The 230,686-nt window shown below is 59.0% G+C and carries 213 protein-coding genes, 2 tRNA genes and 5 pseudogenes (1 of these 220 cut by a window edge); 109 read left to right on the plus strand and 111 right to left on the minus strand.

Going from position 1 to position 230,686, the window contains the following annotated elements:
* Window positions 1–82: 82 nt before the first annotated feature.
* Window positions 83–568 (minus strand): hypothetical protein, encoded by a 486-nt coding sequence (locus tag J2X66_RS08225; protein ID WP_310263080.1) that lies wholly within the window; start codon window positions 566–568, stop codon window positions 83–85.
* 643 nt (window positions 569–1,211) lie between these two features.
* On the opposite strand from J2X66_RS08225, the gene J2X66_RS08230 reads away from it, so the two are divergent.
* The 3 genes from J2X66_RS08230 to J2X66_RS08240 all read left to right on the plus strand — a co-directional run bounded on the left by J2X66_RS08230 (window position 1,212) and on the right by J2X66_RS08240 (window position 3,733).
* Window positions 1,212–1,547, plus strand: a complete 336-nt coding sequence (locus J2X66_RS08230; RefSeq protein ID WP_310263082.1) for a PAAR domain-containing protein — start codon at window positions 1,212–1,214, stop codon at window positions 1,545–1,547.
* A 108-nt stretch (window positions 1,548–1,655) separates the two neighbouring features.
* Entirely contained in the window at window positions 1,656–3,065 is a 1,410-nt protein-coding gene (locus J2X66_RS08235; RefSeq protein ID WP_310263084.1) for a phospholipase effector Tle1 domain-containing protein, read from the plus strand.
* Between the two features lie 11 nt (window positions 3,066–3,076).
* Window positions 3,077–3,733: a DUF2931 family protein gene (locus J2X66_RS08240; RefSeq protein WP_310263086.1), complete on the plus strand. Its 657-nt coding sequence runs from the start codon at window positions 3,077–3,079 to the stop codon at window positions 3,731–3,733.
* A gap of 150 nt (window positions 3,734–3,883) precedes the next feature.
* On the opposite strand, the gene J2X66_RS08245 is transcribed toward J2X66_RS08240, so the two are convergent.
* On the minus strand, window positions 3,884–5,269 hold the full coding sequence (locus J2X66_RS08245; protein WP_310263088.1) for a hypothetical protein: 1,386 nt from the start codon (window positions 5,267–5,269) through the stop codon (window positions 3,884–3,886).
* A gap of 1 nt (window position 5,270) precedes the next feature.
* Window positions 5,271–5,927: pseudogene (locus tag J2X66_RS08250) on the minus strand (hypothetical protein); the annotation flags it as partial.
* Between the two features lie 167 nt (window positions 5,928–6,094).
* Here J2X66_RS08250 and J2X66_RS08255 point away from each other — a divergent pair.
* From J2X66_RS08255 to J2X66_RS08265, 3 genes and pseudogenes are all read left to right on the plus strand, one after another.
* Window positions 6,095–6,299, plus strand: a pseudogene (locus J2X66_RS08255) (PAAR domain-containing protein); the annotation flags it as partial.
* 112 nt (window positions 6,300–6,411) lie between these two features.
* A complete protein-coding gene (locus J2X66_RS08260) occupies window positions 6,412–6,777 on the plus strand; it encodes a hypothetical protein (RefSeq protein WP_310263090.1) in 366 nt (121 codons plus the stop codon).
* Window positions 6,778–7,469: 692 nt separating this feature from the next.
* Window positions 7,470–7,739 (plus strand): short-chain dehydrogenase, encoded by a 270-nt coding sequence (locus J2X66_RS08265; protein WP_310263092.1) that lies wholly within the window; start codon window positions 7,470–7,472, stop codon window positions 7,737–7,739.
* 296 nt (window positions 7,740–8,035) lie between these two features.
* On the opposite strand, the gene J2X66_RS08270 is transcribed toward J2X66_RS08265, so the two are convergent.
* The gene (locus J2X66_RS08270; protein ID WP_140666063.1) at window positions 8,036–8,221 is read right to left on the minus strand and encodes a hypothetical protein; all 186 of its coding nucleotides are present in this window, start codon (window positions 8,219–8,221) and stop codon (window positions 8,036–8,038) included.
* Window positions 8,222–8,348: 127 nt separating this feature from the next.
* On the minus strand, window positions 8,349–8,537 hold the full coding sequence (locus J2X66_RS08275) for a hypothetical protein (RefSeq protein WP_310263095.1): 189 nt from the start codon (window positions 8,535–8,537) through the stop codon (window positions 8,349–8,351).
* A gap of 456 nt (window positions 8,538–8,993) precedes the next feature.
* On the opposite strand from J2X66_RS08275, the gene J2X66_RS08280 reads away from it, so the two are divergent.
* A complete protein-coding gene (locus J2X66_RS08280) occupies window positions 8,994–9,722 on the plus strand; it encodes a class I SAM-dependent methyltransferase (protein WP_310263097.1) in 729 nt (242 codons plus the stop codon).
* A gap of 261 nt (window positions 9,723–9,983) precedes the next feature.
* On the opposite strand, the gene tam is transcribed toward J2X66_RS08280, so the two are convergent.
* The gene (tam, locus tag J2X66_RS08285) at window positions 9,984–10,754 is read right to left on the minus strand and encodes a trans-aconitate 2-methyltransferase (protein ID WP_310263099.1); all 771 of its coding nucleotides are present in this window, start codon (window positions 10,752–10,754) and stop codon (window positions 9,984–9,986) included.
* A 205-nt stretch (window positions 10,755–10,959) separates the two neighbouring features.
* Here tam and J2X66_RS08290 point away from each other — a divergent pair, with 205 nt between their 5' ends.
* Window positions 10,960–11,370: a low affinity iron permease family protein gene (locus tag J2X66_RS08290; protein ID WP_310263101.1), complete on the plus strand. Its 411-nt coding sequence runs from the start codon at window positions 10,960–10,962 to the stop codon at window positions 11,368–11,370.
* 67 nt (window positions 11,371–11,437) lie between these two features.
* On the opposite strand, the gene J2X66_RS08295 is transcribed toward J2X66_RS08290, so the two are convergent.
* The 5 genes and pseudogenes from J2X66_RS08295 to J2X66_RS08315 all read right to left on the minus strand — a co-directional run.
* Window positions 11,438–11,941 carry a DUF4142 domain-containing protein gene (locus J2X66_RS08295; protein WP_310263103.1) on the minus strand — a complete coding sequence of 168 codons (504 nt, stop codon included), beginning with the start codon at window positions 11,939–11,941 and terminating at the stop codon, window positions 11,438–11,440.
* A gap of 75 nt (window positions 11,942–12,016) precedes the next feature.
* Complete coding sequence (locus J2X66_RS08300) at window positions 12,017–12,175, minus strand: KGG domain-containing protein (RefSeq protein WP_310263104.1); 159 nt, start codon at window positions 12,173–12,175, stop codon at window positions 12,017–12,019.
* Window positions 12,176–12,292: 117 nt separating this feature from the next.
* Entirely contained in the window at window positions 12,293–13,642 is a 1,350-nt protein-coding gene (locus tag J2X66_RS08305; protein WP_310263106.1) for a diguanylate cyclase domain-containing protein, read from the minus strand.
* A gap of 18 nt (window positions 13,643–13,660) precedes the next feature.
* Complete coding sequence (locus tag J2X66_RS08310; protein WP_310263108.1) at window positions 13,661–14,299, minus strand: LysE family translocator; 639 nt, start codon at window positions 14,297–14,299, stop codon at window positions 13,661–13,663.
* Between the two features lie 85 nt (window positions 14,300–14,384).
* Window positions 14,385–14,501, minus strand: a pseudogene (locus J2X66_RS08315) (LysR family transcriptional regulator); the annotation flags it as partial.
* A gap of 263 nt (window positions 14,502–14,764) precedes the next feature.
* Between J2X66_RS08315 and J2X66_RS08320 the strand changes: the two are divergent.
* Both J2X66_RS08320 and J2X66_RS08325 read left to right on the plus strand, forming a co-directional pair.
* A complete protein-coding gene (locus tag J2X66_RS08320) occupies window positions 14,765–15,997 on the plus strand; it encodes an aminotransferase class I/II-fold pyridoxal phosphate-dependent enzyme (RefSeq protein WP_310263110.1) in 1,233 nt (410 codons plus the stop codon).
* Window positions 15,998–16,015: 18 nt separating this feature from the next.
* A complete protein-coding gene (locus tag J2X66_RS08325; protein ID WP_310263112.1) occupies window positions 16,016–17,182 on the plus strand; it encodes an MFS transporter in 1,167 nt (388 codons plus the stop codon).
* On the opposite strand, the gene yiaY is transcribed toward J2X66_RS08325, so the two are convergent.
* Window positions 17,179–18,327 carry an L-threonine dehydrogenase gene (gene yiaY / locus J2X66_RS08330; protein WP_310263113.1) on the minus strand — a complete coding sequence of 383 codons (1,149 nt, stop codon included), beginning with the start codon at window positions 18,325–18,327 and terminating at the stop codon, window positions 17,179–17,181. The genes J2X66_RS08325 and yiaY overlap by 4 nt on opposite strands.
* A gap of 156 nt (window positions 18,328–18,483) precedes the next feature.
* Here yiaY and J2X66_RS08335 point away from each other — a divergent pair, with 156 nt between their 5' ends.
* Window positions 18,484–19,503: a DUF4917 family protein gene (locus J2X66_RS08335; protein ID WP_310263115.1), complete on the plus strand. Its 1,020-nt coding sequence runs from the start codon at window positions 18,484–18,486 to the stop codon at window positions 19,501–19,503.
* A 59-nt stretch (window positions 19,504–19,562) separates the two neighbouring features.
* Here the strand turns inward: J2X66_RS08335 and J2X66_RS08340 are convergent, their stop codons facing one another.
* Window positions 19,563–20,105: an XRE family transcriptional regulator gene (locus tag J2X66_RS08340; RefSeq protein ID WP_310263117.1), complete on the minus strand. Its 543-nt coding sequence runs from the start codon at window positions 20,103–20,105 to the stop codon at window positions 19,563–19,565.
* Window positions 20,106–20,214: 109 nt separating this feature from the next.
* Between J2X66_RS08340 and J2X66_RS08345 the strand changes: the two genes are divergently transcribed.
* On the plus strand, window positions 20,215–20,997 hold the full coding sequence (locus J2X66_RS08345; RefSeq protein WP_310263119.1) for an aldolase: 783 nt from the start codon (window positions 20,215–20,217) through the stop codon (window positions 20,995–20,997).
* 29 nt (window positions 20,998–21,026) lie between these two features.
* The gene (locus tag J2X66_RS08350; protein WP_310263121.1) at window positions 21,027–21,914 is read left to right on the plus strand and encodes a dihydrodipicolinate synthase family protein; all 888 of its coding nucleotides are present in this window, start codon (window positions 21,027–21,029) and stop codon (window positions 21,912–21,914) included.
* A 55-nt stretch (window positions 21,915–21,969) separates the two neighbouring features.
* Here the strand turns inward: J2X66_RS08350 and J2X66_RS08355 are convergent, their stop codons facing one another.
* The 3 genes from J2X66_RS08355 to J2X66_RS08365 form a co-directional block, all read right to left on the minus strand.
* Window positions 21,970–22,314 carry a YegP family protein gene (locus tag J2X66_RS08355; protein WP_310263123.1) on the minus strand — a complete coding sequence of 115 codons (345 nt, stop codon included), beginning with the start codon at window positions 22,312–22,314 and terminating at the stop codon, window positions 21,970–21,972.
* Between the two features lie 94 nt (window positions 22,315–22,408).
* On the minus strand, window positions 22,409–22,714 hold the full coding sequence (locus tag J2X66_RS08360) for a ribbon-helix-helix domain-containing protein (protein ID WP_310263125.1): 306 nt from the start codon (window positions 22,712–22,714) through the stop codon (window positions 22,409–22,411).
* A 14-nt stretch (window positions 22,715–22,728) separates the two neighbouring features.
* Window positions 22,729–23,310, minus strand: coding sequence for a DJ-1/PfpI family protein (locus tag J2X66_RS08365; protein WP_310263127.1), 582 nt, complete (start codon window positions 23,308–23,310; stop codon window positions 22,729–22,731).
* Between the two features lie 339 nt (window positions 23,311–23,649).
* Here J2X66_RS08365 and J2X66_RS08370 point away from each other — a divergent pair, with 339 nt between their 5' ends.
* Complete coding sequence (locus J2X66_RS08370) at window positions 23,650–24,555, plus strand: DMT family transporter (RefSeq protein ID WP_310263128.1); 906 nt, start codon at window positions 23,650–23,652, stop codon at window positions 24,553–24,555.
* A 69-nt stretch (window positions 24,556–24,624) separates the two neighbouring features.
* Here J2X66_RS08370 and J2X66_RS08375 read toward each other — a convergent pair whose 3' ends face one another.
* From J2X66_RS08375 to J2X66_RS08390, 4 genes are all read right to left on the minus strand, one after another.
* Window positions 24,625–25,839: an SAM-dependent methyltransferase gene (locus tag J2X66_RS08375; protein WP_310263130.1), complete on the minus strand. Its 1,215-nt coding sequence runs from the start codon at window positions 25,837–25,839 to the stop codon at window positions 24,625–24,627.
* 123 nt (window positions 25,840–25,962) lie between these two features.
* Window positions 25,963–26,580, minus strand: a complete 618-nt coding sequence (locus J2X66_RS08380) for a TPM domain-containing protein (protein WP_027925585.1) — start codon at window positions 26,578–26,580, stop codon at window positions 25,963–25,965.
* Between the two features lie 28 nt (window positions 26,581–26,608).
* A complete protein-coding gene (locus J2X66_RS08385; protein WP_310263132.1) occupies window positions 26,609–27,364 on the minus strand; it encodes a TPM domain-containing protein in 756 nt (251 codons plus the stop codon).
* A 34-nt stretch (window positions 27,365–27,398) separates the two neighbouring features.
* Window positions 27,399–28,007 carry a LemA family protein gene (locus J2X66_RS08390; protein WP_310263135.1) on the minus strand — a complete coding sequence of 203 codons (609 nt, stop codon included), beginning with the start codon at window positions 28,005–28,007 and terminating at the stop codon, window positions 27,399–27,401.
* 235 nt (window positions 28,008–28,242) lie between these two features.
* Here J2X66_RS08390 and bglX point away from each other — a divergent pair, with 235 nt between their 5' ends.
* Window positions 28,243–30,534, plus strand: a complete 2,292-nt coding sequence (gene bglX / locus J2X66_RS08395) for a beta-glucosidase BglX (RefSeq protein WP_310263137.1) — start codon at window positions 28,243–28,245, stop codon at window positions 30,532–30,534.
* A 149-nt stretch (window positions 30,535–30,683) separates the two neighbouring features.
* Here bglX and J2X66_RS08400 read toward each other — a convergent pair whose 3' ends face one another.
* The 5 genes from J2X66_RS08400 to J2X66_RS08420 form a co-directional block, all read right to left on the minus strand.
* The gene (locus J2X66_RS08400) at window positions 30,684–31,841 is read right to left on the minus strand and encodes a phosphatidylserine/phosphatidylglycerophosphate/cardiolipin synthase family protein (protein WP_027925589.1); all 1,158 of its coding nucleotides are present in this window, start codon (window positions 31,839–31,841) and stop codon (window positions 30,684–30,686) included.
* A 1-nt stretch (window position 31,842) separates the two neighbouring features.
* A complete protein-coding gene (locus tag J2X66_RS08405) occupies window positions 31,843–32,433 on the minus strand; it encodes a YceI family protein (RefSeq protein ID WP_310263139.1) in 591 nt (196 codons plus the stop codon).
* A 209-nt stretch (window positions 32,434–32,642) separates the two neighbouring features.
* Window positions 32,643–32,963: an amidase gene (locus J2X66_RS08410; protein ID WP_310263141.1), complete on the minus strand. Its 321-nt coding sequence runs from the start codon at window positions 32,961–32,963 to the stop codon at window positions 32,643–32,645.
* Window positions 32,960–34,054, minus strand: a complete 1,095-nt coding sequence (locus J2X66_RS08415) for a serine hydrolase (protein WP_310263143.1) — start codon at window positions 34,052–34,054, stop codon at window positions 32,960–32,962. The genes J2X66_RS08410 and J2X66_RS08415 overlap by 4 nt, the downstream gene beginning before the upstream one ends.
* A gap of 99 nt (window positions 34,055–34,153) precedes the next feature.
* The gene (locus tag J2X66_RS08420; RefSeq protein ID WP_310263145.1) at window positions 34,154–35,032 is read right to left on the minus strand and encodes an acyl-CoA dehydrogenase; all 879 of its coding nucleotides are present in this window, start codon (window positions 35,030–35,032) and stop codon (window positions 34,154–34,156) included.
* A 154-nt stretch (window positions 35,033–35,186) separates the two neighbouring features.
* Here J2X66_RS08420 and olsB point away from each other — a divergent pair, with 154 nt between their 5' ends.
* A complete protein-coding gene (gene olsB / locus J2X66_RS08425) occupies window positions 35,187–35,942 on the plus strand; it encodes an L-ornithine N(alpha)-acyltransferase (protein WP_046029403.1) in 756 nt (251 codons plus the stop codon).
* Window positions 35,942–36,733: a lysophospholipid acyltransferase family protein gene (locus J2X66_RS08430; RefSeq protein ID WP_310263148.1), complete on the plus strand. Its 792-nt coding sequence runs from the start codon at window positions 35,942–35,944 to the stop codon at window positions 36,731–36,733. The genes olsB and J2X66_RS08430 overlap by 1 nt, the downstream gene beginning before the upstream one ends.
* Window positions 36,734–36,802: 69 nt before the next feature.
* On the opposite strand, the gene J2X66_RS08435 is transcribed toward J2X66_RS08430, so the two are convergent.
* Window positions 36,803–37,381 carry an ACP phosphodiesterase gene (locus J2X66_RS08435; protein WP_310263150.1) on the minus strand — a complete coding sequence of 193 codons (579 nt, stop codon included), beginning with the start codon at window positions 37,379–37,381 and terminating at the stop codon, window positions 36,803–36,805.
* 171 nt (window positions 37,382–37,552) lie between these two features.
* Here J2X66_RS08435 and J2X66_RS08440 point away from each other — a divergent pair, with 171 nt between their 5' ends.
* Genes J2X66_RS08440 through J2X66_RS08450 form a run of 3 tightly spaced genes read left to right on the plus strand, consistent with a single transcriptional unit; the run spans window position 37,553 to window position 40,134 of the window.
* Entirely contained in the window at window positions 37,553–37,855 is a 303-nt protein-coding gene (locus tag J2X66_RS08440) for a metalloregulator ArsR/SmtB family transcription factor (RefSeq protein ID WP_310263152.1), read from the plus strand.
* Between the two features lie 34 nt (window positions 37,856–37,889).
* Complete coding sequence (locus tag J2X66_RS08445) at window positions 37,890–39,056, plus strand: MFS transporter (RefSeq protein WP_310263154.1); 1,167 nt, start codon at window positions 37,890–37,892, stop codon at window positions 39,054–39,056.
* A gap of 28 nt (window positions 39,057–39,084) precedes the next feature.
* Window positions 39,085–40,134, plus strand: coding sequence for an alkene reductase (locus tag J2X66_RS08450; RefSeq protein WP_310263156.1), 1,050 nt, complete (start codon window positions 39,085–39,087; stop codon window positions 40,132–40,134).
* 223 nt (window positions 40,135–40,357) lie between these two features.
* Here J2X66_RS08450 and emhR read toward each other — a convergent pair whose 3' ends face one another.
* Window positions 40,358–40,990, minus strand: coding sequence for an efflux system transcriptional repressor EmhR (emhR, locus tag J2X66_RS08455; RefSeq protein ID WP_310263158.1), 633 nt, complete (start codon window positions 40,988–40,990; stop codon window positions 40,358–40,360).
* A gap of 265 nt (window positions 40,991–41,255) precedes the next feature.
* On the opposite strand from emhR, the gene emhA reads away from it, so the two are divergent.
* The 7 genes from emhA to J2X66_RS08490 all read left to right on the plus strand — a co-directional run bounded on the left by emhA (window position 41,256) and on the right by J2X66_RS08490 (window position 51,226).
* Entirely contained in the window at window positions 41,256–42,413 is a 1,158-nt protein-coding gene (emhA, locus tag J2X66_RS08460) for an efflux RND transporter periplasmic adaptor subunit EmhA (RefSeq protein ID WP_027925600.1), read from the plus strand.
* A 3-nt stretch (window positions 42,414–42,416) separates the two neighbouring features.
* Window positions 42,417–45,581: an efflux RND transporter permease subunit EmhB gene (gene emhB / locus J2X66_RS08465; RefSeq protein WP_310263161.1), complete on the plus strand. Its 3,165-nt coding sequence runs from the start codon at window positions 42,417–42,419 to the stop codon at window positions 45,579–45,581.
* Window positions 45,578–47,038 carry an efflux RND transporter outer membrane subunit EmhC gene (emhC, locus tag J2X66_RS08470; protein ID WP_310263162.1) on the plus strand — a complete coding sequence of 487 codons (1,461 nt, stop codon included), beginning with the start codon at window positions 45,578–45,580 and terminating at the stop codon, window positions 47,036–47,038. Before emhB ends, emhC begins: the two co-directional genes overlap by 4 nt.
* A 311-nt stretch (window positions 47,039–47,349) precedes the next feature.
* A complete protein-coding gene (locus tag J2X66_RS08475) occupies window positions 47,350–48,609 on the plus strand; it encodes an OprD family porin (protein ID WP_310263163.1) in 1,260 nt (419 codons plus the stop codon).
* Window positions 48,610–48,801: 192 nt separating this feature from the next.
* Window positions 48,802–49,992 (plus strand): FAD/NAD(P)-binding oxidoreductase, encoded by a 1,191-nt coding sequence (locus J2X66_RS08480; RefSeq protein ID WP_310263165.1) that lies wholly within the window; start codon window positions 48,802–48,804, stop codon window positions 49,990–49,992.
* Window positions 49,993–50,018: 26 nt separating this feature from the next.
* Window positions 50,019–50,411 (plus strand): DUF1641 domain-containing protein, encoded by a 393-nt coding sequence (locus J2X66_RS08485; RefSeq protein ID WP_027925605.1) that lies wholly within the window; start codon window positions 50,019–50,021, stop codon window positions 50,409–50,411.
* The gene (locus tag J2X66_RS08490; protein WP_310263167.1) at window positions 50,408–51,226 is read left to right on the plus strand and encodes a methyltransferase domain-containing protein; all 819 of its coding nucleotides are present in this window, start codon (window positions 50,408–50,410) and stop codon (window positions 51,224–51,226) included. The genes J2X66_RS08485 and J2X66_RS08490 overlap by 4 nt, the downstream gene beginning before the upstream one ends.
* Window positions 51,227–51,355: 129 nt before the next feature.
* Here J2X66_RS08490 and pcaC read toward each other — a convergent pair whose 3' ends face one another.
* From pcaC to pcaR, 11 genes are all read right to left on the minus strand, one after another.
* A complete protein-coding gene (pcaC, locus tag J2X66_RS08495; RefSeq protein WP_140666156.1) occupies window positions 51,356–51,748 on the minus strand; it encodes a 4-carboxymuconolactone decarboxylase in 393 nt (130 codons plus the stop codon).
* Window positions 51,749–51,758: 10 nt separating this feature from the next.
* Complete coding sequence (gene pcaD, locus J2X66_RS08500) at window positions 51,759–52,550, minus strand: 3-oxoadipate enol-lactonase (RefSeq protein WP_310263170.1); 792 nt, start codon at window positions 52,548–52,550, stop codon at window positions 51,759–51,761.
* 11 nt (window positions 52,551–52,561) lie between these two features.
* Window positions 52,562–53,926, minus strand: a complete 1,365-nt coding sequence (locus J2X66_RS08505) for a 3-carboxy-cis,cis-muconate cycloisomerase (RefSeq protein ID WP_310263172.1) — start codon at window positions 53,924–53,926, stop codon at window positions 52,562–52,564.
* 45 nt (window positions 53,927–53,971) lie between these two features.
* The gene (locus J2X66_RS08510; RefSeq protein ID WP_310263174.1) at window positions 53,972–55,276 is read right to left on the minus strand and encodes an MFS family transporter; all 1,305 of its coding nucleotides are present in this window, start codon (window positions 55,274–55,276) and stop codon (window positions 53,972–53,974) included.
* Between the two features lie 184 nt (window positions 55,277–55,460).
* The gene (pcaG, locus tag J2X66_RS08515; protein WP_310263176.1) at window positions 55,461–56,027 is read right to left on the minus strand and encodes a protocatechuate 3,4-dioxygenase subunit alpha; all 567 of its coding nucleotides are present in this window, start codon (window positions 56,025–56,027) and stop codon (window positions 55,461–55,463) included.
* A 1-nt stretch (window position 56,028) separates the two neighbouring features.
* On the minus strand, window positions 56,029–56,733 hold the full coding sequence (gene pcaH, locus J2X66_RS08520) for a protocatechuate 3,4-dioxygenase subunit beta (RefSeq protein WP_027925612.1): 705 nt from the start codon (window positions 56,731–56,733) through the stop codon (window positions 56,029–56,031).
* Window positions 56,734–56,770: 37 nt separating this feature from the next.
* Window positions 56,771–57,976, minus strand: coding sequence for a 3-oxoadipyl-CoA thiolase (gene pcaF / locus J2X66_RS08525; RefSeq protein WP_310264156.1), 1,206 nt, complete (start codon window positions 57,974–57,976; stop codon window positions 56,771–56,773).
* Entirely contained in the window at window positions 57,973–58,752 is a 780-nt protein-coding gene (locus tag J2X66_RS08530) for a CoA-transferase subunit beta (protein WP_027925614.1), read from the minus strand. Before J2X66_RS08530 ends, pcaF begins: the two co-directional genes overlap by 4 nt.
* A complete protein-coding gene (locus J2X66_RS08535) occupies window positions 58,752–59,609 on the minus strand; it encodes a CoA transferase subunit A (RefSeq protein ID WP_059181506.1) in 858 nt (285 codons plus the stop codon). Before J2X66_RS08535 ends, J2X66_RS08530 begins: the two co-directional genes overlap by 1 nt.
* Window positions 59,610–59,879: 270 nt before the next feature.
* Window positions 59,880–61,226 carry an MFS transporter gene (locus J2X66_RS08540; protein ID WP_310263180.1) on the minus strand — a complete coding sequence of 449 codons (1,347 nt, stop codon included), beginning with the start codon at window positions 61,224–61,226 and terminating at the stop codon, window positions 59,880–59,882.
* A gap of 142 nt (window positions 61,227–61,368) precedes the next feature.
* On the minus strand, window positions 61,369–62,211 hold the full coding sequence (pcaR, locus tag J2X66_RS08545) for a pca regulon transcriptional regulator PcaR (protein WP_027925617.1): 843 nt from the start codon (window positions 62,209–62,211) through the stop codon (window positions 61,369–61,371).
* Window positions 62,212–62,885: 674 nt separating this feature from the next.
* On the opposite strand from pcaR, the gene J2X66_RS08550 reads away from it, so the two are divergent.
* Together J2X66_RS08550 and J2X66_RS08555 are read left to right on the plus strand one after the other, a co-directional pair.
* Window positions 62,886–63,086 (plus strand): hypothetical protein, encoded by a 201-nt coding sequence (locus tag J2X66_RS08550; RefSeq protein WP_007935837.1) that lies wholly within the window; start codon window positions 62,886–62,888, stop codon window positions 63,084–63,086.
* Between the two features lie 377 nt (window positions 63,087–63,463).
* Window positions 63,464–64,939: an inorganic phosphate transporter gene (locus J2X66_RS08555; protein ID WP_310263183.1), complete on the plus strand. Its 1,476-nt coding sequence runs from the start codon at window positions 63,464–63,466 to the stop codon at window positions 64,937–64,939.
* 203 nt (window positions 64,940–65,142) lie between these two features.
* Here J2X66_RS08555 and ccoM read toward each other — a convergent pair whose 3' ends face one another.
* From ccoM to J2X66_RS08570, 3 genes are all read right to left on the minus strand, one after another.
* Window positions 65,143–65,256, minus strand: a complete 114-nt coding sequence (gene ccoM / locus J2X66_RS08560) for a cytochrome c oxidase subunit CcoM (protein ID WP_027925619.1) — start codon at window positions 65,254–65,256, stop codon at window positions 65,143–65,145.
* 144 nt (window positions 65,257–65,400) lie between these two features.
* The gene (locus tag J2X66_RS08565) at window positions 65,401–65,562 is read right to left on the minus strand and encodes a hypothetical protein (RefSeq protein ID WP_191624241.1); all 162 of its coding nucleotides are present in this window, start codon (window positions 65,560–65,562) and stop codon (window positions 65,401–65,403) included.
* A 59-nt stretch (window positions 65,563–65,621) separates the two neighbouring features.
* Window positions 65,622–65,963, minus strand: coding sequence for an aspartate-semialdehyde dehydrogenase (locus J2X66_RS08570; protein ID WP_310263188.1), 342 nt, complete (start codon window positions 65,961–65,963; stop codon window positions 65,622–65,624).
* Window positions 65,964–66,181: 218 nt separating this feature from the next.
* On the opposite strand from J2X66_RS08570, the gene rapA reads away from it, so the two are divergent.
* Entirely contained in the window at window positions 66,182–69,028 is a 2,847-nt protein-coding gene (gene rapA / locus J2X66_RS08575; RefSeq protein WP_310263190.1) for an RNA polymerase-associated protein RapA, read from the plus strand.
* 90 nt (window positions 69,029–69,118) lie between these two features.
* Here rapA and J2X66_RS08580 read toward each other — a convergent pair whose 3' ends face one another.
* A complete protein-coding gene (locus J2X66_RS08580) occupies window positions 69,119–70,468 on the minus strand; it encodes an MFS transporter (RefSeq protein WP_310263192.1) in 1,350 nt (449 codons plus the stop codon).
* 290 nt (window positions 70,469–70,758) lie between these two features.
* Here J2X66_RS08580 and J2X66_RS08585 point away from each other — a divergent pair, with 290 nt between their 5' ends.
* Both J2X66_RS08585 and J2X66_RS08590 read left to right on the plus strand, forming a co-directional pair.
* Complete coding sequence (locus J2X66_RS08585) at window positions 70,759–71,124, plus strand: YkgJ family cysteine cluster protein (RefSeq protein ID WP_027925623.1); 366 nt, start codon at window positions 70,759–70,761, stop codon at window positions 71,122–71,124.
* A gap of 148 nt (window positions 71,125–71,272) precedes the next feature.
* Window positions 71,273–73,555: a bifunctional diguanylate cyclase/phosphodiesterase gene (locus tag J2X66_RS08590; protein ID WP_310263195.1), complete on the plus strand. Its 2,283-nt coding sequence runs from the start codon at window positions 71,273–71,275 to the stop codon at window positions 73,553–73,555.
* Here J2X66_RS08590 and J2X66_RS08595 read toward each other — a convergent pair.
* Window positions 73,446–74,342, minus strand: a complete 897-nt coding sequence (locus tag J2X66_RS08595; RefSeq protein WP_310263197.1) for an NAD(P)-dependent oxidoreductase — start codon at window positions 74,340–74,342, stop codon at window positions 73,446–73,448. The two genes, J2X66_RS08590 and J2X66_RS08595, sit on opposite strands and share 110 nt — an antisense overlap.
* Window positions 74,343–74,538: 196 nt before the next feature.
* Here J2X66_RS08595 and J2X66_RS08600 point away from each other — a divergent pair, with 196 nt between their 5' ends.
* Window positions 74,539–76,740, plus strand: a complete 2,202-nt coding sequence (locus J2X66_RS08600) for a hypothetical protein (RefSeq protein ID WP_310263199.1) — start codon at window positions 74,539–74,541, stop codon at window positions 76,738–76,740.
* A 295-nt stretch (window positions 76,741–77,035) separates the two neighbouring features.
* Here J2X66_RS08600 and J2X66_RS08605 read toward each other — a convergent pair whose 3' ends face one another.
* Window positions 77,036–77,341, minus strand: a complete 306-nt coding sequence (locus J2X66_RS08605; protein ID WP_310263201.1) for a DUF2288 domain-containing protein — start codon at window positions 77,339–77,341, stop codon at window positions 77,036–77,038.
* 350 nt (window positions 77,342–77,691) lie between these two features.
* On the opposite strand from J2X66_RS08605, the gene J2X66_RS08610 reads away from it, so the two are divergent.
* The 9 genes from J2X66_RS08610 to J2X66_RS08650 all read left to right on the plus strand — a co-directional run bounded on the left by J2X66_RS08610 (window position 77,692) and on the right by J2X66_RS08650 (window position 85,326).
* The gene (locus tag J2X66_RS08610; protein ID WP_027925627.1) at window positions 77,692–78,819 is read left to right on the plus strand and encodes a branched-chain amino acid ABC transporter substrate-binding protein; all 1,128 of its coding nucleotides are present in this window, start codon (window positions 77,692–77,694) and stop codon (window positions 78,817–78,819) included.
* Window positions 78,820–79,051: 232 nt separating this feature from the next.
* Window positions 79,052–79,975: a high-affinity branched-chain amino acid ABC transporter permease LivH gene (gene livH / locus J2X66_RS08615; protein WP_027925628.1), complete on the plus strand. Its 924-nt coding sequence runs from the start codon at window positions 79,052–79,054 to the stop codon at window positions 79,973–79,975.
* Window positions 79,972–81,228 carry a high-affinity branched-chain amino acid ABC transporter permease LivM gene (locus J2X66_RS08620; protein ID WP_027925629.1) on the plus strand — a complete coding sequence of 419 codons (1,257 nt, stop codon included), beginning with the start codon at window positions 79,972–79,974 and terminating at the stop codon, window positions 81,226–81,228. Before livH ends, J2X66_RS08620 begins: the two co-directional genes overlap by 4 nt.
* Entirely contained in the window at window positions 81,225–81,992 is a 768-nt protein-coding gene (gene livG, locus J2X66_RS08625) for a high-affinity branched-chain amino acid ABC transporter ATP-binding protein LivG (RefSeq protein WP_027925630.1), read from the plus strand. The genes J2X66_RS08620 and livG overlap by 4 nt, the downstream gene beginning before the upstream one ends.
* Complete coding sequence (locus tag J2X66_RS08630; RefSeq protein WP_027925631.1) at window positions 81,993–82,694, plus strand: ABC transporter ATP-binding protein; 702 nt, start codon at window positions 81,993–81,995, stop codon at window positions 82,692–82,694. It begins immediately after the preceding gene.
* A gap of 215 nt (window positions 82,695–82,909) precedes the next feature.
* Window positions 82,910–83,212, plus strand: a complete 303-nt coding sequence (locus tag J2X66_RS08635; protein ID WP_310263205.1) for a DUF2282 domain-containing protein — start codon at window positions 82,910–82,912, stop codon at window positions 83,210–83,212.
* 25 nt (window positions 83,213–83,237) lie between these two features.
* On the plus strand, window positions 83,238–84,092 hold the full coding sequence (locus tag J2X66_RS08640; protein WP_310263207.1) for a DUF692 domain-containing protein: 855 nt from the start codon (window positions 83,238–83,240) through the stop codon (window positions 84,090–84,092).
* Window positions 84,089–84,847, plus strand: coding sequence for a DNA-binding domain-containing protein (locus J2X66_RS08645; RefSeq protein WP_310263210.1), 759 nt, complete (start codon window positions 84,089–84,091; stop codon window positions 84,845–84,847). The genes J2X66_RS08640 and J2X66_RS08645 overlap by 4 nt, the downstream gene beginning before the upstream one ends.
* Window positions 84,844–85,326, plus strand: a complete 483-nt coding sequence (locus J2X66_RS08650) for a DoxX family protein (RefSeq protein ID WP_310263211.1) — start codon at window positions 84,844–84,846, stop codon at window positions 85,324–85,326. Before J2X66_RS08645 ends, J2X66_RS08650 begins: the two co-directional genes overlap by 4 nt.
* A gap of 22 nt (window positions 85,327–85,348) precedes the next feature.
* Here J2X66_RS08650 and J2X66_RS08655 read toward each other — a convergent pair whose 3' ends face one another.
* On the minus strand, window positions 85,349–86,263 hold the full coding sequence (locus tag J2X66_RS08655) for a LysR family transcriptional regulator (RefSeq protein WP_310263213.1): 915 nt from the start codon (window positions 86,261–86,263) through the stop codon (window positions 85,349–85,351).
* Between the two features lie 104 nt (window positions 86,264–86,367).
* On the opposite strand from J2X66_RS08655, the gene J2X66_RS08660 reads away from it, so the two are divergent.
* Window positions 86,368–86,967: a short chain dehydrogenase gene (locus tag J2X66_RS08660; protein ID WP_310263215.1), complete on the plus strand. Its 600-nt coding sequence runs from the start codon at window positions 86,368–86,370 to the stop codon at window positions 86,965–86,967.
* A gap of 19 nt (window positions 86,968–86,986) precedes the next feature.
* Here J2X66_RS08660 and J2X66_RS08665 read toward each other — a convergent pair whose 3' ends face one another.
* Window positions 86,987–88,087 (minus strand): acyltransferase, encoded by a 1,101-nt coding sequence (locus tag J2X66_RS08665; RefSeq protein WP_310263217.1) that lies wholly within the window; start codon window positions 88,085–88,087, stop codon window positions 86,987–86,989.
* 134 nt (window positions 88,088–88,221) lie between these two features.
* Between J2X66_RS08665 and J2X66_RS08670 the strand changes: the two genes are divergently transcribed.
* Window positions 88,222–88,875: a hypothetical protein gene (locus J2X66_RS08670; RefSeq protein ID WP_310263218.1), complete on the plus strand. Its 654-nt coding sequence runs from the start codon at window positions 88,222–88,224 to the stop codon at window positions 88,873–88,875.
* A gap of 94 nt (window positions 88,876–88,969) precedes the next feature.
* A complete protein-coding gene (locus J2X66_RS08675) occupies window positions 88,970–90,583 on the plus strand; it encodes an NAD(P)/FAD-dependent oxidoreductase (RefSeq protein ID WP_310263220.1) in 1,614 nt (537 codons plus the stop codon).
* Window positions 90,584–90,700: 117 nt separating this feature from the next.
* Here J2X66_RS08675 and J2X66_RS08680 read toward each other — a convergent pair whose 3' ends face one another.
* On the minus strand, window positions 90,701–91,798 hold the full coding sequence (locus J2X66_RS08680) for a PLP-dependent cysteine synthase family protein (protein WP_310264159.1): 1,098 nt from the start codon (window positions 91,796–91,798) through the stop codon (window positions 90,701–90,703).
* Window positions 91,799–92,034: 236 nt separating this feature from the next.
* On the opposite strand from J2X66_RS08680, the gene nhaA reads away from it, so the two are divergent.
* Together nhaA and J2X66_RS08690 are read left to right on the plus strand one after the other, a co-directional pair.
* The gene (gene nhaA, locus J2X66_RS08685) at window positions 92,035–93,222 is read left to right on the plus strand and encodes a Na+/H+ antiporter NhaA (protein WP_310263222.1); all 1,188 of its coding nucleotides are present in this window, start codon (window positions 92,035–92,037) and stop codon (window positions 93,220–93,222) included.
* A 121-nt stretch (window positions 93,223–93,343) separates the two neighbouring features.
* Window positions 93,344–94,267: pseudogene (locus J2X66_RS08690) on the plus strand (S-type pyocin domain-containing protein); the annotation flags it as partial.
* A gap of 252 nt (window positions 94,268–94,519) precedes the next feature.
* On the opposite strand, the gene J2X66_RS08695 reads toward J2X66_RS08690, so the two are convergent.
* Complete coding sequence (locus tag J2X66_RS08695) at window positions 94,520–94,984, minus strand: glycine zipper 2TM domain-containing protein (RefSeq protein ID WP_310263224.1); 465 nt, start codon at window positions 94,982–94,984, stop codon at window positions 94,520–94,522.
* A gap of 132 nt (window positions 94,985–95,116) precedes the next feature.
* Between J2X66_RS08695 and J2X66_RS08700 the strand changes: the two genes are divergently transcribed.
* On the plus strand, window positions 95,117–95,353 hold the full coding sequence (locus J2X66_RS08700; RefSeq protein WP_027925643.1) for a hypothetical protein: 237 nt from the start codon (window positions 95,117–95,119) through the stop codon (window positions 95,351–95,353).
* 5 nt (window positions 95,354–95,358) lie between these two features.
* Here the strand turns inward: J2X66_RS08700 and pdxH are convergent, their stop codons facing one another.
* The 5 genes from pdxH to dinG all read right to left on the minus strand — a co-directional run bounded on the left by pdxH (window position 95,359) and on the right by dinG (window position 103,265).
* Window positions 95,359–96,006, minus strand: coding sequence for a pyridoxamine 5'-phosphate oxidase (gene pdxH, locus J2X66_RS08705; protein WP_310263226.1), 648 nt, complete (start codon window positions 96,004–96,006; stop codon window positions 95,359–95,361).
* Window positions 96,007–96,030: 24 nt separating this feature from the next.
* Window positions 96,031–97,122, minus strand: a complete 1,092-nt coding sequence (locus J2X66_RS08710) for an OmpA family protein (protein WP_310263228.1) — start codon at window positions 97,120–97,122, stop codon at window positions 96,031–96,033.
* A 115-nt stretch (window positions 97,123–97,237) separates the two neighbouring features.
* On the minus strand, window positions 97,238–98,383 hold the full coding sequence (locus J2X66_RS08715; RefSeq protein ID WP_310264161.1) for a serine hydrolase domain-containing protein: 1,146 nt from the start codon (window positions 98,381–98,383) through the stop codon (window positions 97,238–97,240).
* 140 nt (window positions 98,384–98,523) lie between these two features.
* Complete coding sequence (locus J2X66_RS08720; protein WP_310263229.1) at window positions 98,524–101,025, minus strand: beta-galactosidase; 2,502 nt, start codon at window positions 101,023–101,025, stop codon at window positions 98,524–98,526.
* 95 nt (window positions 101,026–101,120) lie between these two features.
* Entirely contained in the window at window positions 101,121–103,265 is a 2,145-nt protein-coding gene (gene dinG / locus J2X66_RS08725) for an ATP-dependent DNA helicase DinG (protein ID WP_310263231.1), read from the minus strand.
* 99 nt (window positions 103,266–103,364) lie between these two features.
* Between dinG and J2X66_RS08730 the strand changes: the two genes are divergently transcribed.
* Complete coding sequence (locus tag J2X66_RS08730; RefSeq protein ID WP_310263233.1) at window positions 103,365–103,829, plus strand: CopD family protein; 465 nt, start codon at window positions 103,365–103,367, stop codon at window positions 103,827–103,829.
* 41 nt (window positions 103,830–103,870) lie between these two features.
* Here J2X66_RS08730 and J2X66_RS08735 read toward each other — a convergent pair whose 3' ends face one another.
* From J2X66_RS08735 to J2X66_RS08750, 4 genes are all read right to left on the minus strand, one after another.
* Complete coding sequence (locus J2X66_RS08735) at window positions 103,871–104,629, minus strand: hypothetical protein (protein ID WP_059181517.1); 759 nt, start codon at window positions 104,627–104,629, stop codon at window positions 103,871–103,873.
* Window positions 104,622–104,900, minus strand: coding sequence for a DUF1145 domain-containing protein (locus J2X66_RS08740; RefSeq protein WP_310263236.1), 279 nt, complete (start codon window positions 104,898–104,900; stop codon window positions 104,622–104,624). The genes J2X66_RS08735 and J2X66_RS08740 overlap by 8 nt, the downstream gene beginning before the upstream one ends.
* A gap of 148 nt (window positions 104,901–105,048) precedes the next feature.
* Window positions 105,049–105,768 (minus strand): OmpA family protein, encoded by a 720-nt coding sequence (locus J2X66_RS08745; protein ID WP_310263238.1) that lies wholly within the window; start codon window positions 105,766–105,768, stop codon window positions 105,049–105,051.
* 91 nt (window positions 105,769–105,859) lie between these two features.
* Window positions 105,860–106,549, minus strand: a complete 690-nt coding sequence (locus J2X66_RS08750; protein ID WP_310263240.1) for an OmpA family protein — start codon at window positions 106,547–106,549, stop codon at window positions 105,860–105,862.
* Between the two features lie 167 nt (window positions 106,550–106,716).
* Between J2X66_RS08750 and J2X66_RS08755 the strand changes: the two genes are divergently transcribed.
* Genes J2X66_RS08755 through J2X66_RS08770 form a run of 4 tightly spaced genes read left to right on the plus strand, consistent with a single transcriptional unit; the run spans window position 106,717 to window position 108,429 of the window.
* Complete coding sequence (locus J2X66_RS08755; RefSeq protein ID WP_310263242.1) at window positions 106,717–107,214, plus strand: DUF6231 family protein; 498 nt, start codon at window positions 106,717–106,719, stop codon at window positions 107,212–107,214.
* Between the two features lie 4 nt (window positions 107,215–107,218).
* On the plus strand, window positions 107,219–107,695 hold the full coding sequence (locus J2X66_RS08760) for a YchJ family protein (protein ID WP_027925655.1): 477 nt from the start codon (window positions 107,219–107,221) through the stop codon (window positions 107,693–107,695).
* A 33-nt stretch (window positions 107,696–107,728) separates the two neighbouring features.
* On the plus strand, window positions 107,729–108,223 hold the full coding sequence (locus J2X66_RS08765) for an LEA type 2 family protein (protein WP_310263244.1): 495 nt from the start codon (window positions 107,729–107,731) through the stop codon (window positions 108,221–108,223).
* Complete coding sequence (locus tag J2X66_RS08770; RefSeq protein WP_007906737.1) at window positions 108,220–108,429, plus strand: SEC-C metal-binding domain-containing protein; 210 nt, start codon at window positions 108,220–108,222, stop codon at window positions 108,427–108,429. Before J2X66_RS08765 ends, J2X66_RS08770 begins: the two co-directional genes overlap by 4 nt.
* A gap of 140 nt (window positions 108,430–108,569) precedes the next feature.
* Here the strand turns inward: J2X66_RS08770 and J2X66_RS08775 are convergent, their stop codons facing one another.
* Window positions 108,570–109,121 (minus strand): cysteine hydrolase family protein, encoded by a 552-nt coding sequence (locus tag J2X66_RS08775; protein WP_310264163.1) that lies wholly within the window; start codon window positions 109,119–109,121, stop codon window positions 108,570–108,572.
* Window positions 109,122–109,267: 146 nt separating this feature from the next.
* Here J2X66_RS08775 and J2X66_RS08780 point away from each other — a divergent pair, with 146 nt between their 5' ends.
* The 11 genes from J2X66_RS08780 (at window position 109,268) to pdeM (ending at window position 123,196) form a co-directional block, all read left to right on the plus strand.
* Complete coding sequence (locus J2X66_RS08780; RefSeq protein ID WP_310263247.1) at window positions 109,268–109,912, plus strand: glutathione binding-like protein; 645 nt, start codon at window positions 109,268–109,270, stop codon at window positions 109,910–109,912.
* Window positions 109,913–110,140: 228 nt separating this feature from the next.
* A complete protein-coding gene (locus J2X66_RS08785; RefSeq protein WP_310263249.1) occupies window positions 110,141–112,591 on the plus strand; it encodes a penicillin acylase family protein in 2,451 nt (816 codons plus the stop codon).
* Between the two features lie 190 nt (window positions 112,592–112,781).
* Complete coding sequence (locus J2X66_RS08790) at window positions 112,782–113,816, plus strand: ligase-associated DNA damage response exonuclease (protein ID WP_310263250.1); 1,035 nt, start codon at window positions 112,782–112,784, stop codon at window positions 113,814–113,816.
* On the plus strand, window positions 113,813–115,501 hold the full coding sequence (locus J2X66_RS08795) for an ATP-dependent DNA ligase (protein ID WP_310263252.1): 1,689 nt from the start codon (window positions 113,813–113,815) through the stop codon (window positions 115,499–115,501). The genes J2X66_RS08790 and J2X66_RS08795 overlap by 4 nt, the downstream gene beginning before the upstream one ends.
* A 203-nt stretch (window positions 115,502–115,704) precedes the next feature.
* Window positions 115,705–116,487 carry a transporter substrate-binding domain-containing protein gene (locus tag J2X66_RS08800; RefSeq protein WP_310263253.1) on the plus strand — a complete coding sequence of 261 codons (783 nt, stop codon included), beginning with the start codon at window positions 115,705–115,707 and terminating at the stop codon, window positions 116,485–116,487.
* Window positions 116,488–116,544: 57 nt separating this feature from the next.
* The gene (locus tag J2X66_RS08805) at window positions 116,545–117,273 is read left to right on the plus strand and encodes an ABC transporter permease (protein ID WP_310263254.1); all 729 of its coding nucleotides are present in this window, start codon (window positions 116,545–116,547) and stop codon (window positions 117,271–117,273) included.
* Window positions 117,270–117,980, plus strand: coding sequence for an ABC transporter permease (locus J2X66_RS08810; RefSeq protein ID WP_027925663.1), 711 nt, complete (start codon window positions 117,270–117,272; stop codon window positions 117,978–117,980). The genes J2X66_RS08805 and J2X66_RS08810 overlap by 4 nt, the downstream gene beginning before the upstream one ends.
* Window positions 117,981–118,004: 24 nt before the next feature.
* Window positions 118,005–119,123, plus strand: a complete 1,119-nt coding sequence (locus tag J2X66_RS08815) for a M14 family metallopeptidase (RefSeq protein WP_310263257.1) — start codon at window positions 118,005–118,007, stop codon at window positions 119,121–119,123.
* 13 nt (window positions 119,124–119,136) lie between these two features.
* A complete protein-coding gene (locus J2X66_RS08820; protein ID WP_027925665.1) occupies window positions 119,137–119,901 on the plus strand; it encodes an ABC transporter ATP-binding protein in 765 nt (254 codons plus the stop codon).
* A gap of 155 nt (window positions 119,902–120,056) precedes the next feature.
* A complete protein-coding gene (locus J2X66_RS08825; RefSeq protein ID WP_310263259.1) occupies window positions 120,057–122,540 on the plus strand; it encodes a ligase-associated DNA damage response DEXH box helicase in 2,484 nt (827 codons plus the stop codon).
* Window positions 122,540–123,196 (plus strand): ligase-associated DNA damage response endonuclease PdeM, encoded by a 657-nt coding sequence (pdeM, locus tag J2X66_RS08830; RefSeq protein WP_310263262.1) that lies wholly within the window; start codon window positions 122,540–122,542, stop codon window positions 123,194–123,196. Before J2X66_RS08825 ends, pdeM begins: the two co-directional genes overlap by 1 nt.
* A 47-nt stretch (window positions 123,197–123,243) precedes the next feature.
* Here pdeM and J2X66_RS08835 read toward each other — a convergent pair whose 3' ends face one another.
* Window positions 123,244–123,453, minus strand: coding sequence for a hypothetical protein (locus J2X66_RS08835; protein ID WP_007947208.1), 210 nt, complete (start codon window positions 123,451–123,453; stop codon window positions 123,244–123,246).
* Between the two features lie 107 nt (window positions 123,454–123,560).
* The gene (gene dcd, locus J2X66_RS08840) at window positions 123,561–124,127 is read right to left on the minus strand and encodes a dCTP deaminase (protein ID WP_007904652.1); all 567 of its coding nucleotides are present in this window, start codon (window positions 124,125–124,127) and stop codon (window positions 123,561–123,563) included.
* A gap of 354 nt (window positions 124,128–124,481) precedes the next feature.
* Between dcd and J2X66_RS08845 the strand changes: the two genes are divergently transcribed.
* Entirely contained in the window at window positions 124,482–124,691 is a 210-nt protein-coding gene (locus tag J2X66_RS08845) for a cold-shock protein (protein ID WP_002554837.1), read from the plus strand.
* Window positions 124,692–124,805: 114 nt separating this feature from the next.
* Here the strand turns inward: J2X66_RS08845 and J2X66_RS08850 are convergent, their stop codons facing one another.
* Window positions 124,806–125,813, minus strand: coding sequence for a DUF481 domain-containing protein (locus tag J2X66_RS08850; RefSeq protein ID WP_310263266.1), 1,008 nt, complete (start codon window positions 125,811–125,813; stop codon window positions 124,806–124,808).
* A 164-nt stretch (window positions 125,814–125,977) separates the two neighbouring features.
* Between J2X66_RS08850 and J2X66_RS08855 the strand changes: the two genes are divergently transcribed.
* The 4 genes from J2X66_RS08855 (at window position 125,978) to J2X66_RS08870 (ending at window position 130,752) form a co-directional block, all read left to right on the plus strand.
* Window positions 125,978–126,331: an MGMT family protein gene (locus J2X66_RS08855; protein ID WP_027925669.1), complete on the plus strand. Its 354-nt coding sequence runs from the start codon at window positions 125,978–125,980 to the stop codon at window positions 126,329–126,331.
* Between the two features lie 44 nt (window positions 126,332–126,375).
* Complete coding sequence (locus tag J2X66_RS08860; protein WP_310263269.1) at window positions 126,376–127,935, plus strand: AmpG family muropeptide MFS transporter; 1,560 nt, start codon at window positions 126,376–126,378, stop codon at window positions 127,933–127,935.
* 130 nt (window positions 127,936–128,065) lie between these two features.
* Window positions 128,066–129,781: a proline--tRNA ligase gene (locus tag J2X66_RS08865; RefSeq protein WP_310263271.1), complete on the plus strand. Its 1,716-nt coding sequence runs from the start codon at window positions 128,066–128,068 to the stop codon at window positions 129,779–129,781.
* Between the two features lie 17 nt (window positions 129,782–129,798).
* The gene (locus tag J2X66_RS08870; protein WP_310263273.1) at window positions 129,799–130,752 is read left to right on the plus strand and encodes a hypothetical protein; all 954 of its coding nucleotides are present in this window, start codon (window positions 129,799–129,801) and stop codon (window positions 130,750–130,752) included.
* Between the two features lie 88 nt (window positions 130,753–130,840).
* On the opposite strand, the gene dinB is transcribed toward J2X66_RS08870, so the two are convergent.
* Window positions 130,841–131,902: a DNA polymerase IV gene (gene dinB, locus J2X66_RS08875; RefSeq protein WP_310263275.1), complete on the minus strand. Its 1,062-nt coding sequence runs from the start codon at window positions 131,900–131,902 to the stop codon at window positions 130,841–130,843.
* A 300-nt stretch (window positions 131,903–132,202) separates the two neighbouring features.
* On the opposite strand from dinB, the gene J2X66_RS08880 reads away from it, so the two are divergent.
* The 12 genes from J2X66_RS08880 to J2X66_RS08935 all read left to right on the plus strand — a co-directional run bounded on the left by J2X66_RS08880 (window position 132,203) and on the right by J2X66_RS08935 (window position 147,629).
* A tRNA-Met gene (locus J2X66_RS08880) sits at window positions 132,203–132,279 on the plus strand.
* A gap of 232 nt (window positions 132,280–132,511) precedes the next feature.
* Window positions 132,512–132,588, plus strand: a tRNA-Met gene (locus J2X66_RS08885).
* A gap of 278 nt (window positions 132,589–132,866) precedes the next feature.
* Window positions 132,867–135,509, plus strand: coding sequence for a bifunctional lysylphosphatidylglycerol flippase/synthetase MprF (mprF, locus tag J2X66_RS08890; protein ID WP_310263277.1), 2,643 nt, complete (start codon window positions 132,867–132,869; stop codon window positions 135,507–135,509).
* On the plus strand, window positions 135,509–136,807 hold the full coding sequence (locus J2X66_RS08895; RefSeq protein WP_310263280.1) for an AcvB/VirJ family lysyl-phosphatidylglycerol hydrolase: 1,299 nt from the start codon (window positions 135,509–135,511) through the stop codon (window positions 136,805–136,807). The genes mprF and J2X66_RS08895 overlap by 1 nt, the downstream gene beginning before the upstream one ends.
* 643 nt (window positions 136,808–137,450) lie before the next feature.
* Window positions 137,451–140,927 carry a type I restriction-modification system endonuclease gene (gene hsdR / locus J2X66_RS08900; RefSeq protein ID WP_310263281.1) on the plus strand — a complete coding sequence of 1,159 codons (3,477 nt, stop codon included), beginning with the start codon at window positions 137,451–137,453 and terminating at the stop codon, window positions 140,925–140,927.
* Window positions 140,928–141,006: 79 nt separating this feature from the next.
* On the plus strand, window positions 141,007–141,651 hold the full coding sequence (locus tag J2X66_RS08905) for a hypothetical protein (RefSeq protein WP_310263283.1): 645 nt from the start codon (window positions 141,007–141,009) through the stop codon (window positions 141,649–141,651).
* Window positions 141,648–142,352: a hypothetical protein gene (locus tag J2X66_RS08910; RefSeq protein WP_310263286.1), complete on the plus strand. Its 705-nt coding sequence runs from the start codon at window positions 141,648–141,650 to the stop codon at window positions 142,350–142,352. The genes J2X66_RS08905 and J2X66_RS08910 overlap by 4 nt, the downstream gene beginning before the upstream one ends.
* On the plus strand, window positions 142,353–143,036 hold the full coding sequence (locus tag J2X66_RS08915; RefSeq protein ID WP_310263288.1) for a protein phosphatase 2C domain-containing protein: 684 nt from the start codon (window positions 142,353–142,355) through the stop codon (window positions 143,034–143,036).
* A gap of 58 nt (window positions 143,037–143,094) precedes the next feature.
* A complete protein-coding gene (locus J2X66_RS08920; RefSeq protein WP_310263290.1) occupies window positions 143,095–144,642 on the plus strand; it encodes a class I SAM-dependent DNA methyltransferase in 1,548 nt (515 codons plus the stop codon).
* Complete coding sequence (locus J2X66_RS08925) at window positions 144,635–145,984, plus strand: restriction endonuclease subunit S (protein ID WP_310263291.1); 1,350 nt, start codon at window positions 144,635–144,637, stop codon at window positions 145,982–145,984. The genes J2X66_RS08920 and J2X66_RS08925 overlap by 8 nt, the downstream gene beginning before the upstream one ends.
* A gap of 20 nt (window positions 145,985–146,004) precedes the next feature.
* Window positions 146,005–146,913: a restriction endonuclease gene (locus J2X66_RS08930; RefSeq protein ID WP_310263293.1), complete on the plus strand. Its 909-nt coding sequence runs from the start codon at window positions 146,005–146,007 to the stop codon at window positions 146,911–146,913.
* A 389-nt stretch (window positions 146,914–147,302) separates the two neighbouring features.
* On the plus strand, window positions 147,303–147,629 hold the full coding sequence (locus J2X66_RS08935) for a DUF3077 domain-containing protein (RefSeq protein ID WP_310263296.1): 327 nt from the start codon (window positions 147,303–147,305) through the stop codon (window positions 147,627–147,629).
* Window positions 147,630–147,836: 207 nt separating this feature from the next.
* Here J2X66_RS08935 and J2X66_RS08940 read toward each other — a convergent pair whose 3' ends face one another.
* Window positions 147,837–149,738, minus strand: a complete 1,902-nt coding sequence (locus J2X66_RS08940; RefSeq protein WP_310263297.1) for a potassium transporter Kup — start codon at window positions 149,736–149,738, stop codon at window positions 147,837–147,839.
* 290 nt (window positions 149,739–150,028) lie between these two features.
* On the opposite strand from J2X66_RS08940, the gene rimO reads away from it, so the two are divergent.
* From rimO to tsaA, 6 genes are all read left to right on the plus strand, one after another.
* Window positions 150,029–151,366, plus strand: a complete 1,338-nt coding sequence (gene rimO, locus J2X66_RS08945; protein ID WP_059181533.1) for a 30S ribosomal protein S12 methylthiotransferase RimO — start codon at window positions 150,029–150,031, stop codon at window positions 151,364–151,366.
* 113 nt (window positions 151,367–151,479) lie between these two features.
* Window positions 151,480–151,953 (plus strand): GNAT family N-acetyltransferase, encoded by a 474-nt coding sequence (locus tag J2X66_RS08950; RefSeq protein WP_310263299.1) that lies wholly within the window; start codon window positions 151,480–151,482, stop codon window positions 151,951–151,953.
* Window positions 151,954–152,035: 82 nt separating this feature from the next.
* Window positions 152,036–152,746 (plus strand): rRNA pseudouridine synthase, encoded by a 711-nt coding sequence (locus J2X66_RS08955; RefSeq protein WP_310263300.1) that lies wholly within the window; start codon window positions 152,036–152,038, stop codon window positions 152,744–152,746.
* Between the two features lie 76 nt (window positions 152,747–152,822).
* Window positions 152,823–153,293 (plus strand): DUF1456 family protein, encoded by a 471-nt coding sequence (locus J2X66_RS08960; protein ID WP_008010137.1) that lies wholly within the window; start codon window positions 152,823–152,825, stop codon window positions 153,291–153,293.
* A 193-nt stretch (window positions 153,294–153,486) separates the two neighbouring features.
* Window positions 153,487–154,257, plus strand: a complete 771-nt coding sequence (locus J2X66_RS08965) for an SDR family oxidoreductase (protein ID WP_310263303.1) — start codon at window positions 153,487–153,489, stop codon at window positions 154,255–154,257.
* 161 nt (window positions 154,258–154,418) lie between these two features.
* Complete coding sequence (tsaA, locus tag J2X66_RS08970; RefSeq protein WP_310263305.1) at window positions 154,419–155,120, plus strand: tRNA (N6-threonylcarbamoyladenosine(37)-N6)-methyltransferase TrmO; 702 nt, start codon at window positions 154,419–154,421, stop codon at window positions 155,118–155,120.
* A 123-nt stretch (window positions 155,121–155,243) separates the two neighbouring features.
* On the opposite strand, the gene fpr is transcribed toward tsaA, so the two are convergent.
* On the minus strand, window positions 155,244–156,023 hold the full coding sequence (gene fpr / locus J2X66_RS08975) for a ferredoxin-NADP reductase (RefSeq protein WP_008054100.1): 780 nt from the start codon (window positions 156,021–156,023) through the stop codon (window positions 155,244–155,246).
* A gap of 122 nt (window positions 156,024–156,145) precedes the next feature.
* Between fpr and J2X66_RS08980 the strand changes: the two genes are divergently transcribed.
* Window positions 156,146–157,072 carry a LysR family transcriptional regulator gene (locus J2X66_RS08980; protein WP_140666297.1) on the plus strand — a complete coding sequence of 309 codons (927 nt, stop codon included), beginning with the start codon at window positions 156,146–156,148 and terminating at the stop codon, window positions 157,070–157,072.
* Here the strand turns inward: J2X66_RS08980 and J2X66_RS08985 are convergent.
* The 3 genes from J2X66_RS08985 to J2X66_RS08995 form a co-directional block, all read right to left on the minus strand.
* On the minus strand, window positions 157,069–157,431 hold the full coding sequence (locus J2X66_RS08985) for a diacylglycerol kinase (protein WP_008010143.1): 363 nt from the start codon (window positions 157,429–157,431) through the stop codon (window positions 157,069–157,071). The two genes, J2X66_RS08980 and J2X66_RS08985, sit on opposite strands and share 4 nt — an antisense overlap.
* A 75-nt stretch (window positions 157,432–157,506) precedes the next feature.
* Window positions 157,507–158,157 (minus strand): response regulator transcription factor ErdR, encoded by a 651-nt coding sequence (gene erdR / locus J2X66_RS08990; protein WP_027925010.1) that lies wholly within the window; start codon window positions 158,155–158,157, stop codon window positions 157,507–157,509.
* 196 nt (window positions 158,158–158,353) lie between these two features.
* Window positions 158,354–159,112, minus strand: a complete 759-nt coding sequence (locus J2X66_RS08995; protein ID WP_310263310.1) for a tRNA-uridine aminocarboxypropyltransferase — start codon at window positions 159,110–159,112, stop codon at window positions 158,354–158,356.
* A 189-nt stretch (window positions 159,113–159,301) separates the two neighbouring features.
* On the opposite strand from J2X66_RS08995, the gene J2X66_RS09000 reads away from it, so the two are divergent.
* On the plus strand, window positions 159,302–159,727 hold the full coding sequence (locus J2X66_RS09000) for a PA3611 family quorum-sensing-regulated virulence factor (protein WP_027925008.1): 426 nt from the start codon (window positions 159,302–159,304) through the stop codon (window positions 159,725–159,727).
* Here the strand turns inward: J2X66_RS09000 and J2X66_RS09005 are convergent, their stop codons facing one another.
* A complete protein-coding gene (locus J2X66_RS09005; RefSeq protein WP_310263313.1) occupies window positions 159,728–159,922 on the minus strand; it encodes a hypothetical protein in 195 nt (64 codons plus the stop codon). It abuts the gene before it with no gap.
* Window positions 159,923–160,290: 368 nt separating this feature from the next.
* Between J2X66_RS09005 and J2X66_RS09010 the strand changes: the two genes are divergently transcribed.
* Window positions 160,291–161,409, plus strand: a complete 1,119-nt coding sequence (locus J2X66_RS09010) for a TIGR00730 family Rossman fold protein (protein ID WP_310263315.1) — start codon at window positions 160,291–160,293, stop codon at window positions 161,407–161,409.
* Between the two features lie 43 nt (window positions 161,410–161,452).
* On the opposite strand, the gene recX is transcribed toward J2X66_RS09010, so the two are convergent.
* The 7 genes and pseudogenes from recX to J2X66_RS09045 form a co-directional block, all read right to left on the minus strand.
* A complete protein-coding gene (recX, locus tag J2X66_RS09015; RefSeq protein ID WP_310263317.1) occupies window positions 161,453–161,920 on the minus strand; it encodes a recombination regulator RecX in 468 nt (155 codons plus the stop codon).
* Between the two features lie 8 nt (window positions 161,921–161,928).
* Entirely contained in the window at window positions 161,929–162,981 is a 1,053-nt protein-coding gene (gene recA, locus J2X66_RS09020; RefSeq protein WP_007907270.1) for a recombinase RecA, read from the minus strand.
* An 83-nt stretch (window positions 162,982–163,064) separates the two neighbouring features.
* Window positions 163,065–163,565: a CinA family protein gene (locus J2X66_RS09025; RefSeq protein ID WP_310263319.1), complete on the minus strand. Its 501-nt coding sequence runs from the start codon at window positions 163,563–163,565 to the stop codon at window positions 163,065–163,067.
* 74 nt (window positions 163,566–163,639) lie between these two features.
* A pseudogene (locus tag J2X66_RS09030) lies at window positions 163,640–163,765 on the minus strand (lysis protein); the annotation flags it as partial.
* Between the two features lie 17 nt (window positions 163,766–163,782).
* The gene (locus J2X66_RS09035) at window positions 163,783–164,346 is read right to left on the minus strand and encodes a glycoside hydrolase family 19 protein (protein WP_310263321.1); all 564 of its coding nucleotides are present in this window, start codon (window positions 164,344–164,346) and stop codon (window positions 163,783–163,785) included.
* A gap of 128 nt (window positions 164,347–164,474) precedes the next feature.
* A complete protein-coding gene (locus J2X66_RS09040) occupies window positions 164,475–164,822 on the minus strand; it encodes a phage holin family protein (RefSeq protein WP_310263323.1) in 348 nt (115 codons plus the stop codon).
* A gap of 497 nt (window positions 164,823–165,319) precedes the next feature.
* Window positions 165,320–166,054, minus strand: a complete 735-nt coding sequence (locus tag J2X66_RS09045) for a S24 family peptidase (RefSeq protein WP_310264164.1) — start codon at window positions 166,052–166,054, stop codon at window positions 165,320–165,322.
* 213 nt (window positions 166,055–166,267) lie between these two features.
* On the opposite strand from J2X66_RS09045, the gene mutS reads away from it, so the two are divergent.
* Together mutS and fdxA are read left to right on the plus strand one after the other, a co-directional pair.
* Complete coding sequence (mutS, locus tag J2X66_RS09050) at window positions 166,268–168,835, plus strand: DNA mismatch repair protein MutS (protein ID WP_310264167.1); 2,568 nt, start codon at window positions 166,268–166,270, stop codon at window positions 168,833–168,835.
* A 142-nt stretch (window positions 168,836–168,977) separates the two neighbouring features.
* Window positions 168,978–169,316, plus strand: a complete 339-nt coding sequence (gene fdxA / locus J2X66_RS09055; protein ID WP_310263325.1) for a ferredoxin FdxA — start codon at window positions 168,978–168,980, stop codon at window positions 169,314–169,316.
* A 471-nt stretch (window positions 169,317–169,787) separates the two neighbouring features.
* Here the strand turns inward: fdxA and rpoS are convergent, their stop codons facing one another.
* The 8 genes from rpoS to J2X66_RS09095 form a co-directional block, all read right to left on the minus strand.
* Entirely contained in the window at window positions 169,788–170,795 is a 1,008-nt protein-coding gene (gene rpoS / locus J2X66_RS09060; protein WP_310263327.1) for an RNA polymerase sigma factor RpoS, read from the minus strand.
* A 106-nt stretch (window positions 170,796–170,901) separates the two neighbouring features.
* Window positions 170,902–171,759, minus strand: coding sequence for a peptidoglycan DD-metalloendopeptidase family protein (locus J2X66_RS09065; protein ID WP_310263329.1), 858 nt, complete (start codon window positions 171,757–171,759; stop codon window positions 170,902–170,904).
* Window positions 171,760–171,970: 211 nt separating this feature from the next.
* Window positions 171,971–172,606, minus strand: coding sequence for a protein-L-isoaspartate(D-aspartate) O-methyltransferase (locus J2X66_RS09070; RefSeq protein WP_172825954.1), 636 nt, complete (start codon window positions 172,604–172,606; stop codon window positions 171,971–171,973).
* 41 nt (window positions 172,607–172,647) lie between these two features.
* Window positions 172,648–173,397, minus strand: coding sequence for a 5'/3'-nucleotidase SurE (gene surE, locus J2X66_RS09075; protein ID WP_310263330.1), 750 nt, complete (start codon window positions 173,395–173,397; stop codon window positions 172,648–172,650).
* A complete protein-coding gene (gene truD / locus J2X66_RS09080; protein WP_310263332.1) occupies window positions 173,385–174,443 on the minus strand; it encodes a tRNA pseudouridine(13) synthase TruD in 1,059 nt (352 codons plus the stop codon). The genes surE and truD overlap by 13 nt, the downstream gene beginning before the upstream one ends.
* Complete coding sequence (ispF, locus tag J2X66_RS09085) at window positions 174,440–174,913, minus strand: 2-C-methyl-D-erythritol 2,4-cyclodiphosphate synthase (protein WP_310263334.1); 474 nt, start codon at window positions 174,911–174,913, stop codon at window positions 174,440–174,442. The genes truD and ispF overlap by 4 nt, the downstream gene beginning before the upstream one ends.
* Window positions 174,914–174,966: 53 nt before the next feature.
* Window positions 174,967–175,812, minus strand: coding sequence for an S-formylglutathione hydrolase (gene fghA, locus J2X66_RS09090; protein ID WP_310263336.1), 846 nt, complete (start codon window positions 175,810–175,812; stop codon window positions 174,967–174,969).
* A gap of 8 nt (window positions 175,813–175,820) precedes the next feature.
* On the minus strand, window positions 175,821–176,933 hold the full coding sequence (locus J2X66_RS09095; protein WP_310263338.1) for an S-(hydroxymethyl)glutathione dehydrogenase/class III alcohol dehydrogenase: 1,113 nt from the start codon (window positions 176,931–176,933) through the stop codon (window positions 175,821–175,823).
* A 107-nt stretch (window positions 176,934–177,040) separates the two neighbouring features.
* Between J2X66_RS09095 and J2X66_RS09100 the strand changes: the two genes are divergently transcribed.
* Window positions 177,041–177,937: a LysR substrate-binding domain-containing protein gene (locus tag J2X66_RS09100; protein ID WP_027924990.1), complete on the plus strand. Its 897-nt coding sequence runs from the start codon at window positions 177,041–177,043 to the stop codon at window positions 177,935–177,937.
* Between the two features lie 50 nt (window positions 177,938–177,987).
* On the opposite strand, the gene ispD is transcribed toward J2X66_RS09100, so the two are convergent.
* From ispD to rpsB, 23 genes are all read right to left on the minus strand, one after another.
* A complete protein-coding gene (ispD, locus tag J2X66_RS09105) occupies window positions 177,988–178,695 on the minus strand; it encodes a 2-C-methyl-D-erythritol 4-phosphate cytidylyltransferase (protein ID WP_310263341.1) in 708 nt (235 codons plus the stop codon).
* Window positions 178,692–178,970 carry a cell division protein FtsB gene (gene ftsB, locus J2X66_RS09110; RefSeq protein ID WP_027924988.1) on the minus strand — a complete coding sequence of 93 codons (279 nt, stop codon included), beginning with the start codon at window positions 178,968–178,970 and terminating at the stop codon, window positions 178,692–178,694. The genes ispD and ftsB overlap by 4 nt, the downstream gene beginning before the upstream one ends.
* A gap of 171 nt (window positions 178,971–179,141) precedes the next feature.
* Window positions 179,142–180,431 (minus strand): phosphopyruvate hydratase, encoded by a 1,290-nt coding sequence (eno, locus tag J2X66_RS09115; RefSeq protein ID WP_310263344.1) that lies wholly within the window; start codon window positions 180,429–180,431, stop codon window positions 179,142–179,144.
* Between the two features lie 156 nt (window positions 180,432–180,587).
* Window positions 180,588–181,433 (minus strand): 3-deoxy-8-phosphooctulonate synthase, encoded by an 846-nt coding sequence (gene kdsA, locus J2X66_RS09120; RefSeq protein ID WP_046029210.1) that lies wholly within the window; start codon window positions 181,431–181,433, stop codon window positions 180,588–180,590.
* A gap of 5 nt (window positions 181,434–181,438) precedes the next feature.
* A complete protein-coding gene (locus tag J2X66_RS09125) occupies window positions 181,439–183,070 on the minus strand; it encodes a CTP synthase (protein WP_027924986.1) in 1,632 nt (543 codons plus the stop codon).
* A gap of 274 nt (window positions 183,071–183,344) precedes the next feature.
* Complete coding sequence (gene tilS / locus J2X66_RS09130; protein WP_310263347.1) at window positions 183,345–184,673, minus strand: tRNA lysidine(34) synthetase TilS; 1,329 nt, start codon at window positions 184,671–184,673, stop codon at window positions 183,345–183,347.
* 132 nt (window positions 184,674–184,805) lie between these two features.
* Entirely contained in the window at window positions 184,806–185,753 is a 948-nt protein-coding gene (locus tag J2X66_RS09135; RefSeq protein ID WP_027924984.1) for an acetyl-CoA carboxylase carboxyltransferase subunit alpha, read from the minus strand.
* A 151-nt stretch (window positions 185,754–185,904) separates the two neighbouring features.
* Complete coding sequence (gene dnaE, locus J2X66_RS09140; protein WP_310263351.1) at window positions 185,905–189,426, minus strand: DNA polymerase III subunit alpha; 3,522 nt, start codon at window positions 189,424–189,426, stop codon at window positions 185,905–185,907.
* A 76-nt stretch (window positions 189,427–189,502) separates the two neighbouring features.
* Complete coding sequence (gene rnhB / locus J2X66_RS09145; RefSeq protein ID WP_310264170.1) at window positions 189,503–190,129, minus strand: ribonuclease HII; 627 nt, start codon at window positions 190,127–190,129, stop codon at window positions 189,503–189,505.
* Window positions 190,130–190,140: 11 nt separating this feature from the next.
* A complete protein-coding gene (gene lpxB, locus J2X66_RS09150; RefSeq protein ID WP_310263353.1) occupies window positions 190,141–191,271 on the minus strand; it encodes a lipid-A-disaccharide synthase in 1,131 nt (376 codons plus the stop codon).
* A 2-nt stretch (window positions 191,272–191,273) separates the two neighbouring features.
* On the minus strand, window positions 191,274–192,050 hold the full coding sequence (gene lpxA / locus J2X66_RS09155; RefSeq protein ID WP_027924980.1) for an acyl-ACP--UDP-N-acetylglucosamine O-acyltransferase: 777 nt from the start codon (window positions 192,048–192,050) through the stop codon (window positions 191,274–191,276).
* Window positions 192,047–192,487 carry a 3-hydroxyacyl-ACP dehydratase FabZ gene (gene fabZ, locus J2X66_RS09160; protein ID WP_008154051.1) on the minus strand — a complete coding sequence of 147 codons (441 nt, stop codon included), beginning with the start codon at window positions 192,485–192,487 and terminating at the stop codon, window positions 192,047–192,049. Before fabZ ends, lpxA begins: the two co-directional genes overlap by 4 nt.
* A gap of 108 nt (window positions 192,488–192,595) precedes the next feature.
* Complete coding sequence (gene lpxD, locus J2X66_RS09165) at window positions 192,596–193,651, minus strand: UDP-3-O-(3-hydroxymyristoyl)glucosamine N-acyltransferase (protein ID WP_310263355.1); 1,056 nt, start codon at window positions 193,649–193,651, stop codon at window positions 192,596–192,598.
* Between the two features lie 2 nt (window positions 193,652–193,653).
* On the minus strand, window positions 193,654–194,157 hold the full coding sequence (locus J2X66_RS09170; protein WP_010462812.1) for an OmpH family outer membrane protein: 504 nt from the start codon (window positions 194,155–194,157) through the stop codon (window positions 193,654–193,656).
* Between the two features lie 45 nt (window positions 194,158–194,202).
* Window positions 194,203–196,593, minus strand: coding sequence for an outer membrane protein assembly factor BamA (gene bamA / locus J2X66_RS09175; RefSeq protein WP_310263357.1), 2,391 nt, complete (start codon window positions 196,591–196,593; stop codon window positions 194,203–194,205).
* Between the two features lie 74 nt (window positions 196,594–196,667).
* Window positions 196,668–198,020: a sigma E protease regulator RseP gene (rseP, locus tag J2X66_RS09180; protein ID WP_059181545.1), complete on the minus strand. Its 1,353-nt coding sequence runs from the start codon at window positions 198,018–198,020 to the stop codon at window positions 196,668–196,670.
* Between the two features lie 53 nt (window positions 198,021–198,073).
* Window positions 198,074–199,264, minus strand: coding sequence for a 1-deoxy-D-xylulose-5-phosphate reductoisomerase (ispC, locus tag J2X66_RS09185; RefSeq protein ID WP_310263360.1), 1,191 nt, complete (start codon window positions 199,262–199,264; stop codon window positions 198,074–198,076).
* Window positions 199,261–200,067 carry a phosphatidate cytidylyltransferase gene (locus J2X66_RS09190; protein ID WP_310263362.1) on the minus strand — a complete coding sequence of 269 codons (807 nt, stop codon included), beginning with the start codon at window positions 200,065–200,067 and terminating at the stop codon, window positions 199,261–199,263. Before J2X66_RS09190 ends, ispC begins: the two co-directional genes overlap by 4 nt.
* Window positions 200,067–200,822: a polyprenyl diphosphate synthase gene (uppS, locus tag J2X66_RS09195; protein WP_008015050.1), complete on the minus strand. Its 756-nt coding sequence runs from the start codon at window positions 200,820–200,822 to the stop codon at window positions 200,067–200,069. The genes J2X66_RS09190 and uppS overlap by 1 nt, the downstream gene beginning before the upstream one ends.
* Before the next feature lie 13 nt (window positions 200,823–200,835).
* Complete coding sequence (gene frr / locus J2X66_RS09200) at window positions 200,836–201,393, minus strand: ribosome recycling factor (protein ID WP_131059158.1); 558 nt, start codon at window positions 201,391–201,393, stop codon at window positions 200,836–200,838.
* The gene (pyrH, locus tag J2X66_RS09205; protein WP_003172271.1) at window positions 201,390–202,133 is read right to left on the minus strand and encodes a UMP kinase; all 744 of its coding nucleotides are present in this window, start codon (window positions 202,131–202,133) and stop codon (window positions 201,390–201,392) included. Before pyrH ends, frr begins: the two co-directional genes overlap by 4 nt.
* Window positions 202,134–202,344: 211 nt before the next feature.
* Entirely contained in the window at window positions 202,345–203,208 is an 864-nt protein-coding gene (gene tsf, locus J2X66_RS09210) for a translation elongation factor Ts (RefSeq protein ID WP_007949329.1), read from the minus strand.
* A gap of 191 nt (window positions 203,209–203,399) precedes the next feature.
* Window positions 203,400–204,137, minus strand: a complete 738-nt coding sequence (rpsB, locus tag J2X66_RS09215; protein ID WP_003219330.1) for a 30S ribosomal protein S2 — start codon at window positions 204,135–204,137, stop codon at window positions 203,400–203,402.
* A gap of 371 nt (window positions 204,138–204,508) precedes the next feature.
* Here rpsB and map point away from each other — a divergent pair, with 371 nt between their 5' ends.
* From map to J2X66_RS09235, 4 genes are all read left to right on the plus strand, one after another.
* Entirely contained in the window at window positions 204,509–205,291 is a 783-nt protein-coding gene (gene map / locus J2X66_RS09220) for a type I methionyl aminopeptidase (RefSeq protein WP_027924973.1), read from the plus strand.
* A 48-nt stretch (window positions 205,292–205,339) separates the two neighbouring features.
* Window positions 205,340–208,042, plus strand: coding sequence for a [protein-PII] uridylyltransferase (locus tag J2X66_RS09225; RefSeq protein WP_027924972.1), 2,703 nt, complete (start codon window positions 205,340–205,342; stop codon window positions 208,040–208,042).
* 43 nt (window positions 208,043–208,085) lie between these two features.
* Window positions 208,086–209,285, plus strand: a complete 1,200-nt coding sequence (gene dapC, locus J2X66_RS09230; protein ID WP_310263366.1) for a succinyldiaminopimelate transaminase — start codon at window positions 208,086–208,088, stop codon at window positions 209,283–209,285.
* A gap of 167 nt (window positions 209,286–209,452) precedes the next feature.
* Window positions 209,453–210,184 carry a M12 family metallopeptidase gene (locus J2X66_RS09235; RefSeq protein ID WP_310263368.1) on the plus strand — a complete coding sequence of 244 codons (732 nt, stop codon included), beginning with the start codon at window positions 209,453–209,455 and terminating at the stop codon, window positions 210,182–210,184.
* Between the two features lie 39 nt (window positions 210,185–210,223).
* Here the strand turns inward: J2X66_RS09235 and J2X66_RS09240 are convergent, their stop codons facing one another.
* Entirely contained in the window at window positions 210,224–211,855 is a 1,632-nt protein-coding gene (locus J2X66_RS09240) for a Na+/H+ antiporter (protein ID WP_059181547.1), read from the minus strand.
* Window positions 211,856–212,089: 234 nt separating this feature from the next.
* Here J2X66_RS09240 and J2X66_RS09245 point away from each other — a divergent pair, with 234 nt between their 5' ends.
* From J2X66_RS09245 to J2X66_RS09260, 4 genes are all read left to right on the plus strand, one after another.
* The gene (locus tag J2X66_RS09245) at window positions 212,090–212,398 is read left to right on the plus strand and encodes an arsenate reductase (protein WP_231986532.1); all 309 of its coding nucleotides are present in this window, start codon (window positions 212,090–212,092) and stop codon (window positions 212,396–212,398) included.
* Window positions 212,399–212,430: 32 nt separating this feature from the next.
* Window positions 212,431–213,465: a 2,3,4,5-tetrahydropyridine-2,6-dicarboxylate N-succinyltransferase gene (dapD, locus tag J2X66_RS09250; RefSeq protein ID WP_310263371.1), complete on the plus strand. Its 1,035-nt coding sequence runs from the start codon at window positions 212,431–212,433 to the stop codon at window positions 213,463–213,465.
* A gap of 134 nt (window positions 213,466–213,599) precedes the next feature.
* Window positions 213,600–214,805: a cysteine desulfurase gene (locus tag J2X66_RS09255; RefSeq protein WP_310263373.1), complete on the plus strand. Its 1,206-nt coding sequence runs from the start codon at window positions 213,600–213,602 to the stop codon at window positions 214,803–214,805.
* Entirely contained in the window at window positions 214,802–215,206 is a 405-nt protein-coding gene (locus tag J2X66_RS09260; protein ID WP_310263375.1) for a SufE family protein, read from the plus strand. Before J2X66_RS09255 ends, J2X66_RS09260 begins: the two co-directional genes overlap by 4 nt.
* A gap of 37 nt (window positions 215,207–215,243) precedes the next feature.
* On the opposite strand, the gene tcdA is transcribed toward J2X66_RS09260, so the two are convergent.
* Window positions 215,244–216,053, minus strand: a complete 810-nt coding sequence (gene tcdA / locus J2X66_RS09265; RefSeq protein ID WP_310263377.1) for a tRNA cyclic N6-threonylcarbamoyladenosine(37) synthase TcdA — start codon at window positions 216,051–216,053, stop codon at window positions 215,244–215,246.
* Window positions 216,054–216,271: 218 nt separating this feature from the next.
* On the opposite strand from tcdA, the gene J2X66_RS09270 reads away from it, so the two are divergent.
* From J2X66_RS09270 to J2X66_RS09285, 4 genes are all read left to right on the plus strand, one after another.
* Entirely contained in the window at window positions 216,272–218,863 is a 2,592-nt protein-coding gene (locus tag J2X66_RS09270; RefSeq protein WP_310263379.1) for a glycosyltransferase, read from the plus strand.
* 197 nt (window positions 218,864–219,060) lie between these two features.
* Window positions 219,061–220,212, plus strand: a complete 1,152-nt coding sequence (gene dapE, locus J2X66_RS09275) for a succinyl-diaminopimelate desuccinylase (RefSeq protein WP_310263381.1) — start codon at window positions 219,061–219,063, stop codon at window positions 220,210–220,212.
* On the plus strand, window positions 220,212–221,021 hold the full coding sequence (locus tag J2X66_RS09280) for a putative RNA methyltransferase (protein WP_310263383.1): 810 nt from the start codon (window positions 220,212–220,214) through the stop codon (window positions 221,019–221,021). Before dapE ends, J2X66_RS09280 begins: the two co-directional genes overlap by 1 nt.
* Before the next feature lie 84 nt (window positions 221,022–221,105).
* Window positions 221,106–221,483 carry a hypothetical protein gene (locus J2X66_RS09285; RefSeq protein ID WP_310263385.1) on the plus strand — a complete coding sequence of 126 codons (378 nt, stop codon included), beginning with the start codon at window positions 221,106–221,108 and terminating at the stop codon, window positions 221,481–221,483.
* A gap of 135 nt (window positions 221,484–221,618) precedes the next feature.
* Here the strand turns inward: J2X66_RS09285 and J2X66_RS09290 are convergent, their stop codons facing one another.
* Window positions 221,619–221,828, minus strand: coding sequence for a cold-shock protein (locus J2X66_RS09290; protein ID WP_010462862.1), 210 nt, complete (start codon window positions 221,826–221,828; stop codon window positions 221,619–221,621).
* Between the two features lie 165 nt (window positions 221,829–221,993).
* Here J2X66_RS09290 and plsB point away from each other — a divergent pair, with 165 nt between their 5' ends.
* The 3 genes from plsB (at window position 221,994) to J2X66_RS09305 (ending at window position 225,961) form a co-directional block, all read left to right on the plus strand.
* Window positions 221,994–224,477, plus strand: coding sequence for a glycerol-3-phosphate 1-O-acyltransferase PlsB (gene plsB, locus J2X66_RS09295; RefSeq protein WP_310263389.1), 2,484 nt, complete (start codon window positions 221,994–221,996; stop codon window positions 224,475–224,477).
* Between the two features lie 114 nt (window positions 224,478–224,591).
* The gene (locus J2X66_RS09300) at window positions 224,592–225,194 is read left to right on the plus strand and encodes a hypothetical protein (protein WP_310263392.1); all 603 of its coding nucleotides are present in this window, start codon (window positions 224,592–224,594) and stop codon (window positions 225,192–225,194) included.
* Window positions 225,195–225,271: 77 nt separating this feature from the next.
* Entirely contained in the window at window positions 225,272–225,961 is a 690-nt protein-coding gene (locus J2X66_RS09305; RefSeq protein ID WP_310263395.1) for a DUF4197 domain-containing protein, read from the plus strand.
* A gap of 216 nt (window positions 225,962–226,177) precedes the next feature.
* Here J2X66_RS09305 and J2X66_RS09310 read toward each other — a convergent pair whose 3' ends face one another.
* Entirely contained in the window at window positions 226,178–229,243 is a 3,066-nt protein-coding gene (locus J2X66_RS09310) for an efflux RND transporter permease subunit (protein WP_310263397.1), read from the minus strand.
* A 6-nt stretch (window positions 229,244–229,249) separates the two neighbouring features.
* Window positions 229,250–230,350, minus strand: a complete 1,101-nt coding sequence (locus tag J2X66_RS09315; RefSeq protein ID WP_310263399.1) for an efflux RND transporter periplasmic adaptor subunit — start codon at window positions 230,348–230,350, stop codon at window positions 229,250–229,252.
* A gap of 93 nt (window positions 230,351–230,443) precedes the next feature.
* On the opposite strand from J2X66_RS09315, the gene J2X66_RS09320 reads away from it, so the two are divergent.
* Window positions 230,444–230,686, plus strand: the beginning of a protein-coding gene (locus tag J2X66_RS09320; protein WP_027924957.1) for a TetR/AcrR family transcriptional regulator. 402 nt of this gene lie beyond the right edge of the window; 243 of the gene's 645 nt are visible here — the first part of the coding sequence; it begins with the start codon at window positions 230,444–230,446; its stop codon lies beyond the right edge, outside the window.

Raw genomic sequence — 230,686 nt, forward strand, 5'->3', positions numbered from 1 at the left:
CAGCAGAAAAGGAACGGCGTTGTTTGGTCATCTGACACCTCGATCGGGCGAGCATTCTCGCCTAAATGGGTGTCCGGTTTCATTAGACCACTACACTAGCCTCGAGCTTAAGGCGGATATCTTCTTTAAGCTGTGAAAGATGCTGTCGGAAGCTTTTTTCTGTTAGTCGGTCAAACATCTGATAAAACGCCACCGCGTGTGCCCAGCTTTCACCTGGTTTCAGAGTAAATGGTACGAGCAAAACGGTGGAGGTTGACGATGGTGTTTCGAAGTACGCCTCAGCTGGGAGAGTCGTCAGGTGTTGACCATCTCGCCTCATTTCAACTTGCATCGACCGAATTCGCAGAACTCGTCCGCCTGAGTTGTTGATGCCAACCACCAAACCTATATTTGGGTTGCCTGCTCGATGCATCAACTGAATACGGCTATGAACCTCGACGTCGAGTCGACGTGGCCGGATCAGCAAATGGACAGGTGGCAGCTGCGATAGAACCATCGCCAATAGAGAAATAAACATCGACCAAAATTTCCAATCCAAATAAAACGGGTCTGCAATTTCCGGTGTCAAGAGAGGCTCCTAATGCGCTTTCAGGCGCAATCTGAGATACAGCGGGAGGTCACGGGCATCAATCACGCTCTGCGTATTTGCAGCGCCGTACTAATGATTCTAGAAGTAACTCTGTGAAATGGCCTGATTTGTCGCAAAGCCCCGCAGCATCAAGCTTGAAGAGGCGCGGGGAGACTTCCTCGATGAGGCTCAAACTCGAGACATCGCAATCCAGTCGAAAATGAAAAACATGGGGGGTAGGTGATTTCTGGAAGCAGAACCCCGCGTAAATTGGACTTTTCGAGTCTTAATACGCGTATGGCAAGGCTCTATTGAATCACCGTTGTTTTCTTTTCTTTGCAAAACCTTGCATTCAGTGAAGTCATCACTCCAACCGAGAAGACCGTGTCGGGCTTGGATGAACGGGCTGTTTACACCGACCTAATCATTTGCACAAAAAAGGCACGTAAGGCCCGTCGGCGGGAGGGGGATAAGTGCTTTTTTCCGATGATTTTTTTTGAATCGGGGAATTTTTCAGGCTTTGGTGTTCCAACAGCTGGACACGAGCTATTTACGTAGTCGAGTTTGGGAAACGTCTGATTGTTTTCTACTTATGAGTGTGGGCAAGGTACTGCCTCTATGAAATCTGATATGGAAGTCAAAAATGTCTGGCAAGCCTGCTGCACGCAAGACCGATACCGTGAGCTGTCCTCGCTGTGGTGGAACAGCCATCGAATCCGGATCACCCAATGTATTTTTTGATGGTCTACCCGCTGCCCGGGTAACTGACTGCACCACCTGCGGCAGTATTTTGACCATGGCCGCCATGTCCTCGGTACAGATCAATGGCCAGGCAGCACTGGTCACCGGCTCACAAGGAACCCATGGCGACACCATTACGGGTGGGTCATCGAGCATCATCATCGGCAACAACTTCACACCTGCACCTGTTTCGCCGGTTGGTCCGATGCTCGCGCATCTGGTTGAGCCTTCCAGCTAACAACCCCCGGTCACTGTACCTGCGCCTACCCTATCGCCGGCCGTAACTGCTGATGACTCGGTTTTAGAGGAGGAAGAAGAGGAAGAAGAGCTGGATGATGAGAAACCGGTGGGCATTACTTTACGCATTGGCGTGTTCTTCGATGGCACATTAAACAATGCGAATAACAGCATGATGGGGCAGCTGTGTGGCGCAACCCACGCCATCAAGTCTGAGGATCTGGACGCCAGTTGCAGACCGTATATGGCTGATCCGGAAAGCAGCTATGCAAATGATGAATCGAACATCAAAAAACTAAGCGATTTGTATTTTTCCTCCCGCGACGTTTTGGATGAGGGGAAATTACATCTGAAATTTGAAACGGTGTATGTGGATGGGATAGGCACATCGTCCGGTCAACCCGATAGTATGCTTGGAGCCTCGATGGGGCGCGGCGAAATGGGCGTCACTGGGAAAGTAGATGAGGCATTTAAAAAAATCGGGCGAGCTATCTATGACTTTTCTCAAACCTACCCCGACTCAAAGATCATTCATTTAACGTTCGATACATTTGGCTTCAGCCGAGGTGCAGCGGCTGCGCGACATTTCTCCAATGAAGTCGCGCTGGGGCAGAGTGGTCCGCTGGGCAACATCTCCAAAATATTTCGCGGGGCTTTCCACCAAGCCTATAGCGTCGAATATCAGCACGATGTCCAAATGGGTTTTATCGGCTTGTTTGATACCGTGCCATCAGTAGGCGGCTTGGCCAACCTCGGCTATATACGCAGCCAAACACAACCAGGCCTCAAGCTGTACCTACCTCGCCGCTTGTTTCCGAATGTCGTCCAATTGGCTGCCCGTGATGAAATCCGCGCTAACTTCGCCTTGAACCGAGTAAAACCCGATCACTTGGAAATCACATTGCCTGGTGTGCACTCGGACCTTGGCGGCGGCTACTTTCCTGAATCCGAAGAGAACCTGCTGATCAGTCCCATGCAGGTGCTGGTTGTCCCCGGTACGACGGACGTGAAGTACACCTCGATCTACCGCGACGCGCAACGAGTGAAGGCCCAGTGGGAAGCTAAAGGTTGGCCGTCGGAAATGCTGGAGATCGTGACACCATACGTTCGGGGTTTACCTCCGTCTCAGCAAAATAGCTTTAACCCTGACAAGCTGGTCTATGCGGCATTACAGCTCAAACGACCTGTACGAGGTGAGTTGTCGCGGGTTTACCTACGGGTCATGTACGCGCTAGCCAAAGAACGGGGTGTGAGGTTTAAGCAGCTAGATGAACAGTACCCGTCCTACACCATCCCGGCGGAGCTACAGGCTCTAAGTGAGCGATTTGTCGCGGGCGATTACAGTACAACGCCCGCCGAAGAGCAACTGCTCAGGTTGAAGTACATTCACACTTCGGCCAGTTGGAACCCACCGACAATCCTGCAAGGTTCGACACCTCGAACCAGCGCAGCGTTACTCTACTTTAATGCCCCCACAGCAGATGGGATCCGCGTACAACATCCCCACGTACCTGACTAGGAGTCACGAAAATGCGAACACTATGGATCTTGGTGGGGGTTCTACTGGTGAGCGGCTGCCAAGCCTCAGGCCAGTCCTGGGGACGCTCAGACCCCGATGCCGGGCCGTGGGCGCTGGGTTTTGTCACGCCTTATGCCATGGACGCCTGGGTTGAGGAGGCAGCCACAATTGACACCCTTGGGACTCTTTACCGCCAAATCGGCAGTGGCGTGGCATCTGGCGGGCGGAAAAACGGCCTGCCAGGAGCCAACGGTTGGCTGGTAACCGGTGGCGGAACCGAAAGGGATGTAAGGGACGCCAAGCTTCCGGTTCGCATCTATGTTCGCTGGCAGTCACTGGCCGAGCCGCAAACGTATCAGGGTTGGTTTGAAATTCCGGAAGATGCGAGGCAGGTCATGCGTAATGCGTTGACCAAGGAGTGCAAAAGCGTTCCTGAAGCGGCTTTCTTAGACCCGCTCGCGTCTGTACAGATAGGAATTGCCCCAGGCGGCGTGGTGCAAGTGTGGGCATTGGATGAGTGCCGACGAGCAATCAAGGTTGCACACTACCAAGCCGAGATTGAACCCAAGGGGCCTGGTTTAGGACTCTCCCATGGAAGCTATTTCCCTTTGGAAGAGAACTCTAAACGCTATATCGAAAAGTACGGCATCCCTTACGGAAGCTGGTAAATGACCGGATGTTCAGCCCGCCCCTTGGCGGGCTTTTTTCTGTCCGATGTTTTTACATCAGACCATAGGCTCGATGCAGCTCGACTGAAGCGGCTTCAACATCGGAGTTGTTCAGCGCTCGGTCGTACGCCCGGAGAAAGGCGTAGCCACCTACCAACCCTGCTGTGGCGAGTGCCGATCCTTGCCCGCCCAGAATGTTTCGTCCGCTGAGAGACACCCCGGTCGCGCCGTCAACGATAGGGCTGGTCCCGACTTTGATTTTTGAGGTTGCCCCATCGAACACAGCGAGGATGAGTTCGTGCCATCGCCCAGGAACAGCAGCTTCGCCAGTGTCGCGGCGGTCTTGATATCTGCGGTGTCGACGGCGGTGATGCACACGTAATCACCCACCGTCCCCGCCTTGATCGTCCTGTTATCGGGACTGGCCGCACCCAACGGCGACAGCGTCCAGCTACCGCCAAAATAGGAAAGGCTGCCGTTGCTGTACAAAAAGTTCTTCGCCCCCAGGGACGAGCCGTGGTTGAAGCCGATGTAACCCGACCCGCCAAAGCCAAAGTCTTTGGCTAAAAACCGGGTGAGGTCGTTCATGTAGAAGTTGTGAGCGGCGGAATAGGAGTCGCCGATGATTTTCAGGTACAGCTTTACCCCAGGTACACCCGCGCGAATCTGGCCTTGTTTCATTCGCATTTTGGGCACGTTGGAGATGTTGTTGTAGGCCGTCTTCGGATGGCTGTCGTCACTGCCGATCAGCGGTTTCAACCGCTTGGCCCACCGAAAGATCACCCAGTCCGGCACCTGACCGTCGGTGTCGCGGATCGACAAATCAGTCAGGCGCCCCAGGGCATCAGGAAACGCATACAGCAGGCCCGGGACATACGCCGGTTTGACGCCCAGGTACTTGTACAACATTTTCAGCGCCCAATTGCTCGGCCCGCCATCTCGGTTGTTGATGCCCATCCACGTTTCATGTCCAGCAGAGTCACGTACAGCCACCAACGTGTCATTGACGCTCTGAACTTTGAATTTGCTTTTAACGAAGCTATTGATCGTTTCGACGGCGGTCGAGCTCGGGTAGCGCGTTTGCTCAACCGCCACCCCCGCTTCATTTTTAAGCAGAATCAGCGACTGGGCGTTCTCCGGTGAAACCACGGTGAAGAACATGCCATCGGTTGTCGTGCGCAACCCTTCTGCCGTGCTGGCTTTCACGCCGGCGGCCAACTGGGCAGCGTCTCGTGCCGATTCTGCACGTAACGCCGCGCCGTTGGCCTCGGCCAGGGATTCGCTGACGTCCAGGAACTGGACAGGCAAACGGTAATCCCGTTTCCCTTTGGTGATGCGCAGGTCATACAGCCCGTTGGGCGCGGCAAACTGCGCCAGTCCGTTTGCGTCGGCCAGGAACGGGTTGAGCAACCCTAATCCGTTGCTTTTACGTAAACCGAAGACGATGTTTTCGGTGCCGCGCTCGTACAGGTAGCAGGTCGCAGCGGGCAAGGCACTGCCTAGGTCATCCTGTGCAAAGAAACTCTTGAGCTCCAAATTAGGCTCCGGTGATGGGCTTGAGCTGCCCAGTAAGCTGTAGGCCGGTACCGGCGTTGGTAGTGAAGTTAGCAGCGTTGGCGGGAACAGGGCTCGGCCCGTGGACGTGGGCCGCCAGTTCGGTGTTCGTCTGCGTGACCAGGTCAATCAGATCGCACAACACCTGCAGCACGTTCACCGACTCCGAGCCCAGCCAGATCGTGCGGGCGATGCTGCGACGGGCGCCTTCGATGCGCTCGAGCAGCTCGCCTCCCACCGTCAGATTGAGTTTCTGGCCCACCACCTGGTTGAGGTCGCGCCCGCTGGCCAGGTGCAGGTCATCCAGTGCGGCCAAGCTGGCGGATCCGCCCGACAGCAGCTTGAGCGCGCCGATCGCTTCGATCGTCTTGATGCCCCCGACCGACTCAGTCGAACGGTCGTCCACCGCCACCGTGCTGCTTTGGTGGCGCTCGACGTTGGTCAGGCTCTCAACTTCGCGCTCGATCGACTTGTCTCGAATCCGGCCATCGGTCTGGCGCAGCCAGTTGCCGTCCGCATCGACGCGCTGCTGGGCGGCCTCGCTGTGCTGCCACACCTGGTCACCTTTCGGCACCTTCGGCAGGCTCAGGCCGTGCGGCAGAATCGCCTGGATAAATGGCTTGCTCGGCAGGCCATAGGCGCTATTTGCAAGCCACCACCTGCAGCTGATCAAGCTTAGTCGTTCAACTCTGCTCATCATCTCCCGCCGCATCCCCAGGGATGATCTTGCTGACATCTTCTCGAGCCATATCTCAGAGCAAGTCTGATACAGTCGTCCCCGTTAAATTCGTTGACAGGGAGTCAAGCATGGCAAAGCCAGTCGCACGTATCACCGACCCAACCAGCTGCCATCCCTGGGCACGGCCCCAAAGCTATCGCCTCCGGTTCTCCTGATGTGTTCTTCGACGGACTTGCAGCCGCTCGCAAAGGTGACACGTGCACCTGTGGTAGTGCGCTAGCCTCGGAAGTGTCCGGCACAGTGTTTATCAACGGCAAAAATGCCGCACTGGTCCTAGAGCTCCGGCCTGCGCCATCGCCGTCGTTCTCATCGGTAGCGTTGTCGGCGGCATTGCCGGCGGGGTCGCAGCTGATACGTTCGACGCAGAGCTAGAGGAGCTGGCCCATTGGGACATATTCTGACTCCTGCGGAACGAGCGAGCATCCAGATCGCGCTGGCAGAGGCCTTTGTAGACAGCACTGTCGACTACGCTTCTATCGCAGAACGAATTCGAGGCTATGACCCAAAGGTTGTTGAAGAAATCTTGTACTCAGAGGTCGCACCTGTGTGCTTCAGCAACCTTGAAACGCCCGTCCCTCCTGTGTGGACTGGTTTTAAGGATGAATGGTTACTCGATGAAATAGCCAAAGAGCTCAAAGCGCGAGAACACAGTTGGTTTCGTCGTCGCTTCGACCTGTTCAAAGTGGCATGGCTACGCTACAGCTACGGTTACATCTGGAAGGAACTTATGAAATTTGATCTTTTCCAGTAATTGCAAACCGCGCCCAAACCGGACTTGATGTCTGGTTTTTTGGGGGCTGGTGTTTGACTGAATTGGCCGAGTGGGGAAATTAACGATTTCGCGTAAAGTCGATGCTTTGTAAGTATTTTTCTTGCGCTCATAAAGGTTTCCTCGGCACTCACGCTCACTATGATCAGATCAACGCGGAGACCGTGTCTCGCGATCTAGAGCCTTTCATCGGTACAAGCACTGGTCCTGCCTGACGGACGGCCAAGACAAAAAACCGGTCCTTAGTAACCGGTTTTTTTGTGAGCAGAATTTGTGTGAACTGCCAGTCAACACCTGCCAATTCAGATGTAGATCAACCATTCACTGATGGCACGAAAGTGGCCAATCTTCGAAAAGGCAACGTCCTACACGACACTGGGAATTGTCCGTACACTTGCGCATTGCTGTGCTTTTACCATGAAGCCTATAGTCGACCCACGCCAATAATGGCGTATCGGGTTTGGCGACTCGATTCCATGGTACAGAAGCCTTCGAGTATTTCTCGGAGCGTTTTTGAACGCACTTGGCTACCTCTTTTTTGGTGGCTGTGCGTGGGAGACCCTAGGGTCTGCCGGTTTTTACCATGGCCCGGTTCGCCAACCCGCGTACAGCTACCACCCTATTGTTTGGCGACGATTGAGTGGCAGGTCCTCCTCCTATCATGGTAATCACGCATGAAAGAATATATGGCTTTAACCAGCAACGCCGACGATCTCCCTTCCCTGTTCGTCAACACGACCCAACCGCTGCACTCACTGCTCAGCACGGCCAGTTACAGAATACGAGCCGTGACGCAGATGCTCGAAAACCTCGCAATGCGAGGTGACCTCACCACCGACTCGGTCATCCTCAGCGATTTTGCATTGCTCTGCTGCGTGCCTTTGCGCGACGGTTGCGATGTGCTGGACGTGATCGCTCGACGCATGGATGCAGAGCCGTCCTGATGTGATACAGGGCGCCTTTCGGGGCGCCCTCGATTTGTTGCAGCTGGCGAAGCCTGCGTCCGGCTGCGCAGCAGTCGTGGATCAGGTGACGCGGTGTTTCAGGAAGACCTCGCGGCTACGCAAATGATGGATGCCAAGATATGGCAGGCACACCCTACTTAGCGTAGCGACTTCACCTTCTGCGGCATTCCAAAAGTAACGGTTGCAGGGAGAACAGGGTGGTGACTTCTGCGGTACACAACCTAGGCGACTCGGTTAATAACGGTGTTTGGTCAGATTGGCGAGCCGACAGAGAATTAAAGATGCTTTGCGACAAAAGCGACGGCGACAAACAGGGTCAGCGCGAATGCAGCACCGATGCTGAACGGCAATAACGTAGTGCGGATTTTGGTCGGGGCCGGGCGTCTCATCTCTTCAGCTAAAGCCTCCATTTCACGATGCAATTGCTCGATGCTTGCTCGATTACTACGATGAGTGGACATCTTTCTTTCTCCTCTCGCAGACCGTGTTGAGTCCGTGAACCGTTCCTGACAATGTGAGCAGTGTGATTGCAAAGCTCAAGTACCAGCGATGTATGTTGAGTATCGGCATGTTGTGGCGCACCAGTGCTCAGATTTTAATCCAGAAGCCCACAATGGCGACAATCGCGGTCACTACCCCTACTGCGTATGGGTACCAGAGGGCTTCGTGTTTCAGCTTCGTTTCTTCAGCTACGAGCTTGCGAGTCTCAGCCAACAATTTTCGGGTTTCGACCAATAGCTTATCGAGTTCTAAATTTTCGCGGTCGCTCTGGAACATTGATCATCCTTCTCGGCTTTTAGCCGCCAACCTAAGCGTCGTTGTCTGCGAAGCCGGAGAAATCTGTCGGACGTCAATCACTCATCACCTATCGTGCAGTCCGTTCTGCGGAGCACTATTTCCTATCTACCCACCAGTGGATAGCGGGTGATTCCCGCTTAGGTTGTAGGCAACATCCGAGAGCTGCGCATGAAAGAGCGTTAACTGTTTTTCGGTCGGTTGATCGTCTTGCAGTTCGGCCTTAACCGAATCGCCGATTTTTTACGTGGGCCTTGCTTACAAATCCGCAACGCTCAACCCGTTTCCCCTCCCCGCCCGACCCGCTAGCATTTCCACCATCTCCAACGCCCCTCCCCACCGCGCGGCCATCAACGAACACGCGCACAACGCTTCGAGGGAAACCAATCAACGCGGCTCAAGTGCCGCCCGTGAACGATCTCAACAGAGCAACCCGACATGACTCAAAACATCTACGACGATCCGGAATTTTTCCACGGCTACAGCCAGATGGGTCGCTCCCTTGGAGGCCTCGACGCAGCACCGGAATGGCCAGCACTCAAATCAATGCTGCCGCCGATGAAAGGCTTAAAGGTAGTGGACCTCGGCTGCGGTTACGGCTGGTTCAGCCGCTGGGCCAGTGAACAAGGCGCCGATAGCGTGCGTGGTCTGGACGTCTCGGAAAAGATGCTGGAGCAGGCTCGCAAGACCACATCGGCGGAAAATATCCACTATTCACGGGCAGATCTGGAACAGCTTGATTTACCCAAAGGCGGTTTTGACCTGGCGTACAGCTCACTGGCGCTGCACTACATCAAGGATTTGCCGGGTTTGTTCGCCACGATCCACGCGGCGCTTAAACCAGGTTCGCGCTTTGTGTTTTCCATCGAACACCCGATCTTCATGGCCCCGCACAATCCGGGTTGGCTGATCGACGGCGAGGGCCGCAAGCGTTGGCCGCTAGACAGCTATCAACGGGAAGGTGAGCGGGTGACGAATTGGCTGTCGGAAGGCGTGATCAAGCAGCACCGAACCCTTGGCACGCTGTTCAATACGCTGATTGGCGCGGGTTTCAGTATTCAGCATGTCAACGAATGGGGGCCGAGCGATGCCGAGGTGGCGGCGCAACCGACGCTGGCCGAAGAGCTGGAACGGCCGATGATGTTGCTGGTTAGCGTTCATCGCTAAGAGCCACGCCGGGTTCTTGTATATTTTGCGTATAGGTCTTTGAAATCCGGTAAAGAAGCAGTAGTGCGGCGTTGGACCTGACTACAGGTGCTTTACTCTGTCAGCTCAACATTCACCTAGAGATCGACATGGACAATTCAGAGTTGGGGATCATGATCATTTCGATGATCGGGTTGTTCGGCTTTGCTTCGTTTATTTTTGAATACTTGAGTGCCAAACACAGGGACAGATAACGCTCAGCGAAATCCGTCCCTTTTTGCACTATCGGGTTGCGACAATAAACAACCGCGGAAACGGCAACAGCACCGAGCCATCGCTCAACGCCGGATAGGCCTGCTCGATTGCCGCGTGGTATTGCTTGAGGTATTGCGCCTTTTCCGTGTCATCCAGCGGTTCGAGAAACGGCCGCAGACCGCTGCCCTTGAACCACTCGACCACACCCGATGCGCCACCCGCCAGCGGATGATGGTAAGTAGTGCGCCACACATCGACGCGCGCACAGTGTGGCCGCAGCATCGAGTAGTAATCGCTGGCACTGGCCATCTCGGTGCGTTGCCCGGCGGCGTCCGCCAGTTTGCTGGCCCACGGGCCTTCGGCGGCTACTTCGCGCATCAGGCGATGGGACGGCTCGTTGAGGTTGTCGGGCATCTGGATGGCCAGGCTGCCGCCCTCGGTCAGTCGGGAGGCCAGCGACGGCAATAACGTCGCGTGATCGGGCAGCCATTGCAACACGGCATTGGCGAAGATCACGTCGAACGGGCCGTTATCGTCCCAGGTTCCGATATCAACAGTGTCGAACTGTACGTTTGGCAAGCGCTTGCGAGCGGCCTCGATCATGTCGCTCGAACTGTCGACCCCACGCACCGTGGCGCCGCTGAAGCGCTCGACCAGCAACTCGGTCGAATTGCCGGGACCGCACCCGATGTCTATGGCCAAGCGCGCCTCCACCGGCGGGATGGCGGCGAGCAGGTCTCGCGCCGGGCGGGTGCGTTCATCTTCAAAAGCGACGTATTGTTTGGCGGACCAACTCATTGCGTTCTCCTGTCGGTGCGTTGTGGGCCAGAGGCAGACAACCGGTCCGATACGATACCTCGGCTGGCCCCGTCTGCCCTATCCCACCTTTGGCCAGCGCAATCGTTGTTCGGTTGCGTCGCCGCTGAATCCGCAAATGTAAGTAGAATTTTCAACACGCCGTCGCTGTCTGACATTCAGGCGCATCCCAATAAGGAACACGGCAATGAAATTCGCAAAAATCTCGCAGAAACTCGCCCTGTGGGCCGGCAGTCCCAAGACATTCATGGGGGCGCTTATTCTTATTATTCTGTGGGCCGCGAGCGGTCCGATCTTTGGTTTCAATGACACCTGGCAACTGGTCATCAACACCTCAACCACGATCATCACGTTCCTGATGGTGTTCTTGATCCAGAACACGCAGAACCGCGACACCGACATCCTGCATCTGAAAATCGATGAGTTGCTGCGGGTGAACAAGGAGGCACAAAACGCGATGCTGGGGCTGGAGTTGCTGGACCTCAAGCAACTGGAGGCGCTGCGCAGGCACTATCGGGCCATGGGCGAAAAAGATGTACATGACCTGGCGGGGCTGGCGACGACGAGCCAGCGCACACAGGGTTTGAACAAGTGCTGAGCACAAACAAAAACGGCGCGTGATGTGAATCACGCGCCGTTTGCATTAAACGTCGTAAAAAACCGGGTTATAGACCGGCCTGCAACGCCCTGGCCATTTGCAGATGGTTTTGCAGTTTGGGCAGGGTTTCTTCAGCAAACGCTTTGATTTGCGGAATGTCCGTGGTTTGCGCTGTCTGCTGAAGTTGCTCGATGGCTTGCTGCGTGGTTTTCACCTGACTGGCGGCGTAGGCCTGGTCAAAGGTTGCGCCGTCCATCGCTTGCGGCATCAAGGCTTTGGCCTTATCGACCACTTCTTCGCGGGGGGCCACTGGCAGATCCAGTTGCTTGGCGATTTTCGCCAGGTGCTGGTTGGCGGTGGTGCGGTCGTTGATGACGACGATGGTGTAGTCCTTGACCTCTTTGGATTCGGTTTTCTGGTGCGCCAGGCGACTGGCTTCAATGTCGGCCATGCCTTGGGCCGAGGCATCGTTGATGAATTCGGCGGGGGACTGGGCAAAGGCACTGCTGGCGAACAATCCCAGGAACGTGGCAAAACCTGCGTGACGTATTCGGGTGGCCATCCGGCTCATGGTCGCGCCCTCCTTCTGAAAAAATTCAAGCGGGAGCTTGCGCCCCCGCCTCTCGATCAAAACCACCTTCAATCACTACTTGGACTTCTGAGGAGCTTTGCGGCCCATTTCGGGTTTCGTAGAGTCTTTATCGACCGTCGTTGTGGTGGTTTTCCCACCTTTGCGACCGGCTTCTGACGCCTTCGTTCGATCGTTGGCGAAGTTTCCCGAGTTCGAGTTTCTTGAGTTAGGCATGATTCTCTACCTCTTGGTAAATGACCCAGGCGAGCAACAGCCCGCATAAATTCAGAATGAACGAGCCCCAAAAGGTTTAGAAAACCTGAAAACGCCGCGACGAACGGCGGCGAAATTTCAGACTTCGAGTCGCAGATGATGCTGGCGTTTGGCGGCGTACATGGCCTCGTCGGCATGCCTGAACAGCTGCTTTTCCTCAGTGCCGTGCTCGGGGTAATGAGCGACACCGATACTGGTGTGGATGTTCAGGTTGTGCCCGTCCAGACGCAGCGGTTGAGCCAGGACCTGAAGAATTTTTTCCGAGACGCTGTCGGCGTCTTCCAGGGCGTGGATGCTGTGCAACAACACCACAAACTCGTCCCCGCCGATACGCGCCACGGTGTCGGTTTCGCGCACGCACCCCTTGATCCGATTGGCCACCGCTTGCAACAGCATGTCGCCCACCGCATGGCCATGGGTGTCGTTGACGTCCTTGAAACGGTCGAGGTCGACGTACAGCAACGCCATGCGCCCGCCATCGGCCCGAGCCAGTGCCAGTGAAGCCTTGAGACGATCACGCAGCAGTTCACGATTGGGCAATTGAGTCAGCTGGTCGTATTGCGCCATTCGCTGCAATCGAGCATGCAATTGCTTGCGCTCGATGGCGGTCGCGACCTGGGCGCAGACGTATTGCAGCAGCTCCTTGTCCCGTTCGGTGTAGCGCTCGCCACCCGCAACGCTTTTGAAGATGAGCGCGCCGATGGTGCCGTTTTGCGAGTTCAGCGGCACGCCCAGCCAGCACGGTGAATTCGGGCCCTCGACCAACATCTCAAAACCTGCGGGCGAATGGCCCTGGTCCGGGGTCAGCAAAATGGGCAAGCCGCTGCGGATCACTTCCGCACACAGGCGCCCGGTGATGGTGCCGGGCTGCTCGGGTTGCAGTTCGTGGTCGTTGACGTGATAGGGAAAATTCAGCTGCGCGCAGTGTTCGTCATACAGCGCCACGGAGAAATTCAGCGCGGGCAGCCATTCGCCGATGATCATGTGAATGCGCTTGAACAGCGCCAGCAAGTCTTCCGCCGCGTGAGCCGCTTCGGAAATCGCATACAACGCCGCTTGCCGGGACTCGGCCTGCTTGCGTTCGGTGATGTCCCGGGCCACGGCGATGCGCAACTGATCGACTTCCGACCAGCGCGCGGACCAAAGGATGTGCACCACCTGGCCATCCTTGCGCAGATAGCGGTTTTCGAAATTGAGTTTGGGCTCGCCCCCCATGATTTCCCGCGCCGCGTCGAGGGTGCGCTGGCGGTCGCCGGGATGGACCATGTCGATCATCGGCTGGCCGATCAGTTCATCGGGGGTGTAGCCGAATATGCGCTCGCACGCCGCACTGACAAAAACGAAGCGACCTTGCTTGTCTACCGCACAAACGGCGTCCAGCAACAAATCAATGTAGCTCGCCAACGGCGCGGAATTTCTGGATGCCATGGTCTCTTGCATATGGCCTCAAGTCTTGTTCGTGACCAGCCCCGGCAACGCGTGCGCCAGGGCATTAATGGCAAAACCGATAAACATGACCCCGCACAACCGGGTGATCGCCAGTTCGTGCCGTTGATACAGGGTCCGGACCTGCCGCGCACCGACGATGCCGATGAGAATAGCGTAGGCGATCAAGCCACCAACGAAGCTCAGCACAATCAACCACGGCAGCATCGACCAGTGCAGCAACTCCGCGCGGCTCGACAGCAGCGCCGTGAACGTCGCCACCGCCACCGGGTAAGCCTTGGGATTGGTCAGACCGAACAGAATGCCGTGCCAGAACGGTTGGCGAGCCGGGCCTTGAGGCGCTTCGGCACTGCTGTGTTTCGCCCGCACGGCGCGCAAACCAAGCCAGAATAAGTACAACCCGCTAAACACGCCCAACACATCGAATGCCGTGCTACCGATTTCCCGCGCGCCGACAATCGCAATCAATGCGGTACTGCACCAGACCACATCGCCCAGCAAATGCCCACACAAGAACCCCGCCCCCGCCCGCCGACCACGCGCCGCACCAATGCCGAACACCGCCAACACACCCGGCCCCGGCGTAATGCCGTAGATAAAGCCCGAGGCGAGAACAGCCATTAGCAGCGATGGGGTCATCGGGAAATCCTTTTGAACTGTCTGGTGAATGGGCGCCAGTCTATCTCAGGTCCTTACGCGCGAACCTACTGATCGTCGAAGAACTTCATTCCGACGTTGGGTCGTCGTTAATAAGCTCCTCTTCAATCCGCCCATTCAGCCAATTCAACGCCTGATCCCCACCCCGCCACTTGTGCCACGCCAACACAAACGTAAACGACGCGCCGCCAAATCGATATCACGAGGGTGATCAGGTCGAAACGGCGGATCAGGCTTTTTGGCAGCATGGAGGGCTCGATGACTTCAGTTCGGCTGAGTCGGCAGGAAAGCCCGGTTTTGGCCCACAACCTCACACGCCATCGCCCTACACCTAAATCTCTTGTAACACTCAACCGAACAGGAAACGGCCGATTCAGCGCCCACACCCCACGCTGTAAAGTCTGGAAACACACGGACGGTTTCATCACTCAAGGACAGACACGTCACATGGACCAGACAACGCACGCGGCAAACACTTTCACCAACTATCGAAAACTGATCTCGCTGGCCGATCACGACTGGGAAACCGCAGAAGCGGGAAAAGTCGCGGGGCTGAACGTCGACATCAGAAGCAGCAACCGCATGCTTGACCAGCACGGACGCGCTTTTCATCACTTCTGCACCACCTCCTACCTGGGCCTGGATCACCATCCCGACTTGCTCGATGGCGCCATGACCACCTTGTGGGAAACCGGCACCTTGCGCATCGCCAACTCGAAAAATCGCTGCAAACTGGCGATCCTCGATCAGTACGAAACCGAGCTGTCGGCGTTGTTCGGCGCCACGTGCCTGAGCACCTTGTCGTGCAGCGCAGCGAGTGCCGGCGTCCTGCCGCTGCTGGCCAGCGGCGTGTTCACCGAGAACCGGCCGCCGGTGATGGTGTTTGACCGCTTGGCACACTATTCGATGAGTCACCTCAAAGCCGCCTGCGCCGACGAAACCAGGGTCGTGACCAGCCCGCACAACGACATGGATTTTCTGGAAACGCAGTGCCAGCAACATCCCAGGGTCGCGTATGTGGCCGACGGCGCGTACAGCATGGGCGGGGTCGCCGACCTGGACAGCCTGTTGTACCTGAAGGACCGTTACGGCCTGTTTCTTTACCTCGACGACTCCCACGCGTTGTCCGCTGTCGGCACGTTCGGTGCGGGCCTCGTGCGCCCCAGGTTGCAGGCCCTGGAAGATGACGCCTTGATTGTCGCCTCATTGGCCAAGTCATTTGGTGCCAGCGGCGGACTGGTGATGCTGGGCAACGAACGGCAGAAAAAACTGATTCAACGCTACGGCGGCCCCAGCAACTGGTCGCAAAGCCTGAACAGCGCGTCCATCGGTGCGGGCAGAGCGTCGATCCAGTTGCATCACACGCCGGCATTGACTGCGTTACAGGAAAAGCTTCAGGTTAATATCCGCCTCTTTGACAGCCTGATTCGAACCGTACAACACGGCAGCAACCTGCCGATTCGCTTGATCCACTGCGGTGAAGCGAGGCTGGCCAACCGTATTGCCATCGAGTTATCCAATCTGGGTTTCTTTACCTCGGCCGTGTTTTTCCCCGTGGTTGCACACGGCAAGGCCGCCATCAGAATCACGCTACGCGCCGACATGGAGCCGACGCTGATTCGACATTTTTGTGAACTCGTCACCGAGCTTTTGCGCACCTGCGCCGGGGACGTCTGCTAGACATCCAGGGATGATTCCATGAAGAGCAGCACCACCCTCCTCGTCACCTGCAGCACGGTTTTCCTCGCGCAACTGGGCATGAGCATTTACCTGCCGGCGCTGCCGGAGATGGCTCGGCACCTGTCCGCCGACGCTTCGCAGGTCTCCTGGGGACTGGCGGTGTATCTGATCGGCATGGCGCTGCCAATGTTGTTCTGGGGCAGCCTCGGCCAGCGCATCGGCCGCAAACCGGTGCTGCTCGCGGCACTTGGCATTTATGGCTTGGCCAACCTTGCGCTGCCGCTGGGCCAGACGCTTGAAGCGTTTCTGTTTTTTCGGCTGCTACAAGGCATTGGTGCCAGCGGGATTTCAGTCATGGCACGGGTGTTGATCCGCGACAGTTTCCGCGGTGAGCTGTTGGCCAAGGCGTTGTCGTGGATTTCGATTTCGTTCGTGATAGCGCTGGGCATCGGCCAGTACCTGGGGTCGGTCATTCAGGTCGCACTGGGCTGGTCGGCGATTTTCTATCTGCTGGGTGGCACGAGCCTGTTGATGGCGATCGTCGTGGCGCGGGTTTCTTTTGCCGTGCTGGTCGAGGACAACATTCAGACGTCTGCGTGGCCAGGTTACGGGCGCATTCTGCGTGATCGGGCCTTCTTGCTGCCGGCGCTTACCGGTGGCCTGGGCTACGGGGTGATCATTGCCTTCAACACAGCCGCGCCGCTGATTCTGCAAGGGCCGTTCAACTGGTCGGCCGTGGAATATGGCCTGCTGGGCTGGCCGATCAGCGCAGCGTATTTTCTGGGGGCGCTGGGGGTCAATGCCTTGGTACTGCGCACCGGTCAGCGTCGGTTGATGACGGTGGGCGTCGCTCTGGTGCTGACCGGGAGCGCGGTGATGTTGCTGGGCAGCCTCGTCTGCACCTCCATTGCGCTGCTGTTCTGGTTGCCCTATTGCGTGGCGGTGTTCGGACAGTCGTTGACGTACCCGATCAGCCTGTCGCTGGCGAACGACGGTTCACCGGTCGGGGGGGCCTATGCGATGGCATTGAGCGGCTTTATTCATCAACTGATGGCGGCGATCATTGGCGGTGTTGCCAGCCTGATCGCCAGTCAGCAGGCATGGCCGTTGTCGTTGCTCTGCACCTTGCTGGCGGGGGGCGCGATGCTGTGCGTCATGCTCGCGCCCGGTCGCAAAACGGCCTAAAAGGCGTTGCGGAAAATCTCCTCGATCTGGCGCTGATCCGCCGCCCGTGGATTGGTAAAACCGCAGGCGTCTTTCAGCGCATTGGTGGCGAGCATGGGGACGTCATTGAGTCTGGCGCCGAGCTCACGCAATCCGGCCGGGATGTCCACATCACTGGACAGGCGACGGATCGCGGCAATAGCCGCTTGAGCCCCCTCTTCAGGGCTGAAACCACGGATGTCGGCGCCCATCGCATGAGCCACGTCGGTCAAGCGCGGGGCGCACACCTGAGCGTTGAAGCTTTGAACGTGGGGCAGTAGCACTGCGTTGCAGACGCCATGAGGCAAGTCGTAGAACCCACCCAATTGGTGAGCCATGGCGTGGACATAACCCAGGGACGCGTTATTGAACGCCATGCCCGCCAGGAATTGCGCGTAGGCCATGTTTTCCCGCGCTGCCATGTCATCGCCGTTGCGTACCGCCAGCCGTAGGTTGTTGCTGATCAATGTGATCGCCTTCAGTGCACAGGCATCGGTGATCGGGTTGGCGGCGGTGGAGACGTACGCTTCGATGGCGTGGGTCAGTGCGTCCATGCCGGTGGCTGCCGTCAGCCCCTGTGGCATGGCGACCATCAGCGCCGGGTCGTTGACCGACAGCAGCGGCGTGACGTTGCGGTCGACAATGGCCATTTTCACGTGGCGCGATTCATCGGTGATGATGCAAAAACGCGTCATCTCGCTGGCGGTGCCGGCGGTGGTGTTGATCGCGATCAGCGGCAGCTGCGGTTTGCTTGATTGATCGACACCTTCATAGTCACGGATTTGCCCGCCGTTGGTCGCACATAAAGCGATGCCCTTGGCGCAGTCGTGGGGCGAACCACCCCCGAGAGACACTACAAAATCGCAGCAACTTTCCTTTAACAAACCCAGGCCGAGCTCAACGTTGGCCATGTTCGGGTTGGGTTTGGCGCCGTCGAAGATCACCGAGTCGATGTCCTGCATCGCCAGTTTTTGCGCAATCATTTTCGCAACGCCGGCCTTGGCCAGCCCGACGTCGGTGACAATCAGCGCTTTGCGAAAGCCGTACTTGCCAATGGTGTCCATGGCTTCGTCGAGGCAACCCGTGCCCATGATGTTCACGGCGGGAATGAAAAACGTGCTGCTCATGAGCGATTCTCCTGGCTGAGCCGAATCGGCGACGCCGATCCAGCGGGACGCCCACAGCTTCGACCCTTCGCTCACGCAGTAACTTGATCTGGCTCAAGTCATGGTCGTGATAAAGTCGCCGCCCATCAGACCTTTTGCTTTGAGACTTTGACCGCAATGACCGATTTCCAGGATGTTGATGCCCAACTTGAAGACTGGAACGCCTTGCGCGCCACCGCCTCGTTCAGCGGCCTGCTGGTGGGCAACGGCGCCAGCCGTGCGGTGTGGGACGATTTTGGCTACGACTCGCTGTTCGAAAATGCGCGCACCGTCGAAGAAAAACCGCTGAGCCAGTCCGAGCTGAGCGTGTTCGAGGCGATGCAGACACGCAGTTTCGAACAAGTGCTGAGTGCGCTGAAAACCACCAGCCGCGTGAACAAGGCGCTGGCCGTCAGCTCCGCCGCACCGCGCAATCGTTATTACGCGATCAAGGAAGCGCTGATCAACACCGTGCATGCAGTACATATTCCATGGCGACTGGTGGTGCCTTCGACGCTGGCGACGATCCGTGCGGAACTGGGCAACTATCGGACGGTGTTTACCACCAACTATGACTTGCTCAATTACTGGTCGATCCAGCAGCAGCCGGACGCGATCACCGACCTGTTCCTGGGCGCCGAGCCGGGCTTTGACCTGAGTGCCACGGCGACCGATAAAACCCGTTTGCTGTACCTGCACGGTGGTTTGCACCTGGTGCGCAATCAGGACGGCACGGCGCGCAAGCTGATGTCGACCGAGGGCACGTTGCTCGGCAGTTTCGCGATCAACAATACGATCAAGACCCTGGATGACGTGCCGCTGTTCGTGAACGAAGGGCCGGCGCAGGACAAGCTCAAGACCATTCGCAGCTCGGATTATCTGTCGTTCTGTTATGACCAGTTACTGGGGCATGGCGACGGGTTGTGTGTCTTTGGGCATGCGCTGGGTGAGCAGGACAGCCATATCGTTCATGCGTTGCGTCAGGCGAAACCGTCGGTGGTGGCAATCTCGATTTATCCGCGCAGCAAGGCGTTTATCCAGCATCAGAAGCGGCATTACGCGAAGGTGTTTGAGGGGACGGGATCAGCGTTGCGGTTTTTTGATTCGAAGACGCATGCGTTGGGGAATCCGAAGCTTACGGTTCCGGTTGAGGTTTGAAGCGAACATAAACGCGTGGCGAGGGGGCTTGCCCCCCTCGCCACAAAGGTCCAGTCAACTCATTCCTCGCTGCTATGCACCACCACTAACAACTGCGCCTGAACCTCCCCCACTGACCGAATCCTGTGCGGTTTCTGCGCATTGAAATGCAGCGCATCTCCACGATCGAGCAGCACCCGCTCGCTCATGAAGTCCACTTCCACCTGCCCTTCGTGGACGAACAAGAACTCTTCCCCAGTGTGTTCCTTGAAGGTTTTGTCGGCGAATTCGAACGGTGGATAAATGATGAACGGCAGCAGGCTGCGCTCACTGACCTGATGGGCCAGCACCGCGTAGCCGGGGCTCTGATCGTTGGCCGCCAGTGACTGCCGCTCGTAGCTGCGCACCAGACTGTAGCTGTCGAGGCTGACGTTGTCTTCGGAGAACAATTCCTCGACCTTCACGTTCAGCGCCTTGGCCAGTTTCAGCGCCGCAGCAATCGACGGCGTGTTCAATCCGCGCTCGACTTTCGACAGATAGCTCTTGGTCATGCCGGATTTTTCGGCAAGGGCCTCCAGCGTCACGCCAAGTTTTTTTCTTAGTAATTTCAAACGGATAGACATGAAAAACGATTAACCCATCAAGGAGGCGACGGTTTGTGCTTGCCAATGACACTTTGTGTCATATAGCCTCTTTAGTGTCATTTGCATGAACTCACCAAAGGACACTGATATGGCCAAGACATTAGCACTGCCCAAAGACCAACTGGTCAAGCAAGCGCTGACACAGATGCAAAATACCCTGGCGGATAATACGTGGACTGACCGGCAAAAGCTGGCCCTGACCTGCCGGATTCTGTTCAAGAACGGACACGACTCGGGGCTGGCCGGGCAAATCACCGCTCGCGGCCCGGCGCCGGGCACTTACTACACTCAGCAACTGGGCCTGGGTTTTGATGAGATCACCGCGAGCAATCTGCTGCTGGTCAACGAAGACCTGGAAGTGCTCGAAGGCCACGGCATGCCCAACCCGGCCAACCGCTTTCACAGCTGGGTCTACCGCGCCCGACCAGACGTGAACTGCATCATTCACACGCATCCGACACACGTCGCGGCGTTGTCGATGCTCGAAGTGCCGTTGCAAATTTCCCACATGGACCTTTGCCCGCTCTATGACGACTGCGCCTTCCTTGAAGGCTGGCCCGGCGTTCCGGTCGGGAATGAAGAAGGTGAATTGATCGCCGGCGCATTGGGCGAAAAACGGGCGATCCTGCTTTCGCACCACGGCCAGTTGTCCACCGGCACGAGCATTGAAGAAGCCTGCGTCATCGCGCAATTGATCGAGCGCGCCGCCAAGCTGCAACTGCTGGCGATGAGCGCCGGGGCCATCAAGCCGATCCTCCCGGAACTGGGTCGCGAAGCCCACGACTGGATTGCCCGGCCGAAACGTCACGCCGCTGCTTTCAACTACTACGCCCGGCAGAACCTGCGCCAACACGCCGATTGCCTGAACTAAACCCAGCCAATTTCATAAGGAGCATCGCCATGTCGACCCCAAACATTCACGGCATCATCGGCTACACCATCACCCCGTTCACCGCCGACGGCGAAAGCGTTGACCTGGACGCGCTCGGGCGTTCCATTGACCGCTTGATCGAGGGCGGTGTCCACGCTATCGCGCCACTGGGCAGCACCGGCGAAGGCGCTTACCTGAGCGATGCGGAGTGGGATCAGGTAAGCGAATTCAGTCTCCAGCACGTGGCCAAACGCGTACCGACGATTGTCAGCGTGTCCGACCTGACCACCGCCAAAGCGGTGCGCCGCGCACGCTTCGCCGAAGCTCACGGGGCTGACGTGGTGATGGTGCTGCCGGCGTCCTACTGGAAACTCAGCGAAGCGGAAATCCTCGCCCACTACCGCGTCATCGGCGACAGCATCGGCGTGCCGATCATGCTCTACAACAACCCGGCCACCAGCGGCACCGACATGTCGGTGGACCTGATCCTGCGCATTTTCAACGCCGTTGAAAACGTCACCATGGTCAAAGAAAGCACCGGCGACATTCAGCGCATGCACAAACTGCAACTGCTTGGCGAAGGCCAGGTGCCGTTTTACAACGGCTGCAATCCACTGGCGCTGGAAGCGTTTGCGGCGGGCGCGAAAGGCTGGTGCACGGCAGCGCCGAACCTGATCCCGCAGCTCAATCTGGATTTGTATGAAGCGGTGTTGGCCAATGATCTGGGCAAGGCACGGGCGTTGTTCTATCGCCAGCTGCCGCTGCTGGACTTCATTCTCAAAGGAGGGTTGCCGGCGACGATCAAGGCAGGGCTGGGCATGACGGGGCTGGAAGCAGGTGATCCGCGACTGCCAGTGTTTCCACTCGCTGACGCCGGTCGCAGCCAACTGCAAACCTTGCTGACTGCCCTCCGCTGATCCACACACACTCCTACAGGAGGAAGTGTGTGTGTGTTTGAGTTTGGAAGTGTGGTTAGAGCACCGGCAAGGTCTTGTCCTTGATCACCGTGGTCGGCCCGTTGGCTTTCACACTGGCAATGCCCTTATCCATCGCGGCAGTGGAGGCGTACGACTCGCTGCTGCCGATGATCTCGTGGTTGCCGGCCTTGAGGTTGAAATAAGGATGGCCATCCTTGGTGGTCTTTTTTTCGTAGCGCTCATCCAGCGGGCTGTTGGACTGAACCGATGCAATGCCTTTGTCGGCAGCGGCGCGGGTGGTGTACAGCTCGCTGGTCAGAATGGTTTCGGCATTGGCGGCCTTGAGGACAAACCTGAACTGACCACTGCTGCTTTTGCTCACTTCGTACCATCCGGACATGCTCTTTCTCCTTGGCGATTGAGAGGTTTCGCGCTTCAGAGTAAAGACCACACCACGGTTTCTGTCGCCTGCACAGGCGCCATCGCGGTATTCGCTACTTCACCACCGCCCGAACCAACGACAACTCCGGTACAGCGACCCGCCGCTGACTCAAATACCGCATACAACTCACCCGCAAAAACGAGGCAAAATTCACCACTTCCCCCCGGTAATCCATCACCTCTTCATACAGCTTGGCGATCAACTGGTTGGTGGTCATGCCGTCGACTTCGGCGATTTCGCTGAGGATGTCCCAGAACTGATTCTCCAGCCGCAGGGTGGTGACCACCCCGCAGATGCGCAGCGAGCGGGAGCGCGATTCGTAGAGGATCGGATCGGCTTTGACGTAGAGCTCGCACATGGACAGGTCCCTCGTTACAGCGTGATTTTGGTGCCCAGCAATCCGAGGAAACCGGCAAGCCAGCTCGGGTGCGCCGGCCACGCAGGGGCAGTGGCCAGATTGCCTTGAACATGACCCTCCATCACCGGGATGTCGATGAACGTGCCGCCGGCCAGGCGGACTTCCGGGGCGCAGGCCGGGTAAGCACTGCACTCGCGGCCTTCGAGAATTCCGGCCGCTGCCAGCAATTGCGCGCCATGACACACGGCAGCAATCGGCTTGCCGGCCTTGTCGAAGGCGCGCACCAGGTCCAGGACGTTGTCGTTCAGGCGCAGGTATTCCGGCGCACGGCCGCCGGGGATCAGCAGGGCGTCATAGTCGGACTCAGCGACTTTGGCGAAATCGAAGTTCAGGGCGAACAGGTGGCCGGGTTTTTCGCTGTAGGTCTGGTCGCCTTCGAAGTCGTGGATCGCCGTGCGTACGGTCTGGCCGGCGGTTTTGTCCGGGCACACGGCGTGGACGGTATGACCGACCATCAGCAGCGCCTGGAACGGCACCATCACTTCGTAGTCTTCGACGTAATCGCCGACCAGCATCAGGATTTTCTTGGCAGCCATGGGGAGGACTCCTCTGGGGGAACGGTGGCAGGAGTATTCAAGGTAGTCCTTATCCTGGAGGTCGGGTAATAACCAGCTACTACCGACAATGTGAATTGGATTTGGCTTTTGTGGCGAGGGAGCTTGCTCCCGCTGGGCTGCGAAGCGGCCCCTGCCTTCTTACAGTTACCCGGTGTTAACAGGTTTTGCGACTGCTGCGCAGCCGGACGGGAGCAAGCTCCCTCGCCACAGGGTCCTCAAACTGTACGGATAACTCTGCGCCTAGCTGTAACAGCGCAGCCAACGCGGTTTGTGGCTAGATGAAGACACTTCCTGCCACCCTGAATTCTGGTCCCCATCATGTCCTCGCGCGAAAACACCGGCATGGCCCTCGGCCTGCTCGGCGTTGTGATCTTCAGCCTCACCCTGCCCTTCACACGAATCGTCGTGCAGGAACTGCATCCCCTTCTAAACGGCCTCGGCCGGGCGCTGTTCGCGGCGGTGCCGGCGGCGGCGTTGTTGCTGTGGCGACGGGAGAAATGGCCAACCTGGAAACAAGTCAAAGGCCTGACGCTGGTAATCGCCGGGGTCATTCTCGGTTTTCCGGTGTTGTCGGCGTGGGCCATGCAAACCTTGCCGGCGTCGCACGGGGCCTTGGTCAACGGCCTGCAACCGCTATGCGTGGCGTTGTACGCCGCCTGGTTGTCCCACGAACGGCCATCAAAAGCCTTCTGGGCCTGCGCCGCGTTGGGCAGTGCTTTGGTGCTGGGTTATGCGCTGATCAGCGGTGCCGGCAGCATTCAGGCCGGTGACTTGCTGATGCTCGGGGCGATTGCGGTGGGTGGGCTGGGCTACGCCGAGGGCGGCCGATTAGCCAAGGAAATGGGCGGCTGGCAGGTGATCTGCTGGGCGCTGGTGCTGTCGACGCCGCTGTTGATCGGACCGGTGGTGTATCTGGCACTGCAACATCAAGGCGAGATTTCAGCGAAGACCTGGTGGGCGTTTGGTTATGTCTCGCTGTTTTCGCAGTTCATCGGCTTCTTTGCCTGGTACGCGGGGTTGGCGATGGGCGGGATTGCCCGGGTCAGTCAGATTCAGTTGTTGCAGATCTTCTTCACGATTGCGTTTTCGGCGTTGTTCTTTGGTGAACACATCGAGCCGATCACCTGGCTGTTTGCTGCCGGGGTGATCGTGACGGTGATGCTGGGCCGCAAGACCGCCATCAAACCCCATGTGGGAGCGAGCCTGCTCGCGAAGGGGCCATAACATTCAATATTTATGCTGAATGTAAAGCCGCCTTCGCGAGCAGGCTCGCTCCCACAGGATTACAGGGGATCAGAGGTAGCCGTCAGCCCGCAGCAGGGTTTCGAGACAGTGTTCGCTGATGTGGTAGAAATCCTTCAGCTCCTGAATCTTCACCAGCAGCTGGGCCGGGTCCACCGGTTCGGCGCGTTTGACCGCCAGGATCATCTTGTTCTTGTTGGTGTGGTCCAGCGAGATGAACTCGAACACCTTGGTTTCATAACCGCAGGCTTCAAGGAACAACGCGCGCAAGCTGTCGGTGACCATTTCAGCTTGCTGGCCCAAATGCAGACCGTATTGCAGCATCGGCTTGAGCAACGCCGGGCTCTGGATTTGCAGGCGGATCTGTTTGTGGCAGCACGGCGAACACATGATGATCGAGGCGCCGGAGCGGATGCCGGTGTGTATCGCGTAGTCGGTAGCGATATCGCAGGCATGCAGGGCGATCATCACGTCCAGCTCGCTCGGTGCCACGCTGCGCACGTCACCGCACTTGAACACCAGCCCCGGGTGCTCGAGTTTCGCCGCAGCGGCGTTGCACAGGTTGACCATTTCTTCGCGCAATTCGACACCCGTCACCACGCCTTCGGCGTTCAAGGTGTTGCGCAGATAGTCGTGGATGGCGAACGTCAGGTAACCCTTGCCCGAACCGAAATCCGCCACCTGCACCGGCTTGTCCAGCGCCAGCGGTGAGGTGGTCAGCGCATGGCTGAAGACTTCGATGAACTTGTTGATCTGCTTCCACTTGCGCGACATCGCCGGAATCAGTTCATGCTTGCTGTTGGTCACGCCAAGGTCGGCGAGGAACGGCCGGCTCAGGTCGAGGAAGCGGTTTTTCTCGCGGTTGTGCTCGGCGGACGGCACTTCACGCAATTGCTGAGGTTTGCTCTTGAACAGCGAAGACTTGCCCTTTTTGCTGTATTCGAGCTGGGCTTCATCGGTCAATGACAACAAATGCGCATTTTTGAACGAGGCCGGCAGCAACGCAGCGATGGTCGCAACGCCTTCGGCCAGCGGCAGGTTCTTGGTGATGTCGCGGGTTTTGTAGCGGTAGACGAAGGACAGGCAAGGCTGATCCTTGACCGTCAGTTGCTTGATGATCAGGCGCTGCAAATCCGCTTCGGTGCCGACGTACTTGGCCAGCACCAGTTTGATGAAGGCATTGGCGTCGAGGCTGGTTTGCAGCAGGTCGATGAACTGGGCGTGGTGATCCGGCGCGAGGCTGGCGGGAGTGGCGGTGACGGACATGGACAAAACGGCCTCGGGCGGAGCGAATCGGGGAATGGCGGGTATTTTAGGGGGGATGTCGATGCAGGGCACGGGTAATTTCCCGAACGGCACGATCTGTAGCTGCTGGCGCGTGGTCAAGCATCAGCCTAACACCACCAACCGGTTCGGCAATTCATTGCGCACCTGCGTTACCGGCACATGCACTTTAAGTAATTCACCACACGCCTCGATGCACGTCACGAACCCTTGCAACGTCTGCCCCTGTTTCACCTGCTGGGTGAACGCCGCCACAATCGAATCCCAGTTCTTGTTGTCCAGCCGCCTGGAAATCCCTTCATCCACCAGGATTTCCACATAGCGCTCAGCCTCGCAGACAAAAATCAGCATCCCGGTGCTACCGACCGTGTGGTGCAGGTTCTGCTCCAGGAATTGCCGGCGCGCCAGGTTCGAGGCGCGCCAGTGCCGCACTGAACGCGGGACCAGGTGCGTGGTGACTTTCGGCAGGCGAAACACCAGGCACAGCACAACAAAAGTGATCCATTGCACCAGCAGCAAGCTGTGCAGGGTCAGCCAGCCGCTGAGGTAATGCACGATCCCCGGCACCATCAACGCCAGCAGGCTGGCCCACAGCAGCGGAATGTATGCGTAGTCGTCGGCGCGGGCAGCGAGCACGGTCACCAGTTCGGCGTCAGTGTCGCGCTCGACCCGGGCAATCGCCTCGGCGACTTTGCGTTGTTCGTGTTCAGTCAGTAATGCCATGTTGAAAAGTGCCTGCTCATTATTGTTATCACCAGCCGCCCGACGAACCGCCGCCCCCGAAACTGCCCCCGCCGCCGCTGAAGCCCCCGCCTCCACCGCCGCCACCAAAACCACCACCGCCGAAACCACCGCCCGAACCACCCGAGCCCCCTCGGCCGGCGGGCAGAATCCCGAGCATCTGCAAGACAAAAATGGTCAGGATGAACAGCATCACCAGAAATACGAAGACGCCGGGATGACGCGCCACGAAGTCGCTGTCCTCATCACCGCGCGGCTCATAGACCGTTGAGGGTTCATCCAGCGGGCTGCCGCCCAACACCACCAGGATCGCCGCGACCCCGTCGCTGATGCCTTTGCTGAAGTTACCGGCCTTGAACGCGGGGGTGATCACCTGATTGATAATCACCGAACTTTGCGCATCGGTCAGTCGATCTTCGAGGCCATACCCGACTTCGATGCGCAATTTACGCTCATCACGCGCAACGATCAGCAGCGCGCCGTTATTTTTATCTTTCTGGCCAATGCCCCAGGCACGTCCCAATTGGTAGCCGAAGTCCGCGATGTCGGTGCCTTGCAAGTCCGGCAACGTGACCACCACCAACTGCTCGCCGGTGGCGCTTTCATGGGCCTGAAGTTGTTGTGTCAGTTGCTCGCGCACCGACGGCTCGATCATCCGGGCGTTATCAACCACCCGCCCGGTCAGCGCAGGAAACTTCAACTCGGCCTGCGCCGTCAGGGCACACACCCAGAACAACAGCATCAGCCCCACTTTCAACACGCGCATTGGCAACCTCATCCGTGGTAATGCTTTTAGCCGGTCAGAACTTTACCTGGGGTGCCTTATCGGCATCCGGCGTGGTCGCCTCGAAGGTTTCGCGAATCGGCAAATCGCTGTACAAAACGGTGTGCCACAAGCGACCGGGAAAAGTACGAATCTCAGTGTTGTACTTTTGCACCGCGAGGATGAAATCACGACGGGCCACGGCGATACGGTTTTCGGTGCCTTCAAGTTGCGACTGCAAGGCGAGGAAGTTCTGGTTGGCCTTCAGGTCCGGATAACGCTCGGACACCACCATCAAACGGCTCAAGGCTCCCGTCAGTTGATCCTGGGCCTGCTGGAACTGTTTGAGTTTTTCCGGGTTATCCAGAGTCTTGGCGTCCACCTGAATCGACGTTGCCTTGGCCCGTGCCTCAATCACCGCGGTCAGGGTTTCTTCTTCGTGCTTGGCATAGCCCTTGACGGTTTCCACCAGGTTGGGGATCAAGTCGGCGCGACGCTGATACTGGTTCTGCACCTGGCCCCACGCGGCCTTGGCCTGCTCGTCGAGGGTCGGAATCGTATTGATGCCGCAGCCCGCGAGCAGCGTGGTCAGCAACATCAAGGCTGCAACCTGCAGGCTCGAGCGATAGTGGTGTCTTGCATTCATCTGGGTCACTCCCTGGCACATTCCGTTGAAAAACCAATCACACCCTTCTGACCGGGCACTTGGGGCATAATCTGCCGCCGCCACTGGATTGCAGCGAGCCAATGGGCTAAAAGATGCCCCTGCACAAAAAACACGCAGAAGTGTGCTGCATTTACTTGAACAACAATAGTCGCTCCCTAACTTTTGGCTGATCGGCGCGTATTCACTGCCGTTTAGGCTTTTGAGAAAACTATTCATGAAGAAGCTGTGTTTGCTGGGCCTGTTCGTCAGCCTGGCCAGTCATAACGTATTGGCCGCTACGACGCCCGCACCTTTGGAGAACAAGGACGCCTTCATCAGCAACCTGATGAAGCAGATGACCCTCGATGAAAAGATCGGCCAATTGCGCCTGATCAGCATCGGCCCGGAAATGCCACGCGAACTGATCCGCAAGGAAATCGCGGCCGGCAACATCGGCGGCACGTTCAACTCGATCACCCGCCCTGAAAACCGCCCGATGCAGGACGCGGCCATGCGCAGCCGGTTGAAGATCCCGATGTTCTTCGCCTATGACGTGATCCACGGCCACCGCACCATTTTCCCGATCCCGATTGCCCTGGCTTCGAGCTGGGACATGGACGCGATCGGCCGGTCCGGGCGCATCGCCGCCAAGGAAGCCGCGGCGGACAGCCTCGACATCACCTTCGCGCCGATGGTCGACATCTCCCGCGACCCGCGCTGGGGCCGGACTTCCGAAGGTTTCGGTGAAGACACCTACCTCGTGTCGCGCATTGCCGGCGTGATGGTCCGAGCCTTCCAGGGCTCCGGCGCCAACGCGGCCGACAGCATCATGGCCAGCGTCAAACACTTTGCCTTGTACGGCGCGGTCGAGGGTGGTCGCGACTACAACGTGGTCGACATGAGCCCGGTCAAGATGTACCAGGACTACTTGCCACCTTACCGCGCGGCGATTGACGCCGGAGCCGGCGGGGTGATGGTTGCCCTGAACTCGATCAACGGCGTGCCGGCCACCGCCAACACCTGGCTGATGAACGACCTGTTGCGCAAGGAATGGGGCTTCAAAGGCCTGGCGGTCAGCGACCACGGGGCGATTTTCGAGCTGATCAAACACGGCGTTGCCCGTGACGGTCGCGAAGCCGCGAAGCTGGCGATCAAGGCTGGCATCGACATGAGCATGAACGACACCCTCTACGGCAAAGAGCTGCCGGGGCTGTTGAAGGCGGGTGAGATCCAGCAAAGCGACATCGACAACGCTGTGCGTGAGGTGCTCGCCGCCAAGTACGACATGGGCCTGTTCAAGGACCCGTACCTGCGTATCGGCAAGGCTGAAGATGATCCGGCCGACACCTACGCCGAAAGCCGCCTGCACCGTACCGAGGCCCGTGACGTTGCGCGCCGCAGCCTGGTGTTGCTGAAGAACCAGAACGAAACCCTGCCGCTGAAGAAAACCGCGAAAGTCGCTTTGGTCGGCCCGCTGGCCAAGGCGCCAATCGACATGATGGGCAGCTGGGCAGCGGCGGGTAAACCGGCGCAATCGGTGACCCTGTTCGACGGCATGAACGCCGCCGTCGCCGACAAGGCTACGCTGATCTACGCCCGTGGCGCCAACATCACCAGTGACAAGAAGGTCCTGGATTACCTCAACTTCCTCAACTTCGACGCACCGGAAGTGGTCGATGACCCGCGCTCGGCACAAGTGCTGATCGACGAAGCGGTGAAAGCCGCCAAGGATGCCGACGTGGTGGTGGCAGCGGTGGGCGAGTCCCGTGGCATGTCCCACGAATCGTCGAGCCGCACCGACATCAACATCCCGGCCAACCAGCGCGATCTGATCAAGGCCCTGAAAGCCACCGGCAAGCCGCTGGTGCTGGTGTTGATGAACGGCCGCCCGCTGTCGATTCTCGAAGAAAAGGAACAGGCTGACGCGATTCTGGAGACCTGGTTCAGCGGCACCGAAGGCGGCAACGCCATCGCTGACGTGCTGTTCGGCGACTACAACCCGTCGGGCAAACTGCCGATCACCTTCCCGCGCTCGGTGGGTCAGATTCCGACCTACTACAACCACCTGAGCATTGGCCGGCCGTTCACGCCGGGCAAACCGGGCAACTACACCTCGCAGTATTTCGATGACACCACCGGCCCACTGTTCCCGTTTGGTTTCGGCCTGAGCTACACCGATTTCAGCCTGAGCGACATGGCCCTGTCGTCGACCACACTGAACAAGACCGGCAAGCTCGACGCCAGCGTCACGTTGAAAAACACCGGCAAACGCGACGGCGAAACCGTGGTGCAGTTGTACATCCAGGACGTGACCGGCTCGATGATCCGACCGATCAAGGAGCTGAAGAACTTCCAGAAAGTCATGCTCAAGGCCGGCGAACAGAAAGTCGTGCACTTCACCATCACCGAGGACGACTTGAAGTTCTACAACACCCAGCTCAAGTTCGCTGCCGAGCCGGGCAAGTTCAACGTGCAGATCGGCCTGGACTCCCAGGACGTGACACAGCAGAGCTTTGAGTTGCTGTAATTATTCAAACACCGCAAAAACCTGTGGGAGCCGAGCTTGCTCGCGATGAGGCCATAACATCCAACACCTATGTTGACTGTTACGCCGCCATCGCGAGCAAGCTCGGCTCCCACAGTGGTTTTCCTCCAATGGTTTTTTGGGTACGGCGGCTATCCGCGGCGATCCAGCAGGTTCACCACCAGCCGATCCACCCAGCCCCAGATCCGTTGCTTGACCCGCTTCCACAATGGCCGGCGTTGCCATTCTTCGAGGCTCACTTCCTGGCTCTGCGCAAAGTCCCGTTCGAAACTCCCCGCCACTGCCAGCGTCAGCCCTGGGTCCAGTGCTTCAAGGTTGGCTTCCAGGTTGAAGCGCAAGTTCCAGTGATCGAAATTGCATGAGCCGATGCTCACCCAATCATCGATCAGGACCATTTTCAGGTGCAGGAAACACGGCTGGTACTCGAAGATTTTCACCCCGGCCTTGAGCAGTCGCGGATAGTAGCGATGCCCGGCATAACGCACCGACGGGTGATCGGTGCGCGGCCCGGTCAACAACAGGCGTACGTCAACACCCCGACCGGCGGCCCGGCGCAGTGAGCGGCGGACTTTCCAGGTCGGCAGGAAGTACGGCGTCGCCAGCCAGATGCGTTGCTGGCCGCTGTTCAGCGCGCGAACCAGCGATTGCAGAATGTCGCGGTGCTGGCGGGCGTCGGCATAGGCCACCCGGCCCATGCCTTCACCCATCGACGGCACTCGTGGCAGGCGCGGCAAGCCGAAATGCGAGGCCGGTTTCCAGGCCCGTCGATGGCGGTTGGCGATCCATTGGCGGTCGAACAACAATTGCCAGTCAATGACCAAAGGCCCGGTGATTTCCACCATGACTTCGTGCCATTCGCTGGTGTCTTCACCCGGCGTCCAGAACTCATCGGTGACGCCCGTGCCACCGACCACCGCCAGACTTTGATCGACCAGCAACAGCTTGCGGTGATCGCGGTAGAAGTTGCCGACCCAACGCCGCCAGCTCAGCCGATTGTAGAAACGCAGTTCGACCCCGGCCGCCGTCAGGCGCTGACGCAAGGTCAGGGTAAACGCCAGGCTGCCATAGTCATCGAACAGGCAGCGCACGCGCACACCGCGCTCGGCCGCCGACACCAGGGCTTGCACCATGGCCTCGGCGCAGGCGCCCGCCTCCACCAGATACAGCTCCAGCTCGACCTGTTCTTCGGCGCGGGCAATCGCGACCAACATGCGCGGAAAGAACTGCGGACCGTCGATCAGCAGCTCAAAGTGGTTGCCTTCACGCCAGGGAAAGATTGCGCCGGCCATGTCAGCGCGCCGTGAAAATCAGTACCGCACCCACCGGTACCGACAGACTGATGGCCGACAGATCGGCAACCTTGCGCAACGTTTCCAGCCCGGGAGCCAGATCAAAATCTTCGGCATTGATTACCAGCGGCTCCAGGGTTACCACTTGAAAGCGTCGGTCATCGAGGCGCGTCGCCAGCAATTCGGCGTTGTATTGATGTTGCTTGCCATGCAGGTTGACGGTCAGCGGCAAGCGCAACTCCAACTGCGCGCCGGGCGCGAGGTCGTTGATCGGGCGCAGATCAATCTGCGCGGTGATCAACGCTTCGGGAAAGGTCTGGATCTCGAACAGCTCCTTGCGCATGCGTTCATCGCGCAACGGGATGCCACTGTTCACCGAGTCCAACTCGACTTCCACCTCAGCCAGGCCAGTGGCGTCGACCTTGCCGTGCAGCACCAGAAAGCGCTGCACCTCGGAGAGGTTGGCGTTTTTGGTGCTGATGAACGACAGCCGCGAGGACTCGCCGTCCAGATACCAATCGGCGTGGGCCGGCAGCGTGGCAGCGGCCAACAGCAGGAACGCGAGGGTTTTAGAGAGGGAGCGGTTGAACATAGAGACTCATGTGCAGATAAACCTGCACGAACCTTAACCGCCCGGCAGCAAGATGCAAACCTGTAGTCGTTGGCGAAGGCTGTGTTCGGCGGCGAAGCCGTCCTGAAATCCTGCGAAGCGGGGCAACCTGAAGTACCGCGGCGCTTGGGTTTACGACGGCTTCGCCGCCGAACACAGCCTTCGGCAGCGGCTACAAAGGTTCGTGGGAGTCAGGGTTGCAGACGGCAACCTTGGCGTTCGCCGATCCACACAGCGCTGTTGCTACGGCCCATGCCACTGACCGTGACCCGTTTGCTGGCGGCATCATCGACAAAACTGCTGGTCGGCAGCCACTGCTTTACATAGCGGTGGCAATACCCGGTCTCGTTGTTCATCACATACCGGCACGAGCAATATTCCTTGGCGGTGTAGGCGCTGATGATGTCAGGGAACGCCCACAGCGCCACTCGCTCCTGCCAGATCCAGCCGAGCAACGCGACCAGCAATACCAGGAACAACGCTCTGAACGGTCTGTGTCGAAGAAAACTCATGGCTGCACCTTTTGAGCAAACGCCTTGAGCGCGAGTTTGAGCAATTCGTTGTGCTGGTAGCTCTCGTCGCGATCATCGCCATAGCGCACGATCACCAGGTTTTCGCTGGGAATAACGTACATCGCCTGCCCCCAATGACCCAGTGCGGCGAAGGTATCGGCCGGCGCATCGGGCCAGGGTTGTGCCGCCCCGTCCACTGCGCGATTGAGCCACCATTGACCGCCAGGCACGGCGTCATCCTGATGAGCGTGATAGCGGGCGAACGGTTCGCGATTGAAGGCGACCCAGTCTTTGGGCAGCAACTGACGCCCCTGCCAGCGCCCGTCCCGCGCCATCAACCAACCGATTCGTGCCAGGTCGCGAGCCGTGAGGTAGGCGTAAGAGGACGCGACAAAAGCGCCCGTGGCATCGGTTTCCCAAACGGCATGACGGATGCCCAAGGGCTCGAACAGTGCCGTCCATGGATAGTCTGGATAACGTGTCGGGCCGACGATATTCTTCAGCGCGGCGGCGAGCAAACTGCTGTCACCACTGGAGTAACGAAAGGCCTGACCGGGCTCGGCGTATTCGGGATGCTCGGCGGTGAACGCGGCCATGTCCTGATGACCACGGGTGTAGAGCATCGCCACCACCGAGGACTTCAACGGGGCGTATTCATAGTCTTCCTGCCAGTCCAGCCCCGAAGCCCAATGCAGCAGGTCGGCCATGGTCACGCCGGGGTGTTTTTTCATCGGTGGATAAAACGTCTGCGCCGGGTCCTGGAGTTTGAACAAGCCTTCGCCATAGGCCACACCCAGCACCGTGGCCATGAGGCTTTTGCTGATCGACCATGTCAGGTGTGGCGTGTCGGCGGTGGTCGGGCCAGCGTAGCGTTCGTAGATCAATTGACCGTCGCGGATCACCAGCAAGGCGTCGGTGCGCACGCCTTTTCGGGTGCTGTCGTCGCGGGGTGGGAAGGCGTAGGTTTCCAGGGCTTGAAGTGCTGGCCCGGTGATGACCGGGGCGGTTGACCATTGCTCGGCCGGCCAGTTGTCAGCGTGGGTCGGGAGGCTGAGCAGCAGCATGACAATGAGGGACAAGCCTTTGAACATGGCGTGGGCTCGGGAGGATTAACTTGCTGAGCCTAGTTGAGGTTGATGACAGTTTTTGGATTTGTGTTGCCCATACTGGCCTGCTCGCGATGGGGCCCTTCAATTCACGGCTAATGCCTTGGCCAACCGCTTACCTCTGGCCCCCGCCGCCAAATCCATCACCGCCTGATCCCGCTGCCACATCGCCGCCCAATGCCCCGGCCCATCGGCCAACGCCAGATCAATTTCAACCTTGAGCCCCTCGAACTGCGCAAACAACCCACCCAGCAACACATGCCCGGCCGCATTGTTCGGTGCCTGACGGCTGACTTCAGCGCACCCGGCCAGCAGCGCCAGTAACCGCAATTGCAACGCTTGCGGCCAGTCACTGTCCTGGCCAATGCCATATAACCAGGCCGTCATGGCGCTCAATACGTACACATCTTCAAGGGTGCGGAACGGTTTGACGTAGGCATCCCAGCCATCCCCCGCCAACAACTCGCACTGGGCATTGTCGAGAAACAAGCGGCCATGACTGATGTCCGGCATCAGCGGGATCGCCGGAAGTTTTTCCAGGCGCACACCGGGTTCATCGGGATAGACCACCGCCAGGCTCAGGCTTACAGGGTCGCCGGGCGCTTCACTGCGGGCAGCGATCAACAGCCATTCGGCGGCATCACCAGCGGTGACGAAATCCTTGCGTCCACTCAGGCGCAAATCGGTAAGGCGGGTTTGCATGTCCGCCGGTCGCAGGCTGCGCTGCTCGGTCGCACACAGCGCGCCGAGGCTCAGCGGCGCGCTCGGCCAGAGCATGCGCAACGCCGCCTGATACCCCACCAGAAACGCCAGCCCCGGCGTGGCCATCAAACGCCCGCCAGCCACTGCCAGTTCAAACGGCGTCACCGTGCCCAACTGGTGCAACAAGTTCACGAAACCTTCCGCCAGATCCGGGATGGCGGGCAGGCGTTCTTGGCGGTTCAACAGGTTTTGCCAGGGCATAAGAGGCTCCTCGTGGGCTGTCATATAAGCATCACCAAAGCTTAATGGCGATGACACCGGGGCTACATAGCCTGACCTTGCACAAAACGGCTGCATAAAGAAAGTCGATCCGCTGTAACCCAAGACGGGTGAGCAGCCCGCACGGAGAATCGCCATGACTCAGATCGCCCGCATCCGCGACACCGGCAACGACCGCCGCCTGCAAGCCGAACGCCTGATCGGCAGCCAAGCCTTGCAGGAAGCCCAGGCCTTGCGCTTCAACGTGTTCAGCGGCGAGTTCAACGCCAAGCTGAAGGGCGCTGAGCTGGGTCTGGACATGGATGACTATGATGTTCATTGCGCCCACATCGGCGTGCGTGACTTGAATACCGGACGCCTGGTGGCGACCACCCGTTTGCTCGACCACACGGCGGCCAGCAGCCTGGGCAAGTTTTACAGCGAAGAAGAATTCAGCCTGCACGGCCTCGTGCATCTCAAAGGCCCGATCCTGGAAATCGGCCGCACCTGCGTCGACCCGGCCTACCGCAACGGCGGCACCATCGCTGTGCTCTGGGGTGAACTGGCCGAAGTATTGAATCAGGGCGGCTACAGCTATTTGATGGGCTGCGCGAGCATCCCGATGCAGGACGGCGGCATCCAGGCCCACGCGATCATGCAGCGCCTGCGCGAACGCTACCTGTGCACCGAACACCTGCGCGCAGAGCCGAAAAAGCCGCTGCCGACGCTGGATATTCCTTCTAACGTGATCGCCGAAATGCCGCCGCTGCTCAAGGCCTACATGCGCCTCGGCGCGAAGATCTGCGGCGAGCCTTGCTGGGACGAAGATTTCCAGGTGGCCGACGTGTTCATCCTGCTCAAGCGCGACGAGCTCTGCCCGCGTTACGCCAAGCACTTCAAGGCGGCCATGTGATGAACCGGTTGCGGGTGTACGCGCGGATTGCGCGAGTGCTGGTGGTGGTCGCGCTGGGATTGAGCATGGCCAGCGTGTTCGGTCTGTTCGAGCGCATGGGCATCGCCCACTCGATGGTTCGCCGCCAACGCTGGTCGCGATTTTTCATGACGCGGTTGAGCAATGCCCTGCCCTTTCACGTGACTGTTCAGGGTGAATTGCCCAAGCAACCGATGCTCTGGGTCAGTAATCATGTGTCCTGGACTGACATCCCGCTGCTGGGCATGCTCACGCCGATGTCGTTCCTGTCCAAGGCCGAAGTGCGCACCTGGCCGGTGGCGGGTTGGTTGGCGGCCAAGGCTGGCAGTCTGTTTATTCGTCGTGGGTCGGGCGACAGTCAGCTGATCCGCAAACAAATGACCCGCCACCTGGAACAGGAGCATCCGCTGCTGATGTTCCCGGAAGGCACCACCACCGATGGCCGTTCGTTGCGCACCTTTCATGGTCGCTTGCTGTCGGCGGCGATTGATTCAGAGGTGCAGCTGCAACCGGTGGCGATTCGTTATTTGCGTGACGGTCAGCTCGACACCTTGGCACCGTTCATTGGCGACGATGATCTGCTGTCGCATTTGATGCGCTTGTTTGCCAATGACCGGGGGGATGTGGAGATTCACCTGCTCAAGCCGATTGCTTGCGAAGGTCGCGAACGTGCAGCGCTGGCGTTCGAAGCGCAGCAAGCGGTGCAGAAAGCGTTGTTTGGGGCGATTGCGGAGATGCAGGAAGCGCCGATGCGTCCGGCCATCGCTGCCTGACCCAACCTTTGATTCAACTGATAACCCTGTGGGAACGCCGCCCGGAGACAAGCTCGCTCCCACAGGGGGTCAGGGTGTTGGGTAGTGTTGGGCGAAGGTTTGAAGCTGCGGATAGAAAAGCCTGAAGTCTTCACTCAATGGTTCATACAACACCCGCAATTCCTGCATCGCCCCCGCCAGTTCCTCCGGCCGGGTCAACCGCCGAGAAATTCCCCGCAACACCTGTTCCAGCACCTCGAATTCCTGATACGACCCCAACCAGTCATTCGCCACCATGTGCGGCGCGATTCTCGCCAACCGTTCCGGCAACTGCGGCTCGGCGGCCAGCACCCGGTACACATCCGACGTGAACAGTTCCAGTGGTCGGTCGGCGTACAGCGTCCAGTCCCGTGCCAGGCAGTGGTCGAAAAACACGTCGAGCACGATCCCGGCGTAACGCCGGCGTGTCGTGGAAAACCGCGACAACGCAACATCCACCAGCGGATGGCGGTCGGTAAACACGTCGATGCTGCGGTGCAGCTGGATGGCCGCCTCGATCTCCGGCGCGTATTGCCCTTGCAGCCGTCCTTTGACGAAATCGCCATAGAGACTGCCGAGCCATTGGCCGGGACGCTGGCCACCGAGGTGAAGATGTGCGAGATAGTTCATAGGCGCAGCTTAGCACTGCGCCTTTGGATCTTTACATCCCGCGTATCGTTATAACTCGATATACCGAATTGTTAGCGGCTCAGAGCCAAATCATATTTGTATATCGCGAAATACCGATTTAAAGTTCGCTTCATCGCGATATAGCGTTTTAACCATCACGAGCTCACCCCCATGACCATTAATCTCGACGAAATAATAAAAGCCCTGGCACACCCAGTACGGCGAGAAATCCTGCACTGGCTCAAAGACCCTGCCGTCGAATTCCCGGACCAGTCCCACAGCAACGAGCACGGCGTTTGTGCCGGGCAGATCGATCAACGTTGCGGCTTGTCGCAGTCCACGGTGTCCGCGCACCTGGCGACGCTGCAACGCGCCGGCCTGATCAGCAGCCGCAAAGTCGGCCAGTGGCATTTTTTCAAACGTAATGAGGAAACCATCCAGGAATTCCTCAAGACCTTCAGTAAAGAGCTCTGACCCTTAACGTCAGTCAGCCGACAAGGAATCAACAATGCCCCTCTCGCTTCTCATACTGGCCTTGAGTGCCTTCGCCATCGGCACCACCGAGTTCGTCATCATGGGCCTGCTGCCCGATGTGGCGGCTGACCTCGGTGTGTCGATCCCCGGCGCTGGCTGGTTGGTGACCGGTTATGCCCTGGGCGTGGCCATCGGAGCGCCGTTCATGGCGCTGGCCACCGCCCGACTGCCGCGCAAGGCCGCATTGGTGGCGTTGATGGGGATCTTCATCGTCGGCAACTTGCTCTGCGCCCTCGCCAGTGACTACAACGTGTTGATGTTTGCACGCGTCGTCACGGCCCTCTGCCACGGTGCCTTCTTCGGTATCGGTTCGGTGGTGGCGGCAGGCCTGGTACCGGCCAACAAACGCGCTTCGGCCGTGGCCTTGATGTTCACCGGCCTGACCCTGGCCAACGTACTCGGCGTGCCATTGGGCACCGCGCTCGGCCAACAGGCCGGCTGGCGCTCGACCTTCTGGGCCGTGACCGTGATTGGTGTGATCGCCCTGATTGGCCTGATCCGCTTCCTGCCGGCCAAGCGTGATGAAGAAAAACTCGACATGCGTGCCGAACTGGCTGCGCTCAAGGGTGCCGGGATCTGGTTGTCCCTGAGCATGACTGCGCTGTTCGCGGCCTCGGTCTTCACCCTCTTCACTTACGTCGCGCCGCTGCTGGGCGAAGTCACCGGCGTCTCGCCACGTGGCGTGACCTGGACCCTGATGCTCATCGGCCTGGGCCTGACCGTCGGCAACATCATCGGCGGCAAACTGGCCGACAAAGGCATGGCCGCAACGCTGATCGGTGTGTTCATCAGCATGGCCGTGGTCTCCACCGTACTGACGTGGACCAGCGTCGCGCTGATCCCGACCGAAATCACCCTGTTCCTTTGGGCCACCGCGTGTTTTGCCGCCGTGCCGGCCCTGCAAGTGAACGTGGTGACCTTTGGCAAAGCGGCACCGAACCTGGTGTCGACCCTGAACATCGGCGCTTTCAACATTGGCAACGCCCTCGGTGCCTGGGTCGGCGGCAGCGTCATCGCCCACGGCTTCGGCCTGACCAGCGTGCCCCTGGCGGCTGCCGCACTGGCGGTACTCGCCCTGCTGGTGACCCTGATTACTTTCCGCCAGAGCGGCAATCCCGAACTGGCTCCAGCAACTCACTAAACCACTTGAACCTCACGAGGGTGCTTTCATGACGACTATTTTCGATCCGATCAAACTGGGCGACATCGAGTTGGCCAACCGCATCATCATGGCGCCGCTGACCCGCTGCCGCGCCGACGAAGGTCGCGTGCCAAACGCGCTGATGGCCGAGTACTACGTCCAGCGCGCTTCCGCCGGTCTGATTCTCAGCGAGGCCACCTCGGTCACGCCAATGGGTGTCGGCTACCCGGACACCCCGGGCATCTGGTCCAACGACCAGGTCCGTGGCTGGGCTAACGTGACCAAAGCGATCCATGGCGCGGGCGGCAAGATCTTCCTGCAACTGTGGCACGTCGGCCGGGTGTCCCATACCTCGTACCTGAACGGCGAAGCGCCGGTCGCACCGAGCGCCATCCAGCCAAAAGGTCATGTCAGCCTGGTTCGCCCATTGGCCGACTATCCAACGCCGCGTGCCCTGGAAACCGCTGAAATCGCCGACATCATCGACGCTTACCGCACCGGTGCCGAGAACGCCAAGGCTGCCGGGTTTGACGGCGTGGAAATCCACGGCGCCAACGGTTACCTGCTCGACCAGTTCCTGCAAAGCAGCACTAACCAGCGCACCGACAACTATGGCGGTTCCCTGGAAAACCGTGCGCGCCTGCTGCTGGAAGTGACCGACGCAGCCATCGAAGTCTGGGGCGCCGGCCGCGTGGGTGTGCACTTGGCACCGCGTGCTGACTCCCATGACATGGGCGACGACAACCTGGCCGAAACCTTCACCTACGTCGCTCGCGAACTGGGCAAGCGTGGCATCGCCTTCATCTGCTCCCGCGAGAAAGAAGCCGGCGACAGCCTCGGTCCACAACTGAAAGAAGCCTTCGGCGGCCCGTACATCGCCAACGAACGCTTCACCAAGGACAGCGCCAACGCCTGGCTGGCCAGCGGCAAGGCCGATGCGGTCGCCTTTGGTGTGCCGTTCATCGCCAACCCGGACTTGCCGGCCCGTTTGAAGGCCGATGCGCCGCTGAACGAAGCACGTCCAGAACTGTTCTACGCAAAAGGCCCGGTCGGCTATATCGACTACCCGACGCTGTAAGCATCAGTCACTGAAATGCACAAAGCCCCGACTCGTGAGAGCCGGGGCTTTTTGGTTTTTTACGTGGTGTGATCACAGACGTTCACAACCAAGACACAAAATTCCTACAAAATACGTAGCTCGCTACCTGTCATCCTGGCGAGCGTCCGTATATAAAAGCACCCTATGGCATCGGCACCCGCCTGGAAAGTTGACACTGGCGACGCCGATTACGCATTTTGTTTCATTTGCGCAGGCTTGGGCTCAAGCGCAGCATGTCCAGCCCGGTCTCGACCCAACGCTCGGCTTCTGCGTGCAATTGAAAGCTGTCGGGGGCCAGCAACCACTGGTAGAGCATGCCATCGATGTAAGCGTGCAGGCTGATGGCCGCGCGCGCCGTGTCGAGGTCTTCGGGCATTTGCCCCCGATTCACGGCATTACGCAAGGCCAGGCCGATGCGCACATTGCAATCAAGGCTGGCCGTCAGGCGCTGTTGGCGCAGATCGCACATTTCATCGGTGAATTCGCACTTATGAAACAGAATCTCATTAATGCGTCGGGTTTTCGGGTCCAGTGCAACTTGATGAAACAAATGAATCAGCAACTTGCGCATGCAGCCGAGCGGGTCGAGTTCCTCTTCGCTTTCGCTGGCCCTGGCCATCTCATCCAGAGGCTCATGCAAGGTATCCAGCATGGCCTGCACCAGATCGGCCTTGTTGCTGAAATGCCAGTAGATGGCACCGCGAGTCACGCCGGCCAGGGTAGCGATGTCCGCCAGTGTCGTGCGTGCCACGCCCCTTTCATAAAAGGCTTTCTCTGCCGCTTCGAGTATCTGGGCGCGGGTTTCTTGAGCTTCCTCTTTGGTGCGACGGACCATGGCAGTAAAACCTCAATCAGGATGCTTCAGTGATGTCTGAACATCAGCTGAATAAAAGTGGAGCGTTCGCTCTTGGGCGCCGTCCCCGTCTTAGAATTCAAACCTTCGAACGGCTTTTGTAGCGAAGTGGGTACGCAGCCAAGGTGTTTACAAACAACCATGAACGTAAGTATATTCCTTAGCAAGCTACTTATCCACTCAGCACCCTATTTTTACCCTTCCACCTTTCTAGTGCGCACCTTGCGCGCCTGACCCGAGGATTTTCATGCAATTCAAGCCAGCTGTTACCGCTCTGGTCACTGCCGTCGCCTTGGCATCGCTGCTCAGCGGATGCAAAAAGGAAGAAGCGGCTCCAGCCGCACCGCCTCCTCAGGTCGGCGTCGTTACCCTGCAACCGCAAACGTTTACGCTGACGTCCGACCTGCCGGGTCGTACCAGCGCGTACCGCATCGCCGAAGTGCGTCCTCAGGTGAACGGCATCATTCTCAAGCGCATGTTCAAGGAAGGCGGCGACGTCAAGATTGGCCAACAGCTCTATCAGATCGATTCGTCGGTGTATGACGCCACCCTGAAAAGTGCCGAAGCCAACCTGCAACAGACCAAGTCGATCTCCGACCGCTACAAGCAACTGGTCAACGAGCAAGCCGTCAGCCGTCAGGAATACGACACGGCCGTGGCCAACCGCCTGCAATCGGAAGCCGCCCTGCAAACCGCCCAGATCAATGTGCGCTACACCAAGGTCTACGCGCCGCTGACCGGTCGTATCGGTCGCTCGAACGTGACCGAAGGCGCGCTGGTCACCAGCGGCCAGGCCGATCCGATGGCAGTGATCCAGCAAATCGACCCGATCTACGTCGACGTGACGCAGTCCTCGGTGGAATTGCTGCAACTGCGCCGTGAACTGGAAAGCGGTCGCCTGCAAAAGGCTGGCGACAACGCGGCAACGGTCAAGCTGACTCTCGAAGACGGCAGCCAGTACAAGCTGGACGGCAAGCTCGAATTCTCCGAGGTCTCGGTTGATCAGACCACCGGTTCCGTGACCTTGCGCGCCGTGTTCCCGAACCCTGAACACACCCTGCTGCCGGGCATGTTCGTGCACGCCCAGTTGCAGTCCGGTGTGAACGCAGCAGCCATTCTGGCGCCGCAACAAGGCGTGACCCGTGACCTGAAAGGCACCCCGACGGCACTGGTCGTCGGTCCTGACAACAAGGTCGAACTGCGTCAGCTCAAGGCCAGCCGCACCGTCGGCAGCCAATGGCTGATCGAGGACGGCCTGAAGGCAGGCGATCGCCTGATCACCGAAGGGCTGCAATTCGTCAAACCTGGCATCGAAGTCAAAGCCAGTGAAGCGACCAACGTTGGCGTAAAGAACCCGGCCCCCGCACAGGCAGCTGATAAGGCTTCCAGCGGCAAAGGGGAGTAAACCATGTCGAAATTTTTTATCGACCGTCCGATTTTCGCCTGGGTAATTGCCCTGGTGATCATGCTGGTCGGGGCACTATCGATCCTCAAGCTGCCGATCAACCAATACCCGAGCATCGCGCCTCCGGCGATCGCCATCTCTGTGACCTACCCGGGTGCTTCGGCACAAACGGTACAGGACACCGTGGTGCAGGTGATCGAGCAACAGCTCAACGGCATCGACCACTTGCGTTATGTATCCTCGGAAAGTAACTCCGACGGCACCATGACCATCACCGCGACCTTCGAGCAAGGCACCAACTCCGACACCGCGCAGGTTCAAGTCCAGAACAAGCTGAACCTGGCCACCCCGCTGCTGCCGCAAGAAGTGCAGCAGCAAGGTATCCGCGTGACCAAGGCCGTGAAGAACTTCCTGTTGGTCATCGGCGTGGTCTCGCGTGACGGCAGCATGACCAAGGACGACTTGTCCAACTACATCGTGTCGAACATGCAGGACCCGATCTCGCGGACCGCCGGCGTCGGCGACTTCCAGGTGTTCGGTTCCCAGTACGCCATGCGTATCTGGCTCGACCCGGCCAAGTTGAACAACTACAACCTGACCCCGGTTGACGTCAAAACTGCCATCGCCGCGCAAAACGTACAGATCTCGTCCGGTCAACTCGGCGGTTTGCCGGCCCTGCCCGACACACAGCTGAACGCCACGATCATCGGCAAGACCCGTCTGCAGACCGCTGAGCAGTTCAACAAAATCCTGCTCAAGGTCAACAAGGACGGCTCTCAGGTTCGCTTGAAAGATGTCGCCGACGTGGGGCTGGGCGGTGAAAACTACAGCATCAACGCCCAGTTCAACGGCGCTCCGGCGTCCGGCCTGGCCGTGAAGCTGGCCACTGGCGCCAACGCTCTGGATACCGCCGCTGCGCTGCGCAAGACCATCGACGACCTCAAACCGTTCTTCCCGCAAGGGATGGAAGTGGTGTTCCCGTATGACACCACTCCAGTGGTGACCGAGTCGATCAAAGGGGTGGTTCACACCTTGGTCGAAGCCGTCGTGCTGGTGTTCCTGGTGATGTTCCTGTTCCTGCAAAACTTCCGCGCCACCATCATCACCACGATGACCGTGCCGGTGGTACTGCTGGGTACGTTCGGCATCCTCGCGGCCGCCGGTTTCAGCATCAACACCCTGACCATGTTCGGTATGGTCCTGGCCATCGGCTTGCTGGTGGACGACGCCATCGTCGTGGTGGAAAACGTCGAACGGGTCATGAGTGAAGAAGGCTTGTCACCCAAGGAGGCCACCAAGAAATCCATGGGGCAGATCCAGGGCGCACTGGTCGGTATCGCCATGGTGCTGTCGGCGGTTCTGCTGCCAATGGCGTTCTTCAGCGGCTCCACCGGCGTGATCTACAAACAGTTCTCGATCACCATCGTCTCGGCCATGGCCCTGTCGGTACTGGTTGCACTGATCTTCACGCCGGCGCTGTGCGCCACCATGCTCAAGGCCATTCCGAAGGGTGAGCACGGAACCCCCAAGCGTGGCTTCTTCGGCTGGTTCAACCGCAATTTCGACCGTGGCGTAAGAAGCTACGAGCGCGGCGTGGGCAGCATGCTCGCGCACAAGGCGCCGTACCTGTTGGCCTACCTCATCATCATTGTCGGCATGATCTGGCTGTTCACCCGTATTCCGACGGCGTTCCTGCCGGAAGAAGACCAGGGCGTACTGTTCGCCCAGGTGCAGACGCCGGCCGGTTCGACCTCCCAGCGTACCCAGGTGGTCGTGGACGAGATGCGTGAGTTCCTGCTGCGTCCGGGCAAGGATGGCGGTGAAGGCGATGCGGTGAACTCGGTGTTTACCGTGACCGGCTTCAACTTCGCCGGTCGTGGCCAGAGTTCGGGCATGGCGTTCATCATGCTTCGGCCATGGGACGAACGTAACGCCGACAACAACGTGTTCAAGGTGGCGGCCCGTGCCCAACAGCACTTCTTCACCTTCCGCGATGCCATGGTGTTTGCCTTTGCGCCACCGGCGGTACTGGAACTGGGTAACGCCACCGGTTTCGACGTGTTCCTTCAGGACCGCGCCGGTATCGGTCACGAAAAGCTGATGCAAGCACGCAACCAGTTCCTCGGCATGGCAGCGCAAAGCAAGATTCTGACTCAGGTCCGTCCGAACGGCCTGAACGACGAACCGCAATTCCAACTGGAAATCGACGACGAGAAGGCCAGTGCCCTGGGCGTGACCATCGCCGACATCAACAACACGTTGTCGATCGCGCTGGGCAGTAGCTACGTCAACGACTTCATCGACCGTGGTCGAGTGAAGAAGGTGTACGTGCAAGGCCAGCCTGGCTCGCGTATGAGCCCGGAAGACCTGAATAAATGGTATGTGCGCAACAGCGTCGGCACCATGGTTCCGTTCTCGGCGTTTGCCAAGGGTGAATGGATTTACGGCTCGCCGAAGCTGGCCCGTTACAACGGCGTGGAAGCGATGGAAATCCTCGGCTCCCCGGCGCCGGGCTACTCCACCGGTGAAGCCATGGCCGAAGTCGAAGCCCTTGCCGCGAAACTGCCGGCGGGTGTCGGTATTTCCTGGACCGGCCTGTCGTACGAGGAACGTTTGTCCGGCTCCCAGGCGCCAGCGCTGTATGCCCTGTCGCTGCTGATGGTGTTTCTGTGTCTGGCGGCGCTGTATGAAAGCTGGTCGATCCCGATTGCGGTGATGCTGGTGGTGCCACTGGGGATCATCGGTGCACTGATGGCGACCAGCCTGCGTGGCCTGTCCAACGACGTGTACTTCCAGGTGGGCCTGTTGACGACCATCGGCCTGGCGGCGAAAAACGCCATTCTGATTGTCGAATTTGCAAAGGAACTGCATGAACAAGGGCGTAGCTTGCGCGATGCGGCGATTGAAGCCTGCCGGATGCGTCTGCGACCGATCATCATGACCTCGCTGGCCTTCGTCCTGGGCGTGGTGCCCCTGGCGATTTCCACCGGTGCAGGTTCGGGCAGCCAGCATGCCATCGGCACCGGGGTGATTGGCGGTATGATCACCGCCACCGTTCTGGCGATCTTCTGGGTCCCACTGTTCTTCGTCACTGTGTCGTCCATCGGTCAGCGCAAAAAAGTCGACCAGGATGACGCCACTGAAACTCCTAAAGAGGCTGGCCAATGAGCAAGTCGCTACTCTCCCTAGCCGTTGCTGCGTTTGTGCTCGGTGGTTGCTCGCTGATACCTGATTATCAGCAGCCTGCGGCACCGGTGGCAGCCCAGTACCCGCAGGGCCCGGCCTATTCGCCGGCCCAGGCGCCAAGCCAGGCAGCTGCCGAACAAGGCTGGAAGCAGTTTTTCCATGACCCGGCCCTGCAACAGCTGATCCAGGTCGCGCTGGAAAACAACCGTGACCTGCGTGTTGCGGCGCTGAACATCGACGCCTTTGCGGCTCAGTACCGCATCCAGCGTGCCGACCTGTACCCGGCTGTGTCGGCCAATGGCACCGGCAGCCGTCAGCGCGTCCCGGCTGACGCGTCGCAGACTGGCCAGGCCGGCATCACCAGTTCCTACTCGGCCACAGTCGGTATCAGTGCTTACGAGCTCGATATGTTCGGTCGGGTTCGCAGCCTGAGCGAAGAAGCGCTGCAGAAATACTTCGCCACTGAAGAAGGTCGACGCAGCACGCAGATCAGCCTGGTGGCCAGCGTGGCCAACGCCTACCTGGCCTGGCAAGCCGACAAGGAACTGCTGAAAGTCACCCAGGACACCCTCGGCGCGTTCGAGGAGAGCTACAAGCTCACCGCGCGCAGTGCCGAAGTCGGCGTGGCGTCTGCGCTGGACCTCGCCCAGTCGCGCACGTCGGTGGAAACCGCCCGGGTGCAACTGGCGAAGTACACCCGCCAGGTCGCTCAGGATGAAAACAGCCTGGTGCTGCTGCTCGGCACCGGCATCCCGGCCAACCTGCAAGCCGCCAAACCGCTGTCTGACGATTTGCTGAGCGACGTGCCCGCCGGTCTGCCATCGGACTTGCTGCAACGTCGTCCGGACATCCTCCAGGCCGAATACAACCTCAAGGCTGCCAACGCCAACATCGGCGCGGCACGGGCTGCGTTCTTCCCGAGCATCAGCCTGACAGCCAATGCCGGCACCTTGAGCCCGGACTTGTCCGGTCTGTTCAAGGGCGGTTCGGGCACCTGGCTGTTCTCGCCGCAGATCAACCTGCCGATCTTCAACGCCGGCAGCCTGAGCGCCAGCCTGGATTACTCGAAAATCCAGAAAGACATCGGCGTGGCGAACTACGAGAAGTCCATTCAAACGGCCTTCCAGGAAGTCGCCGACGGCCTGGCCGCGCGCCAGACCTACACCCAGCAACTGCAGGCCCAGCGTGACAACGTCACCGCCAACCAGGAGTACTACCGCCTGGCCGAGCGTCGTTACCGCATCGGTGTCGACAGCAACCTGACCTTCCTCGATGCCCAACGCCAGCTGTTCAACGCTCAACAAGTGCTGATCACTGACCGTCTGGCGCAGTTGGTCAGCGCGGTCAACCTGTACAAGGCACTGGGGGGTGGCTGGAATCAGCAGACCGCCAAGGTCGAACCGCTGAAAGAAGAAGCGCCGAAGATGAAGATGTTCTGATAGCGCTGTGGAAACAGGAAGCCCACCTTTTGGTGGGCTTTTTGTTGGGGCCAGTGAACACCCCCTAAAATGTTGATCATCTATCGTTCGATAACCGCCCAAAACCCGCTTTTACCAATTGAACCATCCAGTCCACTCCCCGCACCATTCCTCGCACAAGACCAACAACATCAGGTTCACCCTCATGCCCCCGCGCCCTGCCCTGTCCGGCTGATTCCGCTCCATCTTTTCAATCGATCAAATTTTTGTCTGCAACCCAGGGTTGCGGCATCACCCCGCTTCACCCCCAACAATTAGAGAGACCCGAGCCCATGACGCCTTCCACCGCGCAGTATTTTTTCCCCGGCCTTCTGGCCATTGCAGTGGCCGGCACAGCCCTGCCCGCCCACGCCGAGGAAGCGGGTTTTGTCGACGGCGCCAAGGTCAACCTGAACCTGCGCAACTTCTACATCAACCGCAACTTCACCAACCCGACCAAGGCCCAGGGCAAGGCTGAAGAGTGGACGCAAAGCTTTATTCTCGACGCCAAATCCGGCTTCACCCAGGGCACTGTCGGTTTCGGTATGGATGTGTTGGGTTTGTATTCGGTGAAGCTCGACGGCGGCAAAGGCACCGGCGGTACGCAGTTGCTGCCGCTGGACCATGACGGGCGCCCGGCGGACAACTTCGGGCGCACCAACGTCGCGTTCAAGGCCAAGCTGTCCCAGACCGAAATCAAGGTCGGTGAATGGATGCCGGTGCTGCCCATCCTGCGTTCAGACGATGGTCGCTCCCTGCCGCAAACCTTCCGTGGCGGCCAGATCACCTCGAAGGAAATTGCTGGTCTGACGCTCTACGGCGGCCAGTTCCGCGCCAACAGTCCGCGCGACGATAGCAGCATGAGCGACATGTCGATGAACGGGAAACCGGCCTTCACCTCCGACCGCTTCAACTTCCAGGGCGGCGAATACGCCTTCAACGACAAGCGCACCCAGATTGGCCTGTGGAACGCCGAACTCAAGGACATCTACAGCCAGCAATTCGTCAACCTGATCCACAGCCAGCCACTGGGCGACTGGACCCTGGGCGCCAACCTCGGCTTTTTCTACGGCAAGGATGACGGCAGTGCCCGCGCTGGCGATCTCGACAACAAGACCTGGTCCGGCCTGTTCTCGGCCAAATACGGCGGCAACACTTTTTACGTCGGCCTGCAAAAACTCACTGGCGACAGCGCCTGGATGCGCGTCAATGGCACCAGCGGCGGCACCCTGGCCAACGACAGCTACAACGCCAGTTACGACAACGCGCAGGAAAAGTCCTGGCAGGTGCGCCACGATTACAACTTCGTCGCCCTCGGCATTCCGGGCCTGACCCTGATGAACCGCTACATCAGCGGCGACAACGTCCACACCGGCACCATCACCGACGGCAAGGAATGGGGCCGCGAATCGGAACTGGGCTACACCGTGCAAAGTGGCGTGTTAAAGGACTTCAACGTCAAATGGCGTAACTCGACTATCCGCCGCGACTTCAGCAATAACGAGTTCGACGAGAACCGTTTGATCGTCAGCTATCCGATCAGTTTGTTATAAAACTCGGCGCCGGCACGCTCACTCTGCAAATGCCGGCGCTAACCATTGGTCACTTGGTACTGGCGGTTTGCACAAGCGCAGATACAGTCAGGCTGTGCGTTTAAACTCTCCAGCCTGATGTAGGAGCCCCATTTTTTCTTCCGTTATCTCCGGATGCTGTACGCGAAGCTGCCATGACCACGGAGGTCAGGTATGAGCAAGCGAATAGTTATCGTCGGTGGCGGCGTAGGTGGAACCATGCTGGCCAATCAACTGGCCAGCAAGTTGTATCCAGAAATCCTGCGTGGCGAAGTCTCGATTGCATTACTGTCCAATTCCCCCGATCACTTCTACAAACCTGCGTTCATGTATGTGGCGTTCAATCAGTTCTTTGAAGAAGAACTCAAGCGCCCGGAACGTTCATTGTTGCGCCCGGAAATCAGCTTTCACATCGAGGAAGTCATACACTTCGATTTTCCCGGCCAAAGCCTGAAAACCCGCAGCGGCAAATGTTATGGCTATGACTTTATGGTCATCGCCACCGGTTGCGTACCCGCACCGGAGCGTATCGAAGGCTTGAAAGAAGCCGGCGACCACTTCTACCAATATCAACCCGCCCGGCAACTGGCAGAACGCCTGAGCACGATCAAGAAGGGCCGGATTTTCATCACAGTGTCCTTTCCGCACACACCCAACGTGCCGCATCAATGCGGCATTGCCCCGGTGGAAACCACGCTGATGCTCGATGATTTTCTGCGGCTTCGGGGTGTACGCGACCAGGTGGAAATCATCTACACCTACCCGACCACCGCTCAGCTGCTGCGCAACTGCCTGTTTCTGCAAAGGCCTACGGGAGAAATACTGCCCGGCATTTTCGAGCAGAAAAACATTCACTTCCAACGCGGCTTCACCCTCGACCGGGTCGATCCGGATCAGAAGATCGCCTACTCGGCAGAAGGCGACGCGCAACCGTTCGACATCCTGATGGCAACGCCACCGATCCGCGCCGTGGATGCAGTGCTGGAGTGCGGTGTTTCGCAAGCCCCGAATAACGAAGGCTGGCTGCCGACTAACCACGAAACCCTGCAGGTTTATGGCCTCGAAAACGTCTACGTGATTGGCGACACCGTCGACCTGCCGGTGAGCAAGGCCGGAGGCGCCTGCCACAACCAGGCGCCGGTGATCGCCAACAATATTACCGCGCAGATTCGCCTTGGCGCGCCCAACAGCGTCTATGACGGGCGTGTTCAGGCCGTCGCGCAAATGGGCCTCAATGCCGGCATGCCACTGGTGTACAACTATGCCCGTGACGTGTCGCCGACTCCGCCGACCAAACTTGGCGGCCTGCTCAGGCATGGCTTCAATCGTGGCCTGTATTGGGCGGTTGCCCGCGGAATGCTTTGACCCTGCACAGGGAGGAGTGAACGGTGATGAACTCATTGGATGAAACACTGGCGGTCGGTGCGACCGGAACGCCGGGGCTGAACGCCTTGATGGCCAAACTTCAGCCGTTGCTCGACGGCGGGCGGCTGGACAATATTGTCGATGCGCTGTCGCTGGTCTCGGACATGATCGACCTGCTGGACCCTGCAATGGTCGAAAAACTGGCGCAGCTGTTCGAAAACGCCACGGCGTCCACCTGGATGATTGGCAATGCCGTGCGCCTGGCCAAAGCCGAGGTCAGCGCCGCCGCCCCACCAGGCGCCTATGCGCTGATCAAAATGCTGAACGATCCGGACACACGCAAAGGCGTGGCGGTTGTCCTGAAATCCCTGAATGTCATCGGAAGGCAACTGTCATCGCCAGAGAGGATCACCTCATGAGCGTCAAACTCGAAACGGCAGGGAACGCCTGTACTCACTGGGACGCCAAGGCGTACCAGCAGTTTTCCCGCCTCAGGCAACGACCGGTCAACGAACTGCTCGACCGTGTCGACATCAAGAACCCCCGTCGCATCTACGACCTGGGCTGCGGCACAGGCATTGCAACACAGCTGCTGGCCAAGCGTTGGCCCCGCGCGCACTTGATGGGTATCGACAGTTCTGAGCAAATGCTTCAGGAGGCCAGAGCCTTGCCGATCAGGGCCCACTGGAAGCAGTGCGACCTGCAAAACTGGCAGCCCGAACAACCCGCCGATCTGCTGTTTGCCGCCGCCGTGCTGCATTTCATCGACGATCATCAACGGCTGTTGCCCCGATTGCTCACACACCTCGACCCGGGCGGTTGTCTGGCGGCGCACATGCCTGACTGGCGGGATGCGCCGTGGTATCAGCTGATGCTCGAAACCCTCGACGATGGCGGCCACAACGGTCAGCCGTTGGGCACACCGCAGTTGCGCGAAAGCATGGCCCGGCGGCCACTGTTGTCGCTGGAGGACTACTACCGTTTGCTGGCGCCGCTCTGTGCCACGCTGGATATCTGGGAAACCGAGCAGCTACAGGTGGTTGACGGCAAGTCGCCGATTTATGACTGGATCAAGGTGTCGGCGTTAAGGGAAGTGATGCAGGGGCTGAAGAAAGATGAACAGGCGCGGTTCATCTATCACTTCATGATGCGCGTGCATGCGCAATACCCGCGGGAGGAGGATGGGCACACGTTGTTTCCGTTCAAGCGGGTTTTCATTGTGGCTACTGTGTAAGCCATGGCATCGCTATCGCGAGCAGGCTCACTCCTACAGTTGACCGAGTTCCTCCCGGGAGAATGCAGTCTAATGTAGGAGCGAGCCTGCTCGCGAAGGCGTCAGTTCAGGCACCCTCAAAACCCGAGATTACTCCCGAGACTCAACCCCCAACTCATCCCAGACCGACTCCGCCAAATGGAACGTCGCATTCGCCGCCGGGATGCCGCAGTAGATCGCGCTCTGCATGATCACTTCCTTGATCTCGCCACGGGTCACGCCGTTGTTGGCGGCGGCGCGCAGGTGCAGTTTGAGCTCTTCGTTGCGGTTCATACCGATCAGCATGGAAATGGTGATCAGGCTGCGGGTGTGACGCGGCAGGCCCGGGCGGGTCCAGATATCACCCCAGGCGTGGCGGGTGATCATCTCCTGAAATTCCGAGTTGAACTCGGTCAGGGTGGTCAGGCTGCGGTCGACGTGAGCGTCGCCGAGTACTGCGCGACGGACTTTCATGCCCTCGTCGTAACGTTGTTTTTCGTCCACAACCATCCCCTTATTGAGCTGACAAAAACGCCAACACCCGCTCACTGAACGCGGCGCCGGCCTGGACGTTGGACAAGTGCGCGGCATGGAACTCAGCGTATTCGGCGCCCTGCACGTGCTCTTGAATGAAGTGCCCGCCGGACGGCGGCGTCACCGCGTCTTCGGTGCCGGCGATCACCAGCAACGGCACCTTGATCGACGGCAACTGATCACGGAAATCGGCATCACGCACCGCCGCGCAATTGGCTGCATAGCCTTGCGGCGACGTGGCGGCCAGCATGTCGGTGATTCGCTTCGCGGCAGACGGATTGGCGGCGGAAAAGTCCGGGGTAAACCAACGTGCAATCGACGCATCGCGCAGCGCGACCATCGCGGCCGGACCGTCACGCAGCACGGTTTCAATGCGTGGATTCCAGATCGACGGATCGCCGATTTTCGCCGCGGTGTTGCACACCACCAGTTTGTTCAATCGATCACCGGCGTTGATCCCCAGCCATTGGCCGATCAAACCGCCCATGGACAAACCGCAGAAATGCGCACGCTCAATGTGCAAGGCATCCAGCAGTGCCAACACGTCGCGACCCAGTTGCTCGATGCTGTACGGCCCCGGCGTCACCAGCGATTGACCGTGGCCACGGGTGTCGAAACGCAGCACCCGGAAATGTTCGGTGAACGCGGAAACCTGTGCGTCCCACATGTGCAGGTCGGTGCCCAGCGAGTTGGACAGCACCAGTACCGGCGCATCTTTAGGTCCATCCAGTTGGTAGTGCAGTTCGCCCTCGGCGAGTTGTACGAAAGCCACAGCAATCTCCTTCAGGCAGTCAACGCAGAATGTTCAGCCACCGCCCGCTCGACCCAGGTATGGGCCTGGCCAAGGTAATGGGCAGGGTCCAGCAAATGATCGAGTTCAGCCGCCGAAAGCTCGGCGGTCACTTGCGGTTCGTCGCCGAGAACCGCGCGCAGATGCCGCCGTTCAGCCACCGCACGTTTGCAGCAGTGTTCCAACAGATGATGCGCGGTGTCGCGGCCAACCCGTTGGGCGAGGACGATGCTCACCGCTTCAGCCAGCACCAGGCCTTGGGTCAAATCGAGGTTTTGGGCCATGCGAGCCGCATCCACCTCCAGCCCCTGCGCCACCAGCAAGGCTTGCTTGAGGCTGCCGGACACCAGGCAGCAAATCTCCGGCAGGGTTTCCCACTCGGCATGCCACAGACCGAGGCTGCGTTCGTGTTCCTGCGGCATGGCGCTGAACAGCGTCGAGAGCAAACCGGGAACGCGAGTCGCCGCACCGATCAGCACCGCAGCGCCGACCGGGTTGCGCTTGTGCGGCATGGTCGAGGAACCGCCCTTGCCCGGTGCCGACGGTTCGAACACCTCGCCCGCCTCGGTTTGCATCAACAGACTGATATCACGACCGAGTTTGCCGAGGCTGCCGGCGATCAATCCCAGCACCGAGCCAAACTCCACCAGACGATCACGTTGAGTGTGCCAAGGCTGATCCGGCAAGGTCAGTTGCAGCTCGCCGGCCAATGCTTCGGCAATCGGCATTGCCTGATCGCCCAATGCGGCCAGTGTTCCGGAGGCGCCACCGAATTGCAGCACCAGCAAACGTGGCTTGAGTTCTTGCAAGCGCTGGCGGCTGCGGGTGACCGCGCCCAGCCAACCGGCGATCTTCATGCCGAGGGTGACCGGCGTCGCGTGCTGCAACCAGGTGCGTCCGGCCAGCGGCGTGGCGACATAACGCTTGGCTTGAGTGGCGAGAACATCGCCCAGTTGCGCGAGATCGATTTCGATCAAGGCCAGTGCCTGACGCAGTTGCAGCACCAGACCAGTGTCCATCACATCCTGACTGGTCGCGCCCAAATGCACATAGCGCTCGGCGTCGGCATCACTGGCCGCGATCTGCTTGCCCAACGCCTTGACCAAGGGAATCGCGGAATTGCCCGCCGTGGCAATCGCCTCGCCGAGGGCAACGAAGTCGTAATGCCCGGCCTGACACGCCGCTTCAATCGAAGCGACAGCGGTTTGCGGAATCAGCCCGACACGCGCCTCGGCCCGGGCCAGTGCCGCTTCGAAGTCGAGCATGGCCTGCACGCGACCCTGATCGCAGAACACTTCACGCATTTCACGGGCAGTGAAATAGGCATCGAACAATTGATTGCCCGGTCGATCGTTCATAAACAGTCCTTGATGGCGCGGGCCTGTCAGACCCGCGCGGAAAGATCAGAGGTCGTGGTGCAAATACTTTGCCTGCTTGGGCAGGCGCAAACTGAACAGGAACGCCACCGCCATCATCACCGTGACGTACCAGTAGAAGGAGTTTTCCATGCCCACGGCTTTGAGGCTCAGGGCCACGTATTCCGCCGAACCACCGAAGATCGCATTGGCCACTGCGTAGGCAAGGCCAACGCCGAGGGCGCGCACTTCCGGCGGGAACATCTCGGCTTTCACCAGGCCACTGATCGAGGTGTAGAAACTCACGATCGCCAGCGCCACGGTAATCAGCACAAAGGCCAGGAACGGACTGCTGACACTTTTCAGGCTCAACAGAATCGGCACGGTGCACAAGGTCCCCAGGGCGCCGAACCAGAGCATCGAATTACGCCGGCCGATCTTGTCGGCGAGCATGCCGAAGAACGGCTGCATGCACATGTAAAGGAACAGCGCGCCGGTCATGATGTAGCTGGCGGTCTTGGCCTGCATGCCGGCGGTGTTCACCAGGTACTTCTGCATGTATGTAGTGAAGGTGTAGAAAATCAGCGAGCCCCCGGCGGTATAACCGAGCACGGTAATGAACGCGGCTTTATGGTCGCGAAACAGTGCGGCGATACTGCCCGCGTCCTTGTTTTCCCGCATTTCCTTGCTGCTGGTTTCTTTCAGCGAACGGCGCAGGAACAGTGAAATCAGCGCGGCTGCCGCACCGACCACAAACGGAATCCGCCAGCCGTAAGCACGCAGCTCATCTTCACTGAGGAACTGTTGCAGGATTACCACCAGCGACACCGCCAGCAGTTGTCCGCCAATCAGCGTCACATACTGGAACGAAGCGAAAAAGCCGCGCTGGCCCTTGAGCGCGACTTCGCTCATGTAGGTGGCGGTGGTACCGTACTCGCCGCCCACCGACAACCCTTGAATCAAACGTGCGAACAGCAACAGCACCGGCGCCCAGACGCCGATGTCCTTGTAGGTCGGCAGGAAAGCGATCAGCAACGAACCGAAGCACATCATCAGAATCGAGATCATCATCGAGTTCTTGCGCCCGTGCTTGTCCGCCACCCGGCCGAAAATCCAGCCGCCGATGGGGCGCATCAGGAACCCGGCGGCGAACACGCCGGCGGTGTTGACCAACTGCACCGTGGGGTTGTCGGAGGGGAAAAAGGCCGGGGCAAAATAGATCGCGCAAAAGGCGTAGACGTAGAAGTCGAACCATTCCACGAGGTTGCCGGACGAGGCGCCGACAATGGCGAAGATGCGCTTGCTGCGCTCTTCGCCGGTGTAGTGTTCTGTTGAAGCAGCGGTCGTTGTCATTGTTTTTCACTCAATGGGGACAGTGAGAGTCTAGACATACTTCGCAACAGTCCTGTTCCCAAGTTGGCAATACTGTCCCCTGTAGGAGTGAGCTTGCTCGCGATAGCGGTGTATCAGTGCCATCAATGCTGAATGACACTACGCCATCGCGAGCAGGCTCACTCCTACAGGGATTGCGGTGTTCTTAATAGTCGAAGAACACCGTCTCGGCTTCAGTGCCTTGCAAGATCACATTCCACTGGTACACACCGGACGCATCCTGCTTGGCCAGCAATGTGCTGCGACGCTCGGCCGGTACACACTCCAGCAATGGATCCGACACGTTCGCCGGCTCACCCTCAAAGTAAATCCGCGTCAGCAAGTGCTTCACCAACCCGCGCGCAAACACCAGCACCACCAGGTGCGGCGCCTGGGTCGAGCCTTTCAGGCCTTCGACCGTTCCCGGTTTGATGGTGGTGAATCGAAAGCGCCCTTCGGCATCCACCGGCACCCGGCCAAAGCCTTCGAAGTTCGGGTCCAGCGGTTTGTCCTGATCGTCTTCCGGATGGTCGTACTTGCCGGCCGCATTGGCCTGCCAGACTTCCAGCATCGCGTCGTTGACGACATCGCCGTTGCCATCGATGACTTGCCCGGTGATCGCCACGCGTTGGCCCAGGGTTTGTTCGACGGTCAGGTTTTCGCGGTTCAGCCAGGTCAGGCCGATGTGGTAATACGGCCCGACGGTATGGGACGTGGTCGCGTTCAGCGTCATCTTATTTCTCCATCGGCGTGGCGTCGCGGCCACGCAAGACGATGTCCCAGCGATAACCGAGGGCGTAGGAAGGGACAGTTTTTTCCAGATCGAACGTGGCGATCAAACGCTCTTTGGCGCGGGTGTCCGGCACGCAGTTGTAGATCGGGTCATAGGCCAACAGCGGGTCGCCGGGGAAATACATCTGGGTGACCAGGCGCGTGAGAATGCTCGGCCCGAACAGCGAGAAGTGGATGTGCGCCGGGCGCCACGCGTTGTGGTGGTTGCCCCATGGATAGGCGCCGGGCTTGATGGTCTGGAATTGATACCAGCCATCGGCATCGGTCACGGTGCGGCCGGTGCCGGTGAAGTTCGGGTCCAGCGGTGCGTCGTGCAGGTCGCGGGCATGGTTGTAGCGGCCGGCGGCGTTGGCCTGCCAGATCTCCACCAGAATCCCCGGCACCGGCAGACCGTTTTCATCGAGCACGCGGCCGTGAATGATGATGCGTTCACCCAGTGGCTCGCCCTTGTGCTGAACGGTCAGGTCGTTGTCCTTCTCGTTGACGCGTTCGGCGCCGATGGTCGGGCCGGTGATTTCCGACAGCGAATGGGGCAGAAACACCAACGGTTTGGACGGCGAACGAAGGTTGGTGGATTGATATGTCGGGTGCAGGTATTCCGGCTGAGTGCCTTCCTGCGGACGACGGTAACCAGGCTTGTCAGTCATTGCGCTTTCCTCTGTTCTTGTTTGTCGACGCTGCGTGTCAGACGCGTTCGATCGCCAGGGCCAGACCTTGTCCGACACCGACACACATGGTCGCCAGGCCTTTCTTGCCACCGGTTTTTTCCAGCTGATGCAACGCGGTCAGGACCAGGCGCGCACCGCTCATGCCCAGAGGATGGCCCAAGGCAATGGCGCCACCGTTCGGGTTGACCTGGGCCGCGTCGTCGGCAATGCCCAGTTCACGCAGCACCGCCAAACCTTGGCTGGCGAATGCCTCGTTGAGTTCGATCACGTCGAAATCGCTGACCGCCACGCCCAGACGCTCGGTCAGTTTGCGCACCGCCGGGACCGGGCCAATGCCCATCACCCGTGGAGCGACACCGGCACTCGCCATGCCCAGCACTTTGGCGCGGGCAGTCAGGCCGTGTTTTTTCACGGCGTCGGCTGAAGCCAGAATCAGTGCCGCCGCACCGTCGTTGACGCCCGAAGCGTTGCCGGCGGTGACGGTTTTGTCCGGGCCATTGACCGGTTTGAGTTTGGCCAACATCTCCAGTGTGGTATCGCCACGAGGATGTTCATCCTGCGTCACGACCGTTTCACCCTTTTTGTGGGCAATCCGCACTTCGACGATTTCTTCGGCGAAAAATCCGGCGGCCTGCGCGGCGGCTGTGCGCTGCTGGCTGCGTAGCGCGAAAGCGTCCTGATCCTCGCGGGACACTTGGTAATCGTCGGCCACGTTGTCGGCGGTCTGCGGCATCGCATCCACACCGTATTGCGCTTTCATCAACGGGTTGATGAAACGCCAGCCGATGGTGGTGTCTTCCAGCTTCATGTTGCGCGAGAACGCCGCGTCGGCCTTGCCCATCACGAACGGTGCGCGGGACATCGACTCGACGCCGCCGGCAATCGCCAGCTCCATTTCACCGCTGGCGATGGCGCGGAACGCCGTGCCGATGGCGTCCATGCCCGATGCGCACAGGCGATTGAGCGTGACGCCGGGAATGCTTTCCGGCAGCCCGGCCAGCAGCAGCGCCATGCGCGCCACGTTACGGTTGTCTTCGCCGGCCTGGTTGGCGCAGCCGAGGAACACCTCGTCCACTGCCGTCCAGTCCACCGATGGGTTGCGCTCCATCAGCGCCTTGATCGGCACCGCCGCCAGATCGTCAGCGCGAACGGCCGACAGACCGCCGCCGAAACGGCCGATGGGGGTACGAATGGCGTCGCAGATATAAACGTCACGCATCAGGCTTCTCCGGGTGCTTGGCCGTGGGCGGCGGCGGTGCGGGCTTCAAGGTCCCGGAGCGCCGTCAGTTCGACGTCGGTGGGCTCGGCGGTGTTTTCAACCGTGTCGGCAAAACGAATCGGCCAACCGGTGGCGGCGACCACTTGCTCACGGGTCACGCCGGGGTGCAGCGCAGTGACCACAAATTCATGGGTGCCGGCTTCCGGCTCCATGACGCACAGGTCGGTAATGATGCCGACCGGACCGGCGCCCGGCAGACCGAGACGCTTGCGCGAATCGCCGCCCTCGCCATGGCCGACCGAGGTAATGAAGTCGAGCTTGTCGACGAAAGAGCGCGCCGACTGCTTGAGGATGATCAGTACGCTTTTGGCCGAACCGGCAATCTCCGGCGCACCACCGGCACCCGGCAGACGAACCTTCGGCGCATGGTAATCGCCGACCACGGTGGTATTGATGTTGCCGAAACGGTCGACTTGCGCAGCGCCGAGGAAACCGACGTCGATGCGCCCGCCCTGCAACCAATAGCGAAAAATCTCGCCGGTCGGGACCACGGTGTCGGCGGTTTCCGCCAGCTCACCGTCACCAATCGACAGCGGCAGTACGCTCGGCTTGGCACCGATCGGACCCGATTCGTAGATCAGGACCACATCCGGCGAGGAAGTCAGACGCGCCAGGTTGGCCGCTTTCGACGGCAGGCCGATGCCGACGAAACACACCGAACCGTTCTTCAAACGGCGAGCGGCGGCGACGGTCATCATTTCATTGGTGGTGTAAGTCATTACTTGGCCTCCGAAGCAGCGGCCAGCTTGGCCTGGAACTCGCTGAAGTCAGCGCAGCCGTGGATGTATTCGTTGATCCACGCGGTGAAGGTTTCACGGTCGCGGGCGATCGGGTCCCAGGCCTGATAGAAACGGTTGTCGCGCTCGTTGTAACCGTGGGCGTAGGACGGATGTGCGCCGCCAGGGACAAGGCAAACCGCGCTCAAGGCCCAGGTTGGCAGGACGCAGGCATTCATCGGGGCATTGAGGTCGTCGACAATTTCTTCGACGGTGACGATGCAACGCTTGGCGGCCAGTGCGGCTTCTTTCTGCACACCAAGAATGCCCCACAGCAGCACGTTGCCTTTGCGGTCAGCCTTCTGCGCGTGAATCACGGTGATGTCCGGACGCACCGACGGCACGGCCGCCAACACTTCACCGGTGAACGGGCAGGTCACGGTCTTGATCAGTGGATTGACCTTCGGCAGGTCGGAACCGGCGTAGGCCCGCAGTACCGCGAACGGCAGGCCGGAGGCGCCGGCGACGTAGGCATTGGCCAGGTCGGCGTGGCTGTGCTCTTCGATCTCCAGTGGATGCGGCCACTGCTTTTCGACGGCATCACGCAGACGGTGCAGCGAACCCACACCCGGGTTGCCGCCCCAGGAGAAAATCAATTTGCGAGCACAACCGGCGCCGATCAACTGGTCGTAGATCAAGTCCGGGGTCATGCGCACCAGCGTCAGGTCTTTCTTGCCCTGACGAATGATTTCATGACCCGCCGCCGTAGGGATCAGATGGGTGAAGCCTTCGAGCGCGACCGTATCGCCGTCGTTTACGAATTGCTTCACCGCGTCGTGCAGCGAAAGGATTTCAGCCATGGGGCAGGCTCCCGTTTTGTGATCAACCGACAGTGGATGAAAAAGGCGCGATGCGCAGCGCCGGAATGACTGAAGGTTAAGCCTGTGCAAAACACCAAACAATCCGATAATCGACTAAGCGTTCGTTTATCGAACAGATTGTTGTCTACCTATCGAAGATCAAAAGCATCGCGAGCAAGCTCGCTCCCACAGGGGGAACGCGCTCACCTGCAGGAGTGAGCCTGCTCGCGAAGAGGCCATCAGTGCCGCTGAAGATTCCAGATCAGGCGATCAAGTCGCATCCGCATGACTGACCATGCCCTTGATCACCACCGCCGTAGTTGCCAACGCCGCCGGAATCACCAGCGCCGTCAACACTTGCTCAAAATTCCAGCCCAGCCCGAGCAACGTCGCGCCCATCCATGCCCCGAGAATCGCACCAAACCGGCCAATCCCGAGCATCCATGACACCCCGGTCGCCCGCCCTTGTGTCGGATAAAACCGCGCCGCCAGGGAAGGCATCGCCGATTGCGCACCGTTGACGCACATCCCCGCTACCAGCACCAACGTCGCCAATAGTGTGATATTGCCCAGGCTCTGCCCCACCGCGTAGGCAAATACCCCGGCCAGCAGGTAGAAAATGCCGATGACCTTGTGCGGATTGAACCGGTCCATCGCCCAGCCCACGCCTACCGCACTCAGCACCCCGCCAAACTGGAACAGTGCGCCAATGAACGCGGCCTGCTCCATGCTCGCGCCGCTGTCGCGCATCAGTGTCGGCAGCCAACTGGTCAGCAGGTACACGATCACCAGGCCCATGAAATAGGTCAGCCACAGCAGCAAGGTGCCGGTGCTGTAGGTGCCGGAGAAGATCACCGCGAACACGTTGCGCGCCTTCACGGTTTTCTGCTCCGGCACGCTGAAGCTGGAAGCCTGGGCGACGATGGTCGGGTCGATGGGCGCCAGGGTCTTGCGCACTTTGTCGGTACCGCGGTTGCGGACTACGAGGTAGCGCGCCGATTCCGGCAGCCACAACAGCAGGATGACCGAAAGGATCAGCGGCAGAATCCCGCCGATCAGCAGCAAACTGTGCCAACCAAATGCAGGGATCAACTTGGCCGAGATAAACCCGCCGCCGGCCATGCCGAGGTTGAAGCCGCAGAACATGCTGGTCACCAGCAGGGATTTCTTGCGCTCCGGGGTGTATTCCGACAGCAGGGTGGTGGCGTTCGGCATGCCGGCACCAAGACCCAGGCCGGTGAGGAAACGCAGCACCAGCAATTGATCGACATTGGTGCTGTAGGCCGACGCCAGGCTGAACGCGCCAAACAGCAACACCGCCCCCACCAGCACGACTTTGCGCCCGAAGCGGTCAGCCAACGGGCCGGAACCCAGCGCGCCGAAGACCATGCCGATCAACGCGGCACTCATCACAGGGCCGAGACTGGCGCGGTCGATCCCCCAATCCTGCGACAACGCAGGCGCGATAAAGCCCATGGCCGCGGTATCGAGGCCATCGAGGAAGACAATCAGGAAACACAGGATCACCACTCGCCACTGATAGCGCGAAATGGGTTGAGCATTGATGAAGGACTGCACATCGAGGCAGTGACCTACAGCAGACTGGGGCTGGTTCATTATTTTTATTCCACGCAAGAACGCAGTCGGACAGGTGCCAGCCTGAGCTGGCGCTGCCGCGACAGTAATGATCCAAGGGAAAGAGCGTCAATTCGATAAACGCGAGTCTGTGCGTTTATCGAACAGCTTAAATAGAAGAGGCTTAGGCGAAGAGCTGTGCGCTGAGGTCGCGACTGGCGCTGAGCAGTCCGGGCAGGAAGCGTTGTTCCAGTTCGTTGCGACTGACACGGCCAGCGTGGGTGCTGACGTTCAAGGCGGCCACCACCTGACCGGATGCGTCATACACCGGCACAGCAATCGAACGCAGGCCCTGTTCCAGCTCCTGATCGACGATGCACCAACCTTGTTGCCGCACCTCTTGCAGGCATTCGAGCAACGCCTCGGGTGTATGCAGGGTGCGGCTGGTCTTGGCTTGCAACTCTGCGTGATCGAGATATTCACGCAACGACGTGTCGTCCAGCGCGGCGAGAAGAATCCGCCCCATTGACGTGCAATAGGCCGGCAGGCGACCACCGACTGAAAGGTCGACTGAAATCAGCCGTTGCGTGGTCGCCGAGCGCGCGATGTACAAAATGTCATCGCCTTCCAGCGTGGCCATGTTGCAGGCTTCGTGCAGTTGCTCGCTCATGCGGTCCAGGTACGGCTGGGCCGACACCGCCAGTGGCGTCGAAGACAAATAGGCGTGGCCCAGGGTCAACACTTTGGGCAGCAGCGAATAGGTGCGGCCGTCGGTGGTGGCGTAGCCAAGTTTGATCAGGGTGTGCAGGCAACGGCGCACGGCGGCGCGGGGAATTTCCGTGCGGTGGCTGATCTGGGCGATTGTCAGGTGGCGCTTGCGCTCTTGAAACGCTTGCACCACCGCCAGGCCACGCGCCAGGGAGGTCATGAAGTCAGGGTCGCCGGTCAAAGCCTGGATTCGCTTCGCGGGTGAGGCGACGATCGGCGGCGCCACTGAAGTGAAAGAATTGCGCATTTGATCGTTCATGACAGGTCCTTTCCGAGGCGGAACAGCGGCTATTACACGCGGCCCCTGCTCTTGCACACAAGACTGGGGTCGCCAAGATTGGGCGATTATCGGACGACAGGCCGATAATCGCAATCGATGCCACGCTGGGCCTTATGTGACCCACGCCATTAACCGCCCGTTTTATTTTTCTCTGGTCGACTTCTGAATGGTCGATGTAAAGGGTTTAAGTTGTTCGCCTTAATGGCGCCAGAAAGACAACGCTGCACAATGACATCATCGGCCTCCTAGTTGCCGTTAACACTTGTCAGTAACAAAACAATCACACATGGCGAACTACTTTTAACGCCTCGGTGATAGTGTTCTTCGAATCGACCGCTATAATGGAATTCAGTGGCGAAACGGTTTTTTATCCACCGACTCCGTCACCCGGCAGCGCGATGTCCCATCGTCGTTGCCCGCAGCAAGCGCCTGACGCTCATTTCATATGCTCCGCCAATGCGCTCGCTGAAAAAGGAACCTGATGCTGCGTCAGCTGTTTTTCTCTGGTGTCGTGGCCGCCTGCAACATGGAAGTATTGTTCACATGCCGTCAAAAGGTTGCCTTCCCGGGCATTACCCTTTCCACGTGCGTGGTCAATCGACTCGATGCAGTGCGTTTCACCGGAAATTATCCCAACTCATACAGGTAGCACTGTGACGAAAGACGAACTGCGCGCGGAACTTGAGCGCCAGGAACAACGTTACAAGGAAGTTTACGGCGGGGAAGTCACCACCTACGCCGCCCAGCCCGAACCGGAACGTAAACCCTGGCGTAAACGCGCCACCGTTCAGGACCAGGCGTTCACCCAAGAACTGCAGAAGATGGAAAAGGAACTCAAAGCCGAAGAGCCTTGACCGCCTCGGCCCGAATTCTTTCAGGGGTCTGCGTCTGCTCCCGCTAAAAGCGGGTGGCATCGATCAAGCCTTTCGTGCCCGCTACAAGCGGGCAGCGGCCTCCTCACCCCTCGGATGAGGCAAATGGCTCGTTTCTGACCCTTTTCTCAGATATTTCACACAAGCGTTCAAGCCTCTCGACTACACGAGAGAAACCCTTGTGCCTGCGGTCTTTTACAAAGAATTCAATGACTTGCAAATCCCGGTAAAACGCTGGGAGATTGGCATCCCTCGCCAATTATTTCGTTGAAGAATGTTACCGATGAGCAGCAAGTGCATTGATTACCAGTCTTTTCTGGCATAATCGCGCCCCCTTACGACCGGGTCAGAAAACCTTCATGATCGATTTATTCAGCGGACTGGATGCTTGGGTGCTTGTGAGCCTCTTGCTCGCCCTGGCCTTTGTCCTCGCCTTCGAGTTCATCAACGGCTTTCATGACACCGCAAACGCGGTGGCCACTGTTATCTACACCAAAGCCATGCCGCCTCATCTGGCGGTGTTCTTTTCCGGGGTGTTCAACTTCCTCGGCGTGCTGCTGGGCGGTGTTGGCGTGGCGTATGCCATCGTCCATCTGCTGCCGGTAGAACTGCTGATCAATGTGAACACCGGTCACGGACTGGCCATGGTGTTCTCGCTGCTTGCTGCCGCCATCACCTGGAACCTGGGCACCTGGTACTTCGGTATCCCGGCCTCCAGCTCCCACACCCTGATCGGTTCGATCCTCGGTGTCGGCCTGGCCAACGCCTTGATCAACGACATTCCGTTGGCCGATGGCGTGAACTGGCAGAAGGCAATCGACATCGGTGCCTCCCTGGTGTTCTCGCCAATGGCCGGCTTCCTCGTCGCGGCACTGGTGTTGATCGGCCTTAAATGGTGGCGTCCACTGTCAAAGATGCACAAGACACCGGATCAGCGCCGCAAGCTCGATGACAAGAAGCACCCACCGTTCTGGAACCGTCTGGTCCTGGTGATCTCGGCCATGGCCGTGAGCTTCGTGCACGGCTCCAACGATGGTCAGAAAGGTATCGGCCTGATCATGCTGGTGCTGATTGGTATCGTGCCGGCGCAGTTCGTACTCGACCTGAGCAGCACGACGTACCAGATCGAACGGACTCGCGATGCGACCCTGCACCTGAGCCAGTTCTACAAGCGCAACGCCGACACTCTGGGTGAATACCTGGCGCTGGGCAAAAGCATCGAAGGTGATCTGCCGGAGAAATTCCGTTGCAACCCGCAACAGACCGAACCGACCATCACCGCCCTGCTCGGCACCCTTAAAGGTGTATCGGACTACCACTCGTTGTCGTCGGAAAGCCGCATCGAAGTGCGTCGCTACCTGCTCTGCCTGGATGACACGGCGAAGAAAGTCGGCAAGTTGCCTGGCCTCAATGCCCGTGAAAAGGCTGACCTGGACAAACTGCGCAAAGACCTGACCACCACCACCGAATACGCGCCGTTCTGGGTGATTCTGGCGGTCGCGCTGGCACTGGGCCTGGGCACCATGGTCGGCTGGAAACGCGTGGTACTGACCATTGGCGAGAAGATCGGCAAGCAAGGCATGACTTACGCCCAAGGCATGTCGGCGCAGATCACCACCGCGTGCATGATCGGCCTGGCGAACATCTTCAGCCTGCCGGTCTCCACCACGCACGTACTGTCCTCGGGCGTGGCCGGGACCATGGTCGCGAACAAAAGTGGCCTGCAAGGCGGCACGGTGAAAACCATCCTGCTGGCCTGGGTCCTGACCCTGCCTGCGACGGTGGGCCTGTCGGCCGGCCTGTTCTGGCTGGCGTCGAAGGCGCTGGGTAGCTGATACATCGTTGCAACGAAAAAGGCGCGCCTCGTAAGAGCCGCGCCTTTTTCATGCCCACGATCTTCCAAACACCACAAATTTAATGTGGGAGCAAGCCCGCTCCCACATTTGATCTCCATACATCCTCAAGAAATCGCAAACAAAAAAAAAGGGCAACCGAAGTTGCCCAAAATGCCTTGCGTGCTCATTACATCCGGAAAGAACTACGGTTTACGCTTGTGCGAATCCTTCCAGATAAAAAATCCAAACCCTGCGAAAAACATGACCATGAGGCTGACAGTCAGCACTCCGGCGATCACCACGTTGTCGAAAAACATGACTGGCCTCCTGGGCTTGCCCTGTTGCGATAGGGCTAAGTTAACCAAACAGGCAGAAGAGAAAATTGACCTGGATCAATGTCGCCCGAGACCGGGCGTAAAGGCGGGGTAATAACTGACCTGCATCAACAGATGCAGGGGGACTCAACGCTTTTTCGGTTTGTTCTTCGGTTTTTTCCTGGCTTTGCCCAAAGGCATTGCCTGCTCAAACGCCTGTCGAACTTCATTCAGACGTTTTTCATTAAGGTCGTGAACCCGCTTGGCGCGTTCAGAGTTGAGATCAATCAGCTTATCGTCTTGGCTCATGGTGCTCGGTGCATCGTTTGACGGGTATATCGCAATAATGCGGTCTGACCCGCCACAACTCAAATCTGAATATCGACCCACAAGCCCTGACGCGGCTGATCTTCTATCAACGGGGCCACCGGCACGGTGTTGTCGGCATTCAGTTCGTCACCGGGAATGGCCAGGTGCTCCTCGGGGTCTTCATCGGCCTCGCGGCGGCGACGCTCGCGCTCCAGCTTGCGGCGTTGTTCCTCGCGCAGCTGAAAAGCCGCTTCCTCGGGATCGCGCTGCTGCAGGTCGATCGTGCTTTCGTTCGAGCTTTCCTGCACCGGCACCACTGGCGGAATATCCGGACGCTGGCGGATCGGGTCGTGCTGTGAGGTGATTGGCACGGCACTCAAGGGGAGCATCGGTAGCAGCATAATTTTTAGTCTCCTGTCAGCAGGCTGTCGGCTGCGCAGATGGCGACTTGAGCCATCGGTCGCAAACTGTGACCCGTTTGGCACTCATCAGTGCCCTGACCGGCAAGCATGACTTCATTGGGCTAACGTAAGACTGCGAGTTTTTATGAGAGTCCTTTGGCCCTGAGGGCCTCCTTCCGTTAAGATAGCCCGCTTTTTCAAGGTGGGAGTCAGGCAGCATGGCGCAGCAGTATCAACCGGGGCAACGCTGGATCAGTGACAGCGAAGCCGAGCTGGGTTTAGGCACCGTTCTGGCACAGGACGGCCGCTTGTTGACCGTGCTCTACCCGGCCACTGGCGAGACTCGCCAGTACGCGCTACGGAATGCGCCCCTCACCCGCGTGCGGTTTTCGCCCGGTGACTCGATCACTCACTTCGAAGGCTGGAAGCTGACGGTCCAGGAAGTCGACGACGTCGATGGCCTGCTGGTCTACCACGGTCTCAACGCGCAGAACGAAAGCGTCACGCTGCCGGAAACCCAGCTGTCGAACTTCATTCAGTTCCGTCTGGCCAGCGACCGTCTGTTCGCCGGGCAGATCGACCCGCTGGCCTGGTTTTCCTTGCGTTACAACACCCTGGAACACACCAGCCGCCAGTTGCAGTCCGCACTGTGGGGCCTCGGTGGCGTGCGCGCCCAACCGATCGCGCACCAGTTGCACATTGCCCGCGAAGTCGCCGACCGTATTGCGCCGCGCGTTCTGCTGGCGGACGAAGTAGGCCTGGGTAAAACCATCGAAGCCGGTCTGGTGATCCATCGCCAACTGCTCTCGGGCCGCGCCAACCGCGTGCTGATCCTGGTTCCCGAGAACCTGCAGCACCAGTGGCTGGTCGAGATGCGCCGCCGCTTCAACCTGCAAGTCGCGCTGTTCGACGAAGAACGCTTCATCGAAAGCGATGCCACCAACCCCTTCGAAGACACCCAGCTCGCACTGGTTGCACTGGAGTGGCTGGTCGAAGACGAAAAGGCCCAGGACGCGCTGTTTGCCGCCGGTTGGGACCTGATGGTCGTCGACGAAGCGCACCACCTGGTGTGGCACGAAGACAAGGCCAGCGCGGAATACACCCTGGTCGAACAACTCGCCGAGACCATCCCCGGCGTACTGCTGCTGACCGCGACCCCGGAACAACTGGGCCAGGACAGCCACTTCGCTCGTCTGCGCCTGCTCGACCCGAACCGTTTCCATGACCTGGCCGCCTTCCGCGCCGAGAGCGAAAACTATCGCCCGGTGGCCGAAGCCGTTCAGGAGCTGCTGGACAAGGGGCGCCTGTCGCCTGAAGCGCACAAGACCATTCACGGTTTCCTCGGCAACGAAGGCGAAGCCCTGTTGACCGCCGTGAACGACGGCGACACCGAAGCCAGCGCGCGCCTCGTGCGTGAACTGCTGGACCGCCACGGCACCGGCCGCGTGCTGTTCCGCAACACTCGCGCCGCCGTGCAGGGTTTCCCGGAGCGCAAACTGCACCCGTACCCGCTGCCATGCCCGGACGAATACCTCGAACTGCCGCTGGGCGATCACGCCGAGTTGTACCCGGAAGTCAGCTTCCAGGCCCAGCCGGACGCCAACGAAGAAGAACGCTGGTGGAAATTCGACCCCCGCGTCGAGTGGCTGATCGACACCCTGAAGATGCTCAAGCGCACCAAAGTGCTGGTGATCTGCGCCCACGCCGAAACCGCCATGGACCTGGAAGACGCCCTGCGCGTGCGTTCCGGCATCCCCGCCACGGTGTTCCATGAAGGCATGAACATCCTCGAGCGTGACCGCGCCGCCGCTTACTTCGCCGACGAAGAATTCGGTGCACAAGTGCTGATCTGCTCGGAAATCGGCAGTGAAGGTCGCAACTTCCAGTTCTCGCACCACTTGGTGCTGTTCGATCTGCCGGCACACCCGGACCTGCTGGAGCAGCGTATCGGGCGTCTGGACCGGATCGGCCAGAAGCACATCATCGAGCTGCACGTGCCGTACCTGGAAACCAGCCCGCAAGAGCGTCTGTTCCAGTGGTACCACGAAGCGCTGAACGCATTCCTCAATACCTGCCCGACCGGCAACGCCCTGCAGCATCAGTTCGGCCCGCGCCTGCTGCCGCTGCTGGAAGAGGCCGACGACGGCGAGTGGCAAGCGCTGATCGACGAAGCCCGCACCGAGCGTGAGCGTCTGGAAGCCGACTTGCACACCGGCCGTGACCGCTTGCTGGAGCTCAACTCCGGCGGCGCGGGCGAAGGCGATGCGCTGGTCGAAGACATTCTTGAGCAGGACGATCAGTTCACCCTGCCGATCTACATGGAAACCCTGTTCGACGCCTTTGGCATCGACAGCGAAGACCATTCGGAAAATGCCCTGATCCTCAAGCCGAGCGAAAAAATGCTCGACGCCAGCTTCCCGCTGGGCGACGACGAAGGCGTGACCATCACCTACGACCGCAACCAGGCGCTGTCTCGCGAAGACATGCAGTTCATCACCTGGGAACACCCGATGGTGCAGGGCGGCATGGACCTGGTCCTGTCCGGCTCGATGGGCAATACCGCCGTCGCGCTGATCAAGAACAAGGCGCTCAAGCCTGGCACTGTGTTGCTGGAACTGCTCTACGTCAGCGAAGTGGTTGCCCCGCGCTCGCTGCAACTGGGCCGTTACCTGCCGCCGGCCGCCCTGCGCTGCCTGCTCGATGCCAACGGCAATGACCTGTCGGCCCGCGTGTCGTTCGAGACCTTGAACGATCAGCTGGAAAGCGTGCCGCGCGCCAGCGCCAACAAGTTCATCCAGGCTCAGCGTGATCAGCTGACGCCACGGATCAACGCTGGCGAAGAGAAGATCCTGCCGCGTCATGCCGAGCGTGTGGCCGAGGCGCAGCGTCGTCTGGCGGCGGATACCGACGAAGAACTGGCGCGCCTGACCGCATTGCAAGCCGTGAACCCGACCGTGCGCGACAGCGAACTGGTTGCCCTGCGCAAACAGCGCGAGCAAGGGTTGGCCATGCTTGAAAAGGCTGCGCTGCGACTGGAAGCGATTCGGGTGTTGGTGGCGGGTTAATCCCCCCTCTGTCCCGCTAAAACAAAAGGCCCGCAGTGATGCGGGCCTTTTTTGTCTGGTTGATTGTTTCTGTGCTGCTCGCGAAAGCGGTTAAGCAGTCGCCGCAGAACCCACAGGCTCAACCACCGCCACCAACCCTTCCTTCATCCGCTTCGCATCCCGCACAAAACACCGCGATGCCATAAACAGAAACACCATGGTGAAGAACAGCGCCACCGGGATCAGGTACATCGCGTCATGCAGCCCGACTGCCTTGAACGCCTCGGTCATCTGCTCGGCACCGGCCGCCAGCATTGCCGTGTGCGCAAAGTGGTCAGACAAACCGCCCACCACCACCGGCCCGAGTCCACCGCCCAGCAAATACAGCCCGGCAAAGAACAACGCCATCGCCGTCGCGCGCAAACGCGGCTCGACCACGTCCTGAATCGCGGTGTAGACGCAGGTATAGAAGTTATAGGCAAACAACCAGCCCACACTGAAGACCGCCACGAACACGCCAATTTCGATACGTCCGGCGTGCAGCGCCCACGCCGTGCAGACAGTCGAGATAATCAGACTGAACGCCGCAAACAACAGCCGCCCGTTGGCCACTCGCTGGTGAATCTTGTCAGCGACCCAACCGCCAAGCGTCAGGCCAAACAAACCGGTGACACCGACAATGACGCCCGTGGCCACCGCAGCCTCCTGCAACGGCATCAGGAAGTAGCGCTGCAGCATCGGCACCAGGAATGAGTTGCAGGCATAGGTCGCGAAGTTGAAGCACAACCCCGCCATCACCAGCCACAGGAACGTCGGCACCGCCAGCACCCGGCGGATCGGCCGGTCGACGCGTTCCTGGGACACCTGCACAGTTTCAGCTGCACCGCGTTTTGGTTCCTTGATGAAGAACATGAAGATCGCCAGGACCAGCCCCGGCACCGCCGCGATAAAGAACGGCGCGCGCCAGCTGTCGAACGCCTTGACCATCGCTCCGATAGTGAAGAACGCCAGCAACAGCCCCAGCGGCAGACCCAGCATGAAGATGCCCATCGCCCGCGCCCGGCGATGCGCCGGGAACAGGTCGCCGATCAGCGAGTTGGCGGCGGGTGCGTAACTGGCTTCACCGATGCCGATGCCCATGCGCACGATCAGGAAACTCCAGAAACTGCCCACCAGCCCGTTGACCGCGGTCAGCCCGCTCCAGACCGCCAGGCCCCAGCCCATCAACTTGCTGCGCGAACCGGTATCGGCCATCCGCCCCAACGGCAGGCCGGCAATCGCGTAAACCAGGGTGAAAGCGGTGCCGACGATCCCCAGTTGAAAGTCGCTGAGGTGCCACTCCATGCGGATCGGTTCAATGATGATGGCGGGAATGGTGCGATCGAAGAAATTGAACAGATTGGCCAGGAACAACAGGAACAGAATGCGCCAGGCATTCGCCGCTTGGGTCGAGTTCTGCATGGGTCCGTCTCTTTTATTGTTATTGGGGCCTCACTGTCCCCGGAACCGTCAATCTAGACAGGCCCACCCACACTGTCTGTCATTATTTGCAAGGCTGATATCAGGCCATCGCATTCACGTAGGCGGGATGACCGCCAGGCCCAGGATTCACGGGGATCCGGCCGCTATTTTCACGGCACCGTCCGTCGCTGAAAAATACCTTTCACACCCCCTTCCAAAGCCCGTTGCGAAGCCTAGAATAGCGCCCCTGTCCGCTCCCCTGCGTACCCCTCCTGCGTAGATCATCGACCATGTCCGAAGTCAGTCCGTGTCTGAATTGCGGTGCCTGCTGTTCCCATTTCCGTGTGTCTTTTTTCTGGGGCGAATGCGCCTCGTCCGGGGGCACTGTGCCGGATGAGCTGGTCGCGTCGATCAGCCCCAGTCGCGTGGCGATGCTCGGCACCGACTGCAAACCCACCCGCTGCATCAGCCTGGAGGGGACCGTCGGCAGCGAGGTCAAATGCTCGATTTACAACGAGCGTTCCAGCACCTGCCGGGAGTTTGAGGCGTCTTGGGAAAATGGCGAAGCGAACGTGGATTGCGACGCGGCCCGGGCAGCATTCGGCCTTCCAGCCCTGCAACCGGCGTACGAAATCCCCTTTGAACAAAGCGCCTGAGGCTTAGCACCAAAGGCGATTACCATGATGCCAAAATCATATGGAACCATTTTGACATCACCCCTTGCACTCCAGACACGGCCTCTATACTCGATGACATTCGCTGGCGTTCATTGCGCCGGCCGGGATGACAACGACGGGGCGTGCTATGGAGTGGCTTGGTCTGCATTTCATTACCGAGCTGACAGCGAGCGGGCAATTCATACTCAATTGCACGCATGACCCTTTTCTGGTGCTGCTGGCTTATGTCGTGGCGTGTGCTGGCTGCTTTGCCACGCTGGATATGGCAGAGCGTGTGGCGCATGCGGAAAGTCCGGCTTCGCAAAGGCTTTGGCGCTGGGTCGGCAGTGGGTGCCTGGCAGGCGGAATCTGGGCCATGCACTTTATCGGCATGCTGGCGTTCCAGGCACCTGTCGACATTCACTACCAACTCCCCGTCACCCTGATTTCACTGGCAATCGCCCTGTGCGCGGCCTGGCTGGTGATGCACACCCTCAGCTTCCCCGACCTGAATGTCCGGCATTGCCTCAAGGCCTCGGTGTGGGTCGGTCTGGGGATTACCGCCATGCATTACGTGGGCATGGCGTCGATGCAATCGAGTGCCACGGTCTACTACCAGCCGGCGTTGTTTGCCTTGTCCATCGCCATCGCGATTGGCGCCAGCCTCGCGGCACTGCTGCTGTCGCGCTATCTGCGTGACGGCACCGGGATGTTTCACCAACTGCTCAAGTACAGCGCCAGCCTCCTCCTCGGGGCCGGCATCCTGAGCATGTATTTCACCGGGATGGCCGCCTTCAATCTGGTGATGCCCAGCAGTAGCGTCCTGGCGCCGGTCAGCGAACACAGCCACCTGCAACTGGCGCTGACGGTGGCGGTCATCACGCTGCTGATCATCGGCAGCAGCATCAGCGCGGCACTGGCGGACAAAAAACTGCAACACAAGGAGCGCGATCTGCAACGGGTCAACTCGCTGCTCAGCCAACTGGATCAGGCGCGCCTGTCGCTGCAACAAGTGGCGCACTACGACCCCTTGACCAACCTGATCAACCGTCGTGGCTTCAATCAGATATTCGCCGAGAAACTGATCGAGAAGACCAACGAAGGGGGCATGCTGGCGGTGATGTTCCTCGACATCGACCACTTCAAGCGCATCAACGACAGCCTTGGCCATGACGCTGGCGATGAACTGCTCAAGGTGCTGGCCGGCCATATCAAAAGCTCGGTGCGCAGCCACAAGGATGTCGTGGCCCGATTTGGCGGGGACGAGTTCTGCATCCTCATCGGCCTCAATGACCCCGAAGAAGCGCAGCACATGGCCCAGCGCATCATGCTGAAAATGAAGGAGCCCATCGAGCTCTCCGGTCGTAACATGGTCATGACCACCAGTATCGGTATCAGCCTGTTCCCGCAGGACGGCAAGACCTGTGAAGAACTGCTGAAGAACGCCGACCTGGCGCTGTACCAGTCCAAGGACGCAGGTCGCAACGGCCTGAATTTTTTCAGCTCCAACCTCAAGACCCGCGCCACGATGGAGCTGCAACTCGAAGAAGAACTGCGGCACGCCCTGCGTAAAGACAATGAATTGATGCTGTATTACCAGCCGATCTTCGACCTGAAAACCGGCCAGGTCAGTAAGCTCGAAGCACTGGTTCGCTGGCAACACCCGGTTCATGGCTTGCTGGCGCCTGATCGGTTTATTGCCATTGCCGAGGCCAATGGCCTGATCCATGAGCTCGACAACTGGGTGCTGCGCAAAGCCTGCGAAGACCTGGGTGAATTGTCCCGGCACGGTTGCGAAGAACTGAAGATCGCGGTCAATTGCTCACCGCTGAACCTTGCGCGTGAAGAGCTGGCCGACGAAATCGAACTCGCGCTGCACGCCTCCGGGGTCGCGCCGCAACGGCTGGAGCTGGAAGTCACCGAAAATGCGCTGATGGGCAACCTCGCCAACACGCTGGTGCTGCTACGGCAGATTCGTGCCCTCGGGGTCTCCTTGTCGATCGATGACTTCGGCACCGGTTATTCGTCCCTGGCCTACCTCAAGCGCCTTCCGCTGAACACGCTGAAAATCGACCGCTCGTTTATCCAGGACATTCCCAAAGCGACCCAGGACATGGAAATCGTCCAGGCCATTATCGTCATGGCCCACAGCCTGCATTTGCAGGTGGTCACCGAAGGCGTCGAAACCTTTGAGCAGTACGATTTTCTCGAACGCCTGGGCTGCGACTTTGTTCAGGGCTACCTGCTCAGTCGCCCGGTGCCACTGGCTGAGTTGCGTCCGGTGTTGAACGAAATCAACCAGCGCAAGCATTCGTGCAACGTCACACCTCTGAGCCTGGCTCGCGGTACATCTGCACTAACGTCGATGGATCTTTTTCCAGGAATCCCTGGCGCCCATGCAGGCGCATCAGTTGCGCAGCCAATCCGCTGAGGGGGGTCGCCGAACCCTGTTCGCGGGAAAATTTCACGGCGGTGTCGAGGTCCTTGAGCAGCGTGCGCACATGCCATTTCACCGGTTCGAACTGGCTCTCGGCCATTTGCGGGGCGAGGATCTGCAGCGGTTTTGAATCGGCAAAACCACCGGCCAGGGCCTCAGCGATCAAACGGGCGTCGACCCCGGAAGACTCGGCCAGCGCCACGACTTCGGCGATCACCAGTGCATTGCACGCCACGATCATCTGATTGCACACCTTGGTCACCTGGCCGGCCCCGATGCCGCCCATGTGGGTGACACGCTGGCCCAGGGTCAACAGTACCGAATGCACTCGCTGTAAATCCTCCGCTTCGCCGCCCACCATGATCGCCAGGCTGCCGGCCTCGGCACCGACCACGCCGCCGGACACCGGTGTATCCAGCCAACTCATCCCGGTGCTGTCGATCAGCTGTTTGGCCATTTCTCGTGTAGCACCGGGCTCCAGGCTGGAAAAGTCCACCAGCAACTGCGCACTTTTCGCCCCCGAGGCCACGCCAGCCGGGCCAAACACCACCTCACGCACCACCGCGGTATCCGCCAGGCACAGCATGACGATGTCGGCGTACTGACACAGCTCAGCAGGGGTTGCCACTTGTCGGGCGCCGGCCTCGACCAGCGGCGCGCACTTGGCCGGGTTGCGGTTCCACACGGTCAACGGATAGCCCGCCGCCAACAGCCGCCGGCACATTGGCAAGCCCATCAGACCGATCCCGGCGAACCCCAACGAAGGTAGCGTTGACATCATTTAGCCTCCTTTTGATTAAAGATCGCCAAATATTGGCCGATCCATCATGACTAAGGAAAGGATTCCACCCATTGTTGCTCAGGCGAGTCCCTGAGACTTTGGCCAAATACGCGCAAAAACAAGACGCGAGATCCCATTCCGTGAAGGTTTGACGACAGTTGTCGCTCAGCCAACCAGTCCAGGTAGATGGCGCCCAATGACTTCTAAAAATAACCCGGCCACGACGGTCTCCGATCTGACTCTGAGCCCCGCGGCGAACAGCCCCTCATCGTCGAAGCCATTGACCCCGGCGCGCCCGCTGGCCACTCAGCAATACCTGTATTTCACTGAAACCAATACCGACCGCATCCTCGATAACCTCGATGGTCTGCGCGATATGGTGTTCCCGCGCCCGCCCCACCTGGAAGGCGTCAGCGAACAGCACAACGATCAGGAATTCCCGTCGGTGTGCCTGATCGGTCTCGGTCGTTGCGGCTCGAACATTGCCCTGGACGTCGCGGAGCTGGTGTACAACGCCCGCAAGTTCTACCTCAACGAATTCAACAACGAAGACCGTCTGTCTCCGGACAAACGCTTTGCGGAAAAGGGCTACAGCCCGGCCCAATGGATTCGTAACAACCTGCGCCTGGGCACCAACAAGGGCGCCAAACCGGTGTTCCTGGTGGAACCGCTGGTGATGCTTGGGGACCTGGACAAAGACATTGCCGGTCGCATCCGTTTCTCGCGCAAGGGCGAAAAAAGCGGCTTCCTGCGCGACTACAGCAAAATGAAAATCATGGACTTGTCGGAAGTCCACGCCGGTGGTGCCGGCAACGCGCCGATCCTCGGTCAGTACCTGGCCAAGATCATCCTGAACAAGGACACCCAGCGTTTCTCCAGCCCTGACTGGAAGATGATTCACTCGTACCTGATCGACAGCTGCGGGATCAAGGCCAACCAGTCGCGCCTGTATTTCTCGATCTTCAGCGCCGGCGGTGGTACCGGCTCGGGCATGGCCTCGGAATTCGGCCTGGCCCAGCAGCACTCGTACATGAACAAGACGTTCGACACCAAGCCGATGGACGAACATGACGGCAAGAGCGGTCATTCCTTTGTCTTCGAGCCGATTTTCACCAGCGGCATTTGCGTGCTGCCGAACATTTCCGATCACCGCAGCGAAATGTCCGAGGCGCTGCACATCAACGCCGGTCGCCTGCTGTGTAAATACCTGTCTGAAGAGTGGGACTTCTCCTACAACTTCGCCAACGAAGACAGCAGCGAAGCCAGCGTCATGGGCCGTATCCGCCCATGGAACGCCATGATGCTGATCTCCAACGACATCATGCGTTATGCCGAAGAAAGCGATGACGGCAACATCCAGAACATTGACGTCAATGCGATGGAAAAACACGCCAACCAGTACATCTCGCAGCAGATCTTCAACATTCTGACGGCGCAGGCGGTCACGACCGATTACGACCAGAATTACTTCCGTCGCGCCGGCATCGACATCGGCGAAACCATTCGCCTCGACGCCAACGACCTGTTCATGAGCCTGGCCGGTCCGGTGGCGATTGCCTACGCCGAGTCCGTGGTGCCGGAAACCCCGCCACCAAGCAGTGACAAGTTCAAGGTGTTCGAGAAAGAACCACAGCGTCTGAACATCGATGATTTGTTCTTCCGCTCCATCGACCTGCCGCACTTCAACAAAGTGACCCAGGCAATTGAAGGCATCAGCCTGCTGCCGATCGAGTCCAAGCGCTATCGTGCCTCGCTTGAGCAGTACAAGAATTCCGGTTACGACGCCGCCGCGCTGCACGACCTGCACTTCTTCAAGAACTGCTCGTCGGTGGTGTCGATTGTTTCCTTGCCGAAAGACTACAAGCTGTCCTACATGGACTTGAACCGGTTGAAGACCCACCTCAACAGCCTGTTCCCGAACACCACGCTCAAGCGCTACGCGCTGGTGATCGGCGCCTCGGCCAACTTGTCGCTGACCACCCTGATCGCCAAGAGCCCGTGCCTGTCGGACGACTTCCTGACGTTGATCGTCGCGTTCATCAAGCGCTGCTTCGCGAAGAATCCGTACCGCTTCGACGAGACGCTGGACAACTCGATCCTCGACTTCATCATCAATGAAGAATTCGACGAAGGCCGGATCGACGACTTGCTCAACGAATTCGAGAACCCGGCGAAGATCCTCGATACCAACTGGTACGCGATCAAACCGATGTACGAGAAGAAGTACCGCGAGCTGATCAACGACAAGGACAAGTTTGTCTCGATCAACGACATTCGTCTGTCGCGTGATTGCGTGAAGAAGGCGATCAAGTACCTGCGTGAGATCTACCGTCACCGCATTGGCAAGACCAAGGTTATTTCGCTGAATAACCATACTGGCAAGACTTTCTCGGTCTGACGCCAGACCAGGTTGCCGCCATCGCGAGCAGGCTCACTCCTACATGTGGAATGCGTTCCCCTCTAGGAGTGAGCCTGCTCGCGATGAGCCCCTCAAATCCGCTGAAAATATCAGTCTTTCCAACATCCAGAAACAATTAAGCAGCCCTCAGGCTGCCCGACAAACTGTTCCCGTTACGTTTACGTCACCGTGATGCTGGCCACGCCTGTGGCCTTTCTCTACGGCAACGTGCCATCACGCTACTCACCTACACACTTTTGCTCGCCCGCGCGACGCACCAATAAGGCGCAGCGATTCAGCTCGTCGCCCTTTCCTGGATCAGAATCCACGGCGAAACAACCACCGCCCACAACTCCGGGTCGCGCTCGAAAAGATCCAGCGCCCGCGTTTCAGACAGCTTGGCCACTTGGTCGGCGGCCAGCCAGGCAGCCACTTTCTTCCCTTCGTCAGTAGCCACGGCTTCGGCGGCGGCAATCAAATCCAGACCCGGATCGACCCACAATAGGGCACCCCTGGCGAAGAACGGCTCCAACTCTTTCCAGGTAATAGATGCGGTTTCACCAAGCAGCTTGGCATAGAGGGTGCTAGGTTCTTGAGTCATGGGGCCTGTCCGGAAAAGAAATCGACGCGAATGATAACGTCGGTGGTCCGCCAGAAAAACCCGGTTGCAATTGAGTCACCGATTGAAAAGAGCAGGAAAGCCAGGGAATGCCGCTGAATCAAGCAATTAGCCAGCTAACATCCCGCCGCAATTCTGTCTTTTTCTTTCAAAATAGCGACACCCTCAGGTTTTGCCCCCCGGCGCCAGCTTCCCAGGCTAACAATTGGCGCTCTACACTGTACCGGTACAGTTGTCGGGGGCATTTTCCGGAGGATATCGAAGATATCTGACCCGGTTCTGCTGCTACGGCGCCAGGACTATAAAAACTACAACAGTAAGAGTGGAGCACTATGACTAAGGCTACTAAGCAGATTTCCAAACTGTTTGCCGCTATGGTTCTGGCCGGGGTTGCCAGCCATTCGTTCGCAGCTGACACCATCAAGATCGGCATTGCCGGCCCTAAGACCGGTCCTGTAGCCCAATACGGCGACATGCAGTTCAGTGGCGCCAAAATGGCCATCGAACAGATCAACGCCAAAGGCGGCGTAGACGGCAAGAAACTCGAAGCCGTTGAATACGATGACGCCTGTGATCCAAAACAAGCGGTAGCGGTCGCGAACAAGGTCGTCAACGACGGCGTCAAGTTCGTGGTCGGTCACCTGTGCTCCAGCTCCACTCAACCGGCTTCGGACATCTACGAAGACGAAGGCGTGATCATGATCACCCCGGCTGCCACCAGCCCGGACATCACCGCTCGTGGTTACAAAATGGTATTCCGTACCATCGGTCTGGACAGCGCCCAGGGCCCTGCCGCCGGTAACTACATTGCCGATCACGTCAAACCGAAAATCGTTGCTGTTCTGCACGACAAACAGCAATACGGTGAAGGCATCGCCACCGCCGTGAAGAAAACCCTGGAAGGCAAAAACGTCAAGGTTGCCGTGTTCGAAGGCATCAACGCCGGCGACAAGGACTTCTCCTCGATCATCGCCAAGCTCAAGCAAGCCAACGTCGACTTCGTCTACTACGGCGGCTACCACCCGGAGCTGGGTCTGATCCTGCGTCAATCCCAGGAAAAAGGCCTGAAAGCCAAGTTCATGGGTCCGGAAGGCGTGGGTAACGACTCCATTTCGCAGATTGCCAAAGACGCTTCCGAAGGTCTGCTGGTAACCCTGCCGAAATCCTTCGACCAGGATCCGGCCAACGTTGCCCTGGCTGATGCGTTCAAGGCGAAGAAAGAAGACCCGAGCGGTCCGTTCGTGTTCCCGGCCTACTCGGCTGTGGAAGTCATTGCCGGTGGTATCGAAGCCGCCAAGAGCGAAGACACTGCCAAAGTGGCTGCTGCTATCCACGCTGGCACCTTCAAGACCCCGACTGGCGATCTGCAGTTCGACGCCAAGGGCGACTTGAAAGACTTCAAATTTGTGGTTTACGAGTGGCACTTCGGCAAACCAAAAACTGAAGCTTCGCCTCAGTAAGGCCTTGCCTGACTGACTGCCAACAAAGCCCACGGCGTGCCGTGGGCTTTGTTTTACGAACGTTTTGGGCCGCGCTGGCGTGATCCGCCAGTCTCCCCACCTGAAAATCTCAAAACCGTCATCAGCGGTTCGCTGGCAAACCTCGTGTTCGAAGTGGATGCAGATCCATGGGGCTCGAGCGGGAAAATGACTCCACCAGTGAAATGCGTATCAGGTTTTTAGGAGCGCTGTAATGCCTGACATCTATCACTTTTTCCAACAGCTGGTTAATGGCCTGACCATTGGCAGCACGTATGCCCTGATCGCCATCGGCTATACGATGGTTTACGGCATCATTGGAATGATCAACTTCGCCCACGGCGAGGTGTACATGATTGGTTCCTACGTGGCGTTCATCGCCATCGCGGGCCTGTCCATGATGGGACTCGACAGCGTTCCGCTGTTGATGACTGCCGCTTTCCTCGCGACCATCGTCGTGACCAGTGCCTACGGCTACAGCATCGAACGGATCGCCTACCGCCCCTTGCGCGGCAGCAACCGTCTGATTCCGCTGATTTCCGCCATCGGCATGTCGATCTTCCTGCAGAACACGGTTCTGCTGGCGCAAGACTCCAAGGACAAATCCATCCCCAACCTGATCCCCGGTAACTTCACCATCGGGCCAGGTGGCGCACATGAAGTGCTGATTTCCTACATGCAAATCGTGGTGTTCGTGGTGACCTTCGTCGCCATGCTCGGCCTGACGCTGTTCATCTCCCGCTCTCGCCTGGGTCGCGCCTGCCGTGCCTGTGCCGAAGACATCAAGATGGCCAACCTGCTGGGTATCAACACCAACAACATCATCGCCCTGACCTTCGTCATCGGTGCTGCACTGGCGGCCATCGCGGCCGTGCTCCTGAGCATGCAGTATGGCGTGATCAACCCGAACGCCGGTTTCCTCGTCGGCCTCAAGGCCTTCACCGCAGCGGTATTGGGCGGTATCGGCAGCATTCCCGGCGCCATGCTCGGCGGGATTGTGTTGGGGGTAGCGGAAGCCTTTGGTGCCGACATCTTCGGCGACCAGTACAAGGACGTCGTGGCTTTCGGTCTATTGGTTCTGGTGTTGTTGTTCCGGCCTACCGGCCTGTTGGGCCGTCCGGAGGTTGAAAAAGTATGACTAGGAATCTTAGACAGGCGCTGTTCAGCGCTTTGCTGGTGTGGGCCGTCGCCTACCCGGTACTGGGTTTGAAACTGACCATCGTCGGCATCAACCTCGAAGTCCATGGCACCAGCAACACCACGCTGCTCATCATCGCCGTTTGTTCGGTGCTGATGTTCCTGCGAGTGTTGTTCGACAAGTCGATCAGCGCGGCCTGGAAATCTTCGCCGAGCATGCCGGGCATGCCGGCCAAGGCCAGTAACTTCCTGACCCTGCCGACCACCCAGCGCTGGATCATCATTGCGCTGATCATCGGTGCGCTGGTGTGGCCGTTCTTCGGCTCCCGCGGCGCGGTGGACATCGCCACGCTGGTGCTGATCTACGTGATGCTGGGCCTGGGCCTGAACATCGTGGTCGGCCTGGCGGGCCTGCTCGACCTCGGCTACGTCGGTTTCTATGCCGTCGGCGCCTACAGTTATGCGCTGCTGTCGCATTACTACGGCCTGAGCTTCTGGATCTGCCTGCCGATTGCCGGCCTGATGGCGGCCACGTTCGGCTTCCTGCTGGGCTTCCCCGTGTTGCGTTTGCGGGGTGACTACCTGGCGATCGTGACCCTGGGCTTCGGTGAAATCATCCGTCTGTTCCTGCGTAACCTGACCGATATCACCGGTGGCCCGAACGGCATCAGCAACATTCCCAAGCCAACGCTGTTCGGACTGACCTTCGATAAAACGGCCGCGGAAGGAATGCAGACCTTCCACGAGTATTTCGGCCTGGTCTACAACCCGGTGAACAAGGTGATCTTCCTTTACCTGATCGCGGTGTTGTTGTCGCTGTTCGCCCTGTTCGTCATCAATCGCTTGCTGCGCATGCCTCTGGGCCGCGCCTGGGAAGCGCTGCGTGAAGACGAAATCGCCTGCCGGGCGCTGGGGCTGAACCCGACCGCAATCAAGCTGTCAGCGTTCACCCTGGGCGCGTGCTTCGCCGGTTTCGCCGGCAGCTTCTTCGCCGCGCGTCAGGGCCTGGTGACACCGGAGTCCTTCACCTTCATCGAGTCGGCAACCATCCTCGCCATCGTGGTGCTGGGCGGCATGGGCTCGCAACTGGGCGTCGTACTGGCGGCCACGGTAATGATCCTGTTGCCGGAAATGATGCGTGAGTTCAGTGAATACCGCATGTTGATGTTCGGCGCCTTGATGGTGCTGATGATGATCTGGCGCCCTCAAGGCCTGCTGCCCATGCAACGTCCTCACATGGAGTTGCGCAAATGAGCCGCGAGATCCTGAAAGTAGACAATCTGAGCATGCGCTTCGGCGGCTTGCTGGCGGTCAACGGCGTCGCCCTGACCGTGAAGGAAAAACAGGTCGTGGCATTGATCGGCCCCAACGGCGCTGGCAAGACCACCGTGTTCAACTGCCTGACCGGTTTCTACAAGCCGAGCGGCGGCAGCATCCTGCTGGATGGCGAGCCGATCGAAGGCCTGCCGGGCCACAAGATCGCCCTCAAAGGCGTGGTGCGCACTTTCCAGAACGTGCGGTTGTTCAAGGACATGACCGCGGTCGAGAACCTCTTGATCGCCCAGCACCGTCACTTGAACACCAACTTCCTGGCCGGCCTGTTCAAGACACCGGGCTTTCGCAAAAGCGAACGCGAAGCCATGGAGTTCGCCGAGTACTGGCTGGAAAAGGTCAACCTCAAGGCCTTCGCCAACCGTCCTGCCGGCACCCTGGCTTACGGTCAGCAACGTCGCCTGGAAATCGCGCGCTGCATGATGACCCGCCCGCGGATCCTCATGCTCGACGAGCCGGCGGCCGGTCTGAACCCGAAGGAAACCGAAGACCTCAAGGCGCTGATCAGTGTGCTGCGTGAAGAGCACAACGTGACCGTGCTGCTGATCGAACACGACATGAAACTGGTCATGAGCATTTCCGACCACATCGTCGTGATCAACCAGGGCACGCCCCTGGCCAACGGCACGCCGGAACAGATCCGCGACAATCCCGAAGTGATCAAAGCCTACCTGGGGGAAGCGTAAATGCTGCAATTCGAAAACGTTTCCACCTTCTACGGCAAGATCCAGGCCCTGCACAGCGTCAACGTGGAAATCCGCCAGGGCGAAATCGTCACCCTGATCGGCGCCAACGGCGCGGGCAAATCCACCCTGCTGATGACGCTTTGCGGTTCGCCGCAGGCCCACAGTGGCAGCATCAAGTACATGGGCGAAGAGCTCGTGGGGCAGACTTCGGCGCAGATCATGCGCAAGAGCATTGCCGTGGTGCCGGAAGGTCGTCGGGTGTTCTCCCGCCTGACCGTGGAAGAAAACCTCGCCATGGGTGGCTTCTTCACCGACAAGGGCGACTATCAGGAACAGATGGACAAGGTTCTCGGACTTTTCCCACGCCTGAAAGAGCGTTTCGCCCAGCGCGGCGGCACCATGTCCGGCGGCGAACAGCAAATGCTCGCCATCGGCCGTGCGCTGATGAGCAAGCCCAAGCTGTTGCTGCTCGACGAACCTTCGTTGGGCCTGGCTCCGATCATCATCCAGCAGATCTTCGACATCATCGAACAACTGCGCAAGGATGGCGTAACCGTGTTCCTGGTCGAGCAGAACGCCAACCAGGCGCTGAAAATTGCCGACCGCGCGTACGTTCTGGAGAACGGCCGTGTGGTCATGCAAGGCACCGGTGAAGCCCTGCTGACTGATCCGAAAGTACGCGAAGCGTATCTGGGTGGTTGAGTCTTTGCGGTAAACAGAAAACGGCCTTCGGGCCGTTTTTTTGTCCCCGCCACAAACCCTCCTGGCAACAGAAATCCCCTGTAGGAGTTGGTGGTGTTGTAAGGTTTTTTTAAAAAGTTTTGGAGACGGCTGTAACGCATCGCCATGACCTTTCTCTAGAGGGGTAAGCCAGCACAACTGCTGGCTTACAAAACCTCAAAACCCGGAGAAACATCATGACTGCTACCACCCGCACCCTGTCCGCCACCGCCCTGGTTCTGGCCCTCGGTTCTGCCTTGAGCATGGCCGCTGTGTCCACCGTCCACGCCGCCGACGACATGGAAAAATGCTTCGGCGTGGCCATGAAAGGTCACAACGATTGCGCGGCAGGCGCTGGCACCACCTGCGCTGGCACCGCGAAAACCGACTTCCAGCCAAACGCCTGGAAGCTGGTCCCTAAAGGCACCTGCGCCACCACCGAAAGCAAGACCTCGCCGACCGGTTTCGGGCAGATGGAAGCCTTCAAAGCCAAAGCCTGATCCCAACCCAGCCCGAGTGTCGACCATGAACAATCTACCGTTCGGGCTCCCGCCCCGCGCCGGGCTGGGGCTCAAGACCGAGCACTTTCGAGAAGTGCTCGGTTCGCAACCGGACATCGGTTTCTTCGAAGTCCACGCCGAAAACTACATGGTGGCCGGCGGCCCGTTTCATCACTACCTGGGTTTGATTCGCGAACAGTATCCGCTGTCGCTGCATGGCGTCGGCTTGTCGATTGGTGCTGAAGGTCCACTGGACACTCGGCACCTCACACGACTCGCCGTACTGATCGAGCGCTATCAACCCCAGTCCTTTTCCGAACACCTGGCCTGGTCCAGCCATGACCCGGTGTTTCTCAATGACCTGTTGCCCCTGGCCTATGACACGCCGACGCTGAGCCGCGTCTGCGAACACATCGATCACGTCCAAAGCACCCTCAAACGCCCGATGCTGCTGGAGAACCCGGCGACGTACCTGGCGTTTGAACGCTCGACGTTCGATGAGGCCGACTTCATCAGCGAAGTCATCCGCCGCACGGGCTGCGGACTGTTGCTGGACGTGAACAACGTCTATGTATCGAGCATCAATCATCAGCGCGATCCGTTGGCCTACATCGACGCCCTGCCCCTTCATGCCGTCGGCGAGATTCATTTGGCCGGCTTCGCTGAAGACACCGACAGCCTCGGTGACCGTCTGCTGATTGATGATCACGGCGCCCCCATCGATAACGCCGTCTGGACCTTGTACCAGCAGGTACTGGAGCGAACCGGCCCGATAGCGACCCTGATCGAACGCGACAATCAGTTGCCGGCCTTCAGCGTCTTGCACGCCGAGGCGCGTCAGGCCGATGAACTGTTGCTGTATGCGGGAGGTGGGTCATGAGCACGCAAGCCGCATTTGCTGCTGCCCTGCTTGATCCCCGACTGAACTGCCCCGAGGGGTTGTTCAGTGCCAACGGCGCCGATCCCGCCAGCCGGTTCGCGGTGTATCGCAATAATGTACAGAGCTCACTGATCAACGCATTGGCGCACAGCTACCCCGTGGTTGCGCAATTGGTCGGCGATGAATTTTTCCGTGCCATGACCGGGATCTATTTGCTCGGCAATGCGCCTCAGAGCCCGTTGATCAAGGATTACGGCGACGACTTGGCGGACTTTATCGAAGGCTTCGAACCGGCGGGCAGCGTGCCGTACCTGGCCGATGTCGCGCGGCTGGAACGCCTGCGCACCCGCGCTTATCACGCGGCTGATGCCCAGCCGTTAAGCCATGCACTGATCGGCGCAGCGCTCGCTGACCCGCAAACCCTGAGCGAGCTGAGCGTCGAATTTCATCCCTCGCTCAACTTGCTGACCTCTGCCTTCGCCGTGGTCACGATCTGGGCCGCCCATCAACACGGTGCAACGTTGGCCGGAATTGATCTGGACCACGGCCAACACGCACTGATCCTGCGCAACGGTCTGGACGTCGAAGTCTTCGTCATCGAGTCCGGCGCCAGCGCCTTCATCCAAAACCTGAAAAACGGCCAGCCGCTGATTCAGGCAGTGGAGTCCGCACCCCCGTTCGATCTCAGCCAAACCCTGGCCCTGCTGATCGGCCACAACGCCATTACTCACCTACACAACAAGGTATCGCCATGAACACTCAGAACCCGATCAGCCGCACCATCGCGCTGCTGGAGATGATTCCACAGAGCCTGATCGCCTTCATTGCGCGGTTCTCCATCGCGGCGGTGTTCTGGAAGTCCGGACAAACCAAGGTCGAAGGCCTCGCCATTGATCTGATCGACGGCACCTTCCAGCTCGGCTGGCCACGCCTCGCTGATTCGACCATTCCGTTGTTCAAGAGTGAGTATCACGTGCCATTGCTGTCGCCAGAGATTGCGGCGCACATGGCGGCGTTTGCCGAACACTTTTTCCCGGTGCTGATTTTGATTGGTTTTGCCACGCGCTTTTCAGCGCTGGCCTTGCTCGGCATGACCCTGACGATTCAACTGTTCGTGTACCCGGATGCGTACCCGACTCATGGCACCTGGGCGGCGGTGTTGCTGTATTTGATGGCAACCGGGCCGGGGAAACTCTCTATTGATCATCTGATCGCCCGGCGCTTTGCCGGCTAATCCAATGTGGGAGGCTCAAAATCTAACGCTGAAGACGATCCAGCGCCTCACCGCTGCGCTTGAACCAGCCGATCAGGTAATCCGCCAGAACCTGCGTGCGTTTCGGCAAACCGCCCTGATACGGGTGAACCAGGTACATCGGCATGCGCCGCGTCTGATAATCACGCAGGAGCCAGCGCAATCGCCCGTCAGCCAATTCCGCTTGCAGCAAATAGGACGGCAAGCGCGCAATACCGGCCCCCGCCAATGCGGCTTTTTTCAGCAAGCTGTAGTGATTGCTGGCAAACGGCCCCGACACCCGCACGCGCAGCAACTCATGTTGCTGGTGATACAGCCATTCTTCGCGACCGCTGTAATGACTGTTGAGCAGGCAACGGTGTTCGGCCAGGGCCTGCGGTGTTTGCGGTTCGCCATACTGTTCAAGATACGCCGGACTGGCACAGGTCATCTCGTGCCAGGCCAGCAGTGGCCGAGCCACCAATCGCTCGTCCTTGCCCACCTCGGAACGAATCGCCAGATCGAAACCATCCCGAGACAGGTCGTGAAAATGGTTGTTCAGATCGAGCTCGATCTGCACCTCTGGGTACTTGCCGGAAAACTCCAGCAACAAACCATCGAAGAAGGTTTCCCCCAGCGATACCGGAACGGTCATACGCACCGGTCCGGCCATGTCATCCTTCAACCGCGCCAATGCCTGACGCGCCCTTTCGACCTGGACGACAAGCGCCTGAGCTTGAGGCAACAGCGCCGCGCCGGCCGCCGTCAGGCTTAAACGACGCGTAGTGCGTTGCAGCAATACCACCGAAAACCGTGTTTCCAGCAAGCTGATGCGCTTGGACAACTGGCCCTTGCTGCAACCCAGTTGCTGCGCTGCCAAGGTAAAACTGCCGGCTTCGATCAATACCGCGAACGCCGCCAGGTCATCCATCTCGCTCATGGATTGTTTCCATTTGAAAACCAAAGGTTGCCTATTAGCGCGCTTATCAACAGAAAAAACCACTCTAGACTGAGATCACTTTCAACCAATCGAGAATCAGCACGATGAAAATTCTATTGATAGGCGCAAGCGGCACCATTGGCTCGGCCGTCGACAAGGAACTGTCCCAGCGTCACGAGATCATCCGCATCGGCCGCAACAGTGGCGACTTTCAAGTGGATATCAGCGACAGCGCCTCGATCCGCAAGCTGTTCGAACAGACCGGCAAGTTCGATGCCCTGATCTGCGCGGCGGGTAACGTGACCTTCGCGCCGCTGGATGAAATGACCGCAGACAGCTTCGCCCTGGGCCTCAAAGACAAACTGATGGGCCAGGTCAATTTGTTGCTGATCGGTCGCGAGTTCGCCAATGACGGCGCCTCGTTCACCTTCACCACCGGCGTGCTCAGCCACGACCCGATTCGCAGCGGTGCCTCGGCCGCGTTGGTCAACGGAGCGCTGGACAGCTTCGTCCGCGCCGCCGCCATCGAACTGCCTCGCGGCCTGCGCGTGAACTCGATCAGCCCGAACGTGCTGCTGGAAGCCATGGGCAAATACGCGCCTTACTTCCGCGGGTTCAAACCGGTTCCCGCAGCCGATGTGGCATTGGCCTACGCCAAAAGCGTGGAAGGCTTGCAGACAGGTCAGACGTTTCACGTCGGCTGACCGTCCTTTCTGACAGGCATTACTGGCGAGCAATCACTCCGCTCGCCAGGCGCTCGCGCCCGAACTGGCGCAGCCACTGTTGCATTGGCCGTTCGAACCAGCGATGGCAAATCAGGCTGGCACCGATCAGGACCGCAAAGAACAGCAGCAACGTCCACGGCTGATAAAAGACGCTTCGCCCCGCAAAGAATTTATCCGCCAACAGCGCGGCGATAATTTGCAGCGGGAAATGCAGCAAATAGGAGGCATAGCTGATATCCCCCAGCCACGCCAAGCGCCGGGCAACCGGTTCCAGTACCTGATGACAGGCTGCAATGGCCATGATCGTCAGCGGGAACAACAGCACACATTTGATCAGCGGCTGATCATCGCCGAACAACCACCACCCCGCCGCACACCCGATCGTCAACCCCATTCCCACCCAGCGCGATGGCATTCGTTGCAGCAGCCACGTCACCCACACATAGCCAACACCACCGCAGAAAAAGCTGAACACGCCCAGGGTGATTTTGTACTGCGCAGGAAAGACGTAAGCGGCCACGGCGATCAAGAAAATGCTGATCAGCATGGGCAGGGGCGAATAACGCCACAGCAGGAAGAATGCCGCGTAGAGCAGTACTTCAACCGAAATCGACCAGGCCGGGGCGTTGAATGACCAGCCTTGTTCCAATCCCCAGGCCGGGGCGAGAAATACATTCAACACGCCGTGATAGAGATCGTTGAACGGATAAACAAAAGCGTTGCCCGTATGCCGTGTGTAGATCATCTGTAATAGCGCAACAGCGGCGAAAGTCGCCAGATGCAGCGGATAGATGCGGCTGAAACGCTCGATGAAGAACTGTTTTCCGGTCAGCTCCCTACGCGCCACGGCATGACCGAACAACCAGAAAAAGATGAACCCGGACAAGCTGAAGAACAACGCGACCGCATCGCCACCGTGTCGATAAAACAAGGCGAACACGCTATAGAAAGGTTGCAGTTCGGTTTGCAGCGGGCCCGGCACTGCCCCTTGAAAAAAGAAGTGCTGCCAATGCCAGAACACCACCGCCAACGCCGCGATACCGCGCAGTGCATCCAGTGCGTACAACCGTTTGGGAAAAATAGAGAGACGTTGGTTCATGCCGAAAAGGGCCCGATCCTGGACAAGGGCGCCACTATGCTGGGACGCACCCGGCAACTCAATCCCTGGCACACAAGCCTTGTGATCACGAGCGTGCCTGAGTAACGTGGCGGCACTTGTCTGGAGAGCCAAAGATGCGTGTTGCCCGTTCCTTAGTCGTCGTTGCCCTGCTGCCGCTGTTTGCTGCCTGTCAGTTGTTTGATGGCCCGCGTGAAAGTGCCTCCCACGCGGGCCAGACCCGTATGCAAGGCCAGTTGACGGCGGCGGACGGCAAGTTGCTGTTCCAGCCCTGCAATGAAACCGGCAGCTATGTGGTCAACGACACCGGCGGCACCAGTGTGCTGCAACAGGCGGCGTCTCTGGCCGATACCAAGGGCAAGTTGTTTGCCGATGTGCGCGGGCGCATCGTCGACAGTCGCCTTGATCTGGAGCAGCTGTACCGCGTCGAGCGCTCGGGCACGGCGTGCGACGATCCCAATTTCAAACTGCAGATCCTGCGCGCGGCCGGCCACTCGCCTGAGTGGAACGTCAAGGTCAGCGGCAAAGGCATGGTGGTCGATCGCGCCGGTCAACCGCCCCTGGCCGTCCCTTATGTGGAAGAACAGCTGGGCGACGGCCGTTTCAACCTCAGTACCGAAGCCAATAACCAGCACATCGAACTGTGGGTCGCGCCGCAACGCTGCACCGACAGCACCACCGGCAGCGTCCAGCACATGAGCGCCGAACTGCGCATCAATGGCCAGGTACAGCGTGGTTGCGCGTATTTCGGCGGTGCGCGCAACGACTGATCGTTTAAGCCTCACGGGAATCCACTTTGGGGCTTATAATCACCGGTTTCCAACGCCTTGGCGCAGTTGTGCGCCCCGCGAACCGGGTCCTGCCATGTTACGAATCACTGAACTGAAGTTGCCGATCGACCATCCCGAAGAAGACCTGCGCCCTGCCATCGTGCAGCGCCTGGGCATCGCCAGCGATGATCTGCTCGATTTCACCTTGTTCAAGCGCAGCTACGATGCGCGCAAAAAGTCCTCCGAACTGTGCTTCATCTACACCATCGACCTCACCGTCAAGGATGAGGCTGCGATACTGCACAAGTTCGCCGATGACCGTAACGTCAACGTGGCGCCGGATGTCAGTTACAAAGTGGTCGGCCACGCGCCGGCCGATCTGCAGCAACGCCCTGTTGTCGTCGGCTTCGGGCCGTGCGGGATTTTCGCCGGGCTGCTGCTCGCGCAAATGGGCTTCAAGCCGATCATCCTCGAGCGCGGTACCGAAGTGCGTCAGCGCACCAAGGACACTTGGGGCCTGTGGCGTAAAAGCGTGCTGAACCCGGAATCCAACGTGCAGTTCGGTGAAGGCGGCGCGGGGACGTTCTCCGATGGCAAGCTGTACAGCCAGATCAAGGACCCGAAATTCATCGGTCGCAAAGTCCTGCACGAGTTCGTCAAGGCCGGTGCGCCGGACGAAATCCTCTACGTCAGCAAACCGCACATCGGTACGTTCCGTCTGACCGGCGTAGTGGAAAACATGCGTGAGCAAATTCGCGCGCTGGGCGGCGAAGTCCGCTTCCAGCAACGCGTCACCGATGTGTTGATCGAGGACGGCCAATTGGTCGGCGTCGAACTCAACGGCGGCGAGCAGATCCATTCGAAACACGTGATTCTCGCCCTTGGCCACAGTGCCCGGGACACGTTCCGCATGCTCCACGGCCGTGGCGTGTTCATGGAAGCCAAGCCGTTTTCGGTGGGTTTCCGCATTGAACACCCGCAGTCGCTGATCGACCGCGCACGGTTGGGCAAGTACGCCGGCCACCCGAAACTCGGAGCGGCCGACTACAAACTGGTGCACCACGCCAAGAACGGCCGTTCGGTCTACAGCTTCTGCATGTGCCCGGGAGGCACCGTGGTCGCGGCGACGTCCGAGCCGAACCGCGTCGTCACCAACGGCATGAGCCAATACTCGCGTAACGAACGCAACGCCAACTCCGGGATCGTCGTCGGCATCACCCCGGAAGTCGATTACCCGGGCGGCCCGCTGGCCGGTATCGAATTGCAGGAACGCCTGGAATCCCATGCGTTTGTGCTGGGCGGCAGCAACTATGAAGCGCCGGCGCAACTGGTCGGTGACTTCATTGCCGGCAAACCGTCGACTGAGTTGGGCAGTGTTGAGCCGTCCTACAAGCCTGGCGTTGCATTGGGTGATTTGGCGCTGGCCTTGCCCGCGTTTGCCATCGAAGCGATTCGTGAAGCGCTACCAGCGTTCGAGAAGCAGATTCGCGGCTACTCGCTGCATGACGCGGTGTTGACCGGGATCGAGACACGCACCTCGTCGCCACTGCGCATTACCCGTAATGAATTGATGCAGAGCCTGAACGTGAAGGGCTTGTTCCCGGCGGGTGAAGGCGCGGGTTATGCGGGCGGGATTCTGTCGGCGGGTGTGGACGGTATTCGGATTGCGGAAGCTGTGGCTCGCGACATCCTCGGCCTGGAGGCCTGATGCACATCCCCCTGTAGGAGTGAGCCTGCTCGCGATGCGGATTAACAGTCAACAGAGATGTTGACTGATCTTTTGCTATCGCGAGCAGGCTCACTGCTACAAGGGATCTTCAGTGTGTCAGATGTTGGCGCGCAGTACCGTCGATGGTAGCGCCTCACCGCGCTCGACACTCGCTGCCACACTCTCCATCAAACCACTCAACTCATAGCCCTGGCCCTTGAGCCAATCCTGATCGTAATAGGTGGTGGCATAACGTTCGCCGCCATCACACAGAATCGCCACGATCGACCCCGACTCCCCCGCCGCTGCCATCTGCTGAGCCGCCATCAAGGCGCCGATCAGGTTAGTCCCGCTCGACCCGCCCACCCGCCGCCCCAGTCGCTGCGCCAGATAGTGCATGGCCGCCAGGGACAACGCGTCCGGCACTTTGACCATGGCATCAATCACCTTGGGCAGGAACGACGCTTCCACCCGTGGCCGGCCGATCCCTTCGATCCGCGAACCGCACTCCAGGCGCAGGCTGGCATCGCCGGTCTGGTAGTAGTCGAAAAACACCGAGCGCTCGGCATCGGCGCACAGCACGCGGGTGCAATGTTGGCGGTAACGCACGTAACGACCGAGTGTTGCGGTGGTGCCGCCGGTGCCGGGGCTGGAGATCAGCCAGCTCGGCTCAGGGTGCTTTTCGAATCGCATCTGATGGAAGATCGATTCGGCGATGTTGTTGTTCGCCCGCCAGTCGGTGGCGCGTTCGGCGTAGGTGAACTGGTCGATGAAATGACCGTCATGCTCGCGGGCCAACCGTTCGGATTCGGCGTAGATCTGGGTCGGGTCGTCGACCAGATGACTCTTGCCGCCATAGAAAGCAATTTGGGCGATTTTCTCTTTCGAGGTGGTCGCCGGCATCACCGCAATAAAGGGCAAACCCAGCAAGTTGGCGAAGTACGCCTCGGAAATCGCCGTCGAACCGCTGGACGCCTCGATGACTGGCGCACCGGGCTTGAGCCAACCGTTACACAGCGCATACAGGAACAACGAACGCGCCAGGCGGTGCTTGAGGCTGCCGGTGGGATGGCTGGATTCATCCTTGAAATACAATTCAATGCCCGCAAAACCCGGCAGCGGCAAGGGGATCAGGTGGGTATCGGCGCTGCGCTGGAAGTCTGCTTCGATGATCCGGATGGCTTCGCGGGCCCACTGTCGGTTGTCGCTCATGATGGTTTTCTCGTTGAGTCGGCCTTCTTGTAAGGCTCAGCCTTCAAGCTTAGGAAAAAACCTACATCCCGCACAGGTACAGCTGACGTTCAATACGGCCGGCAACTGCTAGGCTCAAACCCGGTCCCAGCCTTCACGTTGTTACTGTATATAACAAAAAAGAATATAACTTTTGTTTTAACAACTAACGGTACGGGTTAGGGTGTGCCACCTTTTGAATTCATCGATGGAGAGCGACCTTGCCTCTGCGTAGCACTTTCACGCGTTTCTTTCAGTTGGAAGCTGCCAGCGGTCTGTTACTGATCGCCGCGGCAGCCCTGGCTTTAATTATCAACAACTCGTCGCTGTCGTGGCTCTACAGCGGGCTGCTGGACACCCCTGTCGTCGCTCAGATCGGCGCGCTGAAAATCGCCAAGCCGTTACTGCTGTGGATCAACGACGGCCTGATGGCGATGTTCTTCCTGCTGATCGGCCTGGAAGTGAAGCGCGAAGTCCTCGACGGCCAGTTGTCGAACCCTTCGCAAATCGTCCTGCCCGGCGCCGCGGCGATTGGCGGTATGGTCGTGCCGGCGCTGCTCTACTGGTTCCTGAACCGTGACGATCCGGCAGCCTTGGGCGGCTGGGCCATCCCGATGGCCACCGATATTGCCTTTGCCCTCGGCGTACTCGCCTTGCTGGGCAAACGCGTGCCGGTGTCGCTGAAGCTGTTCCTGATGACCCTGGCGATCATTGACGACCTGGGCGCAATCATCGTCATCGCGATCTTCTATTCCGGCACCCTGTCGACGCTGTCGCTGGCACTGGCGGCTGCCTGCATCTTCGCGCTGATCGCCATGAACCGGCTCGGCGTGGTGAAGCTCGGGCCGTACATGATCATCGGCCTGATCCTCTGGGTCTGTGTGCTCAAGAGCGGCGTCCACGCCACGTTGGCCGGTGTGACCCTGGCGTTCTGCATCCCGCTGCGCACCAAAAACGCCGAGTCTTCGCCACTGCTGACCCTTGAACACGCCCTGCACCCGTGGGTGGCTTACGGCATCCTGCCGCTCTTCGCCTTCGCCAACGCCGGCCTGTCCCTGAGCGGTGTCACCGTTGAAAGCTTCACCCACCACGTACCGATGGGTATCGCCACCGGCCTGCTGCTGGGTAAAACCGTGGGTGTGTTCGGCCTGACCTGGCTGGCGGTGAAAATCGGCATCGCCGCCCTGCCCCAAGGCGCCAACTGGGGCCATGTGCTGGGGGTATCGATCCTTTGCGGGATCGGTTTCACCATGAGTCTGTTCGTCGGCTCGCTGGCGTTTGAGCCAGGCGTCAGCGACTACGCAGGTATGGACCGGATGGGCATTCTGACCGGTTCGATTCTCGCGGCATTGATCGGTTATGCGGTGACGGCGATGGCGAGTCGCAAGAGCGCCGTTTTGCAGTCCTGAGCAAAAGAGAACGCTCCTAGCAGCATCAAGGATTCATCCTACAGCCACGATCCGCCTCGTTCGTTAACGTCGCACAGCTCCTTTATGGGGGGCTGTCGACGGACGAACGAAAGGAAGATCAGTGGCTGGCAACAAGGAAGTCCCAAGAGTTAAAAACCCACCCTCCAGTGACGGTCATCACGTTACCCACCGCTTCATGACAGCCACCGAACTGGCCGAGCGCGATGCGCGACAAAGCGCTTACGACGCCATGCTCGCCCGGCAGCAGGCTTTTGAAGATCGGCTTCAGGCCTCGACGAAAAAACCCGACATCCCTCGCGCGGGATGCGTCTTCGCCAAGTCCTGCAACCTGCCAGACGCCATCATCGATTACTCGAATCCTTCGGGTGTGGTTCCGACCGACAGTCTCAAGGATTACGGCGAAATTGCCTGGCTCGGTGCTCGTGATACAGACGACGCCGGGTTGCTGAATCTCGAAACCATCAGCGGCAGTACCGTCTCCCTCGGCATCGGTCGACTGGCACTTAGAGCCCCGGCGCTCGCTGCACCTTTATTGGCACTTGAGGCCGCCACTGCCGCCACATTGGCCGGTGTCGTCGCGTTGTTCTGGACGCAGAGCCTGGGTGATAGCGCGCTCTACACCGAAGAACAACTGCGTGCCCTGAAACAGGCCAGAACCCGCGTTCGATTGCAGGTCGAGCAGCAGGCTGACGGCAGCCTCAAGGGCTACGGGTTCTACACCGGCAAAAACCGCGATTGGGAAATGGTCGATGTCGTGCAGTTCATACTGCGCGGCAGCCAGCAGGTGGCGGATCTCGGGGGAGGTGCTGAACTGATCTGGACACCGGCCGTGGATGGCTCGGACACCCTCGGCATTCCAGCACTGGAAGCTGCACCGCAGGCGCCGCATATCTGGGTGTATCCGCCGACGCCGGCGGCGGCCAGCATCATCGTGAACCCGGTGTATCCACCTGAGTACAAGGATTTCATTCTTGTGTTTCCGGCGGGGTCAGGGGTAAAGCCGGTTTACATTGTTCTGTCTTTGTTGAACTTGAGCTAACCGACAGTCAAATCCTTCAGTAGCGCTGCTACTAAACGTCGATTTCCCTGAAGGCTTGGTGTATTTCATCGGCACCCGTGCGGCACCGTGAACCGGAACCGGGAGCAATATGATAGCGAGTTTGACGGTTACGACTTATCTCTAGAGAGACTGCAACTGATGTGCAATGGCTGAAAACCACAGACACAAAAAACCCCGACCAGTCACCTGATCGGGGTTTTTCTTTACCCATCCCGCTTAGTGCGAAACGCGGCTAGTGCCATCTACAGTAGAAATCCGTACACGCTCGCCAACGCGGAACACTTCATTCTCCTGAACTTGCTGAACATAGGCGCGCATGCTGCCGTCGTCTTCGCGCACAGTGATTTCGACGCCTTGGGTGCGCGTCAGGCCTTCTTCGGCCGCCGAACCTACCAGGCCGCCAGCGACTGCGCCGATGACTGCGGCAACGATGCTGCCTTTGCCACCGCCGATGGCGCTACCACCTACGCCGCCGACCACTGCGCCTGCAGCGCCGCCGATTGGGGTTTTGGTGCCTTCGATTTTCACCGGGCGCAGCGCTTCGATGGTGCCCATACGAATCGTTTGCACACGACGCGCTTCATCACGGGAGTAGGAGTCGCCGGTCAGGCTCGATTGGCAGCCAGTGAGCAACATCGTCATCGTGGAAAAGGAAGCAACCAACAAAACAGACTTACGCATAGCATCAACTCCAAAGGACAGGTGATCATTAAACCCCGCAGCTTGACGCCTGTCACGGCATGGTCGGGATAAAAATGTTTTGATTCAGGCCCGGTACAGGCGCCACTGCACATTCACGCCCCAAGGATTGTCATGGATTACTTCATCGTTTTCATCACTACCGTCGCCGGTCTGTACTTCCATTGGTGGCTGTACGTTCGGATAAAACGCTGGATGGACCGCGACCTGGCATTGGCTTTGGCTGGGAAGGACGAACAGAAAAAAGCTTTCATGCTCCAGCAACTGGCGAACGCTCACGCACAGAAGATCAAGCGTCGGGACCTGCCCCAGTGGCTTGAGGCCGCTGCAGCAAGGTATCCCGAACGGTAGACTGCTTAGGGTGCCAGACGTTCAAGAATCCAGTCAGCGCCCTGTAAGCGGTAGTTCAGGCGATCATGCAGGCGGCTAGCACGGCCCTGCCAGAACTCGATGCGTTCCGGCAGCAAGCGATAACCGCCCCAGTGATCCGGGCAGTGCGGCGCTGTATCGCTGAAACGTTGCTCGGTGTTCTTGAGCAGTGCTTCCAGTTCGGCACGATCGGCAATCACCTGGCTCTGCGGTGACGCCCAGGCACCCAATCGGCTGCCCAATGGACGAACCTGAAAGTAGGCGTCGGACTCTTCGGGCGAGACCTTCACCACCCGACCTTCGATGCGCACCTGGCGCTCCAGGGCCGGCCAGAAAAAGGTCATGGCCGCAAACGGATTCGCCGCCAAGTGCTGACCCTTGGCGCTTTCGTAGTTGGTGAAGAACGTGAAGCCCTGCTCGTCCAGACCTTTGAGCAACAGAATGCGGCAATGAGGCCGACCGTCCTGATCGACCGTTGCCAAGGTCATGGCGTTCGCCTCCACCGGCGCTTGCTCGGTTTTCACCGCGTCGGCGAACCACTGGTGGAACAGCCCAAACGGCTCTGCCGGGGCTTGCGCCTCGGTCAGGCCATCACGGGTATAGTCACGACGCATATCAGCCAGGCCCTGGGTCATGGCGCATTCCTTTTGGTTAACGAATCACTTTTTGGTGGCGTCAGCCGCGACGTCGACTTTCTTGGCGTCGGCAACGGCTTTGGCCGGCACCGTCTTCTTCGCTGGCGTTGCGGTTTTAGCAGGCGCTTTCTTCGCCGTGGCTTTCTTCGCCGGGGCCTTTTTCGTCGCTGGCACAGCCGCTTTCTTCGCCGCTGGAGCGGGGGTGACCGGTGTCGCCACTGGCTTGATGTCCTTCGCCGCGATCATAGTCACTGGCGCCGGAGCCGGCATGTTGTACTTGGCCAGCAACGCCACCATGGTGTCCTGCGGGGTCACCAGCAATTCCACGCGACGGTTCAAGGCACGGCCTTCAACACTGTCGTTGGCCGCACGCGGGGCGTCACCGCCCATGCCGCGGAGCATCAGGCGGTCACGCTGCAAACCGCTGAGACGGAAGATGGCGGCGACGGCTTGTGCACGTTCCTGGCTCAGTTTCACGTTGGCCGGTGCCGCACCCGAGGTATCGCTGTGACCGAGTACCAGCACGGCCGTTTTCGGATCGACTTCAAGGATCTTCGCGACACGAGTGAACGGGCCGAGAGTGACAGGCAGCAGCATAGCTGGACGATCTGGGTTGAACGAGCCTTCTACCGGCGCGGTCACCACCAATACGTTTTCGCGGCGTTCAAGTTGCAGGTTGCTGTCCTTGATCGCTTCACGAAGACGCGGTTCGTAGTCGTCGAGCCAGGCCTGGGTGACTTTCGGGTCTATTGGCGCAACCTTGGTAGCGCTCTGATCCTTGCCGCCGAACGGCCACCACCACGAGTTACCCGCGTTGGTATCAGCTTTAGCGACCGGGACCGGTTTGGCTTCAGGTTTTACTTCCGGCTTGGCAGCGGCATCATCGGAACCGAACGGCCAGTACCAAGGGCTGGCGCTCTCACTTTTGGCAACAGGTGCAGTGGCAGCAGGTTTCAGCGGGGCCGGGGCAGAAACCGGACTCGGCTCTTTAGCGGCGACTTTGTCGGACGAACCGAACGGCCACCAGCTGCCACCATCGGAATCACTTTTTGGGGTCTGTGCACAACCGGTGATAGCAAAGCACAGGGCCAGGGCAAGAGTTGGTTTGGATGACATCGGATATCCACGAAAATTGAAGTAATGAAAAGTCAGGCCGAAGCGGCCCGCACAAACTGACGCTTTGAAACCGAAATGGCTGCCGGGTTCCGGTACTGGAACCCTTGAGCGGGTTTTACAGACAAGTGGCCAGTACTCGCGCAAGCTTCTGCGCGCGTGGATCCATCAAGACGTACGGCCCCAGCGTATTTGTCACAAAACCGAAGGCTACATCGTGTTCAGGGTCGGCAAAACCGATGGAGCCGCCAGCGCCCGGATGGCCAAACGCCCTTGGGCCGAGGCCGTAGGTCGCGTTGGGAACGTCCGGCTGATCAAGCATGCAACCCAGACCAAAGCGGGTCCGGGTCAATAAAGTCTTGTCGTCGCCGAGGCTGTGTTCTCGGGTCAGCTCATCGAGCATTTCGCCTTCCAGCAAACTGCCATCAAGCAAGCCGGCGTAGAACCCGGCCAGACTGCGCGCATTGCCATGACCGTTGGCGGCAGGTTGCTGCATACGCCGCCATTCGGGTTTGTTGGTACTGGTCATGATCGACGGCGGGTTGGTGAAGGCCCGGGTGGTCATGGCCGTCGGTTCACGCAGGGTCACTTGTAACAGGCGCTGGGCGGCGGCATCGCCGACATTACCCTTGCCACGCGCGATGTGCGCCACACGATGGAATTCTTCATCAGCCAGACCGACGTGAAAATCCAGGCCCAATGGCTTGGCAACGCGAGCGACGATGGATTCGCCCGGCCCACGACCGTCGGCACGGCGCAGTAACTCGCCCACCAGCCAGCCGTAAGTGATCGCGGCGTAACCGTGGCCTTGGCCCGGCGTCCACCACGGCGTTTCGGCCGCGAGGGCGTCGATCATGGTTTGCCAGTCGTAAAGTGCTTCCGGGGCCAGCAATTCGCGCAACGCCGGCAAGCCTGCCTGATGGCAGAGCAATTGACGCAGGGTCACGGATTCTTTGCCGGCGGCGGAAAATTCGGGCCAATAGCGCGCTACCGGTGCATCCAGTTGCAACTTGCCCTCAGCCACCAATTGCAGGGCCGTGACCGCGGTGAACGTCTTGGTGCAGGAGAACAGGTTGGCGATGGTGTCGCTGTGCCAGGCTTCGCTGCCATCCTTATCGGCGGTGCCGGCCCAGAGGTCGAGGACGGTTTCACCGCCGACCTGGATGCACAAGGCTGCGCCACGTTCCTGAGGATCGTCGAACAGTGCCGCGAAAGCTTCGCGCACGGCTTCGAACTTGAGCTCGTAATGACCCTGAATCTGCACCCGCATTGCTCCCGGATAATCGCTATACAAAGTGGCCCGCATTGTTCCAGCCATTAGCCGTTTTGGGAACAGTGTCGGGCTGGGCGGTTATCAGCTTGTTTGAAGATATCGTTGACGCTTATGACGCGGTATTCCAGGACTCAGTGCCCCTGGCCAGAATGCCCACCGGCTCCCCTGCCCGGGCCTTTGCCGGCCTCGGCCTTTCTGCCGCCTTCGGCATCGTGGCTGGCCTTGTCGGCCTCGGCCGCTGCTTTCGCGGCCTCTTTGCCCAACTGATCGACAGCCGCCAGGTTGCTCTTGCGCACGGTCTCCACAAACCCTTGGAACGGCAGATCAGTAATCCCCACCAGGCCAAAGTGACCATTCTCACCGTCCAGCAAACGCCCGGTCACGGGTTGGTCCAGGTATTGGAACCAATGCACACCGACAATCGAAGGCTCGCTCAGCGCCTGCTTGAGGAAGTTCGCGTAGGCCGGCCCACGGTCTTCTTCCTTGGCCAATTGCGTCACACCGCCCCAGAACGGACCGCGATCCGCCGAGCCGAAGTTGAACTCGGTGATCAGCACCGGTTTGTCGAGGCTGCGCAACTTGGCGAAGTCGTAACCGTCCTGCGGTTGCAAGGTGTACATGTTGAAGCTCAACACGTCGCAATACTGCGCGCAGGAGTCCACGGCTTCCGGGGTGCTAATGGCGAAACGACCGCCCAGCAACAGCTGGTTCGGCGCGTGCCACTTCAGCGAGTCGGAGAGGGTCTTGAAGTAGGTATCAGCGAAGACCTTCTGGAAGTATTTGAAGTCGGCCTCGATTTCCGGGTGGTCGGCGCTTGGCAGCGGCGGCACGAAGCCCGGATCTTCCATCAATTCCCAGGCCGGTAAATCAATGCCCCACGCTTTGGAAAGCCCCGCCTGGTTGCGATATTTGTCGCGCAGTTGCTTGAGAAATGCGCGTTTGGCCGGCACGTCGGTGGTCATTTTCAAGGTGCCGTAAGCCAGCGCATAACGGGCTTTCGGGTCGTCACCGGGACCGGCCCAGGCCAATTCGTTGTCGGCGTAGTACCCGATCAGCCATGGGTCGTCGCGATGATCGCGGGCGGCAATGGCCACGGCGCGTTCGGTGGCCATGGCGAAACGTGGATCGAACGGGTCGGGCATGCCGCCCCACCAGTCGGTGCCGGTGCTGATGCTGGCGTAATCGCCGACGATCGACAGCGGCAAGGTGTAAGGCACGCGATCAGCGTCGCCGAGTGCCGGGGCGCTCCAGTTGCCGATGGTGTTGAAGCCCCAGGCTTGCAGGCGATCCAGGGTGTGGCCGGTCCAGCGTTGTTCATCCACCACCGCTTTGCAGGGTTCGGCGGGTTTTTGCTCAACTGCTTTCGCCTCGGTCGCTTCGGCGGCGCCGGTCTTGGCCGCTTCGGCGACACCGGATCCGGCGGTCGAAGGCGTTACCGGTGGCTCGGCAGCTTTCTCGGCCGTCGCTTCGACCGCATCGGCCTTGGCCGCTTCGGCAACACCGGCCTTGGTGTCACTGCCCAGCGCACACGGTGCGCCATACAGGCGCTGCAAGTTGGCACCGTAAAAATCGTACCAGCGACCGGCGTTATAGCCGCGGCCCTGATCGGCACCGTTACCGCCACGGTTGTCACCGTCGCCAAAGTGGTTGGCCATCGGCTCGTCGGGTTTTGGCAGGGACTCGAACATCCACTCACGACCGGTGACATAGGTCTGGTTGACGTCCGGAGCCACGGTGTTGACCCCCAGCGAATAGAACGGATGCCCTTGCGGCGTCACCAGGTACCAGCGACCGTCACGTTTTTCGGTGCGAAAAAAACCACTGGCCTTGAATGTCGGACCTTTGGTCCAGCCACCGTAGGTGTCCAGAGATGATTTTTCGCGCTCGGCCAGCCAGGTTTTCAGTTGTTGCTGTTCCTTGGCGGCAGCGCTTTTCAGTTGCTCATCGCTGCTGATCTTCTCTGGCCATTTGGCCCGGGTCGACTGACCGTAAGCATCCACCAACCCGCCATAAACGGCTCGGGTCACGGCATCACCGTCCTGCACACCAAAACGTTCGAGCAAGATGTTCTGGGCCACTTTCGGTTGATCCATCGACAGGGTCACCGATACCACCTGGCTGCGATCCAGTTCACCGGCGCTGCTGGCGAGCAAAATGCGCTGGCCGTCGACGGTCATCGGCATGGGCGGCCCGGCTTTCATGCCCTGGCTCAATGATGAGCTTGCCACCAACGGCACCAGCAAGGTCTGCGCAGGACCGGCCGGCAAATCGACGCGACTGACCAGCGTCTTGCCGTCATTGCTCTGGATTTTCACGTACAGGGTCACGGCCCAATCCATTGCACTCTGGATTCGCAGGCTCATGACGCCCGATTGCGACCAGTCCCAGGCGCCGGTTTGCGGGGTCAAACGTAAACTCGGCTGGGCCACCGGGTTGAACGTCACCCGGCGCAACACTTCGCCTTCGGCTGTTTGCTCCGCATTGGATTGCGGCAGGCTGGCGTCCTGAGTCGCCACCTGGACCACGTCAGCGGGGCGTACAAAGTTGAACAGCGTCTGTTGGCCGGCGGGGGCTGCCAGCAAAGGGGCTGCGAACATCAGGGCAAATACAGCAGGCAACGAACGGCGAATCATAGGAACGTGGATCTCCCTAACGACCTTCAAGGGTCAGTGGAAAAGCGATGGTAGAGAGATAGACAACGCGGCGGGCAAATGTGCCCACCGGTGTATCAGGAAATTTCGCGGCGAAATGGCGGAAGCGCATTGAGGATGGCTTTGCCGTAACGCTGGGTGACCAGACGTCGATCGAGCAAGGTGATGGTGCCGCGATCCTCTTCGGTACGCAGCAAGCGACCGCAGGCCTGGACCAGTTTCAGCGAGGCATCCGGCACGGAGATTTCCATGAACGGATTGCCGCCACGGGCCTCGATCCATTCCGCCAGCGCTGCTTCGACGGGATCATCCGGCACCGAGAACGGAATTTTCGCGATCACCACGTGCTCGCAGTAGGCTCCTGGCAAGTCGACCCCTTCGGCAAAACTTGCGAGGCCGAACAGCACACTGGGATCCCCGCCATCGACACGTGCCTTGTGCTTGTTCAAGGTTTCCTGCTTCGACAGGTTGCCTTGAATGAACACTTGCTTGCGCCAGTCGCGGTCGAGGCCGTCGAACACGTCCTGCATCTGTTTGCGGGAAGAAAACAGCACCAGCGTGCCCCGGGAGCCTTCAACCAGTTGCGGCAAATCACGAATGATCGCCGCGGTGTGGGCCGGAGCATCCCGCGGGTCGGCCTTCAGGTCCGGCACTCGCAGCACGCCGGCATCGGCGTGGTGAAACGGGCTCGGGACCACGGCGGTCACGGCTTTTTTCGGCAGGCCGGCGCGCATGCGAAAACGGTCGAACGTGCCGAGGGCCGTCAGGGTTGCCGAGGTCACTAATGCGCCGTAAGCGACGTTCCACAGGTTGCGCCGAAGCATTTCTGCGGCAAGGATCGGGCTGGCGTTGACCTCAATGTCGAACAGCGAACCGCTTTCGGCCAACGTCAGCCAACGGGCCATGGGCGGGTTGTCTTCCGGGTCTTCAGCGGTGAACGCCACCCACAATTCCCAATTGCCCGAGGAACGGGACAACAGGCTGCCGAACAGTGGATACCACTCTTCGGCCTGATTGCTCGCGATGCCGATGTTGACCTCGCCGTCCATGCCCTCCTTGAGCAATTCGGTGAGTCGGGTGAACAGGTCGGTGAGCCGGGCAAAGCCCTTCTTCAGCTCGACACCCATCTCGCGCATGTGCTCGGGAATCACCCCGCCGACGAAGCGATGACGCGGCCGCTCGCGGCCTTCGACGTCTTCGCCGGGTTTGAAATCGGCGACCTGCTCGCAGGCGGTGAACATGAATTGTTGCTGGGTCTTGATCTCGCGGGCCAGTTCCGGCACTTGCTCGATCAACTTGCCCAAATCGCCGGGCAGCGGGTGCTGGGCCAGCAATTTGGTGAGGTTTTTCGCGGTGGTTTCCAGCCAGTCGGCAGTGGAACGCAGGCGCGTGTAATGGGCGAAATGGCCGATGGCCTTGTCTGGCAGGTGGTGACCTTCGTCGAACACGTAGAGGGTGTCGCGCGGGTCTGGCAGCACCGCACCGCCGCCCAAGGCCAGGTCGGCCAGCACCATGTCGTGGTTGGTGACGATCACGTCAACCTTGCCCATGCCTTCGCGGGCCTTATAAAAGGCGCACTGGCCGAAGTTCGGGCAATGGCGGTTGGTGCACTGGCTGTGATCGGTGGTCAGACGCGCCCAGTCGGCATCTTCCAGCGCCGTGGACCAACTGTCGCGGTCGCCGTCCCATTTATTGCCGGCGAGTTTTTCGATCATGCTGGTGAACAGCTTCTGACTGGCCTCGTCGACCTCGATCTTGAAGCCTTCTTCTTCGAACAACTGCGCCGTGGCCGTTTGTGCGTGGCCTTCCTGCAGCAACATGTCGAGCTTGGACAGGCACATGTAGCGCCCACGGCCCTTGGCCAACGCGAAGCTGAAATTCAGCCCGCTGTTGCGCATCAAATCGGGCAAATCCTTGTAGACGATCTGCTCTTGCAGGGCGACGGTGGCCGTGGCGATGACCAGGCGTTTGCCGGCAGCCTTGGCGGTCGGGATCGCCGCCAGGCTGTAGGCCACGGTTTTGCCGGTACCGGTGCCGGCTTCCACCGCAACAACCGCGGGGTCGCCACTGCGCCGGCCTTCGTCGTCGGTGTCGATATCCCCGAGGACCTTGGCAATTTCGGCGATCATCAGGCGTTGGCCGTAGCGCGGCTTGAGGCTCTTGGCTTCGAGAAAACGCGAATAGGCGCCCTGGATCGTGGTTTTGAGTTCGGTGCTGATCATGAATTGTCGGGCGCAAAAAACGCTGGATAAATTTTCAGTGGTTTCGGATGGCGGCTATCATACCTCGCTAATTAATCCCGCGCAGAACGGAGTACCCCAATGACACCTTTTGGCATCGTTTATACCCTGCATGTCCTCTCCGCCCTGGTGTGGGTGGGCGGCATGTTTTTCGCCTGGATGGTCTTGCGCCCCGCTGCCATGAAGGCGCTGGAAGGCCCCGCCCGGCTGAAGCTGTGGGTGGAAGTGTTTCAAGGTTTTTTCCGCTGGGTCTGGGTCGCGGTAGTGCTGCTGCCGATGAGCGGGGTCGGCATGATTCATCTGCAATACGCCGGGTTTGAGGCCGCGCCGCGTTATGTGCAGGTGATGATGGGGTTGTACGTGGTCATGACGGCGCTGTTTATCCGGATCCAGGCGCTGATGCTGCCGGAGTTGCGCATTGCAGTGAACGCGCAGGATTGGCCGACGGGTGCAGCCGTGCTCGGGAATATTCGGCGGTTGGTGGGGATTAATTTGCTGGTGGGTCTGTTGCTGGTGGCGATTGCTGCGGCCCGGCCGATGTTCTGATGATCGTTCCCACGCTCTGCGTGGGAACGATCATGAACTGTTTACAACCGCTGGACGGTCACAGAACCCGCCGCACCGGCAGGCCCAGGCTGGCCATCCGCACCCGGACGGCCACTTTTGCCGCCATCGGCCTTGTACACCAGGCAGCCTTTGGCCTGGCCACCCGCCCCCGGTTTACCACCAGGACCTGCAAGACCGCCGGCACCGCCAGCAACCTGCACCTTGATTTTATCCGCCGGGAAATCGCGCGGCACTTCCAGCTTCACCAGCGCGCCCGCAGCTCCCGGCTGACCATCACTGCCATCGCTGCCATCGGCACCGCGACCGGCCTGACCATACGTACAACCCGGATCCTGGCCATTGGCGCCGTCAAGACCGAAAAACCCCGGTGCGCCCGCGCCGCCGCGAGCATCGACCAACAATTGCGGAGCGTTCAACGCCTTGATCTGCAAGTTCAGGTTACGCCCCGAGCGTGCCGCCTTCTGGAAACTCCCCGGCGCGCCCCGCGCGGTGATCTGACTGCCTTCCGACAACTCGGCACGGTGCACTTTAAATTCCAGCGGTTGTTCACCCGGCACGATGGCAATTCGCGCTTCACGCCCCAGGTGCAATTCGCCCACCGTCACTTCGGTGACGTTCGAAGGAATCAGCAACGTGCCGTAATCCGCGACTTCCAGCCGCTCCAGTTGCAAGGTGCTGGCCGTGTTGGGCAGGCGCATCAACGAATTGGCTTCGACACTGACAACCTGAGCGCAGGCCAATGGACTGATAAATGCGGCGAGCAGACAGAGATTACGCATGGGAAGCCTTCGGTGCGGAGGGAGCCGGGATGGTTTGAAGATGGAAGACGCCGAAAATGGCAATCTGCAGGCGATCACGCCAAGGGTGGGCGCGGCCTCTGAGGCTGCGGTTGCAGAACACCAGCTCCAGCAGATGGAACAGTGCCAGCAGGCCCCCGGCCAGATTGACCAACGGGTGCAACGGATAAACAAACGGCGTGAGCAGATTGACCAGCACCACCAACCAGAACAGCAGGGTCAATAACTTCCCCAGCCCCCAAAACACCTTCATACGCTCCCCCGCTGATCATTATTCTTTGGACGCACAGTAACGGCTTCCACGCGGGATGCGCCAGAGGGCAACGGAAAATTCTTCATGAACACCGCCGAATGGCCATCGGCACCACCGCGCTGGTGGGCCGACAGCTCTATTTCGCGGCTTAGCGATTGATATGCAATTCCACGCGACGGTTTTTCGCGCGGCCTTCGTCAGTCGCGTTATCGGCGATGGGCTGACTTTCGCCCTTGCCTTCACTGGTGAGTTTGTTCGGGTCCAGCCCCTGGTTCATCAGATAGGCTGCCACGCTGGTGGCGCGACGTTCCGACAACATTTGGTTGTAGGCATCGGAACCGACACTGTCGGTATGGCCGACCACCTTGATACTCACCACATCGGCGCTTTGCAATTTCGGCATCAACGCAGTCAGCTGACTCTGCGCAGACGGCGTCAGGTCAGATTGATTGAACGCAAACAGCACGTCGCCCGCATCGCTGAGGGTGATGACTTCTTCGGGTACAGGTTCGGCAGGTTTCACGCTGGCCGGGTATTGCGGCAGCGGGCAACCATGATGTTCGACCGGCGTATTGGCGGGAGTATCGGGGCAACGATCACGTCGATCAAAAACGCCGTCGCCATCTTCGTCGCCATCCTGGGCGTAACAGATCAAGCCGCCAGTCAGGATTCCGAGCGCTGCTCCTCCGGCCGCCCAGCCGCCACTTTCGATGGCGCCCAAACCGCCGCCCACCAGCCCGCCTATGACGCTGCAGATTGGCCAGGTGCGTTGATTGAGGGGGGCAGTGCCATCGCTGTGAGTTGCGCAACCGGTCAACAGGCTGCCAAGCAGCAGAACCGGTAGGACGGTCCTTGTGAGAACGCTCATATTGAAAGCTCCTGTGTTACCGGCCCATACCGGTTACACAGGAGTAAAGACCCGCATCCGCGACTATACAAGCCGCAGAGCGGAAGGGACTTTAACGGTTGATTTTGATTTCCGTGCGACGGTTCATCGCGCGGCCGTCAGCAGTTTTGTTATCGGCGACCGGCTGGCTTTCACCGGCACCGACCACAGACACGAAGCTGCTGCGAGGCACGCCTTGCTCGATGAGGTATTCAACCACCGAGTGAGCGCGTTTATCCGACAGTTTCTGGTTGTAGGCATCGCTGCCCACGCTGTCGGTATGACCAGTAACGGTCAGTTGAGCGGTAGGTGCTTCCGCCTTCAATTTAGTGGCAATTTTGTCGAGGACCTGCTTGTCGGATGGTGTGAGGGTGGCTTTGTCAAACTGGAAATGAACATCGCGGATGACGATGGTTTCTTCCTTGACCACAACAGCCTCTTCAACCACTGGTGCAGGTGGAGGGCAACCGTTGGCATCGACTTTCACGCCGTGCGGTGTGCCCGGGCACTTGTCGCGGCTATCCGGTACACCATCACCGTCTTCGTCGCCATCACCGTGAACCCAGCAATAGGCCGCTGCCGTGCCGCCGACGAGCAGCGCGCCATAGCCTGCCCACGCGGAGCTCTCGGTCGCGCCGAGACCCGCACCCACGACACCACCGACAGCCGCACAGGTCGGCCAGTCGGTTTTCTGCAAACCTGCGCAACCAGTCAACACACTGGTGAGCAGAACCAAGGGTAATGCTGTCCGAACTATGCTCATCTAGTTTTCTCCTGAGGGATCGGCTTAGAACCGATTCAGGTAGTAAAGACCCGACTATTAATCTCCGCCAGCAATAGGCCATTGCTGTTTTATCCCATTGCGGTAAACGCGCTCTAGGCCCGGACGTTTGGGCAGGCTAGTCTTGGTGCTCTGATTGAGGATCTTTGATGATTGCAGCTATTTCTTCGCGCACACCGCAGCAGGCACTGGCCGCTTTGCTGGACCGTTACGCTCCCGCGCAGCTGTTGCTGATCGGGGCCAGTGAGTTCCCCGCCCTCGAAGCGTTCAAGCTGGCCCACCCGGATACGTGCGTGGCCCACGCGGCACCAGGCCCGTTGCCGGCGGACCTGGCGGCACGCCGGTTCGATCTGGCGCTGGCGGTCGATTGCCTCGAACATTTGCCCAAGCGCGATGGCTTGAACCTGCTGGGCGGGATCCGCAACCTCAACGCCAGCCGTATTGCGGTACTGGCGGACTTGTCGGCCAGTGGCTGGCAGGAGACCGATTTTTTCTCCCTGGCCCTGCAAGCCAGCGAACGCTTCCAGCGCGATGAACAGGTATTGACCCTGTTCACCTATGATCTGCTTGACTACAAACAAGTACCCGACTGGCTCAACGCACGCTTTTGGGCCAATCCGGAAAACTTCGGGAAATATTGGTGGTAATGCAATGAGTACATCCATTTGTCCTTGCGGCAGCGGCACCCTGCTCGATGCCTGCTGCGGTCACTACCACGCCGGGCATCCTGCGCCGTGTGCCGAAGCCTTGATGCGCTCGCGCTACAGTGCCTACGTGCTGGGGCTGATCGACTATCTGGTGGCGACCACCCTGCCCGCGCAACAGGCCGGCCTGAATCGTCAGTCAATCAGCGACTGGAGCGCTCAAAGCACCTGGCTGGGCCTGGAGGTGGAAAGCTCCGAAGTCTTCGGCGGCCAGCCGGAACACGCCTTCGTGACCTTCACCGCGCGCTGGCACGATGGCAGCGGCGAACACAGCCACCGCGAGCGCTCGTCCTTCGTGCAGAACGCCGGCCACTGGTACTTCATCGATCCGACCGTGCAACTCAAGGCCGGGCGCAATGACGCCTGTCCATGCGCCAGCGGGCAGAAATTCAAGAAATGTTGCGCGGGGTATTTCAACAGTTGAGGTGAGCGACAGGTTCAAGGGAGGTACACGACCATGATCACCCGGCGGCACGCACTTAATCTGCTTAGCCTGCTCCTGTTTCTAGGGCTCGCTGGCTGTGCGTCGTGGTTCGAGGATGACGAGCCGGACCCCGAAGTGCATCTGGTCAAGGTCGAAGTGGTGCGGGCAAAACTGCTGGAACAGAAATTTTTGCTGCACTTTCGCATCGACAACCCCAACGACAGTGACTTGACCGTGCGCAGCCTCGAGTACCGAATTCACTTGGGTGACATTTTGCTGACCGAAGGTGAGTACGATCACTGGTTTACGGTCGGCCCCAAGCACAGCGCTTACTTCAAGGTTCCGATCCGTACCAACCTGTGGCCCAAGGTGCGCGATCTGGTGAAAATGCTGAAAAAACCCGACCAACCCATTCCCTATCGCCTGGAAGGTGTACTGGAAACCGGTTTATTCATCGCGCATGACGTGCACCTTGCGCGCAATGGCGTGATAATCCCCGCCGATTTAATTCCGGAGCACACCCGATGACACAGCAACCCCACGTCCATGGCCCTGACTGCAACCACGATCATGACCATCACGACCACCATGATCACGACCATGGCCATGTTCACGGCCCAAACTGCGGCCACGCTCACCAGGAACCGGTGCGCAACGCCCTGAAAGACGTCGGCCGCAACGACCCTTGCCCGTGCGGCAATGGCAAGAAATTCAAGAAGTGCCACGGCGCTTGATGCCTCGGGCGGAAATATTTTTCGCCTGTTGAATCGCCTTCGCGAGCAGGCTCACTCCCACATTTAACCGAGTTCTTCCAGGAAGAAAGCGATCGAATGTGCGAGCGAGCCTGCTCGCGAAGAGGCTCCCAAGGTCACCCTCAGCTCAGGATCTGCGCAGTACTCACGACCGTCGCATACTCCCCATGCAAATTCCCCAGCGACATCGCATGCACGTCCTCGGCTGAACGCGACTTGCCAAAATAATCCGCCTTGTCGAAGGTAAAACACGCGTCCTCCGCCACCCATGCTTCAAACCCCAAATTCCCTGCCGTTCGCGCCGTGGACTCCACCGAGTTATTCGTTGCCACCCCCACAATCACCAATTGCTCAATCCCCGCCTCGCGCAAAATCGCCTCCAGCCCCGTCGCACAAAAGGCATCCGGCACCTGCTTCTGAATCAGTTGTTCGCCGGTCTTGGGCTGGAACCGCTCCTGAAATTCCACGCCCGCCTGCTGCGGCCAGAACACCGAATCCGGTGAGCGGGACAGGTGCTGCACGTGAATCACCGGTCGCCCGGTTCGGCGCCAAAACGCCAACAGATCAACGATTCGCTCCTCGGCCTGAGGATTATTCCGGCGACCGAGCCGGGAATGCAGAATGCCTTTTTGTTGATCGATGATGATCAGTGCTGCGCGGGTCTTGAGCTCCATGCCGTTTTTTTCGCCTGCGGGGTCATTGAATTTCACGCACTTCAGCATCACCTCTTCTAACAGGCAAGCCATCGAACGCAAACAGGACGACCTGATGCTCGCGGTTGCGGTCCCCACCTGACACCCTCCTTGATGTGGAGCACTTCATGATCGACCTGTATTACTGGACCACCCCCAACGGCCACAAAATCTCGATATTCCTGGAAGAGGCCGGCCTGCCCTACAACATCTACCCGATCAACATCAGCCAGAACGACCAGTTCAATCCCGACTTTCTGAAAATCTCGCCGAACAACAAGATCCCGGCCATCGTCGATCATGAGCCGGTCGATGGCGGTGAACCGTTGTCGGTGTTCGAGTCGGGGGCGATCCTGCTGTACCTCGCGGAAAAAACCGGCCGGTTCCTGCCCAAGGACCTGCGCGGTCGTCAACTGGCGTTGCAATGGTTGTTCTGGCAAATGGGCGGTTTGGGACCGATGGCCGGGCAAAACCATCACTTCAGCCAGTTCGCGCCGGAAAAAATCCCCTACGCGATCAATCGCTACATCGATGAGACCGCGCGCCTGTATGGGGTGTTGGACAAGCAACTGGCGACCCATGAGTTTGTCGCCGGCAGCGAGTACAGCATTGCCGACATGGCGATTTACCCGTGGATCGTTTCCCACAAATGGCAGAGCCAGAACCTGGAAGATTTCCCGAACGTACTGCGCTGGTTCAACCACATCCAGAACCGTCCCGCGACCGTCAAAGCCTATGCCCTGGCGACCAAAATCAACCCACCAAAATCCTGACCCTTTCCCCTCGATCATTCCCCCGCTCTGCATGGGCATGCAGCCCGGGACGCTCCGCATCCATCCAAAGCCGAACGCGGAGCGTCCTTAGAGGCATTCCCACGCAGAGCGGGGGAACGATCTTCGTCAGACAAATCTTGAAATAACCCCGCCCGCCGCTTGCGCGCCCTCCTCCTGCTCACTAACGTAGCGCCTTTATTGCGCCTTTACCCCCGCAGGAGCTTTGCCATGGCCTCGCCAGCCCTTACACATTTTCTTCCCCGGTTCGGCGTTGCCGCAGCAGTGGCCGGTGTCTTGAGCCTGTCCGGTTGTCAGACCTGGAACGCTCAGGACACCCTCCCGCCGACTTCCGGCGTGCAGCCGCTCAAGGGCTTGGCGCAGAACGTTTCGGTGCGCCGCAATGCCATGGGCATGCCGCTGATCGAAAGCAACAGTTTCCACGACGCGTTGTTCGCCCTGGGGTACGTCCACGCCAGCGACCGCATCACACAAATGGTCACCTTGCGTCTGCTGGCCGAAGGTCGTCTGGCAGAAATGTCCGGCATCGACCTGCTGGACGCAGACCGCTACATGCGCGCGGTCAATTTGAAGAAAAGCGCCGGCGAGCTGTATAAAGCCTCTTCGCCGCGCCTCAAACGCTTCTTCGAGGTCTATGCGCGTGGCGTCAACGCCTACCTGTTCCGCTACCGCGACAAGCTGCCAGCCGACCTCGCGGCCACCGGTTACAAGCCGGAATACTGGAAACCGGAAGATTCGGCGCTGATTTTCTGCCTGCTGAACTTCAGCCAATCGGCCAACCTGCCGGAAGAAATTTCCTCGTTGATGCTGGCCCAGGCCGTCACCACCGACAAACTTGCCTGGCTGACGCCGTCCGCGCCCGATGAAAAACTGCCACTGGGCGAAGCCGACAAACTACAGGGCATCAAGCTCAACGGGGCGATCCCCGGCCTGGCCGAAATCAGCAAAGCCACGGGGCAACTGTCCGACCTGAATCTGTTGGGCGCCACCTCTTCGAACAACTGGGCGATTGGCCCGCAACGCAGCCGCACCGGCAAAAGCATTTTGGCCAGTGACAGCCATGGTCCATTGGGCGTGCCGTCGCTGTTCAGTTACGTGCAGATCCGCGCGCCGAAATATCAGGCGGCGGGCGTGACCATTGCCGGCTTGCCGATGGTACTCGGTGGTTTCAACGGCAAAGTGGCCTGGAGCATGACCACGGTCATGGGCGACAACCAGGACCTGTTCCTGGAAAAAATCAAACGCCAGGGCAACGGCCTCACCTACGAAGTTGGCGGCAAATGGCAGCCCGCCGTCGTGCGCAACGAAACCTACTTCGTCAAAGGCCTGCGGCCGATTCGTGAAGCCGTGTACGAAACCCGTCACGGCCCGCTGCTCAACAGCGCCCAAGGCACCACGCTGGCGAACGGTTTCGGCCTGGCCCTGCAAATGCCCAACTTCACCGACGACAAAACCCTGGACGCGTTTTTCGACCTGTCCCGGGCCCAGACCGTCGAAAAAGCCTCGGACGCCAGCCGCGAAATCCGCGCCATCGCCCTTAACCTGGTGTTCGCCGACGCCAGCAACATTGGCTGGCAAGTTACCGGCCGCTACCCGAACCGCCGCGAAGGGGAAGGCTTGCTGCCGTCACCGGGCTGGGAAGGTCGCTACGATTGGGACGGTTACGCCGACCCGATGCTGCACCCCTACGACCAGGACCCGGCCCAAGGCTGGCTCGGTACCGCCAACCAGCGCGTCATTCCCCATGGCTATGGCATGCAACTGTCCAACTCCTGGGCCGCACCGGAACGTGGCGAACGCCTGGCCGAACTGGCGGGCGCCGGCAAACACGACTTGCGCAGCGTGATCGCGATGCAATACGACCAGACCACTACCTTCGCCGCCAAACTGAAGAAGATGTTTGAAGCACCAGGCATGTCCCAGCCGCTCAAACAGGCGATTGAAGCGCTGCCGGTTGCCGATCGCGGCAAGGCTCACGAGGCGTACACCCGCCTGATGGCGTTCGACGGCAAGCTGGGTGCGACCTCTGCTGACGCAGCGATTTACGAATTGTTCCTGCAGGAAAGCATGAAGCAAATCTTCCTCGACGAACTGGGTCCGGAAAGCAGCCCGACGTGGAAAGCCTTCGTGGCCAACGGCAAGTTGTCCTACGCGGCACAGGCCGATCACCTGCTGGGGCGCGAAGACAGTCCGTTCTGGGATGACGCTCGCACACCGCAAAATGAAGACAAACCAGCGATCCTCGCCCGTAGCCTGGCGTCAGCGATCAGCGCCGGTGACAGCCAGTTGGGCGGCGATCACAAAGCCTGGCAGTGGGGCAAACTGCACCGCTACGAATGGAAAAACGCCAATGGCCAGACCGTTCGCGGCCCGGTTGCGGCAGGCGGAGACCACACCACGCTGAACACTGCGGCGTTCGCCTGGGGTCAAGACTTCAACACCACGCTGGCACCGGCCATGCGCTTTATCGTCGACTTCGGCCAGGCCGAACCGCTGATGGGCCAGAACGGCACCGGTCAGTCGGGCAACCCAGCCAGCCTTAATTATCTGAACAGCATCGATCCTTGGCTCAAAGGACAATACATGAGCCTGCCGATGCAGCCGCAGAACTTTGACAAGGTGTATGGCAAGACTCAGTTGACCCTGACACCCGGCAAATAACCCCGATCCTGTAGGAGTGAGCCTGCTCGCGATAGCGGTGTGTCAGCCACCATTTTGAGTGACTGACACACCGCTATCGCGAGCAGACTCACTCCTACGGGGGGAAGGTTTCTCGTCATTGAAATCTCGATAGAACTTCTGGCTTCACGCCAACCTCATAGCTAACAAGTCCCTCCATTTGGGTAACGACATGGAACTTGTTATCGCGCGTCCTGAAGGTTTGTACTGCCCGGCCGGGGATTTCCATATCGACCCGTGGCGGCCGGTCGAACGCGCGATCATCACCCATGCTCACAGCGACCATGCTCGTAGCGGCAATCGTCATTACCTGGCCGCGTCAGCCGGCGAAGGCATCCTGCGCGCTCGTCTCGGTGCCAACATCAATCTGCAAACCCTGCCTTACGGTCAGCCCCTCAACCATCATGGCGTCACCCTCAGTTTTCACCCTGCCGGCCATGTCCTCGGCTCGGCCCAGGTGCGTCTTGAGTACGGGGGCGAGGTCTGGGTTGCCTCGGGGGATTACAAGACGGAAGCCGACGGCACGTGTGCGCCCTTCGAACCGGTGCGGTGCCACACGTTCATCACCGAATCGACCTTCGGCCTGCCGATATATCGTTGGCAACCTCAGGCAGACGTGTTTGCCGAGATCAATCAGTGGTGGCAGGCCAATGCCGCGGCCGACATTGCCAGCGTGCTGTTCTGCTACTCGTTTGGCAAAGCCCAGCGCATTCTCCACGGTATCGACGCCAGCCTCGGCCCCATTCTGGTGCACGGCGCCGTGGAGCCGCTCAACCAGGTGTATCGCCAGAGCGGCGTTTATCTGCCGCCCACGATCTATGCCGGCGAAGTCAAAAAGAACGACCCGATGATGCGTAAAGCCCTGATCATCGCCCCACCGTCGGCGGGCGCCAGCACCTGGATGCGGCGTTTCGGCGAGTACAGCGACGGCTTCGCCAGCGGCTGGATGCGTTTGCGTGGCACCCGCCGCCGGCGTGGAGTCGACCGCGGATTTGTCCTGTCCGACCATGCCGATTGGCCGGGCCTGCTGTGGGCGATTGAACAGACCGGCGCCGAGCGAGTCATGGTGACCCACGGTTCGGTCGGCGTGCTGGTGCGCCATCTGCGCGAACAAGGTCTGGATGCACAAAGCTTCGACACCGAGTACGGCGACGAAGAGGAAGAAAACGCCGGGATCGAACCCGAGAAAGACAAGGTGCTGGCATGAAGGCATTCGCCGAGCTGTACGCCGAACTCGACGCCACCACGTCGAGCAATGCCAAACTGGCCGCGATGCGGCACTACTTTGCCCAGGCCTCACCGCAAGATGCCGCATGGGCAGTGTATTTTTTGTCCGGTGGGCGGCCTCGGCAATTGGTCCCCGTTCGCGTGCTGCGTGAATTGGCGGAAGCCGTTTCCGGGCTTGAACCCTGGCTGTTCGAAGAAAGTTATCAAGCGGTGGGTGATCTGGCGGAAACCATCTCGCTGGTGTTGCCCGAATCGCCGCACCGCTCCACCGACGGATTGGCGGTCTGGATTGAAGACAAGCTGCTGCCCTTGCGCGGCGAGCCGCCCGAAGTGCTTGCCGAGCGCCTGCCCGAACTCTGGGCGCAACTGGATCGCGCCAGCCTGATGTTGTGCATCAAACTGATCACCGGCAGCTTCCGCGTGGGCGTCTCGAAGCTGTTGGTGACCCGTGCGCTGGCGGCCATGGCCGGGCTCGACAGCAAACGCGTGGCCCAGCGCATGGTCGCGTACACCGACCTGACAAATCGCCCGAATGCGGCGAGTTATCTGAAACTGATCGCTGCCGAATCTGCGGGTGAACACGCTGAACGGGGCGGTCAGCCCTATCCTTTTTTTCTGGCCCATGCGCTGTCGCAACCGGTCGAGCAATTTGCTGGGTTGCTAGGCCCCGCCAGCCAATGGCTGGTGGAATGGAAATGGGATGGCATCCGTGCCCAAGTGGTCAAGCGCGACGGGCGTTTGTGGATCTGGTCTCGGGGCGAAGAGTTGGTGACTGAACGCTTTCCCGAGTTCGATCATCTGACGCATGGCTTACCTGACGGCACCGTGATCGACGGCGAAATCGTTGCCTGGAAAAGCGCCCGCCCCGACACCGAAGATGCCTTCGATCCAGCCTCTCCCGCCGCCCCTTCCGTGCAACCGTTCGCCCTGTTGCAGCAGCGCATCGGCCGCAAGATCCTCGGCAAGAAAATCCTCGATGAGGTGCCGGTGGTCCTGCTCGCTTACGACCTGCTGGAGTGGGCCGGTGAGGACTGGCGCACGCAGCCGCAGGCCAGGCGTCGCACGCAATTGGAGCAGTTGATCGCGACCTGCAACGACCCGGTATTACTGCTCTCCCCGGTGTTGACCGGCGATGACTGGTTCGACCTCGCCCGCCAACGGGAAGCCTCCCGTCGTCTCGGCGTCGAGGGCATGATGCTCAAGGCGCGGGATGCGCTGTACGGCGTGGGTCGGACCAAGGACATGGGCGTGTGGTGGAAATGGAAAGTCGACCCGTTCAGCGTCGATGCGGTGCTGATCTATGCCCAACGAGGCCACGGACGGCGGGCCAGTCTCTACAGCGATTACACCTTTGCGGTCTGGGACGGCCCGCCCGACGCCAGCGAACGTACACTGGTGCCGTTCGCCAAGGCTTATTCAGGACTCACTGACGAAGAAATGCGCCAGGTCGACAGTATCGTGCGCAAAACCACGGTGGAGAAATTCGGCCCGGTGAACAGCGTGAAACCCAGCCTGGTGTTTGAGCTGGGGTTTGAAGGCATTGCCCTGTCAAAACGCCACAAGAGCGGGATCGCTGTGCGTTTCCCCAGGATGCTGCGCTGGCGTCAGGACAAGTCAGTCGAAGAAGCTGACAACCTCGGCACCCTGCAAAATTTATTAAGCTGACCCCAACCCGAACCATCTTGGTGCAGCACTTCCACCGCGCCCGTTTTCGTGCACAATTCCCGCGCAGTCACTTCTTGTATGACCTTTTAAAACGCTTGTTCGGGACTCTGGTTCGGAAATTGCTACTTTCAATAGGTCTTACGCTTACCAGTAACAATAATTCTGCGCCACAAGCGCTCATATTGGTTCTTAGGGATTGAATAATGAAAAAAGCATTGCTGACCCTTTCTGCACTGGCGTTGTGCATGGCTGCTGGTTCCGCCATGGCAAAGGAATACAAGGAACTGCGTTTTGGCGTTGACCCTTCTTACGCACCGTTCGAGTCGAAAGCGGCCGACGGTAGCCTGGTAGGCTTCGATATCGATCTGGGGAACGCGATCTGCGCCGAGCTGAAGGTCAAGTGCAAATGGGTCGAGAGCGATTTCGACGGCATGATTCCGGGCCTCAAGGCCAATAAATTCGACGGCGTGATCTCGTCGATGACCGTCACCGAAGCCCGCGAAAAAGTCATCGACTTCTCCAGCGAGCTGTTCTCCGGCCCAACCGCTTACGTGTCGAAGAAAGGTTCTGGCATCACCGCAGACGTCGCTTCGCTCAAGGGCAAAACTGTCGGCTACGAGCAAGGCACCATCCAGGAAGCCTATGCCAAAGCCGTTCTGGACAAGGCTGGCGTGAAAACCCAGGCCTACGCCAACCAGGATCAGGTCTACGCCGACTTGACCTCCGGTCGTCTCGACGCCGGCATTCAGGACATGCTGCAAGCCGAACTGGGCTTCCTGAAGTCGCCACAAGGCGCCGACTATGATGTCAGCAAGCCGCTCGACGACCATTTGCTGCCGGCCAAAACCGCCATCGGCATTAAGAAAGGTAACACCGAGCTGAAGGCACTTTTGGATAAAGGTATCAAAGCGTTACACGATGATGGCACTTACGCCACCATTCAGAAGAAACACTTTGGCGATCTGAATCTGTACAGCGGCAAATAATGCCCGGCGCCCATCTCGCGATGGGCGCTTTTTTCATCCGATCAGGTTGCTGATTTTATGTTCGAAAACCTATTACAAAATCTGGGGCTCTCTGCCTTCAGCCTCAAGGGCTTCGGTCCGTTGCTGATGGAAGGCACCTGGATGACGATCAAGTTGTCGGCGTTGTCGCTTTTGGTGGCCGTGTTGCTCGGGCTGCTCGGCGCCAGTGCCAAGCTGTCAAAAGTCAAACTGATGCGCGTGCCTGCCCAGCTTTACACCACCCTTATTCGCGGCGTTCCGGACCTGGTCCTGATGCTGCTGATTTTCTACAGCCTGCAAACCTGGCTGACGTCGCTGACCGATTACATGGAATGGGAATACATCGAGATCAACCCGTTCAGCGCCGGGGTCATCACCCTTGGCTTCATCTATGGCGCGTATTTCACCGAAACCTTCCGCGGAGCGATTCTCGCCGTCCCACGGGGTCAGGTCGAAGCGGCCACCGCTTATGGTCTCAAGCGCGGTCAGCGTTTCTGGATCGTCGTGTTCCCGCAGATGATGCGTTATGCCCTGCCGGGTATCGGTAACAACTGGATGGTGATGCTCAAGGCCACGGCCCTGGTGTCAATCATCGGCCTCGCCGACCTGGTCAAAGCCGCTCAGGACGCCGGTAAAAGCACCTATCAGCTGTTTTATTTCCTGGTCCTTGCCGCGCTGATCTACCTGGTGATCACCAGCGCGTCCAACTTCATTCTGCGCTGGCTTGAACGTCGTTACTCCGCCGGTACCCGGGAGGCCGTACGATGATCGAACTTCTGCAGGAATACTGGAAACCCTTCCTCTATAGCGACGGCAACAACATCACCGGCCTGGCCATGACGATGTGGCTGCTCAGCGCTTCGATCTTCTTCGGTTTTATCGTGTCGATCCCGCTGTCCATCGCCCGTGTGTCGCCGCGCTTCTACATCCGTTGGCCGGTGCAGTTCTATACCTATCTGTTTCGCGGGACGCCGCTCTATATCCAGCTATTGATCTGTTACACGGGGATCTACAGCCTGGCGGCCATTCGGGCCCAGCCGGTGCTGGATGCGTTCTTTCGCGACGCGATGAACTGCACCATCCTCGCCTTCGCCCTGAACACCTGCGCCTACACCACGGAGATTTTCGCCGGGGCGATTCGCAGCATGAACCACGGTGAAGTCGAAGCCGCCAAAGCCTACGGCCTGACCGGCTGGAAGCTGTATGCCTACGTGATCATGCCGTCGGCCCTGCGTCGCTCGTTGCCTTATTACAGCAACGAAGTGATTCTGATGCTGCACTCCACCACCGTGGCGTTCACCGCGACCATCCCGGACATCTTGAAAGTCGCTCGGGACGCCAACTCGGCGACCTTCCTGACCTTTCAGTCGTTCGGCATTGCCGCGCTGATCTACCTGACCGTGACCTTCGCGCTGGTCGGCCTGTTCCGTCTCGCCGAACGCCGCTGGCTGGCCTTCCTCGGGCCGACCCACTAGGACCCGCTTTAGGGATAAAGAGACATGCGCCACCAGATTCATGACCTGCTGGCCCCGCTGCCGGGGACTGCAAGACAGATTCACAGTTTTCATTACGGTCCCACGTCGGCCCAAGGCAAGATCTACATCCAGTCGTCCCTGCACGCCGACGAAATGCCCGGCATGCTCGTGGCCTGGCACCTCAAGCAACGCTTGGCGGAGCTTGAAGCCAGTGGCCGCCTGCGCAGCGAAATCGTGCTGGTTCCCGTGGCCAACCCGGTAGGCCTCGAACAAGTGTTGATGGATGTGCCGCTGGGCCGTTACGAGCTCGAAAGCGGGCAGAATTTCAACCGCTGGTTCGTCGATGTCAGCGAAGCGGTCGGCAACGAGATCGAAGCCCAACTCGGTGACGATCCGCAGCACAACCTCGGGCTGATTCGCGACAGTTTGCGCAACGCCCTCGCCCGGCAAACCGCCAGCACCCAACTGCAATCCCAGCGCCTGACCCTGCAACGCCTCGCCTGCGACGCGGACATGGTGCTGGACCTGCATTGCGATTTCGAAGCCGTCGCGCACCTCTACACCACGCCCGAAGCCTGGCCGCAAGTCGAGCCACTGGCGCGCTACATCGGTGCCGAGGCGAGTTTGCTGGCCACGGATTCCGGCGGCCAGTCGTTCGATGAGTGTTTCACCCTGCTCTGGTGGCAGTTGAAGGAGCGCTTCGGCGAACGCTTCGACATTCCGCTGGGCAGTTTCTCGGTGACCGTCGAATTGCGCGGCCAGGGTGACGTCAATCACCCTCTGGCCAGCCTCGATTGCCAGGCGCTGATCGATTACCTGATTCACTTCGGCGCCATCGCCGGTGAGCCAGCGCCACTGCCCGAACTGCCCTACCCGGCCACGCCGCTGGCCGGTGTGGAACCGGTGGAAACACCGGTCGGTGGTTTGCTGGTGTTCACCGCACTGCCGGGGGAGTACCTGGAAGCCGGGCAATTGATCGCCGAAATCATTGACCCGATCAACGATCGCGTCACCCCCGTTCATTGCACCGCCGCCGGGTTGATGTACGCCCGCTCGCTACGGCGCATGGCCACTGCCGGCATGGTGATCGCGCATGTCGCGGGCGCCGAAGCCTATCGCAGCGGCTACCTACTTTCGCCTTGAGGATGTCTGCCCCATGTACAAACTGACCATCGAAGGCCTGCATAAAAGCTACGGCGATCATCAAGTCCTCAAAGGCGTTTCGCTCAAGGCCAACACCGGCGACGTGATCAGCCTGATCGGCGCCAGCGGCTCGGGTAAAAGTACCTTTCTGCGCTGCATCAACTTTCTCGAACAGCCCAACGACGGCGCGATGAGCCTGGACGGCCAGAATATCCGCATGATCAAGGATCGCCACGGCATGCACGTGGCCGATGCCAATGAACTGCAACGAATCCGCACTCGCCTGGCCATGGTGTTCCAGCACTTCAACCTGTGGAGCCACATGACCGTACTGGAAAACATCACCATGGCCCCGCGCCGGGTGTTGGGTTGCAGCAAGGAAGAGGCCGAAGACCGCGCCCGGCGTTATCTGGACAAGGTTGGGTTGGCCGCGCGCGTCGCTGACCAGTACCCGGCATTCCTGTCCGGTGGCCAGCAGCAACGTGTCGCGATTGCTCGCGCATTGGCGATGGAACCGGAAGTCATGCTGTTTGACGAACCGACCTCGGCGCTCGACCCGGAATTGGTGGGTGAAGTACTGCGTGTGATCCAGGGACTGGCTGAAGAAGGCCGGACCATGATCATGGTGACGCACGAAATGAGCTTCGCCCGCAAAGTCTCGAGCCAGGTGCTGTTCCTGCACCAGGGGCTGGTGGAAGAAGAAGGCGCGCCGGACGACGTGCTGGGCAATCCGAAGAGTGAACGACTGAAGCAGTTTCTCAGCGGCAACTTGAAGTAACGCGCCTCCCTGCAGGAGCACGGCTTGCCGACGATAGCATCCTTGAGACCGCCATCGCCGGCAAGCCGTGCTCCTACAGGATCGCGTTGTTTCATTAAACCTTTCTCATCCCTGCACGGTCACTGAAAGAAGACTTTCAGAGCGCACACCGCCGTATGGGAACCTCCCCCGACTACGCAAAACACTGGTTCACCGCCCGCGGATGGAAGCCGTTCGCCTTTCAGAAACAGGTGTGGGCCGCGGTTAAACGCGGCGAGTCCGGATTGCTGCATGCCAGCACCGGTGCCGGCAAAACCTATGCAGTCTGGTTTGCGGCGCTCAATCGCTTTGCCTCGTCTCTCACAGCCGTTGAAACCTCTCGTAAACGAAAACCGGTCGCCCAACCTCTGACAGTGCTGTGGATAACCCCTATGCGCGCACTGGCGGCCGACACCGCTCGCGCCCTGGAAACGCCACTGCTCGACTTACAGATTTCATGGAGCGTCGGCTTGCGCACCGGCGATACCAGCAGCAGCGAACGGGCACGACAGAGCCGGCGCCTGCCCACCACCCTGATCACCACGCCTGAAAGCATGACCCTGATGCTCGCCCGCGCCGATGCGCAAACGGCGCTGGCAACCCTGCGCATGGTGGTGGTCGACGAATGGCACGAGTTGCTGGGCAACAAGCGCGGCGTGCAATTGCAACTGGCCCTGGCCCGACTGCGCCGATGGAATCCGGCACTGATCGTGTGGGGTGTTTCCGCGACGTTGGGCAATCAGGCTTACGCTGAAGAGGTACTTATCCCACAAGGGGGCGGCATCAGCGTTCAGGGCCAGACGTCCAAGGCACTGCTTGTCGATACCTTGCTGCCGCCCGCCATCGAACGATTTCCCTGGGCCGGGCATATTGGCCTGAAGATGTTGCCGCAGGTCGTCGCGGAGCTGGAGTCCAGTCCCGCCAGCCTGGTGTTCACCAACACCCGCGCCCAATCCGAGATCTGGTATCAGGCCTTGCTGGAAGCACGCCCCGACTGGGCCGGGCTGATCGCCTTGCATCACAGTTCACTGTCGCGCGATACCCGTGACTGGGTCGAGCGAGCACTCAAGGAAGGTCAACTCAAAGCCGTGGTTTGCACTTCAAGTCTGGACTTGGGTGTGGATTTTCTGCCGGTGGAGCGGGTGCTGCAAATCGGCTCGGCCAAAGGCGTCGCGCGGCTGATGCAGCGAGCCGGCCGTTCCGGGCATGCGCCGGGACGGCCTTCACGGGTGACGCTGGTGCCGACGCACAGCCTGGAACTGATCGAAGCGGCTGCGGCACAAGACGCCGTGGCACAACGACACATCGAGCCCCGCGAATCACCGCATAAACCGCTGGATGTGCTGGTTCAACACTTGATCAGCATGGCGCTGGGCGGTGGTTTTCTGCCCGATGAGTTGTATGAAGAAGTACGCGGGGCCTGGGCGTATCGCGACCTCACTGTCGCGGATTGGACCTGGGCCCTGGCGTTCGTACGCCACGGTGGGCTTTCTCTGACAGCCTATCCGGACTACCGCCGGGTGGAACCGGATGAGCACGGCGTGTGGTGCGTGCCCGATGCGCGACTGGGGCGGCGACATCGCATGAGCATTGGCACCATCGTCAGCGATGCGAGTATCCAGCTGAAGTTCTGGAGCAAAGGCGGCGGCAAGCAATTGGGCAGTGTCGAGGAAGGGTTTATCGCGCGATTGAAACCGGGTGACGGTTTTCTGTTTGCCGGGCGCCTGCTGGAGTTGGTCCGGGTGGAAAACATGACCGCTTATGTCAAACGCAGCACCGCGAAAAAAGCCGCGGTGCCGCGCTGGAATGGCGGACGGATGCCGCTTTCCAATGAGCTGGCGCAAGCGGTGGTCGAGCGTTTCAGCGCGGCGGCGCAGGGCGAATGTGTCGGCCCGGAAATGCGCGCATTGCGACCTCTCTTAGAGGTGCAGCAATGCTGGTCCGCTTTGCCGACGTCGACAACGTTTCTGGCGGAGGCGCTCAAGTCTCGCGAAGGCTGGCATCTGTTCCTGTATCCCTTTGCCGGACGCCAGGTGCATCTGGGGCTGGCGAGTTTGTTGGCGTGGCGCGTGAGTCAGCAGCAGGCGGTAACGTTTTCCATCGCGGTGAATGATTATGGGCTGGAGTTGCTCAGCGCCACGCCTGTGGACTGGCCGCAAGTGTTGAGTCCCGCACTGTTGAGTCCCGAGCACCTGCTGGAAGACGTGCTCGCCAGTCTGAACGCTGGAGAACTGGCGCTTCGTCGTTTTCGGGAAATAGCGCGGATCGCCGGGCTGGTGTTTGTCGGCTATCCGGGCGCGCCCAAAAGCACACGTCAGGTTCAGGCGTCGAGTGGGTTGTTCTTTGAAGTGTTTAAACAGTACGACGCCGGGAATCTGTTACTGGCGCAGGCCGGGGAAGAAGTCCTGCGCGAAGAACTGGATATTCAGCGCCTGGAACAGACGCTGGAGCGTATCAATCGTCTGCAACTGGACCTGCATCAGCTCAAACGTCCTACACCGCTGGGGTTTCCACTGTTGGTTGAGCGTATGCGCGAAAGCATGAGCTCGGAAAAACTCGCAGACCGTATCCGGCGCATGGTCACCGATCTTGAGAAAACCGCTGAAACCGGGAAAACCTGATGAGCACGCCCTACCCCGTTCGACTGGCCGGTGAAGACCTGTGGCTGCTGCCGGGAAAAGCCATTTACTGGCCAGCGCAACAAGCCCTGCTCATTGCCGATGTGCATTTTGGTAAAGCAGCGGCGTATCGCAGCCTTGGCCAACCGGTGCCTCATGGCACGACCGCCAGTAATATCGCGGTGCTTGACGGCTTGCTGGCTGCCTTGCCCTGCCGCCAACTGATTTTTCTCGGGGACTTTCTTCACGGGCCCGATTCTCATGCCGCGGCCACATTGCGCGCGCTGGCCGAATGGCGGGCTCGGCACGCTGATTTGCCGATGACGCTGATTCGCGGCAACCACGACAAACGAGCCGGCGATCCACCTGCCTCGCTGAACATCCGGGTAGTGCCCGAGCCGTTGCTACTGGGGCCGTTCGCCTTGCAGCATGAACCCGCCCCTCATCCTGATCGCCACGTGCTTGCCGGGCACGTCCATCCCGTTTATCGCTTAAGAGGCAAGGGTCGGCAAAGTTTGCGACTGGCGTGTTTCAGGCTGGGAGAAGCCGTCAGCCTGCTACCGGCCTTTGGGGCGTTTACCGGTGGGTATCAGGTCGAGCGGGATGACCGTTGCAGGATCTTTGTGATCGGCGACAACGAAATATGGCCAGTCAGCTGAAGTCTTCAAGGACATCAGCTGACTGGCCATTCATTTTCAACAGCAGATCATGCGACAGGCGCGGGAGGTGGCTCATCCGGCAAGGTCGGTTCACCGGGTTCCGTAGGCTGCTCGTTTGGAGTATCGGGGTCGGGTTGACCGGGGATGCCCCCCGCCATGCTGACGGGTGGATGTGCCAACAAGGACCAGGCCAAAACGCCAATCTGATTGGGCTCAAGCCTTGCCAGTTCGGCACTTATTCGAGGATCGATCTTCATAAAGCACTCCTGAGCGAAGGCCCCGTCCGCTGTGCGCGAACCGGGCAGTACACCCAATAGAGTGTCTACCCGCTCAAGAATTCCCGCTGATTGGCCAGATGAACGGATCAGGTGCGCGGCAGAGTCACTCCACGCTGCCCCTGATACTTGCCGCCACGGTCCTTATAGGAGACTTCGCACTCTTCGTCGGACTCAAGGAACAGCATCTGCGCCACACCTTCGTTCGCGTAGATTTTCGCTGGCAGATTGGTGGTGTTGGAGAACTCCAGGGTCACGTGACCTTCCCACTCGGGCTCGAGCGGGGTGACGTTGACGATGATGCCGCAGCGCGCGTAGGTGCTTTTACCCAGGCAAATGGTCAATACATTGCGCGGAATGCGGAAGTATTCGACGGTGCTGGCCAGGGCGAAGGAGTTAGGCGGAATGATGCAGACGTCACTGTGGATATCGACGAAGCTGCCCGCATCGAAGTTTTTCGGGTCGACGATCGCCGAATTGATGTTGGTAAACACCTTGAAGTGATTGGTGCAACGCACATCGTAACCGTAGCTGGACACGCCGTAGGAGATCACACGGCTATCGTCGCTGCCGCGCACCTGGCGCTCAACGAAGGGTTCGATCATCCCGTGCTCTTGCGCCATGCGGCGAATCCACTTGTCCGATTTGATGCTCATGGCGGGTGTCCTGAATAGCGAGGTGGAAAAATTCTGTCCGGCATCTTACCGGGCGCGCGCTCCGGGTTCAAAGTCCGGGGAGCAATTCTCGACGATGTCCCGTGAATTCGGGGCCTTTGACTCAATCCAATGGACCGTCAGTCCTGAAAACAGAGAAACCTTCGCAAGAAGCATTGGCACGTCCCGGAAAAAGGGTTAAGGTGGCGCCACTGTGCTGCTTGTGTCACTGAGAATCTCTACACGATATGTTGAATTTCGATCCAACCATCTACAAGAATTTTTCCTGCTCTTTGCACTCAGTCTCGGCCAGGGTTCTTCCTGAGTCGCAGTTATCTTTGTTCAAGGAGTTACACCATGTCTAATCGCCAAACCGGTACCGTTAAGTGGTTCAACGATGAAAAAGGCTTCGGCTTCATCACTCCACAATCCGGTGACGACCTGTTCGTTCACTTCAAAGCTATCCAATCCGACGGCTTCAAAAGCCTGAAAGAAGGCCAACAGGTTTCTTTCATCGCTACCCGCGGTCAGAAAGGCATGCAAGCTGAAGAAGTTCAAGTTATCTAACTTGTACTTGCTTTAGTAAAAAGCCCCGCCCTTAAAAGCGGGGCTTTTTTGTGCCTGTGTGTTTTTCAGGCACAAAAAAATCGCAGCCCCAGGCTGCGATTTTTCTTTGACGCCTTACCAGGCCACGCCAAACCCTGCGGTGTAGCGCGTCTTGTCCAGATCAGACTCATCGGTACCGCTGATGATATCCCGCTCCGCCTTCAGGTTAAGCGACGCCCATTCGGTCACCTTGTAGCGCAAGCCAATTTCTGAATCCAGCGCGTAATCGGCCACGCCCGACAACGGCTTGCCAATCTCCCCATTGGTGAAGAACTCCACCTTCTTGCCGATCAGGTAGCGGTTGTAATCCCACTTCATCGCCAGGGAATAGAAGTTTTCCTTGCTGCCGTCGGTGAACTCGTAGTCCGTACGGTTGACCAGCGAGCCCAGGGAGAATGCGCCCAATTCGTTGTCCCAGAACTGGTAGCCCGGACCGGTACCGACGGTGCGCTGACGGGACAGGTCTTCGACTTTGTCGCGCTTATAAACAGCCCGACCCTGCCAGAACCATTTTTCAGTCAGGAAGCGGTCGAGGGAGTATTCAGCCCGCCAGTTGTCAGTGGTCACGACGTCATCCTGGAATTCGCGGTTGTACTCGCCTTCTGCGATATGCCGCCATTTACCGTGGCGCGCCGTGGTCTTGAAGTCGATGTCGTAGTCATCGGTGTCATTTTCCGCCCGCTGGTAATCCAGCGCGGCGTCGATATTGCCCTTCCACACCAGATCTTCCACGACCGGCTTGGGTTTGAGGATCTGCTGGATACTGGCCAGCTCAACCGTCTTCGGTGCCTCGCCATTTTGCAGCGTCACCTTGCCATCGTCGGCCGCATGCAGCGACTTGGCCTTCTCGCCGGTGTAGGCATCCTGCTTGACCAGTAACTCCTGATCACTCTCCAGGGTTTTGACCTGCTTCCAGTCGATCGGGACCGCACCGGCATACTCGGTTTGAATCAGCAATTTGCCGCCATCGAACAGCGTGATCTTGCCGCTCAGTTTGTCTCCGTTCTTTAACCAGACGGTATCAGCGAGCAAAGGTGAGGAGACACTGGCAACAGCGAGGCACAGCAAGGTTCTGGACAACATAAGCAAAGACAGGCTCAAGATTGCGAAAAAAAGTCGGCATTATCCTCAGGAATAAGGCCCTAGCAAGGACTGACCCGACTATTACTATTGAGTTCATTTCTCAATCCGTGATCCCCGACTTACTCTACAGACGGCAAAGCGAACTTTTTCAGGAACCACCGGACGTGACCGACCCAACCGCTGATACCGAAAGCCCGGCGCAAATCCGACGCACGGCGCTGTACCTGACCCTGGCGCAAGTGCCCGAGGGCAAAGTGGTGAGCTATGGTCAATTGGCAGAGCTGGCCGGACTCGGTCGCGCCGCTCGTTGGGTTGGACGCACACTGAGCCAATTGCCGGGTGACACGAAACTGCCTTGGCACCGGGTGCTGGGTGCCGGTGGTCGGATCAGCCTGCCGGTGGGCAGCCCTTCAGGGGACGAGCAGCGCGCGCGATTACGTGCTGAAGGCATCAGTGTCCTGAATAATCGTGTTGATATTCAGCGCCATGGCTGGCGTCCGGTAGAGCACAGCGGTTAGAGTGCGCCCTTTGTTTCCGTATTTCTTGAGGCAGACTCCAGCCCATGCCCCGTAAAACCTGGCGCGCCGCGCTCGCCGCCTATGCCAGCCCCTCGACGCTCGTGTTGTTGTTGCTTGGTTTCGCCGCCGGCCTGCCCTACATGCTGGTGTTTTCAACGCTTTCCGTCTGGCTTCGCGAGGCCGGTGTAGCCCGCGAAACCATTGGTTATGCAAGTTTGATCGGCTTGGCCTACGCCTTTAAATGGGTGTGGTCCCCGTTGCTGGACCAATGGCGCCTGCCATTTCTCGGCAAGCTGGGGCGTCGACGCTCATGGCTGGTGCTATCGCAGTCGCTGGTGATCCTCGGCCTGATCGGCATGGGTTTTTGTGACCCACAAAAACATTTGTCCTGGTTGATCGCTATTGCCGTGGTCGTAGCCTTCGCTTCGGCGACGCAAGACATCGCAGTAGACGCCTACCGCCTGGAAATCGCCGAAGACAGTCGCCAGGCCGCCCTCGCCGCCAGCTATATGTCCGGTTATCGAGTCGCCGCGTTGCTGGCGACCGCCGGCGCACTGTTCTTCGCCGAGGGTTTCGGCTCCACAGGCTTCAACTATCAGCATTCGGCCTGGGCCGGCACCTACGTACTGTTCGGCGCCCTGATGATCCCGGCGTTGCTCACCTCGATATTCATGCGCGAACCGCCCGTGCCACTGCGCACCCAGCTTCAGGCCGGCCGCTACAGCTTTGTGCATCAACTGGCGTCGGTGTTTGTACTGATCGTGCTGCTGGTGTCAGTGCCCGCCATGTTCACCCAGCTCTATAACACCGACTTCGCCAGCGTGCTGTTCGGCGGCGTCAGCCTGCTCGATCTGGTCCTCGAAGACCGGGCGCTGCTGCGGGCGATTCTCTACACCACGCTGACCGCCCTGTGCCTCTCGACGATGGGCCGCCGCGGCCTGGCACCAGTGCTGACACCGGTCAACGACTTCATTACGCGCTATCGCTGGCAAGCGCTCCTGCTGCTGGGCTTGATCGCCACCTACCGGATGTCCGACACGGTCATGGGCGTCATGGCCAACGTGTTTTATATCGATCAGGGCTTCACCAAGGATCAGATTGCCGGTGTCAGCAAGATCTTCGGCTTGATCATGACTCTCGTCGGCGCCGGCATGGGCGGCCTGCTGATTGTGCGTTTCGGCATCCTGCCGATCCTGCTGATCGGCGGCATTGCGTCGGCCGGCACCAACCTGCTGTTCCTGATGCTCGCCGACATGGGCGCCAACCTGAACATGCTGATCGTCACCATTTCCTTGGACAACTTCAGTTCCGGCCTGGCGACCTCAGCCTTCGTCGCTTACCTGTCGAGCCTGACCAACCTCAAGTTTTCCGCCACCCAATACGCCCTGCTCAGCTCGATCATGCTGCTGCTGCCACGCCTGATCGGCGGCTATTCGGGGGTCATGGTCGAGAAGTTCGGCTACCACAATTTCTTCCTGATCACTGCCCTGCTCGGCGTTCCGACACTGCTGCTGATCGCCCTGCACTGGTACCAGGAAAGCCGTCGCGCAGGCCCGACACCGACACCGGAACCGTTGCCGACCCAGATCGTGGAAGAATCGTAGGACGCATCGCAAAGGGCGGCATGAATACCGCCCTCGTGCCACACCACCGACCGCACGCCTGTACGCCAGCGGATCTCGCCCGTACAATGCTCCGTCATTTCTCGTCATCAGCAACCGACAACGGCCAACCATGCGCACCAGTCAATTTTTGCTCGCCACACAGAAAGAAACGCCTTCCGACGCGGTCGTGATCAGCCACCAGCTGATGCTGCGCGCCGGCATGATCCGCAAACTTGCCTCAGGCCTCTACACCTGGCTGCCGATGGGCTTGCGAGTCATGCGCAAGGTCGAAGCCGTCGTTCGTGAAGAAATGAACGCTGCGGGTTCTCTCGAAGTGTTGATGCCGAGCACACAACCGGCTGAGCTGTGGCAGGAATCCGGTCGTTGGGAAGAATACGGCCCTGAATTGCTGCGCTTCAAGGATCGCCACGGTCGCGATTTCTGCGCCGGCCCGACCCACGAAGAAGTCATCACCGATCTGATGCGCAACGAGTTGAGCAGCTACAAACAGCTGCCGATCAACCTGTACCAGATCCAGACCAAATTCCGTGATGAAATCCGCCCACGCTTCGGCCTGATGCGCGGCCGTGAATTCATCATGAAGGACGCCTACTCGTTCCACGCGGACCAGCCTTCGCTGCAGGTCACTTACGACCGCATGCACCAGGCGTACTGCAACGTGTTCACCCGTCTGGGCCTGAAGTTCCGCCCTGTAGAAGCCGACAACGGCTCCATCGGCGGTGCTGGCTCCCACGAATTCCACGTTCTGGCTGAATCCGGCGAAGACGACATCGTCTTCAGCAACGGTTCCGACTACGCGGCGAACATCGAGAAAGCCGAAGCCGTACCGCGTGAAACTTCTCGCCCAGCACCGGCCGAAGAACTGCGTCTGGTTGATACGCCTGACACCAAGACCATTGCCGCACTGGTGGAAAAATTCAATCTGCCGATCGAAAAGACCATCAAGACCCTGGTCGTTCACGCAGAAGAGAAAGGCAAGCTGATTGCCCTGATCATCCGTGGCGACCATGAGCTGAACGAAATCAAGGCCGCCAACCAGCCAGGCGTTGCCAGCCCGCTGGTCATGGCCTCCGAAAGCGAACTGCGCGACGCCATTGGCGCCGGCGCCGGCTCCCTCGGTCCGTTGAACCTGCCACTGCCGATCATCATCGACCGCTCCGTCGAACTGATGAGCGACTTCGGCATCGGCGCCAACATCGACGACAAGCACTACTTCGGCGTGAACTGGGAGCGTGATCTGCCAGTTCCAACCGTTGCCGACCTGCGCAACGTAGTCGCCGGTGATCCAAGCCCGGATGGCAAGGGCACCCTGGAAATCAAGCGCGGCATCGAAGTCGGGCACATTTTCCAGCTGGGCAACAAGTACAGCAAAGCGATGAAGTGCGAAGTGCTGGGCGAGAACGGCAAGCCGGTCACCCTGGAAATGGGTTGCTACGGCATCGGCGTTTCCCGCGTGGTCGCGGCGGCCATCGAGCAGAATAACGACGCCAACGGCATCATCTGGAGCGACACGCTTGCGCCGTTCCAGGTCGCCCTGGTGCCATTGCGCTACGAAACCGAACAGGTTCGCGAAGCCACTGACAAGCTCTACGCAGAACTGGCGGCTGCCGGCTTCGAAGTCCTGCTGGACGACCGCGACAAGAAAACCAGCCCGGGCATCAAGTTTGCGGACATGGAGCTGATCGGCATTCCTCACCGGATCGTGGTCAGTGACCGCGGCCTCGCCGAAGGCAATCTGGAATACAAGAGCCGCACCGAACCTGAAGCGCAAGCGCTGCCGGTTGCTGACGTGCTGTCTTTCCTCCAGGCCCGTATCCGCCGCTGACACCAGATAGAGAAGTCATGTTCAAGCGAAACACCTTAGGCCTCGGTGGTGCCGCCCTGTGCGGCACCCTGCTGGTCAGCGGCTGCGCCAATCACATGTCGCAACGCAGCGAGCACGAGGAACGTGTCGAGCGCAAACTGCTCGATCACAGCCTGCAGATCGATGTCGGCGAGCCCAAGGTGCTTGATCTGCCGCAACGTCGGGTGAAAATCCACGAGCAGAAGACCTTCGAAGTCACCGAATTCGAAGTCACGCGCCACTACGATCGCTACACGCCTTACCAACCCTGGCGGGAGGTCTACGAGATCCCGCTGGGCGCAGTGGCCGTCGTGGCCGGTGTCGGTGCGAACGTGGTCAACGTGTTTGCCCTCGGCAATCTGCCAGACAGCGTGACCAAGGATTGGCTGAGCTACGGTTTCGCCGGGCTCAACCCGTTCATGAACGTGCAATCCCACGGTCGTGCGCAGCAAAACCTGGCGGGTATCGACGAGGTTCAGCGCGACAAACGCACCGAATACTCGAGCCTGCCCTGGAGTGAGCGTCCGGTGGAGGTCAAGGCCGGCAAGGAAACATTCGAACTGAGCACCGACAAAAACGGCGTTCTGCGCCTGAATCTGCTGGACAGCCCGTTCGCCGAACATGACATCAATCATCTGACCCGCCTGCTGATCAGCGTCGAAGATGGGCAGGATGATGTGCATACCGACTCATCCCTGGCGGTCAGCAGCTCTTTGCGCGGCAAGCTGCTCGAGGCCCACGAGCTGATTTATGACGACCTTGAAGACGACGAAGTGAGCCAGTGGGTACACCGGGTCAAGCGCCTTTCAGACCTGGGTCTTGAAGAGGAAGCCAGCGAACTGGAACAAAGCCTGATCGAACTGACGCGCAATGATCCTGAGTTGCAGACTGAATTCCTCAAGTCGTTGACCAAGGATGCAGGGCGCTTGGTAGCGGATCCGGGACCGAACTAAAAGCATCGCGAGCAAGCTCGTTCCCACAATGGATCTATGCAGCAGCATAGATCCTTGCTCGCGATGGGGCCCTCAATTCACCACCGAACTACCGCTCAAACAACTCCATCTGCTCAAACCCACCCCGCAAATCCTCAAGCCTGACCCCAACCCCCAACAAACGCACCGGTTTCCCGCCGCGATTGAACGCCTGGGTCAGTAAAAGCTGATAACTCCCCAAATCCCGCCCTGCCCCGGCCTGCTCCAGCGTGGTCTGGGTAAAGTCGTGGAATTTCACTTTGACGAACGGCTTGCCCGGCCGATAGCTGCTATCGATTCGCGCCATGCGCCCCGCCAGGGTTTCCAGCAGTTCGGGCAATTTATCCAGGCAGCTCACCAGGTCCGGCAAATCTACGTCGTAGGTATTTTCAACACTGATCGACTGCCGCCGACTGTCGTTGTGGACCAAACGGTCATCTACCCCACGGGCCAGACTCCAGAGTCGTTCGCCAAAGCTGCCGAATTCGCGCACCAATGCCAATTTGTCCCACTCGCGTAAATGCGAGCAATCGACGATGCCAAGCCTGCCCAGCTTATCGGCCGTGACTTTACCCACACCGTGCAACTTGCTCACCGGCAAGCCGCTGACAAAGTCTTCCACTTGATCCGGCGTGATGACGAACAGCCCGTTGGGTTTTTTCCAGTCACTGGCGATTTTGGCCAGAAACTTGTTCGGCGCCACGCCGGCCGACACGGTGATATGCAATTGATTGGACACCCGCCGACGGATGTCCTGGGCGATACGCGTCGCGCTGCCACCGAAATGCGTGCTGTCCGACACATCGAGGTAGGCCTCATCGAGGGACAGCGGCTCGATCATGTCGGTGTAGTCGCGAAAGATTGTGTGAATTTCCTTCGACGCTTCTCTATAGGCGTCCATGCGCGGCTTGACGATGGTCAGGTCCGGGCACAGCTTCAACGCATGCCCGGAAGACATGGCTGAACGCACGCCATAGGCGCGCGCCTCATAGTTACAGGTCGCAATCACTCCCCGCCGATCCGCCGAACCACCCACTGCCAACGGTTTGCCGGCCAGGCGCGGGTCGTCACGCATCTCGATGGCAGCGTAAAAGCAGTCACAATCGACGTGGATGATTTTTCGCTGGGTCATATAAAAGCGCAGTTCATGACGGAGAAAGGGCGTGTTGGCGTGTCGGATAAGCAGTATCTCACTCGCACCTGTATATAGCACCAGTAGTCTGAATGTTCTTTTTCACACGTAGGAAAGGACGCAGTGCATTTATTTTATCAATCGACTGTGAGGTGCCAATAGAGCTGCAAGCCTTGCCGGGCGTGCCTTTCAGCCGTTATCCAGGTCTTGCTTGCAAGCTAAGCGGTTGAACAGGAACAGGTTTTTCCATAATTTGAGGTTGACACCCCTGCGATCCTCTGTAGAATGCCGACACACAGACGCGGGATGGAGCAGTCTGGTAGCTCGTCGGGCTCATAACCCGAAGGTCGTCGGTTCAAATCCGGCTCCCGCAACCAAACATCAAAAAAGGCTACTCGAAAGAGTGGCCTTTTTTGTGCGCGCCTGTTTTGTAGGTATGAGCGAAGAAATGGAGCCTTTAGGCGATCGTGGCCAGAAATGAGAAATCGTTCTGATTCCGAAACTTAGGTCTCCCCTGCAACCGTTCGCCGATCATTTACGCTTATTTGACCTATATCTGGATTAACGGTTGACACCCCGCCGTTCGCCTGTAGAATGCCGCCACACAGACGCGGGATGGAGCAGTCTGGTAGCTCGTCGGGCTCATAACCCGAAGGTCGTCGGTTCAAATCCGGCTCCCGCAACCAAACATCAAAAAAGGCTACTCGAAAGAGTGGCCTTTTTTGTATCTGCAGAAAAAGTCCTTTCGCAACAATGATCTGTCACAGTGTCGTGAAGCGCCAGGGATCATCAAACTGCCGGGTTCAGACTATGCTGCAACTCAGGTGGCACCCTCTACGACTCATGACAGTCCATCGCCGCAAACCGGTGAGAGGCGTTAATATTTGTGATTATTTTTTTCTACAGGGATTGGTAACTTGGCTCGATACCTCCATCCTGTCGCGCACAATCCAAGAGGTGATTGATGCGCGCCAACTCGTCTGATCCACAAGACACCGTCACAGCGACACAACCGATCAAGGCCGGGCGTTTGCACCTGCTCGATTTGATCAGCAAATACCGCCAGCCCATTGGCCTGGCGGTCACGCTGCTGTTGTTCGCGATCGCGCTGATTGCCTGTCGTCATCTGCTGAGCGAACTCGACCTGTACGCTTTGCACGATTCGATCCTGGAAGTCCCGAAACCGGCCCTGCTCGGCGCACTGGGTGCGACCATCGTCGGCTTCATCATTCTGTTGGGCTACGAATGGTCGGCCAGCCGCTATGCGGGCGTGACGCTGCCGCCGCGAATCCTTGCACTTGGTGGCTTCACGGCCTTTGCCATCGGCAACGCCATCGGCCTTTCCATGCTCTCGGGGGGCTCGGTTCGCTACCGTTTATATGCGCGTCATGGCCTGGGGGCTGGAGACGTCGCTCACATGACGTTGTTTGCCAGCCTGTCGCTCGGTTGCGCCCTGCCACCGCTGGCCGCGCTGGCAACCCTTAGTGATCTGCCGGCCGCCTCTACCGCCCTGGGCCTGTCCGAGACATTGCTCGGCGTGATTGCCGCAGCTGTCCTGCTGCTCTTTAGCGTACTGGCCATCGGCATCTACCGCCGTCGCCTGCCGGAACAGCCTTCGCCGGACAACCTGCTGGTTAAAGTCGGTCGCCGCACCTTGCGCCTGCCCGGCCGCCGCCTGACCTTCCTGCAACTGATCATCACTGCCCTGGACGTGGCCGCCGCCGCGACCGTGCTCTATCTGTTGCTGCCGGAAGCCCCACCCTTCGGCGCCTTCCTGCTGGTGTACTTGCTGGCATTGGCCGCGGGTGTACTCAGCCACGTGCCGGGCGGGGTCGGCGTATTCGAGGCGATCCTGCTGGCTGCCTTTGCCGATTCACTCGGCGCAGCACCACTGGCGGCGGCCCTGCTGCTGTATCGACTGATTTATGTGGTGTTGCCTTTGCTGGTGGCCTGCATCTTCCTGCTGATTAATGAAGGCCAGCGCCTGTTTCAGTCGCGTCAGTCCCTACGTGCAGCGTCCGGCCTCGCCGCACCAATTCTGGCGGTGCTGGTATTCCTGTCTGGGGTAGTGCTGCTGTTTTCCGGCGTGACCCCGGAAATCGATACCCGCCTGGAACACATCGGTTTTCTGATCCCGCATCGTCTGGTCGACGCCTCGCACTTCGGCGCCAGCCTGATCGGCGTGCTGTGCCTGTTGCTGGCTCAAGGCTTGCGCCGACGTTTGTCGGCCGCCTGGATGCTGACCACTATTTTGCTGCTGGTCGGCGCCCTGCTCTCCCTGCTCAAGGGTTTTGACTGGGAAGAAGCCTGCCTGATGACCCTCATCGCCAGCTTGCTGGGGGTTTTCCGTCGCTCGTTCTATCGCCCGAGCCGCCTCACCGAACTGCCCTTCTCGCCGCTGTATCTGGTGTCGAGCCTGTGCGTGCTGGGGGCCTCGATCTGGTTGCTGCTGTTTGCGTATCAGGACGTTCCATACAGCCACCAACTCTGGTGGCAGTTCACCCTCGACGCCGACGCGCCGCGTGGCTTGCGCTCGTTGCTGGGCGCCGCCGTGCTGCTGGTCGTGGTGTCCCTGACGTGGCTGCTGCGCACCGCCCGTCCGGTCATTCACTTGCCGACGCCGGATGAACTGGAGCGCGCGTCCAGGATCCTCATGGCTTCAGCCCAACCGGATGGCGGCCTCGCTCTGACCGGTGACAAGGCGCTGCTGTTTCACCCTAACGACGAGGCGTTTCTGATGTACGCCCGCCGTGGGCGCAGCCTGGTGGCGCTGTACGACCCGATCGGTCCGACCCAGCAACGCGCCGAGATGATCTGGCAGTTCCGTGACCTTTGCGACGTCCACCACGCCCGTCCTGTGTTCTATCAGGTGCGCGCCGAGAACCTGCCGTACTACATGGACATCGGCCTGACCGCGATCAAATTGGGCGAAGAAGCCCGAGTCGATCTGCATCGATTTGATCTCGAAGCCAAGGGCAAAGAGATGAAAGACCTGCGCTACACCTGGAACCGCGGTACCCGCGACGGGTTGTCGCTGGAGATCTTTGAGCCGGGTCATGCGCCAATGGATGAGCTCAAGGTGATTTCCGATGCCTGGCTGACCGGCAAGAACGTGCGCGAGAAAGGCTTCTCGCTGGGCCGTTTCAGCGATGATTACCTCAAGCATTTCCGCATTGCGGTGATCCGCTTTGAAGGTCGCCCGGTAGCGTTCGCCAACTTGCTCGAGACTTATGGCCATGACCTGGCCAGCCTCGACCTGATGCGTGCGCACCCGGACGCGCCAAAACTGACCATGGAGTTCATGATGGTCGGCCTGATTCAACATTATAAAAATCATGGATACGCGCGCTTCAGCCTGGGCATGGTGCCGTTGTCGGGGTTGCAACCCCGTCGTGGCGCACCACTGACCCAGCGCCTGGGCTCGATGGTTTTCCGCCGTGGTGAGCAGCTCTACAACTTCCAAGGCTTGCGCCGTTTCAAAGACAAGTTCCAGCCTGACTGGGAACCCCGTTATATGGCCGTGCCCGCCGGACTCGATCCGCTGGTAGCCCTGGCCGATACTGCTGCCCTGATTGCGGGCGGCTTGACTGGATTGGTGAAACGCTGATGATTCAACGCTCCTTGCGGTACGTACTGGCCACACTGGTAGTGCTGGCCTTGATTCTCGGTGGCGGTTACTGGTACCTGAAACGTCCGGCACCGGCTCCGACGCTCGAACTGCTGACACCGGCTGATGGCGCGGCGATGACCCGTGTGATTCCCGGCACCACGCCGAAAGCCCAGGTACTGGTGGCGGTCAATGAAGACCAGAAGCTCAGCGATCAGCAATTGATGACCCTGAGCCGCTCCAGTTCAGCGCAGATTGTCCAGGTTATCCTGCCCAAAGACTGCCTGCTGCAAAGCCGCGCCCTGCAATCGGGCCTGAGAGAACTCAAAGGCCCGGCGACTCTGGTCAGCGGCATCGGCCCTGGCGCCGTGCTGGCGTGGCGCTGGTTGTCCGAGCAGAAGAGTGACAAGGCCCAGGCTGTTTCCGTCGACCTGGCCCTGGAAAAACCGGGCTGCACCCACCTGCTGCCGAAAAGCGCCGCCCACGGCCACTGGCTGGTGGCGTGGAACGACAACCCGGACGACACCAGTGCCGGTTTCGTGCGCGACCAACCCAATGCCGAAACCAGCATCAGCGACTACGACATCAACCTGCCGCAAGTGCTGAACAACGAACTGCGCAAGATTCTCGTCGGTGGCGACAAAGCCGCTGGTGGCTTGCAGATTCCAGTGGTCGAAGTGCCAGCAGGCCAGGCCAAGGACACCGTCACCCTGTTCCTGTCCGGTGATGGCGGCTGGCGTGACCTTGACCGTGACGTGGCGGGCGAGATGGCCAAGATTGGCTATCCTGTGGTCGGCATCGACACCCTGCGCTACTACTGGCAGCACAAGAGCCCGGAGCAAAGCGCGCTGGACCTCGCCGAACTGATGCAGCACTACCGGCAGAAATGGGGCACCAAGCGCTTCATCCTGACCGGTTACTCGTTCGGCGCTGACGTACTGCCAGCGATCTACAACCGCTTGGCCGAATCGGAACAACAACGCGTCGACGCCATCATCCTTCTGGCCTTCGCCCGCACCGGCAGCTTCGAAATCGAAGTCGAAGGCTGGCTCGGCAACGCCGGCAAAGAAGCCGCCACCGGCCCGGAAATGGCCAAGCTGCCACCGGAAAAAGTGGTGTGCATCTACGGCGAAGAAGAAGTCGACGAAAGCGGCTGCACCGACAAGACCGCCGTAGGCGAAGCGATGAAACTGCCTGGCGGCCATCACTTCGACGAGAACTACCCGGCGCTGGCCCAACGGTTGGTGGACATCATCGTCAAGCGTCAGGCCAAGGACGGGGCGACGGCTCAGGAGTGATCTGAGCTGCCCACAAAAAGCCCCCGATACCTCACGGTTGCGGGGGCTTTTTCATAGGTACGCAATTTAACCCGCACCGCAGATCCCTGTGGGAGCGGGCTTGCCCGCGATAGCGGTATGTCTGTCACATCAATGTTGGATCTGCCGCCGTCATCGCGTGCAAGCCCTCTCCCACAGGATCTGCGTATCGCCTGTGCGGATGCGTCTACCGCTCGCGAGCTCTTAGTCTTTCCTGGCGTACCGTGCCCGCATATCGTCGTGACTAACTGCCTTGGCCTGATCAAAACAGATCAATCGCTCCCCAGCTGCTGCTTCAACGCGAAGATCCTCAAGCTCATCGATCATTTCCTGGGACACATCAACGTTACTAATGACCACTGTCACTCTATTCACCCCTCACTCACTATCGTGCGCACACACATCTTTTTGTACGTAGAACCTTGCGTCGAATTGAACATAGATCAAGCTATCGACCAACAAGAGAAATCCTCAGACACAAAAAAAGCTCATTACAGCGGGTGCTGGCACTAAGCCCTACCAAGCCATAGTCAAACCTGGCCAATCTTGGTTAAGCTCAACGCAATATTGCGCAAACTAAGCTCAACTAGGCGCAATCCAGGGATGAGCATGCACAGGAATGAACATGGCCGCGATCAGTAACTTCTCGTTTCTCCAGGAACACGACCCCGTTTTCCTTCAGCTTGCGAGCACGGCCGAGCAGAACTTTGCCAGCGATCCCAACACCACACTGATAAAGCTACGTCAATTGGGTGAGGCTTTGGCTCAAGACCTGGCCAGCCGCACCGGTATTGAGTTTGATGCAATGACCAAGCAGGCCGACCTACTTTACAAGTTAGGTCGGGAAATCCAACTCGATCAAAAAATCCGCGACCTCTTTCGTACACTTCGAGTCGAAGGCAATAAAGCCACCCACCAATTTCGAACTCAACACCGTGAGGCGATGGATGGGCTAAAGGTTGCTCGCGCTCTTGCCATTTGGTACCACCGATCGTTCGGAAATAATGGCGACAAGTTCGAACCTGGGCCTTTTGTAAAACCGGATGACCCCAGCGCCCCATTGCGCGACCTACAAAATCAGATCGAGCAACTGAAAACGCAATTGAACGAGTCCAGCCAGAAGCTTGAAAGTAACCAGCAACTGGCTGACCTGATGAAACGCGAGGCCGAAGAGTATTCCGTTCTCGCCGGGCAAATGGAGGCGGAATCTTGCCTTTATAAGAAGCAAGCCAAACAGCATGAGGCCGACCTTGCGAAGTTGCGCCTTGAGCACGAGCAGCGCATTAAAGCTTTGCAAATTCAACTTTTGACTCAGCCTCAAGCGTCGTCACAAGTCATGCATCGCACAATGCAGGCCACCCATAAGTTCGACCTGAGTGAAGACCTCACCCGCATCCTCATCGACCAGCAGCTGCTCGACGCGGGCTGGGAAGCTGACTCCCTCGACCTGACTTACGGAAAAGGCGCCCGTCCCGAGAAGGGCAAGAATAAAGCTATTGCTGAATGGCCGACCAGCAGCCCAAAAGCCTGTGCCGACTATGTCTTGTTCGCAGGTTTGACGCCGGTCGCCATCGTCGAGGCCAAGCGTAAACGTATCAACATTGCAGACCGCATTCCCCAAGCAGAGCGCTATTCTCGCGAATTCAAATTCGCCCCGGAACATCAGCAGCCATGGCTAGTCGCCGGCCTCCAAACCCCATGGAATGATGGTGAAGGAGCATATTTCAAAGTGCCCTTTGCCTTTGCCTGCAATGGTCGCCCTTACATCAAGCAGCTGGCCGAACAATCCGGGACCTGGTTCCGCGATTTGCGCAGCCCGGCTTACACTGCCCGCCCCCTGCAAGATTTCCATACGCCCAATGATTTACTGGATCTGCTCAAACGCAGTCAGGCAGAAGCAGAAGCAAAGCTCAAGGAAGAAGGCTTCTCCTATCTGAAGTTGCGCGACTATCAGGAAAAGGCCATCCATGCAGTAGAACAGGCGTTTGCCAACAACCAACGCGACTGCTTGCTTGCCATGGCCACCGGCACGGGCAAAACCCGCACGATCATTGGCCTGATGTACCGCTTTCTGAAAGCAGAACGCTTCAAACGCATTTTGTTTCTGGTCGACCGCAGCGCCCTTGGCCAACAGGCCATCGACTCGTTTAACGACACCGCCCTTGAGCAAAACCACACACTCGCTCAGATCTACGACATCAAAGAGCTGGGCGACATGGAAGCCGAAGCGGAAACCCGCATCCAGGTGGCCACCGTACAAGCCATGGTCAGTCGTATTTTCCGCTCTGACACACCGCCGTCGGTTGGCGAGTTCGACTGCATCATCGTTGACGAAGCCCACCGTGGTTACACTCTTGACCAAGAGATGAGCGAGGGTGAGCTGGCTGTCCGTGATCACAACCAGTACCTGTCACAGTACCGCCGTGTACTGGATTATTTTGATGCCTGCAAAGTCGGCCTGACCGCTACGCCGGCCAAACACACCAGCGAGATTTTTGGCAAACCGGTGTTCACCTACAGCTACCGCGAAGCTGTGGCAGATGATTGGTTGATCGACCATGAACCGCCGATTCGATACGAAACCCAGCTCAGCAAAAACGGCATTCACTTCGAGAAAGGGGAATCGGTCAGCATCATTAACACCCAGACCGGCGAAGTTGATGTCGCCGAGCTGGAGGACGAACTCAACTTCAACATCGAGTCATTCAATCGCCGAGTAATCACCCCGGCTTTTGACAAAGTGATCTGCGATGCCTTGGCCAATGAACTAGACCCTTTCGGCGAAGAAAAAACCATGATTTTCTGCGTCAATCAGGCCCATGCCGAACGGGTGAAAACCCTTTTGAATGCGGCCTTCAAAGACGCTTACGGCGAGCAATATAACCAGGCAACGGTGCAAATCATCACCGGCCAGAGCGACAAAGTTGAACAACTGATTCGTAAATACAAAAACGAACCACACCCGAGCATCGCGATTACCGTAGACCTGCTCACCACCGGCATCGACGTGCCGAAAATCTGCAACCTGGTGTTTATGCGTCGGGTGCGCTCACGCATTCTCTATGAACAGATGAAAGGGCGCGCCACCCGTCGTTGCGACGAAATCGGCAAAACGGTCTTCCGCATCTACGACCCCGTCGACCTCTACGCTAGCCTGGAAGCCGTCGACACCATGAAGCCTCTGGTGAAGAACCCGGATGTCTCACTGGCGCAATTGGTCAGCGAACTCACCAGCGAAGCCAGTCATAACGCCCCCGGCAATCAGGAAGACAGTAGCCATGCCCATGACGTGCTCGACGTACTCAGCCAGCGCATCATGCGAATTCTGCGCAAGGCCGACCACAAAGCTGAGACCAAGCCCTCGTTGAAGAAAAAGCTCGAAGAGCTTGAAGATATTTGGGGGGTAGAACCCGCCAAACTGCACAAGCATCTGCACGAACTGGGACCCATGCAGGCGGCCCAGTTTATTAGCCAGCATAGCCAGTTGCTGACCCAACTGGATGCCGTCAGCAACCTGATGGGCTCGGACAACTATCCGATTATTTCCACCCATCGTGACGAACTGATGGTGCGCGAGCAAAGCTACGGCGCCTACCACAAACCCCAGGACTATCTCGAAAGCTTTCACGATTTCGTCCACAGCCAGCTCAACCAATCCGCAGCTCTGGGCGTGGTAGTCAATCGACCGAGAGACCTCACTCGTGAACAACTGCGCAATGTCCGCTTGCTGCTGGATCAACATGGGTTCAGCGAAGTTAGCCTCAAAAGCGCGTGGCGCAATCAGACCAACCAGGAAATCGCTGCCAGCATCATTGGTTACATCCGCCAAGCCGCTATCGGTGAAGCTCTGCTGCCCTTCGATCAACGCGTGGCCAACGCCATGCAAAAAATCTACGCACTTGAGCAGTGGACGCCGGTACAACGTAAGTGGCTTGATCGCTTGGCCAAACAATTGGTACACGAGGTGATCATCGACACACAACAAGTCAACGAAGCCTTTCAGAACGATGGCGGCATCAAAAGCCTGAATCGGCACCTCGGCGGCAAACTGGATAAAGTACTGGAAGCTTTGAATGACAATCTTTGGCCAGAAGTCGGCTGAGCCAGTTGACAGGCGTTAAGCAAAAACGCCTACACTGTCCTCAGTCCTAGGACAGAGGACATTAGCTAGCCGAGGCCCCATGAAGAGTCAAGACGTAGTTTTGCTGATCAAACTGATTTGCCTGGAACAGCGTGAGCGTTCGCAGCGCAAACTCGACAGCGAAACAGCAGAACTGATCAAGCTCAGCGATAACGACGAAGTCAAACAATGGCGAGGCTGGGAAGACAGCTCAGAACAAGATCCGCCAGTCCATCACGAGAGCTACTCTGTTCGCGCCCTGGAAGCCTCACTTGGCATCAGCAAAACCGAGGTCGGCGCGGCATTGAAACGCTGTCTGGAGATCGGATTATTACGCCTTGACCCACGCTCCCATTTCATTCTAGTCAACAGCAAAGCACTGTTAGGCTTTATCGAGCACGGCTTGCGTTATGTCTTTCCGGTAAAACCCGCAGAAATTGTCCGGGGCATCCCAACCGGCTTTTCCGCCCCCGTGCTCCAGGACAAGCTGATGAGCGGTGGTGACCTTATCTACGTCTGGCCAGACGCCTATGGCGCTCGCAAAGGACAATCCATCACCCCGCTGTTCAAGACAGTTCCGGGCGCCGTCAAAAAAGATCCTCGGCTGTATGAATACCTGGCGCTGATTGATGCCGTTCGTCTGGGTAATGCCCGGGAAGCCAATCTCGCCAATCAACTGTTACGCGAAAAGATTCTTCAATCATGAGCCGAACACAGAACATCGAGATGCTTGAAGTCGTCGCCAAAGCGCTCGGAGAAGAGCTGTGCCGGAAGGTCGCCTTCGTCGGCGGTTGCACCACAGCGCTGCTGCTGACCGATGAGTTCAGCCTCGAAGAAGTGCGCTACACCGATGATGTCGATCTGGTCGTGCACCTGACCGGCTATGCCCAGTGGCAACAGTTGGTGGAACAGCTCAAGCGAAAAGGTTTCAAGCAATCGCAGCAGGATGAAGTCATCTGCCGCATGCGTCTCGGCGAATTAAAAGTCGACTTCATGCCCGCAGACGCCGAAACCGCCAACCTGCTGGGCTGCAACAACCGTTGGTTTAAAGATGGATTGGCCAGCGCGCAATGGCACGAACTACCCAGCGGTCGTCGCATTCGCCTGTTCAGCCCGCCCTACTTCCTGGGTAGCAAACTTGAAGCCTACGCAGGCCGTGGCGCCCAGAACCCACTGGGCAGCCAAGACCTGGAGGACATACTCAATCTGGTTAACGGTCGCGAAGAACTGGCAAATGAAGTCGCGTCTACCGCCCCTGAGCTGCGTACCTATCTGTCTCAAACACTGGCAGAACTGCTGGGGAATAACGATTTTGGCTACCTGGTACAGGATGCCGCTCACGGCGATAGCGAGCGTGAACAGATCATCTGGCAGCGTTTGCACCAAATCGTCCAGGTCTCCGCCTGAATGGTCGCAACGATAAGATGGCTCACACAGGCAGGCACCCACACCGAGGATAACCGTGATGCCTTTGCCCATGCGACTCAGGCACGCGCCAGCGTCTACCTGGTTGCCGACGGCAGCAGCAGTCATCCTCGCAGTGGGGAACAGGCCCAAGCTCTGCTCAATGAGCTAACCATCGGTTTTAGCCAGCTCCCAATGGCTGAACTGAACGCCGAGCAATTGGCCGACGCGATGTTGCGCCTCATTGCCCGCAGCCATCAGATGCTACGTGATGATTTCCCCCTCGCGGCCTGCAGCTATCTGGTGCTCTGCCTGCTTCCCGATACTGCATTCACTGTCCATGAAGGTGACTGCTGCCTCGGCGCCATTGAACATGACGGTGAAATCAGGTGGCTGAGTGCTGTACATTGCGCTCCCAACTGGCTGGGCGACCTTACCCACGCACAGATTGCGCGGGCGTCATCGCGTCATACGTTGACCCGCTGCTTCAGCGCCAGGCGAACGAGCAGCCCTGAAATCAATTACTGGCCTGCCCGCCCGAACCAACACTGGTTGCTGGCGAGCGATGGTTTCTGGGCAGGTTTGTGTGCCCAGCGACAACAGACTTTTTTGCGTGACGGCCACCTGCCCGCCCCGCCCACCGATGACGACATCAGCTGCCTGAGCGTCATCACTCCACCGACTTGATGAGCCGAACCCTTCACCTTTTTCGACTCATATTCAGACCCTTTTTAGAGTACTTCCCATGAACAACAGCGACATCGTCCAGAAGCTCTGGAACCTTTGCGACGTCCTCCGTGACGACGGCATCAACTACAGCGACTACGTCACCGAGTTGGTGTTGCTGCTGTTCATCAAAATGGAATTTGAACAGGTTCAGAACAACGACAGCTTCAGCCACAAGCTACCGGAAGGCGCGCGCTGGCCGGACTTGGCCAGTAAGTCGGGCATTAATCTGCTCGACCACTACCGGCAGATGTTGCTCGATCTGGGTAAAAATAGTGACCCGTTGATCGCGGCCATCTATGCCGATGCCCAGACTCGTCTGAAAGAACCGCGCCACTTGGAACAACTGATCAAAAGCCTCGACGGCATTGACTGGTTCAGCGCCCGCCGGGATGGTCTGGGAGATCTTTATGAAGGTCTGCTGGAAAAGAACGCTAGCGAAACCAAATCCGGTGCCGGCCAGTACTTCACCCCGCGCCCGTTGATTGACAGCATCATTAACTGCATCAAGCCTCAGGCCGGCGAAACCATTCAGGACCCGGCTGCTGGTACTGCTGGCTTCTTGATTGCTGCCGACGCCTATATCAAAGGTAAAACCGACGAACATTACGACCTCGACGAAAAAGCCCGAAGCTTCCAGCGCAACCGTGCTTTTGTCGGCGTAGAGCTAGTGCCTGGTACACGTCGTCTAGCGCTGATGAACACTTTGTTGCACGGCATGGAAGGTGATGAAGAAGGCGTGGTGCACTTGGGCAACGCCCTCGGGCAAACCGGGGCCAATCTGCCGAAAGTGGATGTCATCCTTTCCAACCCACCGTTCGGTACCGCCAGGGGCGGCGGCGGTCCGACCCGTGATGACCTCACCTACAAGACCAGTAACAAGCAACTGGCCTTCTTGCAGCACATATATCGCGGACTCAAACCCGGTGGCCGTGCCGCCGTGGTGCTGCCGGACAACGTATTGTTCGAAGCCGGCGTCGGCACCGACGTGCGCCGTGACCTGATGGACAAATGCAATCTGCACACCATTCTGCGGCTGCCGACGGGCATCTTTTACGCCCAAGGAGTGAAGACGAACGTGCTGTTTTTCCAGAAAGGCACCACCAATAGCCCTCGCCAGGATCAAGGCTGCACGCAGCGTGTATGGGTCTACGATTTACGCAGCAACATGCCTAGCTTTGGAAAGCGTACGCCGTTCGGCGCAGCTCACCTCAAGCCTTTCGAAGACGCCTATGGGGAGAATGCCAATGGCATTAGCCCGCGTGCGGAGAATGTCGAAGGCATCGGCGAGCGTAGCCGTTTTCGGGTGTTTACTCGTGAGCAGATCGCAGAACGAAGTGATTCACTAGATATCAGCTGGCTGAAAGACGCCGATAGTCTGGATTCCAATGACTTGCCAGCACCAGAAGTCTTGGCTGGCGAGGCAATGGCCGAACTTACCGAAGCCTTGCATGAGCTAGAAGAGTTGATGAAAGCGCTCGGGGCTAATGACGAAGTGGCGGCGCAAAAGCAATTGATGGCTGAGGTGATGGGATTGACGGTGGCTCAGGGGAATGGGGATGAATGAGTTGCCGGTGGGCTGGGCTGAAACAACACTAGGTGAGGTCGCTGACTGGGGCTCAGGCGGCACGCCGTCGCGAAGTGATCCAAGCTTTTACGGCGGTACAATTCCTTGGATAAAAAGCGGTGAACTGAATAGTCGCTACGTTACATCGACTGAAGAGTTCATCACAGAAGCTGCTATTAAGAATTCCAGTGCAAAGCTTTTCCCCGCAGGGTCAGTAGCCATTGCGATGTATGGAGCGACTATTGGAAAAACAGCCATTCTTGGCGTAGACGCATCAACAAACCAAGCGTGTGCGGTTGGAGCACCAGTTGCAGGAATTACTGAAAAGGAGTTCCTATATCGACTTCTCCAAAATGAAAAGAAAGCCTTTATTGAAAAAGGCAAAGGTGGGGCTCAGCCGAATATTTCGCAGGCAGTGATAAAAGCACATGAGATCGGTCTTCCGCCTCTCGCCGAACAAACCCGCATTGCAAAAAAACTCGATGAACTGCTGGCCCAGGTCGACACCCTCAAAGCTCGCATCGATGGCGTCCCCGCCCTGCTCAAACGTTTCCGCCAATCAGTCCTAACCGCAGCGGCTTCGGGACGTTTGACGGAGGAGTGGCGAGAGCGCCAAACAGCAATCCCCTCTTGGAGAAAAGTTACGATTGGCTCACTTTGCATTACTGCCTTTGATGGGCCATTTGGTTCGAAACTTAAATCTGATGACTACACGACAGAAGGTGTAAGGGTTGTCCGCCTAGAGAATATCGGCCACCTGAACTTCATCGGTGAAAAACAAACTTTTATCGGGTCAGGCAAATTTGCGGAATTAGCAAAAAACAAGCTGGAGACTGGCGATATTCTTTTTTCTTCTTTCGTAGACGAAGAGGTTAGGGTCTGCCGCCTTCCCAATAGCGATGCGAGCTTTATCAATAAAGCGGACTGCTTTTGCCTTCGCATCGATCAAAGCACTGTAAACCCAACGTTTGTAATGTCGATATTGGCTGCAAGACACACTTATTTGCGAATCAAGGAAGCTGTTCATGGTGCAACACGACCGCGAATAAATCTGGGATTCCTAAGGGGCTTTGAGATCAAGCTTCCATCAATGGAGGAACAAACCGAAATCGTCCAGCGCATCGAACATTTTTTCGCATTCGCCGATCAAATTGAATTGAATGTTGCTGCGACCCAAATGCGAGTCGATCGCCTGACCCAAAGCATCCTGGCCAAAGCCTTCCGTGGCGAACTCGTCCCCCAAGACCCAAACGACGAACCCGCCAGCGTGCTTTTGGAGCGCATCAAAGCCCAGCGAGCCGCAACACCCAAACCAAAACGTAGCCGCAAGGCGTCGGTCTGAATTCAAGAAAGGTAGCGATCATGGCCATTCCCGATTTCCAATCCGTCATGCGTCCCGTACTGGTCATGGTCGCCGATGGCCTGCCCGTCAGCCTCAAGGCCCTGCGTGAACAGGTCACCGAGCAGTTTCAGCTGAGTGATGTCGAACGCCATGAAATGCTGCCTTCAGGACAGCAGACGGTCATCAACAACCGTATCGGTTGGGCACGCACCTACCTGAACAAGGCGGGGTTGCTGAGTATCCCGAGCAAAGGTCTGGTGCAAATTACCGAGCGTGGCCGTGAAGCGCTGGTTTCCGGGCCGCAACGGATCACAGTCGGTTGGCTCAAACGCTATCCAGAGTTCGGTGCTTTCCATGGCGCGCGGCCTAGCAACGAAACACCCGGCACTCAACCCGAGCCCATCGCAGACATCACCCCGGATGAGCAACTGAACCAGGCCCATCAGGCATTGATGCAATCCTTGGCCGATGAGCTGCTTACGCAAGTGCGCGGTGCCTCGCCGACGTTCTTCGAGCAATTGGTGGTCGATTTGATGATCGCCATGGGCTATGGCGGCTCCCGTAAGGAGGCCGGCCGCGCTACGCAACAGACCAACGACGATGGCATCGACGGCATCATCAAGGAAGACAAACTCGGCCTGGATGTGATTTACCTGCAAGCCAAGCGCTGGAGCAACACGGTGCATCGCCCGGAGATCGACAAGTTCATCGGTGCCCTCACCCGCCAGCGTGCCCGCAAGGGCGTGTTTATCACCACTTCCGACTTCTCCATCGGCGCACGTGAGGCGGCGCTCGGCCTGGACATCAAAGTGGTGCTGATCGATGGGGTAGAACTGGCGCGCCTGATGGTGGAGAACAATCTGGGCTGTAGCGTGAAACAAGTCTTTGAGATCAAACACATTGATTCGGATTACTTCACCGAAGACTGATCTCGCCGCCCTGTATTCGTTGCGCCTGTTGTTTAATTTTGTTTGCTCAAGGTGTCGCAATATCGGAAGACGCCCGCGGACCTTGTAGGCAAACTCCGAATCTCGTGTTTGGGCACTTTGCCGCCTTGTTGCGTTTTTCTTCGACGGGATACTCTCCGGACGTCGCTGACCATTCAGCGATCGGGCTTGGAAACCCGTCGAACCAAAGCGCACCATCGCCCATCATGGCCGCAGTAGTTTTACGACTGCGATCCTGAGTTATGGCGGCTGTGCGTGGGACGCCCTCGGGCGTGCCGGTTCCTTGGTTCCCGGTTTTCCAACCTGCGTACAGTCGCCACCTATTCGATTGGAAACGAACGTGGCGACTCCTCGAACCCTGGAGAAAGACCATGACCAAAACAGATGCTTCCGCGATCTCAGAATTAAAAACCATAGGCTACACCCCACTCATCTATTGCCCGGATCAGGCGCTATTCAACGTCCGCGCCGGCGTCCCCATCGTTGATGCCTTGTCACAAGCCTCTGACCTGCTGTTCCTCGGCAAATCATTCGCCGAGGATGCTGCCTACGCAAGAGACACCGACCGCCACGCCTGGGCCGCTCACTATCTGACGGCGATGGGCAAAGCCGTGATTGATGATGTTGTGAAGGTGCTGACGCCGCGACCGGCCCGGACGAAGACCGAATCAGAAGAAGGGCTGCCTGAGTGCCAGTAAGCGCACAGGCATGAAACACCGCCGCCCCTTGTGGGAGCGAGCCTGCTCGCGAAGGCGTCGTGTCAGCCACTATCAAGGTTGGCTGATACACCGCTTTCGCGAGCAGGCTCGCTCCCACAAGGGACCTTCTTGGCCTTCAGGGCGAGATTCCAGGCACAAAAAAGCCCCCGCTGCCGCACTGGCAACGGGGGCTTTTCAATGGGGGGCTTACATCTCGACCTGTGTACCCAGCTCAATCACCCGATTCAGCGGCAGATTGAAGAAGCGCAAATTGCCATTGGCATTCTTCAACATGAAGGCGAACAGCGCCTCGCGCCAACGGGCCATGCCTTCGAGCTTGGAGGCAATCACCGTCTCGCGGCTGAGGAAGTAGGTGGTGCGCATCGGGCTGAAGTCCAGGTCATCGAGGTGACACAGTTTCAGCGCCTGTGGCACGTCCGGTTCGTCGATGAAGCCAAAGTGCAGGATCACCCGAAAGAACCCTTCGCCGTAGGAATCAACTTCGAAGCGTCGGCTCGGCGGTACCCGTGGGATGTCTTCGTAGACCACCGTCAGCAGCACCACTTGCTCGTGCAGCACCTGGTTATGCAGCAGGTTGTGCAACAGCGCATGAGGCACCGCATCCGGGCGTGCGGTCAGGAACACGGCGGTGCCCTGCACGCGATGCGGCGGTTGCACACGGATGCTGCTGATGAAAATCGGCAGGGGCAGCCCACCTTCGTCCATGCGCTCGACCAGCAATTGCTTGCCGCGTTTCCAGGTAGTCATCAGCACGAACAGCGCGATACCGGCGATCACCGGGAAGGCGCCGCCCTGGACGATTTTCGGCACGTTGGCGGCGAAGTACAGACCATCCACCAACAGGAAGCCGATCAACACCGGCACGGCGAGAAGCGGTGGCCATTTCCACAGCAGCAACATCACCGCCGACACCAGGATGGTGGTCATCAGCATGGTGCCGGTCACCGCCACGCCGTAGGCTGAGGCCAGGGCGCCGGAGGATTCGAAGCCCAGCACCAACAGGATCACGCCGACCATCAGCGCCCAGTTCACCGCACCGATATAGATCTGGCCTTGTTCGGCGCTGGAGGTATGGCGGATGTGCATGCGCGGAATGTAGCCGAGCTGGATCGCCTGACGGGTCAGGGAGAACGCACCGGAAATCACCGCTTGCGAGGCGATCACCGTGGCCAGGGTTGACAAGCCCACCAACGGAATCAACGCCCAGCTTGGCGCCAACAGGTAGAACGGGTTACGCGCGGCTTCCGGATCACCCAGCAGCAGCGCGCCTTGGCCGAAGTAGTTCAACACCAGCGCCGGCAGCACGAGGATGAACCAGGCGCGGGCAATCGGCTTGCGACCGAAGTGGCCCATGTCGGCGTACAGCGCTTCGGCGCCGGTCAATGCCAGCACGACCGCGCCGAGGATCGCCACACCCATGCCCGGGTGCTGGGTGAAGAAACGCACGCCCCAGACCGGGTTCAGCGCTTGCAACACCTCTGGGTGCTGCATGATCCCGTAGACGCCTAGCGCCCCCAGCACCACAAACCAGGTGACCATGATCGGCCCGAACAGAATGCCGATTCGCGCGGTGCCGTGGCTCTGGATCAGGAACAGCGCCACCAGCACGACCAACGACAGCGGGACCACCCAATGGTCGATGCCATCGAACGCCAGGCCGAGGCCTTCAATCGCCGAGAGGACGGAAATCGCCGGGGTGATCATGCTGTCGCCGTAGAACAGCGCCGCACCGATCAGCCCGCAGACCACCAGCAACCCTCGCAATTTTGGATACCCCGACGCCGCCCGCCTGGCCAACGCCGTCAGGGCCATGATCCCGCCCTCGCCCTGGTTGTCGGCGCGCAGCACGAACATCATGTACTTGATCGAGACGACCCAGATCAGCGACCAGAAGATCAGCGCCAGTATTCCCAGCACGCCGTCATGGTTGACCGGCACGCCGTAACCACCGGAAAACACTTCTTTGAGGGTGTACAACGGGCTTGTGCCGATATCGCCGTAAACCACCCCGACCGCCGCCACCAGCATGCCGATCGGCTTCGCCGCCGAATGCCCGGCGCTCGCAGCCTGACTACTTGCCTGACCCATCCACCACTCCTACTACCCAGAACGGACTTCTTTGGAAGAAGCACTATGCTTTGCCACGCAGCATGCGCTGTTTTACTTACAGTTACAGACGTTTCATTGACTGTAAAAATTCGGTAAAGCCTAACGGCGCGAAGCATAGCGCAGCACTCGTCGTATTTCCCTGCATAAAGCTGGTCAAGTGAACGACTGATCGCTAGAATTGCGCACTTTTTGATCAGAGGCGCACTAAAGCGTCCTGTCAGTCGCCTTGCCGACTTCGGCTGGAGGCGTCACAAATACCGAGGTTAGACATGTCCACCACTCCTGCGCCGGCCAATCCAAAGGTTGGCTTCGTATCCCTGGGTTGTCCCAAAGCACTGGTCGACTCCGAGCGCATCCTTACCCAGTTGCGCATGGAAGGCTATGACGTTGTGTCCACTTACGAGGACGCCGATGTCGTGGTGGTCAACACCTGCGGTTTCATCGACTCGGCCAAGGCTGAGTCGCTGGAAGTGATCGGCGAAGCCATCAAGGAAAACGGCAAGGTCATCGTGACCGGCTGCATGGGCGTCGAAGAAGGCAACATTCGCAAGGTGCACCCAAGCGTGCTGGCCGTGACTGGTCCGCAGCAGTACGAGCAAGTGGTCAACGCCGTGCACGACGCCGTGCCGCCGCGTCAGGATCACAACCCGCTGATCGACCTGGTGCCGCCGCAAGGCATCAAGCTGACCCCGCGCCACTACGCCTACCTGAAGATTTCCGAAGGCTGCAACCACAGCTGCAGCTTCTGCATCATCCCGTCGATGCGCGGCAAACTGGTCAGCCGTCCGGTCGGTGACGTGCTCGACGAGGCCCAGCGCCTGGTCAAGGCCGGCGTCAAAGAGCTGCTGGTGATTTCGCAAGACACCAGCGCCTACGGCGTTGATGTGAAATACCGCACCGGTTTCTGGAACGGCGCGCCGGTGAAAACCCGCATGACCGAACTCTGCGAAGCCCTGAGCACCCTCGGCGTCTGGGTGCGTCTGCACTACGTTTACCCGTACCCGCACGTCGACGAGCTGATCCCGCTGATGGCCGCCGGCAAGATCCTGCCGTACCTGGACATCCCGTTCCAGCACGCCAGCCCGAAAGTCCTCAAAGCCATGAAACGCCCGGCCTTCGAAGACAAGACCCTGGCGCGCATCAAGAACTGGCGCGAGATCTGCCCGGACCTGATCATCCGTTCGACCTTCATCGTCGGCTTCCCTGGCGAAACCGAAGAAGATTTCCAGTACCTGCTGGACTGGCTGACCGAAGCCCAACTCGACCGCGTGGGCTGCTTCCAGTACTCGCCAGTCGAAGGCGCCCCCGCCAACCTGCTGGACGCGGCCATCGTGCCGGACGACGTCAAGCAAGACCGTTGGGACCGCTTCATGGCGCACCAGCAAGCGATCAGCTCGGCGCGCCTGCAACTGCGCATCGGCCGTGAAATCGAAGTGCTGGTGGACGAAGTCGACGAGCAAGGCGCGGTTGGCCGTTGCTTCTTCGACGCTCCGGAAATCGACGGTAACGTGTTCATCGACAACGGCAGCAACTTGAAGCCGGGCGACAAAGTCTGGTGCAAAGTGACCGACGCCGACGAATACGACCTGTGGGCTGAACAGATCTAAACGCAAAAAATACGAAAAGCCCTGCTCTCTTGACGAGATGCGGGGCTTTTTTACGTCTATCGTTTTGTGGGAGAAAGGACTCGCACACCTCACTGCACACAGGACATCCGGCCATGCGCCATCATTCGGTCATCCACACCCCGAAACACAGTGACTACGAAGAACTCACCCGGGTCTGGGAGGCCTCGGTGCGCGCCACCCATGACTTTCTGCCAGACAGTTACATCCTGTTGTTGAAAGATCTGGTGCTGACCCGCTACCTCGATGCAGTGATGCTGATTTGCACCCGGGACCCGCGCCAGCGCATCACAGGGTTCGCCGGGGTCGCCGCCGGCAAGATCGAAATGCTTTTCATCGATCCGGCCCACCGCGGCCAGGGCCTGGGCAAACAGTTACTACGCTATGCCATGGAACACCTGAATGCCGACGAACTGGACGTCAACGAACAGAACCCGCAAGCGCTGGGATTTTACTTCAAACAAGGCTTCGAAGTGATCGGCCGTTCCGAGTTTGACGGCATGGGCCAGCCTTATCCGCTGTTGCATATGCGCATTAAGCAGGCAGATCAGCGCGCTCAACGCGGCTAAAAGTCTCACCTTGCAAATGGACCCGCGATTAACCGGCGCCAGGCAGGTACAATGCCCACCCCTTTTTTGTTACGGCCCTGTCATGACTGACCCGATTCGTCTCTCCAAACGCCTCATCGAACTCGTCGGCTGTTCCCGTCGGGAGGCTGAGCTGTTCATCGAGGGCGGCTGGGTGACCGTGGACGGTGAAGTCATCGACGAGCCGCAATTCAAGGTCGGCACGCAAAAAGTCGAACTCGACCCCGAGGCCAAGGCCACTGCACCAGAGCCGGTGACTATCCTGTTGAACGTGCCCGTGGGCATGGACGCGGACACCGCCATGACCACCCTGAGCGCCGAGACGCTGAGCGAAGAACACCGCTTCAGCAAACGTCCGCTCAAGGGCCACTTCCTGCGTCTGACCGCCAGCACCGACCTGCAGGCCAACGCCAGCGGTTTGCTGGTGTTCACCCAGGACTGGAAGATTCTGCGCAAACTCACTGCCGATGCCAGCAAGATCGAGCAAGAGTATGTGGTCGAGGTTGAAGGCGACATGGTGGCTCACGGCCTCAACCGCCTGAACCACGGCCTGACGTACAAGGGCAAGGAACTGCCGGCGGTCAAGGCCAGCTGGCAGAACGAGAACCGCCTGCGCTTTGCGATGAAGAACCCGCAACCGGGCGTGATCGCCCTGTTTTGCCAGGCCGTCGGCCTGAAAGTCGTCGCCATCCGCCGCATCCGCATCGGCGGCGTGTCCATCGGCAAAGTGCCGTTGGGGCAATGGCGCTACTTGTCCGGCAAAGAGAAGTTCTAAGGCTTCTCCCGCCGCCACACATTCCGGTGCCGCTGTTTGCTGCGGCGCCCACTGCTGAATATCAGGATTGCACACCATGATTCATAACGACGTATTGCGCAGCGTTCGCTACATGCTGGACATCAGCGACAAGAAGGTCATCGAGATCATCAAGCTCGGAGGCATGGACGTGTCCATGGAAGACCTGCTGACTTACCTCGACAAGAAAGAAGAAGACGAAGAAGGTTTCGTCCGTTGCCCGGATGAAGTCATGGCGCACTTCCTCGATGGCCTGGTGATCTTCAAGCGCGGCAAGGACGAAAGCCGTCCACCGCAGCCGATCGAAGTGCCGGTGACCAACAACATCATCCTGAAAAAGCTGCGCGTGGCCTTCGAACTGAAAGAAGACGACATGCACGCGATCCTCAAGGCTGCCGAGTTCCCGGTGTCCAAGCCTGAGCTGAGCGCGCTGTTCCGCAAGTTCGGCCACACCAACTACCGCACCTGTGGCGACCAGTTGCTGCGCAACTTCCTCAAAGGCCTGACCCTGCGCGTTCGCCCGCAGTAAGCGCCTCATCCCCTTGCAGGAGCACAGCTTGCTGGCGATAGCGATCTTCAAAACGCCATCGCCAGCAACCCGTGCTCCTACAGAAGCGGACGCAGGCTGGGCCGAATGGCCCCTCATTCCTCGCAAAAATAGTGGCTCCGCTGACGGCGGCTGACGACTAGGGTGTACTGACCCTCAACGCTCAGGATTCGCCATGCACCCGTACTTTTCCCTGCAAGGCCGCACCGCACTGGTGACCGGCGGCACCCGTGGTATCGGCAAAATGATCGCCAAGGCTTATGTCGAAGCCGGCGCAACCGTTTACGTCTGCGCCCGGGATGCTGAAGCCTGCCGGCAAACGGCTGACGAGTTGAGCGCATTCGGGCGCTGTCAGGGTGTGGCAGCTAACCTGGCCACCGAAGAAGGCGTGCTTCAACTGGCGACGCGCCTGGGCGAGCAGATCACTCATCTGGATATTCTTGTGAACAACGCCGGCACCACCTGGGGTGCTCCGCTGGAGAGCTACCCGGTCAAGGGCTGGGAAAAGGTCATGCAACTCAACGTGACCTCGGTGTTCAACTGCATTCAGCAGTTTTTACCTCTTTTGCGCAAAGCTGGCTCCGAAGCCAATCCGGCGCGGATCATCAACATCGGCTCGGTGGCCGGGATTTCGTCCTTTGGTGAGCAGGCGTATGCCTACGGGCCAAGTAAAGCCGCCCTACATCAATTGTCGCGGATTCTGGCCCGGGAACTGGTGAGCCAGCACATCAACGTCAACGTGATTGCGCCGGGGCGTTTCCCGAGCAAGATGACCCAGCACATTGGCAATGATGAACAGGCGTTGGCGGAGGATACGGCGCTGATTCCGATGAAGCGTTGGGGCCGGGAGGAAGAGATGGCGGCGCTGGCGATCAGTCTGGCGAGTACGGCGGGGGCGTATATGACCGGGAATATTATTCCTTTGGATGGTGGGTTCAGTCTCTGAGATTGGCGGTGCGGCCATCGCGGGCAAGCCACGCTCCCACCGTTGGAATGCATTCCCCTGCGGGAGCGTGGCTTGCCCGCGATGACGGACTGACAGGCACCACCGATCCTGTGGCCGCTCGGGTTATCATGCCCGTCCTGACCCCGCCTCGACCCCAGACCATGACCTACAGCGTTTCCCCCATCGGCTTCGTGCGCTCCTGCTTCAAGGAGAAGTTCGCCATCCCGCGCCAACCGCAACTGGCCCCGGCCGCTCGCGGTGTACTGGAGTTGGTCGCGCCATTCGATCAGGGCGATGCGGTGCAAGGCCTGGAACAGGTCAGTCACGTCTGGTTGCTGTTCCTGTTCCATCAGGCCCTGGAAGAAAAACCCCGTTTGAAGGTCCGCCCGCCTCGTCTGGGCGGCAACAAATCCATGGGCGTATTCGCCACCCGCGCCACGCACCGCCCCAATGGCATCGGTCAATCCGTGGTCAAGCTGGACAAGGTCGAAGCCAACCGCCTGTGGATATCCGGTATCGACTTGCTCGACGGCACGCCGATTCTCGACATCAAACCCTACGTGCCTTACGCCGACATCATCGACAGCGCCTACAACAGCATCGCCAGCGCCGCGCCGCAGCTGATTCCCGTGCAGTGGACGGATGTCGCGCTGCAACAGGCTCATGGCCATGCTCAGCGCCTTGAAGAGCCCTTGGTGGCGTTGATCGAGCAATGCCTGGCACAAGACCCACGCCCGGCGTACCAGATTCCTACACCGGAGCGGGAATACGGCGCACAGTTCTGGGACCTGGACGTGCGTTGGCATTATCCCGAGGCCGGAGTGATCCGCGTCCTCGAAGTCATCCCAGTCTCAAATCTGTAGGAGCCGAGCTTGCTCGCGATGGCAATCTCCAGGACGCCATCGCCGGCAAGCCGTGCTCCTACAGACAATAAAAAGCCCCCATTGCCTGTGTAGGCAATGGGGGCTTTTCAGTGATGCGTTTGCTTACTTCTCGACGAACGCTCGCTCGATCAGGTAATCACCCGGCTCGCGCATTCGCGGCGACACTTTCAGGCCGAAGCTGTTCAGCACTTCGCTGGTCTCGTCGAGCATGCTCGGGCTGCCGCACAGCATGGCGCGGTCGTCCTGCGGGTTGATCGGTGGCAGGCCGATGTCGCTGAACAACTTACCGCTGCGCATCAGGTCGGTCAGGCGACCTTCGTTCTCGAACGGCTCGCGGGTCACGGTCGGGTAGTAGATCAACTTGTCACGCAGGGCATCGCCGAAGAATTCGTTCTGCGGCAGGTGCTCGGTGATGAATTCGCGGTAAGCGACTTCGTTGACGTAACGTACGCCGTGGCACAGGATCACTTTTTCGAAACGCTCGTAGGTTTCCGGGTCCTGGATGACGCTCATGAACGGCGCCAGACCGGTACCGGTGCTGAGCAGGTACAAATGTTTGCCAGGTTTCAAGTCATCCAGCACCAGGGTGCCGGTAGGCTTTTTGCTGATGATGATCTCGTCGCCTTCCTTCAGGTGCTGCAACTGGGAAGTCAGCGGGCCATCAGGCACCTTGATGCTGAAAAACTCGAGATGCTCTTCCCAGTTCGGGCTGGCAATCGAGTAAGCGCGCATAAGCGGGCGGCCGTTGGGCTGTTGCAGGCCGATCATCACGAACTGACCGTTCTCGAAGCGCAGACCCGGATCGCGGGTGCACTTGAAGCTGAACAGAGTGTCGTTCCAGTGATGAACACTGAGGACACGCTCGTGGTTCATGTTGCTCATGTACGTGGGACTCCTGGAGATTTTGCCTGCGCCGATGATGTGCGCAATTGCATCGCATTCTAAAGGCAGAGACAATATCTGTTAAATGGATTATTAAGATAAGGGTTATCGGTTATATCGATATGCGATTTACTCTCCGTCAACTTCAAGTGTTCGTCGCCGTCGCCCAGCAGGAAAGCGTATCCCGTGCTGCGGGCCTGCTCAACCTTTCGCAATCGGCGGCGAGCACCTCGATCACCGAACTGGAGCGCCAGTCCAGCTGCCAGCTGTTCGACCGCGCTGGCAAACGGTTGAGCCTTAACGCCCTCGGCAAACAGCTGCTGCCCCAAGCCGTGGCCCTGCTCGATCAGTCCAAGGAAATCGAAGACCTGCTCAACGGCAAGTCCGGTTTCGGCTCATTGGCGGTCGGTGCGACCCTGACCATCGGCAACTATCTGGCCACCTTGCTGATCGGCAGCTTCATGCAGCGCCATCCGGAAAGCCAGGTGAAGCTGCACGTGCAGAACACTGCCAATATCGTGCAACAAGTCGCCCACTACGAAATTGATCTGGGTCTGATTGAAGGCGACTGCAGCCATCCGGACATCGAAGTGCAAAGCTGGGTCGAGGATGAACTGGTGGTGTTCTGCGCACCGCAGCATCCATTGGCCAAACGCGGCATCGCGACCATGGAGGAGCTGAGTCAGGAAGCATGGATATTGCGCGAGCAAGGCTCTGGCACGCGGCTGACCTTCGACCAGGCGATGCGTCACCATCGCAGCTCGCTGAATATCCGGCTCGAACTGGAACACACCGAAGCGATCAAGCGCGCAGTGGAATCGGGATTGGGGATTGGGTGTATCTCACGGCTGGCACTGCGCGATGCGTTCCGTCGTGGCAGCCTGGTTCCCGTGGAAACACCGGACCTGGACCTGGCGCGACAGTTCTACTTCATCTGGCACAAACAGAAATATCAGACATCGGCGATGCGCGAGTTCCTCGACCTGTGCCGCGCTTTCACCGCAGGGGTTCAGCGCAGCGACGAGATCGTTCTGCCGAATATCGCTTAAAGCAGAATCACCGCCCAGACCAGCGCGATCATACTCAGCGCCACGAATTGAGCTGCGCTGCCCATGTCCTTGGCGTTCTTGGACAGCGGGTGCAATTCCAGGGAAATGCGATCGATGGCCGCTTCCACCGCTGAGTTCAGCAACTCGACGATCAGCGCCAACAGGCAGACGGCAATCAGCAGCGCCTGCTCGACACGGCTGACGTTCAAGAAGAACGACAGCGGAATCAGGATGACGTTGAGCAACACCAGTTGGCGAAAGGCCGCTTCGCCGGTGAAGGCTGCGCGCAGGCCATCCAGCGAATAGCCGGAGGCATTGAGGATACGCTTGAGGCCGGTTTGGCCTTTGAAAGGTGACATAGAGTGGGCAACTGACCAGATAGGAATGGGAACGCTAGATCAAGCAAAGTCAAAATAGCGTGAACATGGAGCTGTTTAGTGGCTTGGAATTGACTCAAGTTGTTGCAAGAGTAGTGCAGCCTGGGTCCGGGTCCGCACATTCAGCTTGCGGAAGATCGCCGTGACATGGGCTTTGATCGTTGCTTCCGAGACACTCAGCTCGTAAGCAATCTGTTTGTTCAGCAAACCTTCACAGACCATGGTCAACACTCGGAACTGTTGGGGTGTCAGGCTCGCAAGGCCTTCGCTGGCGGCCTTGGCTTCCTCGGAAACGTTGACCGCTTCAAACGCTTGCGGCGGCCAGAATACGTCGCCGTCCAGTACGGCACGCACGGCTTTCTGGATCACGCTCAGGTCGCTGGATTTTGGAATGAACCCACTGGCGCCGAACTCACGGGACTTGACCATGATCGACGCTTCTTCCTGCGCGGACACCATCACCACCGGAATTTGCGGGTACTGACCGCGCAACAGCACGAGCCCAGAAAAACCGTAGGCGCCGGGCATGTTCAAGTCCAGCAGCACCAGATCCCAATCGGACTTTTCATCCAGGCGGGCTTCCAGCTCGGCAATGCTCGCCACTTCCACCAGACGAACATCCGGGCCCAGGCCCAGAGTCACGGCCTGATGCAGCGCGCTTCGAAACAGCGGGTGATCATCGGCAATCAGGATTTCGTATGTGGCCATTTTTCAAATGATCCTGTTTTTCAAACGACTCAAGGCACAGCCACGGAGCGGCACCAATGGGGCACGTTCAACGCCAATAACAGCTGAAAACGGCGTATCAAACCTGGCCGCGCCCCAATCGGCGCCAAGCATGCCCAGCGAAGACTGGGTGGTCAAGGTGCATGGGCAGTACAGTTCTTTGCAGTATGGGCGACAATCAGCAGATGGCTGGGGCCGAGTTTTGCACGAAGGGCATCAGTTCGGCATGAGCGGGCGTGGCGACGTTCATGTCCAGTTGTCGTTTCGCGTCCAGGTAATGCTGGCTGAACACGTCGAAATAAGCGTCCAGCGCCGAGGCCGCTACGGTATCCCCGGCCAGATCGAGGCACAGCGCAGCCACTTCGGCGGTGCATAAATGCTCGCTGCGGGTCGACCTGCGCAATCGGTATCGAGACAGCTTCTCGGGCAACAGGCTGAGGATCGGCAAGCGGTCAAAGTAAGGGCTTTTGCGGAAAATCTTCCGGGCTTCTGTCCAGGTGGCGTCCAGCAGAATAAACAGCGGACGCTTCGAACTGTCCATGTCGACCGTGTTGGTGACACGCTCAGGCTCAACGTACTCCCCCGGAAACACCAGATAGGGCTGCCACTGCGGGTCGGCCAGCAACGCCAGCAATTGCTCATCAACCTCGGTGCGCGACCAGATAAACGCATGGTTGTCGCGTACCACGTCGGCAATCAGCCAACCGGTGTTGCTCGGTTTGAACACTTCCTTGTTGGTCATGATCAGGCACACACCGGAGCGCGCCTCGACTTGCGGGCGCCAGGCGCACAGACAATGACTCTCGATGACGCGGCAGGAACGGCAACGCGGCGCCCTCCAGCCTCGGGCCTGAATCGGCTTGATCCCCTCTTCTTCTCGAGAATCGCGCAAGCGGGCCACGGCGTTGGCAGCAAAGGGCGGAATGGCAGGGTTCATCGCAGGCAGCGCCGGCAGAAGGAGGAAATCGACACGAAAAGCACTCGGCAGGGCAAAAAGTGCTGCCAGTTTATCAGAGCAGCCGGCGCAAGCCTGTACCGTCCGGAGCGCGTCCCCTATAATTCGCCGCCACTGAACGCACAGTCATGTGACGGGTCGAAGCACCAGTCACTGAACCAGGAGAGTTTCATGCTGCGCCTTATCGTTCCCACCGCTGCCATTCTGCTGGCGTCGTCCTTCAGCGCTCAGGCTGCGTCCTTGAAAGACACAGAACTGAACAAAATGCTGCAAAACGTAGCCGCCCAAAGCAGCGTCGGCACGCCACGGGCGATCAACGAAGATATTCTCGATCAGGGTTATACCGTTGAAGGCACCGAGCTGATCAACCACCTCAGCGTCCAGAGCAGCCACGCTGACAAGATGCGCGCCGACCCCAAGGCTGTTTACTTCCAGCTGGGTTCTACCGTGTGCAACAACCCGGGCTTTCGCAAGCTGATGGCCAAGGGCGCGACCATGCGCTACGAGTTCACCGAAGTTAAAACCAACCGTCCGGTGGCCAGCGAGCGCTTCAAGGAGTCGGATTGCCTGCAACCGGCGGCCAAGAAGAAAAAGTAATCACCCGGATTTGGCGCGCCGTTGTTCATCCTCGGCGCGCAATTCTGCCAGCAACGCCTGCAAGTAATGTGACCGTCGCTCAGTTCCCTCCAGACGTCGGCAACACTCCTCCTCGAGACTCACATGATGGGTCTCGGCTGATAACTTGAGCAATCGATACAGTCGCGTATCGATCTCCAGAATCACTCTGGCCATAACATCCCGCCTCCCTGCTCCTCGCCCTGCCTGAGCGAAAAATCCTTCAACTTATAGAACCGCGCCCTGCCTTTGACGCAAAGTTGTCGTGTCGCATCTGTAGCTTAGTAAATCAGAGCGCCGGACACTCGGCGTGCGTTCAGACGAGCGGTGAAATCACCTTGCAAATCGTCAATAAGCGGTTGCCAGGAAACACTTTGCGGCGCAATGATCAAGCCAGCGTAAATCTCTGCGAGGGTCTAGATTCATAGTGATCCCATTCACTTTTCCGGGCTGGAAAGGGGCCGCCCGCGACGCATCTTGTTGTGCCAATTGTGCGAATGTTTCCCGCTTCAAGGAAAACACAGCCTGTATGGAAGGAGAAATTGATGCCTTACCAACCGAATGACCTGCTAAGCCGTCATTTTGAAGAAAGCGGCCACGACCTCACCAGCAAGGTCGAAGAACAACTCAACCTGGTGTCACCCAACAGCCCCAACATCCCCATCTACCGCGACATGATCCTGACCGTGCTGCGCATGGCCCAGGAAGATCACAACCGCTGGAATGCCAAAATTACCCTTCAAACCCTGCGCGAACTGGAGCACGCCTTCCGTGTACTCGAGCAGTTCCGCGGCCGGCGTAAAGTCACCGTGTTTGGCTCGGCCCGAACACCGATCGAACACCCGCTGTATGGTCAGGCCCGAGAACTGGGCGCCGCTCTGGCGCGCTCGGACCTGATGGTCATCACCGGCGCTGGCGGCGGCATCATGGCAGCGGCGCACGAGGGGGCCGGCAGGGAGCATAGCCTGGGCTTCAACATCACCCTGCCCTTCGAACAACATGCCAACCCCACGGTGCAAGGCACCGCCAACCTGCTGCCCTTCCACTTCTTTTTCACCCGCAAGCTGTTCTTCGTCAAGGAAGCGGATGCGCTGGTCCTGTGTCCAGGCGGTTTCGGCACCCTGGATGAGGCGCTGGAAGTACTGACGCTGATTCAGACCGGCAAAAGCCCATTGGTGCCGGTGGTATTACTGGACGCGCCGGGCGGTAAGTTCTGGCAAGGCGCGCTGGACTTCATTCACCATCAACTGGAGGAAAACCGCTACATCCTGCCGACCGACATGAAGCTTGTGAGCCTTGTCTACAGCGCTGAAGAAGCGGTGGAACAGATCAACCAGTTCTACAGCAACTTCCACTCCAGCCGCTGGCTCAAGCATCAGTTTGTGATTCGCATGAACCACACCCTCAGTGAGCAAGCGCTTGACCACATGCAGGAAGCATTTGCCGACCTGTGCCTGAGCGATCGCTTCCATCAGCACGCCTACAGCGGTGAAGAACACGATGAAGCGCAGTTCAGCCACCTGGCGCGATTGGCCTTCAACTTCAACGCGCGTGATCATGGTCGCCTGCGTGAACTGGTGGACTACATCAACCTGCCAGGAAACTGGGCGCAATCTAACCCCCAAACGCAGCAGCGCACGCGCAAACCCTCCAAAGTTATGTGAGGCAAAAAAAATGGCCCGCTATCGAAATAGCGGGCCATTTTTATCAATCATCCATTCCCCGGCCACTGAACAAGCGGCTGATCATCTCCATGGCGTATCCCCGATAACTCAGGAAGCGGCCTTGCTTGGCACGCTCCCGAGCATCTATCGGCAGATGCCCGGAAAATTTACGCCGCCAGGTATCCTCCAACTGCTCCTGCCAGTTGATACCGCTCTCGCGCAACGCGAGTTCGATATCGGCCCGTTGCAGACCGCGCTGGCCAAGCTCCTCGCGAATACGCAAAGGGCCATAACCGGAGCGGGCGCGGTAAGAAACAAAGCTTTCGAGGTAACGGGATTCGGACAGCAGGCCCTCTTCCGTCAAGCGGTCGAGTGCTATGTCGATCATTTCAGGGAGGGCGCCTCGCTGACGCAGTTTACGCGTCAGCTCGACTCGACCGTGCTCGCGTCGTGCGAGCAGGTCCATTGCGGTTCGCCGCACCGCGACGAGTGTATCGAGTACGGCGGTCATCGGATCAATCAGATATCAGCGTCAGCCAGGTCATCAGCCGTCTCTTTGACTGGCGATGCTTTGACGTCCGGCGCGGGGGTCAGCAACTTGTCACGCAGTTGCTTCTCGAGCTTGGCGGCGATTTCCGGATTGTCTGCCAGGAACTTGGCCGAGTTGGCTTTACCCTGACCGATCTTGGTGCCTTCATAGGCATACCAGGCGCCGGATTTCTCAACGAAACCGTGCAGAACACCCAGGTCGATCATTTCGCCATTGAGGTAGATGCCTTTGCCGTAAAGAATCTGGAACTCGGCCTGACGGAACGGCGAAGCCACTTTGTTCTTCACGACCTTGACGCGGGTTTCACTACCGACGACTTCATCACCTTCTTTCACCGCGCCAGTACGACGGATGTCCAGACGAACCGACGCGTAGAACTTCAGCGCGTTACCACCGGTGGTGGTTTCCGGACTGCCGAACATCACGCCGATTTTCATACGGATCTGGTTGATGAAGATCACCAGGCAGTTGGCGTTCTTGATGTTACCGGTGATTTTACGCAGCGCCTGGGACATCAGTCGGGCTTGCAGGCCGACGTGCATGTCGCCCATTTCGCCTTCGATTTCTGCCTTTGGCACCAGAGCGGCCACGGAGTCGACGATGATCACGTCAACGGCGTTGGAACGCACCAGCATGTCGGTGATTTCCAGGGCCTGCTCGCCGGTGTCCGGCTGCGAAACCAGCAGGTCGTCAACGTTGACGCCCAGTTTGCCGGCGTACTCAGGATCAAGGGCGTGCTCAGCATCGACGAATGCGCAGGTCGCGCCGGCTTTTTGAGCCTGGGCAATCACGGACAGTGTCAGTGTGGTTTTACCGGAGGATTCAGGACCGTAGATTTCAACGATACGGCCTTTTGGCAGGCCGCCAATACCGAGCGCGATGTCCAGACCCAGAGAGCCAGTGGAGATAGCCGGGATCGCCTGACGGTCCTGATCGCCCATACGCATTACGGCACCCTTGCCGAATTGACGTTCGATCTGACCCAGGGCCGCAGCCAAGGCTTTCTTCTTGTTGTCGTCCATTAAAGTCCTCACGTAATCAATAAGGCCTGACGGCCAACACCTGTATAAGTAGCCAGTATTATTCCACAGCGATTCAGGATCGCCTACCCCTGATTTGAGATTTCTGTGGCAGCATGGCGCAGCAGCCCCTCTAGCGCGGCCTTCACCGTTTGTCGGCGGACTTCGTCGCGGTTGCCAGGGAAGTGCTGCACCTCGCTGAACACCTGCTCACCGACGCCCCAGGCCAGCCAGACCGTGCCCACCGGCTTGCTCGCGGAACCACCATCCGGCCCCGCCACACCGCTGACCGCCACGGCAAAATGCGCCCGGCTCTTTTTCTGGGCGCCGCGAACCATTGCCTCGACCACCTCGCGACTGACCGCCCCCACCGTCGTAAACAACTCGACCGGCACGTTCAATTGCTGGGTTTTCTGTCGATTGGAGTAAGTGACATAGCCAGCCTCGAACCACGCCGAACTTCCCGGAATACGGGTGATCGCCTCGCTGATCCCCCCGCCCGTGCAAGATTCGGCGGCCGTGACATGGGCATTGAGCACCTGCAAGCGCCTGCCCAGTTCAGCGGCCAGTTGGGTGATTTCTTTCACGGTCATCTCCTGAGCGAACGGAAGCGGAATGAGAACTACCGTACACGAGCGTATCGCGCTTGCAAGGCGCAGGATCAATCAAAATGTGAGGGCGCAAGGGCTCTGATATAGGCCTGACAAGCCTGCAAGGCAGTCAGTCCAAGGCCCCCGGTGTCGGTGATGGCGACCATTCGTTGAGCATGCGCCGGGGCAAGTTCCGCCAATAACCCACCAGAGATCAGACCAAAGGCTGGCATAGCACCGCCCTCGCCCGCGCCCAGAGTTGCAGACGATCCTCAAGGCCGTTCAGCCCGCCATTGATGCGACGAGTGATGCTGTTGAACTGGTCGTGATCGGCGAGTTCGTTAAGGCCGTTCTGCGCCCAGTACCAGGCGGCAGATTCGGTGGCCCATTGGGGTTTTTCCAGCAGCGCTGGAATAAACAGCAAGCGATCGTCACCAAACAGTCCAAGACTGCATTGGCGGTAGTTGTCGCAGCCGGTGATCTGGATCAGGCCTCGGCCGCAGTACTTTTGACCGTCGCCGTCTGGCGCGGGTGTGTTGCCCAAGCGAGCAGCCAAGGCACCGGTGTCGTATTTGCTCGAATATTGGTCAGTGCCGAGTTCACGCACGTATTGCAGTTGCCCGGACTCATGGCCGACTTGCGCGAGGAAGGCAGCGATGCGTTTTGGGGTGTTGATGTTGAATCGAATCATGGCTGTATTGAGGGCTGAAATGAAAACGCCCGCTTGGGAGCGGGCGTTGGGCATGATTTTTAGCAGTTGCCCATCGGTTAGCGGCATAAAAGGTCCTCGGTCAATAAACCGTTTATGGTGAGTTTGAATGAACGGCACTGGCCGTGGGAGACCTGCGTCCTTGCAGGCCGGATGCCGGTCGGCACCACTGTTCGCCAATCCATTGGTCTTGAGTTTCAGCGATCCTGATGGGTGTCACGCGGGGGCACATCGCACACGTCAATGCGCTTCGCAGCCCAACGCTCATAAAGCCCGATGGACACGTCGGCCCCAGCCATTGCTGTCAGGCAGCCAAAGGCGCAGGCCGCCCAGATCGACACACCGGCGGCATACAGCAGCATGATGGCCGAGACCCCACAGACCATGCAGGCCCCGGACCGCAAGGCCAGGCGTCGCAGCAGTGACCAGCCGCGAGCGCCGTCCTTGTCGGCGCGCCACATTTCGCCGGACACCCCGCCCACCAGGGCAAGGACGATGACGAGCCAGATCGGCATGTCCAGCAACGCTAGTTGATCGTTTGTCATGTCACGCCTCCGGGAGTGATTGATGAGTGGTTCTTTAAGCGGTGTTTTCTTGAGGTGCCTGATGGAAGGTAGGCATTCCAAAAAGCCCGGCATCGTTGCGGGCTTTTCAGTAATGCGGTCCTGCGTTGACCTTTCGGCGCTACTGGCGCGGTACGAGTCCATTCATATTGTTTTTCCGACCGCGGTCCCTGCCCGCCGGATAACTGCTTTTGGTGCTTTACGCTGCACACCCGGGTCAGTTGCCAACCCTCTGAACCGTTGAGGCCGGTTCATCGCTGCCTTTGTGGTGGAACTAAAGAACTTCGTTTCGAGCTGCTTTGTTGAGCGGCTTGAGACAAAGAATATGCATGGATGCATATACAGTCAATGCACAAATGCATTTATTTATACATTGAGAATGCATTGGCGCATGAAAGCCCCACGAACAAAGGCTCAGGCGGTTTTTGACCGGCGGAAAAAAACCCGCGCGATGGCGGGTTTATCTGTAGGTGGCGAGGTTAACGGGCGTACATGCCCCACCAGAAGACGTGACCGAGGATGACAATCTGCTCTTCCTGGATTTCCTGGAAGGTGTAGTCCTCGTCCGGGTGCTCATCGCGATTGAAGCTGCGCAGGCGAATACCGGTCGGCAGGCGATAGAGCTGCTTCACTCGCAATTGGCCGTTATGGTTGATCGCATAAAGGTCGCCATCGACGATGTCGCCAATCCCGCACTTGCCGGCGTTCACGCCAACGGTGGCGCCATCGCGCAGCACCGGCAACATGCTGTTGCCGCGCACCGTCACGCATTTTGCCTGGTCGAACTGCACCCCATTGTGGCGCAAGCTGCGCTTGCCGAAGCGTAGGCTAGAGCGCTCGCTCTCTTCGATGACGAATCTTCCTGATCCAGCAGCCAATTCAACCTCGCGAAGAAAGGGGACCGACACCTCGTCGTCATCGACGGGGGTATCGTCGTCCCACAGACTTATGTCCTTGAGTTCGGAATGCACTTCATTGCGCGCAGTTTGGGCGGCGGGCGCGACATCGGCGCGGCCACGCAACTGATCGGTGCTCACGGCGAAGTACTCGGCGATCTTGGAGATGTGTTTATCCGACGGATCGACGATCTTCCCGCTGAGGATCCGCGAGAGTGTGGATTGAGGCACGCCGGTGCGACGGTGAAGCTCCGTGGGGGAGATCCCGTGTTGATCGAGCAATGCTCTTAAGACGGTAGAAACGTTGCGTTTTTGCATAACGTGCATAGTGCTTGTTCTTTTCGCCGAAGACAAATGCTGTTTTGCATATATCGTGCATATCCGGCGAAAATGTGCCACAGGGCTTTCATGCCTGCGTCGGGCAGACCGCCCATGGTAATCTTGCGCCCATCGCGGAAAAGCCGGGCCAATGCCCCTCCTTTTGCCCTACACCTTTCAACGAGTTTTCCTGAATTTCCGATGAATAAAGCCATCTCCGATCTGTCTTCCCACACGCCGATGATGCAGCAGTACTGGCGCCTGAAGAACCAGCACCCCGACCAATTGATGTTCTACCGCATGGGCGACTTCTACGAGATCTTCTACGAAGACGCGAAGAAGGCCGCCAAATTACTGGACATCACCCTGACTGCTCGTGGGCAGTCGGCGGGGCAAGCGATTCCGATGTGTGGGATTCCTTACCACGCCGCGGAAGGTTACCTGGCGAAACTGGTCAAGCTCGGCGAGTCGGTGGTGATTTGCGAGCAGGTCGGTGATCCGGCGACCAGCAAAGGGCCGGTGGATCGTCAGGTGGTGCGGATCATCACGCCGGGTACGGTCAGTGATGAAGCGCTGCTGGATGAGCGTCGGGACAACCTGATCGCGGCGGTGCTGGGTGACGAGCGACTGTTCGGCCTGGCCGTGCTGGACATCACCAGCGGCAATTTCACGGTGCTGGAAATCAAGGGCTGGGAGAACCTGCTGGCAGAGCTGGAGCGGGTCAATCCGGTCGAGCTGATGATCCCGGACGATTGGCCAAAGGACCTGCCGGCGGAAAAACGTCGAGGGGTGCGTCGCCGCGCGCCGTGGGATTTTGAGCGCGACTCGGCGCTGAAAAGTCTGTGCCAACAGTTCTCTACCCAGGACCTTAAAGGCTTTGGATGCGAGAACCTGACCCTGGCCATCGGCGCCGCCGGTTGCCTGCTCAGCTACGCCAAGGAAACCCAGCGCACCGCCCTGCCGCATTTGCGCAGCCTGCGTCATGAACGCCTGGACGACACCGTGGTACTGGACGGCGCGAGCCGTCGCAACCTGGAACTGGACACCAACCTGGCCGGTGGTCGCGACAACACCCTGCAATCGGTGGTCGATCGCTGCCAGACCGCCATGGGCAGCCGCTTGCTGACCCGTTGGTTGAACCGTCCGCTGCGGGATTTGACCGTGTTGCTGGCGCGTCAGACCTCGATCACGTGCCTGCTCGACGGCTACCGCTTCGAGAAACTGCAACCGCAACTCAAGGAAATCGGCGACATCGAGCGGATTCTGGCGCGGATCGGTCTGCGTAATGCACGCCCTCGCGACCTCGCCCGTCTGCGCGATGCACTGGGCGCGTTGCCAGAGCTGCAAGTGGCGATGACTGAGCTGGAAGCGCCGCACATCATTCAACTGGCAAAGACCACCAGCACCTATCCGGAACTGGCGGCGCTGCTGGAAAAAGCCATCATCGACAACCCGCCTGCGGTGATCCGTGACGGCGGCGTGTTGAAGACCGGTTACGACAGCGAACTCGACGATCTGCAATCGCTCAGCGAAAACGCCGGGCAGTTCCTGATCGATCTGGAAGCACGCGAGAAAGCCCGCACCGGTCTGTCGCACCTGAAAGTCGGTTACAACCGCATTCACGGCTACTTCATTGAGTTGCCGAGCAAACAGGCCGAGTCAGCGCCGGCCGACTACATCCGCCGCCAGACGTTGAAAGGTGCCGAGCGTTTCATTACCCCGGAACTCAAGGCGTTCGAGGACAAGGCCCTATCGGCCAAGAGCCGTGCCCTGGCCCGCGAGAAAATGCTTTACGAAGCGCTGCTCGAAGACCTGATCGCCCAATTGCCGCCACTGCAGGACACCGCTGCGGCGCTGGCCGAGCTGGACGTGCTGAGCAACCTCGCCGAACGCGCGCTGAACCTCGACCTGAATTGCCCGCGTTTCGTCGACGAGCCCTGCATGCGCATCACCCAGGGGCGTCACCCGGTGGTCGAGCAAGTGCTGAGCACGCCGTTCGTGGCCAACGACCTGAGCCTCGACGACAACACGCGCATGCTGGTAATCACCGGTCCGAACATGGGCGGTAAATCCACCTACATGCGTCAGACCGCGTTGATCGTGTTGCTCGCGCACATCGGCAGCTTCGTGCCGGCGGCCAGTTGCGAACTGTCCTTGGTGGACCGGATTTTCACCCGGATCGGTTCCAGCGATGACCTCGCGGGGGGTCGTTCGACCTTCATGGTTGAAATGAGCGAAACCGCGAACATTTTGCACAACGCCACCGAACGCAGCCTGGTGCTGATGGACGAAGTCGGTCGCGGCACCAGCACCTTCGACGGTTTGTCCCTGGCTTGGGCGGCTGCCGAGCGGCTGGCCCATCTGCGCGCTTACACCCTGTTTGCCACCCACTATTTTGAGCTGACGGTGCTACCGGAGGCTCAACCGCTGGTGGCCAACGTTCACCTCAATGCCACCGAGCACAACGAACGCATCGTGTTCCTCCACCACGTGTTGCCCGGGCCTGCCAGCCAGAGTTACGGCCTGGCCGTCGCGCAACTGGCCGGCGTGCCGAACGAAGTGATTGTGCGTGCTCGCGAGCACTTGGGTCGCCTGGAAGCCACCGCCCTGCCCCATGAAATGCCTGTGCCTGCCAAGGGCAAACCGGCCGCGCCGCAGCAAAGCGACATGTTCGCCAGCCTGCCGCACCCGGTGCTGGATGAATTGACCAAGCTCAATCTGGATGACATGACGCCGCGCCGTGCGCTCGAAATGCTCTATACACTAAAGAACCGGATCTAACGCACTTGCCTGCAAGCTGTTAGAATCTCGCGCGGTTTGGGATGCTGCTGGCTAATAGCCTGGCCAGCAGATTATCGCTCCCGAACCTGGCGACCCCAACGTGAAGGGGCTCCGCTGCCGCCGCCTGAGGAGAAAATTAGAAATGACCTTCGTCGTCACCGACAACTGCATCAAGTGCAAGTACACCGACTGCGTAGAAGTGTGTCCGGTGGACTGCTTTTACGAAGGCCCGAACTTCCTGGTGATTCACCCGGATGAGTGCATCGACTGCGCACTGTGCGAACCAGAATGCCCTGCCGTGGCCATCTTCTCCGAAGATGAAGTGCCAACAGAAATGCAGGAGTTCATTCAGTTGAACGTTGAACTGGCCGAAATCTGGCCGAACATCACTGAGAAGAAAGACTCGATGCCTGACGCAGAAGCGTTTGATCGTGTCATCAACAAGTCTGTAGGCCCCAAGCTCAAAGACCTCGAACGCTGATTCCCCCGCGTTCCCGAAAAGGCCCCTAGCGGGCCTTTTTGCTTTTCTACGGGCAAAAAAAGGGGCGGTTTGACCCGCCCACATTTTTTCCCTATTCCCTGTATTCCTTCTCATCGTCCTGATGAACCGCTTCCTGCGATGTCCGTTCCCCTCTTCCTTGAAGGGCGTGTCTGTCCGTCGACACAGTTCAGATACTAGAGGGTTCCCTGCCACGTGCAATGGACCGGGATCGTCAAAAACGTTTGTCATATGCTCTTAACAAAAACAAATATCCATATAAATCCTAAAGATAGGAATGCGCGCTTAGGAATATGGACGAGTACTGCCTTTTAAAAATAACGAACACTTACGAAAGAGTAAGCAAAGACTTACAGCGCAAGACTACAAACCTGCGGCAATCCCCGCCCATCTTGCAGGCAATAAAAAACCCCGAGTCAGTCGGGGTTTTTTACTGGCGGTTGAGCCGATCGCTTATTGAAACAGCGACTCGCTCGACAGGCCGTTTTTCTCGAGAATCTCCCGAAGACGCTTCAGGCCCTCGACCTGAATCTGTCTGACCCGTTCCCGGGTCAGGCCAATCTCCAGGCCTACGTCTTCAAGCGTGCTGCTCTCGTGACCGCGCAAGCCGAAGCGACGTACCACCACTTCGCGTTGCTTGTCGGTCAGCTCCGACAGCCATTGATCGATGCTTTGGGACAGATCATCGTCCTGCAGCAGCTCACAAGGGTCAGTTGGACGGTCATCAGTCAGGGTGTCCAGCAGGGTTTTATCCGAATCCGGACCCAGCGAGACGTCGACCGAAGAAACCCGCTCGTTCAAGCCGAGCATGCGCTTGACCTCGCCCACTGGTTTTTCCAGCAGGTTGGCGATTTCTTCGGGTGAGGGTTCGTGATCGAGTTTTTGCGTCAGCTCCCGTGCGGCCCGCAAGTACACGTTCAGCTCTTTGACCACATGGATCGGCAACCGGATAGTCCGGGTCTGATTCATGATCGCGCGCTCGATGGTCTGACGAATCCACCAGGTTGCGTAGGTCGAAAAGCGGAAACCGCGTTCGGGGTCGAACTTCTCCACTGCCCGGATCAGGCCGAGGTTGCCCTCTTCGATCAGGTCCAGCAGCGACAGCCCACGATTGACGTAACGCCGGGCGATTTTAACCACCAGCCGCAGGTTGCTTTCAATCATGCGCTTGCGCCCGGCCGGATCGCCACTTTGCGACAAGCGCGCAAAATGAACTTCTTCTTCCGGGGAGAGCAATGGGGAAAAGCCGATTTCATTGAGATACAGCTGCGTCGCATCAAGTGCCCGCGTGTAATCAATGTACTTGTGCTGTTTTAACGAAGCGGAGTGTTTGGATTTAGCACGAACGGAAGGTGGAGCTACCCCTTCATCATTCGACATCGAATCCGTGGCGATGCCGGTCTCCATCAGGAGAACCTCATCGTCGATGTCAAACTCCGGCACTTCTTTACTGAGAGCCATTGTTATAGTCCTTTGGTGAGTTCGACCTCAAGCTCAAGCGGCGCCTTTATCCTTGGCAACGCTGGAGCCTGTTCCCTCTACGTGACGGAACAGGCTGGCTAACAAATCAACGACGTGGCAGGAATTGCAGCGGATCTACAGGTTTACCTTGGCGGCGAATCTCAAAATGCAGTTTCACCCGGTCTGTACCCGTTGACCCCATTTCGGCAATTGTCTGTCCGACTTTGACCTGCTGCCCCTCCCGTACCAACAGCCTGCGGTTATGTCCGTAGGCACTGACGTAGGTTTCGCTGTGTTTGATGATGACTAATTCGCCGTAGCCCCTTAAGCCACTCCCGGCGTATACCACCGTCCCATCAGACGCAGCTAAAACAGGCTGTCCCAAATCTCCGGCGATATCAATTCCTTTATTCAAACTACCGTTTGAGGAGAATTTTCCAATCAGAATGCCATTAGATGGCCATCCCCAGCCGGTCGGGGCCGGGCCGGCTGGCGGCAACGGAGCCGGTGCAGGTTTGTTGGCGACGGACGGTGCAACCACCGTAGTACTGGTGGTTGCGCCATTCGGCTGGCGCCGGATTACCGTGGTTTTCAGCGACGATGAAGGCGCTGAATCGGTCGTACTGGCAACCGCTGTCGGCGTTGATCCGGTGCGACCATCGAAGCGAATTATCTGACCTGGATGGATCGTATAGGGCGTAGGAATGTTGTTCCGTGCTGCGAGGGCTTTGTAGTCCCAACCGTAGCGAAAAGCGATCGAGAACAGGGTGTCTTTTGGTCGAACGACATACTGGCCCGTCGTCGTTGTCGGACGCTGGGGGGCCGCGTTGTTGCGATCGACGACGCCGACATTACTCGATTTGGTGCTGGAGCAACCGACCAGCAAGGTGCTCAAGACAAGGCCAGTCACCAGGCGCTGAAAGCTCGTTGTACTCATACGCTGCGCAATGACTGTGAGACTCACCCGCCGCTCCCTTTGTGGTGGCTGAAATTGTGGATTGCCGTGTTCCGGCTCGAGATGTCGCAAGTATAACGGGCCGGACAGGCTTTACCTTTAATGAAGCGAATTCGCTTCGCGCACACGTTTGCTGACTGACGATAAATACCGTTTAACCAATCGATGCCGCTGTAAGACACGGCCAATCGAAGAGAATTCAGCGCGCCAAAACAAATGCTCAGGCCAGTGGCCCGTTGAGCAATGGCACGAATCGCACCGCCCCCAGAACACGTCGGGAAAAGCCGTTTTCTTCGCGGATGATCAGCATCAGTTGCTGCACCTCGCCAGAGCCGACAGGGATGACCAGGCGCCCACCCGGTGCCAACTGATCGAGCAAGGCCTGAGGCACATCCGTGGCCACTGCCGTGACGATAATGCCGTTGTAAGGCGCCAGCGCCGGCCAGCCCTCCCAACCATCGCCCCACCGAAACACCACGTTTCGCAGGTTCAGCTCCACCAGGCGTTCCTTGGCCCGGTCCTGCAACACCTTGATGCGCTCCACGGAGAACACCCGCTCGACCAACTGCGAAAGGACCGCCGTTTGGTAGCCCGACCCGGTACCGATCTCCATCACCTTGTCCAAAGGACCCGCCTCCAGCAGCAACTCGCTCATGCGAGCCACCATGTAAGGCTGGGAGATGGTCTGGTTATGCCCGATCGGCAGCGCCGTGTCTTCGTAAGCCCGGTGGGCCAGCGCTTCGTCGACGAACAGGTGACGGGGTGTACGGCGAATGACTTCCAACACTTTGGCGTTGGAAACGCCCTCTTCGTACAGGCGCTGGATAAGGCGTTCGCGGGTCCGCTGAGAAGTCATGCCGATGCCGCGGCGCAGCATATCGTCTTGTTCACGAGACATTAGCGCAGCCCCTCCAGCCAGCCATCGAGACTTCTGAAGGCATCGTTGAAGGTGCGATCCAGTTGCAGCGGAGTGATCGAAACATAGCCCTGCATCACCGCATGGAAATCGGTGCCCGGGCCGCCATCTTCAGCATCCCCGGCGGCGGCGATCCAGTAACCGGACTTGCCCCGCGGATCGACCACTTTCATCGGCGCCGCAGCACGTGCGCGATGCCCGAGGCGGGTCAGCTGAATACCGCGGATATGGTCCAGCGGCAAGTTGGGAATGTTCACATTCAGTACCGTGCGCGGTGGCAGGTCGAGATCGCCATGGGCTTCAACCAACTTGCGCGCAAAGTAGGCGGCAGTAGGAAGGTTTTCTATTTGTCGCGAGACAAATGAAAAGGCAAACGAAGGACGCTCAAGAAAACGCCCTTCAAGGGCCGCCGCCACCGTACCGGAATACAACACGTCATCGCCCAGATTGGCGCCGAGATTGATCCCCGAGACGACCATGTCCGGTTGCTGCTCCAACAAGCCGTTAAGGCCCAAGTGCACGCAATCGGTGGGTGTGCCGTTCAAGCTGATGAAGCCGTTGGCCAGGGTTTGCGGGTGCAACGGACGGTCGAGCGTCAGCGAACTGCTGGCGCCGCTTTTGTCCTGGTCCGGGGCGATAACCACGCATTCGGTGTAATCCGCCAGCGCAGCATAAAGCGCGGCGAGTCCGGGTGCGGCTACCCCATCGTCGTTAGAAATCAGAATACGCATGGGCTGTCCGTCTGCCCCACCGGCACCAGATCAACAAGCTCGCGCACCAATACGGTGGCAAAGCATCCGGCCGGGAGGACGAATTCCAGTTGCAGAATGTCAGGCTCGGGATAATGCCACGTCAACCCGCCAATGGGCAGCCGCAGGATGCGACGTTCGTGGCTCATTCCGGCGTTAATCAACCAATCGCGCAGCTCCGCTTCGCGCGCGGCGATTGCCTGCTCCAGTTCATGGACACCGCCTGATGCCGGCGAGTCACCTTCGCCCCACTGCGGGCCGGTCGGGTGCAAGTCGAGAATCGCCAGTCGCGGGTCACTGCACTCCGCTTCACCGGCCGGAAAGAAGCTGCGGCTGTCGGTGAAGGCCAGCAGATCGCCAACCAGGGCTTGCTGCCAGGTACCGTCGGCAACACGCGCCGCCAACACCTGGTTGAACAGGAAACTGCGCGCCGTCGAGAGCAGGCGCGAACGCACGTTGCGCTGCTCCGGCAACGCCTTGCGCGCGGCCCAGGCACGGGCATCGACCACGTTGCCGCCGTCAAAGCCGAAACGCTGGGCGCCGAAATAATTGGGAATACCTTGCTTGGCAATCAGCTGCAGTCGTTCTTCAATCGCGGCTTTGTCGCCAGCAAATTGCGTCAGGCGCAACGTGAAGCCATTGGCCGAGTGAGCGCCACGTTGCAGCTTGCGTTTGTGCCGACCGGTCTTGAGGATTTTCAGCGTGTCGTTTTCTGCTGCCGACAAATCGGGATCAGCCTTGCCGGGCAGCTGTACACTGAACCATTGGCGCGTCAGCGCCTGACGGTCCTTGAGCCCGGCATAGCTGACGGTGCGCAATGGCACGCCCGCTGCCTTGGCGATTCGCCGTGCCGCTTCTTCGGTATTCAGCCCGCGCTTTTCCACCCAGATCCACAAATGCTCGCCATCACCGCTGAGGGGGATGTTGAGCACTTCATCGACCTGGAAATCTTCTGCCGTGGCTTTCAGAACAGCAGTGCCGAGAGCGTCACCATAGGCCCGTGGGCCAAGCAATTGCGATTCGTTCATGCGCGCAGCAACAAGGCAACGGCGTGCACGGCAATGCCTTCTTCGCGACCGACAAAGCCAAGCTTTTCGGTGGTGGTAGCTTTCACGTTCACTTGATCCAACTCAACTTGAAGATCCGCGGCAATCAGCGCGCGCATCGATTCGATATGCGGGGCCATTTTCGGCGCCTGGGCAACGATGGTGTTATCGACGTTGCCGACTTTCCAGCCCCTGGCGTGGATCAGCGAGACAACGTGACGCAACAGCACACGGCTGTCGGCGCCCTTGTAGGTCGGGTCAGTGTCCGGGAAATGTTTGCCGATATCACCCAGCGCAGCAGCGCCGAGCAAGGCATCGCTCAAGGCGTGCAGCAGGACGTCACCGTCGGAGTGAGCGAGCAGCCCGAAGCCGTGTGCAATGCGCACACCGCCCAGAGTAATGAAATCGCCTTCAGCGAAACGGTGCACATCATAGCCGTGGCCAATACGCATAAAAAAACGCCCCGATTTTTGTCAGGGCGTGATTCTACCTGCTTTGTCGAACATTAGGCGCCTAGAGCGCGCGCATGATGTTGCAAGTGGTCGTCGATGAAACTGGCGATGAAGAAATAGCTATGGTCATAGCCGGGTTGCAGGCGCAACGTCAGCGGATGACCGGCCAGTTTGGCGGCCTGTTGCAAGGCTTCAGGCTTGAGCTGGGTGGCGAGGAAATCGTCGCGATCACCTTGATCGACCAGCAGCGGCCGCTTCTCGTCAGCCTCGGCGATCAGGGCACACGCATCCCATTCGCGCCACTTCGAACGGTCTTCACCGAGATAACGAGAGAAGGCCTTCTGACCCCACGGGCAGTCCATTGGATTGTTGATCGGCGAGAACGCCGACACCGACTGATAACGCCCCGGATTACGCAACGCGCACACCAGCGCACCGTGGCCGCCCATGGAGTGACCGCTGATGCCACGTTTGTCCGACGCAGGGAAATGAGCTTCGACCAATGTCGGCAATTCCTGCACGACATAGTCATGCATCCGATAGTGTCGCGACCACGGCTCCTGGGTTGCATTCAGATAAAAACCGGCACCGAGGCCGAAGTCCCAGGCGCCGTCCGGATCACCCGGGACATCAGGACCGCGCGGACTGGTGTCCGGCGCGACGATGATCAAACCCAGCTCGGCAGCCATGCGCAGGGCGCCGGCCTTGTGCATGAAGTTTTCGTCGGTGCAGGTCAGGCCGGACAACCAGTACAGCACCGGCAGCTTGCCGCCCTGCTCCGCTTGAGGCGGCAGGTATACGGCAAACACCATGTCGCAGCCGAGCACGTCTGACCGGTGCCGGTAACGTTTGTGCCAGCCACCGAAGCTTTTCTGGCAGGAGATATTTTCCAGGCTCATGACCGACCTCAGAAATGGATGACGGAACGGATGCTCTTGCCTTCATGCATCAGGTCGAACGCCTTGTTGATATCTTCCAGGCCCATGGTGTGGGTGATGAACGTGTCCAGCGGGATTTCGCCGGTCTCGGCCATTTCGACGTAGCTTGGCAACTCGGTACGGCCACGCACGCCGCCGAACGCAGAACCGCGCCAGACGCGACCGGTGACCAGCTGGAATGGACGCGTGGAGATTTCCTGACCGGCACCGGCGACACCGATGATCACCGACTCGCCCCAGCCCTTGTGGCAGCACTCAAGGGCGGCGCGCATCAATTGCACATTGCCGATGCACTCGAAGGAGAAGTCGACGCCGCCATCAGTCATGTCGACGATGACTTCCTGGATCGGACGGTCGAAGTCTTTCGGGTTTACGCAGTCGGTTGCACCCAACTGCTTGGCAATCTCGAATTTGGCCGGGTTGATGTCGATGGCGATGATGCGTGCAGCCTTGGCTTTTACCGCGCCAATCACCGCCGACAGACCAATGCCGCCGAGACCGAAAATGGCCACGGTATCACCCGGTTTCACCTTGGCCGTATTGAGCACCGCGCCGATGCCGGTGGTGACACCGCAGCCCAGCAGGCAGACTTTTTCCAGTGGCGCTTCTTTAGCAATCTTGGCGACCGAGATTTCCGGCAACACGGTGTATTCGGAAAATGTCGACGTGCCCATGTAGTGGAAAATCGACTGACCCTTGTAGGAAAAGCGCGAGGTTCCATCCGGCATCAGGCCTTTGCCTTGGGTCGCGCGAATCGCCTGACACAGGTTGGTTTTGCCCGACAGGCAGAATTTGCACTGGCGGCATTCCGGGGTGTACAGGGGGATCACATGATCGCCCACCGCAACCGAGGTCACGCCCTCGCCGATCGCTTCTACCACCGCGCCACCTTCGTGACCGAGGATCGACGGGAAGATACCCTCCGGATCCGCGCCGGACAGCGTGTAGGCATCGGTATGGCAGACACCGGAGGCAACCACACGCAACAGAACTTCGCCGGCCTTGGGCATGGCGACATCGACTTCGACGATCTCGAGGGGTTTCTTGGCCTCGAAGGCAACGGCAGCGCGCGACTTGATCATGTGGATTCTCCAGCGAATAAAAACGAGACAGGAAGTGTAATACACGGCTTTACGGTGAATAATCAGGACAAAAGCAAAACATTATTGCCATATAGGGATAATCAACCATGGCCGAAAGCCGCTGGGAAGGGATCGACGAATTCGTCGCCGTGGCTGAATGCAGTCAATTTACGGCCGCAGCGGAGCGTCTCGGGGTTTCTTCCTCCCATATCAGTCGACAAATCGTACGCCTTGAAGAGCGCCTGCAAACTCGTTTGCTGTACCGCAGCACCCGCCGGGTCACGCTGACCGAAGCCGGGCAAACCTTCCTGCAACATTGCCAGCGCCTGCAAGACGGTCGCGAAGAAGCTTTACGCGCAGTGGGCGACTTGACCAGCGAACCCAAAGGCATGCTGCGCATGACCTGCGCCGTGGCGTACGGAGAACGATTCATCGTGCCGCTGGTGACGCGCTTCATGGGGCTTTACCCACAGCTGCGTGTCGATATCGAACTGAGCAACCGCCCGCTCGATCTGGTGCACGAAGGCCTGGATTTGGCGATTCGCCTTGGAAGGCTACAGGATTCGCGATTGGTCGCTACACGTCTGGCACCACGACGCATGTACCTGTGCGCATCGCCCTCCTACCTGGAACGCTATGGCCGCCCGCACAGCTTGTCGGAACTGAGCCGCCACAACTGCCTCATTGGCAGCTCGGACATGTGGCAACTGGAACAGAACGGGCGGGAATTTTCGCAGCGGGTCCAGGGAAACTGGCGCTGCAACAGTGGGCAAGCGGTGCTGGATGCGGCGCTACAGGGCGTGGGGTTGTGTCAGTTGCCGGACTATTACGTGCTGGAACATTTGAAAAGCGGCGAATTGATTTCGCTGCTGGATGCGCATCAACCGCCTAACACGGCGGTATGGGCGCTTTATCCGCAGCAGCGGCATCTGTCGCCCAAGGTGCGCAAGTTGGTGGATTATTTGAAGGAGGGGCTGGCTGAGCGGCCGGAGTATCGGAGCTAAGTTATTTGTTGCCTGTGCTCGCGATGGCGGTTGAACAGTCAGCGAAGAATTCAGCGGCGATTAACCCAGCGCTGACGAAGCCATTCGAGGTCTTCAGGACGCGTAACCTTGAGGTTATCGGACCGGCCTTCAATCAGACGCGGCGCCAGACCCGACCACTCCATCGCCGACGCTTCATCAGTGATTACCGCATCCGCCACCAGACTGTCGGCCAGCGCCCGATGCAAGGCACCCAGGCGAAACATCTGCGGCGTATAAGCCTGCCAAATCACGCTGCGGTCCACGGTTTCAACCACACGCCCATGTTTGTCGACCCGCTTGAGGGTGTCGCACGCCGGAACCGCCAGCAACCCGCCGACCGGATCATCTGCCAGCTCACACAGCAACTTGTCCAGATCGTCACGACTCAGATTCGGGCGCGCAGCATCGTGCACCAACACCCAGTCTTCATCATCAGCACCCAACGCATGCAAATGCAGCAACGCATTCAGCACCGACCCGGAACGCTCGGCACCGCCGTCAACCCGCTGAATTCGCGAGTCGCCAGCACAGGCCAGGTTTGGCCAATAGGGATCATCAACAGCAAGACTGACCACCAGCCCCTTCAGGGACGGGTGATCAAGGAAACAGCCGAGGCTGTGTTCGAGAATAGTGCGCCCACCCAGTTGCAAGTATTGCTTGGGACGGTCTGCGGCCATACGGGCACCGACGCCCGCGGCAGGAATCACGGCCCAGAAGGCCGGTAATGGGGAATTCATCGAGCCAACTGGTAAAGAGTTTCACCGTCCTTGACCATGCCCAACTCATGGCGAGCCCGTTCTTCGACGGTCTCCATGCCTTTTTTCAACTCACCGACTTCGGCGTCCATGACCCGATTGCGCTCGAGCAACCCTTCGTTCTCAGCCTGTTGATCCTTGATCTGCTGAGTCAGCTCTGCCACTTGCGCCAGACTGCCATTACCCACCCAAAGGCGGTATTGCAGGCCAGCCAGCAACAAGAGCAAGACGAGGAACAACCAATTGGGACTGCGCATCGAATATCAGGTTTCCAGTGAAAAAAGACAGCCATGCAAAAACATTGAAGCTTCTGATAGCACGAAGCCTGGAAAATCCAGGCTTGTGCTTATAAGGCATCAGATTAGTGGCAAAAACGTCGCTGTAGCGATTTTTCCGACACAATCCGGTGTCTTTTTACCAGCAATCGATCAACCGCGGAACTCGGCACGCCCGTTGTACTTGGCTTTTCCATTCAACTGCTCTTCGATACGCAGCAGTTGGTTGTACTTGGATACGCGGTCGGAACGGCACAGGGAACCGGTCTTGATCTGGCCAGCCGAGGTGCCCACAGCCAGGTCGGCGATGGTCGAATCTTCGGTTTCGCCGGAGCGGTGCGAGATCACGGCGGTGTAACCAGCGGCCTTGGCCATCTGGATGGCTTCCAGGGTTTCGGTCAGGGTGCCGATCTGGTTGAACTTGATCAGGATCGAGTTGGCGATCTTTTTATCGATGCCTTCTTTCAGGATCTTGGTGTTGGTCACGAACAGGTCGTCGCCTACCAGTTGGGTCTTCTCGCCGATCTTGTCGGTGAGGATTTTCCAGCCAGCCCAGTCGGACTCGTCCAGGCCATCTTCGATCGAGATGATCGGATAGCGCTCGGTCAGGCCTTTGAGGTAATCAGCGAAACCTTCAGCGGTGAACACCTGGCCTTCACCGGACAGGTTGTATTTACCGTCTTCGTAGAACTCGCTCGCCGCGCAGTCCAAAGCCAGGGTCACGTCGGTGCCCAGCTTGTAACCGGCGTTGGCCACGGCTTCGGAGATCACTTTCAACGCGTCTTCGTTGGAAGCCAGGTTCGGCGCGAAACCACCTTCGTCACCAACAGCAGTGCTCAGGCCACGAGCCTTCAGCACAGCTTTGAGGTGATGGAAAATTTCGGTGCCCATGCGCAGGCCTTCCGAGAAAGACTTGGCGCCAACCGGCTGAACCATGAATTCCTGGATGTCGACGTTGTTATCGGCGTGTTCGCCACCGTTGATGATGTTCATCATCGGAACCGGCATCGAGTAAACACCCGGGGTGCCGTTCAGGTTGGCGATGTGAGCGTACAGCGGCAGGTCCTGGTCCTGTGCTGCTGCCTTGGCCGCAGCCAGGGATACGGCGAGGATCGCGTTGGCGCCCAGGGAACCTTTGTTTTCGGTACCGTCGAGCTTGATCATCGCGTGATCCAGCGCTTTCTGGTCGCTTGGGTCCATGCCTTTCAACAGTTCACGGATCGGACCGTTGATGTTGGCCACGGCCTTCAGAACGCCTTTGCCCAGGTAACGGCTCTTGTCGCCATCACGCAGCTCGAGCGCTTCACGCGAGCCAGTGGAAGCACCGGACGGCGCGCAGGCGCTGCCGATGATGCCGTTATCGAGAAGCACGTCCGCTTCCACGGTGGGATTGCCACGGGAGTCGAGAACTTCACGACCTTTGATGTCGACGATTTTTGCCATTGTTGTAAACACTCCAAAGTTGACGAAAACGACGCAGCTAGAGGAAATCTTTTACCGTCGGCAAGTGGTGTACAGCGGGCAGACTTGCGGACGATAAGGCTCAGGCCCGAGGGCCTGAGCAACAAATCGTGCGGTACTTTACCGGAGAATTGAGGTTTACGCGGTTTCTACCGTCGGAAAACTCTTCACCAGTTCGTCCAACGCTTTGAGCTGGGCCAGGAATGGCTCCAGTTTGTCCAGACGCAAGGCGCAAGGGCCGTCGCATTTGGCGTTGTCCGGGTCCGGGTGGGCTTCGAGGAACAGGCCGGCCAGCGACTGGCTCATGCCAGCCTTGGCCAGGTCAGTCACCTGGGCACGACGACCACCGGCGGAATCGGAGCGACCACCGGGCATTTGCAGCGCGTGGGTCACGTCGAAAAACACCGGGTATTCGAACTGCTTCATGATGCCGAAGCCGAGCATGTCGACGACCAGGTTGTTGTAGCCGAAGCTCGAACCGCGCTCGCAGAGGATCAACTGATCGTTGCCCGCTTCCACGCACTTGCTCAGGATGTGTTTCATCTCGTGCGGTGCGAGGAACTGGGCTTTCTTGATGTTGATCACCGCGCCGGTCTTGGCCATCGCGACCACGAGGTCGGTCTGGCGCGACAGGAAGGCCGGCAACTGAATGATGTCGCAGACTTCAGCGACGATAGCGGCCTGGTCAGGCTCGTGGACGTCGGTGATGATCGGCACGCCGAAGGCTTGCTTGATGTCCTGGAAAATCCGCATGCCTTCTTCCAGGCCGGGGCCACGGTAAGAGGTCACGGAGGAACGGTTGGCCTTGTCGAAGCTGGCCTTGAACACATAGGGGATGCCGAGTTTCTCGGTAACCTTCACATACTCTTCGCAGACCTGCATCGCCATGTCGCGGCTTTCCAGCACGTTCATGCCACCGAAAAGCACCATTGGCTTGTCGTTGGCAATCTCGATATCGCCTACGCGGATGATCTTCTGCGCCATCAGATTTATGCCTTCTTCTGGTGTTGAATCAATGCTGCTTTAACGAAACCGCTGAACAACGGGTGACCGTCGCGTGGCGTCGAGGTGAACTCAGGGTGGAACTGGCAAGCGACGAACCATGGATGATCCGGGGCTTCGACCACTTCAACCAGCGCGCCATCACCGGAACGACCGGTGATTTTCAGGCCGGCTTCCATAATCTGCGGCAGCAGGTTGTTGTTCACTTCGTAGCGGTGACGGTGACGCTCGACGATGACGTCTTTGGCGTAGCAGTCATGCACCAGCGAACCCGGCTCCAGCAGGCACTCCTGAGCACCGAGGCGCATGGTGCCGCCCAGGTCAGACGATTCGGTACGGGTTTCGACCGCGCCGGTAGCATCTTCCCACTCGGTGATCAGGCCCACGACCGGATGGCCGCTGGCACGATCGAACTCGGTGGAGTTGGCGTCTTTCCAGCCCAGCACGTTACGAGCGAACTCGATCACGGCCACTTGCATGCCCAGGCAGATACCCAGGTATGGAACCTTGTTTTCGCGAGCGTATTGAACGGCGGTGATCTTGCCTTCCACGCCACGCAGACCGAAGCCGCCAGGTACGAGGATCGCGTCAACACCTTCCAGCAGCGCGGTGCCCTGGTTTTCGATGTCTTCGGAATCGATGTAGCGCAGGTTGACCTTGGTGCGGTTGCTGATGCCGGCGTGACTCATCGCTTCGATCAGCGACTTGTAGGCATCCAGCAGTTCCATGTACTTGCCGACCATCGCGATGGTCACTTCGTGCTCCGGGTTCAGCTTGGCGTCAACCACCGCTTCCCACTCGGAGAGGTCAGCGCTGCCGCATTGCAGGCCGAAACGCTCGACGACGAAATCATCCAGGCCCTGAGAGTGCAGGATGCCCGGGATCTTGTAGATGGTGTCGGCGTCTTCCAGCGCGATCACCGCACGTTCTTCAACGTTGGTGAACTGCGCGATCTTGCGGCGCGAAGAGATGTCGATCGGGTGATCGGAACGGCAAACCAGCACGTCCGGTTGCAGGCCAATGGAACGCAGTTCCTTGACCGAGTGCTGGGTCGGCTTGGTTTTGGTTTCGCCGGCCGTGGCGATGTATGGCACCAATGTCAGGTGCATCAGCATCGCGCGCTTGGCGCCGACTTCGAAACGCAATTGGCGGATCGCTTCCAGGAACGGTTGCGACTCGATGTCACCCACGGTGCCACCGATCTCGACCATCGCCACGTCGGCATCGCCGGCGCCCTTGATGATCCGGCGCTTGATTTCGTCAGTGATGTGCGGGATCACCTGGATGGTTGCGCCCAGGTAATCACCACGGCGCTCTTTGCGCAGCACGTGCTCGTAGACACGGCCGGTGGTGAAGTTGTTGTTCTGGGTCATGGTCGTGCGGATGAACCGCTCGTAGTGGCCCAGGTCCAGGTCGGTCTCGGCGCCGTCATGGGTGACGAACACTTCACCGTGCTGGAACGGGCTCATGGTGCCCGGGTCAACGTTGATGTACGGGTCCAGCTTCAGCATGGTGACCTTAAGTCCCCGCGCCTCCAGGATGGCCGCCAATGAAGCCGATGCGATGCCTTTCCCCAATGAAGAAACAACACCGCCCGTGACGAATATGTAGCGCGTCATGAAAAACCCTAGAAGTCTGCGTTAAAGCGGTCCGAGCCGCCGGGGAAAGCGAAGGAAGGCCGAAGCCCCCGATCACCTGCATTAATCACAGTGCACCTTTCAAAAAAACCGCCGCGTTGGGACAGACCGGCAGGTGAAACACCGGTGCGTTGCTCGCTACACATTTTTTGGAATCGCCCAGCAAAGACTGCTTGGTAATCGGCAACTCCTGCAATTCAGGCGAATCCACAGAAGTTGTATCAAGAAGGGAGCGTAGTCTACCGGAAAGCCCCTTTCAGCTCAAACCTTGATCTTCGCCAGGTGGCTGCCAATGCAAATGCCAGCCGTCCTGCCCACTGCCATTCAAGCCCCGTACATTGGCTACTGCCAGCAATTGCTCGCCGCGCCAGAGCAGCGGCAATCTGCCACGGGCGAAGCCTGGAACCCCGCGTTCATTGAGCAAACGCTTGAGGTCTCGGTGGCCGCGATCAGCCAAATGCATGACCTCACCACCCTCACGATAGCGGATTTGCAGCGGGCCATCGGGGATTTGTCCGGTGAGCGTGAGCACACCATTTTCCGGTAATGTCAGTGGCTTCGAAGGTTCAGCCCACTGCACGGCAGGCGGCGGATTGCGCAGCCAACAGCCCGACAGCCACCAGATACGCCCGGCCGAGCGATGCAGCTCGCCATCCGCCAGCCGCCAGACCGGACGGGCATCACCCGTAGCGTCACGCAAATCCTCCCAACCCGACCAATGGTCGCTGTCCGGCAAACGGGTCAGCGCTGCGAGCCAATGGCTTAGCGCATTGCGCTGGCGAGCGGCGGAACGTTGTAAAAGAGGAGCGAGCGCCAACGAGGCCACGCCCAGCCAGTCAAAATCATTGACCGTCGTCGCTTCGGCCAGATCGATTTGCGCCAGCTCATCCAGCAATGCCTGCGCTTCGCTCAAGTGCGCGGCGCTGCGAGCCATGGTCGCCATCGCTTGCGGCCAGCGCTCGGTCAATACCGGGAACACCTGATGCCGGAGGTAGTTGCGCGAAAACTGCCGATCCTGGTTGGAAGGGTCTTCAATCCAGTTCAGCTGATGTTCTGCGGCATAGGCTTCAAGCTCAGCGCGACTCACGTCCAGCAAGGGTCGCAGCAGATGGCCCCGTCCAAACGGACGGACTCTCGGCATCCCCGACAAGCCTCTCACCCCTGCCCCGCGCAACAGCCGAAACAACAGGGTTTCCGCCTGATCGTCACGGTGCTGGGCGGTCAGCAGCAGTTCATTGGCCCGAATGGCTTCAACGAATGCGCCATAGCGCGCATCCCGGGCAGCACGCTCAAGGCTGGCGCCAGGCTGAACCTGAACATGAACGACGTGTAGCGGCACTCCCAAGACATCACAGACGGCCTGACAATGTGCCGGCCACGCATCAGCCGCGACCTGAAGGCCGTGATGGACATGCATAGCGCTGAGCGCAGGCAGGGATTCGGTTTTTGCCAGGTGGGCGAGCAAGTGCAGGAGGACGGTGGAATCGAGCCCACCACTAAAGGCGATGCGCCAGGCCGAAGCATTGCGCCACGGTTTCAGATTCAGCAAAAGCCTGGCAGGCAGATCAATCATTGGCCGACTCATGGCGTTCCCTTGCACAAAACAAATGTGGGAGCGAGCCTGCTCGCGATAGCGATCTAACAGCCAACAGATTAGTTGAATGTTAAGCCGCCATCGCGAGCAGACTCGCTCCCACATGGGAAAAGCGAGGTCAGATCAGAGACCGTAGCTCATCAGTCGCGCGTAACGACGGGCCAGCAGCGCGTCGTTGTCGAACTTCTTCAGCATCGCCAGTTGCGAGCTCAGCTCGGCACGGATCGAGGCGGCCGCAGCGGCCGGGTCACGGTGTGCACCGCCCAATGGTTCGCTGATAACCTTGTCCACGATACCCAGGCCTTTCAGGCGCTCGGCGGTGATGCCCATGGCTTCCGCGGCGTCCGGGGCTTTCTCGGCGGTTTTCCACAGAATCGAGGCACAACCTTCCGGCGAAATCACCGCGTAGGTCGAGTACTGCAGCATGTTCAACTGATCGCAAACGCCAATCGCCAACGCACCACCGGAACCACCTTCACCGATCACGGTGGCGATGATTGGGGTTTTCAGGCGCGACATGACACGCAGGTTCCAGGCGATCGCTTCGCTCTGGTTACGCTCTTCAGCGTCGATACCAGGGTAAGCGCCCGGGGTGTCGATGAAGGTCAGGATCGGCATCTTGAAGCGTTCGGCCATTTCCATCAGGCGGCACGCCTTACGGTAGCCTTCCGGACGCGGCATGCCGAAGTTGCGGCGAACTTTCTCGCGCACTTCACGGCCTTTCTGGTGACCGATGATCATCACCGGCTGGTCGTCCAGACGGGCGATACCACCCACGATGGCAGCGTCATCGGAGAAGTGACGGTCACCGTGCAGCTCATCGAACTCGGTGAAGATGTGTTCGATGTAGTCCAGGGTATAAGGACGTTTCGGGTGACGCGCCAGACGTGCGATCTGCCAGCTGGTCAGCTTGCCGAAGATGTCTTCGGTCAGCGTGCTGCTCTTGTCCTGCAGGCGGGAGATCTCATCGCCGATATTCAGCGAATTGTCGTTACCGACCAAGCGCAACTCTTCGATCTTGGCTTGCAGGTCGGCGATCGGCTGTTCGAAATCTAGAAAATTCGGGTTCATAGGCGTCCGTCTTGGGTCGACGTCCAAGAGAGCTTGGGCCGGCCGGTTGTCTATTCGCGCCCTACCTTAAGGGACAGGCGCGTTCAGGTCGAGATTAAAAATTGGGTCGAGATCAGGGGTAGCTCTTAATCACAAGAATGCCACCTGACCGTCAACGGTATTGGAGGAAGACGTTGTCTCGCCCGAACTGGTCACGCAAGGCTTGAATCAACGCATCCGCCGGATCGATTCGCCACGTCTCGCCAAACTGCAGCAAGGCCTTCGCATCTGGGCTCGTGTACTCCATGGTGATAGGGCATGCGCCGCGATGCCGCTTGAACAACTCACCCAGCCAGCGTAGCTGATCGCCCTTCAAATCCTTGGTCTGCAGCTTCAGGCGCAGGCTTTCGGCAAGGTTGGTGCGCGCATCTTCCATGCTCATCACGCGCTTGACCCGCAGCTTCAGGCCGCCGGAGAAGTCGTCATTGCTGACTTCGCCTTCGACCACCACCATCGCGTCCGTCTGCAACAGCGATTGCGCGGTATGGAACGCCTCGGCAAACAGCGACGCCTCGATCCGTCCGGAGCGGTCATCAAGGGTGATGAAACCCATTTTGTCGCCCTTTTTGTTCTTCATCACGCGCAGGGCAATGATCATGCCGGCGACGGTCTGGGTATCGCGCGCCGGCTTCAGGTCGATGATGCGCTGCCGGGCAAAGCGACGGATTTCACCTTCGTATTCGTCAATCGGGTGACCGGTCAGGTACAGGCCCAGAGTGTCTTTCTCGCCTTTCAGCCGTTCCTTGAGCGTCAGTTCCTTCGCCTTGCGATGACTGGCGTAGACGTCCGCGTCTTCTTCGACAAACAGCCCGCCGAACAGGTCCGCATGGCCACTGTCCTGGGTGCGTGCGGTTTGTTCGGCAGCCTTGATCGCCCCTTCCATTGCCGCCAGCAGTACCGCGCGATTCTGGTCGATGCTCGCTTGATAGGCTTTCGGTTCGTCATGGAAACAAGGCCCCAGACGATCCAGCGCACCGCTACGGATCAATCCGTCGAGGGTACGTTTGTTGATCCGCTTGAGATCGACGCGGGCGCAGAAATCGAACAGGTCCTTGAACGGACCGTCCTGGCGCGCCTCGGTGATCGCTTCCACCGGGCCTTCACCCACACCCTTGATCGCGCCGAGACCGTAAATGATCCGGCCTTCGTCATTCACCGTGAACTTGAACTCGGAGGCATTCACATCCGGCGCGTCGAGACGCAGCTTCATGCTGCGAATTTCTTCGATCAAGGTCACGACCTTGTCGGTGTTGTGCATGTCCGCCGACAGCACCGCCGCCATGAACGGCGCCGGGTAATGGGTTTTCAGCCACGCGGTCTGGTACGACACCAGGCCATACGCCGCGGAGTGGGATTTGTTGAAGCCGTAACCGGCGAACTTCTCTACCAGGTCGAAAATGTTACCGGCAAGGTCGGCGTCGATGTTGTTGGTCGCGCAACCTTCAATGAAACCGCCGCGCTGCTTGGCCATTTCTTCGGGCTTTTTCTTACCCATGGCCCGACGCAGCATGTCCGCACCACCGAGGGTGTAACCGGCCATGACCTGGGCAATCTGCATCACCTGTTCCTGATACAGGATGATGCCGTAAGTCGGTGCCAGTACCGGTTTGAGGCCTTCGTACTGGTAATCCGAGTGCGGGTACGCGAGTTCGGCGCGACCGTGCTTACGGTTGATGAAGTCGTCCACCATGCCCGATTGCAACGGGCCCGGACGGAACAGGGCCACCAGTGCGATCAAGTCTTCCAGGCAGTCGGGCTTGAGCTTCTTGATCAGCTCCTTCATGCCGCGGGATTCGAGCTGGAACACCGCCGTGGTTTCAGCTTTTTGCAGCAGCGTGTAGGTCGGCTTGTCGTCCAGCGGAATGAACGCAATGTCCAGCGGCGGCTGATCGACCTTGGCGCGGTCGCGGTTGATGGTTTTCAGCGCCCAGTCGATAACCGTCAGGGTCCGCAGACCGAGGAAGTCGAACTTCACCAGACCGGCGGCTTCAACGTCATCCTTGTCGAACTGGGTTACCAGGCCGTCACCGGCCTCATCGCAATAGATCGGCGAGAAGTCGGTCAGTTTGGTCGGCGCGATCACTACACCACCGGCGTGTTTACCGACGTTACGCACAACGCCTTCCAGCTTGCGCGCCATCTCCCAGATTTCGGCGGCTTCTTCATCGACCTTGATGAAGTCACGCAGGATCTCTTCCTGCTCATAGGCCTTTTCCAGGGTCATGCCGACTTCGAACGGAATCATCTTCGACAGACGATCCGCCAAACCATAGGACTTGCCCTGCACCCGCGCCACGTCCCGCACCACAGCCTTGGCCGCCATGGAACCGAAGGTGATGATCTGGCTTACCGCGTTGCGACCGTATTTCTCGGCCACGTATTCAATCACCCGATCGCGGCCGTCCATGCAGAAGTCGACGTCGAAGTCGGGCATCGATACCCGTTCCGGGTTGAGAAAACGTTCGAACAGCAGGTCATATTCCAGCGGATCGAGGTCGGTGATCTTCTGTACGTAGGCCACCAGCGACCCGGCACCCGACCCCCGGCCAGGACCTACCGGCACGCCGTTGCTCTTGGCCCACTGGATAAAGTCCATCACGATCAGGAAGTACCCGGGGAAGCCCATCTGGATGATGATATCCAGCTCGAAATTCAACCGATCGACGTAGACCTGGCGCTTGGCCTCATAGTCTTCCGTGGTGTCCTTGGGCAGCAGAACGGTCAGGCGCTCTTCCAGGCCATCGAACGACACTTTGCGGAAATACTCGTCGATGGTCATGCCATCGGGAATCGGGAAGTTGGGCAAGAAGTGCTTGCCCAGTTTCACTTCGATGTTGCAGCGCTTGGCGATCTCGACGGTGTTTTCCAGCGCTTCAGGCAGATCACTGAACAGCTCGGCCATTTCCTCGGCGCTTTTGAGGTATTGCTGATCGCTGTAATTCTTCGAACGCCGCGGATCGTCGAGGGCCCGGCCCTCACCAATGCAAACGCGGGTTTCGTGTGCGGCGAAGTCTTCCTGCTTGATGAAACGCACATCGTTGGTCGCGACCAGTGGCGCGCCGATTTTCTCGGCCAGGGCCACGGCACCGTGCAATTGCTCTTCATCGTTGGGGCGATTGGTGCGCTGGATTTCCAGGTAGAAACGATCCGGGAACACCGCCATCCATTCGCGCGCGAGGTTTTCCGCTTCAGCCGGGTTGCCACTGAGCATGGCCAGACCGATTTCGCCCTCTTTCGCCGCCGACAGCATGATCAGGCCTTCGCTCGCTTCGGCGACCCATTCACGCTCGATGATCACCGAGCCGTTGCGCTGGCCGTCGATGAAGCCACGGGAAATCAGTTCGGTCAGGTTGCGATAGCCGACCGCGTTCATGGCCAGCAGGCTGATCCGGCTCAGGGCGTTGTCCGGATCCTTGTTCGACAGCCACAAGTCGGCGCCGCAGATCGGCTTGATCCCGGCCCCCATGGCGGCTTTGTAGAATTTGACCAGGGAACACATGTTGTTCTGGTCGGTGACCGCTACGGCAGGCATGTTCATGCCGACCAAGGTCTTGACCAGCGGCTTGATCCGCACCAGACCGTCGACCAGGGAATATTCAGTGTGCAGGCGTAGATGAACGAATGAAGCCGGCATAGTGATCCTGTCTAGAAACGTGAAGACAACAAGGCCCGGATTGTACCGGGCCTTGAGTAAAACATCAGCCTTGCGACTAACTCTCGATCAGACTTTCCCGCGCCTCGTACGCCAGGCGTACCGGGGCGAACGAGCGGCGGTGAATCGGCGTCGGCCCCAGGCGGGCCAGCGCTTCCAGATGAACGGGCGTCGGGTAGCCTTTATGCCCGCCGATGCCGTAACCCGGGTAAATCAGTTCGAATGCCGCCATCTCGCGGTCGCGGCTGACCTTGGCCAGGATCGATGCCGCGGCAATGGCCGGAACCTTGCCGTCGCCCTGCACCACCGCTTCCGCACGCATGGACAGTTTCGGGCAACGATTGCCGTCGATCATCGCCAGTTTCGGCTGAATGTGCAGGCCTTCGACCGCGCGCTGCATCGCCAGCATGGTGGCGTGCAGGATGTTCAGTTCGTCGATTTCTTCCACTTCGGCCCGGGCGATATACCAGCTCAGGGCTTTTTCGCAGATTTCGTCGTAGAGCTTTTCGCGGCGGGCTTCGGTGAGCTTCTTAGAGTCATTCAGGCCGAGGATCGGCCGGTTTGGATCAAGGATCACCGCCGCCGTGACCACGGCACCGCAGAGTGGGCCGCGACCGACTTCGTCGACACCGGCCACGAGGTCTTCGACTTCGGCGACCAGGGTGAAGTCCAGGCCCATCTGAATGCTGGTTTTGCTCATTGTGTTTTGCCGATCAGGTTCAGTACTGCATCCGCCGCCTGATTGGAGGCATCCAGACGCAAGGTACGGTGAATTTCGTCGAAGCCGCGAGTCTGCTCCTCGCCACCTTCGATCAAGGGTGAAAGCGTTTGAGCCAGGGCTTCGACCGTTGCGTCGTCCTGCAGCAACTCGGGCACCAACAGGCGCTGCGCCAGCAGGTTGGGCAAGGACACGTAAGGGCTTTTCACCATGCGCTTGAGAATCCAGAACGTCAGGGGCGCCAGTCGATAAGCCACCACCATCGGCCGCTTGTACAGCAACGCTTCAAGGGTCGCCGTACCGGAAGCGATCAGTACCGCGTCGCACGCGGCGAGGGCCAGATGGGATTTGCCGTCGAGCAAGGTCAGGGGCAGGTCGCGGCCGACCAACAGTTCTTCAAGCTGCGCACGGCGCTCCGGGTTGGCGCACGGCATGACGAAGCGCACGCCAGGACGCAGGGCGCGCAGGCGCTGGGCGGTGTCGAGGAACAACGCGCCGAGTCGGCCCACTTCGCCGCCACGACTGCCGGGCATCAGCGCAACCAACGGGCCGTCCGGTAAATCAAGTTCAGCCCGCGCGGCGGCGCGATCGGCCTCAAGCGGGATCGCATCGGCCAGGGAGTGCCCGACAAACCGCACCGGCACGCCTTTCTCTTCATAGAATTTCGCTTCGAACGGGAACAGCGTCAGCATCAGGTCGCAGCCTTCGCGAATCTTCAGCACGCGCTTCTGCCGCCACGCCCACACCGACGGGCTGACGTAATGCACGGTCTTGATCCCGGCCTGACGCAGCTTGAGTTCGATATTGAGGTTGAAGTCCGGGGCATCGATACCGATGAACACGTCCGGTTTCTCGGCGATCAGGTCGGCGATCAGCTTCTTGCGCCGCGCCATCAGTTCGCGCAATCGGCCCAGCACTTCCACCAGGCCCATGACCGAAAGACGTTCCATCGGGAAATACGAGGTCAGGCCCTCGGCTTGCATCAACGGACCACCGACACCGATGAACTCCACCGCCGGATGCTGAGCCTTGAGTGCGCGCATGAGACCCGCGCCCAGAATGTCACCGGAAGCCTCACCTGCTACCAGCGCAATACGCAGATTAGCCATGATTAACGGGTAATGCCGCGGGTCGAAGACTGGATGGAATCACGGAACACCGCGACTTCCGGGAACTGATCCGAGGGTTCGGCCAACTCGGTGAGCGCTTGCTCGACGGTCAGGCCCTGTCGATAAACCACCTTGTAGGCACGACGCAGCGCGTGGATTGCGTCTTCGCTGAAACCACGACGACGCATGCCCTCGAAGTTCATGCTGCGTGCTTCGGCTGGGTTGCCAAACACGGTGACGTACGCTGGAACGTCCTTGCCAATGGCCGTGCCCATGCCGGAAAAGCTGTGGGCGCCAATGTGGCAATACTGGTGAACCAGGGTAAAACCGGAGAGGATCGCCCAGTCTTCAACGTGCACATGGCCGGCCAACGCCGTGTTGTTGACCAGGATGCAGTGGTTGCCGATGACGCTGTCGTGACCGATGTGGGCATAGGCCATGATCAGGTTGTGATCACCCAGGGTCGTTTCCGAACGGTCCTGAACGGTCCCGCGGTGAATCGTCACGCCTTCCCGGATGACGTTGTGGTCACCGATGACCAGACGGGTTTCTTCGCCTTTGTATTTCAGATCGGGCGTGTCCTCACCTACCGACGAAAACTGGTAGATGCGGTTGTGCTTACCGATTCGGGTCGGGCCTTTGAGAATCACGTGCGGCCCGATCACTGTTCCCTCGCCGATTTCCACACCTGCGCCGACGATCGACCACGGGCCGACCTCGACGTCGTCGGCCAGAATGGCCGTCGGATCGATGATTGCGCGAGGGTCAATCAAACTCATAGTTTGCGTTCCGCACAGATGATTTCAGCGGAGCAGACTGGCTTGCCGTCGACCGAAGCCTGGCATTCGAACTTCCAGATCTGACGCTTGCAGCTGATGAAGCGGGCCTCGAGGATCAACTGATCGCCTGGGGTGACAGGCTGGCGAAAACGCAGCTTGTCGGAGCCGACGAAGTAGTAGAGCGTGCCGTCGGCAGGCTTCACGTCGAGCATTTTGAAGCCAAGAATGCCGGCAGCCTGAGCCATCGCTTCGATGATCAGCACGCCCGGCATGATTGGATGCGCAGGGAAGTGACCATTGAAAAACGGTTCGTTGATGCTGACATTCTTGTAGGCGCGAATGCGCTTGCCTTCCACATCCAGATCCACGACCCGGTCCACCAGCAGGAACGGGTAACGGTGAGGCAGGTATTCGCGAATCTCGTTGATGTCCATCATTTCGGGGGGAAGCCTATGTAAAGATTGGGAGCGTGCGACTGACGCGCGCCCCTCTAGCAAATCAAGCAGGCAGTCTAACGGCTGTGCACACTTGATATGGAAATGGTATCAGCCATCTGATGAAGCATTACCGTCAGGGGTCACTTCCCCTACACGCTTTTCCAGCTGTCGCAGACGCCGCGCGATGTCATCGAGCTGACGGATGCGAGCCGCGCTTTTGCGCCATTCGGCTGCTGGCTGCATGGCCGTACCGGAAGAATAGGCGCCCTTCTCGGTAATCGAGTGGGTCACCATGGTCATCCCGGTGATGAAAACGTTGTCGCAAATTTCGATATGACCTACCAGCCCGACACCGCCAGCGAGCATGCAATGCTTGCCGATTTTGGTGCTGCCGGAGATCCCGACACAGGCGGCCATGGCGGTGTGATCACCGACCTGCACGTTGTGGGCGATCTGGATCTGGTTGTCGAGCTTCACGCCATTACCGAGAACGGTATCGGCCAATGCGCCGCGGTCGATAGCGGTATTCACGCCAATCTCCACATCATCGCCGACCAACACGCCACCGATCTGGGCGATTTTCTGCCAGACACCTTTCTCGTTGGCAAAACCGAAGCCTTCGCCGCCGAGTACGGCACCTGACTGAATCACCACACGCTTGCCGATGCGCACGTCGTGGTAAAGCGTGACCCGCGGGGCCAGCCAGCCGCCTTCGCCAATTTCGCAACGGGCACCGATGAAGCAATGCGCACCGATGGTCACGCCGGCAGCAACGCGTGCCGCGCTTTCGATCACCGCAAAGGCACCAATACTCGCAGCCGGGTCAACCACCGCGTCCTCAGCCACAACGGCTGTCGGATGAATACCGGCAGCCGCTTTCGGTTTTGGGTCGAACAGGTGGGAAATACGCGCGTAGGCCAGATACGGATCAGGCACCACCAGCGCATTACCGGCAAAACCTTCGGCATCAGCGGCCTTCAGCAACAGGGCTGCGGCCCGGCTGTCTGCCAGGTATTTACGGTATTGAGGGTTTGCGAGAAAGCTCAACTGAGATGGGCCAGCCTCTTGCAAAGTGGCTAGCCCAGTAATTGCTTTCTCCGGGTCGCCACGTAGCGTGGCGCCGAGGAACTCGGCCAATTGGCCGAGCTTTATAGTCGCTGTCATAGTTACTTCAGCTGATTCATGCGCTCGATAACCTGGCGAGTGATGTCGTACTGAGGTTTGACATCAATCACTGCGCCACGCTCGAAGACCAGGTCAAAAGCACCTTTCTTGATGACTTCTTCCACAGCGCTGTCCAGTTTCGGCTTCAGCTGCTTCAGCATTTCACGGTCAGCAACGGCTTTGGCTTCGTTCAGCTCCTTGGACTGGAACTGGAAGTCACGGGCCTTTTGCTTGAACTCGAGCTCAAGGCGCTCACGCTCGCCTTGCTGCATCTTGTCGCCACCGGCCATCAGACGGTCCTGAATGCCTTTGGCGCTGCTTTCCAGCGTCTTGAGCTTGCTCAGTTGCGGACCAAATTTCTTCTCGGCATCCACGGCGTATTTCTTGGCCGCGTCGGATTCCAGCAGGGCCATCTGATAGTTCAGAACGGCGATTTTCATGTCGGCAAAAGCCGGGCCTGCGACCAGTACGGTGGCGAGGAGAACCAATTGAGTCAACTTACGCACGATGCACCCCTACAAAATCCATTGTCATTATTTTGAGGCAGACGCTTAGAACGTCTGACCAAGAGAGAATTGGAACACTTGAGTTTCAGCGTTATCCGGTTCTTTTACTGGCATTGCCAGCGCGAAACTCAGCGGACCCAGCGCAGTGACCCATGTCACACCTACACCGACGGAACTGGCCATGTTGCTGAGGCTGATGTCGTTGCACTGCGTATTGGACTTCGACGCAGGATTAGTGTTGGTCGTCTGCTCGCACTTGGAGTCGAACACGTTACCCACATCCCAGAATACCGAGGTACGCAGGGAACGTTGATCCTTAACGAACGGCAGCGGGAACAGAATCTCCGCACCACCTTGAATCAGGACGTTACCACCGAATGGCAGTGGATCCTGATCCGGGTCAGCCAGCGTGCCCGGGTTACCGGTAGATCCTTGACCACGGCTCGGCGTACTGCGCGGGCCCAATGTACTGTCCTTGAAGCCACGAACCGAGTTGAAACCACCAGCATAGTAGTTTTCATAGAATGGCAAGCCATCGGTCGAACCGTAACCATCGCCATAACCCAATTCAGTGTGCAGGCGCATGGTGTAGTTCTCAGACAATGGCTGGAACAACTGGCCACGGTAATCGAGCTTGAAGAACGACAGGTCGCTACCTGGTGTAGTGACTTCCGCCGTCAGGCTTTGAGAATGACCACGGGTCGCCAATATGCCTTTGTTCAGGGTGGACTCGGACCAGCCGGCCGACGCCTTGAAGTTCAGGTACTGATCGCCTTCACGGTTAACAAAGTCGAAGATTTCGTCGACGGTGTATTGACCGGTCTTGATCTTGTCTTGCTGTGCCGTCAGGCCGAAGGTCAGACGCGACGTCTCGCTGATCGGGTAACCGACGCTCACGCCAGCACCCAGGCTGTCTACGGCATAGCTGGCTACGTCGACGTCGAGGTCTTTGTAGTCGGTGGTGCGATAGAAGGCGTTGTAGCCCAGGCTCACACCGTCTGCAGTCCAGTACGGGTCGACATAACCGAAGTTATAGCGGCTCTGGTATTCGCTTTTGGTCAAGCCGATGCTGACCTTGTTACCGGTACCCAGGAAGTTGTTCTGGGTGATCGAGCCACCGAGGATCAGGCCGGCACTTTGCGCGAAACCGATACTCGCAGTGATCGAACCGGAAGCTTGTTCTTCAACGCTGTAGTTCACGTCAACCTGGTCATCGACGCCCGGTACAGCCGGGGTTTCGACGTTCACTTCTTTAAAGAAGCCCAGACGCTCAAGACGGGTCTTGGATTGATCGATCAGGTAGGTCGAAGCCCAGCCACCTTCCATCTGACGCATTTCACGGCGCAGCACTTCGTCTTCGGACTTGGTGTTGCCACGGAAGTTGATGCGGTTAACGTAGGCACGCTTGCCCGGATCGACAGCGAAGGTGATGTCGACAGTGTGGTCTTCATCGTGAGGCTGAGGCACGCCGCTGACGTTGGCGAAGGTGTAACCCTCGTTACCGAGGCGGCGAGTGATCAGTTCCGAGGTGGTGGTCATCAGCTTGCGCGAGAACACCTGGCCTTTCTGAACCAGTAGCAGGGACTTGACCTGATCTTCAGGGACTTTCAGGTCACCGCTCAGCTTGACGTCACGAACGGTGTACTTCTCGCCTTCGTTGACGTTGACAGTGATATAGACGTGTTTCTTGTCCGGGGTAATCGATACCTGGGTCGAAGCGATATCCATATTGATATAGCCACGGTCCAGGTAGTAGGAGCGCAGACGCTCCAGGTCACCGGAGAGTTTTTCACGGGCGTACTTGTCGTCGTTCTTGAAGAAGGACAACCAGTTGGTGGTCTTCAGTTCGAACAGGTCGATCAGGTCTTCGTCAGGGAAGACCGTGTTACCCACCACGTTGATGTGCTGGATAGCCGCGACGGTGCCTTCGTTGATGTTGACCTTCAAGCCGACGCGGTTACGTGGCTGCGGTACCACTTCGGTGTCGACGGTGGCCGAGTAGCGACCCTGAGCGACGTATTGGCGCTGCAGTTCGTTACGCACACCTTCGAGCGTGGCACGCTGGAAGATCTCGCCTTCGGCCAGACCGGATTGTTTGAGGCCCTTCATCAGGTCTTCAGTGGAGATCGCCTTGTTACCCTCGATCTCGATACTCGCGACCGATGGGCGCTCGACTACCGTGATGACCAGGACGTTGCCATCGCGGCCCAGCTGGATATCTTGAAAGAACCCGGTTTTGAACAAAGCACGAGTGGATTCCACCAGGCGACGATCGTCCGCCTGTTCGCCGACGTTTAACGGCAAAGCACCAAAGACGCTACCCGCGGAGACCCGCTGGAGGCCATTGACGCGAATATCAGAGATAGTGAAGGACTCGGCGTGAACTTCGGCGATCATCAATACGGTGAGAACCGCAGTTAGCAGCAGACGTTTCATGAAGTCCTTTCTTATTCCAACTGGCAATAAACAAACTGCCGCAAAATGCGGCAGATTCGCAATTCAGCGAAGTGTTACAGACGGCCCAAATCATTGACCAGAGCAAGCAACATCACCCCGACCACCAAACTGATACCGATCTGCATCCCCCAACCCTGCACCCGATCCGACAAGGGACGACCACGCGCCCACTCGATCAGATAAAACAACAAATGCCCCCCATCCAGTACAGGAATAGGCAACAAATTCAGAACTCCCAGGCTAATACTCAGATAAGCAAGGAAATTCAGGAAATCAGCAACGCCCGACTGGGCAGAAGCGCCCGCCACTTTAGCAATGGTTATCGGTCCACTCAAGTTTTTTACCGAGAGCTCACCGAACAACATTTTCTTGAGCGAATCGAGGGTCAGTACACTCATGGTCCAGGTGCGTCGAGCACCCTCTCCAATCGCGGCCACAGGACCGTAACTGACTTCGCGAATCATCTCTGGTGGCCAATCGACCGCTTTCACCCCGGCGCCCATGTAACCGGTAGGCGCCTTGCTCTCGCCGCGAGCGGCCAGCGTCACAGGGACATCGATTTGAGCACCATCGCGCTCGACGCGCAGCATGATTTTGGTATCCGGATGCATACGGACGGTGTCGACCACTTGTTGCCAGTCGTCCAGCGCCTTGCCATCCAGAGCCAGCAAGCGATCGCCGGTCTTCAGGCCAGCAGCCTGCGCCGGCCCTTTAGGGTCAAGTTCGGCCAACACGGGCGGCAACGCCGGACGCCAAGGACGGATACCCAGTGAACGGATCGGATCCGGTTCGTCAGCACCCTTGAGCCACTTATCCAGCATCAGCTCGCGAGGAGAGTCCGCCGTGGAACCCTGCTCACGCACCAACAATTGAAGTGAACCGCTCTCGCCAAGACGGCGAACCAGTTGCAGATTCACCGAAGCCCAGCCGGTCGTTGGCTCGCCATCGATGGCAACTATTTCCTGACCCGCAGTCAAACCGGCCTTGGCGGCAATACTGCCGGATTCGACCGCACCGATAACCGGCCGTACCTGCTCGCTGCCGAGCATTGCCAAGACCCAGAAAAAAACCATGGCCAGCAGAAAGTTGGCAATCGGGCCGGCAGCCACGATTGCGATACGCTGGCCGACAGATTTGCGATTGAAAGAATGTTCGAGCTGATCGGCCGGCACTTCGCCTTCACGCTCATCGAGCATTTTCACGTAGCCGCCCAAAGGGATGGCAGCCACTACGAACTCAGTGCCTTTCTTGTCGTGCCAGCGCAGCAACGGCATGCCGAAGCCTACGGAGAAACGCAGCACTTTGACCCCACAGCGACGTGCGACCCAGAAATGGCCGAATTCGTGGAAGGTAACCAGCACACCCAAAGCCACCAGGGTGCCGACAATCATATAGAGCGCGCTCATCTACTTTCTCCGCAATCCTATCCGGTGCTGCATGGACCAACGTATTGCAGCACTTACCGCCCGTGACGACTCAACCAATGCCCGGCCAGTACTCGCGCTTTCGCGTCAGCCGTGAACACGGCCTCGAGATCATCCACCGCCACTACAGGCTCGAGGTTCAACACTTCCTCGATGATACTCGCGATTTCCGGGTAGCGAACCCGCCCGTCGAGAAACGCCGCCACAGCCACTTCATTCGCCGCATTCAGCATCGCCGGTGCGCTATTACCAGCCTCGGCAGCCTGGCGCGCAAGGCGCAGGCAAGGGAAACGCTCTTCATCGGGCGCATGGAAGTCCAGTCGCGCAATGGCAAACAGGTCCAGCGGCGCCACACCCGAGTCGATACGCTCCGGCCAGGCCAGGGCATTGGCGATCGGTGTGCGCATGTCCGGATTACCCAACTGCGCGAGCACCGAACCATCGACGTAGTCGACCAGAGAATGAATCACGCTCTGAGGGTGAATCACCACTTCGACCTGGGACGGTTTGGCATCGAACAGCCAGCAGGCTTCGATCAGCTCAAGCCCTTTGTTCATCATGCTGGCCGAATCGACCGAAATCTTGCGCCCCATGGACCAGTTCGGATGAGCACACGCCTGGTCGGGGGTAACATGCGCCAGCTCAGACAAAGGTGTCTGTCGGAACGGACCGCCAGAGGCCGTCAGAAGAATCCGACGCACGCCAACCACACCCAGCCCACGGGCGAAATCCTGCGGCATGCACTGGAAAATCGCGTTGTGCTCGCTGTCGATCGGCAGCAGCACCGAGCCGCTTTTGCGCACAGCTTGCATGAACAGAGCGCCGGACATTACCAGCGCTTCCTTGTTCGCCAGCAAAATCTTTTTACCCGCCTCGACCGCCGCCAGGGTCGGACGCAAGCCCGCCGCACCAACGATGGCCGCCATGACGGCATCGACTTCAGGATCGGAAGCGACCTGACACAGCCCCTCCTCCCCTACCAGCACGCGGGTCGACAGGCCGGCTGCGCGCAAGTCGTCCTGCAGGGTTCGGGCAGCATCGGCTTTCGGCACGACCGCAAACCGCGGCGTATGACGCACACACAGGGCCAACAACTCACTCAAACGAGTGAACCCGCTCAAGGCGAACACCTGATAACGCGCAGGATGACGAGCAATCACGTCGAGGGTGCTCAGCCCAATCGAACCGGTCGCCCCCAGCACCGTAATCTGCTGAGGCCGGCTCACGGCGCAGCCATCCACAACAGTACGGCAAATACCGGGATCGCAGCCGTCAGGCTGTCGATTCGATCAAGCACACCACCATGCCCCGGCAGCAGGTTACTGCTGTCCTTGATGCCTGATTGACGCTTGAACATGCTTTCGGTGAGGTCACCCACCACCGAAATGAAGACAATCACTGCCGCGCCGATCAACCCCATCAGCACCTGGGCGAAACTCCAGTCGCGCACCAGGCCGACGATTGCGGTGATGACCAGGCTCAGCGCCAGGCCACCGTAAACGCCTTCCCAGCTCTTGCCGGGGCTGACCTGTGGCGCCAGCTTGCGCTTGCCGAAGGCACGACCGGAAAAGTACGCGCCGATATCGGCACCCCAGACCAGCACCATCACCGCCATGATCAACCAGTTCCCCAAGGGCTCCTGTTTGATCTGGACCAGACCTTGCCAGGCCGGCAACAGAATCAGCAAACCAATCATCAGCTTGCAGGCGGCACTGGCCCAATGTTCGCTGGAACGCGGATAGGTCAGCACCAGATACGTCGCCACCGCCCACCAGAGCACCGAAGCGCCCAGTACCCAAGGCGCAAGCCCCGGCATGATGTGCATGACAAACAGCATCAACACGACCACTGCAGCATAGGCAACGCGAATCGGCTGGGCGGTAAAACCGGCCAGCCGCGCCCATTCCCAGGCACCCAGCGTCACGACCAGCCCGATGAACAGCGCAAAGCTGGATCCTTCGAGCAGGAAAAACCCGCACAAAGCGATCGGCAGCAGGATCAGTGCGGTGATGATTCGTTGTTTAAGCATTAAACCCGGGCTCCAGCCTCGACCTGCTCGCTCGTTTTACCGAAGCGGCGCTGGCGAGAAGCGAAATCGGCCAGCGCATTTCGCATGGCATCGTGTTTGAAGTCCGGCCAGAACAGGTCGGAGAAGTACAACTCGGCGTAAGCCAGCTGCCACAGGAGGAAGTTACTGATGCGATGTTCGCCACCGGTACGGATGCACAAGTCTGGCAACGGCAGATCGCCCGTGGCCAGACAGGTTTGCAGCAATTCCGGAGTGATGTCTTCCGGGCGCAGATGCCCGGCCTGAACTTCCCGCGCCAGTCGCTGAGCGGCTTGCGCGATGTCCCACTGACCGCCGTAGTTGGCGGCGATCTGCAGGACAAAACGGTTGGCACCGACGGTCATCGCTTCGGCTTCACGCATGGCAGCTTGAAGCTCGGGGTGAAAGCGCGAGCGATCACCGATGATGCGCAGACTGATGTTGTTGTCATTGAGGCGTTTGGCCTCGCGACGCAATGCCTTGAAGAACAGATCCATCAAGGCACTGACTTCATCTGCAGGGCGCTGCCAGTTTTCACTGGAGAAAGCGAACAGGGTCAGCACCTCGACCTTGGCCTCGGCGCACACCTCGATTACCGCACGAACCGCATCCACGCCCGCTTTATGCCCGGCGACACCCGGCATAAAGCGCTTCTTCGCCCAGCGATTATTACCATCCATGATGATCGCGACATGGCGCGGCACCGCGGACGGCGCAGTCTGCTTGGTCTTATCCATGAAAACGCGACCCTTATACGGCCATCAGGTCGGCTTCTTTCTGCTTGGTGGCCGCATCGATGTCAGCCTCAGCCTTGTCGGTCAGCTTCTGGATATCGGCAGCGGCACGACGTTCTTCGTCTTCACTGATTTCCTTGTCCTTGACCAGTTTCTTAAGGTCACCCAAGGCATCGCGACGAATGTTGCGCACGGCAACACGAGCATCTTCAGCGGCACTGCGCGCCTGCTTGGTGAAGCCCTTGCGGGTTTCTTCAGTCAGTGCAGGCATGGAGATCAGCAGCAACTCGCCCAGGTTAGTCGGGTTGAGGTTCAGGCCAGCACTCTGGATCGCCTTGTCGACGGCCGCGAGCATGTTGCGCTCAAACGCGACAACCTGCAGGGTGCGGGAGTCTTTTACCGTGATGTTGGCCACTTGGGTAATGGACGTGTCTGCGCCGTAATATGGCACCATCACGCTACCCAGGATGCTTGGGTGAGCCTTGCCTGTACGAATCTGACCAAATGCATGGTTCAGAGAGTCCAGGGATTTCTGCATGCGCTCTTGAGCGTCTTTCTTGATTTCATTGATCATTGTTGGCCTTCCTCGATCAGGGTCCCTTCAGCGCCACCATGCACGATATTCAGCAGGGCGCCGGGCTTGTTCATGTTAAAGACGCGCAATGGCATCTTGTGGTCGCGGCACAGGCAAATGGCCGTCAGATCCATCACGCCCAGCTTGCGATCCAGCACTTCATCGTAAGTCAGATGATCGAACTTCTCGGCATGCGGGTCTTTGAATGGGTCAGCGGTGTAGACGCCATCGACCTTGGTCGCCTTGAGCACGACATCGGCATCGATTTCGATTGCACGCAAGCAGGCCGCCGAGTCCGTGGTGAAGAATGGATTTCCGGTCCCCGCCGCGAAAATCACGACTTCCTTGGCGTTCAGGTGACGCATGGCCTTGCGGCGATCATAGTGATCGGTCACGCCCACCATGGAAATGGCCGACATCACGATGGCCGAGATATTGGCACGTTCCAGCGCATCGCGCATGGCCAGGGCGTTCATCACAGTGGCCAGCATGCCCATGTGGTCGCCTGTCACCCGATCCATGCCGGCTGCGCTCAGCGCTGCACCGCGGAACAGGTTGCCACCACCGATCACCAGACCGACCTGAACGCCGATACCGACCAGCTGGCCGACTTCCAGCGCCATGCGATCCAGAACTTTCGGATCGATCCCGAACTCTTCCGAGCCCATCAGGGCCTCGCCGCTAAGCTTGAGTAGAATGCGTTTATAGCGAGCCTGATAACCACTGCCCTGCTGAGCCATTGCGAATCTCTCCTGCGGCGTATTTTAAAAAATTCTTTGCGAGCTGTTTACAGCTGCGTTCACTCTAGCTTGGCGCTGCTTCAGCGCCATCGGAACATGGCTTTGTAAGCCAGTTCCAACGGGAAACCAATTAAAAATTGGCGGCCCATCTGAAAAGAGGCTGCGCGCGTAAGCGGGCAGCCTCTTCAGGGCGACAGTTAAAAAAACCGTCTTACGACTTGGCAGCAGCCAGCTGGGCAGCAACTTCTTCAGCGAAGTTGTCTACTGGCTTCTCGATGCCTTCGCCTACTTTGAAGTAGGTGAAAGAAACGATTTCAGCACCGGCTTTCTTGGCCAGCTCACCAACCTTGATTTCAGGGTTCTTGACGAACGCCTGCTCAACCAGGCTTGCTTCAGCCAGGAACTTGCTGATACGGCCTTTGACCATATTTTCAACAATGTTTTCTGGCTTGCCTTTGATTTTTTCTTCGTTCAGCTGCAGGAACACAGCTTTTTCACGCTCGATCGCTTCGGCAGAAACTTCCGAAGGCAGCAGGAACTCTGGGTTGCTGGCCGCTACGTGCATAGCGATGTCTTTGGCCAGTTCAACGTTGCCGCCTTTCAGGACAACTGCAACACCGATCTTGTTGCCGTGCAGGTAACCACCAACAACATCACCTTCAACGCGTACCAGGCGACGGATGTTGACGTTTTCGCCAACCTTGCCAACCAGTACCAGGCGATCAGCTTCTTGAGCGGCGATCAGCGGAGCGACGTCAGTCAGTTTGTCGGCGAACGCTTTTTCAACGCTAGCAGCAACAAATGCCTTGAAGTCGTCCTGCAGGGCCAGGAAGTCAGTCTGCGAGTTCACTTCCAGCAGAACAGCAGATTTGCCGTCTTCTTTCAGCGCGATAGCGCCTTCAGCAGCCACGTTGCCTGCTTTCTTGGCAGCCTTGATTGCGCCGGAAGCACGCATGTCATCAATGGCTTTTTCGATGTCGCCGTCAGCCTTTTCAAGGGCCTTCTTGCAATCCATCATGCCTTCGCCGGTACGCTCACGCAGTTCTTTAACCAACGCTGCAGTAATTGCTGCCATTTTCAAAATCCTCTTGGATAGGTTTTCAACCATTCCACCCGATCGAACGGGCGATCAATTCTTCCCGAACCACCGTTGTAAGCCGCTGCACGTTACAGCTCTGCAAGTGCGGGGCCGACAAACGGTTTTCGAGGTGGCAAAAAGGGGGCCAAGCCCCCTTTTTGCTTACTGAGTCAACGCCAAGGCGTCAATTACTCAGCCGCTGCTACCGGAGCTTCTTCAACGAACTGCTCGGTGCCACCAGCAACGTGGTTGCGACCGCGGATGACAGCGTCAGCCATCGAACCCATGTACAGCTGGATAGCGCGGATTGCGTCATCGTTGCCTGGGATGATGTAGTCAACGCCTTCCGGGCTGCTGTTGGTATCGACTACGCCGATAACCGGGATGCCCAGCTTGTTGGCTTCGGTGATCGCGATGCGCTCGTGATCAACGTCGATAACGAACAGAGCGTCTGGCAGACCGCCCATGTCCTTGATACCACCCAGGGAACGATCCAGCTTTTCCAGGTCGCGAGTGCGCATCAGCGCCTCTTTCTTGGTCAGCTTGGCGAAAGTACCGTCTTCGGCTTGCACTTCAAGGTCACGCAGACGCTTGATGGAAGCACGGATGGTTTTGAAGTTGGTCAGCATGCCGCCCAACCAGCGATGATCGACGTACGGCGAACCGCAACGTGCTGCTTCTTCAGCAACGATCTTGCCAGCGGAACGCTTGGTGCCGACGAACAGAATCTTGTTTTTGCCCTGGGCCAGACGCTCTACGAAAGTCAGAGCTTCGTTGAACATTGGCAGGGTTTTTTCAAGGTTGATGATGTGAATCTTGTTACGCGCGCCGAAAATGTACTTACCCATTTTCGGGTTCCAGTAACGGGTTTGGTGACCGAAGTGCACACCGGCCTTCAGCATATCGCGCATGTTGACTTGGGACATGATAGTTCCTTAATAAGTCGGGTTTGGCCTCCACGTATCCCAATGACCAACCAGCAGCATCAGCTGAAGGCACCCAGGTCATCGTGTCGACACGTGTGTGGATTTAAGCCTTTCGGGGCATCCCCGGAAAGCGGCGCATTTTATACCACAAGGCAGAAAAAAACGGAACCCGGATTCTCAAATCCTGATGCGCCCCCTTAATAGACCCGTGGAATCGTTCAAGAATGCGCCCATCTATAAAGAGATGCGACGCACAGAGGCTCAGATTTGCACTGATCGTCTGATAGAATCAGGTTTTTCAGGGCCGCGAAGTTCGATCGCACACGCCCATTTCGTTTTGACAAGCGCCATCGAGCGCAGAGAGAGCCTGTATGACCGTCACCCTCAAAACCCCAGAGGACATCGCAAAAATGCGCATCGCCGGCAAACTGGCCGCCGATGTGCTGGAAATGATTGCCGAACATGTCAAACCGGGCATCACCACCGATGAGCTGGACCGCATCTGCCACGACTATATCGTCAACGAGCAGAAAGCCATTCCCGCGCCACTCAACTATAAAGGCTACCCGAAGTCGATCTGCACCTCGATCAACCACGTGGTCTGCCACGGCATTCCGAACGAGAAGCCGCTGAAGGATGGCGACACCCTGAACATCGACGTCACCGTCATCAAGGACGGTTACCACGGCGACACCAGCCGCATGTTTCACGTCGGCACCGTGCCGGTCTGGGCCGAGCGCCTGTCGCAAGTGACCCAGGAATGCATGTACAAGGCGATTGAAATCGTCAAACCCGGCTGCCGCCTCGGCGACATCGGCGAAATCATCCAGAAGCACGCCGAAAAAAACGGTTTTTCGGTGGTTCGCGAATTCTGCGGTCACGGGATCGGCAAAGTGTTCCACGAAGAGCCGCAAATCCTGCATTACGGCCGTGCCGGCACCGGCATGGAACTGAAAGCGGGCATGACCTTCACCATCGAGCCGATGATCAATCAGGGCAAGGCCGACACCAAGGTGTTGGGCGATGGCTGGACCGCGATCACCAAGGACCGCAAGCTGTCGGCCCAGTGGGAGCACACTCTGCTGGTCACCGAAACCGGGTACGAGATCTTCACCCTGCGCGCCGACGACACCATCGCCCGCGTCTCGGCCTGATCCGGACGCACTGCTCTCAGCCTTATAGATAGACAGGAAAGCCAATCGATGCCGCAGGTGGATCCCGAACTCTTCGACCGCGGCCAGTTCCAGGCTGAACTGGCCCTGAAGGCAAGCCCGATTGCGGCTTTCAAGAAGGCGATCCGCCAGGCCCGCGAGGTCCTCGACGGACGCTTTCGCAGCGGCCGTGACATTCGCCGACTGATCGAGGATCGCGCCTGGTTCGTCGATAACATCCTGCAAAAGGCCTGGGAGCAGTTCAACTGGAGCGAAGACGCCGACATCGCGCTGGTCGCGGTTGGCGGCTATGGTCGCGGTGAACTGCACCCGTATTCCGACATCGATCTGCTGATCCTTCTGGACAGCGCCGACCACGAAGTTTTCCGCGATTCCATTGAGCGTTTTCTGACGCTGTTGTGGGACATCGGCCTGGAAGTCGGTCAGAGCGTTCGTTCGGTGGATGAATGCGCCGTTGAAGCCCGCGCAGACCTGACGGTGGTCACCAACCTGATGGAAAGTCGCACCATTTGCGGCCCCGAGCGCCTGCGCCAGCGCATGCTGGATGTCACCAGCACCGCGCACATGTGGCCAAGCAAGGACTTCTTCCTGGCCAAGCGTGCCGAACAGAAAGCCCGTCATCACAAATACAACGACACCGAATACAACCTGGAACCCAACGTCAAAGGTTCGCCCGGCGGCCTGCGGGATATCCAGACGATTCTGTGGGTGGCCCGGCGTGAATACGGCACCCTGAACCTGCGCGCACTGGCCGGCGAAGGCTTTCTGGTAGAGAGCGAAAACGCCCTGCTGGCCTCGTCCCAGGAATTCCTCTGGAAAGTCCGTTACGCCCTGCACATGCTCGCCGGACGCTCCGAAGATCGCTTGCTGTTCGATCACCAGCGCTCGATTGCCGGGCTGCTGGGTTTCGTCGGCGATGACGCCAAGCAAGCCATCGAAAACTTCATGCAGCAGTACTACCGGGTGGTCATGAGCATTGCCCAGCTCAGCGACCTGATCATCCAGCACTTCGAAGAAGTCATTCTCGCCCCGGAAGACGAAGCGCCACCGCAGCCGATCAACTCGCGGTTCCAGTTGCACGACGGCTACATCGAGGCGCGCAACGACAACGTGTTCCGGCGCACGCCGTTTGCCATGCTCGAAATCTTCGTGCTGATGGCCCAGCAGCCGGAAATCAAAGGCGTTCGCGCCGATACCATCCGTCTGCTGCGCGAACATCGGCACCTGATCGACGACGACTTCCGTAACGATATTCGTAACACCAGCCTGTTTATCGAGCTGTTCAAGTGCAAGATCGGTATTCACCGCAACCTGCGCCGGATGAACCGTTACGGCATCCTCGGGCGCTATTTGCCGGAGTTCGGCTTCATCGTCGGCCAGATGCAACATGACCTGTTCCACATCTATACGGTCGATGCACACACCCTGAACCTGATCAAACACCTGCGTAAGCTGCAGTACTCACAAGTGTCGGAAAAATTCCCGCTGGCCGCCAAGCTCATGGGCAAGCTGCCCAAGCCCGAGCTGATCTATATGGCCGGGCTTTACCACGACATCGGCAAGGGCCGGCATGGCGACCACTCGGAAATCGGCGCGGTGGATGCCGAAGCCTTTTGCCAGCGCCATCAGTTGCCGGTGTGGGACAGTCGCCTGATCGTCTGGCTGGTGCAAAACCACCTGGTGATGTCGACCACGGCCCAGCGCAAGGACTTGTCCGACCCGCAGGTGATCCACGATTTCGCACAGATTGTCGGCGACGAAACCCGCCTCGATTATCTGTATGTGCTGACGGTCGCCGACATCAACGCCACCAACCCGACCCTGTGGAACTCCTGGCGTGCCAGCCTGTTGCGCCAGCTCTACACCGAGACCAAGCGCGCCTTGCGTCGCGGCCTGGAGAATCCGGTCGATCGCGAAGAGCAGATCCGCCAGACCCAGAGCGCGGCACTGGACATCCTCGTGCGCGGCGGTACCGACCCGGACGACGTCGAGCAGCTGTGGGCGCAGCTCGGCGATGACTACTTCCTGCGTCACACCGCCGGCGACGTGGCCTGGCATAGCGATGCGATTCTCCAGCAGCCGGCCGACGGCGGGCCGCTGGTGCTGATCAAGGAAACCACTCAGCGCGAGTTCGAGGGCGGCACCCAGATTTTCATTTATGCGCCGGACCAGCACGACTTCTTCGCCGTGACCGTGGCCGCTATGGACCAGCTCAACCTGAACATTCATGACGCCCGCGTCATCACCTCCAGCAGCCAGTTCACTCTCGACACCTACATCGTGCTCGACACGGACGGCGACTCGATTGGCGATAACCCGGCGCGGGTCAAGCAGATCCGTGACGGCCTGACCGAAGCCCTGCGCAACCCGGACGACTACCCGACCATCATCCAGCGCCGGGTGCCGCGCCAGCTCAAGCATTTCGCCTTTGCGCCACAGGTGACGATCCATAACGACGCTCAGCGTCCGGTCACGGTCCTGGAACTCACGGCACCCGACCGTCCAGGCCTGCTGGCGCGAATCGGCACGATCTTCCTGGAGTTCGACCTGTCGCTGCAAAACGCCAAGATTGCCACGCTGGGCGAGCGGGTGGAGGACGTGTTCTTCATTACCGACGCGAACAACCAGCAGTTGTCAGACCCGCTGCTGTGCAGCCGCTTGCAGGATGCAATCGTTGAACAGCTGAGCGTCAGCCACGAACCCGATATCAAACTGTCGCGCATCAGTATCTGACCGCGTGCCAGGATTCAGCCGCTTTGAACGAGACCCCGCACCGATGAACAACGCTCTAAACCAGTTGCAGCCCTACCCCTTCGAGAAGCTCCGCGCCCTGCTCGGCAGCGTGACGCCAAACCCGGACAAACGCCCTATCGCGCTGTCCATCGGCGAGCCGAAGCACCGCTCGCCAAGTTTCGTGGCCGAAGCCCTGGCCAGCAATCTGGATCAGATGGCTGTGTACCCGACCACCCTCGGCATCCCGGCCCTGCGTGAAGCCATCGCCGCCTGGTGCGAACGACGCTTCAGCGTTCCGAACGGCTGGCTCGACCCGGCGCGTAACGTGCTGCCGGTCAACGGTACCCGCGAGGCGCTGTTCGCCTTCACCCAGACCGTGGTCAACCGTGGCGACGATGCCTTGGTAGTCAGCCCGAACCCGTTCTATCAGATCTACGAAGGCGCGGCTTTTCTCGCCGGGGCCAAGCCGCACTACCTGCCATGCCTGGACGAAAACGGCTTCAATCCAGACTTCGATGCCGTTTCGCCAGACATCTGGAAACGCTGCCAGATCCTGTTCCTGTGCTCGCCTGGCAATCCAACCGGCGCACTGATTCCGGTCGATACCCTGAAGAAACTGATCGCCCTGGCCGACGAATACGACTTCGTGATCGCCGCCGACGAGTGCTACAGCGAACTGTACTTCGACGAACAAACCCCGCCGGCCGGCCTGCTCAGCGCCTGCGTGGAACTGGGTCGTAAAGACTTCAAGCGTTGCGTGATTTTCCACAGCCTGTCCAAGCGCTCCAACCTGCCGGGCCTGCGCTCGGGTTTTGTGGCCGGTGACGCAGATATTCTCAAGGGCTTCCTGCTGTATCGCACCTACCACGGCTGCGCGATGCCGGTTCAGACCCAACTGGCCAGCGTGGCCGCATGGAATGACGAAGTGCATGTTCGCGCCAACCGTGCGCTGTACCGCGAGAAGTACGACGCGGTGCTGGAAATCCTCAGCCCGGTGATGGACGTGCAGCGTCCGGATGGCGGTTTTTACTTGTGGCCCAATGTTGCAGGCGACGATGAAGCATTCTGCCGTGACCTGTTTGCTGAACAGCACGTGATGGTGGTGCCGGGTTCCTATTTGTCCCGTGAAGTTAACGGCGCTAATCCGGGAGCCGGTCGCGTGCGCATGGCACTCGTCGCACCGCTGGACGAATGCGTAGAAGCGGCGAAGCGAATTCGCGACTTCATTACTCGCAATAAGTAAGTATCCGGGCCCGCACTGTGCAACGCAGTGCGGGCCTCTCATACAGCAAGTTACACTTCAGCCAAAAATTAAAGTTCACCGAACTGCAGCGCCCCCTTACTCTCATGGAGCGCATTACTGTGCGCACTCTCACGACTCTTACTCTAACTTCATGGAAGAAGTAGCCAATGAACAGTATTGAAGACTGCAACCTCATCCAGTGGCCCGATGATCAACAATCCTACGACGCTGCTGTTAACGAAAACCCTGATAACGCAGGTTCCGCAACCGGCACCCGGCGCAAACGCTCGCTGGTCAATTACTCGAAACTCTGGGCAAACGGACGCACCCTCAAAATCGCTTTTATCGATGGCCCCGACGATGAGCACAAACAGAAAATCATCGACGCCGCTAGCCAATGGCTGCCGTATATCAATCTCAAGTTTGAGTTCGTCGATGATTTGCAGGGCGAGATTCGGATCGCTACCAGGAACAATGAAAACAGCTCAATGCTGGGCACCGACGCGTTGTTGATCCATCCCGACTGGCCGACCATGAACCTGGGAGTCAAACCTGACCATGAAGATTTCGCAGTGATTGTGACTCACGAGTTTGGTCACGCCTTGGGAGCAATGCACGAACATCAACACCCCGAAGCCAATATCCCCTGGGACAAACCAAAGGTGTATGAGTTTTACCAGAATAGAGAGATGAACCCGTTGACCAAAGAACAGGTCGATAGCAATCTCTTTGAGCCCTTCAATACAATCGAAGCGATTTATACCTCGTACGACAGAAAATCCATCATGCACCACCCGGTCGCTAACACGCTGACACTGGAAAACTGGGAAATCCCTATCAACCGAAAAATAAGTAAAAAAGATAAAAAACTGATGTCGTTGCTGTATCCAAAACGTTAGCAATCAAACTATCCATAGATTCGAGTGAGCCCGGCCAGACTATTTAACCAGCCCAAGATTGGCCTCACTCAAGTCCAGCTCACCCAACACCTCTCGCAGCACGTCATCACCAATCTGGTGATGACGACTGAGGTTATACAACTCCAGGCGTTGCGCCCGCAGCGCCTTGAGTCGCAATCGGCGCTCCAGCAGATCCATCTGAAAGGCCAGCGCCTGGGCTTCCGCCGAATCATTGAACACATCCAGCTGATGCCGATACTCGGACATGATCCGCGCCTTGAGTTCGACAGCCAACGCTGCCTCACTCGCGTCTACAGGCTTGGCCTCTTCGATTTCCAGCGCATGAATCGCCGCTTCAGCGGTCTTGCGCCACGCGTCTCGCACTTCATTGCGGCGCTTGTCATCAGGACTTATTTCAATGCCGCGCAGTAACAGCGGCAAACCGATACACGCTGAAATCAGCGACAACAGGATGACCCCGGCCGCGATGAAGATCAGCAGGTCCCGCTCAGGGAATGCCTCGCCCCCCATCATCAGTGGCACCGACAGCACACCCGCCAACGTCACCGCACCGCGTACTCCGCCGACCGTCAGCAGCCAACAGGAACGCATCGTCGGCACATGCGTCATCTCGCCTTTGCCGCGCAAGCGCCGCATCAACACCGACAAACGCCAGATGCTCTGCACCCAGACAAACCGCAACACCAGCAGGACCAGGAAAATCGCCAGCACATCCAGACAGCGGTAGAGCAGCGTAGGCCACAGCGAGGTTTCATGGCTGGCCACCGCCTTGATGATGTCCGGCAGCTGCAAGCCCAACAACAGGAAAATCAGGCCATTGAAGGCAAATTCCAGCAATGACCAAACGCTGCGGTTGAGCAGTCGGGTGCTGGTCTGGCGCGGCAGCAAGTCGAGCCAGCTCTGCATCATCCCCGCCGCCACCGCCGACAAAATGCCCGAGGCACCGAGCCGTTCAGCCAACACATAAGCGGCGAACGGCAGCAGCAACATGAACACCACGTGAGTCGCCGGGTCATCCCAACCGCGAGCAATCATCCACGACCGCGAGCGCCCAACCAGCCAGCTCAGTGCCACGCCGACGGCCAGGCCTCCAACCGCCACCAATACAAACGCCAGACTGGCGCTGGCCAGCGAGAACACGCCCGTCACCGCAGCGACCAAAGCGAATTTGAAGGTCACCAGACCCGAGGCATCGTTCATCAGCGCCTCACCCTGGAGCATGTGCATCAAGGGCATGGGCAAGCGATTGCGGGAAATGGCCGATACCGCCACGGCATCCGTCGGCGACAACACGGCGGCAAGGGCGAAGGCCACCGGCAGTGGAATGCTCGGGATCAACCAATGAATGAAGTAACCCGCGCCGACTACAGTGAACAGGACCAATCCCACCGCCAACGTCAGGATCGGCCCGCGCAGTCGCCAGAACTCACGCTTGGGCATGCGCCAGCCGTCGGAGAACAGCAGCGGCGGAAGGAACAGAAAGAGGAACAGTTCCGGGTCGAGTGCCACGTGCAAACCCAGGGTCGGCCACGCCAGCAACGCCCCGGCAGCAATTTGCACCAAGGGCAGCGGCAGCGGGATCACCCGTCCGATCAGACGCGAAACGCCGACCAGCATCAACAGGATAAGAACGGTATAGGCGGTTTGCATAAAGCGCGGTTCCCAGCAATCGACAGCATCGAAGTGCCATATTAGCCGCATAGACTGCACGACGGACGTTACACCAATGTCGCAGGCGGATCTGAGCGCCCACAGGTTTTGCGTTTTAACCGGAAGGCCATGGCATAATCCGTCACCTTTTTTTTCCAGCACCTGCAAAGGGGGCAATCCTTGACCGTTTCAAGCAAAACGTTGCACCTTTTCGGCATCAAAGCCTGCGACACCATGAAAAAGGCGCGCACCTGGCTCGATGAACACGCTGTCAGCTATGACTTTCATGATTACAAAACGGCCGGAATCGACCGTGAACACCTGACCCAATGGTGCGACGAGCACGGCTGGCAAGTGGTGTTGAACCGTGCAGGCACCACCTTTCGCAAGCTCGACGACGAACGCAAAGCCGATCTCGACCAGCCGAAAGCCATCGAACTGATGCTCGCACAACCCTCGATGATCAAGCGCCCGGTGCTCGATCTCGGTGACCGAACCCTGATTGGCTTCAAGCCAGATATCTACGCGGCAGCGCTCAAGTAAGCCAGCCCGTTCAATTTTGTAGAGGTATTCACATGTCCAATTCCCTGTTCAGCCTGGCCTTCGGTGTCGGCACTCAAAACCGTCAAGGCGCATGGCTGGAAGTGTTCTACGCCGCCCCTGTCCTGCATCCGTCGGCTGAAGTCATCGCCGCCATCGCGCCGGTCCTGGGTTACACCGAAGGCAATCAGGCCATCGCTTTCAGCACCGCTCAGGCGTCGCAACTGGCTGAAGCGCTGAAAGGCGTCGACGCCGCCCAGGCTGCCCTGCTGACCCGCCTGGCCGAGAGCCACAAGCCGCTGGTCGCGACCATTCTGGCCGAAGACGTGCAACTGACTTCCACGCCTGAGGCTTACCTCAAGCTGCACCTGCTGTCGCACCGCCTGGTCAAGCCCCATGGCCTGAACCTGGCCGGCGTGTTCCCGCTGCTGCCGAACGTGGCATGGACCAGCCAGGGCGCGATCGACCTGTCCGAACTGGCTGAGCATCAACTGGAAGCCCGCCTGCGTGGCGAGTTGCTGGAAGTGTTCTCGGTGGACAAGTTCCCGAAAATGACCGACTACGTGGTACCGGCCGGCGTGCGTATCGCTGACGCGGCACGTATCCGTCTGGGCGCTTACGTCGGTGAAGGCACCACCGTCATGCACGAAGGTTTCGTCAACTTCAACGCCGGCACCGAAGGTCCTGGCATGATCGAAGGTCGTGTATCGGCAGGCGTATTCGTCGGCAAGGGCTCGGACCTGGGCGGCGGTTGCTCGACCATGGGTACCCTGTCGGGCGGTGGCAACATCGTGATCAAGGTCGGTGAAGGCTGCCTGATCGGCGCGAACGCCGGTATCGGTATTCCGTTGGGCGACCGCAACACCGTTGAGTCGGGCCTGTACGTGACCGCTGGCACCAAAGTGGCGCTGCTGGACGAAAACAACAAACTGGTCAAAGTCGTCAAGGCGCGTGAACTGGCCGGTCAACCTGACCTGTTGTTCCGTCGCAATTCGGAGACCGGTGCCGTGGAATGCAAAACCCACAAATCGGCCATCGAACTGAACGAAGCGCTGCACGCTCACAACTAAGCGACGTCACGATCACCTGCAGGAGCAGAGCTTGCTCGCGATGGGGCCCCTGAGCCCACTAAAAGCTTCGCGAGCAAGCTTTGCTCCTACGGGTTTGGCGTACACCCGCCCATGTTTACCAGGGCCGAAATAACATGATGATCTCCTCTCCCTGGCGCGCCGATTTTCCGGCCATCGCCGCTCTGCAACGGCAAGACCAGACCTATCTGGACAACGCCGCCACCACGCAAAAGCCTCAAGCCCTGCTGGATGCCCTGACGCATTACTACGCCAACGGCGCAGCCAATGTGCATCGGGCGCAACACTTGCCCGGCGCCCACGCCACCCAAGCGTTCGAAGCCAGTCGCAGCAAAGTCGCGCAATGGCTGAATGCTGGCGATGGCGGGCAGATCATCTTTACCCATGGCGCGACCTCCGCGCTGAACCTCCTGGCCTATGGCCTGGAGCATCTTTTCAATCCGGGCGACGAGATTGTCATCAGTGCCCTGGAGCATCACGCCAACCTGCTGCCATGGCAGCAACTGGCCCAGCGGCGCGAGCTGAAACTGGTGATCCTGCCGCTGGATACCGACGGTTTGATCGATCTTGAGGCCGCCGCGCAGTTGATTGGGCCGCACACCCGCTTGCTGGCGGTCAGTCAGTTGTCCAACGTACTCGGCGTCTGGCAGCCACTGCCGGCCTTAATGGCGATGGCCAAGGCGCACGATGCGTTGACCGTGGTCGACGGCGCTCAAGGCGTGGTGCATGGCCGGCATGACGTGCAGGCGCTGGGATGCGACTTCTATGTATTTTCCAGCCACAAGCTCTATGGCCCCGATGGCTTGGGCGTGTTGTTCGGTCGCAACGAAGCGCTAAAGCAACTGCGTCACTGGCAGTTCGGCGGCGAAATGGTGCTGGATGCCGATTATCACCACGCACGCTTCCGCCCTGCCCCGCTGGGTTTCGAGGCCGGAACGCCGCCCATTGCCGCTGTGATTGGTCTGGGCGCAACCCTGGATTACCTCACAGGGCTCGATCAGGACGCCGTTAACGCCCATGAAGCCGCTCTGCATGACTATTTGCTGAAGGGACTTGAAGCCCGTAACGGCATTCGGTTGCTGGGCAAACCGCAACTGGCCCTGGCGAGTTTTGTCGTCGAGGGTGTGCATAACTCTGATCTGGCGCATTTGCTGACCGAACAGGGGATTGCAGTGCGGGCGGGCCATCACTGCGCGATGCCGCTCCTCAAAAGCTTCGAACTGGCCGGGGCGATTCGGGTGTCGTTGGCGCTGTACAACGATTCCGAAGACCTGGAGCGGTTTTTTGAAGCGCTGGACCAGGCGCTGGAGTTGTTGAGATGAATCTGCCTGCCGATGCGGTGGCGGCGCTGGAGACGTTCCAGAACGCTGCCGGCTGGGAACAGCGCGCGCGATTGCTGATGCAATGGGGCGACCGCCTGCCTGCGTTGAGCGATGTGGATAAGGTAGATGCCAACCGGGTGCATGGCTGTGAAAGCCAGGTCTGGTTGGTGGGCGCGCTGCTGGACGGTCATTGGCAGTTTGCGGCAAGCAGCGACGCGCGGTTGATTCGCGGGTTGGTGGCGTTGCTGCTGGCGCGGGTTAACGGGTTGTCAGCGGTTGAGTTGCAGCAGGTGGATTTGCCGGATTGGTTCAATCAGTTGGGGCTTAGCCGACAGCTGTCGCCGTCGCGCAGTAATGGTCTGAATGCCGTGCTACAGCGGATGCGAGAACTGGCCGTCTGACCGATCGTTCCCACGCTCTGCGTGGGAACGATCAGTATCAGGCAGGCTTGATCCTGTCGGCGGGGCGACGCACCCCGGCGACAATCTTATCCACAGCCTTGGTCGCCGCGACCATCCCAAACGTCGCCGTCACCATCATCACCGCCCCAAACCCGCCGGCGCAGTCGAGCTTCACGCCGTCACCGACAAAACTCTTCTGCAAGCAAATGCTGCCATCCGGTTTCGGGTAGCGCAGTTGCTCAGTAGAAAACACACACGGCACGCTGTAATGGCGAGTCACGGTGCGAGAGAAGCCGTAGTCGCGGCGCAAGGTCGAACGCACTTTCGACGCCAACGGATCATTGAACGTACGATTCAAGTCGCACACCTGAATCAGCGTCGGATCAATCTGCCCACCCGCACCGCCGGTGGTGATGATCTGGATCTTGCGTCGCTTGCACCAGGCAATCAGCGCGGCCTTGGCGTTGACGCTGTCAATGCAATCGATCACGCAGTCAATGTTCGGCGTGATGTACTCGGCCATGGTCTCGCGGGTGACGAAATCCGCCACCGCGTGCACCGAGCAGTCCGGGTTGATCCCGCGAAGGCGCTCGGCCATCACTTCAACTTTGGGTTTGCCGACGGTGCTGTCCAGCGCGTGCAACTGACGGTTGGCGTTGCTGACGCAGACGTCGTCGAGGTCAAACAGCGAAATCTCGCCCACACCACACCGCGCGATGGCTTCCGCTGCCCACGAACCCACGCCGCCGACGCCAACGATTGCCACATGCGCCGCGCGCAGGCGCTCCAACCCCTCGATGCCATACAAACGGGCGATGCCTGCAAACCGCGGATCTTCTGTACTCATGACCAATACCCCAAAAACCGGCGCGCATTATAGGGCCACTGCGCGAGAACTTTTAACCTTCTGGCTACAAGTGTAAGAACTTATGTGAAAGCAAATTGCCCAATGTCCGGCAATTCCCTGTCCGCTGTACGAAAAGAGAATGCCCGGTGTAGGATGCGCGCCCCTTGGCGACCGCCAACCGTTCCTTCGTTCCACAGTCTTTGGAACCTGAAATAGCTATGTCATCCCGCAAATTTGGACTCAACCTGGTCGTGGTGCTCGCCATCGCAGCCTTGTTTACCGGCTTCTGGGCGCTGATCAACCGCCCGGTCACCGCCCCCAACTGGCCTGAACAGATCTCCGGCTTCTCGTACTCGCCGTTCCAGCAAGGCCAGTACCCGCAGAAAGAGCAGTACCCGACCGACGATCAAATGCGTCGCGACCTGGAGATCATGAGCAAGCTGACGGACAACATCCGTACTTACTCGGTCGACGGCACCCTGGAAGACATTCCCAAGCTCGCCGAGGAATTCGGCCTGCGCGTGACCCTGGGGATCTGGATCAGTCCGGACCAGGAGCGCAATGAGCGCGAAATCACCCGTGCCATCGAAATTGCCAACACCTCCCGCAGTGTGGTTCGCGTGGTGGTAGGTAACGAGGCGATCTTCCGTAAGGAAATTACCGCTGCCGAACTGAGCGTGATCCTTGATCGCGTGCGCGCCGCCGTGAAGGTGCCGGTGACCACGTCCGAGCAGTGGCACGTCTGGGAAGAACACCCGGAACTGGCCAAGCACGTCGACCTGATCGCCGCCCACGTTCTGCCTTACTGGGAATTTATCCCGGTGGACAAGGCCGGCCAGTTCGTCCTTGACCGCGCCCGCGACCTGAAAAAGATGTTCCCGAAAAAACCGCTGCTGCTCTCGGAGGTTGGCTGGCCGAGCAACGGCCGTATGCGTGGAGGCACCGATGCGAGCCCGGCGGATCAAGCGATCTACCTGCGCACCTTGGTCAACAAACTCAACCGCCAGGGCTTCAACTACTTCGTGATCGAAGCGTTTGACCAGCCGTGGAAGGCTAGCGACGAAGGTTCGGTGGGCGCGTATTGGGGCGTGTTCAACGCCGCGCGCCAGCAGAAATTCAACTTCGAGGGCCCGGTGGTCGCGATCCCGCAATGGCGCGTGCTGGCGATCGGCTCGGCCGTATTGGCGTTGCTGTCCCTGACCCTGCTGATGATCGACGGCTCGGCCCTGCGCCAGCGTGGCCGTACCTTCCTGACCTTTATCGCGTTCCTGTGCGGTTCGGTGTTGGTGTGGATCGGTTATGACTACAGCCAGCAATACAGCACCTGGTTCAGCCTGACGGTCGGATTCCTTCTGGCTCTCGGCGCGCTCGGGGTCTTTATCGTTCTACTGACCGAGGCGCATGAACTGGCCGAAGCGGTCTGGACTCACAAGCGTCGCCGTGAATTCCTGCCGGTGGTGGGCGAATCGGACTACAGACCGAAAGTCTCAATCCACGTGCCCTGCTACAACGAGCCACCGGAGATGGTCAAACAGACCCTCAACGCCCTGGCCAACCTCGATTACCCGGACTTCGAAGTCCTGATCATCGACAACAACACCAAGGACCCGGCGGTCTGGGAACCGGTGCGCGATTACTGCGAAACCCTCGGCCCGCGCTTCAAGTTCTTCCACATTGCACCGCTGGCCGGTTTCAAGGGCGGTGCACTGAACTACCTGATCCCGCACACCGCCAAGGATGCCGAAGTCATCGCGGTAATCGACTCGGACTACTGCGTCGATCCGAACTGGCTCAAGCACATGGTGCCGCACTTCGCCGATCCGAAAATTGCGGTGGTGCAGTCCCCGCAGGACTATCGCGATCAGAACGAAAGCACCTTCAAAAAGCTCTGCTACGCGGAATACAAAGGCTTCTTCCACATCGGTATGGTCACCCGTAACGACCGTGACGCGATTATCCAGCACGGCACCATGACCATGACCCGGCGCTCGGTGCTCGAAGAGCTCGGCTGGGCTGACTGGTGCATCTGTGAAGACGCCGAGTTGGGTCTGCGCGTGTTTGAAAAAGGCCTGTCGGCGGCGTATTACCACACCAGCTATGGCAAAGGCTTGATGCCCGATACCTTTATCGACTTCAAGAAACAGCGTTTCCGCTGGGCCTACGGAGCGATTCAGATCATCAAGCGCCACACCGCCAGCCTGCTGCGCGGCAAGGACACCGAGCTGACCCGTGGCCAGCGTTACCACTTCCTTGCGGGCTGGCTGCCGTGGGTCGCGGATGGCATGAACATCTTCTTCACTGTCGGCGCGTTGTTGTGGTCGGCGGCGATGATCATCGTGCCGCAGCGGGTCGATCCGCCGCTGCTGATTTTCGCAATCCCGCCGTTGGCGCTGTTCGTGTTCAAGGTCGGCAAGATCATCTTCCTGTATCGCCGCGCCGTCGGCGTGAACCTGAAAGATGCGTTCTGCGCGGCTCTGGCCGGGCTGGCGTTGTCGCACACCATCGCCAAAGCGGTGCTGTACGGCTTCTTCACCAGCAGCATTCCGTTCTTCCGCACCCCGAAAAACGCCGATAACCACGGCTTCTGGGTGGCGATTTCGGAGGCCCGTGAAGAGGTGTTCATCATGCTGCTGTTGTGGGGCGCGGCGCTGGGGATCTTTCTGGTCAACGGCTTGCCGAGCAACGACATGCGCTTCTGGGTGACCATGTTGCTGGTGCAATCGCTGCCATACCTGGCGGCGCTGATCATGGCGTTCCTGTCTTCGCTGCCGAAACCGGCCGCCGAGCCTGAACCGTCACCCGCCGTCTAAATCTGTATGGATGCACTAAACGGCGGCCAATGGTCGCCGTTTTGCTTTAAGATAACCGCCATTTTGCGCGCCCAGCACCAATTCCTGTAGGAGCAAAGCTTGCTCGCGATTGATGCGACTCGGTGTAACAGAAAGACCTCATCATCGTTCATCGCGAGCAAATTCTGCTCCTACACAATTAGCTTCCGGAGTTTTCCATGACGGCCCACGCCGACCTTTCGCCGACCCTTCAACTCGCCATCGACCTGATCCGCCGTCCGTCCGTGACGCCGGTCGACGCCGATTGCCAGAAGCAGATGATGCAGCGCCTGGGTGATGCCGGTTTCATGCTGGAACCGATGCGCATCGAAGATGTGGATAACTTCTGGGCGACCCACGGCAAACACGACGGCCCGGTGCTGTGCTTCGCCGGTCACACCGACGTGGTGCCAACCGGTCCGGTGACGGCGTGGCAGATCGACCCGTTCAACGCGCTGATCGACGAACACGGCATGCTCTGCGGCCGTGGCGCGGCGGACATGAAGGGCAGCCTGGCGTCGATGACCGTGGCCGCCGAGCGCTTCGTTGCCGATTACCCGGATCACAAGGGCAAGGTCGCTTTCCTGATCACCAGCGACGAAGAAGGCCCGGCGCACCACGGCACCAAGGCGGTGGTTGAACGCCTCGCCGCGCGCAAGGAACGTCTGGACTGGTGCATCGTCGGGGAACCGTCGAGCACCACGCTGGTAGGTGATGTGGTCAAGAACGGCCGTCGCGGCTCCCTCGGCGCCAAGCTGACCGTTCGTGGTGTTCAGGGCCACGTGGCCTATCCGCACCTCGCCAAGAACCCGATCCACCTCGCTGCTCCGGCCCTGGCCGAATTGGCCGCCGAGCATTGGGACCACGGCAACGATTTCTTCCCGCCGACCAGTTTCCAGATCTCCAACGTCAATTCCGGCACCGGCGCGACCAACGTGATCCCGGGCGACCTGGTGGCGGTGTTCAACTTCCGCTTCTCCACCGAATCCACCGTCGAAGGCCTGCAAAAGCGCGTCTCCGACATCCTCGACAAGCATGGCCTGGACTGGCACATCGACTGGGCGCTGTCCGGTCTGCCGTTCCTGACCGAGCCGGGGGCGTTGCTGGATGCCGTGGCGTCGAGCATCAAGGACATCACCGGTCGCGACACCAAGGCGTCCACCAGCGGTGGCACCTCCGACGGGCGCTTCATCGCGACCATGGGCACGCAAGTGGTTGAACTGGGCCCGGTCAACGCCACGATCCACCAGGTCAACGAGCGTGTACTGGCCGCCGACCTCGACGTGCTGACCGAAATCTACTACCAGACCCTGATCAAGTTGCTCGCCTGATGCTCGCTTGCCCGATCTGCAGTGAACCGCTGAACGCGGTGGACAACGGCGTGGCCTGCCCCGCCGGGCATCGGTTCGACCGCGCGCGCCAGGGTTACCTGAACCTGTTGCCAGTGCAGCACAAAAACAGCCGCGACCCTGGGGATAACCTGGCCATGGTCGAAGCCCGCCGCGATTTCTTGAACGCCGGCCATTACGCGCCAGTGGCCAAGCGTCTGGCGGAACTGGCGGCGCACTATGCGCCACAGCGCTGGCTGGACATCGGCTGTGGCGAGGGTTACTACACCGCGCAAATCGCCGAGGCCTTGCCCAATGCCGACGGTTACGCGCTGGACATCTCCCGTGAAGCAGTCAAACGCGCCTGCAAACGCAACCCGCGGCTGACCTGGTTGATCGCCAGCATGGCGCGGGTGCCGTTGGCCTCGGGCAGTTGCCAGTTTCTAGCCAGCGTCTTCAGCCCATTGGATTGGGAAGAAGCCAAACGCCTGCTCAGCCCCGGTGGCGGCTTGATGAAAGTCGGGCCGACCAGCGGCCACCTGATGGAGTTGCGCGAGCGGCTGTACGACGAAGTCCGCGAATACACCGACGACAAGCATCTGGCCCTGGTGCCGGACGGCATGGCGTTGGCGCACAGCGAAACCCTGGAATTCAAACTGACGCTTGCAGAGGGTCAGGACCGCGCGAACCTGTTGGCCATGACGCCCCACGGCTGGCGCGCCAGTGCCGAACGCCGTGCAGCGGTCATCGAACAGGCCGAGCCGTTCGAGGTCACTGTGTCGATGCGCTACGATTACTTCGTTCTTCAATAAACCCTTAATTTTTTGGTCTTGAGCAACGGCTTGAGGCCGGCTAAATCCGCGAATGGATTTTTCAGACCCGCAGTGAGGACATCCATGCGCCAACCCGATATCGAGATTTACCTGAAAGACGCCGACGTCGACTACAAGGCCATCGCGGCCTGGCTCGGCACTGCGTTGGGCCCGTGCACCGACTGGGTTCAGAAAGGCCAGACATACAAGTGCAAGGCCGGCAACGTGCCGGTGACCTGGCTGCCAAAAGCCGTGGGCAAATGGAACAGCCTGTTTCTGGACAGCGACCAGACCCCATGGGAAGACGACATCGCCTGCGCCCGCGCAGCCTTTGCCGCACTGAACGTCGAAGTGCGTTGCGCGCCGGGTACGTGGGTCGAGGAAGAAGGTGAAGAGACAGCGGATCGCTGGATGCGTATCAGCGCGGATGGTGAAGAAGAAATCACCTGGAAAACTATTTAAAACCAGTACACAAAACCTGTGGGAGCGAGCTTGCTCGCGATGGGGCCCTTTCAGCCAACATCAATGTTGAATGTCAGTCAGTCATCGCGAGCAAGCTCGCTCCCACAGTGGTTCTGGGTGATCTGAAGATCGGGTTTACAAACCTACAACGTCCTCAGCCTGCAGCCCTTTCTCGCCGGTCACCACGGCGTATTCAACCTGCTGGCCTTCAGCCAGCGAACGGTGCCCTTCGCCGCGAATCGCGCGGTAATGCACGAACACGTCCACCCCGTCCTCGCGTTGAATAAAGCCGTAGCCCTTGGCGTCGTTGAACCACTTCACGTTGCCGGTTTCGCGCGTAGCCATGAATCAGTACCCCCTTGTTTTTATTTTGAACGGCCGAGTATATGACAGCCGTCAAAACTCTCAACTCACTTTACTTAGCCGCTTTTTTGCCGATTTTCGGTGAATACGGCACACTATCGCTCACCCGAGCAAACGCTCGGTTTTATTCACTCACGCAGAAGCCGTATGACCCGTTCCCCGTTCCGCCGTCTTGTGTTTGGCACCCTGCGCCGACTGTTGTATCTCTGGGTTCGCTCGGAGACGATCAACCAGTCGTCGTTTACCCTCAACCTCGACCGCAGTCGCCCGGTGTTCTACGTCCTGCAAAACCCTTCGCTGACCGACCTCGCCGTGGTCGACACCGAATGCAGCAAGGCCGGCCTGCCCCGCCCGGTGTTGCCGGTTTCAGTGGGTAACCTGGTGGAACCCGCCGCGTTCTTTTACCTGACGCCAGAGCCCGACTGGCTGGGCCGTCAGGACAAACGCGGCGCGCCGCCCACCCTGACCCGCCTGGTCAGCGCCCTGAGCCAGAATGCCGCCGAAGACGCGCAGATCATTCCGGTCAGCGTGTTTTGGGGCCAGTCGCCGGACAGCGAATCGAGCCCGTGGAAATTGCTCTTCGCCGACAGCTGGGCGGTCACCGGTCGCCTGCGTCGCTTGCTGAGTATCATCGTGCTCGGACGCAAGACCCGCGTGCAGTTTTCCGCGCCGATTCACCTGCGTGAACTGATCGATCACAACAAGGGTCACGAGCGCACCGTGCGCATGGCCCAGCGGATCCTGCGGGTGCACTTCCGCAACCTCAAAGCCGCCGTCATCGGCCCGGACATTTCCCACCGGCGCAATCTGGTCAAGGGTTTGCTCAACCAGCCACTGGTCAAGCAAGCGATCCTCGAGGAAGCCGAGCGCGAGAACATCTCCCCGGAGAAAGCCAAGGCCCAGGCCCTGCGCTACGGCAACGAGATCGCCTCCGACTACACCTACACCGCAATCCGCTTCATGGAAGTGGTATTGAGCTGGTTCTGGAACAAGATCTACGACGGCATCAAGGTCAACAACATCGAAGGCGTGCAAAAGGTCGCCCCGGGTTACGAAGTGATCTACGTGCCCTGCCACCGCAGCCACATCGACTACCTGCTGCTGTCCTATCTGCTGTTCCGCAATGGCCTGACCCCGCCGCACATCGCCGCCGGGATCAACCTCAACATGCCGGGGATCGGCGGCCTGCTGCGTCGCGGTGGTGCATTCTTCATGCGCCGTACCTTCAAGGGCAACCCGCTGTACACCTCGGTGTTCAACGAGTACCTGCACACCTTGTTTACCAAAGGTTTCCCGGTCGAATACTTCGTCGAGGGTGGCCGTTCGCGCACCGGGCGCATGCTGCAACCGAAAACCGGGATGCTCGCGATTACCTTGCGCAGCTTCCTGCGTTCGTCGCGCATGCCCATCGTGTTTGTGCCGGTGTACATCGGCTACGAGCGCGTATTGGAAGGCCGGACCTACCTCGGTGAACTGCGTGGTGCGACCAAGAAGAAAGAGTCGATCTTCGATATTTTCAAGGTCATCGGCGCGCTCAAGCAGCGCTTCGGCCAGGTGGCAGTGAACTTCGGCGAGCCGATCAAACTGGCGGAGTTCCTCGACAGCGAACAGCCGGACTGGCGCCAACAGGAACTCGGCCCGCAATTCAAACCGGCCTGGCTCAACGAAACGACTAACCGCCTCGGCGAAAAAGTCGCACAGCATCTCAACGAAGCGGCAGCAATCAACCCGGTGAATCTGGTGGCGTTGGCGTTGCTGTCCACCAGCCGTCTGGCGCTGGATGATCGCGCCATGGCGCGGGTGCTCGATCTATATCTGGCATTGCTGCGCAAGGTTCCGTATTCGCCGCACACCACGCTGCCGGAAGGTGACGGTCGTGCGCTGATCGAGCATGTGAAGGACATGGACCTGCTGTCCGAGCAGAGCGATGCCCTGGGCAAGATTCTGTACCTGGACGAGCAGAACGCCGTCCTGATGACCTACTACCGCAACAACGTGCTGCACATTTTTGCGTTGCCGGCACTGCTCGCGAGTTTCTTTCAGAGCGCTTCGCGCATGAACCGCGACCAGATCCTGCGTTACACCCGCGCACTGTATCCGTACCTGCAATCGGAACTGTTCATTCGCTGGTCCATGGATGAACTGGACGCCGTAATCGACCAATGGCTGCAAGCGTTCGTCGAACAAGGCCTGCTGCGCTTCGAAAACAATGTCTACCTGCGTCCGGCACCCAGCTCACGGCATTTCGTGCTGCTGACCTTGCTGTCGAAGAGCATCGCCCAGACCTTGCAGCGCTTCTACATGACCGTGTCCCTGCTGCTCAACAGCGGCCAGAACAGCATCAGTGCCGAGGAGCTGGAAGACTTGTGCACGGTCATGGCCCAGCGCCTGTCGATCCTCCATGGCCTGAACGCACCGGAATTCTTCGACAAGAGCCTGTTCCGTCACTTCATCCAGACGATGCTGGACCTCGAGGTGCTCAAGCGCGACGAAGCCGGCAAGTTGAGCTATCACGAATTGCTCGGAGAACTGGCCGAAGGCGCGGCCAAACGGGTGTTGCCGGCGGAGATTCGCTTGTCGATCCGTCAGGTAGCGTTGCATCGCAGTGAAGATGCGGCGGATCAGGCTTAGTTGGATCGTCAGTAACGTCCTGACAACAACTATAAGAACAGGGACGTTCTTATAGCTTTCTGATTATGGATTAATAGATCCCTCCAAATACCCCACCACGATATGGATATCGCGATGAACTTATTAGATAACCCCACCCACCACATCACCCTGACATTTAGTTTGCCTGAAGACTTTATGCCCCCTGCCGGTGGCGAGGCAGAGACTTATATATGCGTTTATACGGCAAACACTCAGCCTCCCATTAAAGTGGCGCAATCCCGTAAACCGATACTGTACGGGGGCCGCTGGAACTTTACATTTGCCCACAGTTATTCCGATGTCAGCGTCAAATACCGCGTGAATGTCAGCATGACCCACAACGGTCTGCCGCTGTTGATTGATCTGGACCACTTCATTATTGTTCACCGCGCACCTCACCGCCAAACACTGCACCTGAGCCCGATCGGTCGCCTCTATATCCAGGCGCAAGAACCTCAAACGGTTGCGCCTGAACACGCAGTGACCATTGCTGCCCATGAGCACGACAATGCGACGGTGCAACTGACTCAAGTGCATATCAGTGAACAAATGGCAGAGGCGTTTTATCTGGAGTACGATCCGGACACTGTTGTGCCAGGTAAACGCTATACCCTGACGGCGATTGAAAATGGATACCGCAACTCAATCGAAGTCTATCCCGGTTCTGTTGTATTAAAACCCTTCAGCAAAGCCTGAGAACCTTCGCGCTCACAATAAACCGGCGAAACGGCTCTCAACATCCGTTCCACCTCAATCCGAACAAGGACGCTGTCATGTTCCGCCCTACCCTTCGCTTCGCCGGCCTCTGCGCAGGCCTGATGTTCTCTGCCAGCACACTGGCGCTGTCGCTCAACGACCTGTCGCAAAAAGACGCCACTGGCGGCCTCAAGGATGCCCTGACCCAAGGTGCACAACTGGCGGTCAAACAACTCGGTACACCGGGTGGCTTCAGCAACAACCCGGAGGTGAAAATCGGCTTGCCGGGCAAACTCGGCAAGGTCGCCGGCAAGATGAAGCAGTTCGGCATGGGCGATCAGGTCGACGAACTGGAAGCCAGCATGAACAAAGCGGCTGAAACCGCCGTGACCCAGGCCCAGCCGATTCTCGTGGACGCGGTGAAGAAAATGAGTGTGGAAGATGCCAAGGGCATCCTCAGCGGCGGCAACGACTCGGCCACTCAGTACCTGAACAAAACCAGTCGCGAACAGATCCGCGCGAAGTTCCTGCCGATTGTGAAGCAGGCCACTGATCAAGTCGGCCTGGCCAAGCAATACAACACGTTTGCCGGTCAGGCGGCGACCATGGGTGTGCTGGACGCCAAGAACGCCAACGTCGAAAACTACGTCACCGAGCAGGCATTGAACGGTTTGTTCGAGATGATCGGCAAACAGGAAGAAACCATCCGCCAGAACCCTGCGGCGGCGGCGACCAGTTTGGCGAAGAAGGTGTTTGGGACGTTGTAATTCCGAGCGACTGAGCCCTTTAAAAAACCCGCTGACCGTTACTGGTTCAGCGGTTTTTTCATTTCAACGGCCTCCATGATGGTCGCGCAAAGGATCCGCGTAACCCAAGGCAAAATGCAGCGCGATGCCTTTCATCAGCGGAAAAACCGAGTTGTGAGTACAGCATTCAGAGTCCTCTGTCTCAACATCAGAGGATCCTGAAATATATGCAGGAAGTCAGAGCGGCTCTTTCTTCACCCTGAACCACGCCGCATACAACGCCGGCAAGAACAGCAAGGTCAGCGCTGTCGCCACGATCAGACCGCCCATGATCGCCACCGCCATCGGCCCGAAGAACACACTGCGTGACAACGGAATCATCGCCAGCACCGCCGCCAATGCCGTCAACACAATCGGGCGGAAGCGGCGCACGGTCGCCTCGATAATCGCTTGCCAGGGCTTGAGACCCGCGACGATGTCTTGCTCGATCTGGTCCACCAGAATCACCGAGTTACGCATGATCATCCCGGACAGCGCAATGGTCCCCAGCATCGCGACAAAACCGAACGGCTGCCGGAACACCAACAGGAACAAGGTCACGCCGATCAGCCCGAGCGGCGCGGTGAGGAACACCATCACCGTGCGCGAGAAACTGCGCAGTTGCAGCATCAGCAACGTCAACACCACGACGATGAACAGCGGCACGCCGGCCTTCACCGAGTTCTGCCCGCGAGCGGAATCTTCGACTGTGCCACCGACGTCCAGCAAGTAGCCGTCGGGCAATTCGGCGCGAATCGGATCGAGCGTCGGCATGATTTGCTGCACCAGCGTGGCGGGTTGTTCCTTGCCATAGATATCGGCGCGAACGGTGACGTTCGGCAGGCGATTGCGGTGCCAGATGATGCCTTCTTCGAAGCCGTACTCCAGCGTCGCGATCTGCGACAGTGCAACGCTGCGACCGTTGTCGGTCGGAACGGCCAGGCTTGGCAGCAACGACAGTTCGGTGCGCTCGTGCAAAGTGCCGCGCAGCAGGATTTCGATCAACTCGTTGTCTTCCCGGTACTGGCTGACGCTGGAACCGGTCAGGGAACTTTGCAGGAACTTCGACAGGTTCGCCGTGCTCACGCCCAGCGCTCGGGCGCGGTCCTGATCGACGTTCAGGTACACCACTTTGCTCGGTTCTTCCCAGTCCAGGTGGACGTTGGCCACGTGCGGATTCTCGCGAACCTTGGCCGCCACTTTACGGGCCAGAGCGCGGACTTCGTCGATGTGCTCGCCGGTCACCCGGAACTGCACCGGATAGCCCACTGGCGGCCCGTTTTCAAGACGCGTGACCCGCCCACGCAGGGCCGGGAATTGTTCGTTGAGGGTTTCGATCAGCCAGGTGCGCAGGCTTTCGCGATCCTCGATGGTCTTGGCCAGGACCACCACTTGCGCGAAGCTCGCCGCCGGCAATTGCTGATCCAGTGGCAGGTAGAAACGCGGTGAACCGGTACCCACGTAGGCCACATAGTTGTCGATACCGGCACGGTCCTTCAGCAAGGCTTCCAGGCGTTTGACTTCGTCGGCAGTGTTGCTCAGGGACGCGCCCTCGGCCAGTTTCAGATCGACCATCAGCTCCAGCCGCCCCGACGCCGGGAAGAACTGTTGCGGCACGAAACGGAACAGCATGACCGAGGCAACAAACATCATGATCGTCAGCACGATCACCGTTTTGCGTCGCCGTACGCACCATTCCACCAAACGTCTGACCCGCTCATAGAACGGCGTGCCGTAAGGGTCGGGCTGATCCGTGCCGTGTTTCGCCGCATGAATTTTCGCCAGATCCGGCAGGAGTTTTTCCCCCAGGTACGGCACAAACACCACCGCAGCCACCCACGAGGCCAGTAGCGCGATGGTCACCACCTGGAAGATCGAGCGGGTGTATTCGCCGGTGCTCGATTGCGCAGTAGCAATCGGCAGGAAGCCGGCGGCGGTGATCAGCGTACCGGTGAGCATCGGGAACGCCGTGCTGGTCCAGGCATAACTGGCCGCCTTGATACGGTCGAAGCCCTGCTCCATTTTGATCGCCATCATTTCGACGGCGATGATCGCGTCGTCCACCAGCAGGCCCAGCGCCAGCACCAGCGCGCCGAGGGAAATCTTGTGCAGACCGATGCCGAGGTAATACATGCAGGCAAAGGTCATTGCCAGCACCAGCGGAATCGCCAGTGCCACCACCATGCCAGTGCGCATGCCAAGTGAGAAGAAGCTCACCAGCAACACAATCGCCAAGGCTTCCACCAGCACCTGGATGAACTCACCGACCCCGGTTTTAACCGCGGCGGGCTGGTCCGACACTTTGCGCAATTGCATCCCGGCCGGGAGGTTGTTCTGGATGCGGTCGAACTCTTTTTCCAGTGCCTCGCCCAGCACCAGAATGTCGCCGCCATCCTTCATCGCCACGGCCAGACCGATAGCGTTTTCGGCCATGAAGCGCATGCGCGGTGCAGGAGGATCGTTAAAACCACGGCGAACGTCGGCCACATCGGAAATGCGAAACGTGCGATCACCGACACGAATCGGGAAGTTCTTGATCTCATCGACCGTCTGAAAATTCCCCGAGACCCGTAGCTGCAATCGCTCACTGGTGGTTTCGAAGAACCCGGCCGTCGACACCGCGTTCTGTTCTTCAAGCGCTTGCTGCACGGCGGCCAGCGGCAAGCCAAGGGTGGCGAGTTTGACGTTGGACAGCTCGATCCAGATCTTCTCGTCCTGCAGCCCGAGCAAGTCGACCTTGCCCACATCCTTGACCCGTTGCAGCTGGATCTGAATGCGGTCGGCGTAGTCCTTCAACACCGCGTAATCAAAACCGTCGCCGGTCAGGGCGTATATGTTGCCGAAGGTGGTGCCGAACTCATCGTTGAAAAACGGCCCCTGAATACCCGGCGGCAAGGTGTAGCGGATGTCGCTGATCTTCTTGCGGACCTGATACCAGAGTTCGGGAATGTCCTTGGAATGCATCGCATCACGCGCGACAAAGGTGACCTGGGACTCACCCGGACGGGAGAACGAGACGATGCGCTCGTACTCGCCGGTTTCCATCAGTTTCTTTTCGATGCGTTCGGTGACCTGACGCGACACTTCCTCAGCCGTGGCTCCTGGCCAGTTGGTACGAATCACCATGGCCTTGAAAGTAAACGGCGGGTCTTCGCTTTGACCGAGCTTGGTGTAGGAAAGCGCACCGACGACGGCCAGCAGGAGCATCAGGAACAGTACGATCTGGCGATTACGCAGCGCCCATTCGGAAAGGTTGAAGCGCATCGGGAATTACTCCTTGTCCGCCAGATTGACCACGCGGTTGGAGCGATCCACCGGACGCACTTGTTGTCCGTCGTGCAACACATGAACACCGGCGGCCACCACCCAGTCGCTGGCGCTCAGGCCTTCGAGCACAGTGACGGTTTTCTCGCCAAACGGACCGATACGCACCGGTGCTTTTTTCAGGGTGTTGTTGGCGCCGAGTACCCACACGTAGGTCGCGCCGTTTTCCGCGGTGACTGCCGATAACGGCAACGACAGCGCGATGGTTTCTGCCGTCTGGATAAACACCCGGGCGCTTTGGCCGAGCTCCGCAGGGACTTTACCGGCGGTAAACGCGATGCGGGCGGCGAAGGTGCGCGATTTTGGATCGGCGGCGGGCGACAGTTCGCGGATGCGGCCGGCGAAGCGCTGATCCGGTTGGGTCCAGAGTTCTACCGACACTGGCTGACCGACCTTGAAGCGGCCGAAACTCTGTTCCGGCAGGCTGATCAGCACTTCACGTTCACCATCGGTGGCGAGGGTGAACACGGTTTGCCCGGCGGCCACCACTTGCCCGACTTCCACGGCCCGCTTGGCCACGACGCCATCCTGGGGCGCGCGCAGTACCGCGTAGCTCGCCTGATTGGTCGAGACATTGAATTCGGCTTTGATTTGCTTGAGGCGGGCTTCGCCGGACCGGTAAAGATTTTCCGCATTGTCGTACTGCGAATGGCTGACCATTTGACGGTCCATCAGGGTCTTGTAGCGATCCCGCTCGGTGCGCACCAGGCTCAGATTGGCCTCGGCGGCGGCGACCTGGGCGCGGGTGGCTTCCAGTTGCAGGCGTACGTCTTGAGGGTCGAGCTCGGCCAGAGGCTGGTCAGCCTTGACGCGCTGCCCTTCCTCGACCAGTCGTCGGCTGACTTTGCCGCCAATGCGAAACGCCAGGTCCGGTTCATAGCGCGCCCGCACTTCACCGGGATAGCTTTCCATCGCCTGCGCCGAAGGCTCTGGCTGGACCACCATGGCCGGACGAAGGGTGACTTGCGGCGCCTCTTCGTGACCACACGCCGTCAAAAAAAACGCCAGACTGACTGGCAACGCGAGGGACAAGGCATAGCGGAACATGGTGAACGACCTTTCGCTAATGGTGCTTGGAATAATTATACTGAGCAGTATGGTATTAATAGCAAACTCACCAGTCCAGTATTAAAGCGAAATATGTCGAACAATCTTTCAGCACCCAGCGGTCCGGGTCGCCCCAAGGATCTGGCCAAGCGCCAGGCCATCCTCGATGCGGCGAAAATTCTGTTTGTGAGCAAGGGTTACGCGAACACCAGCATGGATGCCGTGGCGGCTGAGGCAGGTGTGTCCAAGCTGACTGTCTACAGCCACTTCAACGACAAGGAAACGCTGTTCTCCGCCGCCGTGGTCGCCAAGTGCGAAGAGCAACTGCCGCCGCTG

This window comes from Pseudomonas sp. 3296, from assembly GCF_031456615.1.
GTDB classification, from domain to species: domain Bacteria; phylum Pseudomonadota; class Gammaproteobacteria; order Pseudomonadales; family Pseudomonadaceae; genus Aquipseudomonas; species Aquipseudomonas mucoides.

Coding starts and splice junctions, on each gene's coding strand:
- J2X66_RS08325 (WP_310263112.1), top strand. CDS start 16,016: ATGAAGAGCAGCACCACCCTCCTCGTCACCTGCAGCACGGTTTTCCTC.
- J2X66_RS08745 (WP_310263238.1), bottom strand. CDS start 105,768: ATGAGCGTTCTCACAAGGACCGTCCTACCGGTTCTGCTGCTTGGCAGC.
- J2X66_RS08980 (WP_140666297.1), top strand. CDS start 156,146: ATGCGATTTACTCTCCGTCAACTTCAAGTGTTCGTCGCCGTCGCCCAG.
- rpoS (WP_310263327.1), bottom strand. CDS start 170,795: ATGGCTCTCAGTAAAGAAGTGCCGGAGTTTGACATCGACGATGAGGTT.
- rseP (WP_059181545.1), bottom strand. CDS start 198,020: ATGAGCGCGCTCTATATGATTGTCGGCACCCTGGTGGCTTTGGGTGTG.
- J2X66_RS09270 (WP_310263379.1), top strand. CDS start 216,272: ATGTCATCCCGCAAATTTGGACTCAACCTGGTCGTGGTGCTCGCCATC.
- J2X66_RS08420 (WP_310263145.1), bottom strand. CDS start 35,032: ATGCCCTGGCAAAACCTGTTGAACCGCCAAGAACGCCTGCCCGCCATC.
- J2X66_RS08290 (WP_310263101.1), top strand. CDS start 10,960: ATGAAATTCGCAAAAATCTCGCAGAAACTCGCCCTGTGGGCCGGCAGT.
- J2X66_RS08795 (WP_310263252.1), top strand. CDS start 113,813: ATGAAGGCATTCGCCGAGCTGTACGCCGAACTCGACGCCACCACGTCG.
- J2X66_RS09240 (WP_059181547.1), bottom strand. CDS start 211,855: ATGCAAACCGCCTATACCGTTCTTATCCTGTTGATGCTGGTCGGCGTT.
- pcaG (WP_310263176.1), bottom strand. CDS start 56,027: ATGACGCTGAACGCGACCACGTCCCATACCGTCGGGCCGTATTACCAC.
- J2X66_RS08915 (WP_310263288.1), top strand. CDS start 142,353: ATGGTCGCAACGATAAGATGGCTCACACAGGCAGGCACCCACACCGAG.
- J2X66_RS09280 (WP_310263383.1), top strand. CDS start 220,212: ATGCTCGCTTGCCCGATCTGCAGTGAACCGCTGAACGCGGTGGACAAC.
- J2X66_RS09000 (WP_027925008.1), top strand. CDS start 159,302: ATGCTGCGCCTTATCGTTCCCACCGCTGCCATTCTGCTGGCGTCGTCC.
- J2X66_RS08700 (WP_027925643.1), top strand. CDS start 95,117: ATGGATTACTTCATCGTTTTCATCACTACCGTCGCCGGTCTGTACTTC.
- pdxH (WP_310263226.1), bottom strand. CDS start 96,006: ATGACCCAGGGCCTGGCTGATATGCGTCGTGACTATACCCGTGATGGC.
- J2X66_RS08535 (WP_059181506.1), bottom strand. CDS start 59,609: ATGGCTGAAATCCTTTCGCTGCACGACGCGGTGAAGCAATTCGTAAAC.
- emhB (WP_310263161.1), top strand. CDS start 42,417: ATGTCGAAATTTTTTATCGACCGTCCGATTTTCGCCTGGGTAATTGCC.
- J2X66_RS08355 (WP_310263123.1), bottom strand. CDS start 22,314: ATGTCCGGATGGTACGAAGTGAGCAAAAGCAGCAGTGGTCAGTTCAGG.
- J2X66_RS08935 (WP_310263296.1), top strand. CDS start 147,303: ATGACCAAAACAGATGCTTCCGCGATCTCAGAATTAAAAACCATAGGC.
- J2X66_RS08480 (WP_310263165.1), top strand. CDS start 48,802: ATGAGCAAGCGAATAGTTATCGTCGGTGGCGGCGTAGGTGGAACCATG.
- J2X66_RS09305 (WP_310263395.1), top strand. CDS start 225,272: ATGTTCCGCCCTACCCTTCGCTTCGCCGGCCTCTGCGCAGGCCTGATG.
- J2X66_RS08365 (WP_310263127.1), bottom strand. CDS start 23,310: ATGGCTGCCAAGAAAATCCTGATGCTGGTCGGCGATTACGTCGAAGAC.
- ispD (WP_310263341.1), bottom strand. CDS start 178,695: ATGAATTCCCCATTACCGGCCTTCTGGGCCGTGATTCCTGCCGCGGGC.
- yiaY (WP_310263113.1), bottom strand. CDS start 18,327: ATGAGCAGCACGTTTTTCATTCCCGCCGTGAACATCATGGGCACGGGT.
- J2X66_RS08695 (WP_310263224.1), bottom strand. CDS start 94,984: ATGCGTAAGTCTGTTTTGTTGGTTGCTTCCTTTTCCACGATGACGATG.
- recX (WP_310263317.1), bottom strand. CDS start 161,920: ATGACCGCCGTACTCGATACACTCGTCGCGGTGCGGCGAACCGCAATG.
- J2X66_RS09285 (WP_310263385.1), top strand. CDS start 221,106: ATGCGCCAACCCGATATCGAGATTTACCTGAAAGACGCCGACGTCGAC.
- J2X66_RS08985 (WP_008010143.1), bottom strand. CDS start 157,431: ATGTCACCTTTCAAAGGCCAAACCGGCCTCAAGCGTATCCTCAATGCC.
- J2X66_RS09005 (WP_310263313.1), bottom strand. CDS start 159,922: ATGGCCAGAGTGATTCTGGAGATCGATACGCGACTGTATCGATTGCTC.
- J2X66_RS08865 (WP_310263271.1), top strand. CDS start 128,066: ATGCGCACCAGTCAATTTTTGCTCGCCACACAGAAAGAAACGCCTTCC.
- J2X66_RS09315 (WP_310263399.1), bottom strand. CDS start 230,350: ATGTTCCGCTATGCCTTGTCCCTCGCGTTGCCAGTCAGTCTGGCGTTT.
- lpxD (WP_310263355.1), bottom strand. CDS start 193,651: ATGACAGCGACTATAAAGCTCGGCCAATTGGCCGAGTTCCTCGGCGCC.
- J2X66_RS08270 (WP_140666063.1), bottom strand. CDS start 8,221: ATGTCCACTCATCGTAGTAATCGAGCAAGCATCGAGCAATTGCATCGT.
- J2X66_RS09100 (WP_027924990.1), top strand. CDS start 177,041: ATGGCCGAAAGCCGCTGGGAAGGGATCGACGAATTCGTCGCCGTGGCT.
- J2X66_RS08760 (WP_027925655.1), top strand. CDS start 107,219: ATGAGTACATCCATTTGTCCTTGCGGCAGCGGCACCCTGCTCGATGCC.
- J2X66_RS08295 (WP_310263103.1), bottom strand. CDS start 11,941: ATGAGCCGGATGGCCACCCGAATACGTCACGCAGGTTTTGCCACGTTC.
- pyrH (WP_003172271.1), bottom strand. CDS start 202,133: ATGGCTCAGCAGGGCAGTGGTTATCAGGCTCGCTATAAACGCATTCTA.
- J2X66_RS08240 (WP_310263086.1), top strand. CDS start 3,077: ATGCGAACACTATGGATCTTGGTGGGGGTTCTACTGGTGAGCGGCTGC.
- J2X66_RS09125 (WP_027924986.1), bottom strand. CDS start 183,070: ATGACGCGCTACATATTCGTCACGGGCGGTGTTGTTTCTTCATTGGGG.
- dnaE (WP_310263351.1), bottom strand. CDS start 189,426: ATGCCGGCTTCATTCGTTCATCTACGCCTGCACACTGAATATTCCCTG.
- J2X66_RS08810 (WP_027925663.1), top strand. CDS start 117,270: ATGATCGAACTTCTGCAGGAATACTGGAAACCCTTCCTCTATAGCGAC.
- J2X66_RS08710 (WP_310263228.1), bottom strand. CDS start 97,122: ATGTCATCCAAACCAACTCTTGCCCTGGCCCTGTGCTTTGCTATCACC.
- J2X66_RS09300 (WP_310263392.1), top strand. CDS start 224,592: ATGAACTTATTAGATAACCCCACCCACCACATCACCCTGACATTTAGT.
- J2X66_RS08620 (WP_027925629.1), top strand. CDS start 79,972: ATGACTAGGAATCTTAGACAGGCGCTGTTCAGCGCTTTGCTGGTGTGG.
- J2X66_RS08860 (WP_310263269.1), top strand. CDS start 126,376: ATGCCCCGTAAAACCTGGCGCGCCGCGCTCGCCGCCTATGCCAGCCCC.
- J2X66_RS08640 (WP_310263207.1), top strand. CDS start 83,238: ATGAACAATCTACCGTTCGGGCTCCCGCCCCGCGCCGGGCTGGGGCTC.
- J2X66_RS09225 (WP_027924972.1), top strand. CDS start 205,340: ATGCCGCAGGTGGATCCCGAACTCTTCGACCGCGGCCAGTTCCAGGCT.
- J2X66_RS08530 (WP_027925614.1), bottom strand. CDS start 58,752: ATGACTTACACCACCAATGAAATGATGACCGTCGCCGCCGCTCGCCGT.
- J2X66_RS08955 (WP_310263300.1), top strand. CDS start 152,036: ATGACTGACCCGATTCGTCTCTCCAAACGCCTCATCGAACTCGTCGGC.
- eno (WP_310263344.1), bottom strand. CDS start 180,431: ATGGCAAAAATCGTCGACATCAAAGGTCGTGAAGTTCTCGACTCCCGT.
- J2X66_RS09235 (WP_310263368.1), top strand. CDS start 209,453: ATGAACAGTATTGAAGACTGCAACCTCATCCAGTGGCCCGATGATCAA.
- dinG (WP_310263231.1), bottom strand. CDS start 103,265: ATGATCAGCACCGAACTCAAAACCACGATCCAGGGCGCCTATTCGCGT.
- J2X66_RS08605 (WP_310263201.1), bottom strand. CDS start 77,341: ATGACTCAAGAACCTAGCACCCTCTATGCCAAGCTGCTTGGTGAAACC.
- J2X66_RS08435 (WP_310263150.1), bottom strand. CDS start 37,381: ATGAACTATCTCGCACATCTTCACCTCGGTGGCCAGCGTCCCGGCCAA.
- J2X66_RS08940 (WP_310263297.1), bottom strand. CDS start 149,738: ATGGGTCAGGCAAGTAGTCAGGCTGCGAGCGCCGGGCATTCGGCGGCG.
- J2X66_RS09260 (WP_310263375.1), top strand. CDS start 214,802: ATGAATCTGCCTGCCGATGCGGTGGCGGCGCTGGAGACGTTCCAGAAC.
- J2X66_RS08320 (WP_310263110.1), top strand. CDS start 14,765: ATGGACCAGACAACGCACGCGGCAAACACTTTCACCAACTATCGAAAA.
- fabZ (WP_008154051.1), bottom strand. CDS start 192,487: ATGATGGACATCAACGAGATTCGCGAATACCTGCCTCACCGTTACCCG.
- rpsB (WP_003219330.1), bottom strand. CDS start 204,137: ATGTCCCAAGTCAACATGCGCGATATGCTGAAGGCCGGTGTGCACTTC.
- J2X66_RS08950 (WP_310263299.1), top strand. CDS start 151,480: ATGCGCCATCATTCGGTCATCCACACCCCGAAACACAGTGACTACGAA.
- dapD (WP_310263371.1), top strand. CDS start 212,431: ATGTCCAATTCCCTGTTCAGCCTGGCCTTCGGTGTCGGCACTCAAAAC.
- J2X66_RS08660 (WP_310263215.1), top strand. CDS start 86,368: ATGAAAATTCTATTGATAGGCGCAAGCGGCACCATTGGCTCGGCCGTC.
- J2X66_RS08490 (WP_310263167.1), top strand. CDS start 50,408: ATGAGCGTCAAACTCGAAACGGCAGGGAACGCCTGTACTCACTGGGAC.
- J2X66_RS08770 (WP_007906737.1), top strand. CDS start 108,220: ATGACACAGCAACCCCACGTCCATGGCCCTGACTGCAACCACGATCAT.
- J2X66_RS08800 (WP_310263253.1), top strand. CDS start 115,705: ATGAAAAAAGCATTGCTGACCCTTTCTGCACTGGCGTTGTGCATGGCT.
- J2X66_RS09290 (WP_010462862.1), bottom strand. CDS start 221,828: ATGGCTACGCGCGAAACCGGCAACGTGAAGTGGTTCAACGACGCCAAG.
- J2X66_RS08790 (WP_310263250.1), top strand. CDS start 112,782: ATGGAACTTGTTATCGCGCGTCCTGAAGGTTTGTACTGCCCGGCCGGG.
- ccoM (WP_027925619.1), bottom strand. CDS start 65,256: ATGTTTTTCGACAACGTGGTGATCGCCGGAGTGCTGACTGTCAGCCTC.
- J2X66_RS08675 (WP_310263220.1), top strand. CDS start 88,970: ATGTTACGAATCACTGAACTGAAGTTGCCGATCGACCATCCCGAAGAA.
- J2X66_RS08265 (WP_310263092.1), top strand. CDS start 7,470: ATGAAAGAATATATGGCTTTAACCAGCAACGCCGACGATCTCCCTTCC.
- J2X66_RS08230 (WP_310263082.1), top strand. CDS start 1,212: ATGTCTGGCAAGCCTGCTGCACGCAAGACCGATACCGTGAGCTGTCCT.
- dapE (WP_310263381.1), top strand. CDS start 219,061: ATGACGGCCCACGCCGACCTTTCGCCGACCCTTCAACTCGCCATCGAC.
- J2X66_RS08350 (WP_310263121.1), top strand. CDS start 21,027: ATGTCGACCCCAAACATTCACGGCATCATCGGCTACACCATCACCCCG.
- J2X66_RS08785 (WP_310263249.1), top strand. CDS start 110,141: ATGGCCTCGCCAGCCCTTACACATTTTCTTCCCCGGTTCGGCGTTGCC.
- J2X66_RS08920 (WP_310263290.1), top strand. CDS start 143,095: ATGAACAACAGCGACATCGTCCAGAAGCTCTGGAACCTTTGCGACGTC.
- J2X66_RS08815 (WP_310263257.1), top strand. CDS start 118,005: ATGCGCCACCAGATTCATGACCTGCTGGCCCCGCTGCCGGGGACTGCA.
- ftsB (WP_027924988.1), bottom strand. CDS start 178,970: ATGCGCAGTCCCAATTGGTTGTTCCTCGTCTTGCTCTTGTTGCTGGCT.
- truD (WP_310263332.1), bottom strand. CDS start 174,443: ATGAACGAATCGCAATTGCTTGGCCCACGGGCCTATGGTGACGCTCTC.
- J2X66_RS08780 (WP_310263247.1), top strand. CDS start 109,268: ATGATCGACCTGTATTACTGGACCACCCCCAACGGCCACAAAATCTCG.
- dcd (WP_007904652.1), bottom strand. CDS start 124,127: ATGAGCATCAAATCGGACAAGTGGATTCGCCGCATGGCGCAAGAGCAC.
- J2X66_RS08960 (WP_008010137.1), top strand. CDS start 152,823: ATGATTCATAACGACGTATTGCGCAGCGTTCGCTACATGCTGGACATC.
- J2X66_RS08930 (WP_310263293.1), top strand. CDS start 146,005: ATGGCCATTCCCGATTTCCAATCCGTCATGCGTCCCGTACTGGTCATG.
- J2X66_RS09040 (WP_310263323.1), bottom strand. CDS start 164,822: ATGACAAACGATCAACTAGCGTTGCTGGACATGCCGATCTGGCTCGTC.
- J2X66_RS08415 (WP_310263143.1), bottom strand. CDS start 34,054: ATGTTCAAAGGCTTGTCCCTCATTGTCATGCTGCTGCTCAGCCTCCCG.
- J2X66_RS08300 (WP_310263104.1), bottom strand. CDS start 12,175: ATGCCTAACTCAAGAAACTCGAACTCGGGAAACTTCGCCAACGATCGA.
- bamA (WP_310263357.1), bottom strand. CDS start 196,593: ATGAAACGTCTGCTGCTAACTGCGGTTCTCACCGTATTGATGATCGCC.
- rimO (WP_059181533.1), top strand. CDS start 150,029: ATGTCCACCACTCCTGCGCCGGCCAATCCAAAGGTTGGCTTCGTATCC.
- livH (WP_027925628.1), top strand. CDS start 79,052: ATGCCTGACATCTATCACTTTTTCCAACAGCTGGTTAATGGCCTGACC.
- J2X66_RS09255 (WP_310263373.1), top strand. CDS start 213,600: ATGATGATCTCCTCTCCCTGGCGCGCCGATTTTCCGGCCATCGCCGCT.
- uppS (WP_008015050.1), bottom strand. CDS start 200,822: ATGGATAAGACCAAGCAGACTGCGCCGTCCGCGGTGCCGCGCCATGTC.
- J2X66_RS08905 (WP_310263283.1), top strand. CDS start 141,007: ATGAAGAGTCAAGACGTAGTTTTGCTGATCAAACTGATTTGCCTGGAA.
- J2X66_RS08475 (WP_310263163.1), top strand. CDS start 47,350: ATGACGCCTTCCACCGCGCAGTATTTTTTCCCCGGCCTTCTGGCCATT.
- pcaR (WP_027925617.1), bottom strand. CDS start 62,211: ATGAACGATCAAATGCGCAATTCTTTCACTTCAGTGGCGCCGCCGATC.
- J2X66_RS08445 (WP_310263154.1), top strand. CDS start 37,890: ATGCCCCTCTCGCTTCTCATACTGGCCTTGAGTGCCTTCGCCATCGGC.
- emhC (WP_310263162.1), top strand. CDS start 45,578: ATGAGCAAGTCGCTACTCTCCCTAGCCGTTGCTGCGTTTGTGCTCGGT.
- tsf (WP_007949329.1), bottom strand. CDS start 203,208: ATGGCAGCAATTACTGCAGCGTTGGTTAAAGAACTGCGTGAGCGTACC.
- J2X66_RS08610 (WP_027925627.1), top strand. CDS start 77,692: ATGACTAAGGCTACTAAGCAGATTTCCAAACTGTTTGCCGCTATGGTT.
- J2X66_RS08595 (WP_310263197.1), bottom strand. CDS start 74,342: ATGATGTCAACGCTACCTTCGTTGGGGTTCGCCGGGATCGGTCTGATG.
- J2X66_RS08370 (WP_310263128.1), top strand. CDS start 23,650: ATGTCCTCGCGCGAAAACACCGGCATGGCCCTCGGCCTGCTCGGCGTT.
- J2X66_RS08380 (WP_027925585.1), bottom strand. CDS start 26,580: ATGGCATTACTGACTGAACACGAACAACGCAAAGTCGCCGAGGCGATT.
- J2X66_RS08565 (WP_191624241.1), bottom strand. CDS start 65,562: ATGAGCCAAGACGATAAGCTGATTGATCTCAACTCTGAACGCGCCAAG.
- J2X66_RS08750 (WP_310263240.1), bottom strand. CDS start 106,549: ATGAGCATAGTTCGGACAGCATTACCCTTGGTTCTGCTCACCAGTGTG.
- emhR (WP_310263158.1), bottom strand. CDS start 40,990: ATGGTCCGTCGCACCAAAGAGGAAGCTCAAGAAACCCGCGCCCAGATA.
- J2X66_RS09135 (WP_027924984.1), bottom strand. CDS start 185,753: ATGAACCCGAATTTTCTAGATTTCGAACAGCCGATCGCCGACCTGCAA.
- surE (WP_310263330.1), bottom strand. CDS start 173,397: ATGCGTATTCTGATTTCTAACGACGATGGGGTAGCCGCACCCGGACTC.
- J2X66_RS09070 (WP_172825954.1), bottom strand. CDS start 172,606: ATGACTTCTCAGCGGACCCGCGAACGCCTTATCCAGCGCCTGTACGAA.
- J2X66_RS08540 (WP_310263180.1), bottom strand. CDS start 61,226: ATGAACCAGCCCCAGTCTGCTGTAGGTCACTGCCTCGATGTGCAGTCC.
- fpr (WP_008054100.1), bottom strand. CDS start 156,023: ATGAGCAACATGAACCACGAGCGTGTCCTCAGTGTTCATCACTGGAAC.
- J2X66_RS08440 (WP_310263152.1), top strand. CDS start 37,553: ATGACCATTAATCTCGACGAAATAATAAAAGCCCTGGCACACCCAGTA.
- pdeM (WP_310263262.1), top strand. CDS start 122,540: ATGAGCACGCCCTACCCCGTTCGACTGGCCGGTGAAGACCTGTGGCTG.
- ispF (WP_310263334.1), bottom strand. CDS start 174,913: ATGCGTATTGGCCACGGCTATGATGTGCACCGTTTCGCTGAAGGCGAT.
- J2X66_RS08730 (WP_310263233.1), top strand. CDS start 103,365: ATGACACCTTTTGGCATCGTTTATACCCTGCATGTCCTCTCCGCCCTG.
- J2X66_RS08360 (WP_310263125.1), bottom strand. CDS start 22,714: ATGTGCGAGCTCTACGTCAAAGCCGATCCGATCCTCTACGAATCGCGC.
- J2X66_RS08765 (WP_310263244.1), top strand. CDS start 107,729: ATGATCACCCGGCGGCACGCACTTAATCTGCTTAGCCTGCTCCTGTTT.
- J2X66_RS09045 (WP_310264164.1), bottom strand. CDS start 166,054: ATGCAAAAACGCAACGTTTCTACCGTCTTAAGAGCATTGCTCGATCAA.
- J2X66_RS08910 (WP_310263286.1), top strand. CDS start 141,648: ATGAGCCGAACACAGAACATCGAGATGCTTGAAGTCGTCGCCAAAGCG.
- J2X66_RS08965 (WP_310263303.1), top strand. CDS start 153,487: ATGCACCCGTACTTTTCCCTGCAAGGCCGCACCGCACTGGTGACCGGC.
- J2X66_RS08665 (WP_310263217.1), bottom strand. CDS start 88,087: ATGAACCAACGTCTCTCTATTTTTCCCAAACGGTTGTACGCACTGGAT.
- kdsA (WP_046029210.1), bottom strand. CDS start 181,433: ATGGCGCAGAAGATCATCCGCGTAGGCGATATCGAGATTGCCAACGAC.
- tam (WP_310263099.1), bottom strand. CDS start 10,754: ATGAGTTGGTCCGCCAAACAATACGTCGCTTTTGAAGATGAACGCACC.
- rapA (WP_310263190.1), top strand. CDS start 66,182: ATGGCGCAGCAGTATCAACCGGGGCAACGCTGGATCAGTGACAGCGAA.
- J2X66_RS08505 (WP_310263172.1), bottom strand. CDS start 53,926: ATGAACGATCGACCGGGCAATCAATTGTTCGATGCCTATTTCACTGCC.
- tcdA (WP_310263377.1), bottom strand. CDS start 216,053: ATGAGTACAGAAGATCCGCGGTTTGCAGGCATCGCCCGTTTGTATGGC.
- hsdR (WP_310263281.1), top strand. CDS start 137,451: ATGGCCGCGATCAGTAACTTCTCGTTTCTCCAGGAACACGACCCCGTT.
- J2X66_RS08650 (WP_310263211.1), top strand. CDS start 84,844: ATGAACACTCAGAACCCGATCAGCCGCACCATCGCGCTGCTGGAGATG.
- fghA (WP_310263336.1), bottom strand. CDS start 175,812: ATGAGCCTGGAAAATATCTCCTGCCAGAAAAGCTTCGGTGGCTGGCAC.
- J2X66_RS08720 (WP_310263229.1), bottom strand. CDS start 101,025: ATGATTCGCCGTTCGTTGCCTGCTGTATTTGCCCTGATGTTCGCAGCC.
- J2X66_RS08400 (WP_027925589.1), bottom strand. CDS start 31,841: ATGGCCGGCGCAATCTTTCCCTGGCGTGAAGGCAACCACTTTGAGCTG.
- J2X66_RS08670 (WP_310263218.1), top strand. CDS start 88,222: ATGCGTGTTGCCCGTTCCTTAGTCGTCGTTGCCCTGCTGCCGCTGTTT.
- J2X66_RS08740 (WP_310263236.1), bottom strand. CDS start 104,900: ATGAAGGTGTTTTGGGGGCTGGGGAAGTTATTGACCCTGCTGTTCTGG.
- J2X66_RS08590 (WP_310263195.1), top strand. CDS start 71,273: ATGGAGTGGCTTGGTCTGCATTTCATTACCGAGCTGACAGCGAGCGGG.
- tsaA (WP_310263305.1), top strand. CDS start 154,419: ATGACCTACAGCGTTTCCCCCATCGGCTTCGTGCGCTCCTGCTTCAAG.
- olsB (WP_046029403.1), top strand. CDS start 35,187: ATGACTCAGATCGCCCGCATCCGCGACACCGGCAACGACCGCCGCCTG.
- J2X66_RS08825 (WP_310263259.1), top strand. CDS start 120,057: ATGGGAACCTCCCCCGACTACGCAAAACACTGGTTCACCGCCCGCGGA.
- mprF (WP_310263277.1), top strand. CDS start 132,867: ATGCGCGCCAACTCGTCTGATCCACAAGACACCGTCACAGCGACACAA.
- J2X66_RS08805 (WP_310263254.1), top strand. CDS start 116,545: ATGTTCGAAAACCTATTACAAAATCTGGGGCTCTCTGCCTTCAGCCTC.
- J2X66_RS08430 (WP_310263148.1), top strand. CDS start 35,942: ATGAACCGGTTGCGGGTGTACGCGCGGATTGCGCGAGTGCTGGTGGTG.
- J2X66_RS08645 (WP_310263210.1), top strand. CDS start 84,089: ATGAGCACGCAAGCCGCATTTGCTGCTGCCCTGCTTGATCCCCGACTG.
- J2X66_RS08600 (WP_310263199.1), top strand. CDS start 74,539: ATGACTTCTAAAAATAACCCGGCCACGACGGTCTCCGATCTGACTCTG.
- J2X66_RS08410 (WP_310263141.1), bottom strand. CDS start 32,963: ATGAGTTTTCTTCGACACAGACCGTTCAGAGCGTTGTTCCTGGTATTG.
- J2X66_RS08390 (WP_310263135.1), bottom strand. CDS start 28,007: ATGAATGCAAGACACCACTATCGCTCGAGCCTGCAGGTTGCAGCCTTG.
- dapC (WP_310263366.1), top strand. CDS start 208,086: ATGAACAACGCTCTAAACCAGTTGCAGCCCTACCCCTTCGAGAAGCTC.
- lpxA (WP_027924980.1), bottom strand. CDS start 192,050: ATGAGTTTGATTGACCCTCGCGCAATCATCGATCCGACGGCCATTCTG.
- J2X66_RS08310 (WP_310263108.1), bottom strand. CDS start 14,299: ATGACCCCATCGCTGCTAATGGCTGTTCTCGCCTCGGGCTTTATCTAC.
- J2X66_RS08510 (WP_310263174.1), bottom strand. CDS start 55,276: ATGACAACGACCGCTGCTTCAACAGAACACTACACCGGCGAAGAGCGC.
- lpxB (WP_310263353.1), bottom strand. CDS start 191,271: ATGGCTAATCTGCGTATTGCGCTGGTAGCAGGTGAGGCTTCCGGTGAC.
- J2X66_RS08405 (WP_310263139.1), bottom strand. CDS start 32,433: ATGTTCAACCGCTCCCTCTCTAAAACCCTCGCGTTCCTGCTGTTGGCC.
- J2X66_RS08335 (WP_310263115.1), top strand. CDS start 18,484: ATGACCGATTTCCAGGATGTTGATGCCCAACTTGAAGACTGGAACGCC.
- erdR (WP_027925010.1), bottom strand. CDS start 158,157: ATGGCCACATACGAAATCCTGATTGCCGATGATCACCCGCTGTTTCGA.
- J2X66_RS08895 (WP_310263280.1), top strand. CDS start 135,509: ATGATTCAACGCTCCTTGCGGTACGTACTGGCCACACTGGTAGTGCTG.
- emhA (WP_027925600.1), top strand. CDS start 41,256: ATGCAATTCAAGCCAGCTGTTACCGCTCTGGTCACTGCCGTCGCCTTG.
- plsB (WP_310263389.1), top strand. CDS start 221,994: ATGACCCGTTCCCCGTTCCGCCGTCTTGTGTTTGGCACCCTGCGCCGA.
- J2X66_RS08775 (WP_310264163.1), bottom strand. CDS start 109,121: ATGGAGCTCAAGACCCGCGCAGCACTGATCATCATCGATCAACAAAAA.
- pcaH (WP_027925612.1), bottom strand. CDS start 56,733: ATGACTGACAAGCCTGGTTACCGTCGTCCGCAGGAAGGCACTCAGCCG.
- dinB (WP_310263275.1), bottom strand. CDS start 131,902: ATGACCCAGCGAAAAATCATCCACGTCGATTGTGACTGCTTTTACGCT.
- J2X66_RS08835 (WP_007947208.1), bottom strand. CDS start 123,453: ATGAAGATCGATCCTCGAATAAGTGCCGAACTGGCAAGGCTTGAGCCC.
- J2X66_RS09095 (WP_310263338.1), bottom strand. CDS start 176,933: ATGATCAAGTCGCGCGCTGCCGTTGCCTTCGAGGCCAAGAAACCCCTC.
- J2X66_RS08385 (WP_310263132.1), bottom strand. CDS start 27,364: ATGCGCGTGTTGAAAGTGGGGCTGATGCTGTTGTTCTGGGTGTGTGCC.
- J2X66_RS08845 (WP_002554837.1), top strand. CDS start 124,482: ATGTCTAATCGCCAAACCGGTACCGTTAAGTGGTTCAACGATGAAAAA.
- J2X66_RS08450 (WP_310263156.1), top strand. CDS start 39,085: ATGACGACTATTTTCGATCCGATCAAACTGGGCGACATCGAGTTGGCC.
- recA (WP_007907270.1), bottom strand. CDS start 162,981: ATGGACGACAACAAGAAGAAAGCCTTGGCTGCGGCCCTGGGTCAGATC.
- J2X66_RS08870 (WP_310263273.1), top strand. CDS start 129,799: ATGTTCAAGCGAAACACCTTAGGCCTCGGTGGTGCCGCCCTGTGCGGC.
- J2X66_RS08925 (WP_310263291.1), top strand. CDS start 144,635: ATGAATGAGTTGCCGGTGGGCTGGGCTGAAACAACACTAGGTGAGGTC.
- bglX (WP_310263137.1), top strand. CDS start 28,243: ATGAAGAAGCTGTGTTTGCTGGGCCTGTTCGTCAGCCTGGCCAGTCAT.
- frr (WP_131059158.1), bottom strand. CDS start 201,393: ATGATCAATGAAATCAAGAAAGACGCTCAAGAGCGCATGCAGAAATCC.
- tilS (WP_310263347.1), bottom strand. CDS start 184,673: ATGAGTCGGCCAATGATTGATCTGCCTGCCAGGCTTTTGCTGAATCTG.
- J2X66_RS08850 (WP_310263266.1), bottom strand. CDS start 125,813: ATGTTGTCCAGAACCTTGCTGTGCCTCGCTGTTGCCAGTGTCTCCTCA.
- J2X66_RS08995 (WP_310263310.1), bottom strand. CDS start 159,112: ATGAACCCTGCCATTCCGCCCTTTGCTGCCAACGCCGTGGCCCGCTTG.
- J2X66_RS08635 (WP_310263205.1), top strand. CDS start 82,910: ATGACTGCTACCACCCGCACCCTGTCCGCCACCGCCCTGGTTCTGGCC.
- J2X66_RS09245 (WP_231986532.1), top strand. CDS start 212,090: ATGAAAAAGGCGCGCACCTGGCTCGATGAACACGCTGTCAGCTATGAC.
- J2X66_RS09190 (WP_310263362.1), bottom strand. CDS start 200,067: ATGCTTAAACAACGAATCATCACCGCACTGATCCTGCTGCCGATCGCT.
- J2X66_RS08555 (WP_310263183.1), top strand. CDS start 63,464: ATGATCGATTTATTCAGCGGACTGGATGCTTGGGTGCTTGTGAGCCTC.
- J2X66_RS08820 (WP_027925665.1), top strand. CDS start 119,137: ATGTACAAACTGACCATCGAAGGCCTGCATAAAAGCTACGGCGATCAT.
- J2X66_RS08755 (WP_310263242.1), top strand. CDS start 106,717: ATGATTGCAGCTATTTCTTCGCGCACACCGCAGCAGGCACTGGCCGCT.
- J2X66_RS08275 (WP_310263095.1), bottom strand. CDS start 8,537: ATGTTCCAGAGCGACCGCGAAAATTTAGAACTCGATAAGCTATTGGTC.
- J2X66_RS09310 (WP_310263397.1), bottom strand. CDS start 229,243: ATGCGCTTCAACCTTTCCGAATGGGCGCTGCGTAATCGCCAGATCGTA.
- J2X66_RS08585 (WP_027925623.1), top strand. CDS start 70,759: ATGTCCGAAGTCAGTCCGTGTCTGAATTGCGGTGCCTGCTGTTCCCAT.
- fdxA (WP_310263325.1), top strand. CDS start 168,978: ATGACCTTCGTCGTCACCGACAACTGCATCAAGTGCAAGTACACCGAC.
- J2X66_RS08305 (WP_310263106.1), bottom strand. CDS start 13,642: ATGGCATCCAGAAATTCCGCGCCGTTGGCGAGCTACATTGATTTGTTG.
- J2X66_RS08735 (WP_059181517.1), bottom strand. CDS start 104,629: ATGCGTAATCTCTGTCTGCTCGCCGCATTTATCAGTCCATTGGCCTGC.
- J2X66_RS08375 (WP_310263130.1), bottom strand. CDS start 25,839: ATGTCCGTCACCGCCACTCCCGCCAGCCTCGCGCCGGATCACCACGCC.
- livG (WP_027925630.1), top strand. CDS start 81,225: ATGAGCCGCGAGATCCTGAAAGTAGACAATCTGAGCATGCGCTTCGGC.
- J2X66_RS08655 (WP_310263213.1), bottom strand. CDS start 86,263: ATGAGCGAGATGGATGACCTGGCGGCGTTCGCGGTATTGATCGAAGCC.
- J2X66_RS08280 (WP_310263097.1), top strand. CDS start 8,994: ATGACTCAAAACATCTACGACGATCCGGAATTTTTCCACGGCTACAGC.
- J2X66_RS08340 (WP_310263117.1), bottom strand. CDS start 20,105: ATGTCTATCCGTTTGAAATTACTAAGAAAAAAACTTGGCGTGACGCTG.
- J2X66_RS09010 (WP_310263315.1), top strand. CDS start 160,291: ATGCCTTACCAACCGAATGACCTGCTAAGCCGTCATTTTGAAGAAAGC.
- J2X66_RS08485 (WP_027925605.1), top strand. CDS start 50,019: ATGAACTCATTGGATGAAACACTGGCGGTCGGTGCGACCGGAACGCCG.
- J2X66_RS08630 (WP_027925631.1), top strand. CDS start 81,993: ATGCTGCAATTCGAAAACGTTTCCACCTTCTACGGCAAGATCCAGGCC.
- J2X66_RS08345 (WP_310263119.1), top strand. CDS start 20,215: ATGGCCAAGACATTAGCACTGCCCAAAGACCAACTGGTCAAGCAAGCG.
- map (WP_027924973.1), top strand. CDS start 204,509: ATGACCGTCACCCTCAAAACCCCAGAGGACATCGCAAAAATGCGCATC.
- J2X66_RS08570 (WP_310263188.1), bottom strand. CDS start 65,963: ATGCTGCTACCGATGCTCCCCTTGAGTGCCGTGCCAATCACCTCACAG.
- J2X66_RS08580 (WP_310263192.1), bottom strand. CDS start 70,468: ATGCAGAACTCGACCCAAGCGGCGAATGCCTGGCGCATTCTGTTCCTG.
- J2X66_RS09035 (WP_310263321.1), bottom strand. CDS start 164,346: ATGCCGCTAACCGATGGGCAACTGCTAAAAATCATGCCCAACGCCCGC.